A 230,686-nucleotide genomic window follows, 5' to 3' on the forward strand; every position below is an offset into this window, starting at 1 on the left:
TCACGAGGATAATGTTCTGATTAAATTGGAAAAATCTTCTTTGATATCGTGGCTTTCTTCACGCAGTTGCTCAATCTTACGGCAAGCGTGCAGGACGGTGGTATGGTCGCGGCCGCCAAACGCATCGCCGATTTCCGGCAGACTGTGGTTGGTCAGCTCTTTTGCCAGCGCCATCGCCATCTGGCGGGGGCGCGCCACCGAACGGGAGCGGCGTTTAGACAGCAGGTCCGCTACCTTAATTTTGTAATACTCCGCCACCGTCTTTTGAATATTGTCGATGGTGACCAGTTTTTCCTGTAAAGCCAACAGATCGCGCAGCGCTTCGCGTACGAAATCGATGGTGATCGCCCGGCCGGTAAAGTTGGCGTTGGCGATAACGCGGTTCAGCGCCCCTTCCAGCTCACGTACGTTAGAGCGCAGGCGCTTGGCAATGAAGAACGCCACTTCGCCCGGCAGGCGGATGTCGTTTTCATCGGCTTTTTTCATCAGGATCGCCACGCGGGTTTCCAGCTCAGGCGGCTCGATCGCAACCGTCAGCCCCCAGCCGAAGCGTGATTTCAGACGATCTTCAACCCCGTTGATCTCCTTCGGATAGCGATCCGACGTCAGGATGATCTGCTGATTGCCTTCCAGCAGGGCGTTAAAGGTGTGGAAAAACTCTTCCTGCGAGCGCTCTTTATTAGCAAAAAACTGAATGTCATCGATCAGCAGTGCGTCAACGGAGCGGTAATAGCGCTTAAATTCTTCAATGGCGTTGTTTTGCAGGGCTTTTACCATGTCCTGTACAAAACGCTCGGAGTGCATGTAAACCACTTTCGCATTGGGTTTACGCGCCACAATTCCGTTACCCACCGCATGTAAAAGGTGCGTTTTACCCAGGCCGGTGCCGCCATAAAGAAACAGCGGGTTGTACGCGCCGCCGGGATTATCCGCAACCTGACGCGCCGCCGCGCGAGCCAGCTGGTTGGATTTACCTTCGACGAAGTTATCAAACGTATGTTTGACGTTGACGTTAGAGCGGTAGGTCGGTTCTGCCGGCGCCGGAACGTTATCCCAGCCCGGACGCACGATAGTGGGCGCAACGCGCGCCGTCTGGATCTGCTGCGCAGGTGCTGCGGCCGCAACGCTTACCGTACCTCTCTGCATCTGAACGGCAGGCTTAGCGCCCACCTCAAACCGCAGCTGTGGGGCATCCGCACCGCAAAAATCATTGAGGAGTCCATTGATATTATTGAGGTATTTATCCCTTACCCAATCGAGCACAAAACGGTTTGGCGCATACAGTGCCAGCGTGTTATCGCTCAATTCCGCCTGCAAAGGGCGTATCCACATGCTGAATTCTGTGGCTGGTAACTCATCCTGCAATCGGGCAAGACACTGCTGCCAAAGCGAAAGTGACACGGCGGACTCCACTCGAACAAAAATCGATATATAAAGAGAAACTGAAACAATCGTGATTGTTGGCACACGTCGACAAGACCCTGCATAGCCGAAAAGCCCCTGCACAAAAGGGGTGACGTGCGAACCGCTATCTGCGGTTATTACCCGATGCGGATCTCTGGATCCCGATCGGGACCGGGGATCATAGCCTAAACTGAGAAAGAGATCTTGTGTTTCTCAACAGATTCTTCCCGATTTATCCACAGGAAGGATCGAAGCTGGGTAAGTGTAATCGATCCTGGCTGGAGTGGGGCACGATTTCAGCCGCATATTGGAAAAATTAATGAACTATCCTGGTTTTGGGCTTAATCGATCTAACAAAGATCCTTTGCGATCCTTGCGCTTTATCCACCAGGTCGTATAATCCACCACCCGGCGCGTAAAGCCCGTTTTCCGCAGCGTGCCATCGCCTGTTTTTTGTGCGGCAAGGTGCGAGAAATAAGGAAAGAGAATTGACTCCGGAGTGTACAATTATTACAATCCGGCCTCTTTAATCACCCACGCTGAGGCGTAGGCCGTTCGAAATTCGTTCGGATTTACGCGAAAGTCAGTGAAATTATTCAAGTTTAGGTAGAAATCGCCATGAAACGCACTTTTCAACCGTCTGTACTGAAGCGCAACCGTTCTCACGGCTTCCGTGCTCGTATGGCTACTAAAAATGGTCGTCAGGTTCTGGCACGTCGTCGTGCTAAAAGCCGCGCTCGTCTGACCGTTTCCAAGTAATAAAGCTAACCCTGAGTGGTTAAGCTCGCATTTCCCAGGGAGTTACGCTTGTTAACTCCCAGTCATTTCACTTTCGTCTTCCAGCAGCCATTACGGGCTGGCACGCCGCAAATCACCATCCTCGGCCGCCAAAATTCGCTGGGGCATCCCCGCATCGGTCTTACCGTCGCCAAGAAAAACGTCAAGCGCGCGCATGAACGCAATCGGATTAAACGTCTGACGCGTGAAAGCTTCCGTTTACGTCAACATGAACTCCCGCCAATGGATTTCGTGGTGGTGGCGAAGAAAGGGGTTGCCGACCTCGATAACCGTGCTCTCTCGGAAGCGTTGGAAAAATTATGGCGCCGCCACTGTCGCCTGGCTCGCGGGTCCTGATAGGCCTGATTCGGGTCTATCAGCGCCTGATTAGTCCGCTACTCGGGCCGCACTGTCGTTTCACGCCGACCTGTTCTCAATACGGAATTGAGGCATTGCGCAGGTTTGGATTGATAAAAGGCAGTTGGTTGACGGTGAAACGCGTATTAAAATGCCACCCTTTACACCCTGGTGGTGACGATCCCGTCCCGCCTGGACCATTTGATACCAGAGAACACTAACGATGGATTCGCAACGCAATCTTCTTATCATCGCTTTGTTGTTCGTGTCTTTCATGATCTGGCAAGCCTGGGAGCAGGATAACAATCCTCAACCCCAGCAGCAGACCACGCAGACAACGACCACAGCAACGGGTAGCGCCGCCGACCAGGGCGTACCGGCCAGTGGCCAGGGGAAACTGATTACGGTAAAAACCGATGTGCTTGACCTGACCATCAACACCCGCGGTGGTGATGTTGAGCAAGCGCTGCTTCTGGATTATCCGAAAGAGCTGAAGTCAACTGAGCCGTTCCAGCTTCTGGAAACCACGCCGCAGTTTACCTATCAGGCGCAGAGCGGCCTGACCGGTCGTGATGGCCCGGACAACCCGGCTAACGGACCGCGTCCGTTGTATAACGTCGATAAAGATGCGTTTGTGATGGCTGATGGCCAGAACGAAATCGTCATTCCTCTGACGTACACCGATAAAGCAGGCAACGTATTCACTAAAACTTTCACCCTGAAGCGCGGTGAATATGCGGTGAACGTCGGCTATAGCGTGCAGAACGCCAGCGAAAAACCGCTGGAACTGTCGACCTTTGGCCAGCTGAAGCAAACCGCCAACCTGCCGACGCATCGCGACACGCAGACCGGCGGTCTGACGACGATGCACACCTTCCGTGGCGCGGCGTACTCAACGTCTGAAACGAAGTACGAAAAATACAAATTCGATACTATCGTCGATAACGAAAACCTGAACGTCAGCACCAAAAACGGCTGGGTTGCCATGCTGCAGCAGTACTTTACTACCGCATGGGTTCCGCAGAACACCGGTACTAACAACTTCTACACCGCGAATCTCGGCAACGGTATTGTGGCAATCGGCTACAAATCTCAGCCGGTTCTGGTGCAGCCGGGTCAAACCGATAAGCTGGAAAGCACCCTGTGGGTCGGCCCGGCTATTCAGGACAAAATGGCCGCCGTTGCGCCGCATCTTGACCTGACTGTCGACTACGGCTGGCTGTGGTTTATCTCTCAGCCGCTGTTCAAACTGCTGAAATGGATCCATAGCTTCCTGGGCAACTGGGGCTTCTCCATCATCGTCATCACCTTTATCGTTCGTGGCATCATGTACCCGCTGACTAAAGCGCAGTACACCTCCATGGCGAAGATGCGTATGCTGCAGCCGAAGATTCAGGCAATGCGCGAGCGTCTGGGCGACGACAAGCAGCGTCAAAGCCAGGAAATGATGGCCCTGTATAAAGCTGAGAAGGTTAACCCGCTGGGTGGCTGCTTCCCGCTGATTATCCAGATGCCAATCTTCCTTGCGCTGTACTACATGCTGAGCGCCTCGGTTGAACTGCGTCATGCGCCGTTTATCCTGTGGATCCACGACCTGTCGGCGCAAGACCCGTACTACATCCTGCCGATCATCATGGGCGCGACGATGTTCTTCATCCAGAAGATGTCTCCGACCACCGTGACCGACCCGATGCAGCAGAAGATCATGACCTTTATGCCGGTCATCTTCACGGTGTTCTTCCTGTGGTTCCCGTCCGGTCTGGTGGTTTACTATATCGTCAGCAACCTGGTCACCATTATTCAGCAGCAGCTGATTTACCGTGGTCTGGAGAAGCGTGGCCTGCATAGCCGCGAGAAGAAAAAATCCTGATTCTCTTCATTCTTCAAGCCGCAGATGCGTTGGCTTCGTTAGTTCGCCCCGGTCACTTACTTCAGTAAGCTCCAGGGGCCTCTCTAACTTGCCGCCTTCCTGCAACTTGAACTATTTCGAGAATCTACGGTAAAGTTAATGCCAGAGAAGGCGGTCAATAGACCGCCTTTTTTACATCCACATAGAGAGTCACCATGAGCCATAACGACACTATCGTCGCCCAGGCAACCCCACCGGGACGCGGTGGTGTGGGCATTCTGCGCATCTCTGGCCTGAAGGCGCGCGACGTTGCGCAGGCGGTGCTGGGCAAGCTGCCGAAGCCGCGCTATGCCGACTACCTGCCGTTTAAAGACAGCGACGGCAGCGCGCTGGATCAGGGGATTGCGCTGTGGTTCCCCGGCCCGAACTCCTTTACCGGCGAAGACGTGCTGGAGCTTCAGGGCCACGGCGGCCCCGTTATCCTCGACCTGCTTCTGAAACGCATTCTGACGCTGCCGGGCGTGCGCATCGCCAGGCCCGGCGAGTTCTCCGAGCGCGCGTTTTTAAACGACAAGCTCGACCTGGCACAGGCAGAAGCCATTGCCGACCTGATCGACGCCAGCTCCGAGCAGGCGGCGCGTTCTGCGCTGAATTCGCTGCAGGGCGCATTCTCCACTCGCGTAAACCATCTTGTGGAAGCGCTGACGCACCTGCGCATCTACGTGGAAGCGGCCATTGATTTCCCGGACGAAGAGATCGACTTCCTCTCCGATGGCAAAATCGAAGCCCAGCTAAACGACGTTATCGCCGATCTTGACGCCGTGCGCGCCGAAGCGCGCCAGGGTAGCCTGCTGCGCGAAGGGATGAAGGTCGTCATTGCCGGGCGGCCGAACGCCGGGAAATCAAGCCTGCTGAACGCGCTGGCGGGCCGGGAGGCGGCTATCGTCACCGATATTGCCGGTACCACCCGCGACGTGCTGCGGGAGCATATCCATATCGATGGTATGCCGCTGCACATCATTGATACCGCCGGCCTGCGCGATGCGAACGATGAGGTCGAACGTATCGGCATCGAACGCGCCTGGCAGGAGATTGAACAAGCCGATCGCGTGCTGTTTATGGTCGATGGTACCACCACCGATGCGACCGATCCGGCAGATATCTGGCCAGATTTTATCGCCCGTCTGCCGAAAAACCTGCCGATTACCGTGGTGCGCAACAAGGCGGATATCACCGGAGAAACGCTGGGGCTGAGCGAAGTGAATGACCACTCACTTGTTCGCCTTTCGGCGCGTACCGGCGAGGGCGTAGACGTGCTGCGTAATCATCTCAAGCAGAGCATGGGCTTTGAAACCAATATGGAAGGCGGCTTTCTGGCGCGCCGCCGCCATTTGCAGGCGCTGTCCGACGCCGCAGAGCATCTTCAGCAGGGTAAAGCGCAGCTGCTGGGCGCCTGGGCTGGCGAGCTGCTGGCGGAAGAGCTGCGCCTGGCCCAGCAGAGCCTGAGCGAAATCACCGGCGAGTTTACCTCCGACGACCTGCTGGGACGCATTTTCTCAAGTTTCTGTATCGGTAAATAAGCTCAGTATGTGAGCATTGACTAACCCGCATTAACTGATTGTTAATGTGGGTTTTTATTGTTTGTACTGGCGCGTAGTCGTGCGGGACCATCCGCGATTTTGTATTCTGAATTAAAAACGCTGTGTCATTGTTCACTTTTTACGCTAAAAATCACATCAAATGTTTAGCGGCAAGCAAAAGAACTCACGAACTGCACCTGCATAAATCATATCGAGATTTCATTACTGACCGCCTGCGGTCTGATGAAAGCACAGCGCGATAACCTGACAGGGCAGAAAAATATCTACCCTGTCATTTTCATTCATATGAGAGGGTATAAGTCGCCGTCGCATTCACTGTTCCGGGAACCACATCGCCTGTTCTGTAGAATCTGGCGCCAAGGGTAATCACTTCGCTGGTCTGTGAATTTTCGATAATTGTCCAGGAACTCCCGAGTGGGACAGGCCTGTTGTTATTGTTGGGCTCCAGTAATTGCGTACCGACCCCCTCCGCGGTACCGGTATTTACCATGACCGTGTTATTGTCACTTACGCTGGTGCCGTCAATCTGTATTATTACTTTCGTACCGCTGATACAACTTAGCGGGATATTGAGTCCAACCTGATTAGCCGTTGAACCCACAGAAGGTAAATCCGCCCGGTCAACCGTACCCAAAGAAAGCGTAAAATCTGTAGCGCCATCTACTGTGCAGGATTGAGCCGTCAAATTTCCCGTAATATGAATATTGCCCCCGTCAGCCTCAGCTAATGACGCTATCGCTAGCAGTAACAAAGGGAGAAAAAATAAACGCAGAAACATATTCATTCTCCTTAATCATAATCAAGCGTGTAGGTGGCGCTGGCGTCAACGGAGCCCGGGGTTAAGTCGCCCGTGCGAATATAACGCGCGGCGAGCGGTATTTTTGCCGTCGTCCCTGAGCTGGTAATCGGCGACCAGCGGTAATTCAGATTGACCGGGTGATTACCGCCGCCATGCAGATCCATCACCTGCACGGAAAGTCCTTTAGCGGTGCCATTATTCTTTAATATACTGGTATCACTGGTGCCAGGTTCCTGTGTGCCGCTAAGGGTAAAATAGACATTCGTTCCGGCAGTACAGCTCAGCGATATATCTTTTTCACTGCTCTCTCCCCAAGTGCTCCCGACCGAAGGCAGTTCGCTTTTTTGCACATCATCAAGCGTAAAACTCAGATCCGAGCCGCCGGAGAGGGTACAGCCGCTGGCCGACAACGTGCCAGTGAAATTAATATCGATATTTGCCGACCCCTGGTTGCCGTTCGCCTGACCGTAACCAACCTTTCCGGAGAGCGTACCGCCGCTTACCGAGTCGGCGATTTTAATTAAATTAAGCTTTGGGGTAATCGACATATAAATCATCGCCCCCCAACCGATACTGTCATCGGTTAACAGCTTTATTGACGAGCCGCTGGTTATCCAGCCGTTGCCCGAGGCCCCTTTCGTATCCGACATGCTGGCGCCAAGCTGAACGCCAACGCCGGACAAATTGGTTTTAAAAGTCAGTCGGCCGTTATAGGTTCCCGCCGAAGCCAACGACGAATAGAGATAACCATAAAAGTATTTCTCTACCGTAAATGAGGATTCACATGACGCAAACTGAACCGAATCAAACGTTTTATCGCCGCCGGTAATCGATTGTCCAACGGCCAGATCCGGCGACACCGATATCGTTTTCAGATCAACGCTCGTTGAGGCAACACTCGAGTAACACTCTGAAGCCCAGACATTCAGCGATAGCGTGCAAGCGCATCCAGCCATTACCGCCTGGCGAAAAAACCGTGTGTTTGCCTCGCGCTGCCCTGTCAACGGCGGCCTGCATGTTGTTCTGTTTTTCATTTCACCACCTTTTCTCTACTGACATTGCGCATCAAGATTAATTACGCCAGTTTTTTCACCCTCTTGTGGCAGCTGATAATGGGCATGGCACTGCGCATTTTTTCCTTTGCCCCACTGTGCCAGGATGTCGCCCTGCTGCGGCATCCCGGTCAGATACACTGAACCGCCGTCGCTAACGATGCTGTTGACGCTGTCGTCCTCTGCCAGCGTGACGGTGGCGCCGAAAGGAACGTCCGTATTCGCGTGATGCAGATGCATCAACACCCTCGCGCCGATATGCGTTTTAAACCCCGCCAGTACAATCGCCCCTTCCGTCGGCACCACCTGCGCCGTGGAGCTATCGACTTCCGCATTGTCGGCCAGGGTGCTGGTATCAAGCCTTACCGTCGTGCGGCGATACGGCGTGAGATAAGGTACGATGGCATAACCGCGCCAGTCGGTGCTGACCCCGGTGCCGTTTTCCACGGTCACATCGCTGACCCCCGGCGAGCGCACCAGCGCCAGCGACTGGATATCCTCACTCAGCGACTGCGAAAAGGTGACGCCGTAAGGGTGCACCACCACTCCGCCCTGCACGCCATAGTTCACCTGCCTGCTGTCCGGATCGTAGTTGTAACCCATGTTCGCTTCGCCCGCGCGACCGGTATAATCGACGGATAGCGTGCCGTTATTGCCGGAATTTTCATGGTTACTGTAGCCTTCCATCACGCTATAGCTAAGGTTCGAATCCTTCAAAGCCGTACCGTACAAGCTGACCTGCTGGGTGGTGTCTCCGTGGCGGTTAGTGTTGAGGCTGTATCCGGCATAGGCTTTCGGCAGCCATTTACTCAGCGGGATGCTGATATTCAACGCGCCCTGATGGTCGTCCTCTGTTCCCGGCATGCTGCTGAAGGTGTCGTTCAGGCCCAACGTCATGCCATCCCAGCTGGTGTCGTAGCCGAGGGACAGGTTTCGCTCATATCCACCTTCGTTCCAGTAATCCTGCTGGTAGCCGCTCGCATAAAGCGATCCCCAGCCCTCTGGTAGCGACTGACTGAGTGACAGCTGCCAGCGGGAACGTTTGTTATGGCTTAAGTCAAATTCATCCTGGTCGTTCAGATCGTCATCGTGAGAATCATTGACGATTAGATCCGCCGCATCCTGAAAGCTGTAGTAGCCCTTAGTGGAATAACGGTATGCCGCCAGCGTGATCGTTGAGCCGGTGCTGAGCATACTTTTTGAGTACTGGGCGCGTATGGACTGCCCCTCTTTGTGCTCGTCATTGCTCAAATCGGCCGAGGAATAGGCCCCGTCAAAGGAGATGGAGCCCAGTTCACCGAGGGTGAATCCCATCCCCAACAGCCCGTTCTGGTAGCTATCCGCCAGCTGCGTACCGCCGTATATCGTCATATCGTACGGTAGGCCGTAGATCAGCGTCATCTGGGCGAACTTCGGCTCCTGACCATCGCTGTTGCTGCGGTATTTACCGCCGGTGAAGTCATACTTAAGATGCCCTTCGCGCTGCATGATTGCCACGCTGGAGAACGGCTGGACGAAGCTGCGTTCGCTGCCGTCTGACTCTTTAATCGTTACCAGCAGGTCGCCGTTTGTGGAGTTTGGGTAGAGATCGTCGATCTTAAACGGCCCCGGCGGTACCTGCTTCTGGTAAATCACGCTATTATTCTGGCGAATGGTGACCGTCGCGTTGCTGGTTGCAATGCCATGTACCGTTGGCGCAAAGTTGCGCAGACTGTCAGGCAGCATGTCATCGTCTGAAGAAAGCTGGACGCCGCGGAACGTAAAACCGTCGTAAACATCGGAAGGAGTGGTCGCATCGCCCAGCGTTAACAGCCCCTGTACGGCCTGCACGTCGCGTTGTAAAAAGGTGTTGATGGAGCTCCAGTCGCTTTCGCTGCTCCCGCCGCTGCTAACGTCTTCGCCGCTTGTGGTGTCGTGATATTCCGGCGATTTGCTGTAGGTCCAGGTGCTGTAGTTTCGCAGCCGCCACGCGCCCAGGTTAATGCCGCTGTGCAGGTTCAGAAAATAGCTATCTTCCCTTCCAGAATCGTTCTCGTCGCGCCAGGTGTTTGAACCGTTAAAGTCATAGCCCAGCAGCAGCGCCGGCACTCCTTCATCCCACAGCGTCGGGCTGACGGAATCCTGCGCCGCGCTGTTGACGTCAGCCTGCGGTATGGTGAGATCCAGACGCATCTGGCTGTAATCGAGTCTGATCTGGCTATCCGGGACGGTTGCAGCCAGATCGTTGATACTGTTCTTGTTCCGCAGCGCATCGATATCACCAATCTTAATACCCCACTGCGCCAACAGCGCGGGGGTCACCACAGGCGTAAGCTGCCCATGTTTATCCTGCACAAAGTCCAGCGTTTGCGTGTCAACCTGCTCATGGTTCACATAAACGTCTACGTGGTAGCGACCCGGTAGCTGTGAACCGGGTTGGGAAAACTGGCTGAGATCAACGTTAAGTTTGGGTCCACTGGTCTCCAGCGCCGCCATATCGAACTCATCCTGAGCCAGCGCGCCCTGCGTTCCATACAGCGCTAAAATAATAATGCAGGCAAGCGGTTGTAATAAAAAAGCGCTGCTTTTGCCCGCTACGTCTATGGATGGTTGAGACATGATTACCCTTTCCCGTCCAGAACCAACGATCCTGCGCCATAATCATTGATATATTGCCAGGTGATTTTCCCGCCTGTCCCTGCCGGAATGGTGTAATCAGTCGAACCGTGCGGCGCGACCATGGTAAACGCCGTATCGACCACTTTGTCACCGACGTTCAGCTTAAAGAAGCTCAGATACCAGGGGGTTGGATTGGTGACGGTCAGCTTGTTGCCCGTCCTGTGAAAACCGATCGCCTCCATTGCCTCACTGGTGGGATCGGCAACGCCTTTGGGACGATAAAAAAGTTTGATTCGGTTTTTCAGCGAAAAGCGCAGCACGTTCTTGCCCTTATCCGCCGGATTGTTTGCCGGTATCGCCTTCACATCCAGCCAGTAAACGCTTTCCCGATCTGCCGGAAAATTCCCCCCTGTTCTGACAACGCGAATCGTATTTTCTGAACCAGCATCCAGTCGAAACAGCGGTGGCGTAACGGTAAAGGGCAGCGAACCGGTGGTACCAGGACGATCTCCTTTCGGGCCTTTGTCATCGACAAAACTTTGAATAAGGTAGGGAATCTGACCGTTAGCGCTGTTCATCACCTGAATGGACGCTTCCTTATCGCCGCCGTGATAAACCAGTCTCGTACCGCCGATAACGACCCCTGCGTGCGCAGATGTTACGGCGCACATCGCAGCCGCCAGCAGACCGTAAATAACTGACTTTCTCATGAACCGTTGCATCCTCTTTCCTAATCGTTTGAAAACAAGGGCCTCCGTGCCCTGGCGTTCTCCCTGATACGGAGGGTTACTGGTAGCTGATGGTGTAGTCAGCGTGAGAAACCAGCGTACCGGCAGTTGCGGTATCAGCCACAGCAACCATACGAGCGGTGAATGGAATATGTGCTTCGGTAGTGGTAGCGTCCGCCGTCAGGAAAGAGCTAACGTCGACAGCAGAAGACGGGCTGACTTTGGCTGCAGATGCGTCGTACAGCTGAACGCCAACATTAGTAGCCGCGCCGCTGTCGCTGGACTCATTTTTGAACGCCGTGTTCATAGAGCCATCGGCATTGCCAGTAAAAGTCACGCTTGCTGCGGTAACCGTATTCGGGCAAGCGGTGAGATCCAGCGTAAAGTTCGTTGCCGGACCGGTGTCGCCAGCTTTCGCCAGATCAACCGTGTTCACGGTACCCAGGTTCAGGGTTGGGTTTGTCTGATCGTTGATATCCACGGTGCAACTGTCGGCAGTAACGGTACCGACGAAGTTGATCGTTCCATCAACCGCATGAGCCACACCCATCCCTACGCTGAACAATGCTGCCACAGCAGTCATTACAAATTGCTTTTTCATTATTTAATCCTTAATAAAAATATAATCATTACTCATTCATTCTTTTAAAATAGAACCATACAACGGTTCATTCAGGGAAGAATGACCCCTAAATACATTATTTAAGATGACAAACAGCGGAGTAAAATATTGAAAAAGAAAGCCCATGGCGCATTTCAATCAGCACCCTAATGCTTACACGCCAACTTCCTTATGTAATATTAATCTGCAAAAGATTATGAAATAGAACCCCCAACCATCTCAACAGAATATTTCATCCATTATTGGACTTCGCTCAACACCCCGAAAAAAACATCAAAACCACCAAAACATTTATTAAAAAACAACAAGATACATAAAAGCACTCAACTATCATTTTACCCCCCCCTGGTTATCCCAGTTCTAATATGTTCAGGTACTTGCTCGCTTTCTCTTAACGCACTACAAAATAACGCTTCACAACATTGCCTTTTTATACAGCCGAGCGTCGAGATTCCAGCATCGATCATGGCTGCTCTTTAAATAAAAAGTTGAATGCAGGCGGCTCTCAACCATCGCCTATTTATGGGGTCAGGATAAATGCAAAAAAAATATTATACGAGCCTCCAAAGCAGGGGTTCATAACACTCGGGGAGTCACTACTCGTATGCCATATGACGGTAGGTACTTGTGCCTTGAACAGCGCTTGCTCTGTTCCCGTAGGGGCGAGGTCTTAGGCCGAGTAACAAAGCCAACGCACATGCAACTTGAAGTATGATGGGCATAAACAGATAGTTGCGGAAAAAACACACCCTATCAGCAGGGCATCAGAAATGAGATTAAATAAAGCGTACTCACTCGCCTTAACATCCTGTTAAAGCGGGTTAATTATTTTCCTTTAGCGTCTTCACGGCGTATCGCTTTGTCTATTACCCTTATCGGTACTCCCACTTACCGGATACGACAATGATGGCTGATTACACGTTTATTGATACCGTCCCTTCGGCGGAAGATTTTTGTCGCCTGCGCGTCATATCAGGTATGTCGCCGCGCCCGCTGGAAGGCGCCCGCGCGGGTCTGCCGCGTAGCTGCTACGGCGTGCATGTCCTCTATGCGGACGTGCCCGTTGGTATGGGACGCATCGTCGGCGACGGCGCGCTGAACTTTGAAATCGTCGACGTCGCCGTGGACCCGGCCCATCAGGGAAAAGGTCTCGGTCGCCAGATCATGCAGAAAATCGTCTCCTGGCTGGATGAAAACGCGGTTAAAGGGGCATACGTCTCGCTGGTGGCGGATGTTCCCGAACTGTACGCCAAATTTGGGTTTTCCTGCGTCAGGCCAGAAAGTGAAGGTATGGCAAAGATCTGGAAATAATGCGGGACGCGATCGCTTGATTGGAAATATCAAAAAGCGATATAAAAACAAATAATTAAATTATCGCTGCACATCTTTCAACCGTTTTTCCTCCCAGGAAATCGTTGTTGTCCAAATGGCAACTCGTACTCCCGCACGAACCCCACTATTCTGTACCGCATTCTTATGCGAGGGGTTCTATGGCACGCTTTCTTATCTGCAGTTTTGCGCTGGTTCTGCTTTATCCATCCGGCATCGATATGTATCTGGTCGGTCTACCGCGCATTGCGCAGGATCTGGGGGCCAGTGAAGCGCAGCTGCATATCGCCTTTTCGGTTTATCTGGCGGGAATGGCCGCGGCGATGCTGTTTGCGGGTCGTATCGCCGATAAATCAGGGCGCAAGCCGGTGGCGATTTTCGGTGCCGTTGTCTTCATACTGGCCTCCCTTCTCTGCTCGCAGGCGCAGGTCAGCGCCCACTTCCTGGCTGGGCGTTTTATTCAGGGGATTGGCGCGGGCAGCTGCTACGTCGTCGCCTTTGCGGTGCTGCGCGATACCCTCGACGATCGCCGCCGGGCGAAGGTGCTTTCCCTCCTTAACGGTATCACCTGCATTATTCCGGTACTGGCGCCGGTACTCGGCCACCTGATTATGCTGAAATACCCGTGGCAGAGCCTGTTCTATACCATGACAGGCATGGGCGTTCTGGTGGGACTGCTCTCGGTCTTTATCTTGCGGGAAACGCGTCCCACAGCCGCGCCACATGCGGCGATGCAGCAAAATAATGTCCCCGAGTCGCTGCTTAACCGCTTTTTTCTCAGCCGAATTATCATAACCACCCTGAGCGTGACGGCTATCCTGACTTACGTTAACGTCTCCCCGGTGATCATGATGGAAGTGATGGGCTTCGATCGCGGCACCTATTCCATGGCGATGGCGCTAATGGCGCTTGTTAGCATGGTGGTGTCGTTCTCAACGCCGTTCGCTTTGACGCTATTTAAGCCCCGCACCCTGATGCTGACCTCGCAGGTGCTGTTCTTTATCGCCGGCGTGCTGCTGAGCCTCTCCACCAGCCAGACGATGACGATGCTGGGTCTGGGACTGATTTGCGCCGGGTTCTCCGCCGGCTTTGGCGTAGCAATGAGTCAGGCCCTTGGGCCATTCACCCTGCGCGCCGGCGTGGCGAGTTCTGTTTTGGGAATTGCTCAGGTCTGCGGCTCTTCACTGTGGATTTGGCTGGCGGCTATCATCGGACTCAGCGCGATGAATATGCTGATCGGGATACTTATTGCCTGTAGCATAGTGAGCATTGTTCTGATTATGGTCACCTCTCCGGCGCGGGCCGCGCAACGCTATGAAGAAACCCCTGTCGAGTCTCGATCTTAACCTGCTGCTGTGCCTGCAGCTCTTAACCCAGGAGCTCAGCGTCACCCGCACGGCGAAACGGATGAACGTTTCGCCGTCGGCAGTGAGTAAATCGCTGGCCAAACTGCGCGCCTGGTTTGACGATCCGCTGTTTGTCAAAACGCCTCTGGGGCTGTCACCCACGCCGCTGATGAGCAGTATGGAGCAGGATCTGGCGGACTGGATGCAGATGGGTAATCAGATCCTCGATAAGCCTCATCACACCATGCCGAGCGGGTTAAAGTTTGAGCTGGCGGCAGAGTCGCCGCTGCTGATGATCCTGCTGAATACGCTTTCACAGCGGATCTACCAGCGCTATCCGCAGGCGCTGATCCGCCTGCGTAACTGGGATTATGATTCGCTGGATGCGATTATTCGCGGTGAAGTCGACATCGGTTTTTGCGGCCGGGAAACCCATCCTCGCTCCCGTGAACAGCTCAGCCTGCTGCCCTGGTATATCGATTTTGAAATCCTGTTTACCGATCTCCCGCAGGTATGGCTGCGCGCCGATCATCCCGCGCTGAACGAGGAGTGGAATCTGGACACTTTCCTGCGTTATCCGCATATCAATATCTGTTGGGAACAAAGCGATACCTGGGCGCTGGATGATGTTCTGCACGATCTGGGGCATAAACGCACCGTGGCGTTGACCGTCCCGGGTTTTGAGCAGTCGCTGTTTATGGCGGCCCAGCCTCATCATACGATGTTGGCCACCGCCCCGCGCTATTGCCAGCGTTACAATCAACAGCACCATCTGCCGCTGGTTTCACTCCCGTTGCCGCTGGAGCCGTCCCAGCTGGAGAAAATACGCGTCCCCTTCACCCTCCTGTGGCATAAGCGCAACAGCTACAATCCGAAGATCGTCTGGCTGCGAGAAACGCTCAGGCAGCTCTATACTGAACCGCTCTAGCGTTGGATTAGCCCGTCTTGCGCAATAAATTGTAAAATTTATGCAATTTATTGCGCAAGGGGTGATTTCCGCATTAAAACCTGGCAATTCTGAGCGATAATATAATTCGCAATTTCTATCATTGACCATTAATCACGGAGCGACGAATGGCAACGCATTTTGCAAGAGGGATACTCAACACCCGGGAACCGCTATCAACACGCCTGTCAGCGGCCTGTCATCAATCCGCCTGCCGCCTGCCTGAGTACCGACAAAGCCGCTATCGCGCATCACGGTCACTCCTCGCAGAACTCCTCTTTATGCTGTACGGCATCAGCGAACTTCCTGAAATTATTGACGAAGAGAATGGAAAACCCGCTTTCCGCGACGAAAATCTCCCGCGTTTTTCCATCTCCTATGCCGGGAATATTGTCGGCGTCGCGTTATCCACCGAAGGTGATTGCGGCCTGGATATGGAATTACCGCACGCCTCCCGCAGTTTACATGCCTCGCCCGACGCCGACCGCTACGTCTTTAACAGTAATGAGCGGGTATGGATTAGCAACCAGCACGATCCTGATGAAGCGCGCGCTCAGCTTGACGCACTCCGCAAAAGCGTCATGAAACTGACCGGTGAAAACGCCGTTAACCTCCAGCTTCTTCCGGGCTCCGGACGATTACGGACAAGCGGGACGCAGTCAATCGAAGCAGTATGCGATGCCGAAACGGTGCTGGTCTGGTCCATCGCCGCCAGTCCGGATATCGGCCAGCTGAAAGTCTGGGAATATAATGGTAAAGAGGGCTGGCGTAGCCTGCCCGACGCGCAGGCTCGCGCCAGAGAGCCGTCCGCCCGGCTGATGCGTTTCACCCATTTACCGGTAGAAAAAGCCTTCTCCCTCAACTGACCGGATAACCCGGCCATCATGATGCAAAGGAGCAATCATGTCTGATACGTTGAAAGTTGTTACGTTACTCGGAAGTCTGCGCAAAGGCTCTTTTAATGCCATGGTCGCGCGTACCCTCCCCGGCATCGCGCCCGCAGGAATGGCGGTTTCCGCGTTACCGTCCATTGGCGATATTCCTCTCTATGATGCCGACGTCCAGCAGGAAGAGGGATTCCCACAAAGCGTTCAGGATATCGCTCAGCAAATTCGCGAGGCTGATGGCGTGGTTATCGTTACGCCGGAATACAACTACTCGGTGCCCGGCGGCCTGAAAAACGCCATCGACTGGCTATCTCGCCTGCCGGAACAGCCGCTGGCCGGTAAGCCGGTACTGATTCAAACCAGTTCGATGGGGGCTATTGGCGGTGCGCGCTGTCAGTATCACCTGCGTCAGATTCTGGTATTCCTCGACGCTATGGTGATGAATAAGCCCGAATTTATGGGCGGCGTGATTCAGAACAAAGTGGATCCGCAGGAGGGGAAAGTCGTCGATCAGAGCACGCTCGATCATCTGAGCGGACAGCTTAGCGCTTTTGCCGAATATATTCAGCGGGTTAAAGCCTGATAGACGCCGTCACACTCGCCAGAACGGCTGAGTGTGACGGCGCGGGTATTAATGCGCGTCGATAAACACAATCTTCAGCACAAACAGCAGCGAAACCACAATCACGCATGGGCTGAGGTCGCGCAGTCGACCGGTACCGATCTTCATTACGCAGTAAGAGATAAAGCCTAAGGCAATACCTTCCGTAATGGAGAAGCTAAACGGCATCATCACGGCGGTAATAAACGCCGGCACTGATTCGGTTAAATCATCCCACTTCACGCGCGCCAGGCTGGAGGTCATCAGGACGCCAACGTAAATCAGCGCGCCGGCTGCGGCATAGGCCGGGACCATACCCGCCAGCGGCGACAGGAAGATCACCAGCAGGAACAAGAGACCAACGACCACGGCGGTTAAGCCGGTACGTCCGCCTACGGAAACGCCCGAGGAAGATTCAATATAGGCGGTTACGGAAGAGGTGCCGATAAAGGAGCCCGCAACGGACGAGACGCTATCGACAAACAGCGCCTGCTTCATCCGCGGGAACTTACCCTGCGCATCGGCCAGACCAGCTTTATCGGTCACGCCGATCAGGGTACCGGAGGAGTCGAACAGGTTCACCAGCATAAACGAGAAGATCACGCCCGCCAGGCCGAGATTCAGCGAGCCTGCCAGGTCAACATGCCCAATGACCGTCGTGACGCTCGGCGGCATGGATACGATTCCGGTGTAGTCAAGTAGGCAGCCTGACGGCTGCGACTTGTTATGGCCTTCGGCGACTGTTATAACTTCAGCTCCCACTTCTTCTGTGAAATGATTATGCTTCCCCGCTTCGCCGATATCTTTCAGCAAGGCAACCGCTGGCTTAGCTGGTTTCACAAACAGCCTGAAGGTTCTGTTCGTCCCGCTGTCATTGAGGCCGTCACTAAAATCATGGCCTGCGGCACCACGCTCATGGGATACACCTGCTGGCGCTGTCCTGACCCCGGATGTGGCCACTCAAAAAAGTCTGCTTCCGCTGTAAAAGCCGCTCCTGCCCCCACTGCGGCGTAAAAGCAGGCGAAGTCTGGATACAGTATCTTCTCGCCCTGGTGCCCGACGGTGAATGGCAGCATATCACCTTCACTGTCCCCTGTGACTTCTGGCCCCTGATATACCATAACCGCTGGCTGCTCGCCGAAATGAGCCGCCTCGCGGCCGATGTTATCCTGGAAACCGGCCGACGCGGCGACTTTCTGCCGGGCTGCTTCAGCGTCATCCATACCTGGGGGCGCGACCAGCAGTGGCATCCGCATATTCACCTTTCCACAACGGCCGGCGGGATTACTGACACCAGTACCTGGAAGAAAGTGCAGTTTTACGCCCGTAACGTGATGCCGATGTGGCGCTGGCGTATCACTGACCTGCTGCGCCGGGAATTCTGGCGGCTGGAGATACCGGCAACCCTGGCTGCAGAAAGTCGCTGCAGGCAGGACTGGAATCGCTTTCTGGACCGGCACTACAGAAGAAAATGGAATGTGCGGGTGTCGAAGGTGATGGACAACGCCACGCACGTGGCGATGTACTTCGGGGCTTACCTTAAGAAGCCCCCGGTGTCGATGAGCCGGCTGGAGCACTACGCCGGGCGGGATGATATTATCATGCGCTACCGCAGTCACCGGACAAAGCAGGAGGAGACGCTGACGCTGAGCGGGGATGAGTTTATGGAACGCTTTTCCTGGCATGTGCCGGAGAAACGGTTCCGGATGGTGCGGTATTACGGTTTTCTGAGTCCGTCAAAGCGGGCCGTGCTGGAAGTCGTGTATCTGTTAACAGAGACGCAGCGTAAAACGGCGCGGAAGGTGACATGGCGGGGGCTGTACCAGCGGCTGCTGAAAGTGGACCCACTGGCGTGCATTTTGTGCGGGAAGATAATGTGTTTCGGCGGGCTGAAACGGGGGCAGCGGCTTGCGGAACTGATGGCCCGGCATGAGCAGCTGGCGCAGATGAAAATGTGCGGTTAGGCGCGGATGCAGGGAAGATCCGTCCACAGCGCAGGGAAAGTTTAAAAGACGGTCAGTTAATCGATATCACCGATAAATGAGCGATTACTGATTGAAGCAAACAATCACCAGACCTCCGTCAGCGCTGGCCGGGAGTCAAAAATGGTGGTTGTTTGTTGTTCAGTTTCAGGTTTTAATTCCTATCAATGAACGTCGCCCAGCAGCCAGCCCAGCAGCGTGGTAACCACGATAGAAACCAGCACCGCGGCGTGGATGTTGCGGGAAGCCAGAATCGCAATAATAAAGAAGCCAAGAATGCCCAGCAGTACGCTGTGGGACGTCAGGTTGCCGATGCTCACCAGGGTTTCCGGGTTGGCGACGATCACGCCGGCGTTCTTCAGGCCCATCATACCGATGAACAGGCCAATACCGCTGGTGATACCGATACGCAGGCTAACCGGGATATTGGCGATCATCCAGTAGCGTACGCGGAAAATCGTCAACAGCAGCAGGCCAACCGCCCCCCAGAAAATCGCGCCCATCCCGACCTGCCACGGCAGGCCCATTGCCTGTACCACGACAAAAGCAAAGAAGGCGTTCAGTCCCATCGCCGGCGCCAGGGCCACCGGAAGGTTAGCGAACAGGCCCATCATGATGCTGCCGAACGCGGCGATCAGACAGGTTGTGACGAACACGGCGCTGGTATCCATACCCGCCACGCCGAGGATCTGTGGGTTAACAAAAACGATGTACACCATTGTCAGAAAAGTGGTGAAACCTGCAATCGCTTCGGTGCGTGCCGTCGTGCCGTGTTCACGTAGTTTGAACACGCGCTCCAGCAGACCCGGGCCAGATGACTGGCTGGTTTGTTGTTGACTCATTATCGGTTTCCGAACAAAGGAGGGAAAATTCGTCGCTATCCTATACCAAAATGCGACAATAAGGGCGGTTGTGAGATACTTTTTTTCATCGATTTTGCTTATACGGCAACGATTGCGTCTCACTAATCAGCAAGACGAAAACGTTAACTTATTAAAATGGAAACGACATGACCCAACCAGAAGCAGTATTTTTCGACTGTGACGGCACGCTGGTCGACAGCGAGGTGATCTGCTCCCGCGCCTACGTTCACATGTTCAGGGAATTCGGCATTACGCTGGATTTAGACGAGATTTTTAAGCGCTTCAAAGGCGTCAAGCTGTACGAGATTATCGACACCATTAACGCGGAGTACGGCGTTAATCTGGACAAGGCGACCCTTGAGCCGGTGTACCGCGATGAAGTCGCGCGCCTGTTTGATACTGAACTGGAAGTCATTTCTGGCGCACAGGCGCTGCTGGACGCGGTCAACGTGCCGATGTGCGTGGTCTCCAACGGCCCGGTGAGCAAAATGCAGCACTCTCTCGGTAAAACCGCAATGCTGCACCATTTCCCGGAGCGTCTGTACAGCGGCTACGATATCCAGCGCTGGAAGCCCGATCCGGCCCTGATGCTGCATGCCGCAAAAGCGATGAACGTTAACGTCGAGAACTGCATTCTGGTTGATGATTCCAGCGCAGGCGCGCAGTCAGGGGTTGCCGCCGGAATGGAAGTGTTCTATTTCTGCGCCGATCCGCATAATAAGCCGATCGAACATCCGAAGGTGACGACGTTTACCCGCCTCGAAGAGCTACCTGAGTTATGGCAGGCGCGCGGCTGGAATATAACGCGATAAACCTGGAGCGTAGCGCTATCAGGGCGCGTCCCGCCTGCGCTACGCTGAAAGTGGATTACGGTTGACTCAACTCCGCAGCCGCCGCTTTATCAGCCACAATCACCAGGGAAGGATGTAATTTCAGCACCGAAGCCGGAACCCGCTCGCTGACTTCGCCTTCAATCACCTGCCTTAGCGCCTGCGCTTTTGCCGCGCCGCTGACGATCAGCAGCAGGTTTTTCGCCGCCATGACGCTTTTTGGCCCCATCGTGACGTAGCTATCCGGCACCGCAGAGAAGTCGCCGTCCATCTCGCCGTGAGCGACAAGATCCACCATATCGCCGACGATAGAGACTTCCACCGTCGCATCGTGGAAGCGCGTGGTATTCGGCAAATTACCGCAAAAATGGCCGTCAGCGCCGAGGCCCATCACTATCAGATCGAGGCCCCCTTCGTCCTGTAACCGCTGGTCGTGATGCCTGAAGTTTTCATGGCTGAGCGGGTGGATATTCTCTTCAGAGATTTGCGCGGGGGTGAAAAACAGGCTGCGCAGATTGGAAATGGTCACGCCTTCACGATCCTGTCCGCGGAACGGAATCTCGTCAAAGTTGTAATAATGGACCTGAGAATAGAACGATTTACCTTTAACCGCGGCCGTCAGATGTTCATACATTTTCTTCGGCGTACTGCCTGCCGTTACCGCCAGGTTCACCCTGCGCGGCGCGGTGATGTAGCCCAGAACGTGATGGCTGGCGACCAGGCTCATCTCGGCATAATCTTCCGTCACGATTAATTTCATATTGTCTCCCTCAAGGTATTGAAGATAAGGAGCCAGCGAACTGGCTCCTTCATGCTATTTGAACAACTTCTGTACAAATTCGGCGTAGGCGGGACGCCAGACGTCCATTTCATGGTTCAGGCCCGGATACTCATGGTAATCAAAGTTGATTTTCTGCTTCTCCAGCTCCGCTTTCAGCCCGGCGATATCCTTGCCGGTAACCACGTCTTTCTCGCCCACGACGACGGTAAAGTTACGCAGCTGCTTGTTGATCGCCTGTGGGTTGTGTAGCTGCGCCTCGACGCCGGCATCCGGTACCGTGGTTGTCGTTACGCCGCTGAACGTCGCCAGCCAGCCGAAGCTCTCCAGATGGTTCATTCCGGAGACCAGCGCCTGATAACCGCCCTGCGACAGCCCGGCAAGCGCCCGGCCGTCCGCGTCTTTACGCACGTTAAAGCGCGCATCAATCAGCGGAATAATATCGTTCATCAGCTCTTTATCAGCCGCTTTCGCATTCAGCGGATAGAAGGTTTTACGCCGCTCCTGCGGCGGGAAGTTTTCCGCAACCGCGTCAGGAATATCGGTTTCGGTATCCGGCACCACCACCAGCATGGGCTTGATTTTGCCTTCCGCCAGCAGGTTATCCATGATTTGCGGAATACGGCCCTGGTCGATGGCCGACAGTCCGCTGTCGCCAAAACCGTGATAGAAATAGAGCACCGGCAGCGGTTCGCCGGTACCGGTATAGCCTGGCGGCGTCCACACGTAGACGCGACGCTCAGCGTTCAGCGCCTTTGAATGATAGGTCAGGGTTCGTAGCTCGCCGTGGGCGACCGCGCGATCGTCAAGAATGCTGCCGGGTACCAGGATCAGGCTGGTATTCACCTGACGCTGTGGCTTCTGATAGCGGCTACCGGTATCGACGGAACGGAATCCGTCGACATCAAAATAGTATTCGTAGAGATTGGGTGCCAGCGCATCGCTTTTCCATGTCCAGATCCCCTGCTCATCTTTGCTCATATCATGGGAGACAAAGGTATCCGGCGTTGCCCCCGTCACCACGGACACCCGTTTTGCATCCGGGGCAAACAGGCGGAAGGTGATACTCTTATCGGCGTTAACCTGCGTAATATACTGGCTGACCGGGATCGCCGCGCTCGGCGTGACCGGAAACGGCGCGGCATGAGCGGTAAACGCCGCGCCCGCCAGCGCCAGAGCTAAGTAAATAGCATGTCGTTTCATCTTTATTCCTCTTTAGAATTTTGTCCTGACCGTTGCCAGCCTTACCACCAGATTTCAGCCTGAGCGCCAACGGCAAACTGATCGTTCTTACCATCTTCAAAAATGCTGCTGGTATTGCTGTTAGCCGCCTTATCCAGGTCGATATCCTTCGCTTTAATATAAGTCGCATAGAAACGAATTTCCGGGCGGGAGGTCAGCATACTGGTATTCACTTTAAAGGTATGGAACAGGGTAGTTTTGTAGCCGGATTCGTTATATTTCTTGCCGGTACTATCTTTGTTCTGCTGCTTGAAATAGCCCAATTCGACGCCGGTCTGATTATATTTATCCCAGATCCAGGCCGGGCGCACGACGGCGCGAAGAGACTCAAAATCGGAGTGCGCGCCGGTCTCGTAGCTGTAGACATCATTACCAAAGGAGTAAACGATGGCGTTCGCCATAATAATGTCATCACTCAAATAGGTTTCCCCCTGCGAGGTCAAGCGAACGGCGGTGCCGTTGGTATGATCGCCATAGTATCTGCCGTTGAATGTGGTATACGGACTGGATCCCGCATAGCGCGAGAAGCTGCTGGCGATGGAGTTATTTGCCAGCAGGAAGGAAAATTCGTTAAATCCGCCGTTATCAAATTTCTGCGTTAACGACGTCCCCGCCATCCAGGTATCTTTCCATTCATAATATCCATTATTACCTTCATTATATTTCTCGGATGAGCTCTGATTTGCCGCGACATACCGGCCGCTGACCATCAATGACGCCTTATCCCAAAGCGGGATCTCTTTATAACGAATATCAATAGTATTGGTGTTAATTTGCTGGCTTTTGGTCAACGTACGGTTGTAGTCATCAACGTCCTCGCGCACCAGCGCAATATCAAACTTACCCGCGCCCACCTTCCAGTTTTCAAGGCCAACGCCGGCTGCGGCATCGGTTCTTTGCGTTTTCCAGTCCAGCATCTGGATTTCAATTTTCGGCGCACCGTGCTTACCCACCCAGAAATCCGCTTCCGGCGCGAATGGCAGGAAACCTTTGGTGTTGACGTACATATCAGAGAACTGCATATAGTTCTCGCCGCCAGCGTTATCGCCAAACCAGCCGGAGGAATACTGCTGCCCGACGTTGCCGTCAAGCATCACGATCGCATCAACCCGCTTATTGCCTTCCTGATAGACCCGCTGCTTAAGTTGTAAATCAAACCAGCCCGAATATTCATTACCAAAGCGACCCAGCGAGCCAATCGCCCAGGACTTAGGTGAACCATGGGATGCGGTCCCCCAGCCGGAACGGTAATAGCCGTTATAGCTGAAGCCAATTTCATCCTTCACAAACTTGCTGAAATCCTTCATTGTCATCGAACTATAAATGGACTCGCCGTTAGCCGCGGGCTGTTCGTTTTTCACCAGAACCGCCGCCGGTTTTGCAGCGCCGCCGGCCGGTGCGGGTGCGCTGACAACCTGCGCGGACGCACTCTGCTCAGGTGCGCCAGGCTGCGTACTGGCAATCCAGAGTCGATTTCTGGCCTTCTCTTCATCTTGATATTTTTTTAGTTCGCTCTGCGTATCCTTAAGCGCCTTCTCCAGAAGCTCAAGACGCTGTTCAACGGTTAGCGATTCCGCCATAGCATGGGTTGTATAAGCGAGCGGCGCCATAATAAGTATGGCCGAGGTAATCAGATTTCTTTTAAACATAAGTTCCCTTTATATAAAAACAGGTGCAACTGAATATCGCGATAAAATGTCAACTAACGCGAAGGCGTATTTTTATTTTTCTATCGAATAAAGCTTGTTACCGAAAAGGTGCTTCCCCTTAAGGAAAAAAGAACGTTATTAAAACCAGCACTATTATTTATTCGGTTAATACCATCCTGGTTTACCCACAAACAGCCTTGCATCAAATCAAAAAAAACCTGAAGCAATCCCCCTGCAGAAAACAGAGGAGGCTTGCTTCAGGTTTTGCCCGCGCTGCGGTAACAATCCCTTTAATCAGCTGATGGCGGATTATCTGGCAAAAAAAAACCTGACATCACCAGGTTAACGGTGATGTCAGGTTTTGCCTGCTTGCGCAGTAACAATCCAGAGTTTTATTCGAGCCTTGCCGCAACAAGTCACTCGATTAATGTACCGCATTGTTACGCTATTAAAATCAAACCACAATTGATGAAATTATTATTTGTGACGACAATCGCACCAATTTTGTTAATTAAAAACAGGAGTAAGATTAATCATAACTAATTCTGATAAATCCTTTATCAGAATTAGTCTCTGTGATTTATTACTCTTTAGGATCTTTCCCGGCCAGCAGTTTATCCAGCTCGTCGCCGCCGACGTGACGGAAATCCTGACCTTTGACGAAGTAGAAAATATATTCGCAGATGTTCTGACAACGGTCGCCGATACGTTCAATCGAGCGGGCGCAGAACAGGGCGGTCAGGACGCTTGGAATGGTGCGCGAATCTTCCATCATATAGGTCATCAGCTGGCGCACGATGCCTTCATATTCCTGGTCGACTTTCTTATCTTCGCGATAAATACGCACCGCTTCATCAAGGTCCATACGCGCAAAGGCGTCCAGCACATCATGCAGCATCTGCACGGTGTGGCGCCCCAGCGATTCCAGGCTCACCAGCAGCGGCTGATGCTGCTGGGAGAATTTTTCCAGCGCGGTGCGGCAGATTTTATCCGCGACGTCGCCGATGCGTTCCAGCTCGGCGATGGTTTTAATAATCGCCATCACCAGACGCAGGTCGCTGGCGGTCGGCTGACGCTTGGCGATGATGCGCACGCAGGCCTCATCGATCGCCACTTCCATCATATTGACCTGCTTGTCGCCGTCAATAACGCGCTTTGCCAGTTCGCTGTCCTGGTTATGCATCGCGGTGATCGCATCAGAAAGCTGCTGCTCCACCAGCCCACCCATGGTCATGACCTGGGTGCGAATGTACTCCAGTTCAGCATTGAACTGGCCGGAAATATGTTTGTTAAGATTTAGGTTATCCATAGTATCTCCTGATTGCCCAATAGGTTAGAGCCTGGTAGCAGAAGGGCAATCAACCGTAGCGGCCAGTAATATAATCTTCAGTTTGCTTCTTAGCGGGCTTGGTAAACAGATCGTCCGTGTTGCTGAATTCAATCAGCTCGCCAAGATACATAAATGCCGTATGGTCGGAGCAACGCGCGGCCTGCTGCATGTTGTGGGTCACGATAACGACGGTGTAATCCTGTTTCAGTTCAGTGATCAGCTCTTCAATACGCCCGGTAGAGATCGGGTCCAGCGCCGAGCAGGGCTCATCCAGCAGCAGAACTTCCGGACGAATAGCGATACCGCGCGCGATGCACAGACGCTGCTGCTGGCCACCGGAGAGAGAATATCCGCTCTGATGCAGTTTATCTTTGGTTTCATTCCACAATGCGGCTTTGGTCAATGCCCACTGCACGCGCTCATCCATATCCGTGCGGGAAAGCTTCTCAAACAGGCGCACGCCAAAGGCGATGTTGTCATAAATCGACATCGGGAACGGCGTCGGCTTCTGGAACACCATCCCCACTTTGGCGCGCAGCAGGGCGATATCCTGGGTGTTGGTCAGAATATTATCGCCATCGAGCAGAATTTCGCCTTCCGCACGCTGCTCCGGGTACAGCTCAAACATTTTGTTGAACGTACGCAGCAGCGTGGATTTACCGCAGCCTGACGGCCCGATAAACGCCGTAACCTGGTTTTTGGTAATATCCAGGTTGATGTTTTTCAGGGCATGGAATTTTCCGTAGTAGAAATTCAGGTTACGAACTGAAAGTTTACCCGGGGTCGCATTCACCATACTCATCTCGTTCTTTTCCTCATTCGGCGCCGCGTTTCGCCGCGCCGCAAAAATTAACCGTGTTTATTCTTCGCGAAAACAACGCGCGCCAGAATGTTCAGCAGCAATACGCACAGGGTGATAATCAAGACCCCGGCCCATGCCAGTTGCTGCCACTCCGCAAAGGGACTCATGGCAAATTTGAAAATCGTCACCGGCAGGTTCGCAATCGGCTGCATCATGTCGGTGCTCCAGAACTGGTTGGAGAGCGCGGTAAACAGCAGCGGTGCCGTTTCCCCGGCGATACGGGCGATGGCCAGCAGAATACCTGTCATAATGCCCGATACCGATGCTTTCAGGGTGATCGCAGAGATCATGCGCCACTTCGGCGTACCCAACGCATATGCCGCCTCACGCAGGCTGTCCGGTACCAGCTTCAGCATGTTTTCAGTGGTACGAATAACGATAGGCACCTGCAGCAGCGCCAGCGCAATCACGCCCGCCCAGCCGGAAAAGTGCTGCATCTGCGCAACGACGATGGTGTAAACAAACAGACCGACGACAATCGACGGCGCGGAAAGCAGGATATCGTTAATAAAACGAATCACTTCGGCCAGCAAGGATTTACGGCCATATTCCGCCAGATAAATCCCCGCCAGAATCCCCAGCGGGGTACCGATAACCGTCGACCAGAGGATCAGCAATCCGCTGCCCGCCAGGGCGTTTGCCAGACCACCGCCCGCCGTATTTGGCGGCGGCGTCATTTCAGTAAACAGCGCCAGGCTCATGCCGTCGATGCCGCGGGTGACGGTGGACATCAGGATCCAGATCAGCCAGAACAGACCAAACGCCATGGTCGCCATCGATAGCGTCAGGGCGAGACGGTTTTTCATGCGGCGTTTTGCCTGCATTTTGCGACGGGATTCCGCCAGCTCCGCGGTGGTTTGTAATTCAATCGTCGCCATTAGCGAGCCCCCTCATTCTTAGCCAGGCGCATGATCATAAACTTCGATGCGGCCAGAACAATAAAGGTGATAACGAACAGAATCAGGCCCAGCTCCATCAGTGCGGCAACGTGCAGTCCGGTTTCCGCTTCGGCAAACTCATTCGCCAGCGCGGAGGTGATGCTGTTGCCCGGCATATATAACGAAGCGCTATCAAGCTGGTAGGTGTTGCCGATAATAAAGGTCACCGCCATGGTTTCCCCCAGCGCGCGCCCCAGACCGAGCATTACCCCGCCGATCACGCCGTTTTTGGTGAAAGGCAGAACGATACGCCAGATAACTTCCCACGTTGTGCAGCCGATACCGTAGGCGGACTCTTTCATCATCACCGGCGTCTGTTCAAAGACGTCACGCATAACGGCCGCGATGTAAGGAATGATCATGATGGCCAGAATCACGCCCGCCGCCAGAATACCGATACCAAATGCCGGGCCCGCAAAGAGCGCGCCAACGAACGGAATGGTCGACAGAACGTTGCCAACCGGCTCCTGAAAATAGGTCGCAAACAGCGGGGCGAAAATAAACAGGCCCCACATGCCGTAAACGATACTGGGGATCGCAGCCAGCAGCTCAATAGCGATACCCAGCGGGCGCTTCAGCCAGGCGGGTGACAGTTCCGTCAGGAACAGCGCGATACCGAAGCTCACCGGTACGGCGATCAGCAGCGCGATAAATGAGGTGACCAGCGTCCCGTAAATGGGTACCAGGGCGCCGAAAATCTGGTTCGGCGCATCCCACTCTTTGGTCCACAGAAAGGCAAAGCCAAATTTCTCAATGCTTGGCCAGGACGAGATGATAAGGGAGACGATGATGCCGCCAAGCATCAATAGCACAATCAGCGCCGCCAGTTTTACCAGCACGCTGAAAATTATGTCACCCTTTTTCCCCGGAGGGTTAAATGCCGGCTTGGTTGCAGCCATAAGTTACTCTTCAGTTTCGGGCCAGAAAAAATCGTAGTTTACTGATCTTTCTGGCAAAGGTAATGCCATACCCTAAATAATTCGAGCTGCAGGCAGGCAGCTGGCTTGTGGATCCCCGGGAACATAGATGGGCTATGTGACCGGGGTGAACAAGCGCTGCCAACGCACCTGTAGCTCGAAGGCTGACGGGTATTAGTACAGCGCTTTACCGCTGCTGTCTTTTACGTTGGTCTTCCATGCCGCGCGAACTTGCTCAACCACGCTTTCCGGCAGGGTAGCATAGTCCAGCGCGTTGGCTTCTTTACCGCCGTTTTTATACGCCCAGTCGAAGAACTTCAGCACTTCGGCGGTCTGCTCTGGCTTGTTGGAAGCCTTGTGGACCAGAATGAAGGTGGTTGAAGTGATCGGCCATGCGTTGTCGCCTTTCTGATTCGTCAGATCCTGTGCAAAGGATTTGCTCCAGTCGATTTCTTTCGCCGCGTTAGCGAAGTTATCTTCAGTCGGGCTCACCGGCTTGCCATCGGCGGACAGCAGTTTGGTGTAAGCGAGGTTGTTCTGTTTTGCGTAGGCATATTCTACGTAGCCGATAGAGCCCGGCAGACGCTGAACGAACGCGGCGATGCCGTCGTTGCCTTTACCGCCCAGACCGGTCGGCCAGTTAACGGTTGAGCCCGCGCCGATTTTAGATTTCCACTCTTCGTTCACCTTCGCCAGATAGCTGGTGAAAACGAAGGAAGTACCGGAACCATCGGCACGACGAACCACCGCGATGTTCTGAGAAGGCAGCTTCATGCCCGGGTTGAGCTTAGCAATCGCCGCGTCATCCCATTTTTTGATTTTGCCCAGGTAGATATCACCCAGCGTTTTACCGTCAAGCACCAGCTCACCGGATTTCACGCCAGGCAGGTTAATTGCCAGCACTACGCCGCCGATAACGGTCGGAAACTGGAACAGACCTTCCTGAGCCAGCTTGTCATCAGCAAGAGGGGCATCAGAAGCACCGAAGTCTACGGTGTTGGCCGTAATTTGTTTTACGCCGCCAGAGGAGCCGATACCCTGGTAATTGACTTTATTACCCGTTTCCTTGTTATAGGTATCTGCCCATTTGGCATACACCGGCGCGGGGAAAGTTGCACCTGCGCCAGTCAGGCTTGCTGCTGCAAAAACAGAGAAAGCGCTCATCGATAAGGTCGCGGCGACAACTGTTGCGACGGTGGTACGCATAACGTTCATAATGTCTCCTGCTGGATTCGTAAACCATTGTTTCGAAGCTATGGTGAGCAAAATAGGACAAACAGGTGACAGTAAAATGTACGAATTATTACAGTTTTATGACAAGCAAAAAGACGGGAATTTACATTAAATAAAAACAATACAAATCATATTGTTACTATGGTTAATGATAGAAAGATTAGCGGAAAATTTTATTTTTATGACAGCGCAAAAGCGTCTCAAAAATGACAGGCTGTCATAAAGCGGGTGGGATCTCGCTGTTCGCCGCAAATAAAAAGGGCCGCCGGACGGCAGCCCTTTCAGCGCTGTAAAATCGTTATTCCACGGTAACTGATTTCGCCAGGTTACGCGGCTGGTCAACGTCAGTCCCTTTGATCAGCGCGACGTGATACGCCAGCAGCTGCAGCGGTACGGTATAGAAGATTGGCGCGATCGCCTCTTCAACATGCGGCATCTCGATGATGTGCATATTGTCGCTGCCGGTGAAACCCGCATCGCCGTCAGCAAAAACGTACAGCTGGCCGCCGCGAGCGCGAACCTCTTCAATGTTGGATTTCAATTTTTCCAGCAGTTCGTTGTTCGGCGCGACCACCACCACCGGCATTTCAGCGTCAATCAGCGCCAGCGGACCATGCTTCAGCTCGCCGGCAGCATAGGCTTCCGCATGAATATAGGAGATCTCTTTCAGCTTCAGCGCCCCTTCCAGGGCAATGGGATACTGATCGCCGCGGCCAAGGAACAGCGCGTGGTGTTTGTCAGAGAAGTTCTCAGCCAGCGCCTCAATACGCTTGTCCTGCGAAAGCACCTGCTCAATGCGGCTCGGCAGCGCCTGCAGGCCATGCACGATATCATGTTCAATCGACGCATCCTGGCCTTTGAGTCGCGCCAGTTTCGCCACCAGCATCAGCAGAACGGTCAGCTGCGTCGTGAAGGCTTTAGTCGAGGCGACGCCGATTTCCGTCCCGGCGTTGGTCATCATCGCCAGATCGGACTCACGCACCAGGGATGATCCAGGCACGTTACAAATCGCCAGCGACCCCAGATAGCCCAACTCTTTCGACAGGCGCAGGCCGGCGAGGGTGTCCGCCGTCTCGCCGGATTGAGAGAGGGTGATCATCAGGCTGTTGCGACGCACGGCCGATTTGCGATAGCGGAACTCGGAGGCGATTTCAACATCGCACGGCACCCCTGCCAGCGACTCAAACCAGTAGCGGGACACCATACCTGAGTTGTAGGAGGTGCCGCAGGCGATGATCTGAATATGCTCGACCTTAGACAGCAGCTCGTTAGCCTGCGGGCCCAGCTCGCTTAAATCAACCTCGCCGTGGCTAATGCGCCCGGAGAGGGTATTTTTGATGGCGTTCGGCTGCTCGTAGATCTCTTTCTGCATATAGTGACGATAGATACCTTTATCGCCCGCGTCGTACTGCAGACTGGATTCAATATCCGGGCGCTGCACTTCGGCGCCGGATTTGTCAAAGAGAGTCACGGAACGGCGGGTGACTTCCGCAATATCGCCCTCTTCGAGGAAGATAAAGCGGCGGGTAACCGGCAGCAGCGCCAGCTGATCGGAGGCAATGAAGTTTTCCCCCATCCCCAGGCCAATCACCAGCGGGCTTCCTGAACGAGCGGCCAGCAGCGTACCCGGATCGCGGGAATCCATGATCACGGTGCCATAAGCGCCGCGCAGCTGCGGGATAGTCCGCAGAACCGCATCACGCAGAGTACCGCCCTGTTCCAGCTCCCAGTGAACCAGGTGCGCAATAACCTCCGTGTCAGTCTCGGAGGCGAAAACGTAGCCCCTCGACTGCAACAGCTCGCGCAGCGGCTCATGGTTTTCGATAATCCCGTTATGCACCACCACAATATGGTCAGAAACATGCGGATGCGCGTTACCTTCAGACGGTTCGCCGTGCGTCGCCCAGCGGGTATGGGCAATCCCGGTACCGCCGTGCAACGGATGTTCTTCCAGCGCCTGGGCCAGCATCTGTACTTTCCCGAGGCGGCGAACGCGGTTCAAATGACCTTCGTTATCGACGACGGCCAGACCGGCGGAGTCATAACCGCGGTATTCCAGACGACGTAAACCTTCGAGAAGGATTTCAGCAATATCACGCTGCGCGACTGCGCCAACAATTCCACACATAGTTTTTAATTCCGATTTTGGCTGTATGCCATACGTTGTCGGTCAACCTGTTTACCCGTATTTTCGGGCGCCCCGAGCCTTGTAGAGAGTGGGGTTATTTTTATGGGTACTGCCGTGGGGGGAGGAATATTTTATCCCCTCACCCCGCTCTTTCCCCGAAAAGGGCGAAAGAGAAATAGCGTTACTTTTTCTTCACCGGGCGCTGCCAGCCCTGTTTATGAACCTGCGGCACGCGGCTTAACACTAATTCATTATCGGCAACGTTACGCGTTACCGTTGTTCCTGCGGCAATGGTGACCCCCTTGCCGACGGTCACCGGAGCGACCAGCTGGCTGTCTGAGCCAACAAACACGTCATCGCCGATCACCGTTTTATGCTTATTTGCGCCATCATAGTTACAGGTGATGGTGCCCGCGCCGATATTCACGTTATCGCCTATCTCGGCGTCTCCGAGATAGGAAAGATGCCCGGCCTTCGTGCCTTTACCCAGACGCGCCTTTTTAATTTCAACAAAGTTGCCGACGTGCGCGCCTTCGAGAAGCTCAGCGCCTGGGCGCAGCCGCGCGAACGGCCCAATGGTACAGGCGGCTGCCAGATGAGCATCCTCTACTACGGTATAGGGGCTGATCTCGCAATCATCACCAATGATGCTGTTCTTGATGACGCAGCCGGTGCCAATCTTTACCCGATCCCCCAGCACCACGTCACCTTCGAAGATAACGTTAGTATCAATTTCGACATCGCGCCCGTGTTTCAGCACGCCGCGCAGATCAAAACGCGCCGGATCGCGCAGCATAACGCCCGCGAGCAGCAGTTCTTCAGCCTTTTCAGACTGCCAGACGCGCTCAAGCCGGGAGAGCTGCAGGCGGTTATTCACGCCTTCCACTTCGCTTAGACGCTGAGGATGAACAGCGGCAATTTCACGACCTTCTTCATAGGCCATGGCGATAATATCGGTGATGTAGTATTCACCCTGAACGTTGTTATTGGTGAGCTTAGCCAGCCAGCGTTTAAGGTCCGCGCCATTGGCGACCAGAATCCCGGTATTAATTTCCTGAATCCGGCGCTGCTCGTCGCTGGCGTCTTTATGCTCGACAATGCCCGTCACCGCGCCGTTATCGCGCGTAATGCGGCCGTAGCCGGTCGGATCGTCAAGCTTCACCGTCAACAGACCGATGCCGCCCTGCGGTTTCGCTTCCCGCAGACGCTTCAATGTTTCGACGGAAATGAGCGGCACGTCGCCGTACAGCATCAGGATATCTTCATCATCGCTGAAGAACGGCGCCGCCTGCTGCATGGCGTGGCCGGTGCCTAGCTGTTCGGCCTGCAGGACCCAGTTGAGGTTATCTTCGTGCAGCGTCTGGCGAAGCAGATCGCCGCCATGCCCGTACACCAGATGTACGGCGGAAGCGCCTAATTCTTTAGCTGCATCAATAACATGCTGCACCATTGGCTTCCCGGCCAGCGAATGCAACACCTTAGGAAGATCGGAATACATGCGGGTACCTTTGCCAGCGGCAAGAATAACCACGCTCATCGGACTGTTTGACATACGCATCCTGACTGCTGTTGGAACGAAAAGTAAAAGCCTTTCACGTTGAAATATCTACATATTTTTCATCATGAAACGAGACGAAGATAAAATGCACAAGCGTAACGCTATACACCATTTTAGGTGGGTATTTTTAGTCAGCGCAAACCCGTTTAGCGCAAAAAAAGCATTTTAATGAGTGGCAATGCCGGCTATCCCTCTGCTTTTGCTGTTTTTTTGGCGGGTAAATAAAGAAAACCCATAAAATAAAACACAGTTTTAATATTCATTAATTGTGACGTGATAAATAGAAACACCATTTCATTTTCCTGATAATGCCGGTTAATAATTACCCAGGAGAAAAGAATGAATAACAAAATACCTTTGGCATTAACCCTTTGCAGTACGATGATCGCGCTACCGCTGCAGGCCAACGATGGTCATCAGTGGCGGGCAATCGCCTTTGGGCAATCTACCGACAGCAATTTTTCCTCGAATGTTCTGCCGGAAAAAATTGGCGTCAACGATGTCACCATCGCCGGAAAAAAACTGACGCCGCAGGACGTCGCCGACCTCAGCCAGCCCATTACCATCGAGAGCCGGGGAGGTAAAATAGCCAATTCTCACGACGGACTGACCTTCTTTTACACCCGGCTACCGACCAGCCAGAATTTTATCCTGCAGGCTACGGTGACCGTCAATCAGTTTGGCCCGGAAAATGGCGCGCGTCCTGCGGCACAGGAAGGTGCGGGACTGCTGGTCCGCGATGTAATAGGAGTTCCGCGTCAACAGCCGCTGAAGGTCGGCTACGAAGAGTTTCCGGCGGCATCCAATATGGTGATGAACGCCATTATGACGCAGGATAAAAAAGATGGCTCACATATCAAATTGCAGGCTATCAGCCGGGAAGGGATAACCCAACCGTGGGGCAATGCGGGCGCATCAATAAAGCGTCAGAGCTATAAAGAGAAAATCGATATCCAGCAAACGCCGACGTTCCAGCTCAGACTGGAACGCACCAACGACGGGTTTATTACCTCATGGGCAGCAACGGGCAGTAATGAATGGGTAAGCCAGCAGGTTCCTCACGCCGATCTGGTTGCCCGGCAGGATAAAGAACATTACTACGTCGGCTTCTTCGCCTCACGTAATGCAAAAATCACCGTCAGCAACGCCTCGCTCACCACCTCAGCGGCACATACGGTTCCCTCCGCGCCGTATGTCGCTAAAGGCTGGCCGCCGGTTATGCAAATTGCTTCGGGAACAGTAAGCCAGAGCAAAGCTTACATCCTACAGGCGCGCACCAACAGCGATGGGCGCATCACCGTTCGTCAGGATGAAGTGGTGATCGGGCAGGATAAAACCGTGAAGGCCGGGGAAATGTTTACCCAGCCTGCCGTACTGAAAGATAAAAGCACGTTCGAAATCCGCTTCACTCCGGCTACCGGCGCGGAAACGCTGACCCAGACGCTGACGGTTGAACAGAGTCCCCAAGTGACAGGCAATACGCTCTACGCCGCGCCAGAGGGACAATCTCAGGCAAAAGGGACGGCGGACTCGCCGCTGGATTTCGTCTCCGCTATCAAACTCGTCCCGCCCGGCGGGCAAATTGTATTAGCCGCCGGAGATTACCCGCAAACGGCCATTCCTGTCAGCGCCAGCGGCCTGAAGGACAAAATCAAAACGCTAAAAGCCGACGGAAAAGCGGTTATTCACGGGCTGCTGCTGGATGCCAGCTACTGGCATATCGATGGGATTGAGATCACGGACAAGAGCCTGCGCGTACAGGGCAGCCATAACCTGATCGAGAACGTCACCGCGTATCGTAACGATGATACCGGCATTCAAATTTCCTCTCCGGCGGATGTTGGACGCCCGCTGTGGGCCAGCTTTAACCGGGTAGTGAATTCTGAATCCTTTAGTAACGAGGATCCGGGCAAAATTAACGCCGACGGCTTCGCGGTGAAAATGCGCGTAGGAGAGGGTAACCGGCTGGAGGGCTGTTACTCGCACGATAATATCGACGACGGTTTCGACCTGTTTAATAAAATTGAGGACGGTGCAAACGGCGTTGTGGTGATCGAGAACTCTATTGCCCGCAATAATACCAGTAACGGGTTTAAGCTCGGTGGGGAAGGGCAGCCGGTCGCCCACGAGGTACGTAACAGCATCGCCATCGATAACCATCTGGACGGTTTTACCGACAACTTTAACCCCGGCAAGCTGGTGGTGGTTAACAACGTCGCGGTAGATAACCAGCGCTTTAACTACCTGTTCCGCCCGAGTCCGTACGGTGCGCCGGAAACGCAGGGCACCTTCAGCGAGAACCTTTCCCTGCGCAGCCAGCCTGGGAAATATGACGATGCCGTTGTCGGGAATATTGACGATAGCAACTATTTTATCCACGGCGGCAGAAGCATCAACGCCCAGGGAAAACGCATTAACAGCGCCGATTATCAGACGCTGGCGCTGCCGGACCCGCTGACGCGTGAGGCCGACGGCAGCTTCAACACCGGTAACTTCCTCAGCCGCGACTAACCCGCTATGCGTGAAAAACATAAAGGTCGCCCTGGGGCGACCTTTTCACTTTCTGTCTGCTTCACACCGCATGTGTTGTCGTTTTAGTTAGCGGTACAGCGCAAAAACAGTCTGGAAAGTTGACTTCTTAGTGGTTGAACGTACCGAAGGTTACGTTCATAGCACTGAAGAAAGCGACGATTTTATTAAGCAGTTTCATGATCTCTTCCTGGATAGCGATTACGTTTTTGATGAATTTTTTTGTGACTCACATCACAAAAACAAGTCTACGCTTCATCTTTTAAACGATCAACAAAAATGAGATATGCATCACAAAATTTTTAAACCCGCTTTTTAGTTTTGTTTTTTCTGAAACGAAGCCATAAAAAAAAGCCAGCCTGGAAACCAGACTGGCTTTTAGCGTTCAAGCCGGTGTTACATCGCTTTTTTGGTCAACTCGATAACGCGCAGTTTAGCGATCGCTTTGGCCAGTTCCGCAGACGCCTGAGCGTAGTCCACGTCACCATGAGAGCTCTTAATGTGCTCTTCAGCCTTACGTTTCGCTTCCAGGGCTCGCGCTTCGTCGAGATCCTGGCCACGAATTGCCGTATCAGCCAGAACGGTCGTGCTACCCGGCTGCACTTCAAGAATGCCGCCTGACAGGTAGATAAATTCTTCGTGACCGTGCTGCTTAACGATGCGAATCATACCAGGCTTAATGGCGGTGAGCAGCGGCGCGTGCCCCGGGTAAATACCCAGTTCACCTTCGCTACCCGTTACCTGGATTTTCTCGACCAGACCAGAGAACATTTGTTTCTCTGCGCTGACGACGTCCAGGTGGTAAGTCATTGCCATATCACCCTCCGATTAAGGCGTTAAAGTTTTTTGGCTTTTTCCACGGCTTCGTCGATAGAACCGACCATGTAGAACGCCTGCTCCGGCAGGTGATCGTATTCGCCTTCCATGATGCCTTTAAAGCCACGGATGGTGTCTTTCAGGGAGACGTATTTGCCCGGAGAACCGGTAAATACTTCTGCCACGAAGAACGGCTGGGACAGGAAGCGCTGAATCTTACGCGCGCGAGCTACCACCAGTTTATCTTCTTCAGACAGTTCATCCATACCCAGGATGGCGATGATGTCTTTCAGTTCCTGATAACGCTGCAGGATGGACTGAACGCCACGAGCGGTGTCGTAGTGCTCCTGACCAACAACCAGCGGATCCAGCTGACGGCTGGTGGAGTCCAGCGGGTCAACTGCCGGATAGATACCCAGAGAAGCGATCTGACGGCTCAGTACCACGGTTGCGTCAAGGTGCGCAAAGGTGGTTGCTGGAGACGGGTCAGTCAAGTCATCCGCGGGTACGTATACCGCCTGTACGGAAGTGATAGAGCCGGTTTTGGTGGAGGTGATACGTTCCTGCAGAACGCCCATCTCTTCCGCCAGAGTCGGCTGGTAACCTACCGCTGAAGGCATACGGCCCAGCAGTGCGGATACTTCAGTACCGGCCAGGGTGTAACGATAGATGTTATCGACGAACAGCAGAACGTCACGACCTTCGTCACGGAACTTCTCAGCCATGGTCAGGCCGGTCAGCGCAACGCGCAGACGGTTTCCCGGCGGCTCGTTCATCTGGCCATACACCAGGGATACTTTATCGATAACGTTGGAGTCGGTCATTTCGTGGTAGAAGTCGTTACCCTCACGAGTACGTTCACCTACGCCCGCAAACACGGAGTAACCGGAGTGCTCGATCGCGATGTTACGGATCAGCTCCATCATGTTTACGGTTTTACCTACACCCGCACCACCGAACAGACCAACTTTACCGCCCTTCGCAAACGGACACATCAGGTCGATAACTTTGATGCCGGTTTCCAGCAGTTCCTGAGAGTTTGACAACTCTTCGTAGGAAGGTGCTGCGCGGTGGATAGCCCAACGCTCTTCTTCACCGATGTCGCCTTTCATGTCTACCGGTTGGCCCAGTACGTTCATGATACGACCCAGCGTTGCTTTACCTACCGGGACTTCGATCGGATGCTCGAGGTCTTTTACTTCCAGACCGCGACGCAGACCGTCGGAAGAACCCATGGCGATGGTACGAACAATACCGCCGCCGAGCTGCTGCTGAACTTCCAGCACCAGATTCTCACTACCATTTTGTACCTCAAGAGCCTCGTACACGCGCGGTACGGCATCCTGAGGGAATTCGACGTCGACCACGGCGCCGATTACCTGGACAATTTTTCCAGTAGCCATCTTGAATCCTCTACGAATTAACCTGGTTATACCGCGGATGCTCCACCGACGATCTCGGTGAGTTCCTGAGTAATGCTGGCCTGACGAGCTTTGTTGTATACCAACTGCAGCTCTTTAATCAGGCTGCCGCCATTGTCGGTCGCGGCTTTCATCGCCACCATACGTGCGGCCTGCTCGCTGGCCAGGTTTTCTACCACGCCCTGATAAACCTGAGATTCCACATAACGGCGCAGCAGGGTATCCAGCAGCGCTTTCGGATCGGGTTCATACAGGTAATCCCAGGATTTACGCTTCAACTCACCATCTTCTGAAGCCGGTAACGGCAGCAGCTGAGTGATGGTTGGAACCTGAGACATGGTGTTAATAAATTTGTTGCTGACAATATACAGCTTGTCCAGACGGCCTTCATCGTAGGCCTGCAACATCACTTTTACCGGACCAATCAGTTCGGACAGGGATGGGTTATCCCCCATACCCGTCACCTGGGCGACAACATTACCGCTAACGGAATTAAAGAACGACACGCCCTTGGAGCCGATCATTGCGAGTTCGCACTGAACGCCTTTATCGGACCATGCTTTCATTTCCGCCAGCAGCTTTTTGAACAGGTTAATGTTCAAGCCACCGCACAGACCACGGTCGGTAGACACCACCAGGTAGCCCACGCGTTTAACGTCGCGTTCTTCCAGGTAAGGGTGCTTATATTCCAGATTACCGTTCGCAAGGTGACCGATCACTTTGCGCATCGTATCTGCATAAGGACGGCTGGCCGCCATACGCTCCTGCGATTTACGCATTTTGGAAGCGGCGACCATTTCCATCGCTTTAGTGATCTTTTGCGTGTTCTGGACGCTTGCGATCTTACTACGTATCTCTTTTGCGCCGGCCATGAGCTTCTCCTCAATGCCTTGCGGCCTGCCCTAGAGCAAGCCGCCAGACTTTACCAGGATTGGGTTGCTTTGAAGGAATCGAGGATGCCTTTCAGCTTGCCTTCGATTTCGTCGTTATAGCCACCGGACTGGTTGATCTCTTGCATCAACGGAGCGTGATCACGGTCGACGTAAGCCAGCAGAGCGGCTTCAAAGCTACCGATTTTCGACAGCTCGACATCCGCCAGATAACCACGTTCTGCCGCGAACAGAACCAGAGACTGCTGCGCAACGGACATCGGCGCATACTGTTTCTGTTTCAGCAGTTCGGTCACTTTCTGACCGTGGTCCAGCTGCTTACGGGTTGCATCATCAAGGTCAGAGGCAAACTGGGAGAACGCCGCCAGTTCGCGATACTGTGCCAGAGCGGTACGAATACCACCGGACAGTTTCTTCATGATCTTGGTCTGAGCTGCACCACCAACACGGGATACGGAGATACCCGGGTTAACCGCAGGACGAATACCGGAGTTAAACAGGTTGGTTTCCAGGAAGATCTGACCATCGGTAATGGAAATTACGTTGGTCGGAACGAACGCAGAAACGTCACCCGCCTGGGTTTCGATAATCGGCAGCGCAGTCAGAGAACCGGTTTTACCCTTCACTTCACCTTTGGTGAAAGCTTCAACGTATTCGACGTTAACACGTGCAGCACGCTCCAGCAGACGAGAGTGGAGGTAGAATACGTCGCCCGGGAATGCTTCACGTCCAGGCGGACGGCGGAGCAGCAGGGAGATCTGACGATAAGCAACGGCCTGTTTAGACAGGTCATCATAAATGATCAGCGCATCTTCACCGCGGTCGCGGAAGTATTCACCCATTGCACAACCGGCATACGGCGCCAGGTATTGCAGTGCGGCAGATTCAGATGCGGTTGCAACCACAACGATGGTGTTAGCCAGCGCGCCGTGTTCTTCCAGTTTACGTACCACGTTAGAAATCGTGGACGCTTTCTGGCCGATAGCTACGTAGACGCACTTGATGCCGGAATCACGTTGGTTGATGATGGCGTCGATAGCCAGCGCGGTTTTACCGGTCTGACGGTCGCCGATGATCAGTTCACGCTGTCCACGACCGATTGGGATCATGGCATCAACGGATTTATAACCGGTCTGCACCGGCTGATCGACGGACTGACGTTCGATTACGCCCGGCGCGATAGCTTCAACGGCGGAGAAGCCGTCGTGCTCCAGCGGACCTTTACCATCAATCGGTGCACCCAGGGTGTTAACCACACGTCCCAGCAGGCCGCGGCCAACCGGAACTTCAAGGATACGGCCAGTACATTTAACCTTCATACCTTCGGCGAGGTCAGCGTACGGACCCATCACAACTGCACCTACGGAGTCGCGCTCCAGGTTCAGTGCGATAGCGTAACGGTTACCCGGCAGAGCGATCATCTCACCCTGCATACAATCGGCCAGGCCGTGAATGCGGATAACACCGTCACTTACAGAAACGATAGTACCTTCGTTATGAGCCTCGCTCACAACATTGAACTGAGCAATGCGCTGCTTGATCAGTTCGCTGATTTCGGTGGAATTCAGTTGCATGCTCCAGTCCCCTTAAGACTGCAAGACGTCTGCAAGGCGTTCAAGACGGCCGCGTACGCTACCATCAATGACCATATCACCCGAACGGATGATTACGCCTGCCATTACAGACTTATCGATTTTGCAATTCAGCTTAACTTTGCGTGACAGACGTTTTTCCATCGCGGCGGTAATTTTCGCAAGCTGTTCGTCACTCATTTGAGCGGCAGAAATAACTTCTACCTCTGCGGTTGCCTCACTGGCAGCGCGCAGGTGAATGAACTGCTCGAGAACATCAGGGAGCGCTTTCAGACGACCATTTTCAGCCATCACCCGGATCAGGTTTTGACCATTTTCGTCCAGTTGCTCACCACAAACCGCGATAAACACATCAGAGAGCGTTTCCGGCGCCAGTGCGCCAGAGAGTAGCTCTGCCATTTCTTCGTTTTTAGTCACTTCAGCAACAAACGCCAGCATATCCTGCCAGCGTTCAACGCTGTTGTGTTCGACGGCAAAGTCAAAAGCTGCTTTGGCGTAGGGGCGAGCTACCGTTACAAATTCAGACATCAGCCCCTCCCTCCTTACAGTTCAGCGACAAGTTTATCCACGATGTCGCTGTTAGCAGCTTCATCCACGGAACGTTCGATGATCTTCTCGGCGCCAGCAACAGCCAGGATAGCAACCTGCTTACGCAGCTCCTCACGGGCACGTTTACGTTCGGCATCGATTTCAGCCTGCGCCTGTGCGACGATTTTGGTGCGTTCCTGTTCTGCTTCCGCTTTTGCTTCATCCAGGATCTGAGAGCGACGCTTGTTCGCCTGCTCGATGATTACCTGGGCTTCCGCTTTCGCTTTTTTCAGCTGGTCGGTCGCGTTGGCCTGTGCAAGGTCCAAATCTTTCTTAGCGCGTTCTGCAGAAGCTAAACCGTCAGAAATTTCTTTCTGGCGCTTTTCGATGGCAGCCATTAAAGGCGGCCATACATACTTCATGCAGAACCATACGAAGATAACAAACGCGATGGCCTGGCCGAGGATTGTTGCGTTCATGTTCACAGCACAATACCTCTTAAAAAATAACTCTGTGGCTTAGGTTTCTTTCGAACAACTTACTACGCGACGGCGAACATCACGTACAGACCCAGACCTACAGCGATCATCGGGATAGCATCCACCAGACCCATAACGATAAAGAACTGAGTACGCAGCAGAGGAATCAGATCCGGTTGACGCGCTGCGCCTTCCAGGAATTTACCCCCGAGGATGCCGATACCGATCGCAGCACCGATTGCCGCCAGACCCATCATCACAGCGGCAGCCATGTACAGCAGATCCATATTCAGGTTTTCCATGACAGTCTCCAGTTTGTTTCAGTTAAAACGTAGTATGTTGGTAAAAATCAATGCTCTTCAGATGCCATCGACAGATAGACGATCGTCAGAACCATGAAGATGAAGGCTTGCAGCGTAATAATCAGGATGTGGAAAATGGCCCATGGCACATTCAGAATCCACTGTGACCACCACGGCAACAGGCCAGCAATCAGAATGAAAATCAGCTCACCGGCATACATGTTGCCGAACAGTCGCAGACCCAGTGATACAGGTTTTGACAGCAGGCTTACCCCTTCAAGGATTAAGTTGACAGGAATGAACGCCCAGTGATTGAACGGCTGCAGGGTCAGTTCTTTAACGAACCCGCCCACGCCTTTCATTTTGATGCTGTAGAAAAGAATCAGGATAAATACGCCAAGCGCCATCGACAGGGTGATGTTAACGTCAGCTGACGGCACCACGCGCAGAGCAGGCAGACCGAGAACGTGTTCGCCGATCCAAGGGATAAAGTCGATAGGCAGCAGATCCATCAGGTTCATCAGGAATACCCAGACGAACACGGTGAGGGCCAGCGGAGCAATGACCTTGCTCTTGCCGTGATACATATCTTTGACGCTGCCATGGACGAAGCCGATGATCATCTCAATGAAGGTCTGGAATTTACCAGGTACGCCGGTTGTCGCCTTTTTAGCCACGCTGCGGAACATAAACAGGAATAACAGACCGAGCACCACTGAGAAAAACATGGAGTCAATGTTGAGCGTCCAGAAGGTGGCCGGGGGGTTGTGCGGATCCACCAGCGAGAATGTACGCAGGTCCAGCTGAAGGTTGTTCAGATGGTGGCCTATGTAATCCTGCGGCGTCATATTTTCTGAAGCCATGATGCCTTTTACCCTTTGTTGTTAATTACAGCTGGCGCCAGAACTTGTACCACCAGCACCAAAACCCACGTCACTATCAGCGGCAAAAATACCACTTTCAAAACCGCCAGCGCCACCGCCAGAAAGGCGAAGGTCAGCAACACCTTGAAGGCTTCACCAATGGCGAAGGACCAGGCCACTCGGCCTTTAGCTGGTGTATGCGCCTGATGACGCCAGGCAAAAATCATAAATATCATGTTTGGCAAAAGAACCGCCAAACCTCCACTCACCGCGGAGATGCCCCAGAAAGGGTCTTTGAGGCTGAACAGCAGTCCACTTGCTATTACTGCCAGTAACTGAATAAACAGAAGCTTACGAGCAACGTTTCGACTCAAGAGCGACACTGACATCACGTTTTTACTCCTGCTCCCTTCGAGGTATGTCGCGTGTCGTATAAAACGTCCTTTAAGACGAAGAGTCAAGCATCAAAAAGCGGACAAATTATACGGTGACGCCTCGTGATTTCAAACAATAAGTAGCAAAATAGTGAATAAATGTTTAATTATTTTCCGACAGACAACTTTTCATGCATTTCACCGATCTGTGAGCCGTCATGCAAAACTGCAAATACCGCGAAAAATCGGCAATTAAAGCGTGCATCAGATCACATAATAAACATTTTTCGCGAAATCGAATTAATTCTGTACATAAAACTCAATTTTTTATCCGTTTGATATTCAACATAAAAACTAGGTATTCTTTCTAAAACAATCCCATATACAATAAAAACCTTTTATTGACATTCATAATAAAAATTTAACATCAGTATGAAGTGCAAGCAGCGAGATTTTTAGCGTACTGATATTTTCAATGTTGACTATTCTGTTGGTAAAGCAACAGGGCAAAGTTAACGGAAAGAAAATCCCTGGTAACCCCAGGGTTAAAGACAGTCCGATAATACCCTGCCGTGACTTTTATTTTTGTAACATCCACGGACCGTGTTTTTTTCACATTTTTTGATAAAAATTAAATCATTTTTGGCTGAATCACCACAAGGTGACGCTCCCCTTCCAGCTGAGGCACATGCAGTTCGACAACTTCCTTAATGACGACCCCTTCCGGCAGATTTGCCATTTCATCTTCCTGCGCTAAGCCCTTGAGCGCATAAAAGTGACCGTTCTCTGCAGGTAAATGATGGCACCAGCTCACCATGTCATTCAGCGACGCAAATGCGCGGCTAATCACGCCGTCAAACGGCGGCTCTGCCGGGAACTCTTCCACCCGGCTTTGTACCGGGGTGACGTTATCCAGTTTGAGCTCATGCTGGACTTGCCGAAGGAAACGTACTCGCTTGCCCAGACTGTCCAGCAGGGTGAAGTGGGATTCAGGACGCACGATAGCCAGCGGGATCCCCGGCAGCCCAGGCCCCGTACCGACATCGATAAAACGCGTTCCTTTAAGGTATGGCGCAACAACAATGCTGTCGAGGATGTGGCGTACCAGCATCTCGTCAGGATCGCGAACCGAGGTCAGGTTATAGGCCTTATTCCACTTATCCAGCATGCCAACGTAGGCGACAAGCTGGTTTTTCTGGTGATCGGTAAGTGAAATACCTGCTTCATCAAGCAGACGAGAAAGTTTGTTGAGCACGATCGTTACCTGTTTAAAAACAATGAGCCCGGAGGCGATACGCTTACCGGGCTGAGAAATTGACCTGACGGATATCTGATGCGCTATTCGCCCATGTATCGTTCAGTGGAATATCAGGCGCTACGGCGCAGCATTCCCTGCTTTTTTAACCACACCAGCAAAATCGAGATTGCCGCAGGCGTAATGCCGGAAATACGCGATGCCTGCCCTATCGAAGACGGCTTATGGTCGTTCAACTTGGCAATGACCTCGTTCGACAGCCCATTCACCTGGCGATAATCAAGCGTAGCAGGCAGCAACGTGTTCTCGTTGCGCTGTTGTTTCTCGATTTCATCCTGCTGGCGCGCGATGTAGCCTTCGTATTTTACCTGAATTTCGACCTGTTCAGCCGCTTGCTTGTCTTCAAGACCCGGCGAGAACGGCGTCATCTGCACCAGCTGTTCGTAGGTCATTTCCGGACGACGGAGCAAATCTTCACCGTTAGCTTCACGGGACAAAGGCGCCGTCAGTCGAGCATTCACTTCCGCAGCGCTTTCCGCCAGCGGATTAACCCAGCTGGTTTTCAGACGCTGACGTTCACGTTCAATGCTCTCAAGCTTCTCGTTGAAACGCGCCCAGCGTTCGTCATCCACCAGACCCAGTTCACGACCTTGTTCGGTCAGGCGCAGATCGGCGTTGTCTTCACGCAGCATCAGGCGGTATTCCGCACGAGAGGTAAACATGCGGTACGGTTCTTTGGTACCGAGAGTACACAGATCGTCTACCAGGACGCCAAGGTAAGCCTGAGAGCGGCCAGGCGCCCACCCCTCTTTCTCGGCGGAGAAACGAGCGGCGTTCAGGCCTGCCAGCAGGCCCTGAGCGGCGGCTTCTTCATAACCGGTGGTGCCGTTAATCTGGCCGGCAAAGAACAGGCCATGAATAAATTTACTTTCCAGCGTCGGTTTCAGGTCGCGCGGGTCAAAGAAATCGTACTCAATAGCGTAGCCAGGACGAACGATTTTTGCATTTTCCATCCCCTGCATTGAGCGGACGATTTGCATCTGGACATCGAACGGCAGGCTGGTGGAGATGCCATTTGGATAAATTTCGTTGGACGTCAGGCCTTCCGGCTCGAGGAAAATTTGATGCTGGTTACGATCGGCAAAGCGCATGACCTTGTCTTCGATCGAAGGACAGTAGCGGGGACCGATCCCTTCAATCACGCCGGCATACATCGGGCTGCGATCGAGGTTATTACGGATCACGTCATGCGTTTTCTCGTTGGTATGCGTGACGTAGCACGGCACCTGACGCGGATGCTGCGAAGCATCTCCCATAAACGAGAAGACCGGCATCGGATTATCGCCGTGCTGCTGTGCCAGAACGCTGAAATCAATCGTCCTCGCATCGATACGCGGCGGGGTACCGGTTTTCAGGCGGCTGACGCGCAGCGGCAGTTCACGCAAGCGGCGGGACAGCGGGATCGACGGAGGATCGCCTGCACGACCGCCGCTGTAGTTATCCAGACCGATATGGATCTTACCGTCGAGAAAGGTTCCGACGGTCAGTACCACCGCTTTGGCGCGGAATTTAAGCCCCATCTGGGTGACGGCGCCAACAACACGATCGTTTTCGACAATCAGATCTTCCACCGCCTGCTGGAAGATCATTAAATTAGGCTGGTTTTCCAGCGCGGTACGTACGGCCTGCCGGTACAGCACACGGTCTGCCTGAGCGCGAGTTGCCCGTACGGCCGGGCCTTTGCTGGCGTTTAGTATCCTAAACTGAATGCCGGCGTGGTCAATTGCCTTCGCCATCAGGCCGCCAAGCGCATCCACTTCTTTTACCAGGTGTCCTTTCCCAATGCCGCCAATCGCCGGGTTGCAGCTCATCTGCCCCAGAGTGTCGATATTGTGTGTCAAAAGCAGAGTCTGTTGACCCATTCGCGCTGCGGCCATCGCGGCCTCAGTGCCTGCATGACCCCCGCCAATGATGATGACGTCAAAAGGATCCTGATAAAACATGGTGGTATGCCTCGCATAAAGCGGTTTGAAAATAGAGTGAAGCCCGGGCCGTGGATTCTACTCAACTTTAGCCTTTCGAGAAAGCGCCGGGATCCTGAGTATTAAAAAGAAGAACTTTTATTTAGAGATCTGTTTTATTGTGATCTCTTATTAGGATCGGCTTGTCTTGTGGATAAGTCAGATCCGCGATTTAAGATCAAACGCTTAAGAAGGATCGCTTTCTGTGAATGATCGGTGATCCTGGTCCGTATAAGCTGGGATCAAAATGAAGGGTTATACACAGCACAAAAATCAGTCAAGGGTTATACTTTGGATAACTACCGGTTGATCCAAGCTTTTAAGCATAGTTATCCACAGAAGAAAGTATGATCTTTACAATTCTCAGAGCAAGTTTTTCCAGGATCCCAGCCAAATCTCGGCCGGATCTTCCGGAATTTCATGTTCGAGAACGTTAATTTTTAGCGTTTCACCGATCTGTTTTGCCCCGCAGGCGTTGAGCGCCGTCTCGAGCTTATCAATTGCTCCGCAGAAGGTATCGTATTCACGGCTACCGATGCCGACTGCGCCAAAACGGACCGCAGAGAGGTCGACCTGCTTCTCCTGAAGCGCTTCATAGAAAGGCAGAAGATTATCGGGAATGTCCCCGGCGCCATGCGTCGAAGAGATAACCAGCCAGATCCCTTCCGCCTGCAGATCGTCGATCAGCGGGCCGTGCTGAATAGTCGTGCTGTGTCCAGCCTCTTCCAGCTTTTCCGCCAGATGTTCTGATACATATTCTGCGCTACCCAGCGTACTGCCGCTGATAAGAGTTATCTCTGCCATGATCGCCCGCTCCACTATTCAGAGTGGCGTATTGTACGCTGTGAGCGAGCTGGGATCTACCTGTGGAAAAATGTGGGATTAAAAAGCCCGATCACGGGCGGATGGTACGCATAATCGGGTTTTGCAGGACGATCAGCGTTTCAGTGGACTGAATTTCATCAATTGTTTGGATCTTGTTGATAAGTACATGCTGGAGCGCATCAATCGATCGGCACATCACCTTTATAAAGATGCTGTAGTGTCCGGTGGTGTAATAGGCTTCAGTAACCTCATCCAGGCTGTTTAGCCTGGCCAGCGCGGAGGGGTAGTCTTTCGCGCTCTTCAGAATGATGCCGATAAAACATCCTACATCGTAACCCAGCTGCTTGGGGCTGACGTCGATGCGTGCGCCGGTAATAATTCCGGCCTGCTTCATTTTCTCTACCCGCACGTGAATGGTCCCCGGGCTGACGCCAAACTGTTTTGCCAGTTCAGCATAGGCGGTGCGCGCGTTGGCCATTAAGGCCTCAAGAATGCCGCGGTCCAGATTGTCGATCTGATAATTTTCCATAGGTTTTTCTTATGAAGTTTGACGAATATTTCTATTTTAGCCTCAAATTTTAATGAATCAAAATCGATGCAGGCTTTTTGTTGTTGGATTATTGAATTTCAGCGCTGTTTTGTTGCTTAATCAATGGCAACAGGACGCAGGAGTTATAAAAAATGAAAACCGCATACATCGCAAAACAACGCCAGATTAGTTTCGTTAAGTCACACTTTTCCCGCCAGCTTGAAGAGAAGCTCGGCCTGATCGAAGTCCAGGCGCCGATCTTAAGCCGCGTGGGCGATGGGACCCAGGATAACCTCTCTGGTTGCGAAAAAGCGGTTCAGGTTAAAGTGAAAACACTGCCAGACGCCCAGTTCGAAGTGGTTCATTCACTGGCGAAGTGGAAGCGTCAAACCCTGGGACAACACGACTTCAGCGCGGGCGAAGGGCTGTACACGCACATGAAGGCCCTTCGTCCCGATGAAGACCGATTAACTCCCATCCATTCCGTTTACGTTGACCAGTGGGACTGGGAGCGCGTAATGGGCGACGGAGAGCGCCACAGCGGCACGCTGAAAGCAACCGTTGAAGCGATCTATGCCGGGATCAAAGCGACCGAAGACGCCGTCAGTAAAGAATTTGGCCTTACGCCTTTCTTGCCGGAGACGATCCAGTTTGTTCACAGCGAGGAGCTTTTAAGCCGCTATCCGGATCTTGATGCCAAGGGCCGCGAGCGGGCGATCGCGAAAGAGCTGGGCGCGGTATTCCTGATCGGTATCGGCGGCAAGCTTTCCGATGGCCAGCGTCACGACGTTCGCGCGCCGGATTACGATGACTGGAGCACGCCTGCCGCTGAAGGCTATGCCGGTCTGAACGGTGATATTCTGGTGTGGAACCCGGTGCTTGAAGATGCATTCGAGCTCTCTTCAATGGGGATCCGCGTCGATGCCGAAGCGCTGAAGCGTCAGCTCGCGATGACCGGCGACGAAGATCGCCTGCAGCTGGAATGGCACCAGGCGCTGCTGCGCGGAGAGATGCCGCAGACGATTGGCGGCGGCATTGGCCAGTCTCGCCTGACGATGCTGCTGCTGCAGCTTGAGCATATCGGCCAGGTGCAGTGCGGCGTGTGGCCAACCCAGGTTCGTCAGAGCGTTGCTGCGCTTCTTTAATCAGTGATTAACGCCGCCAGCGTCTCAGCAGGCGGCTACGCAACCCGGTATCAAAGCGCCAGATATGATCGAATACGCGCATAATGCCGGGCTTGCCGTGTACCGACATCGCCACCGCATGAAAACGATGTTGATGTTTATGCTGTAGCTCTCCCACCTTATTGATCACCTCATCCGGCAAGCGCTGGGCGATAAAATCAGAAATCACCACCGCATCAGCATCGACCCACTGCGGATTCTGCATACGCTCAATCACCGCCCGGAAGCAGCTGGCCAGATCGGTGCCGCCGCGAAAGCGCTGGCTCAAGAAACGAATCGCCTGTTCCAGCCCCTGCGGGCCGGTGAGTTCGTAGTGCACCACTTCGCTGGAAAACAGCATAATGAAGCAGCGGCGGTTATCCGCCAGAGCGACCCGCATCAGCGCCAGACAAAACGCCTTGGCGCACTGTTCATTGAAACCGCCCATTGAGCCGGAAGTATCGACGCAGACGATAAACGGCCCGCGCGGCTGTTCATCAACGTCCTGGCGCGTTACCGGCCGTTCGGTGATCTTTTCCTTCCACGCATCGCCATGTAGTCGATAGGTCAGCAGCTGCTTTTCAACCAGCTTGCGGTAGAACTCAAACTCCAGCTCGGTGATGCCGAGGGTAGCCAGCTCAGGCGGCAGCAGACGTAGAATATCGTCGCTCTGCTGAAGACCGTCGACCTGCTCCGGTACGGTAGCCGGTTCGCGCACCAGGCTGCGGAAGGTCTCCATCGGCGCATCTTTTTTCGGCACCGCTTTCGCTTCACGCGAGCGCCCCAGCTGTTCGGCGAGCTGCATGAGTTCAGGTTGTTGGCTTAAAAAGTCCCCGTAGCGAACGATCAGCTGGTAATCGCCTCGCTTCAGTTCTCCGGCGCTCATGTCCCACAGGTGTCCCGCCGCATTATCATTCTCCACCAGCACGGGCTCGAGCTGGCCGCTGAGGGTCATGCGCTCCTGAACTTCGCTCAGAAGCTGATCGCGCTCTTCATCCAGCAGCTGCTGATTAAGAGAGGTTGCCTGCACCACCAGGCTCAGACGCCAGCGCTGAAGGAATAACGTGTGCAGCGCCGGCGTAAAGGTGCTGTTGTTGTCCACCAGCTGCTGCGCCTGGCTGGCAAAAGGGGAGTGCAGCTTATGCAGCTGGCTCAGAATTTGCGGCAGCTGGACGATAAACTGCGAGGTGGAAAGCCGCTGTGATTGCTGATAGCACTGAACTTCCGCATCCAGCTCGGGCGGGACGTTGGTCTCTTTTAGTCGCGATCTGACCGCTTCCCGCCAGCGAGGAATGTCGGCGGCGATAATATTTTTGAGCCGCGGAAATTTTTCAAAGAATACCGCGAGTTGAGGCGCTGCCAGCAGGGCCAGCAGCATCTCATCGATCATGCCCTCTTCGCCGACTGCCAGCATGACATTCAGCATGTCCAGCGTCATGACTGGCGGGCCTGTTTAATCTGCGTTCCCACGTCCTGCAGGCTGGCTTCAATGCGCCCCAGCCACTCGCCGGGAATAAACAGACATTTTTGCTGTTCGCTGAAGCGGTTATGTTGCTGATGCCATTCGTCGTCCAGCGCCTCCAGCTGTTGCCTGATTTCTGTCGGCATATTTTCCCGTGATTCGCTACCGGGCAGGGAGAGTCGCGACCCCTGCAGGCTCACATCGCGCACGACCAGATGCTGGCTGGTATCGACATCCATATTCAGCTGCTGGGCAAAACCAATGCCGTTGAGCTTGCCGCGGATCTCACCCCCTTTCTCCAGCCAGTGAACAAGCTCTTCACGAACAAACGTAATATGAATCACTTCCAGGTCGTGCAGTTTTAGCGGCTGCTGGAGAAGCAGCGTTAGCGTGGGGTCCTGCACTTCAGCAGGCAGTTCATAATGAGGTTTACGGCTGAACATCCCGCCGAGACGGGTGACTTTTAGCGCGGTCTTATCGCTTTGCTGCTGTTGAAGCTGAATGCGCCGTTGAATAATCGACCCGAGGCGGGTGAGCATCGCCTGCTGCTGCCAGGCGTGGCTGGTCATTAAGGTCTCAATCTGCACGGACATCAGATTCATCGTCTCAATATTGTGCCACAGGCAATCCTTCAGCAGGATCAGGTCTATTGGCGCAATGGTGTCGCGGCCGCTGAAAAAGGCGCTGGCCTGCAGCAGACGAATGGCTTTTTTCCAGCGACGATCTGAGACGTAAGGCGCGTTTGGCAACGTATCCAGCTGCTGGCGCAGCTGGAAAATCAGTTCAAATACGCTGTCCGGTAGCTTCACGCTGCCGATATCCTGCTGCCATTGCAGAAATTCCTCGTCGCTGACCTGCAAACTCGCCGGGACAGGATTACTGTTCTCGTCCTGCTGGCTTATCAGCATTGAGCGGAAGTTCGTTTTATCCTGTACCTTATCCAGCCATAGGCGGATAAGCATACGATCGTATAAGGCTTCCAGACTGTTGTCTGCCTCCGGGAGCTCGTTCGACGCCGCCACCAGCAGGCGCATGGGGATCTTCTCTTCGGTCGCCCCGTTGCGGAAATGGCGTTCGTTTATCGCCGTCAGCAGCGTATTGAGAATCGCCGGGCCCGCTTTCCAGATCTCATCGAGAAAAACAATTTCAGCTTCCGGAAGATAGCCGGCGGTCAAACGTTCGTAGCGCCCTTCATCTTTCAGCGCCTGAATGGAGAGTGGGCCAAAGACCTCTTCCGGCGTGGAGAAACGGGTCATCAGGTATTCAAATGCGCGAGCCTGCTGGAAGGCGAACTTGAGGCGACGGGCAATCAGGCTTTTGGCGATCCCCGGCGGGCCCAGCAGAAAAACGCTCTCGCCGCTGAGGGCGGCAAGCAGGCAAAGGCGTATTGCGTGGCTGCGTTCGAAGAGTCCTTTTTCCAGCGCGGCGCTGAGCCGGGAAATTCTTTCTGCCAGTAAATGTGATTGAGCCATAATAGAGTTGCGTGCTTTTTAGAATGTCGTTGTTAGGTCGAGTATAGATGTTTGATTAGGGGTGGTAATAGCCTGAAGAATCGATTTATTTTCTTTGAGTCAGGTTAAGATGATGTCAGTTAGGGGTACGATTCAGCAAATAATCGTGCATACTGTGCGCTTTTTGTGGGCCAAGGGACTAGGCACACATTTGTTTTATAAACGAAAAGACTAGTCTATGAGCACTGATAATAAGCAATCGCTGCCGGCAATAACGCTGGCGGCAATCGGCGTGGTATACGGCGATATCGGCACCAGTCCACTGTATACACTTCGTGAATGTCTGTCAGGTCAGTTTGGCTTTGGCGTTGAGCGTGATGCTGTTTTTGGCTTCCTGTCGCTCATTTTTTGGCTATTAATTCTTACTGTTTCACTCAAATACATCACCTTCGTGATGCGGGCAGATAACGCCGGTGAAGGCGGGATCCTGACGTTAATGTCGCTGGCGGGGCGAAACACTTCCGCGCGCGCCACGTCCATCCTGGTGATCCTTGGGCTTATCGGCGGCAGCTTCTTTTATGGCGAGGTGGTCATTACCCCTGCCATCTCGGTGATGTCGGCGATAGAAGGTCTGGAAATTATCGCTCCGGACCTGGATACCTGGGTTGTGCCCATATCCATCATTGTCCTGACGCTGCTATTTGCCATTCAAAAGCACGGTACCAGCATGGTGGGTAAGCTGTTCGCGCCGATTATGCTGATCTGGTTCCTGCTGCTGGCGGTACTGGGCGCGCGCAGTATTTTCGCTAACCCTGAAGTGCTGCAGGCGTTGAACCCTTACTGGGCGGTTCATTTCTTCCTCGAATATAAAACCGTCTCGTTTGTGGCGCTGGGGGCGGTGGTGCTGTCGATTACCGGCGTGGAAGCGCTGTATGCCGACATGGGGCATTTCGGCAAATTGCCGATTCGCCTGGCCTGGTTTTCGGTCGTGCTGCCTTCGCTGGTACTGAACTACTTTGGTCAGGGGGCGCTGCTGCTTAAACATCCGGAAGCGATTAAAAACCCGTTCTTTCTGCTGGCGCCGGAGTGGGCGCTGATCCCAATGCTGATCATTGCCGCCCTGGCGACGGTTATCGCTTCCCAGGCGGTTATCTCCGGCGTCTTCTCTCTGACTCGCCAGGCCGTGCGTCTGGGGTACCTGTCGCCGATGCGTATTATTCACACCTCGGAAATGGAGTCCGGGCAGATTTACATCCCGTTTATCAACTGGCTGCTCTATATCTCGGTGGTCATCGTTATTGTTAACTTTGAGCACTCCTCGAATCTGGCGGCGGCATACGGTATTGCGGTGACGGGAACGATGGTGCTGACCACCATTTTGTTCACGACGGTGGCGCGGCAAAACTGGCACTGGAATAAGTTTATTGTGGCGCTGCTGTTGGTTGCCTTTATGTGCATTGATATCCCGCTCTTCTCCGCGAACCTCGATAAAATCGTCTCCGGCGGCTGGCTGCCTCTGACCCTCGGTCTGGTGATGTTTACCATCATGACCACCTGGAAGAGCGAGCGTTTCCGCCTTCTGCGTCGGATGCATGAGCACGGTAATTCTCTGGAGGCGATGATCTCTTCTCTTGAAAAATCGCCGCCGGTTCGCGTGCCGGGTACCGCTGTTTATATGTCCCGGGCGCTGAACGTGATTCCTTTCGCGCTGTTGCACAACCTGAAGCATAACAAGGTGCTGCACGAGCGGGTGATTTTGCTCACGCTGCGTACCGAAGACGCGCCGTACGTACATAACGTTCGTCGCGTACAGATTGAACAGATATCGCCGTCGTTCTGGCGCGTCGTTGCCAGCTACGGCTGGCGCGAAACGCCGAACGTCGAAGAGGTTTTCCACCGCTGCGGGCTGGAAGGCCTGAGCTGCCGGATGATGGAGACCTCCTTCTTTATGTCGCATGAGTCGTTGATCATCGGCAAGCGGCCGTGGTATCTGCGCCTGCGCGGCAAGCTGTATCTGCTGCTGCAGCGCAACGCCCTGCGGGCGCCGGATCAGTTCGAAATCCCGCCTAACCGGGTTATTGAACTCGGCACCCAGGTTGAGATTTGATTCACTAGGGCCCTTCTTAATGAAGGGCTTTTTTGTTTTATCTGCTCGCTTCAGACTTTCTCGCTGCTGCGTTGCGAAACGTTTCGATGACGATCACAATTCTCACATCTGGTGATGGTTTTCTGTTCTCTTATTGCTAATACTTATACCAGCGAAACGTTTCGCTAATGGAGCAAAAGAGAAAATGAAAAAAGGTACCGTCCTCAATGCTGATATCTCGTCGGTCATCTCCCGTCTGGGGCATACCGATACGCTGGTTGTTTGCGACGCTGGTTTACCGGTTCCCCGCAGCAGCGCGCGTATTGATATGGCGTTAACCCACGGGGTGCCCTCCTTTATGCAGGTTCTGGAGGTGGTGACGAGCGAAATGCAGGTTGAAGCGGCTATCCTGGCGGAAGAGATTAAAACCCTTAATCCGCAGCTCCATGCGACGTTGCTCACTCACCTTGAGCAGCTGCAGCAGCACCAGGGAAACACCATTGAAATTCGTTACACCAGTCATGAGCAGTTTAAAAAAGAAACCGCAGACAGTCAGGCGGTGATTCGCAGCGGGGAGTGTTCCCCGTATGCGAACGTTATTCTCTGTGCCGGCGTGACGTTCTGAGGTCGCCGATATGGAAGCCTTATTGCAACTAAAAGGGATCGATAAAGCGTTCCCTGGCGTCAAGGCGCTCTCCGGCGCCTCGCTAAATGTCTATCCAGGTCGCGTGATGGCGCTGGTCGGGGAGAACGGTGCCGGCAAGTCCACCATGATGAAGGTGCTGACCGGTATCTACTCCCGCGATGCCGGTTCGCTGCTGTGGTTGGGGAAAGAGACCACCTTCAACGGACCTAAATCTTCTCAGGAAGCCGGAATCGGCATCATTCACCAGGAACTCAACCTGATCCCCCAGCTGACGATCGCCGAGAATATTTTCCTCGGTCGTGAGTTTGTGAATCGCTTTGGCAAAATTGACTGGAAAACGATGTATGCCGAAGCTGACAAGCTATTGGCAAAGCTGAACTTACGCTTCAACAGCCAAAAGCTGGTGGGCGATTTGTCGATCGGCGATCAGCAGATGGTCGAGATCGCTAAAGTGCTGAGCTTTGAGTCGAAGGTCATCATTATGGATGAGCCCACCGACGCGCTAACCGACACCGAGACCGAATCCCTGTTCCGCGTGATCCGCGAACTGAAATCGCAGGGGCGCGGTATTGTCTATATCTCTCACCGTATGAAAGAGATCTTCGAGATTTGCGATGACGTCACGGTCTTCCGCGATGGGCAGTTTATCGCCGAGCGCGAAGTGGCCAGCCTGGATGAAGATCTGCTGATTGAGATGATGGTCGGCCGCAAGCTGGAGGATCAGTATCCGCATCTGGACAAAGCTCCGGGCGCGGTTCGCCTTAAGGTCGACAACCTGTGTGGATCAGGGGTGGAGAACATCTCCTTTATTCTGCGCCAGGGCGAAATCCTCGGCGTCGCCGGGCTGATGGGCGCCGGACGAACCGAACTGATGAAGGTGCTGTACGGTGCGCTGCCGCGCAGCAGCGGATCGGTTACCCTGGATGGGCATGAGGTCATTACGCGTTCTCCGCAGGATGGCCTGGCCAACGGCATTGTTTATATCTCCGAAGACCGCAAGCGCGATGGTTTAGTGCTCGGCATGTCGGTTAAAGAGAATATGTCGCTCACCGCGCTGCGTTACTTCAGCCGCGGCGGCGGTAGCCTGAAGCATAAAGATGAACAGCAGGCGGTAGGTGATTTTATCCGCCTGTTTAATGTGAAAACGCCGTCGATGGAGCAGGCTATTGGGCTGCTATCGGGCGGTAACCAGCAGAAGGTGGCGATTGCCCGCGGCTTGATGACCCGTCCGAAGGTGCTGATCCTTGATGAACCGACCCGCGGCGTCGACGTCGGGGCGAAGAAAGAGATCTACCAGCTGATTAACCAGTTTAAAGCCGAAGGCCTGAGCATCATTCTGGTCTCTTCGGAGATGCCGGAAGTGCTGGGCATGAGCGATCGCATCATGGTGATGCATGAAGGGCATCTCGGCGGTGAATTCACACGCGAGCAGGCCACCCAGGAAGTATTGATGGCTGCCGCTGTGGGCAAGCTTAACCGTGTGAATCAGGAGTAAAAAAGATGAATAACCCGGCTGTTTCTGGTCGTCGCTACTTCACAAAAGCGTGGCTGATGGAGCAAAAATCGCTGATTGCCCTGCTGGTGCTGATTGCGATTGTCTCGACCATGAGCCCCAACTTTTTTACCGTGAATAACCTGTTCAATATTCTGCAGCAGACTTCAGTTAACGCCATTATGGCGGTTGGGATGACGCTGGTTATCCTGACTTCGGGCATCGACCTGTCCGTCGGCTCCCTGCTGGCGCTGACCGGCGCGGTGGCGGCTTCCATTGTGGGGATTGAGGTCAACGCGCTGGTGGCGGTGGCCGCTGCGCTGGCGTTAGGTGCGGCAATTGGCGCCGTGACCGGCGTAATCGTGGCGAAAGGGCGCGTACAGGCATTTATCGCCACGCTGGTCATGATGTTGCTGCTGCGCGGCGTGACGATGGTGTATACCAACGGCAGCCCGGTAAACACCGGCTTTACCGACAACGCCGATCTGTTTGGCTGGTTCGGGATTGGCCGTCCGCTTGGGATCCCAACGCCGGTGTGGATTATGGCGATCGTCTTCCTGGCCGCCTGGTACATGCTGCACCATACCCGCCTGGGTCGTTATATCTACGCGCTCGGCGGCAACGAAGCGGCAACGCGTCTTTCCGGCATCAGCGTGAATAAAGTTAAAATCATCGTCTATTCTTTGTGCGGCATGCTGGCCTCGCTGGCCGGCATTATTGAGGTCGCGCGTCTCTCTTCCGCGCAGCCGACGGCGGGCACCGGATATGAACTGGATGCGATTGCGGCGGTGGTGCTCGGCGGTACCAGCCTTGCGGGCGGTAAAGGCCGTATTGTCGGGACGCTGATTGGCGCGTTGATCCTTGGCTTTCTGAACAACGGACTGAATTTATTAGGCGTTTCATCCTATTACCAGATGATCGTGAAAGCGGTGGTTATTTTGCTGGCGGTACTGGTAGATAACAAGAAGCAGTAACTGATAACTCTACAGGACATCTTAACTATGAATATGAAAAAACTGGCGACCCTGGTCTCTGCTGTAGCGTTAAGTGCGACCGTAAGCGCAAACGCGATGGCAAAAGACACTATCGCTCTGGTTATCTCAACCCTTAACAACCCGTTCTTTGTCTCGCTGAAGGATGGCGCGCAAAAAGAAGCGGACAAACTGGGCTATAACCTGGTGGTTCTGGACTCTCAGAATAACCCGGCCAAAGAGCTGGCTAACGTGCAGGATTTAACCGTTCGTGGTACCAAACTGCTGCTGATCAACCCAACGGATTCCGATGCGGTGGGTAACGCCGTGAAGCTGGCTAACCAGGCTAAAATTCCGGTTATCACCCTCGACCGTCAGGCGTCAAAAGGCGACGTGGTGAGCCATATCGCGTCTGATAACGTGCTGGGCGGTAAGATGGCCGGTGACTATATCGCGAAGAAAGTCGGTGAAAGCGCGAAGATCATTGAACTACAGGGCATTGCCGGGACGTCCGCGGCGCGCGAGCGTGGCGAAGGTTTCCAGCAGGCCGTTGCTGCGCATAAGTTTAACGTTCTGGCCAGCCAGCCGGCAGATTTTGACCGTACCAAGGGCCTGAACGTCATGCAGAACCTGCTGACGGCGCATCCTGATGTACAGGCCGTATTCGCCCAAAACGATGAAATGGCGCTGGGCGCGCTGCGTGCCCTGCAAACGGCAGGCAAATCTGATGTGATGGTTGTTGGATTTGACGGCACTCCGGATGGCGAAAAAGCGGTAAATAGTGGCAAACTGGCAGCGACCATCGCCCAGTTACCGGAGCAGATCGGCGTGAAAGGCGTTGAGACAGCCGATAAAGTGCTGAAGGGCGAAAAAGTGGAAACCAGCTATCCGGTTGAGTTGAAACTGGTCATTAAGCAATAATGTGCGATTCGGAGCGGCGACGGTCCGAGGGACAACATAATAAAGAAAAGCAGGGCATGCGCCACCGGATTCCGGTGGCGCGCTTTCCGGGAATATTGATTATGAAAACCGCAGGCAAACTTGTCGTCCTTGGCAGTATCAACGCCGATCACATCCTGAATCTTGACGCTTTCCCAATGCCGGGTGAAACCGTTACCGGTCATCACTATCAGGTCGCTTTTGGCGGTAAGGGCGCAAACCAGGCGGTTGCTGCCGGACGCAGCGGAGCCAATATCGCCTTTATCGCCTGTACCGGCGATGACGATATTGGCGAACGCGTTCGTCGTCAGCTGGAAAGCGATAATATCGACGTCGCGCCGGTCAGGGCCGTTGCCGGAGAATCAACCGGCGTGGCGCTGATTTTTGTTAACGCTGAAGGTGAGAATACTATCGGTATTCATGCTGGCGCTAACGCCGCGCTCAGCGTGGCTAAGGTTGATGCGGAAAAAGGGCGTATTGCCGGCGCGCAGGCGCTGCTGATGCAGCTGGAATCGCCGCTGGAAAGCGTACTGGCCGCGGCGAAAATCGCTCACCAGAATCAAACCTCAGTTATCCTCAATCCGGCGCCGGCACGTGAACTGCCCGATGATCTGCTCACGCTGGTGGATATCATTACCCCTAACGAGACCGAAGCGGAAAAGCTCACCGGCGTTCGCGTAGAAAGCGACGATGATGCGGCAAAAGCCGCCAAAGTGCTCCATGATAAAGGTATTGGTACGGTGATCATTACGCTTGGCAGCCGTGGCGTATGGGCCAGCAGCGAAGGTGAAGGTCGTCGGGTTCCCGGTTTTAAAGTGCAGGCGGTTGATACCATCGCCGCTGGCGATACCTTTAATGGTGCGCTGGTCACCGCGCTGCTTGAAGGTAGCGAACTGGCGCAGGCGATTCGTTTTGCCCATGCCGCCGCCGCTATTGCCGTCACCCGCAAAGGGGCTCAGCCCTCCGTGCCCTGGCGAAAAGAAATAGACGAATTTTTACGTCAACAGGGGTAACGATTGGCTACCATGAAGGATGTAGCCCGCATTGCGGGCGTTTCCACTTCGACGGTTTCTCATGTCATCAACAAAGATCGTTTCGTTAGCGAAGCTATTACCGCTAAAGTCGACGCCGCGATTAAGAGCCTGAACTACGCGCCGTCCGCGCTGGCGCGCAGTCTCAAATTAAATCAAACCCGCACCATAGGCATGCTCATTACCGCCAGTACCAATCCGTTTTACTCGGAGCTGGTGCGCGGCGTGGAGCGCAGCTGCTTTGAACGGGGTTATAGCCTTGTGCTGTGTAATACCGAAGGCGATGAACAGCGGATGAACCGTAATCTGGAGACGCTGATGCAAAAGCGCGTCGATGGTTTACTGCTGCTGTGCACTGAAACGCATCAACCTTCGCCGGAGATTATGCAGCGCTACCCTTCTGTACCGACGGTGATGATGGACTGGGCGCCGTTCGACGGCGATAGCGATCTGATTCAGGATAACTCTCTGCTGGGCGGCGATATGGCGACGCAGTATCTGATCGACCAGGGCTATACGCGGATTGCCTGTATTGCGGGTCCGCTGGATAAAACTCCTGCCCGACTGCGCCTGGAGGGATATCAGGAAGCGATGGCCCGAGCCGGACTCACGGTACCTGAAGGATATGTGATTAGCAGCGATTTTGAGTTTGGCGGCGGTTTCAGCGCCATGCAGAAGCTGCTGATGCTGCCAGCGCTGCCGCAGGCGGTGTTTATCGGTAACGATGCGATGGCGGTAGGCGCCTATCAGGCCCTTTATCAGAGCGGTCTGCGTATCCCACAGGATATGGCGCTGGTAGGTTATGACGACATTGAACTGGCGCGCTATATGACGCCGCCGTTAACCACAATTCATCAACCGAAAGATGAACTGGGCGAGCTGGCCATCGATGTGCTGATTCACCGTATGGCCGACCCGGGACAAAAACAGCAGCGCGTACAGTTAACCCCCGAGCTGGTAGTTCGCGGCTCAGCCTAACGTTTGTGCCGCTCCTTAATCAGGTTGCGGCCATCTTTTGCTCTTAATAAGGTAAATACCAGCGCCGATACCACGGTGATAACCCCCATGGTAATAAAGGTGTAGTGAAACTGCTCGATGGTATTTGCGCTATCGAATCCTTCATAAAACCGCAGCACCGCCGCGCTAACGGCGACCCCGAGACTGATCGATAGCTGCTGCGTCACGGCCAACATGCTGTTGCCGCTGCTGGCGTTTTCATCGGTTAAATCGGCGAGCGTGATGGTGTTCATGGAGGTGAACTGGGTGGACATTGCCATTCCCAGAATGAAGAGCGGCAGCAGCAGCATCCAGATCGACATATCCGGCGATTGCAGCGAAAACTGAGCGATCATCAGGCCAATAAATATCGTGACCCCAACCAGCGTTTTACGGTAACCAAACCAGCGAAGAATCTGGGTGACGGTTGATTTCGCAATAATCGAACCAATAGCCGTAGGCGCTATCATGCAGCCGGCGACGATCGCCGGATAACCGAAGCCAACCTGTAACATCAGCGGCATCAGGAACGGAACGCAACCGGTACCCAGGCGCGTGGCCAGGTTTCCCGCAATCCCGACAGAGAAAGTATGCGTCTTGAATAAAGAAAGCGAAATGAGCGGCGTGGGATGGCGGCGAGCGTGACGAATATAGGCCCACAGTAAAACGATGCTCAGGGCGATAACCGCCAGAGCCATCCATGTGGCGACAATTTTCTCGCCAAACAGCTCGATTCCGCTGGAAAACAGAACCAGGCTCAGGCCAAACAGGATAAAACCGAGCGTGTCGAAGCGGCGCCGTGGCGTGGTGAAATCCGGCATATACTTGCGGGCATACACGATCCCGATAATACCGATGGGAATATTAATCAGGAAAATCCAGTGCCAGCTGGCCCAGGTCACCAGTACGCCGCCGAGCACGGGACCGAGGATAGGGCCGACCAGTCCAGGCATCGTGACGAAGTTGAGCACCGGCAGCAGTTCGCTGCGCGGATAGGCGCGCAGTAGCGCCAGCCTGGCTACCGGCATCATCATGGCCCCGCCGATGCCCTGAATGACGCGGAAGATAACCAGTTCCATCAGGGAGTTGGAAAGCGCGCAGGCCAGGGAACCGAGGGTAAACAGGCTGACGGCGATGATAAACACTTTTCGCGTGCCGAAGCGGTCGGCCAGCCAACCGCTGACCGGGATAAGCATGGCCACCGTCAGCGTATAGCTGATAATGGCCGACTGCATCGCTAGCGGTGAACGGTTGAGACTATGGGCGATAGCGGGAAGGGCTGTATTCAGAATGGTGGCGTCGAGCGCCTGCATAAAAAAAGCCATCGCTGCGATCCATGGCAGCCCGGCCATACTGCGGGCTTTCTTTTTGGTCATTCGATACCCTTGCTATTTATCGGAATGGTTGGGAGCGCTCAACAACGCCTGGCAGGCGCTCAGCGCCCGCAAGCCGTCGCTATCCAGAATGGCATCAACGATTGCCTGGTGCAGATCCAGTTTCACCACTTCATTCTGCGTAATCGACGTGAAGTAGGTGTGATAGACCGAATGAAATAAAGAAGCGAAAGAGATCAGGAAAGGGTTGCCGCTCATTTCATATATATGTTCATGCCAGGCCATATCGACTTCAATCCAGCGTTCGCGCTGAAAGTTCCTCTTCAGCTCAACCATCTCCTCCATCAAAGCGTTGAGCTGGGCTTTTTGCTCCGGCGTCCCTGAGGTTGACGCCAGGAAACAGGCTTGAGGTTCCAGACTGCCGCGCATCACGAGGAAATGGCTGACAACATCGGAGAAGTTATCTTCTGTTAACCACCAGGCCAGGAGTTCTTTATCGAGAAAGTTCCAGCTGCTGCGTGGCATCACCCGCGTTCCGATGCGCGGCCGTGGTAAAAGCATGCCTTTTGCCGCTAGCGTCTTCACCGCTTCACGCACGGCGGTGCGGCTCACGCCAAACTGCTCGCCCAGTTCCATCTCGCCTGGAAGGATACTTTCTGGCTGATATTCACCGGTCAAAATTTTTTGAGCCAGCTTCTCCGCTAATACCCAGGAGATATTCTTTTGTGCCGCCAACTGCTGTGCGCTTAAAGACATACGTGCCGTTCCTTTCTCTGTTTTACCTTACCAGTATGCCATCTGGCGGCTTACTTCGTTGGTTAAAACGGCAAAACGCCGGTTTTTTGCTACATTACGCGCCGTAATGATGAAAAAAGAGGCGGTTAAAAAGTTTTTTGCATTTAGCCCTTGTCACTTCGGAATAACTCCCTATAATGCGCCTCCACTGACACGGAACAACGGCTTACAGCCCGCCGGGTCAGCGGGATTCAGCGATGAATACCGGCAGAGAAAAGCGAAATTAAACGCTTGACTCTGAATGAGGAAAGCGTAATATACGCCACCTCGCAACGGTGAGCGAAAGCCGCGTTGCACTGCTCTTTAACAATTTATCAGACAATCTGTGTGGGCACTCAAAGTGACATGGATTCTTAACGTCGCAAGACGAAAAATGAATACCAAGTCTCTGAGTGAACATACGTAATTCATTACGAAGTTTAATTCACGAGCATCAAACTTAAATTGAAGAGTTTGATCATGGCTCAGATTGAACGCTGGCGGCAGGCCTAACACATGCAAGTCGAACGGTAGCACAGAGAGCTTGCTCTCGGGTGACGAGTGGCGGACGGGTGAGTAATGTCTGGGAAACTGCCTGATGGAGGGGGATAACTACTGGAAACGGTAGCTAATACCGCATAACGTCGCAAGACCAAAGAGGGGGACCTTCGGGCCTCTTGCCATCAGATGTGCCCAGATGGGATTAGCTAGTAGGTGGGGTAACGGCTCACCTAGGCGACGATCCCTAGCTGGTCTGAGAGGATGACCAGCCACACTGGAACTGAGACACGGTCCAGACTCCTACGGGAGGCAGCAGTGGGGAATATTGCACAATGGGCGCAAGCCTGATGCAGCCATGCCGCGTGTATGAAGAAGGCCTTCGGGTTGTAAAGTACTTTCAGCGGGGAGGAAGGTGTTGAGGTTAATAACCTCAGCAATTGACGTTACCCGCAGAAGAAGCACCGGCTAACTCCGTGCCAGCAGCCGCGGTAATACGGAGGGTGCAAGCGTTAATCGGAATTACTGGGCGTAAAGCGCACGCAGGCGGTCTGTCAAGTCGGATGTGAAATCCCCGGGCTCAACCTGGGAACTGCATTCGAAACTGGCAGGCTGGAGTCTTGTAGAGGGGGGTAGAATTCCAGGTGTAGCGGTGAAATGCGTAGAGATCTGGTGGAATACCGGTGGCGAAGGCGGCCCCCTGGACAAAGACTGACGCTCAGGTGCGAAAGCGTGGGGAGCAAACAGGATTAGATACCCTGGTAGTCCACGCTGTAAACGATGTCGACTTGGAGGTTGTTCCCTTGAGGAGTGGCTTCCGGAGCTAACGCGTTAAGTCGACCGCCTGGGGAGTACGGCCGCAAGGTTAAAACTCAAATGAATTGACGGGGGCCCGCACAAGCGGTGGAGCATGTGGTTTAATTCGATGCAACGCGAAGAACCTTACCTACTCTTGACATCCACGGAACTTAGCAGAGATGCTTTGGTGCCTTCGGGAACCGTGAGACAGGTGCTGCATGGCTGTCGTCAGCTCGTGTTGTGAAATGTTGGGTTAAGTCCCGCAACGAGCGCAACCCTTATCCTTTGTTGCCAGCGATTCGGTCGGGAACTCAAAGGAGACTGCCAGTGATAAACTGGAGGAAGGTGGGGATGACGTCAAGTCATCATGGCCCTTACGAGTAGGGCTACACACGTGCTACAATGGCATATACAAAGAGAAGCGACCTCGCGAGAGCAAGCGGACCTCATAAAGTATGTCGTAGTCCGGATTGGAGTCTGCAACTCGACTCCATGAAGTCGGAATCGCTAGTAATCGTGGATCAGAATGCCACGGTGAATACGTTCCCGGGCCTTGTACACACCGCCCGTCACACCATGGGAGTGGGTTGCAAAAGAAGTAGGTAGCTTAACCTTCGGGAGGGCGCTTACCACTTTGTGATTCATGACTGGGGTGAAGTCGTAACAAGGTAACCGTAGGGGAACCTGCGGTTGGATCACCTCCTTACCTTAAAGAACCTGCCTTTGTAGTGTCCACACAGATTGTCTGATAAATGATGAATTTCAAAATGTACTGTGAAGTGCATTGTGAAATGTTGCTCTTTAAAAATCTGGATCAAGCTGAAAATTGAAACGACACACAGTTAATGTGTGTTCGAGTCTCTCAAATTTTCGCGACACGACGATGTTTTACGAAACATCTTCGGGTTGTGAGGTTAAGCGACTAAGCGTACACGGTGGATGCCCTGGCAGTCAGAGGCGATGAAGGACGTGCTAATCTGCGAAAAGCGTCGGTAAGGTGATATGAACCGTTATAGCCGGCGATGTCCGAATGGGGAAACCCAGTGCAATTCGTTGCACTATCGTTAACTGAATACATAGGTTAACGAGGCGAACCGGGGGAACTGAAACATCTAAGTACCCCGAGGAAAAGAAATCAACCGAGATTCCCCCAGTAGCGGCGAGCGAACGGGGAGCAGCCCGGAGTCTGAATCAGCTTGTGTGTTAGTGGAAGCGTCTGGAAAGTCGCAGGGTACAGGGTGATACTCCCGTACACTAAAACGCACAGGTTGTGAACTCGAAGAGTAGGGCGGGACACGTGGTATCCTGTCTGAATATGGGGGGACCATCCTCCAAGGCTAAATACTCCTGACTGACCGATAGTGAACCAGTACCGTGAGGGAAAGGCGAAAAGAACCCCGGCGAGGGGAGTGAAAAAGAACCTGAAACCGTGTACGTACAAGCAGTAGGAGCCCACTAGTTGGGTGACTGCGTACCTTTTGTATAATGGGTCAGCGACTTATATTCTGTAGCAAGGTTAACCGTATAGGGGAGCCGCAGGGAAACCGAGTCTTAACTGGGCGTTAAGTTGCAGGGTATAGACCCGAAACCCGGTGATCTAGCCATGGGCAGGTTGAAGGTTGGGTAACACTAACTGGAGGACCGAACCGACTAATGTTGAAAAATTAGCGGATGACTTGTGGCTGGGGGTGAAAGGCCAATCAAACCGGGAGATAGCTGGTTCTCCCCGAAAGCTATTTAGGTAGCGCCTCGTGAACTCATCTTCGGGGGTAGAGCACTGTTTCGGCTAGGGGGTCATCCCGACTTACCAACCCGATGCAAACTACGAATACCGAAGAATGTTATCACGGGAGACACACGGCGGGTGCTAACGTCCGTCGTGAAGAGGGAAACAACCCAGACCGCCAGCTAAGGTCCCAAAGTCATGGTTAAGTGGGAAACGATGTGGGAAGGCCCAGACAGCCAGGATGTTGGCTTAGAAGCAGCCATCATTTAAAGAAAGCGTAATAGCTCACTGGTCGAGTCGGCCTGCGCGGAAGATGTAACGGGGCTAAACCATGCACCGAAGCTGCGGCAGCGACACTATGTGTTGTTGGGTAGGGGAGCGTTCTGTAAGCCGTTGAAGGTGGCCTGTGAGGGTTGCTGGAGGTATCAGAAGTGCGAATGCTGACATAAGTAACGATAATGCGGGTGAAAAACCCGCACGCCGGAAGACCAAGGGTTCCTGTCCAACGTTAATCGGGGCAGGGTGAGTCGACCCCTAAGGCGAGGCCGAAAGGCGTAGTCGATGGGAAACAGGTTAATATTCCTGTACTCGGTGTTACTGCGAAGGGGGGACGGAGAAGGCTATGTTGGCCGGGCGACGGTTGTCCCGGTTTAAGCATGTAGGCGGATGTTCCAGGTAAATCCGGAACGTTATCAACGCTGAGGTGTGATGACGAGGCACTACGGTGCTGAAGTGACAAATGCCCTGCTTCCAGGAAAAGCCTCTAAGCATCAGGTAACATCAAATCGTACCCCAAACCGACACAGGTGGTCAGGTAGAGAATACCAAGGCGCTTGAGAGAACTCGGGTGAAGGAACTAGGCAAAATGGTGCCGTAACTTCGGGAGAAGGCACGCTGATGGTAGGTGAAGTGACTTGCTCATGGAGCTGAAATCAGTCGAAGATACCAGCTGGCTGCAACTGTTTATTAAAAACACAGCACTGTGCAAACACGAAAGTGGACGTATACGGTGTGACGCCTGCCCGGTGCCGGAAGGTTAATTGATGGGGTTATCCTCGCGGAGAAGCTCTTGATCGAAGCCCCGGTAAACGGCGGCCGTAACTATAACGGTCCTAAGGTAGCGAAATTCCTTGTCGGGTAAGTTCCGACCTGCACGAATGGCGTAATGATGGCCAGGCTGTCTCCACCCGAGACTCAGTGAAATTGAACTCGCTGTGAAGATGCAGTGTACCCGCGGCAAGACGGAAAGACCCCGTGAACCTTTACTATAGCTTGACACTGAACACTGGTCCTTGATGTGTAGGATAGGTGGGAGGCTTTGAAGTGTGGACGCCAGTCTGCATGGAGCCATCCTTGAAATACCACCCTTTAATGGCTGGTGTTCTAACGTGGGCCCGTAATCCGGGTTGCGGACAGTGTCTGGTGGGTAGTTTGACTGGGGCGGTCTCCTCCTAAAGAGTAACGGAGGAGCACGAAGGTCAGCTAATCCTGGTCGGACATCAGGAGGTTAGTGCAATGGCATAAGCTGGCTTGACTGCGAGCGTGACGGCGCGAGCAGGTGCGAAAGCAGGTCATAGTGATCCGGTGGTTCTGAATGGAAGGGCCATCGCTCAACGGATAAAAGGTACTCCGGGGATAACAGGCTGATACCGCCCAAGAGTTCATATCGACGGCGGTGTTTGGCACCTCGATGTCGGCTCATCACATCCTGGGGCTGAAGTAGGTCCCAAGGGTATGGCTGTTCGCCATTTAAAGTGGTACGCGAGCTGGGTTTAGAACGTCGTGAGACAGTTCGGTCCCTATCTGCCGTGGGCGCTGGAGAATTGAGGGGGGCTGCTCCTAGTACGAGAGGACCGGAGTGGACGCATCACTGGTGTTCGGGTTGTCATGCCAATGGCATTGCCCGGTAGCTAAATGCGGAAGAGATAAGTGCTGAAAGCATCTAAGCACGAAACTTGCCCCGAGATGAGTTCTCCCTGACTCCTTGAGAGTCCTGAAGGAACGTTGAAGACGACGACGTTGATAGGCCGGGTGTGTAAGCGCAGCGATGCGTTGAGCTAACCGGTACTAATGAACCGTGAGGCTTAACCTTACAACGCCGAAGATGTTTTGGCGATTTGAGAGATTTTCAGCTTAGATTCAGAGTTAAGTACGCGATAAAGAATTGCGTACTGAGCACAAAGAATTTGCCTGGCGGCACTAGCGCGGTGGTCCCACCTGACCCCATGCCGAACTCAGAAGTGAAACGCCGTAGCGCCGATGGTAGTGTGGGGTCTCCCCATGTGAGAGTAGGGAACTGCCAGGCATCAAACAAGTGAAGAGCCCATCCTGACGGATGGGCTTTTTGCGTTTTTGTCGTCTGAAACTATCAGCAGATGCCTTCAGAAGGCGCGATCATGGCTATATCTCTGCAATAACTATCGGTCCTCGTTAAACCCCTTTAACCACTGCATAATAAAAGCGGCTATTTGCGGGACATCATTTAAATCTAACAGTGGAAGCGATGTCTCGACCGGCGTATCGCTGGCTATGGCAATCACGTCATCGTCATAAACTAATTCTTCAATACTATGCCCGCTGTTTTGCCGAAAAAGCAGGATTTTGGGCACAGCTTCATGCTTAAAACCCTCAACCAGGACTAAATCTAACGTTGATGCATCCATTCGGCTAACCAGCCATTCCAGATCCTGCGGAGGCTCTTCGGGTGTTTCCGTCATTAATGCCCAACGCTGGGAGCTGGCGACAATCGTCTGAGCCGCTCCGGCTTTACGCAGTTCATAGCTGTCTTTACCGGGTTTATCCACGTCCATATCGTGATGAGTATGTTTAATTAGCCCTGGCCGTAAGCCTTCCGCGCGCAGTGCCGGAATCAGCGACTTCAGTAGGGTGGTTTTACCTGTACCGCTCCAGGCTGCGATGGCTAAAAGCGGAATCATGATGGCACCTGCATACGTTGCAAATCGTCGAGAGTATTGACGTTAATAAATGCTGATTTTACATCGCTAAAATCGACGCTATGACCGCCAATTTTGCGCAGAAATACCATTACCCGTCTTTCTCCTGCGGCCAGATACGTTTCCAGTTCGCCGATCGCCTCGCGATTCACCAGAGCAATGGCCGGATGGTCACGTTCACCATCGTGTACCCAAACGGCTGGAGAGGATTTTCTCTGCTGTATTAAGCGCGTCGCCAGAAATGATGGGATAAATGGCGTATCACAGGGACAAAACAGAAACCACTCGCCCTCAACCTGATGCATTACGGAAAGCATGCCGGCCAACGGCCCGGGAAAGTCGTTCAGAGAGTCGGTAATAATCGGGTAGCCGCTGCTTCGCCAGCAATCAAGATTGCGGTTAGCGCTAATTACCAGCTTTGTAACCTGCGGCTGCAGCGCATCGGCGACATGACGCCAGAGGGCTTTACCTTTCAGCAGCTGTAATCCTTTATCTATTCCTCCCATGCGCGAGCCTCTTCCTCCCGCCAGCACGACGCCGGTTATGACCTTGCCCTGCATATTAATATCGCCTCTTTCATTGTGGGATTGTCCCTGCTAACGTATTCCTATCAAGAGTAAGGAGCATTGCTATGAAATGTAAACGTCTGAATGAAGTCATTGAACTCCTCCAGCCAGCCTGGCAGAAAGAACCCGAGCTGAATTTAATGCAATTTTTGCAAAAACTGGCAAAAGAGGCCGGATACACCGGTGAGTTGAGCGATCTCTCTGACGATATTCTGATTTATCATCTGAAGATGCGCGACTCGGCAAAAGAAGCCGTTATTCCCGGGATTCAGAAAGATTATGAAGAAGATTTTAAAACCGCGCTGCTACGCGCTCGCGGCGTGATTAAAGAGTAAAAGGTTGTAAGCGCTGCCGCGGAATCGGCAATGAGATGATATCCTGTATCATTCGTACGATTATCGGATGTCAGGATGCACGATAAGGCTTTCACTTTTCAGACGCTTCACCCGGATACCATCATTGATGGCTTATTTGATCTGGGAATGCGGGTGGACTCCGGTCTCACTCCGCTTAATAGCTATGAGAACCGGGTTTACCAGTTTCAGGACGAAGATCTTCGCCGCTATGTGGTGAAGTTCTATCGTCCTGAGCGCTGGTCCGCCCAGCAGATCCTCGAAGAACATCAGTTTTCCCTCCAGCTCGTGCAGGACGAAGTCCCTGTAGCGGCGCCGTTGTCGTTTAACAACAGTACCCTTCATCAGCATCAGGGATTCTTTTTCGCCGTATTCCCAAGCCTGGGTGGACGTCAGTTTGAGGCGGATAACCTCGATCAGATGGAATGGGTTGGGCGCTACCTTGGCCGTCTGCATCAAACTGGACGCAAACAGCGTTTTGTCGCGCGTCCGGAGATAGGGACGAATGAGTATCTTCTTGAGCCACGCCAGGTCTTTGAGCTTTCCCCGCTGATACCTGCAGGTCTGAAAGAGGCTTTTCTCAGCGCTACCGATAAGCTGATTGATGCGGTAATGGCGCAATGGCACGGACGCGCCAATATTTTACGGTTACACGGTGATTGCCATGCGGGAAACATCCTCTGGCGCGATGGGCCACTGTTTGTTGATTTAGATGATTCACGTAATGGACCTGCTATCCAGGATCTGTGGATGTTGTTGAACGGCGATAAAGCCGAACAACGGATGCAGCTTGAGATGATCATTGAAGCGTATGAAGAGTTCAGCGCTTTCAATACCGATGAAATTGCCCTCATCGAACCTTTACGTGCAATGCGGTTAGTTTATTATCTGGCGTGGTTATTAAGGCGCTGGGAAGATCCCGCTTTTCCTAAAAACTTCCCGTGGTTAACCGGGGAAGATTACTGGCGCGGGCAGACAACAACTTTTCTTGAGCAGGTAAAGGTTCTGCAGGAACCGCCTCTTCAGTTAACGCCAATGTATTAATGTGATATATCCAGGAGAGAATTAATCATGAAAAAAATTTGGCTGGCGCTGGCTGGTATGATTCTGGCTTTCAGTGCATCCGCTGCCCAGATCACCGACGGTAAGCAGTATATTACCCTCGATAAGCCCGTTGCCGGTGAGCCGCAGGTGCTCGAGTTTTTCTCGTTCTACTGCCCGCATTGCTATCAGTTTGAGGAAGTTCTTCATGTATCAGATAACGTGAAGAAAAAGCTGCCTGAAGGCGTCAAAATGACGAAATACCACGTTGAGTTCCTGGGTCCGTTAGGCAAGGATCTGACTCAGGCGTGGGCCGTTGCGATGGCGCTGGGTGTGGAAGATAAAATTACCGTGCCGATGTTTGAAGCGGTACAGAAAAACCAGACCGTCCAGACCGTGGCCGATATCCGTAAGGTCTTCGTTGACGCCGGCGTTAAAGGTGAAGATTACGATGCAGCCTGGAACAGCTTCGTGGTGAAATCCCTGGTGGCTCAGCAAGAGAAAGCCGCCGCTGATTTCCAGCTGCAGGGCGTGCCGGCTATGTACGTTAACGGTAAATACCAGCTTAACCCGCAGGGTATGGATACCAGCAACATGGACGCATTTGTTGCCCAGTATGCCGATACCGTTAAGCAGCTCGTTGAGAAGAAATAAAAAATAAACGCCGGTTACTGACCGGCGTTTTTCTTTTCTGCGCCCACAATTATTTCTCTGCCTGCTGCATTATTTCCGTTAACTGCCGATCTTTCTCTTCCCAAAGCCTGTTTAGCCAGCGCTGAAAGCGTCGCTTAAAGTTTTTGTCATTTACATAATCGCCGTGCAGCTCTTCCGTCACAGGTTCAAGACTGACTCTCACCACAATCCGCGTCAATCGGCCGCTCAGCATGTCATAAAACGGCTTTTGGTTGTTTTCCGGATAGCATAACGTGACGTTCAAAAGCTTATCAAACTGCGAGCCGAGCACGCTTAATGCCATGGCAATACCCGCAGCCTTTGGCGATAACAGATTCTGGTAAGGCGAACGGGCCTGCTGTTGCTTTTCTTCCGTGAAACGAGAGCCTTCGACAAAGTTAACAATCGTTGTTGGATGCGCGCGGAATTTCTCGCAGGAGCGGCGAGTGGTTTCAACATCTTTGCCCCGGCGTTCTGGATGGCGGAGTAAGTAGCCTCGGGAATAGCGGCGCATAAAAGGCATATCCAGCGCCCAGCAGGCCAGCCCAATAAACGGCACCCAGGCGAGCTGTTGCTTGAGGAAATATTTATTCATCGGGATATGTTTGCGAAACAGCACGCAAAGCACCACGATATCTGCCCAGCTATGGTGGTTGCTGATGAGCAGATACCAGTTTTTCTTATTCAGGCCATCCAGGCCCTGTATATCCCATTTAAGCCAGGGATTAAGAGGCAGCAGCAGAGCCAGCCCTTCACACCAGCAGTACATCATGAAATTGCAAAAAACGGATATCGAGCGCCAGACCGCAGGAATAGGCACAAGAAGTTTAATCAGCCCGGCGACGATGATTGGCACCGAGCAGATTATGGTGACTATGATAGTCAGGGCGATACTCAGCGGGAGCGTTATCGCGGCGAGTAATCTCGACATAGTTAATTTATTCAGAAAGTTAGATTGACAAAGAACGCGTTTAAACGGCGCAAGAGGCTGATTTTACCAGAAAATAGCGTAAATAACGGGTCTTACCAGAACAGAAAAATTTTCGGATCTTATATCCACATGGAACATTGAGTCGCCATGGTGTTATTAAAGCAAATTATGCGTGTATAACTTAATGATAAATATGAAATAATTTGTTTATGGATGATTTAATTAACGATTGTTTGGCTGTCGTTATAAAAATATTCACAAAGTTATCCACAGGATAGCCCATAACGCGATCGAAAGGATCGCAGAATCTTTTCGACGAAATGCGGGAAAAATTCAGGATTTAATGCCCGTCTGTGGCATCCTTTACCGATAATCTGATAAACAGGCACGGAAATTATGGTTCAGATCCCAGAAAACCCTCTCATCCTCGTTGACGGCTCCTCTTACCTTTATCGGGCATATCACGCGTTCCCCCCGCTGACGAATAGCGCTGGTGAACCGACAGGCGCAATGTATGGCGTGCTGAATATGCTGCGAAGCCTGATCCTGCAGTATCAACCGACCCACGCTGTCGTCGTGTTTGATGCCAAGGGGAAGACTTTCCGTGATGAACTGTTTGAGCACTATAAATCTCATCGCCCGCCGATGCCGGACGATCTGCGTGCGCAGATCGAGCCGCTGCATGCCATGGTAAAAGCGATGGGCCTGCCGCTAATGGCTGTTCCTGGCGTAGAAGCCGATGATGTCATCGGTACCCTGGCGCGTGAAGCTGAAAAGGTCGGGCGTCCGGTACTGATTAGCACCGGCGATAAAGATATGGCCCAGCTGGTTACGCCGGGTATTACGCTGATTAACACCATGACCAACACTATCCTTGGCCCCGATGAAGTGGTGACGAAATACGGCGTACCACCGGAGCTGATCATCGATTTTCTGGCCCTGATGGGAGATTCATCGGACAATATTCCAGGCGTACCTGGCGTGGGAGAAAAGACAGCGCAGGCGTTACTGCAGGGGCTGGGTGGTCTTGATACGTTATACGCTGAGCCTGAAAAAATCGCCGGGCTGACCTTCCGCGGCGCAAAAACGATGGCCGCAAAGCTGGAACAGAATAAAGAGGTGGCGTACCTCTCTTATCAGCTGGCGACGATCAAAACGGACGTTGAGCTGGAGCTGGGCTGTGAAGATTTGCTGGTTGCGCAACCCGTCGCTGATGAACTGCTCACGCTGTTTAAAAAATATGAATTCAAACGCTGGATCACCGATGTAGAGTCCGGCAAGTGGATGCAGGCAAAAGGCGCTAAGCCTGCGGCAAAGGCGGTTGTAGCGGTGGCTGACGTGGCCGATGCGGAGGAGGAAACCGCGACGGCGCTCTCTTCTGAAAATTATGTCACGATCCTTGATGAAGAAACGTTGTTGACCTGGGTTGAGAGCCTGAAGAAAGCGCCGCTTTTTGCCTTTGATACCGAAACTGACAGCCTCGATAACGTATCCGCCAATATGGTTGGCTTATCCTTCGCCATTGAGCCTGGCGTTGCGGCCTATGTACCGGTTGCCCATGATTATCTGGATGCACCGGATCAGATCCCGCGCGACCGTGTCCTTGAGCTGCTGAAACCGCTACTGGAAGATGACAAAGTTCTGAAGGTTGGGCAAAACCTCAAATATGACCGCGGTATCCTGGCTAACTACGGCATTGAACTGCGCGGTATTGCCTTTGATACCATGCTGGAATCCTACATTCTTGACAGCGTGGCGGGCCGCCATGATATGGATAGCCTCTCCGATCGCTGGCTGAAGCACAAAACCATTACCTTTGAAGAGATTGCGGGTAAAGGTAAAAACCAGCTCACATTCAATCAGATCGCGCTGGAAGAAGCGGGCCGCTACGCGGCGGAAGATGCCGATGTCACGCTGCAGCTGCACCTCAAAATGTGGCCTGAACTTCAGCAAAATGAAGGCCCGCTGAACGTCTTTAAAAATATTGAAATGCCGCTGGTGCCGGTGCTATCCCGCGTGGAGCGTAACGGGGTGAAGATTGATCCGGCCGTGCTGCATGCGCATTCTCAGGAGATAGCCAAACGCCTGATTGAACTGGAGAAGAAGGCGTATGATATCGCGGGTGAGGAGTTTAACCTCTCTTCGCCGAAGCAGCTGCAAACCATCCTGTTTGAAAAACAAGGTATTAAGCCGCTGAAGAAAACCCCGGGCGGCGCGCCGTCTACCTCGGAAGAGGTGCTGGAAGAGCTGGCGCTGGACTATCCGCTGCCGAAAGTCATCCTCGAGTATCGTGGTCTGGCAAAACTCAAATCCACCTATACCGATAAGCTGCCGCTGATGATCAGCCCGAAAACGGGCCGGGTTCACACCTCTTATCACCAGGCGGTTACGGCAACGGGACGTTTGTCGTCTACAGACCCGAACCTGCAGAACATTCCGGTGCGCAACGAAGAAGGGCGGCGCATCCGTCAGGCGTTTATTGCTCCGGAAGATTATCTCATTGTCTCTGCCGACTACTCGCAAATTGAACTGCGCATCATGGCGCATCTTTCCCGCGACAAGGGCCTGCTGACCGCGTTTGCGGAAGGGAAGGATATCCACCGCGCGACGGCGGCAGAGGTCTTTGGTTTGCCGCTGGAGAGTGTCAGCAGCGAACAGCGCCGCAGCGCGAAGGCGATCAACTTCGGCCTGATTTACGGCATGAGCGCATTCGGCCTTGCGCGCCAGCTCAATATTCCACGCAAAGAAGCGCAAAAGTATATGGATCTCTACTTTGAGCGCTATCCGGGCGTGCTGGAGTATATGGAGCGCACCCGCACCCAGGCCAAAGAGCAGGGGTATGTTGAAACGCTTGATGGCCGTCGTCTCTACCTGCCGGACATCAAATCCAGCAACGGCGCGCGCCGCGCCGGTGCCGAGCGTGCGGCGATCAATGCGCCGATGCAGGGAACCGCTGCCGACATTATTAAGCGCGCGATGATCGCCGTAGATAGCTGGTTATTAAGCGAAAAACCGCGCGTGCGGATGATTATGCAGGTACACGATGAACTGGTCTTTGAAGTGCATAAAGACGACCTTGAGGCGGTTGCGAAAAAGATCCACGAACTGATGGAAAGCAGCACGACGCTGGCGGTTCCGCTGCTGGTGGAAGTGGGTAGTGGAGAAAACTGGGATCAAGCGCACTAAGTATTCGGTAAGGAAGGTCATTTCTTGTAAGTGAGTAACATAACCTATCGCATTTTGTGATGATCATTTGAATTTGCTATGTAAAGAGTGAAAAAAAACTACAAAAAATGCTTTATCCGTAACCGAAAGAAGAGTAGAGTTAAAGACGTAGGGTACAGAGGTAAGATGTTCTATCTTTCAGACCTTTTACTTCACGTAATCGGATTTGGCTGAATATTTTAGCCGCCCCGGTCATTTATGACCGGGGCGTTTTTTATTGCGCGAAAGAAAATTTTTTGTGTATCGATGCTGATGAGGCGGGCTACCCGGATAGAGCCTCACGCGCCGCTATCCGGAGAAGTTAGCGAGATTATTCGCCTTCTTCAGAGGCTTCCTGAGGAGGGATATCGTTATACCAGCTATCCAGCTTCTGCCGTAGTTTATCCACGCCCTGCTTCTTCAGGGAAGAAAACGCTTCGACCTGCACATCTCCGTTAAAGGCGGTGACCGCTTCACGAACCATGGCGATCTGCGCTTTTCGCGCGCCGCTGGCCAGCTTATCGGCTTTGGTTAGCAGCACCAGTACCGGGATATCGCTTTCCACCGCCCATTGGATCATCTGCTGATCGAGATCTTTAAGCGGATGACGAATATCCATCAACACAACCAGCCCTTTCAGACAGAGGCGTTTCTCCAGATATTCACCCAGCGCGCGCTGCCACTTGATTTTCATCTCTTCCGGAACTTGGGCATATCCATAGCCCGGCAGGTCGACCAGGCGTTTGCCTTCAGCGACTTCAAACAGGTTAATAAGCTGCGTACGGCCTGGCGTCTTCGAAGTACGCGCGAGGCTTTTCTGGTTAGTCAGCGTGTTCAGCGCGCTGGATTTCCCGGCGTTAGAGCGGCCAGCAAAGGCCACTTCAATACCGGTATCGGCAGGAAGATGGCGGATATCTGGCGCGCTAGTGACAAAATGCGTCAGTTGATAATTCCAGTTGGTCAAGACGGTCGTCTCCGTTAAATCAGGCTTTGACGGGGATTATACCTGAACAACAGAAAAAGGCTGTTTTTACCGCACCTCATCGCTGTAAGTTAAAACCACAGTCTTTGTGAGACATTGGCTATTGGTTATATGAGAAATTCATGAGAAAAGTCTGATTAAAAATAATACAAAATTATATAAATCATTGCGTTAAAATGAAAGAAAATTCTGAAACTCGTTTTTTTTCTGTACAGTCGGTTGTAGGTTTCCCGCAAACCAGTAAAGTAGCGGTCAAGGGCGAGGATGCTAACAGGATTATGACTCAGGATGAGGAGTCAGGAAGCGCCAGGAGGCGAAGACTACGGATTGTCAGGATGACAAACGTCTGGAGACGTTTTAAAAGGAAATGGATGTAACAGGGATTGTTGGTAGCTAAAGGAAAGACAGGGTGTGTCGTTAGCTAACATGGAAAGTAGAAGCCCATTAAGGGTTATCAGTGCGGAAAAAGGCGACAGAGTAATCTGTCGCCTTTTTTCTTTGCTTGCTTTCTGCTAGATTCCGCCTCAATTCTATACTGAAGAAAACGGCCTGAAGATTACACAACATGAAAAAACCGACATCCGTACCTCGCGGCAAAAAAAATCGCAAAACGCGTGAAGAATTGAACCAGGAAGCCCGCGAGCGCAAGCATCAGAAGAAGCATCGCGGCCAAGCGGCAGGAAGTCGTGCGACCGGCGGCGACACCGCTTCAGCAGGTAAAAAACAAGGTCAGCAGCAAGATCCCCGAATTGGCAGTAAAAAACCAATCCCGCTGGGCGTAACTGAAAATGCTCCGGCGATTAAGCAGCATAAACCAAAGAGCGAGAAACCTATGCTTTCACCGCAGGCTGAGCTGGATTTGCTGGAGAACGATGAGCGCCTGGACGCGCTGCTGGAACGTCTGGAAGAGGGCGGTACCCTGAATGCTGAAGAGCAGGCCTGGGTTGACGCTAAGCTGGATCGTATTGATGAGCTGATGCAGCAGTTGGGCCTCTCATACGATGATGACGAAGATGAAGAAGAGGAAGAGCGCAAAGAAGATATGATGCGCCTGCTGAAGGGTGGAAACTAACGTTTGCACCCCATCGGATTCCCGGTCCTGCTTATAACCCTTCTGGTTATATGTTATCTGCTGTGGTTATTCGTTAAACTACGACGGTTGTCGCGGCGTCAGAAATGGCTGCGCAACCGGCTCATTACCCGAGGTGCGGTTGGGCCGGGGCGGCGTACCCGCCGACGGTACCATCGGAAGGAGTGAGCATGTCTGTGCAGTTAATCGACTGGGATCTGGCCCTGATCCAGAAATATAACTATTCCGGGCCGCGTTATACTTCGTATCCCACCGCGCTGGAGTTTTCTCCAGAATTTGGTGCCGCTGAATTTGATGCGGCGGTAGCCCGCTATCCGCAGCGTCCCCTCTCGCTGTACGTGCATATCCCGTTTTGCCATAAACTCTGCTATTTCTGCGGCTGCAACAAAATCGTCACTCGTCAGCAGCATAAGGCCGACCAGTATCTGGATGTGCTTGAGCAGGAGATTATTCATCGCGCGCCGCTTTTTGCTGGCCGCAAAGTTAATCAGCTGCACTGGGGCGGCGGTACGCCAACCTATTTAAACAAGACGCAAATTAGTCGTCTGATGGGGCTGCTGCGTACCCATTTCAATTTTAACGCGGATGCAGAGATCTCCATTGAGGTTGATCCGCGCGAAATCGAACTCGATGTCCTGGATCATTTACGCCTCGAAGGCTTTAATCGCCTGAGTATGGGCGTGCAGGACTTCAACAAAGAAGTGCAGCGCCTGGTGAACCGCGAGCAGGATGAAGCGTTTATCTTCGCGCTACTCAACCACGCGCGCGATATCGGCTTTACCTCTACCAATATCGACCTGATTTACGGTCTGCCGAAGCAAACGCCGCAGAGCTTCGCGTATACGCTACAGAAAGTGGCGGAGCTCAACCCCGATCGTCTGAGCGTATTCAACTATGCGCATCTGCCAACGCTCTTTGCTGCACAGCGCAAAATCAAAGACGCCGATCTACCTTCTGCAGAACAGAAGCTGGACATTCTTCAGGAGACGATTGTTTCGCTGACGGCCGCGGGATATCAGTTTATCGGCATGGACCACTTTGCCCGTCCGGATGATGAGCTGGCGATAGCCCAGCGTGAAGGTATCCTGCATCGTAACTTCCAGGGGTATACCACCCAGGGAGACACCGATCTGCTGGGGATGGGCGTCTCGGCGATCAGCATGATTGGCGATTGCTATGCGCAGAACCAGAAAGAGCTGAAGCAGTATTATCAGCAGGTTGATGAAACCGGAACGGCGCTGTGGCGCGGTATTGCGTTGACGCGCGATGACTGCATTCGTCGCGACGTGATTAAGGCGCTAATTTGTCACTTCCGTCTCGACTTCGCTGCGGTAGAAGCGCAGTGGGATCTTACCTTCGATAGCTACTTTGCCGACGATATGAAATTGCTGGCACCGCTGGCCAAAGATGGGCTGGTGGAGGTGGATGAGAAGGGCATTCAGGTGACGCCGAAAGGCCGGCTGCTGATACGCAATATCTGCATGTGTTTTGATACGTATCTGCGCCAGAAAGCGCGGATGCAGCAGTTTTCCCGCGTGATATAAAGCATACCCCCACTCCAGGAAGGAGCGGGGGTATTATCAGCTAAACAGCCCAACCATCGCCGCGCACAGAACGGCAGCTACCGCCGTCTGCGGCGTATGACCCGCTGCAACACCGCTCGATATAATATTAATAAATGATTCAAGCATGATTTCTCCCCCCGTCTTTCCGGGCAAGATCATACTCAACGCATGGCAACAGTAAAGTACAAAATAGCAGCAGTTTGCGCTGGATGACTATTTTTTACTCGCCGCCGCGCTGCTACTCCATTCCCAACTCTTTTAGCTTACGCGTCAGGGTATTACGACCCCAGCCCAGCAGGCGAGCCGCCTCTTGTTTATGCCCCTGCGTGTGGCGTAACGCGGTGGTCAGCAGCGTGCGCTCCATCTCCGGCTGCGCTTCCGAGAGCAGGTTTTGATGACCGGAACGCAAAGCGCGATCGGCCCATTGCCCCAGCAGCGTGGCCCAGCTATCCGGCAGCATTTGCGTCGGGTTATCCGGTATCGCCGTTTCAAACAGCTCGCTGGGAAGATCCTGCGTCAGAACCTCCTGACCTGCGGCCATTACCGTCAGCCAGCGACAGGTGTTTTCCAACTGACGTACGTTGCCCGGCCATGCCAGTCGGGTTAACGCCATCTCCGTCTCCGGATGCAGCTGTTTGGCCTCCACGCCCAGCTCACGGGCGGCAATTTGCAGGAAATGTCTCGCCAGTCGCGGGATATCTTCCCGACGCTCGCGCAGCGGCGGCAGATGGACGCGAATCACGTTCAGGCGGTGAAATAAATCCTCGCGGAATTTTCCTTCCTGGACGCGCAGTTCAAGGTTCTGGTGGGTGGCGGCAATAATGCGTACATCCACCTTCACCGGCGCATAGCCCCCCACGCGATAAAACTGGCCATCGGCCAGTACGCGCAGCAGACGTGTCTGTACGTCCAGCGGCATATCGCCGATCTCGTCGAGGAACAGCGTGCCGCCGTCTGCCTGCTCGAATCGCCCCTGGCGCACGGTATTGGCGCCGGTAAAGGCCCCTTTCTCGTGGCCAAACAGTTCTGACTCAATCAGATCTTTCGGAATGGCCGCCATATTTAGCGCGATAAACGGCGCCTTGGCGCGCGGGCTGTGGCGGTGGAGAGCGTGGGCAACCAGCTCTTTACCGGTACCGGACTCGCCGTTGATCAGTACGCTGATTGATGAACGCGACAGGCGGCCGATAATGCGGAAGACGTCCTGCATGGCCGGCGCTTCGCCGATGATATCGGCCGTTGGGCTATTAATCGGCGCATTACGCGGCTGCTGCTGTTCCTGGTAATGGCTAATGGCACGATCAACCAGCGCCACCGCTTCATCGATATCAAACGGTTTCGGCAGATAATCAAAGGCGCCCTGCTGATAGGCGCTGACCGCCGCGTCAAGATCCGAATGCGCCGTCATTATGATGACCGGGAGCATCGGATGGCGCTGTTTAATTTGCTTTAGCAGCGCCAGTCCATCCATTCCCGGCATGCGGATATCAGACAGCAGCACATCCGGGGTTTTGGTCGTGAGGGCATCAAGCACCTCGTTGCCGCTTTCAAACGTTGTACAACTTAAGCCTGCCCCGGTGAGCGCGCGTTCAAGCACCCAACGGATGGAGCTATCGTCGTCAACGATCCATGCTATCCCTCGTTGCATAAACACCTCTACTTCCGAATAGGCAGGTACACCGAGAATTCGGTATGCCCTGGCCAACTGGTAAATTCAATTTTGCCGGAGTGCTGATCGATAAGGCTGCGGGCGATAGACAGCCCGAGTCCGGTACCGCCTTCGCGCCCGCTCACCATCGGATAAAACAGCGTATCCTGTAAGTGAGACGGTATTCCCGGGCCGTTATCTTCAACGTCGATACGCGCAGCGAGGCGGTAGCGCACGCCGTGCAGGGTTAACTGAAAGGCCGTACGGGTGCGCAGAGTGATTTCGCCGCCCTCCGGTCCCAGAGCCTGCAGCGCATTACGGACGATATTCAGCAGCACCTGTTCAATTTGGTCCGGGTCGTGCGGCAGTTCTGGCAGGCTGGGGTCATAGTCGCGAACCAGCTTGACGTTATCCGGCAGCTCCATCGACACAAGCTTTACCACCCGCTCAGCGACCTTGTGGATGCTTTCTGTTACGTGCATTCCGGGATGCTGTGGTCCCAGCAGACGGTCAACCAGATTTCTTAACCGATCGGCCTGTTCAATAATGACTTTGGTATATTCCATTAGCGCAGGATCGGGCAGCGCTTTGCTCAGCAGCTGTGCCGCGCCGCGCAGACCGCCCAGCGGATTTTTAATCTCGTGGGCCAGGCCACGCACTAAGTCGCGAGCGGCAATCTGCTGTGCGTGCTGTAGCTGCTCCTGGCTCAGACGGCGCTGATTATCCATCGGCGCCATTTCCAGCAGGATATAGCCTTCAGGCAGGCGTTGCGCCGTCAGGGAAAGGATGTGCGAGCGGCCATCAATGACCAGCGTCACTTCGTTATCGGTAAACCCTTGACCCGCAGCGAGGCTCTCCTGCATGAGGCCGATATTCAGCGAGAAATAGCTCAACAGCTCCGGCAGCGGCGTGCCGAATAATTTACGCGAACTTTGCGCCAGCAGCTGCTGCGCCGCCGGGTTCGCGTAATGCACCGCCAGGTCGTCATCGACCAGTAAGATACTGTTGATTAAAGAGTTAAGGATCTGCCCAGCATCGGGCAGTGTGCCTGTTGCCATTCGACAGTCTCCTGAAAATGAGTGCACTATTTTAGTGCAGTATAGCTTTTTATGTATAAAAAGCTCATGAGATCAGCGTGTTGGTGGAGAAAAAAGCCCATCCTGAGATGGGCTGAAAGTTTCCACGGCAACAAAACATCCTTGGTATCCCACGCCACAACACGGAATACCGCGGATTTACAGCAAAATTAGACGCTGTAGTACAGCTCGAACTCAACCGGGTGCGGAGTCATACGTACGCGGTCGTTTTCTTCAATACGCAGGGCGATGTAAGCATCGATAGCGTCGTTGGTGAATACGCCACCGGCGGTCAGGAATTCACGGTCTGCGTCCAGCGCGTTCAGTGCTTCTTCCAGAGAACCTGCAACCTGTGGGATCTCTTTCGCTTCTTCCGGCGGCAGATCGTACAGGTTTTTATCCATGGCTTCGCCCGGATGGATTTTGTTCTTGATACCGTCAAGGCCAGCCATCAGCAGCGCAGCGAAGCACAGGTACGGGTTAGCCGCCGGGTCCGGGAAGCGAACTTCGATACGGCGCGCTTTCGGAGAGGTGACAACCGGAATACGGATAGACGCGGAACGGTTACGGGCAGAGTAAGCCAGCATAACCGGCGCTTCGTAACCCGGGACCAGACGCTTGTAGGAGTTGGTGGTCGGGTTAGCCAGGGCGTTAATCGCTTTCGCGTGTTTGATAACGCCGCCGATGTAGTACAGCGCTTGTTCAGACAGGCCTGCGTATTTGTCGCCAGAGAACAGGTTTACGCCGTTCTTGGAGAGGGACATGTGGCAGTGCATACCGGAGCCGTTATCGCCAAACATCGGTTTTGGCATGAAGGTCGCGGTTTTGCCGAAACGGTGTGCGACGTTGTGCACAACGTATTTGTAAATCTGAATTTCGTCCGCTTTTTTGGTCATGGTGTTAAAGCGGGTAGCGATTTCGTTCTGACCCGCAGTCGCCACTTCGTGGTGGTGAGCTTCAACAACCAGGCCCATCTCTTCCATGATCATACACATGGTGGAGCGGATATCCTGAGAGGAGTCTACCGGCGGAACCGGGAAGTAACCGCCTTTCACGCCCGGACGGTGGCCTTTGTTGCCGCCTTCGTATTTGGTGGAGGAGTTCCATGCGCCTTCGATATCATCGATAGCAACGTGGGAACCGGAGATGGACGCACCAAAACGGATGTCGTCGAACAGGAAGAATTCTGGTTCTGGCCCGAACAGTACGGTGTCAGCCAGGCCGGTAGAGCGCAGATACTCTTCAGCGCGCTTAGCAATGGAGCGCGGGTCACGGTCATAGCCCTGCAGCGTGCCGGGTTCCAGGATGTCGCAGCGGATGATCAGCGTCGGTTCTTCATAGAACGGATCGATCAGCGCGGTGGTTGCATCCGGCATCAGGACCATGTCGGATTCATTAATACCTTTCCAGCCGCCAATCGAGGAGCCATCAAACATTTTGCCTTCTTCGAAGAATTCGGCATTTACCTGATGAGAAGGAATAGTAACGTGCTGTTCTTTACCTTTGGTATCGGTGAAGCGCAGATCGACAAACTTCACTTCATGCTCGTTCAGCATCGTCAAAACGTGTTCAGCGGACATACTTAAACTCTCCCGGATTGGTCATTGTCGTCGTGGAAACGAAAACTTTTTAACTACGAAAAGTGGCGTTGTTGCCTTAAAAAATATAAAGCGAAATCTGTGCCAACTTTTAAATTGCCCCCAAAAGGCGTTATCATGCACATCATCGTGCAAAAGGGCTGCACCAAAATGAATGCATTGCACCAATATAGTGCATTTGTGTGAACATTGGGCACTTATTTGGTGCAATTGACCTTTAATAACCCTTTTAACGCTCCGTGAAAGCGATCACAAAGAATCTCTGCAATACTTGTTTGCGGAGGATGTTTGTGATCCTGTTTTGTACTGCGATTAATCCGTGTACAATAACGCGCTATTTCTAATGCCTGAGGCAAAGTTGTGATCGAAAATTTGCGTAATATCGCCATCATCGCGCACGTTGACCATGGTAAAACTACCCTGGTTGATAAGCTGCTACAGCAATCCGGTACGTTCGACGCGCGTGCCGAAACTCAAGAGCGAGTGATGGACTCCAACGATTTGGAGAAAGAGCGCGGGATTACCATCCTGGCTAAAAACACCGCTATCAAATGGAATGACTACCGTATCAACATCGTTGATACCCCAGGGCACGCCGACTTCGGTGGTGAAGTTGAACGTGTCATGTCCATGGTTGATTCCGTTCTGTTGGTCGTTGATGCAATGGATGGTCCGATGCCGCAAACGCGCTTCGTGACCAAAAAAGCCTTTGCTCATGGCCTGAAGCCAATTGTTGTTATCAACAAAGTTGACCGTCCGGGCGCGCGTCCTGACTGGGTTGTCGATCAGGTATTCGACCTGTTCGTTAACCTCGACGCTACCGACGAGCAGCTGGACTTCCCTATCGTTTACGCTTCTGCGCTGAACGGTATCGCGGGTCTGGATCACGAAGATATGGCTGAAGACATGACGCCGCTGTATCAAACCATCGTCGATCGCGTACCGGCGCCGAACGTTGACCTTGATGGCCCGCTGCAGATGCAAATCTCCCAGCTGGACTACAACAACTACGTTGGCGTCATCGGCATCGGCCGCATCAAGCGCGGTAAAGTGAAGCCGAACCAGCAGGTCACTATCATTGATAGCGAAGGCAAAACCCGTAACGGTAAAGTCGGTAAAGTTCTGACCCATCTGGGCCTTGAGCGTATCGAGAGCGACGTCGCAGAAGCTGGCGATATTATCGCGATCACCGGTCTGGGCGAACTGAACATCTCTGACACCATCTGCGATACGCAGAATGTTGAAGCGCTGCCGGCGCTGTCCGTTGATGAGCCGACCGTCTCTATGTTCTTCTGCGTTAACACCTCGCCGTTCTGTGGTAAAGAAGGTAAGTACGTTACCTCTCGTCAGATCCTTGACCGCCTGAACAAAGAGCTGGTACATAACGTCGCGCTGCGCGTTGAAGAAACGCCGGATGCAGACGCATTCCGCGTTTCTGGCCGTGGTGAACTGCACCTGTCCGTTCTTATCGAGAACATGCGTCGTGAAGGTTTCGAAATGGCGGTTTCCCGTCCGAAAGTTATCTTCCGCGAAATCGATGGCCGTAAGCAAGAGCCGTTCGAAAACGTCACGCTGGACGTTGAAGAGCAGCACCAGGGTTCTGTGATGCAGGCGCTGGGTGAGCGTAAAGGCGATCTGAAAAACATGAATCCAGATGGCAAAGGCCGCGTACGTCTCGACTACGTGATCCCAAGCCGTGGTCTGATCGGCTTCCGTTCAGAATTCATGACCATGACCTCCGGTACCGGTCTGCTGTACTCCACCTTCAGCCACTACGACGACGTTCGTGCGGGTGATGTGGGTCAGCGTCAGAACGGTGTTCTGATCTCCAACGGCCAGGGTAAAGCGGTTGCGTTCGCACTGTTCAGCCTGCAGGATCGCGGTAAGCTGTTCCTGGGCCACGGCGCAGAAGTTTACGAAGGCCAGATTATCGGTATTCACAGTCGTTCTAACGACCTGACGGTAAACTGCCTGACCGGTAAGAAACTGACCAACATGCGTGCGTCCGGTACTGACGAAGCAACGGTTCTGGTTCCGCCGGTTAAGATGACCCTGGAGCAGGCTCTGGAGTTCATCGATGACGACGAACTGGTAGAAGTCACCCCGACTTCTGTCCGTATCCGTAAACGTCACCTGACCGAGAACGACCGTAAACGCGCGATGCGCGGTGCGAAAGAAGATTAATTAACGCTTCTTTCTGCTATCTGAACCCTGCCTCAATGGCAGGGTTTCTTTTTTGTACAAAGCCCTGCCGCCCGTAGTCAAACTCCCCCTTTCCCGCTACAGTTAATTTTCCACGGTGCAAAAGGAGAGGACCATGCTCTATATCTTTGATTTAGGTAATGTGATTGTCGATATTGACTTCAACCGGGTGCTCGGGACGTGGAGTGATTTAACGCGCATTCCCCTTGCGACGCTGCAGCAGCATTTCACCATGGGCGAAGCGTTCCACCAGCATGAGCGCGGTGAAATCAGCGACGAAGATTTTGCGGCGGCGATGTGCCATGAAATGAACATGTCGCTAAGCTACGAGCAGTTCTCCCACGGCTGGCAGGCGGTTTTCGTTGCCCTGCGCCCGGAGGTTATCGCGATTATGCAAAAATTACGCGAGCAGGGGCATCGCGTTGTGGTTCTGTCCAACACGAACCGTTTGCATACGACTTTCTGGCCGGATGAGTACCCTGAAATACGCGCCGTTGCTGATCATATCTATCTTTCTCAAGAGATGGGGATGCGTAAACCGGAAGCGCGGATCTATCAGAGCGTCCTCGACGCTGAAGGTTTCGCCGCTGACGATACGGTCTTCTTCGATGATAACGCGGACAATATCGCCGGGGCTAACCAGCTTGGCATAACCAGTATTCTGGTGACCGGGAAGGAAACCATCCCCAACTACTTTGCTAAACAGCTATGCTAAAAACCGTTCATCAAAAAACAACGCGCCATCTGCGGCCGCTGGTCGCCTGGCTAAAGCTGTTATGGCGGCGTATTGATGAAGATAATATGACGACCCTGGCAGGCAATCTTGCCTACGTGTCGTTACTCTCCCTTGTGCCGCTGATTGCCGTCGTGTTCGCGCTGTTCGCGGCATTTCCGATGTTTTCTGATGTCAGTATTCAGATTCGCCACTTTATTTTCGCCAATTTCATTCCGGCAACCGGAGATGTCATTCAGGCCTATATTGAGCAGTTTGTCGCCAACTCCAGCCGGATGACCGCCGTGGGCGCTTTCGGCCTGATTGTGACATCGCTGCTGCTGATGTATTCGATTGATAGCGCGTTGAACACCATCTGGCGCAGTACCCGAACCCGGCCCAAAACCTACTCCTTTGCGGTTTATTGGATGATCCTTACCCTGGGGCCGCTGCTGGCGGGGGCCAGCCTGGCGATCAGCTCCTATCTCCTGTCGTTACGCTGGGCCAGCGACCTGAATAGCGTGATTGACGATGTGCTGCGTATTTTTCCGCTCATTTTATCCTGGGTGGCATTCTGGCTGCTTTACAGCATTGTGCCGACGGCCGAGGTGCGTAACCGCGATGCGATAATCGGTTCCCTGGTTGCGGCGCTGCTCTTTGAGGCGGGTAAGAAAGCTTTTGCTTTATATATCACCGCGTTCCCGTCATATCAGCTGATTTATGGCGTGCTTGCCGTGGTGCCTATTTTGTTTGTCTGGGTGTACTGGACGTGGTGTATCGTCTTGCTTGGCGCTGAAATTACTGTCACTCTCGGTGAATACCGCAAACTGAAAAAAGAAGAAACAGAACAATCATGATTGCATTAATTCAACGCGTATCCCGAGCTAGCGTTACCGTGGAGGGTGAAGTGACGGGCGAAATCGGCCCCGGGCTTCTGGTACTGTTAGGCGTCGAGAGAGACGATGATGAGCAAAAGGCGAACCGCCTGTGCGAGCGCGTGCTGGGATACCGTATTTTTAGCGATGCTGAAGGCAAAATGAATCTGAACGTGCAGCAGGCTGGCGGCAGCGTGCTGGTGGTTTCGCAGTTTACGCTGGCAGCCGATACCGAACGCGGGATGCGTCCTGGTTTTTCGAAAGGGGCTGCACCGGATAAAGCGGAAGCGCTGTACGAGTATTTCGTTGAGCGCTGCCGCCAGCAGCAAATGAATACGCAGACCGGGAGATTTGCTGCCGATATGCAGGTTTCTCTGGTGAATGATGGTCCCGTGACCTTTTGGTTGCAGGTATGAGCCAGCTTCCGGGCAGGCTGCGGGTAACAAAAGAGAGTACAGCTATGTATCACCTTCGTGTACCGCAAACAGAAGAAGAGTTAGAGAGCTACTACCAGTTCCGCTGGGAGATGCTGCGTAAGCCGCTGCATCAGCCGAAAGGGTCCGAGCGCGATGCGTGGGATGCGATGGCGCACCATCAAATGGTGGTCGATGAAGAGGGCAATCTGGTTGCCGTCGGGCGGCTGTATGTGAATGCGGAAAACGAAGCTTCTATCCGTTTTATGGCCGTCCATCCGTCAGTACAGGATAAAGGGCTGGGAACCCTGATGGCGATGACGCTGGAGTCCGTCGCCCGTCAGGAAGGCGTTAAGCGCGTGACCTGTAGCGCCCGCGAAGATGCAGTGGAGTTCTTCGCTAAGCTCGGTTTTGTGAACCAGGGCGAAATCACGACGCCGACGACCACGCCGATCCGTCATTTTCTGATGATTAAGCCGATAGCCTCGCTGGACGATATTTTACATCGCGGCGACTGGTGCGCTCAGCTGCAGCAGGCCTGGTATCAGCACATCCCTCTCAGCGAGAAAATGGGCGTGCGCATTCAGCAGTATACCGGGCAAAAGTTTATCACCACCATGCCGGAAGCCGGTAACCAGAACCCGCACCATACGCTGTTCGCCGGCAGCCTGTTTTCTCAGGCAACGTTAACCGGCTGGGGGCTTATCTGGCTGATGCTGCGCGAGCGGCATCTTGGCGGCACAATTATTCTTGCCGATGCGCATATCCGCTACAGTCAGCCTATTAGCGGACGCCCCAGCGCCGTTGCCGATCTTGGCTCGTTAAGCGGCGATCTTGACCGGCTGGCGCGAGGCCGCAAAGCGCGCGTTCAGCTGCAGGTTGAGCTATTTGGCGACGAGCGGCTGGGCGCGGTTTTTGAGGGTATCTATATTGTTCTTCCCGCGAAACCGTTCGGCCCCTATGAAGAGGGCGGTAACGAAGAGGAGTAGTCTCCCTTTACGCTTAACTATCGGCCTGGTGTTTTAACCCGCCAGGCGATATCTCTCATCGCGCTGCCGGCCGCCGGGCTGATGCCGCCCAGCTGAAAGAAGCCGTGAATCACCCCGAGATAACGCTGACAGGTGCAGTCAACGCCCTGCTCAAGCAGGCGCTGATAAAGCGCTTCGCCTTCATCACGCAGAGGGTCGTATTCCGCAGTCAGAATATGCACCGGCGGTAAGCCGTGAAAGTCTTTACGCCACAGCGGGCTGGCTTCCGGATGGTGGAGCGCCGTCGCGGAAAGGTACATTTCATAGCCGCTGAGCAGGGTATCTTCGGTGATGATGTAATCTTTACCGTTATCGATATAGCTCTTCATGCTGGCGGTGGCGTCCAGCATCGGGTAAATCAAAACCAGCTGCGCGGGTTGCCAGGCCTGTGCTGTTTTGAGCCGCAGGGCGGTCACTAATACCAGGTGTCCCCCGGCGCTGTCGCCAGCCAGCGTAATACGGGAAGCGTCGATGCCTAACTGCTCCGCGCGGCGGTGAATAATCAGCGCGCCTCTCTCCGCATCGTCATGGGCGGCAGGGAAAGTATGCTCCGGCGCCAGCCGGTATTGCACGGCGATAACGCGGCAGCCGCTGTGGTATGCCAGCTGGCGGAGCTGATGGTCATGCGTGGCGAAACCGCCGCTGATAAAGCAGCCACCGTGGTAATAGATAATGGCAGGCAGTGCTCCGGAAGCGTTAAGGGGAGAGACAACGCGAAATGCCATGCCGTCGAGCTCGATATCTTCTACCTGAACGCGCTTTTCCTGTTCCCCAGCCAGTACCGTACTGGCGAGATAGCCGCGTCTCCGGTCATCAATATTCTGTTCGCGCGATGAGGGGCGGCCCGCATCGATAAATTCCCGCACCAGCTCTGCGATACCCTTTTCAAGCGCCATTTTTCATTCCCTTAAGCTGTTTGGATATACAGTGTTATAGCCTGATTGTGAGCAAAAGAAAACCGGGGATTTTCGTCGGGAAGTGATTCTGGAAAGCGGCTCGCAAAACCAAAGATTTTGCCGGCATACCGGGAGTGTTTACGCCATTATCAATGGTGAGCCGGGCAGCAGGCGCCGCCCGACATGATGCCTGCCGTTATTCCCCTTCGCCAGGGAACAGGAACGGGTTGATGGAGCTGCGGGCGAAGCCCTCTTGTTCCATCCGTGCGTCCAGTACCAGCGAGGCGAGGTCGTCGGCTACGGCCTCCACTTTTGGGTCTTTTTCCTGATAGAGAATCTTCAGGTAGGTACCGCAGTCGCCGCAGGTTTCGGCTTTAATCGCCGACTGCTCGTTATCCAGTGACCAGTAGTGCAGATCGCGCGTCTGTTCGCAGTTGCTGCACTTCACGCGCACCACGTGCCATTCGGTTTCGCACAGGTTGCAGTGCAGATAGCGCAGGCCCTGTGTGGTACCAATTTGCACCATGCTGGAGACCGGCATCGAGCCGCAAACCGGGCAGAACTGACGCTGTTCACCATATTCAGCGCGGGCCTTTCCGGGGATCAGGCTGGCCATCTGCGCCCAATAGAGCGAAAGCGCGGCCCAGATAAACGGCGCTTTATCGCTGCTGACAGAGGCAAAATCGGACGCAAACAGCGCGCTTGCCATCAGTTCCAGCTCCTGCTCGGAGGCTTTTTCCAGATTCTCGATGACCGCCAGCGCCGGGCCGCTCATCTCCGGCTTCAGTTCGGCAATCAGCGAATGCAGCAGCTTGTGCCAGTGCTTATCGCGCGGCAAAACGTGGATATCCAGCGGCGGTTTACCCTGGTCGTTCGCTTCTTTGATGCGCGCGGTGAGATCCATCTGCAGCGGATGGTCGTACAGCACCACTTCCTGCGCGTGGGCGATAAGCGCGGCAAAGCGCAGGTAATCACCCAGCGGGTTATTTTCAGCCAGTTCGCGCAGGCGTTCGGCGCGACGGTTATATAAATTTTTGAGCCGGGGAAACAACAACGGCGGGATCATATCCGTCGCGCGTTTCTCGCTCTTTTCCAGCTCATCTTGCGGGATGATACGAATGCTCATTCAGTCACTTCCTGGTTTCAGCAGATTCGGCGATGGTCGCGTCCGCTCTGCGATTTGGCGGGCATCATGCGCCCGCTCTGGTGATGTCATTAATGATAACCGCAATCGGCATACGGGATATAGCCACGACATCGCAATGTGTGCGCTACGATACCTGATATCGATACCCCCGACTATGCACCGTTAGGATTAGCTGCCCTGCGCCATGGCCTAAGCGAAACGGGAAACGTGCCGCTCCCGCCTGCAGCGCACTCTGGCTAACGTTGTCAAAACAGCGCGTTATCCGCAAAAAAATGGCGTCGATATACGACGCCATTTCAGAGACGAACAACGCGCTCGGGCCTACGACTGGCGCTTATCCTGCTTTTCGCGGACTTCACGATACCAGCGCGGGTGATGTTTCTTCGCCCAGGTCTTCGTGACCCAGCCTTCCACCATCGCGGTAATGGTACCCTTCACCCACAGCGCCGCGTAAATATGCACCATGATCACCACAATCAGCGCCACCGCAGAGAAGGAGTGCAGCATCAGCGCGAAGCGGATAACCGGGATGGAGAAGGCCGGCGCAAAGTACGGACGCCAGATGATCACGCCGCTCACCAGCAGCAGCACCAGGAAGATAATCGCCGCCCAGAACACGCATTTCTGGCCGAAGTTATAGCGCCCGGTGTCGCCCACTTCCTCGTTGACGACAATCTTGCGAATATTTTTCGCCCAGAAAATATCGTCCCGGTTGATCAGGTTGTGGTGCCAGTAGCGGAAGAACATGATGATGAACGAAGCAAACATAATCACGCCCACGAACGGGTGCAGAATACGCGCCAGCTGCGGGGTACCCATGATTTGCATCAGCCAGTTGAAGGACGGGAAGAAAAAGCCCAGCCCGCTCACCGCCGCCAGCACGAAGCAGAAGGCGGTGACCCAGTGGTTGATTCGCTCCGGCGCGGTGTAGCGCACGATGGTGTCACGTCTTTTCATTTGCGCACCTCGTCTTTCTCTTCATCCAGATTGTCCTCTTCCTCTTCCGCGCGGTTCGGACCGACGCCGACGTAGTGGAAGATGCTGGCGGCGAAGGTGGCCGCAAAGCCGACCGCCGCGAGAGGCTTCCAGATCCCTTTCCAGAACTTAACCGTGGCGCTGATTTCCGGGTTCTCCGGCAGGCCGTGGTACAGATTCGGCTTGTCGGCGTGGTGCAGCACGTACATCACGTGCGTGCCGCCAACGCCTGCCGGATCGTACAGGCCCGCGTTGTCGTAACCGCGGGTTTTCAGCTCGGCGACGCGCTCGCCCGCCAGCGTTTTCATATCCTCTTTGGAGCCAAAGTGGATAGCACCGGTCGGGCAGGTTTTCACGCATGCCGGCTCCTGGCCAACGTTAACGCGGTCCACGCACAGCGTACATTTGTAGACGCGGTTATCTTCCGGGTTCAGGCGCGGCACGTTGAACGGGCAGCCGGCGATGCAGTAGCCGCAGCCGATGCACTGCTCGGACTGGAAGTCGACGATGCCGTTGGCGTACTGAATGATTGCCCCTTCCGCCGGGCAGGCCTTCAGGCAGCCCGGGTCGGCGCAGTGCATACAGCCGTCCTTACGGATGAGCCACTCCAGTTTGTCGTTCTGCTCCACTTCCGAGAAGCGCATCACGGTCCAGGATTTGGCGGTCAGGTCGGCGGGGTTATCGTACACCCCGACGTTGTGACCGACTTCATCCCGGATGTCGTTCCACTCGGAACAGGCCACCTGGCAGGCTTTACAGCCGATACAGGTGGTGACGTCGATAAGCTTCGCCACCTCTTCCTGATGGTCCCGCGCGCGGGGCGCGGGGGTGAAGCCGTTAGTCGCGGAACGACGGATAATGTCTTGCGATTGATAAGCCATAATTCGTCTCCGTTACGCCTTTTCCACGTTCACGAGGAAAGCCTTGAACTCCGGCGTCTGCGTGTTCGCATCACCAACAAACGGCGTCAGGATATTGGCGATAAACCCTTTCTTCGCCACGCCTTCGTAGCCCCAGTGAATCGGAATACCGATAGTATCGATATCCTTACCGTCCGCTTTCAGCGTGCGAATACGCTTGGTCACCACCGCCTTGGCTTTGATATAGCCGCGGTTAGAGGAGACCTTCACGGTATCGCCATGGGCGATGCCGAGCTTGTTCGCCAGCTTCTCGCCGATCTCCACGAACTGTTCCGGCTGCGCGATAGCGTTAAGCAGCGCGTGCTTGGTCCAGTAGTGGAAGTGCTCGGTCAGGCGGTAAGTAGTACCGACGTAAGGGAATTTTTCCGCTTTGCCCATCTGCTCAAGGTCGCCTTTAAAGACGCGAGCGGCCGGGTTAGAGACCACGTTCGGGTGCAGCGGGTTGGTGCCCAGCGGCGTTTCAAACGGCTCGTAGTGTTCCGGGAACGGCCCTTCCGCCATCTTATCGATAGCGAACAGACGCCCCATCCCTTCCGGCTGCATGATAAACGGCCCGACATCGCTGTCCGGCGCCGCGGCGCTGTAGTCTGGAATATCCACGCCGCCCCACTTCGCGCCGTCCCATTTCAGGAGCTGGCGCTTCGGATCCCACGGTTTACCCTGCGGGTCCGCGGAGGCGCGGTTATACAGAATGCGGCGGTTAAGCGGCCACGCCCATGCCCAGCCCAGCGTATTGCCGAGGCCCGATGGATCGGCGTTATCGCGACGCGCCATCTGGTTGCCGTCAGGCGTCCAGCTACCGGCGAAGATCCAGCAGCCGCTGGAAGTCGTGCCGTCGTCACGCAGCTGCGCAAATGAGCTGAGCTGCTGGCCTTTCTTGACGATCACCGCCCCGGTTGCCGGGTCGGTAATGTCTGCCAGCGCCTTGCCGTTGCTCTCCATCGCTACTTCTTCCGACGCTGGTTCATGCGGCGTGGCGTAGTTCCACGTCATGTTCAGCACCGGTTCCGGCGCCGGTCCGCCCTGTTCGGCGTACATCTTGCGCAGGCGTAAGAAGATACCGGCGAGGATCTCACCGTCGGTGGTCGCAATCCCCGGGGCGTCCGCGCCTTTCCAGTGCCACTGCAGCCAGCGGCCGGAGTTAACGATAGAACCGTTCTCTTCGGCGAAGCAGGTGGACGGCAGGCGGAACACTTCGGTCTGGATTTTCGCCGGATCGACGTCGTTCGACTCCCCGTGGTTTTGCCAGAAGGTGGAGGTTTCGGTGTTGAGCGGGTCGATGGTCACCAGGAACTTAAGCTTCGACAGCGACGCGACAACCTTGTTTTTGTTCGGGAACGACGCTACCGGGTTGAAGCCCTGGCAGATATAGCCGTTCACTTTGCCCTGGTTCATCATCTCGAAATATTGCAGGACGTCGTAGCCCTTATCCCACTTCGGTAGCCAGTCAAAGCCCCAGCTGTTTTCCGCCGTGGCTTTATCGCCAAAGAAGGCCTTCATCATGGAGACGAAGAATTTCGGGTAATTACCCCAGTAGTTCACCTGGTCCTTCAACAGCGGTTTCGGCGTGTTGGCGGCGAGGTAGGTTTGCAGGTCAGTCTGTTTCTCGCTCGGCAGCGTCATATAGCCAGGCAGGCTCTGCGAAAGCAGTCCCAGGTCGGTAAGACCCTGAATATTGGAGTGGCCGCGCAGGGCGTTTACGCCGCCGCCCGCCATGCCCATATTGCCGAGCAGCAGCTGGATCATCGCCATGGTACGGATGTTCTGCGCGCCGATGGAGTGCTGCGTCCAGCCCAGCGCGTACAGGAACGAGGCGGTTTTATCGTGCGCGCTGGTTTCCGCGATGTACTCGCAGACTTTGAGGAAGTCGGCTTTTGGCGTTCCGCAGATGTTTTCGACAACTTCTGGCGTATAGCGGGAAACGTGCTGCTTCAGCAGGTTCCAGACGCAGCGCGGATGCTGCAGCGTGGTATCGCGTTTGGCAAAGCCGTTTTCATCCAGCTCATAGTTCCAGGACGTTTTATCGTACTTGCGGGCTTCGGCGTCGTAGCCGCTGAACAGACCGTCTTCAAAGCTGTAATCCTCACGCACGATCAGGCTGGCGTTGGTGTAAGCCTCGGTATATTCACGGTTAATTTTTTCGTTGTTCAACAGGTACAGGATGACGCCTGACAGGAAGGTAATGTCAGTACCGGAACGAATTGGGGTATAGAAATCAGCTACCGCCGCGGTACGCGTAAAGCGCGGATCGATCACAATCAGCTTCGCGCCGTTGCGAATCTTGGCTTCCATCGCCCAGCGGAATCCAACCGGGTGAGCTTCAGCGGCGTTGCCGCCCATCACCACGACGAGATTGGCGTTCTTGATGTCGACCCAGTGGTTGGTCATCGCACCGCGACCAAATGTTGGAGCAAGACTTGCTACCGTTGGTCCGTGTCAGACGCGCGCCTGGTTGTCGACCGCGAGCATACCGAGCGCGCGGGTAAATTTCTGGGTTAAATAACCGGTTTCGTTACTGGAGGCGGAGGCGCACAGCATACCGGTGGTCAGCCAGCGGTTGACGGTGGTGCCTTCGCTATTCTGCGCGACAAAGTTGGCGTCGCGGTCCTCTTTCATCAGCTTAGCGATGCGATCGAACGCTTCATCCCAGCTGATTTTCTGCCATTTATCAGAGCCTGGCGCACGGTATTCCGGAAATTTCAGGCGACTTTCGGAATGGATAAAGTCCACCAGACCGGCCCCTTTAGGGCAGAGCGCGCCACGGTTGACCGGATGGTCCGGGTCACCTTCGATATGGAAGATAGACGCTTTGGCATTTTTTGCGCCGTCGCCGAGGCTGTACATTAACAGCCCGCAGCCAACGGAACAGTAAGTGCAGGTGTTACGGGTTTCGCGGGTGCGCAGCAGCTTGTACTGCCGTGTTTCCGCGAGTGCTAAACCGGGCGCAAAGCCCAGCGCCGCTGCCGTGGTTCCTGCCATACCGCCAGCGCAGATCTTAAAGAACTGCCTTCTGCTGACCTGCATGGTTCGCTCCTTGTTTCGACATTGTCACGTATAGTTATTTGCTTTGCGGTAAGGGCCGCAAAGGTTCAGAATTGGGGGTAATTTCCCTCGTTCCCGAAGGGATATAAACAGAATACCACATTGTGTGTATGCCTGTTCCAATACGGTTAAGACAAAGTGAACAAGAAGCCTCTTGAACAAATCGAAAATGTGACAGATATCACAGGTTATCGCCAGGTGTCGCTCTGGAAGCGCCAAAATTTGCAACATCCTCAGCCAGACGAGTTAGCTGAAGAGGTACCCGTTGCGCTGGTTTATAACGGCATCTCGCACGTGGTGATGATGGCGACGCCGAAAGACCTGGCGCAGTTCGCCGTCGGCTTTTCCTTATCCGAAGGGATTATCGAAAACCGGGGCGAGATTTATGGTATGGACGTCGTTCAGGCCTGTAACGGCCTGGAAGTGCAAATCGAACTCTCCAGCCGCCGCTTTATGGGGCTGAAAGAGCGCCGTCGCGCGCTGGCCGGACGCACCGGATGCGGAGTATGCGGCGTTGAGCAGCTCAACGATATCGGGAAGCCCGTGCAGCCGCTGCCCTTTACCCAGACGTTCGATCTGGCGAATCTCGATCGCGCGCTGGCTCACCTGCATGATTTTCAGCCGATAGGCCGCCTTACCGGCTGTACTCACGCCGCGGCCTGGGTAAGTCCTTCCGGCGAGCTCGCGGGCGGCCATGAAGACGTGGGTCGCCACGTGGCGCTGGACAAGCTCCTGGGACACCGCGCGGAATCAGAAGGCGCCTGGCAGAACGGCGCGGCGCTGGTCTCCAGCCGCGCCAGCTATGAAATGGTGCAGAAGGCGGCCATGTGCGGGGTGGAAATCCTCTTTGCGGTCTCTGCCGCGACCACGCTGGCGGTTGACGTCGCCGAGCGCTGCAACCTGACGCTGGTGGGATTCTGCAAGCCGGGCAGGGCTACCGTTTACACGCATCCGCAGCGGTTAATTGCGGGTTAAATTTAAGTCAGTTTTTTTGAATGATGACAACAAATCCTTCCGCTTTTTGTTTGGCGATGTGAGGGCTACTATTTATCACATCAAGGCACGGCGCCTTATTCAAACAACTAACGTAAAGGGTTTATATCATGAAAAGCATCAAAAATTTTGTCGCAGTTATCGCTCTGGCCGCTTCTTTTGGTTCTTTCGCTGCGGAAACCGTGACCGCGACCGCCGCAACGATGGACGGTGCGGAAGCGAAAATCGCCGCTCAGGCCCAGGCCGCTGGCGCTTCGTCTTACAAAATTACCGAAGCGTTTACCGGTAACCGCGTGCACATGACTGCGGAACTGAATAAATAAGCGTAAAGCTACTGTCGAAAGAGCGCCCTGGGGGCGCTTTTTTTGTGTCTGAGATTTATTCCCAGGGGGCTTAACGCAGGTGCCTTTGCCGTGAGGGGCGGCGATATCAGAATCAAAACAGGCTGAATGCAGCTTTACGTGTTGGTCCCTGCAAGAAGGCAGACAACAGATGAGAAAGCCGTGAACCTTCCTGACGCAAAAAAATGCGCTATTTATCACATTTCTGTCTTTTCATCATCGCTGGGTTTATGGGAGAAAACAGGCAGCCCACCCGCGCAATTATCGCTTCAAGCAACTTAATGATCTTAAAGCAAATAAAAAGATAATTGTTAAGGCGATCTCATTTTATAAAAGAGATATGCATCACAAAAAATGAGTAAATAAACCCACTGTCAATATTAGGCTCGGAGGAATTTATCAGCATATTGTGATCTCTATTGCAAATAACGGTCTTGAACTCAGGGAAAAATGTGGGCAAGCAAAGCAACGGAGACAGGCAATGAAAATTGGCATGGTTATTAGCGGCGGCGATGTTTCTGGAATTAATAATTTTATATTCCAGATAGCCAGACTGGCGAGTGCCGATATCACCCTTTTTAATGGCGGAATACCCGGACTGCTGGATAAAAATCATCACGAAGTCGCCTGGCGCGATCTGGTTGATTTCTCCATTGCCTCTATTCCGATCATCACCTCCGGGCGAACCAGCCGCAGGCTGCTGCGCAGTGAATATGAAACCATAGCCAAAAAAATTAAATCACTGCGCATTGATGTGCTGATTATGGCCGGCGGCGACGGCAGCCTGCAGTTTCTCAATACGCTGAGCGAATTTGATATTAACTGCTTTGGCGTCGGGATGACTATCGATAATGATGTGTACGGCAGCGATTATACCATTGGTTTTTCCACCGCCTGCGAGCAGATTATTAAGGAAGTTTCCCGGTTAAGAAATACCGGAAGAGCATTACCGGGCCGCGTCTTTATGGTCGAAATATTAGGAGGCTATTGTGGAGAGTTAACGCTGCAATCCGCGATTAAATCGAATGCTGATATCGCCCTGATTCCGGAATCGCAGATGCCGTTAGAAACGCTGGCCGAGCGGGTGAAGCATAAGCTGACACAGCAGAACAGCGTGGTGATCCTGTGCTCTGAAGGCTACACCAGGGAGTATTCCCCCGGCTTTCAGGGGGCCATTGATACCATGATTAAGCAGCTTGAACCGCAAATTGGCGTGCGTATTCGTAAAACCATCGTAGGCTACGGTTTGCGCAATGGCGATCCGACCTGCGAAGAAATTTACCAGGGCACGATTATGGCCAGTGAAGTGGTTCGCTGTATTCAGTCAGGGATGAAAAATAAAGCCATCATAATTAATTCAAGCAACAAACCTATTCCGATTGATTTAGTTAGTATGAAAAAACGTCTGGTCGACACTGAAGGACATCATTATAAACTTGCCAAACAACTCAATATTATTTGAGGAGACCCTACATGCTGAAAATTCTATGCGTATGTGGCTGCGGCCTCGGTTCAAGCTTTGCCATTGAAATGACGGCGAAGGCAGTTTTAAAGAAGCTGGAGATTCCCGCACAGATTGAACATACCACTATTTCCGAAGCCGGGGCGTTTAAATCAGATATGATTCTGACGCAAAAAACCTTCGCCGATATATTAACGGCGGATGCCAGTGCGGAAGAAATTAAACGCGTGGTGGTACTGCATAAGCTCACCGATAAAGATGAAATTGAAGCTAAGATCGTCGCATTCTTAAAAGAGCGTAACCTGAAGGTAGCGGACTATGAATAGCTTTGTAGAGTTTATCGTTAAAGATTTACTCGGCCAGGCTTCAATATTAATTGCATTTATTGCGATGCTGGGCCTGATTCTGCAAAAAAAATCAGCGGGCAAAACGGCGGAGGGGACGTTTAAAACGCTGCTCGGTTTCTTAATTATGATGGCCGGCATCAACATTATTGTCGCCACGCTAACGTTCCTTAACGATATCTTCACGCAGGGATTCGGCATGAAAGGCTACATTACCGATGTCGCCGCCATCGCCGGATTAGCCAACCGTGAATTAGGTTCCGAAGTCGCGCTGACCCTGATGGTGATTTTTGCCGTCAACATCATTATCGCCCGCCTGACGCCGCTGAAATATATCTTTCTGACCGGCCAGGCGCTGCTGTGGATGGCAACCATCGGCGCGGTGATTGGCTATAAAGCCGGGCTGACCGGACTGCCGCTGATTTTAACCGGCGGTATTTTCGGCGGCGTGATGGCGGTACTGATGCCCGCCCTGGCGCAGCCGGTCGTCAGGCGCATCACCGGTTCCGATGACGTGGCGCTGGGGCATTTCTGCACTATCGGCTATCTGGTGCAGGCGGCGGTGGCTAAAGTGGTGGGTAAAGGTTCCCGCTCAACGGAAGATCTTGAATTACCGGATAACTTTAAGTTCCTCCAGGACACCTATCTCGCGATGGCGGTGGTGATGGTGCCGATGTATCTCATTCCCGCGATTGCGGCGGGCCCGGAATATATCGCTCAGTTCTCCAACGGCATTAACTACCTGATGTACGCCTTTATGCAGTCCATTCAGTTTGTGGCGGGGGTATTCGTTCTTTACAGCGGCGTGCGCCTGTTGCTCAACGAGCTGGTGCCGGCATTTCGCGGGATTGCGATGCGCATTGTCCCGGACGCTAAGCCTGCGCTCGATTGCCCGGTGCTGTTCCCGTATGCGCCCAATGCGGTGATCGTCGGCTTCCTGGCGACGACCGTCGGCTCCATCATCGGCATGCTGGTGTTCCCGATGTTTGGCCTGGCGATGATCCTGCCCGGTCTGTTAACCAACTTTTTTGCCGGCGGTACGGCGGGCGTCTTCGGTAACGCGCTGGGCGGCCGCCGCGGGGCGATGATTGGCGGCGTCATTCACGGCCTGTTTATCACCTTCCTGCCCGCCATTTTGGTACCGATGCTGGAAAGCTACGGTTTTACCGGCGTCACCTTCAGCGATTCGGACGTTATTAGTTCCGGTCTGGTATTAGGCCACGCCTTCCAGAACAACTGGCTCTTTGTCGCCTTGTTCATTGTTTTTGTTGCCGCACTGGCATGGTTCGTAAACGGTAAATCAGCGAAGCCGAAAGGGGAAAATGTTCATGAGTCTGTATAACTTCAACGCTATTCTGAAAATTGCGCAGGAAAGAGATTTTAAAGCCATTGGCTCATTTAATTTGCACTGTATTGAAATGCTGCCCGCCTTTTTTAAAGCGGCGCAACAAAGCGATAGCCCATTAATGATTCAAATCTCTACCGGGACGGCGGAATATCTCGGCTATCGTTTACTGGTGGATGCGGTTCGTTCATTAGCGGAAAGTGAAAACGTGCCGACCTGCCTGCACCTGGATCACTGCTCTGATATCAGCGCCATTGAAACGGCCATGGATGCCGGATTTTCATCGGTGATGTACGACGGCTCCCATCTGGATCTGGAAGAGAATATTGGCAATACCCGCATCGTGGTGGAAATGGCGCGCCCGCGGAATATCACGGTAGAAGGCGAGCTGGGGGCGATCGGCGGATCGGAAGATGGCAAAGCCGTGGCCGCGGAGGATATCTGCTTCACCATGGTGGAGGACGCCAAACGCTTTGTGGAGGAGACGCAGGTGGATATGCTGGCGGTCTCCGTGGGCACGGTGCACGGCCTGTATACCGGTAAGGCGCAAATTCAGCACCAGCGGCTGAAAGAGATTAGCGCCGCGACCGGCGTGCCGTTAGTGCTGCACGGCGGCACCGGCGTCAGCGATGAAGATATGCGCCTGGCAGTCACTGAAGGTATCAACAAGGTGAACGTCGGTACTGAAATGAATGTGCAATGGGTCGATCAATGTAAAAGCACGTTTGAAAAAGGCAAAGTGAACGACAGCGTGCGCAAATTTTTAATTCCGGCGAATAACGCGGTCACCCATGTATTAATGGAAAAAATCGCTCTGTTTAAATAAACGCATATTTTTAAACCGTATTCCGTTGCCCTGCTGTCCGTCGGGGAGGAGCTCGCTATGTTTGAATCTTTGAAAACGCTGTGGAAAAAAGAGAATCAACCCCCGCAGGATTATGACGAACAGTCTCGCCAGCTGGCGGGGGAAATTGCCAGGCTGGAAGGCGAGTTACGGGGCAATCCGGCTAATGGCGAAGTGCAGAAAGCATTAATGCTGATATATAACCGGGCGCTGTCGGTCTATGCCAAAAGTCATACGCATCGCGAGGAAATCGATGCGCTTTTTATGCGCATTGATGAGTTACGTAACATTATTCGCCATAATATATAGGAAGTGATAATGACGATAAAAGAACTGCTGATTGAGGCCGATGCGATTCAGGTCGGCGTCACGGAGTCCGACTGGCAGAAGGTGATCCAGCTGGCGGCCAGCCCGCTGGTTGCAAAAGGCTATATCTCGGCAGATTACGGCCAGGCGGTGATCGATAATACCCTGCATCATGGCGCCTATTACGTGTTTGATGAAGGTGTCGCCATCCCTCACGCCAGGCCGGAATGTGGCGTCAAACGCAACTGCTTCAGCCTTGTGGTGTTGAATAAGCCGATTCAATTTGCCGATAGCGAGAAGGCGGATATCGTCATTATGTTCGGCGCGCAGGACAGCAATGCTCATATTGAAGAGGGGATTCGGGCGATTGTCGCTCTGCTTGATAATAACGAGACCATGGCGAAGCTGCGGGCCGCCAGCAGCAGAGAGGAGGTCGTCGCGTTGTTATGAACAGACATCTCACACCCGGCTGCAAAACGGTGATTTTAATTAACGGTATTCCCGCATCGGGTAAAAGCACCGTCACCCGGCAGCTATCGGCAGCGTTTAATCTGCCGCAGCTGACCATCGACGGTATTAAAGAGCCGTTTATGGCGTGCTTTACCGGGATCGACCGGACCTTCAACCGGCAGCTGGGCTGCGCCGCGTATGAAGTCATCTGGTCGATCGTCGGCCAGTCGCCGGCAGGCTGTATCTGGCTTATTGACGCCTGGTTTGGCTTTCAACCGCGCGACACGCTACAGCAGCTGCTGCAACACGCGGGCGTTGAGAAAGTGCTGGAGGTCTGGAACCACATCTCGCCTGAGCTTGCGGTGTCGCGCTATGCCAGCCGGTTGCAGGATCGTAAGCCGGGGCACCCGGGCGAGGAGTATCTTCCGGAACTGGCGCAGCTGGCGCAGCAGGCGGAACCGATGCGGCTGGGGCCGGTGTTCACCGTGGATCAGCACAAGCCGCTGGATATGGCGTCCGCTACCCGTTGGATCGAAGCACAAATAGCGTAAGCCCTTAAGGGCAGCTGCCCGGCGGCGCTTTGCTGGCACGGCCTATAAAAATTGCATAACAACATGATGTTTCGCGTTTCGTAGGTCGGATCAGGCGACGCCCGCCATCCGCAGCAGCGCCGTCGCCACGGCGGCGGCGATAATTACCACGATCAGCGGCATCTTACGCCAGGCAAGGAACACCGCCAGGCCCACGCCCAGCACCCGCGCCATCCCGGCAAAATGTTCGCCTTCGTAAAAGGTGGTCGCCAGCGCCACGGAAAAGAGCAGCACCGTCGCCGCATCGGAAAGCAGCGCCTGGGCGCGCTCGGAAAACGCCAGCCGGCTGCCGAGCTTCGCCCCGCCTAAACGCATTAAGTAGGTGCCCAGCGAAAGAATCGCAATACCGGCGATAAATAGCGTCATATTGCCCATTATTTTTTCCTCGTCAGCAGGCCAAACAGCGACAGCAAAACCGGCAGGCCAACCGGTGCGAAAGGAACGGCGGCCAGCGACAGGGCCGCTCCGCTGCAGGCGCGGATCAGCGTGGTGCGGTTTTTAAAGGCCGGCACCACCAGCGCCAGCAGAATCGCCGGGAATACCGCATCGAGGCCAATGGTTTCCGGGGCCGGGAGCAGTTTGCCGACCCCCGCGCCCAGGAGCGCCCCCAACGGCCAGATCAGCGCCACGCCCAGACCGCACAGCCAGTAGGCGGCCCGCCGCTGCTCGGGGGTTTTCTGCGACAGACCAAACACCACGCTTTCATCGTTCATAATATGGCAGCCGAGGAAGCTGGCGGCGCGCTGGCCGACCAGGTCGCGAACCGTCACGCCGAAGGGAATATGCCGCGCGTTGACCAGCAAACCGGCCGCCGCTGCCGCCAGCGGGTTGCCGCCGCTGGCGACAATGCCGATAAACATAAACTCTGAGGCCCCCGCCAGGACGCAAACCGAAAGCACAAAGGGGACCCAAATCGGGAAGCCGTAGGCGACGGCCAGCGAGCCGTAGGACATCCCGACGATGCCTACCGCGAGGCAGACTAAAACAATTGCTCTGAGGGTGTCGCCTTTAAGCGTGGCGAAGTGTTGTTTCATACTCTTTAGCCATATCGAACGAATTTCCATTATAATGAACGCAACAGAATCGCATTTCAAGACGAACGAAACGTTCGTTATAAAAAACACGGAGGGCTGTATGACTCAGCCAATTAGCCTGATTGCCAAAAGCCTGGTGCGGGAACGCGCGCGCACCGGTCTTTCCCTTGCCGAAGTTGCGCGACGGGCGGGAATCGCCAAATCAACGTTATCGCAGCTGGAGTCCGGCAACGGTAACCCGAACCTGGAAACCCTCTGGGCGCTGTGCGTGGCCCTCGATATCCCCTTTGCCCGGCTGCTGGAGCCGCAGGTGAATACCACCCAGGTGATCCGCCGCGGCGAGGGAACGAAAGTGATCGCCGAGCAGGCAAACTATCAGGCGATTTTACTGGCCGCCTGCCCGCCGGGCGCGCGGCGCGATATTTATCTCCTGCTGACCCAGCCGGGCGCGGACCGCATTTCCCACCCTCATCCGCCGGGTTCGGTGGAGCATATTATTGTCACCCAGGGGCGCGCGCGGGTCGGCCTGACGGAAGCGCCGGAAGAGCTGGGGGAGGGAGATTACATCTGCTATCCCGCCGATCGGGAGCACGTTTTCCAGGCGCTGGAGCCGGATACCCAGGCGCTGCTGGTCGCCGAGCAGAACTAGTCAGGCCCGACACTGGGCCTTCGGTGTGCCAAAAACAGGCGTCAGATAAAAGGGATTGTCAGGAGCGAGCGTTATGATTGATATCGCCATCGGCCGTTTTCTGCAGGGCAATAGCGATAGGGCAGGAGAGGTCGAGCTGCCGGGGATGATAGCCGCGCTGCAGCAGCCAGAACCACTCTCCTCCGGCCGCTGGCTCCAGCCCCATATCGGTAAAACCTGCTCGCCGCATCCTGGGTCGTAGCGACATCAGCGCGCCATCCACGCGCGCCCGGATATAAATCAGTTTACGGGCCGGCAGTCGGGAAATCTCGTCGACCATCTGTTGCGTTGATATATTCATCGTGACGTCCACCCGATCATCACAAAGGGCAATTTCAACGGGGGCTGCACAAGTTTCCCTGGCGGGCGGGATCTGCGCCGCGCCAAATTTTTCCTTTAGCAAGTTTATCCAACCATCATCACGGCTATCATCCGCGGTGAGCGGGACGGGGCGTGGCTGCAAGGGTAATACGCCGAGGATAATGCTTTCACGCAGGCCGGATTGAAAGGGGGAGGGGACGTAATCTCTGAGCAACCCCGTTGAGTAAAAGCCCAGCCTCTGCGCCAGGCGCTGCGAGTGTGGATGGCTGGATACCATTTTGATGGTTAGCGTGCCCAGGCCAAGCCTGCTTGCGGCAAGACGCAAATATTCCCCCAGTTGGGTGGCTACGCCCCGGTTTCTGAAGGCGGGGTGCACCGCGAACATGGCCAGTTCGGCCGTCTGCTTATCCGCGTGGTGCCGCCATAAGGCGGCATGCCCGATGATGATGCCATTCTGTTCGGCTATCGCGCTGTGCCATTCGTCCCGGGCGTTGCGCCAGCCAATCAGGCTGGGCATATAGATATCAGGATAGACATAGCGATCGCCATAAACCGTACGAAATAAGGCGCTGATGCCTTCGCCGTCTTGTCGCTGGAACGCTCTGATTTCAATCATTTCACCGCCTCCTGCGCGAGGTAGGCGCGTTTGTCGATCACCCGCTGCAGCTTACCTGTTCGGGTATTGCGGATAAGTTCCGCCTGGCTGCACCAGTGAACCTGAACGCACAGCTGGCCGGCAGCCTGTAGTTCTGCGAGAGCGTGATCCCTGGCGAGTAATTGACCGCAGAGCCTGTCGGCCTGCTGCCGGGTACCGGAATAGGCGATACGTAAGCTCAAACGATCCCGGTTATCGGCGTGCTCCAGCATCAGCTGCCACTGCTGATGCCCCATCTCTTCCGTAATAAGGGACGCTATTTCATCAGGAAACAGCGAGGCGTAACCTACCCGCAAGCGGTGCCCGAGGCTACTGCGTCCCTGCAAAATAAACTTGCGATGTTTGCTTCCCGGAGGTTCACGCCAGGCGGCCAAATCGCCTACCGGATAGCGAATCAGCGGCATCAGCGTGCGCGTAAGGCTGGTGACCACCAGCATTCCGGAACGATTGATTTCGTCGATCGGCTCGCCCGTCGCTTCATCAATAATTTCCACGATAGTTTCGGGTTCAAAGACCCGATGCTCGTCCGCCAGGCAATCCGGCGTGCTGAGTCCGATAAGCCCGGCATCCACGCAGGCGCAGCCGATAGAAGCAATACGGGCGTTGGGAAAGGCGGATTCCAGCAGCTGTAGCTGTTCAGTAAAAAGACTCTCGCTGCCGTAAAGGATGGTCTCGATACCGGGCAGACGGCGGTTTTTTCCAGCGAGCTCTGCCGCATATTGCAGCAGCATCGCCGGGACGCCTACCAGTACGTTGATATCGTGCTGGACGATCTGTTCGGTGAGGGTGTGCGGTTCAAGCGATCCGGTGAAAGGGTACTCGCATACCGGTATCGACATGTGCGAAAGCGCGCCGTGGATAAATAAGAAGCTCGCGTACAAATCACCGGCGAAAAATAAATTTGCCACGCGCGCGCCGGGCTTGAGCTGGCTGGAGAGGCTGCGGCCAAAACTGGTGACGAACGCACGCCACTCCTGGCGGGAAAAAACCGACAGCTTGCCGCCGCCGGTGGTACCGCCGGTCTTAAAGACAATACCGTCCTCCACCGGCCCGGTGAGGACGGGCCAGTTTTTCAGGCCCTGGCTCCCCTCCCAGTAGCGTTCGGGATTGATAAGCGGCAGGTCCTTCAGCTGCCAGCCGCGGGCGGCGAGATAGCGATAGTGTTCGGCATAGAAAGGCGAGCGGCAGCGCACCCTCTCGACAAGCTGTTCGAGACCCGGTGGGCTTACGGCCACTTCTTCCGTTTGGGTGGATTGCGGATCAAAGTGACCCATCATCTTTGCTGTTGTCATATTCAAATATCCTTATTGTGAGCCGATCGGCGGAGAGTGCGCTCAACGGCGTTTATCAATGACCAGCGGCGTCTTGCCGCTTTGCGGATGCCGTTCAAATTCGCTGAACGGGCGGCTGGTCACGGCTAACTCCAGCAAATGGGCGTCCAATGCCATTTTGAGCTCAGGGTCGGTGCAGACCCGCTGTTTGACGGTATTAATATTGCCGTCGGTGAAGATGTTGATGCATTCGAGCCCGCTGCGCGGGTTATGTTGAAGAATCAATTGAACAGGGGCATCGGCGAGCGTTGCCAACCGCTGGGGTTGAATAAACATCGTGCCGATACGCACCAGGCTGCCGTGGCGGCCTAAAAGCTCAAAGCGGGGGCTGGGGGCGCCGCAGGGGCATTCGCCCGGCAGCCAACGGCCCATATCGCCGATGTCATAACGAATCACCTTCTGACCTTCGCGGGCCGTCGAGGTAAAGAGCAGGCGGCCGGCATCGCCGGGCGCGACGGGCCGATCGTCGAGCGGGTCGACAATCTCCAGCCATTGAATATCCGTCATCAGGTGAAACACGCCATCCGGGCAATGCGTACAGGCATGTCCCAGCGGCCCGGCATCAACCGAACCATACAGCGCCGATCGAATGGTTTTCACCCCGAAACCGTGAATATAGTCACGCTGGGCGACGCCCATATGTTCGCCGCCCAGCAGCAGTTTCTGAATACCGCCGTAGTCGCGCAGAATGGCCTCTTCTCGCGTAAAGAGCTGATACAGCGTGCTTGGCATACCAATGAGCGTGGTAACGCCCTGATTCACAATGGTTCGGGCGATCTCGTGATAGTCATCATCATGGGGGCCGCCCATGGGAAGATGGGTCACTTCAAGCATTTCCAGTAGGGTGAAAAAGCTGAGTAAACCACCGTAGAGATTGCCCGCGTACATCAGATTGAGCACTTTGTCGTGGGCGGGATCTAGCCCGGCGGCGAACATGCCTGCGGCGGCGGCCTGCATCTGGCGGCGATAGTCGCGATAGGTAAACCCGGCTAGTTTAGGCACGCCGCTGCTGCCGCCGCTGCGAAAGAAAAGCTGGGCGCTGGGCCGCATTGCGTGCTGTAAGAATGCCGTTTTATCCATAATCGGCTGCTGCGCCGTCAGCATCGGCGGCGGCGGGTTCGGATCGAGCGTGGCCTGCTGCGGCAGGACATCGGCATCCAGCGTCACGGTGACGCGGCGAGCCAGCTGACTTAAGGCGTAAACGCCGTCATGCGGTTCGCCGTGATAGCCGTCATGCATTTTACCGACGGGGGTAATTCGATTGACGCCGGCTGCCAGCAGCAGTTGGCTGAGGGGGATTCTGTCCCGATCGGCGACAACCAGCCCGCAGGTTTGCAGGTGGGTTCGCCAGGGGCGCAGCGTTTGCATCACTTTATTTTGCGGTAGCGGCCGCAGCAGGACGGTTCGGAACAGCGGTGAAGGCGTTATGGCCGAGGTGTGTTGCTGAATGATGCGCCAGCCATCTCCTGCCAGCAGAGCGTTGTCAGCCCCGGCAAATACGGTGTCCAGCTGCGCGAAGGCGACGGCGCGGGTGATATCCGCCGCCGCCTTTTCATCGGGCATTAACGGTTGCCACCGTACGTGACGGCGCCGCATGGCCTCCGCCAGTCTTTCGCCAATATCCTGCAATACCGCCGAATCATCGCTATCAACAAAAACGATTTGCGGGCTGGAACAGGCCTGCTGGTCAAAACAGCAAACGTCATCCGCCAGCGCGAGAAGGCTTTCTTCATTAACGGCATCCGGTTGTAGCCAGGCAAAGCTGATTTTATGTCCCCATGGGATCCAGCGACACCCGCCAGGGAGCTGTTGACGAATCGCCTCGAGGGCGGTATCGCCACCCCAGGCCGATATACCATCGGCGTGGGTAAGCAGTAGGGAAAGGCGCGTGGTTTCGACGGGAACCACGGCGACGAAGTTAGCCAGCTGGTCCGTTAAATCGCAGTGGATAAACGCCCGTAGCAGATCGATTGTCATTCCTTGTTCGCTGGCGCTCGGGCGCAGCCAGTTAATATTCCCGACCAGCAGGCTCTCTATTATTGCGAAGAAGGGAAGCAGTTGCGCATTGGCTGGGGTGACATGCACCACGACGCCCAAAGGACGCCAGCCTTCAAACTGCGGTTCACGGTAGTTAATGCGGCGCACGGAAAAGGGGGTATCGCCCAGCTCATGCTCGAGTTTTTGGCGCAGCGCGTCCGGTTGGCAAAACTTTCTGACCTCTTCCCGATAAGCCGGGCCCAGTTGAGGAAGGAAAGCGTGGTCTTTTAGCTGTTCGATAAAACGCCCGGCGCAGGCAAGCACGGTTTCCGGACGCGGCGGTTGGCTCAGCGCGCTATCCAGCCCGCTCGTCAACATGGTGATGGCCTCTTCTGGCGTGAGCGAGGGATAGTTTTTTCCCTGAATGAGATACATATTAATTTCCCTTAATCAGTTCTGACGCCGCCAGTGCGCAGCTACGTGCTTTGCTATGGCTGGCCCGGCCCAGCAGCTCAAACCAATCGGTTGTCACACCGCATCCGCACTCTTCGGCGCGGTGCAATTGTGCAAGATCGCTCATGACCACGCTGTGCGCAGGGCAGGAGGTGATATAAGGCGACACAAACTGTATAAAACCGCGCTGCCCATAATCTTTCACCGCCAGAGAGGCGGTATCGCGGATCCAGGCGCGGGAATAAACGGGAATATGGAAATGGTGATGCGCGCATTCAATGTAGGGCACGCAGTGTTCCACGGAACCATAGCCGTCGCGGCATCGGCTATCGGGGATCCCGAGCTGTTGGGTCAGCCGCGCATAGAACGCGGATTTAGGGATTTCACGGTCGGCATTCGTTTTCCAGCCGCCGCCGAAAAAGGCCAGCGATTGATGATGAAGCTGGAGCGGCGGTAGCTGCATTTCTCGCATCCGTTCAAGTATGAACCACATAAATGCCGGGAAACCCAGGATTCGTACCGGTAACCCCTCTTCAGCAAACTCCTGTAAAGCGCGAATCACGCCGAAAGGGTCGAACTCATGCCCGCTCCCGGTGTGACGCAGCGCGTAAACGGCGCGTTTGACCGGCGCGTATTTACACAAGAACTGGTCGGTAAAAGAGGTGCCAAGCGTGATGATATCGGCGGGTTCGTAGCTGAGGAGCAGGTAGTTGCAGGGCGCATCGGGCGTTTCCCAGCCATAATGGCGGAAAATGCGATCGACCATTCCCTGGGCGGCTCCGATACTGCGCGCATCATAGCGCATTCGACTTTTCTGCCCGCTGGTACCGGAAGAGGTGAGTTCAAGCGCATCCTCACCGGAGCGGCCGATCGGCAGATTCTGTTTGAAATAGTCGGCAAAGATCGGCGGCAGCTGCGACCACGAATCTATATTGGCCGCATCTGCCGGAATATTGTGGCGGGCCAGCCACTGGCGGTAGCCCGGCGTATTCATAACATGAAATGCAACGATTTCACGCATGGCTTCATCAAAGAGCCGTTGTGAATCGCTATCTTCATGATAAGGGCTGTCGAGTGCGCAGAGGGCATCGACGCAGGATAAAGTGTCCATTTTATTCATCCTTAATAAAAAGTCGTCCGTGAGTGATTAATGGCCTGAAGCTGTTATTTTCGTTTTACTCCTCTTCTGCCTGGTGAATATATTAACGATAATGAATAATGCTGCCAGCATTGGAATAGTGGCCGCGATAATATATGCGCTGAGGCTGTCGCCGGCGCCCAATCCGGCCATTAATGCCCCCCCGAGGCTAAAAATAGCGACGGAAATCATGCCTATCATTGCCGATACTGAACCTTTTCCATGCTCGCTGGAAAATAGCGTGAGGCGATACAGCGTGGCGTTGCAAATGCCCAGGCCAAAAGCATAAATAGCCATGCCGATAATCAGCGCAATAATATTTTGCCATATTAGCGTCATGACCAGCGCCAGCATTATGCCGATAAATATGGGAGAGAGTGAAAAGTATAATAACTGCTCCGGCTTAAATTTTTCAGCGGTAACGTTAAGGACGATATTCCCCGCAATCAACGCCGCAAAAACAGGTAATTGCCATAGCGCGTACTCCAGCATACTCATTTGCAGATGATGCACCAGCAGCAGCGGGGAGAGCGCGATCCACGCCATCAGCGGCAGCCCGACGAGGCCAAGCGCAACGCTGCCGGATATACAGCGTGGGTTCGTAAGCAAATCGCCATAAGCGCGCGCGAGGGTTTTTACCTCGAGCGGCTGACATTCAATTTTACTGCCATCCTCGCGTACGACGCCGATCGTCTCCGGCATCCAGCGTAGCAAACCGAACCAGGTGAGCGCCGCCATCAACGCGATAGCAATAAAAAGCGTGCGCCATGACAGGTAAGCAAGCACAACGCTACCGACCAAAGGGCCAAACAGCGGCGACAGCAGCGCGATATTGGCAAACAGGGCAATTAAGCGGATCGCATCCGATTCGTTGAATGCTTCCTGCAGGGCCGGATAGCTCACCACCACCACAAACCCCAAACCTATTCCCTGAATAAACCGCAGGAGAGTAAAAACCTGGATATTGTCTACCCATGGCGTGGCCAGGCAGGAAACAGAAAAAAGCACACAGCCGATGAGTAATAAAGGCCTGCGGCCAAATCTATCCGACGCCGGTCCAATAAGCCACTGAAAGCTGACGCCGCCAAGTAAATAGGCATTAAGTGACCACGGTACGTAATGCGGTTGAGCATTTAAATCTTTAATAACCGTTAGCATTCCCGGCATTACTACATCGCTGGCGACATAAGTTAACAGCTCGAATGTTGAAAGAAATAAACAAAAAAATAAAGCGTGCCGTGAAGAAACAGGCAGTAGTGAGTTATACATAAAACCCTGTTATTAACATATTCCATTATTTTGCTTTTATATCACTCCCTCTTTTTAAAAACTTTTATCAAGTGATTCTTAGTTGATAAATATCAATGAACAGACCGTGTTCATGTTTGTTTAAACTGCGAATTATAATTCCGATACATACTTCATATTTTAATTAAAAATAAATCGAATGATTTATGGGGATTAAATGTGCGTTTTCCAGACGCTGCGTTATTTTTCCAGGGTTGAGCGCTCAAGTCATTCATCTATCAACCATATGATTTGTATAGGGTAAACCTGTCGGATTCAAATATATTCAGCTTGGTGAATCACAGCGTATCTTCGTCTCTTTCTTATGAGGAAGGGGGCGTTTAATTTACCGCCACATTGAATAAACGGTCTTGCTGCCTCTCATTTCGTTGTGACGTATCATCAGGCGCCGAGGGCCGCGGTGTTCAGGTATTGCCGCGCGGCGTCGCTCTTGCTGGACGCCATGCCCGTATTGCGGGACACTAGCCGCATTCTCCCGCGAAGACAGGGATACTTATGTCGCTGAAAGCCATTGCTAAAGAACTTGGGATCTCGGTAACGACCGTCAGCCGCGCGCTAAACGGCTATGATGACGTGTCGCAGGAGACGCGCGCCCGCGTGGAGGCCGAAGCCCAGCGCCGTGGATATCGGCCAAATACCTTCGCCCGCCGCCTGAAAATGGGCAAAATTGACGCCGTTGGCCTCGTTTTTCCCGTGCGCCCCGCGCCGTTGAATAACAACGTCTTTCTTGAAATGGTGGGAGAAATCAGTCACGAGCTGGCGCGCTATGAGATTGATTTACTGCTGATTGCCGACGATGAGCAGGCCGATAAGCACGGCTATATGCGTATGGTGCAGAGTCGTCGCGTCGATGCGCTGATCGTGGCCCATACCCTGGACGACGACCCGCGCCTGATTCAGCTGCTCTCTTCCGGCTTTCCTTTTCTCGCCCTGGGGCGCAGCCGCCTGCCGCAGCCCTACGCCTGGTTTGATTTCGATAACCAGGCGGGAACGTACCGCGCCACCCGTCATCTGATTCGCCAGGGGCATCAGCGCATCGCGCTGCTGAGCGAAAATAACAATCAGGCGTTTATTACCCAGCGCCGCAACGGTTACCTGCAGGCGCTGCGCGAAGCGGGCCTGGCGGAAACCTGGCTGCGCAGCGTGCCGCCCACCCGCCGCGGCGGGTTTCAGGCAACGATGGAGCTGCTGCGCTTGCCTGAACCGCCAACGGCGATTGTCACCGATTGCAACACCCACGGCGACGGCGCGGCGATGGCCCTGGCTCAGCTCGGACGCCTCACCGGCGCCGATCGCGTCTCGCTGGTGGTTTACGACGGCTTGCCGCAGGACAGCATCATCGAAACCCCGGTGGGCGCGGTGGTTCAGTCCACCCGGCAGGGCGTGGGCCGCCAGATAGCCACCATGGTCCGCCGCTTAATCGCCGGCGAGGATCTCGCCTCTCTCCAGGTGCTCTGGCAGCCTGAATTTATTCCCGGCGAAACCGCCTGATTCTCCTCCCGTCAGATTAATTTCCTGAACTCGATCACGGATCCGAAACGTTTTGGTTGGCACCCGAAACGTTTCGGATCAACAGTAAGGCATTCCTTGTTGTGGAGATGTCTCATGTCTGATTCGATTTTACGCCTGCAAAGCGCAGCGGCCGATGTGGTGATCAAAACCCGTCCATTCGCCGAAATTATCTACTGGGGGCCACATTTAAGCCACTTTTCGCCGCAGGATGCGGCCAGCATCGCCCGCCCGGTGGCCAATGGCCGCCTCGACGTCGATTCCCCGGTAACCTTAATGGCCGAACTGGGCCACGGTCTGTTTGGCGCGCCGGGCATTGAAGGCCACCGCCAGGGGCTGGACGCCTCACCGATGTTTACCACGACCGAGGTGGTGCAGGATGGGCAGAATTTAACCCTTCTCAGCGAAGACGCGCAGGCGGGCCTGCGGCTGTGCAGTGAAATTCAGCTTGATAGCAGCGGCGTGCTCAGCGTTCGTCATGGTTTAACCAACCTGCGCCCGCAGCCGTGGCAGGTGGACCGCCTGGCGGTCACGCTACCGGTCGCCGAGCGCGCCCGCGAAGTCATGGCCTTTCATGGCCGCTGGATCCGCGAATTCCAGCCCCATCGTCTGACCCTTGAACACGACAGCTTTGTGCTGGAAAACCGTCGTGGACGCACTTCTCACGAACATTTTCCGGCGCTGATTACCGGCAGTCGCGCTTTTAGCGAGATGCAGGGCGAAGTGTGGGGCGTGCACCTGGGCTGGAGCGGTAACCACCGCCTGCGGGCGGAAGTGAAAACCGACGGTCGCCGCTACCTGCAGGCGGAAGCGCTCTATTTACCTGGTGAGATGGCCCTGGCGGAAGGGGAAACGCTGTGGACGCCGAACCTCTACGCCAGCTATTCGGCGCAGGGGCTGAACGGCATGAGCCAGCAGTTCCACCGCTATTTGCGCGAACAGATTATTCGCTTCCCGGACAACAAACCGCGCCCGGTGCATCTCAACACCTGGGAAGGGATCTATTTCGACCACGACCCGCAGTACATCATGCGCATGGCGGATGAAGCGGCGGAGCTGGGCGTGGAGCGCTTTATCATTGATGACGGCTGGTTTAAAGGGCGCAACGACGATTGGGCGGCGCTCGGCGACTGGTATCTTGATGAGGAAAAATACCCTGACGGTCTGACCCCGGTTATCGACCATGTGAAGTCGCTGGGGATGGAGTTCGGCATCTGGGTTGAGCCAGAGATGATTAACCCGAACTCCGATTTATACCGCGCCCATCCCGACTGGCTGCTGGCGCTGCCGGGCTATACGCCGATCCCCGGGCGTCATCAGTTTGTCCTGAACCTGAATATCCCTGAAGCCTTTGATTATCTGCTGGAACGGATGAGCTGGCTGCTGGGCGAACACGCGGTGGACTATGTGAAGTGGGATATGAATCGCGAGCTGGTGCAGCCTGCCCATAACGGCAAAGCCGCCGCCGATGCGCAAACTCGCCAGTTCTATCGCCTGCTGGATACGCTGGTGGCCCGCTTCCCGCATATTGAATTTGAATCCTGCTCCTCCGGCGGCGGGCGTATCGATTATGAAGTGCTGAAGCGCAGCCATCGTTTCTGGGCTTCCGACAATAACGATGCCCTTGAGCGCAACACCATCCAGCGCGGCATGAGCTACTTCTTCCCGCCGGAAGTGATGGGCGCGCACATCGGCAACCGCCGCTGCCACGCCACCTTCCGCCAGCACAGCATTGCGTTTCGCGGCCTGACGGCGCTGTTCGGTCATATGGGGCTTGAGCTGGACCCGGTGACCGCCGATGAGCAGGAGCGCGTGGGCTATCGCAAATACGCGGCGCTGCATAAGCAGTGGCGCGATGTCATTCATCACGGCGTGCAGTGGCGTATCGATATGCCGGACGCCACAACCCTCGCGCACGGCGTGGTGAGCGAGGATCGGCATCGGGCGATTTTCCTCGTCAGCCAGCTGGCGATGCCGGACTACACCCTGATGGTGCCGCTGCGCGTGGCGGGGCTGGACGCGGGCGCCCGTTACGAGGTGACGCTGCTCGACCATCCCGATATTCAGATTACGGGAGAGGGCGGCCATACCATGCGTAAGCTGCCGGAATGGATGACGACGCCGCAGACCGTCAGCGGTGAGTGGTTGCAACAGGCGGGGCTGGCGCTGCCAGTCCTCGATCCGGAAAGCGCCATTTTGATTGGCCTGCAACGCGTGTGATGACGATGGGCCGCGCGTCGGCCCTTTTTGAGGAATACACCATGAACCCGACCGTCTGTACCCATAAAAACAACCCCAATTTCTGGATTTTCGGGCTGTTCTTCTTTCTCTACTTTTTCATCATGGCCACCTGCTTTCCGTTTTTGCCGATCTGGCTATCGGACGTCATCGGCCTGAATAAAACCGAGACCGGCATTGTTTTCTCCAGCCTGTCGCTGTTTGCCATCTGTTTTCAGCCGATACTGGGCTTGATCTCCGATAAGCTGGGGCTGAAAAAGCATCTGATGTGGATTGTGACGGTGCTGCTAGTGCTGATCGCGCCCTTTTTCCTCTACGTTTTTGCGCCGCTGCTGAAAACCAATATCTGGCTCGGGGCGCTGAGCGGCGGGGCCTACATCGGCTTTGTGTTCTCCGCCGGCGCCGGGGCGATGGAAGCCTATATCGAACGCGTGAGCCGCAATAGCGGGTTTGAGTACGGCAAAGCGCGGACTTTTGGCTGCCTCGGCTGGGCGCTGTGCGCCACCACGGCGGGGATGCTGTTCAGCGTTAACCCCGAGTGGGTGTTCTGGATGGGCTCGGCTGCCGCGCTGGTACTGGTCGTGCTGGTGGCCATCGCGAAACCGCAGGCCAGCCAGACCGCACAGGTGATGGACTCGCTGGGCGCTAACCGCTCATCGGTGGATTTAAAAACCGCCGTACGCATGTTCCGTCAGCGCAAAATGTGGATGTTTATTCTCTACGTCATCGGCGTCGCCTGCGTCTATGACGTTTTCGATCAGCAGTTCGCCACCTTCTTTAAATCCTTCTTTGCCACCCCGGAATCGGGCACCCGCGCCTTTGGTTTTGCGACCACCGCCGGGGAAATATGCAACGCGATTATTATGTTCAGCTCGCCGTGGATTATTAACCGCATCGGCGCGAAGAATACCCTGCTGATTGCCGGCATGGTGATGGCGGCAAGGATGATCGGATCATCGTTCGCCACGACGGCCGCTGAAGTGGTGGCGCTGAAAATGCTTCATGCGCTGGAAGTCCCGTTCCTGCTGGTAGGCGCGTTTAAATATATTACCGGCGTGTTTGACGTCCGCCTGTCGGCGACGATTTACCTGGTTGGCTTCCAGTTTTCCAAACAGGTGGCGGCGATCTTTCTCTCCGCTTTTGCCGGGAATATGTATGACCGTATCGGTTTCCAGGATACCTATATGATCCTTGGCGGCATCGCCCTGAGCGTCACGTTAATCTCCGCCTTTACCTTATCGGGTAAGGCAACGTCGGAAAAGATGAGCGATAGCGCGATGACGGTGTAGAAAACAGTCCGATAATTCACAAGGATGTGATTGATAAATGAGGAAATATTGACCATGGATATGAAGGAAAGAATGAACAGCGGCGAGCTTTATCTTGATTCAGGATATGGGTTACCGCAGCAGCGGCTGATGGGCAAGGCGCGAGCTTACGAATACAACCACTCGCACCCCTTTAATCAGGAATTAAGAAACGACATTATTCAGCGGATGTTCGCCGCCGTGGGCAAGCAGTGCTGGATAGAGCCTCCGATTCATGTGGCCTACGGCACCCACACCACCATTGGCGATAATTTTTACGCGAACTTCAACCTGACGCTGGTCGATGATGCCGACATTATCATCGGCAATAACGTGATGTTTGCGCCCAACGTGACCATTTCCACTGCCGGCCATCCGATTCATCCGGATCTGCGGCACACCCAGCAGCAGTTCTCTCAGCCGGTGGTGATTGAAGACGGCGTCTGGCTGGGCACCGGGGTGATTATCAACCCAGGCGTCACCATCGGAAAAAACTCGGTCATTGGCGCCGGCAGCGTGGTGAACCGTTCCATACCGGCGAACGTGGTCGCCGCTGGGGTCCCCTGCCGGGTATTAAGAGCGATCGCCGATAGCGATAAAGACAAATTTCAGCTGTTTACAGCGTAAATTATCGCGGCGCCGGGCGGGCGCTTCATGCCTCCTCCCGGGTAGACGTCGCGCAATCTGCCTGCGGGGACGCATTTCCGCCGGGACATCATGATGCTTTTGCCTGACTATTCATTGCCAGGGTACTGCGCGCGTTACGCAGAATGCTTATTTCCCGTGAAAGTTAGCCCCTTCCACTATAATCAGACAAACGTTTGCCATCGTTATTTTTCGATTTTTTATTCATTTTCTGCGTCTTTTTTGGCGGAGGAGAGCACGCGTTAATATGGTTATTTACTGGCTTATTAATTATCATTTTAGCCATTATTTTTTATGATAATGTGATTTTTTATAGCATTTTTATGTGTTTTTTATGTGAATAAATTTATAGCTTATGGATGGCGAAAGTAATGGATTTCTCCCCGGTGAGCGTATTTTTTTCATGCAAAAAAAAGGGAAATGCTTTTGTCGATATATCACCAGGGGGAGCGGCAACTTAAAAATAGAATAATGAGTTTAACCTATTGAACTTAAAGGGTGTTTTAATTTTTTTTATTTCCTTTAAATTTGGTGCTAGTATTTTAATTGAGTAATGTCGCAGGCCAAAAATGAGATAAAAATGTTTATTATTGATGAAGATTTTGACCGTGGTGCCTTACGCTCCTTTGCGTTTGGCCGTAATACCCGGCCTTTGTTGGCGATCCAGCGTATTATGCAGGCGCTGCTGCCGGTTAGCACGCCGTTTGAGCTGCAGCCTGACGAGCGATTTGAATTTTGCGATACTGAAAATAACGCGAATATATTACTCCTGCTTGAGGGGACCGGCGTGGTTTGCCATAGTGAAAATAATATGGCGATAACCACGCTATTTTCCCCCTCGGTACTGGGGCTGATTGATGGATATAGTACCTTTTACGACGTAGAGGCCAGGCCGAAGCACTTTTTCTCTGCGGAAACATCTTGCTCTGGTCAATTGGTTCCGCTTGCTAAGTTTGTGGAGATTATGGACGAGCAAAATCTCTGGCATGATATCGCCCGGATTCTGGCCCATCGGTTATTGGTTATGGCCATCCGCGAGAAGGAGTTTATTGGCGTGGAATCATTCATCATGATCCGGACGTTGATCCTGGAACTCGGCTCCTATCCTGAGGAATATCGCGAGCAGATTAACGTGCTCAATTTTATCCAGCGGCGCACCAATCTTTCCCGCAGCGGAATACTGTACGTCCTGTCTGAACTGCGCAAGGGGGAGTACATCAGCGTCCATCGAGGCGTGCTGAAGGGAATTAATAAACGAATTCCTATCGATTTTTAAATAACTTCATAACAGTATACTAACAACAACGCCTGTTTTTTAGACGCACCAGCTCTTTGCATTATTAACATCATGATTTTTATACGTAATTATCATTATTGACTTGCATCATTTTCGAATGTCCAGTTTTGGACGAAAAAATTGATTTAGATTAATAAAATTCTCTGTAAGAATTATTCCCAGGACAACACGGAGTGTCTTCTTATATTTAAACCGTCTTTTTTATCGCCGCGGGGAACGTTCCCTGGTAATTGCTTCGGCCATAAAAAAGTAAACGGTAATTAATGAGGGAATACAAAATCAATTTAATGTGTATGGATTAAAAATGAAAAAAGCATTTATGGTAAAAAGCGTCGTTCTGGCAATGGTTATGGCTGGCGGTATTTCTTCTGCGATGGCTGCTTTACCGACCAGCGGGTCTTCTTCCACCGTTCAGGGCGGCACCGTTGAGTTTAAAGGCTCTGTTGTCGATGCAGCCTGTGCGGTAACCGCAGACACCAGCAACCAGATTGTGAACATGGGTCAGGTTCGTCTGGCTGCCCTCACCGGTAAAGACTCCGTTGCTAACCAGAAAACCCCGTTCAGCATCAAGCTGGCTGACTGCGATACCACCGTCGCTTCTCAGGCGTCTGTGACCTTCGACGGCAACGCGGCCGCGGGCGAAGCTGGTGTGCTGGACAACACCTCTGGCGCGGGTAGCGCGGCAGGCGTCGGCATCCAGATTTATGACAAAGACGGCTCTGCGCTGGATCTGGGTACCGCGTCTCAGGCAGTTACGCTGATCGACGGCGACAACACCCTGAACTTCTCCGCTGACTACTACCAGACTGCGGATACCGCGACTGCCGGTAGCGTGGATACCACCGCTACGTTCAACGTGACTTACCAGTAAGGTTACGCCAGTCATTTTCATTTAGGGATCCTGTGCCAGGGACGGCGGCTGTGTCATTGAAAGGAGTAGATATGAATTTCACTACACAACGGCTGAAGGCGTTTTCCCTCGCGGGGGCGTTTTTGTTTCCCGCTCTGGCACAGGCGGGCAACCACCACGTGGTAACGGTAAAGGGCGGCGACGTTGAATTTCAGGGCGCCGTTGTCAATGCCGCCTGCGCGGTGGATGCCGGTAGCGAGGATTTAACCGTTGAGATGGGGCAGGTGCGCTCCAATGAATTTCATGGGCTGGGAAGCTGGACAGATCCGCAGGCGTTTACCATTACGCTGAAGGATTGCGATACCACGGTAAGCCAGCAAGTCAGCGTGGCCTTTCGCGGCCTGACGGATGGCAAAGATCCGGGGGTACTGGCGGTGACCGACGGTGCGCAGAGCGCGCAGGGCGTCGGGTTAGGCATTTTTGATAATCAGGGAAATCAAATTATCCCGAACACGCAGCCGATGAATTTTACCGCTATTCAGGACAATACGACCGTACTCAATTTTGTCGCCAAATATCGCGCGACCTCGAGAACCGTCGTGGCAGGGGATGCAAACGCACAAACCTGGTTCACGTTAACCTATTTGTAATTTCCTGATGCCGTCTGCGGCAAATCTTTATTGTGAAAGGCACTTTATGTCCGTTATTTCTTTTTCCCGCCTGTCTCTGGTTGCGCTGGCGTTAGCCGGTGCCGGTCTGGCCGCGCCGCGGCGCAGGCGCAAACCGAAACCCAGGCGCACGCCGCGGCGAACGGCGGGGTATCATTAGGTTCCACCCGCGTCATCTATCCGCAGGGCAATAATCAGGTCTCACTGGCGGTGAATAATACCGACCCGAAGGCCACCTTTTTAATTCAGTCATGGGTGGAAAACGCCAGCGAAAGCAAAAGCAGCGATTTTGTCATCACCCCGCCGCTGTTTGTGATGAAGCCGCAGAAAGAAAATACGCTGCGCATTATGTACGTCGGGCCGAATAATCTGCCGGCGGATCGCGAAAGCCTCTATTGGGTGAACGTTAAAGCGATTCCCTCGGCGGCAAAAGACACCAAAGGGAAAAATACCCTGCAGATCGCGGTGCTGAGCCGGATTAAACTCTTTGTTCGCCCGAAAAACCTGCCGATGGCCTCGATTGATGCGCCGGCGAAGCTGCGCTTCCACGAAAGCGGTAATACCCTGACGGTGAAAAACCCCACGCCCTATTATATGACGCTGGTACAGATTCACGCCGGTACCGCAACGTTACCGACGACAATGGTGGCGCCGATGTCGCAGGCGGATTTAAAACTGCCGGCGAACGCGCAGGGAAATATCACCTTCCAGACCATTAATGATTACGGGGCAAACTCGCCCGAACAGAAAGCCATAATAGAATAATAAACAGGTCGGCAAAATAATGACGTTAAAAATAAAATATATCACCCTCGCGGTGATGCAGGTTCTATTTGCCCGCCGTCGGGTATACCGTATTATTTTGCCGGCAACCTTATCGGCATTACCGTTATCCGCGCTGGCGGATAACTATTTTAACCCCGCATTCTTATCGGACGACCCTAACGCGGTGGCCGATCTTTCGCATTTTGAAAAGGGCGATAGCCAGGCTCCGGGTAAATATCACGTTGATATTTATCTGAATAAGCAGCTGGTCTCCACCGAAGACGTGAACTTTAAAGCGGCAAAAGGCGGCCAGGATGATACCGGGCTGGCGCCGTGCTTTACCACCGCGCGCCTGGAACAGATGGGGGTCAATACCAAAGCCTTCCCGGACCTGGCGAAGCTGGCGCCGGAGCAGTGCGTGTCCTTTGCCGCCATACCGGAATCCTCCACCGAGTTCGACTTTGAGCATCAGCAGCTGAACATCAGCGTGCCGCAGGCGGCGCTAAAGCAGAGCGCGCGCGGGTATATCCCCCCGGAAGAGTGGGACCAGGGGATCAACGCGCTGCTGCTGAACTATAACTTCACCGGCGGCAACAGCGGCGGTGATAGCAAAGAGGACAGCTACTATCTCAACCTGCAAAGCGGCCTGAACCTCGGCGCCTGGCGCCTGCGCGACTACTCCACCTGGAACTACACCAGCGGCGAGGGTGAAACGGAGAATAAGTGGGAGCATATCAGCACCTACGTCGAGCGTACGATTGCGCCGCTGAAGGCGGAGCTTACGCTCGGGGAAAGCTACACCCCGTCGGACGTTTTCGACAGCCTCGGCTTTCGCGGCGTCCAGATTGCCTCCGACGACAACATGCTGCCGGACAGCCTGAAGGGCTTTGCGCCGACGGTCCGCGGTATCGCGAAGAGCAACGCCAGGGTCACCATCAAGCAGAACGGCTACGTTATCTACCAGACCTACGTCTCGCCGGGCGCCTTTGCCATCAACGATCTCTACCCGACCTCGTCGAGCGGCGACCTGCAGGTGACGGTAAAAGAGAGCGACGGTAGCGAAAATACCTTTACCGTGCCGTACTCCGCGGTGCCGCTGCTGCAGCGCGAAGGGCGGCTTAAATACGCCCTGACCGCCGGTAAATACCGCAGCACCAACGATGATCAGGATGAGGTCAATTTTGCCCAGGGAACGGCAATCTACGGCTTGCCGCATGGCTTCACGCTGTACGGCGGTTCGCAGGTCAGCAACGACTACCACGCCTTCGCGCTGGGTGCCGGGCTGAACATGGGGGATTTCGGCGCGATCTCCGCCGATATCACCCAGGCCAACAGCACCCTCGCCGACGGTAGCCAGCACGACGGCCAGTCGGTGCGCTTCCTCTACGCCAAGGCGCTGAACAATCTCGGCACCAACTTCCAGCTGCTGGGCTACCGCTACTCGACGGAGGGGTTCTACACCCTCGACGAGACGACGTATAAAAGCATGAGCGGCTATACCGGCGACAATGAGTGGAAAGATGAGGATCACGACGGTAAGCAGGATAAGCCGGTGTGGACCGATTACTACGATCTCTACTACACCAAAAAAGGCAAAGCGCAGCTTAATATTTCGCAGCAGGTCGGCAAAATCGGCTCGATTTTTGTCACCGGCTCCGAACAGACCTACTGGCACACCGATGAGAAAGATCGCATGTTGCAGGTGGGTTATAACGGCAGCTGGAACGGCATCTCCTATAGCCTGACGTGGAACTATGACAAGTCGCCGGGGGAAGATGAGGCGGACCAGATCTACGCCTTTAATATTTCGCTGCCGATTGGCCAGTGGCTCTCCAGCAACCATAGCGCGGATATCTACCGTTCGGCCAACACCACCAATATGAGCTTTGGCACCACCACCGATCAGCACGGTAAGACCACCGGGACCACCGGCATCAACGGTACGCTGCTGGCGGATAACAACCTGAGCTATAACGTGCAGGAGAGCGACGGCAACCACGGCACCAGCAACAGCGGCAACGCCAACATGAGCTATCAGGGTACCTACGGTAACCTGCAGGCCGGCTACAACTACAGCGACGGCTATCACCAGGTGAACTACGGGGTCAGCGGCGGCGTGGTGGTTCACCGCAACGGCGTTACCCTTAGCCAGCCGCTCGGCGACACCAACATTCTGGTGAAAGCGCCGGGGGCGGCTGGGGTCGAGCTGGAAAACGCCACCGGGGTGAAAACCGACTGGCGCGGCTACGCGGTGATCCCGTACGCCACCACCTATCGCCAGAACCGCGTAGCGCTGAATACCAACTCCATGGGACAGAACGTCGATATTGAAGACGCGGTCACCAACGTGGTGCCGACCCAGGGGGCGCTGGTGCGCGCCGAATTTAACGCCCACGTCGGGGTGCGCGCGCTGATGACCCTGATGCATAACGGCAAGCCGGTGCCGTTCGGCGCCACGGTCAGCCAGAAGGCGGGCAACAGCACCATCGTCGGCGACGACGGTCAGGCCTACCTCGCCGGGCTGCCGCTGAACGGCATGCTGGAAGTGCAGTGGGGCGAGAGCGCCGGACAGCACTGCGTGGTGAAATATCAACTTCCGGAGAGCGCGAAGCAGCAGCCGGTGAATAAATTAAGTGAAAGGTGTCAGTAATGAAACGTATTATCACACTCTCAATCGCGCTAATGGCCTTGATAAAAATAATTAGCCTTCCAGCATATGCTACGACTTATCCTTCGGGCTCATGCTACGTTCCTGATGGATATGCAGCAGAAAATTATGATTTTAATATCAGTGAAGTCGTACCCGATCCTACGCAAAATACAGCTGGAGAAGTTTTACCCGCCATAGTTTCTACCAGTAGTGGGACATTCTCGCTTGAGTGTTCTTGCCAGGAAGGTACAACCTTTTATACACATCAGTGGACAACAACGGATCTTGTTTCAACAGGAAACTCCGGGGGTTTAACCTTTTATAAGGTTAATGACTATATTTCTGTTGCGTCTGAAATAAAAGATATGTCTGATGGGACATATTATCCTTTGCCGTGGGATAACCATTATAAACCTGCAGGTGGGGCAATGCCGTGTAACGAGGTTAGATCAGATTTCAACACCGGTGATAATATTAGAGTTACGTTCAGAATAGATCGGAAATTTGTTGGGGTGATGAGTTTTCCCCATGTAAAAATATTTGATTTATGGTACACCGTCGGCAGTGATTTTATAAAAGGTGCACCCGTAGCCTCAGCCTATATTGATGGTCAAATATCGGTGCCCCAAACCTGCTCCGTTAACGCCGGGCAAATCGTGACCGTCGATTTTGGCTCCTTTATGTCGGGCGAATTTAAAAATAAGGGCCAGATGCCCGCCGGCTACACGCCAAAAACGATTTCGGTACCGATTAAATGTAACGGCATAGAGGCTAATGCTAATTTGACGGTCCGCTTCCAGGCGGATGCTTCGGCGGATGAACCGGCGGCGATTAAAACCAGCAACAGCGATGTCGGGGTGCAGATCACCGATAGCAGCGGCAAGGTGATTGAGCCGAACAGCGGTCTGATCCCGTTCCAGCTGGACGACAACCTGCAGGCGACGGTGACTTTCCACGCCGCGCCGATTAGCACCACCGGAAACGCCCCGGCAGAGGGGACCTTTTCGGCGACGGCCTATATTCGCGTTGACTTCGCCTGAGGAAAAAAGATGAAAGCGGCAAAAACACTCTTTCCCCTGTTGCTGGCGCTCGCGGGCGTTCATAGCGCTATCGCCGATGATATTAATACTGGCCAGGTTGAGCTGGATATGACCGGTACAATCGTCGCGGAAAGCTGCGATATCGACACCGCCAGCCAGAACCAGACTATCCATATCGGCGATTTCAGCGCCGGGATATTTAAAAACGTCGGCGATACCTCGGAGTGGAAGCAGTTTGATATCAAATTAAATAACTGCACCTCGGCGATCAGCCAGTCGACGGTGGCCTTTAGCGGCACGTCGGACGGCAGCGACCCATCGCTGTTAGCCCTCTCCGATACCTCCGGCGGCGGCGGAATGGCCAGCGGCGTGGCGATTGAGCTGCTGGACAGCAGTATGAACGCGATTGCGATTAACAGTACCGATAACGGGTACCCGATTACCCAGGGCAATAACGATCTGACGTTTCGCCTGCGCTATAAAGCTACCGCGGTGCCGGTTACGCCCGGCAACGCCTCTTCGGTACTCTATTTTGATGTGAGCTATCAATAATGAAAAAGACGATCCTGCTGTTATCGCTATCCGGCTTGTCCTGCTCAGCGCTGGCCCACGACGGCACCGTAAACATTACTGGCACGATCCAGGGAAACACCTGCACCGTGACCACCGATACCGCGAACCAGCAGGTGACCCTGGGCGACATTGCGGCGAAACAGTTTACCGCGGCCGGCAGCGCCTCCCAGCCGATAGCGTTCACCATCGGGCTGGAAAACTGCGGCAGCGCGGCGTCGGCGGTCTCATTAACCTTTACCGGCGAGGCGGATACGACCAACAGCGCCCTGCTGGCGTTAACCAGCCAGGCGGGCAGCGCCGCGGGCGTCGGGGTGGCGATCTTAGACAGCCAGCGTACGCTGGTGCCGCTGAACAGCGCCAGCAGGCAGTATACGCTCGACCCGCAGCAAACCAGCCAGAACCTCACCTTTTATGGTGAGATGGTGGCGACGAGCAACCCGGTTACCGCCGGCAGCGTTGACGCCACGACCACCTTTAGCCTGACCTATCAGTAGCCTGTCCATGTTGAGAAAAATCGCTGTACTGCTGGCGCTCAGCGCCTTATCCCTTCAGGCGCAGGCGGGCGTGGTCATCGGGGGAACCCGCTTTATTTATAATGAGGGTAAGCCATCGATATCGTTCCGGGTGATCAATCAATCGCCCTCGCGCTACTTGATTCTGAGCAAAATCGTCGCCGATGGCGACCCGCACGCGGCGGTGCCTTTTGTGGCGACGCCCCCGGTCTTTGCGCTAAACGGCCACAAAGAAAATGAAATTCGCGTGATGTACACCAGCGGCCAGCTGCCGGCGGACCGCGAAAGTCTGTTTTGGGTCACGGTGGCCAATATCCCTCAGGCCGACAGTCAGCAGCAGAATACCCTGCAGATTGCGGTGCGCAGCCGCATGAAGCTGTTTTATCGCCCGAAAGGCATCCAGGGGGATTCACAGCAGGCTTATCGCCAGCTGCGCTGGCAGCGCCAGGGGAAAACGGTAACGGTGCAGAACCCGACGCCGTTTTACGTCACGCTGCTGAATATGCAGGCCAACGGCCAGAGTATCGCCGGGGCCGGGATGGTCGCGCCGCTTTCCAGCCGCTCGGTGGCGTGGTGTCCGGCGCAGGGCGGCTGCGCGCTGCAGTGGCAGACCCTTAACGACTATGGTCGGGCCATGCCGGCCATGCGTATTTCGCCCGATGCGCAGGCCAGGAAGGGGCAATAAGATGCACGCAGAACTCAGGGGAGAGCCGGAAACGGCGGCCTCCCGCTGGCTCCTTATGATGCTGGCGCTGATCCTGCTTGGCGTCATGCATATTGTCCTGCCCAGCACCGGCGGCAGCGGCGCCGATTTACCGGAACCGCTGCTGGTCTGGGGCGTGCTGCTGGTCACGATGGTCGGCTGCGCCTGGTTTTTGCGGCATCAGAGACTGCGCAGCAGCCCGTTCCTGCGCGGCATGGCGCTGGCGGCGTTACTGCTGACGCTGCCCCTGCTCTGGAGCCCCTCCGCCGACTGGCGGCTGGATGCCTTCCCGCGCCTGGCGGGCCTGTGGGCGGGCGTGGCGTTTTATTATCTGCTGCTGAACTGTCGGCTCACGCCGCGTCAGCAGCAGACCGTACTGTGGCTGATCGTCACCGCCACTCTGATTCAGGCGGTTTATGCGCTGGTGGGGATCGGCCATCCGGCTTGGCTGCCGCTGCCGGCGCAGGCGGCGCAGCGCCAGGCCGGACAGTTCGCGATCGGCGTTTTTCTGCAACGCAACGTCACCGGTTCCTTTATTGCCACCGGCGCCGCGGTGCTGCTGTGGCTGACGGTCGACGTCCGCTTTGTCTGCCGCAGCGTCGCGAGGGAGAGATATCGTCAGTGGGGAAGCGCGCTCGGGCTCGGGCTGCTCTACGCCACGCTGACCCTGCTGAAATCCCGCACCGGATGGCTGGGCGGCGTGGTCTGCTGGCTGATGATGGTGACCATTTTTTGCTTCTCGCCGTTACGCCGCTCCGCCGCGCGCGGGGCCCGCTGGCGTGTCGTACTGGCGCCGGTGGCCGGCGTGCTGCTGGGGCTTGCCCTGCTATCGGTCTCGTTACTCAACGCCCTGCATGAACATGACGGCTCGAATCTTGAGCGGGTTTTTATTCTGCAGCAGACCTGGAACATGATACTGCAGCATCCGATCGTCGGCTGGGGCTACGGGGGATACGCCTGGTCCTTTGCCCATTTCGTGGCCGATAGCGTCCCGCCGTTGTCCCGTCGGGTCCCGGGGTTAACCTATCCGCATAATGACCTGCTGTTCTGGTGGGTCGAGGGCGGAGCGGTCGCCCTGCTCGGGCTGCTGGTGCTGGGCGTTAGCGGATTCTGGCTACTGCTGCGCCGCCCCGGCGTACGGCAGCTGGCGCTGCTGGCTTGCCTGATGCCCATTTTGCTGCACACGCAGCTGGAGTATCCGCTGTATCAATCGCCGGTACACTGGTTGTTCGTTCTTATCCTGGTTAACCTGGCCGATCGCTGTCCGTCCGGCGAACAGGCGCCACTGCCCGCATTCACCGCGCCCTCCACGCGGCCGGTACCCTGCGCGCTGATGATCCTGGCCTGCTACGGCGCGCTGCTCACCGGCTGCGCCTTCTGGCAGGGGCACTACCTGACCGCTTTTCAGCAGTCGCCGCAGCGTTTTGCCAGCCGCGTACTGCGGCTGCATGACATCGGCATCGGCAGCGAAAGGCTGCGTAAAGATCGGGCGCTCAGCTATATCATCCGCTATCAGTCGAGCGCTAACGTCGAGGACCTGGAGGCTTTCAACCAGATCGGCAGGCGCTGGATTGCGGTGTGGAACGACGCCGATATGTACAACAATCTTATTAACGTCGAGCGGTATCTTGGGCAACAGAAAAACGCCCGGGCTTTGCGCGAGGAGGCCCGGCGGCTCTATCCTGAGGACCGGCGTTTTTCATCGTAGTGCCGATGCCGGTTATGACCGCGGGCTCAGCGTCGCAGAGGCAGCTGAGCCTTTTTACGTATATTGCGGGTCGGGGCTAAAAAAGCATTGATCGAATATAATTAGCAGTGTAATTATCTCCTGTGGTTTGAAATTGATTTCAAAAATGCCCAACACAGGAGTGTTACCCCATGGACGCACGTAAATGCACTGCCGCAGCGGCTTTACTTCTCGCCTGCACTTCTTCTTTCTGCTACGCCGGCCATACCGGAAAAGTCCGCTTCATTGGCACCGTTGTGGAGTCGGGATGCTGGAACAAGCCCGGTCAAAATGAATTATTCTGTTATCGCGATAAGACCGTTTCTCATTATTCCGCGGCGCACGTCAGCAGCGTTTCGCTGGATGTCAGTAATGCCGTGGTGCAAAAAACATTTCTTGATAAACAAAAGCAGCTTGAACAGTTAACGATTAATTACTATTAAGTTTAATGACATTTAAATATCTTCAGCTCATCGGGTTGAAGATATTTATCTCGTCAGAAAATTAATATGTTAGCAAGAAATTACATAATTTTATTATTCTTACAATCTACGACCACTTTATCGCTGCGAATTTATTGAATCACCACATATTCCTCTATACTATTCCTTATATGTTTTACGCAGAAAAGAAATAATATATGGCTAAGGTGGTTTTATTTCCGCAGATCGCTTCGTCGCTGGAGTGGTTAGAAGGGCATGGTGACACGATTCTTCAGTATGGCTGGAACGTGATTGCCGCTTGTATTCTCTTTTTTATCGGCCGGGTTGTCTCAACTTTATTATCTAAAGGTATCGAGAAAATACTTTTGCGGCGCAGGGTAGATATTACCGTTATCCATTTCTTTGCCGCCCTGGTGCGCTATATCACGCTGGCGTTTGCGGCCATCGCCGCGCTAGGCCGTTTAGGCATAGAAACGTCCTCAATTATTGCGGTCATCGGCGCGGCGGGGCTGGCGGTGGGGCTTGCGCTGCAGGGATCGCTATCAAATTTTGCCGCTGGCGTACTGTTAGTGACGCTACGTCCTTTCCGGGCCGGAAACCTGGTGCAGATCGGCGCCATTACCGGAGTGGTGGAAACCGTACATATATTTTCTACCACCTTGCTCACCGCGGATAATAAAGATGTGGTGATCCCGAACGGTAAAATTATCGCCGACAGCATCGTAAACTATTCGCGCCATCCCTTCCGGCGTATCGATTTGATGATTAGCGTTGGCTACGATAGCCGGATTGCGGAAGTGAAACGCGTTATTCTGGCGGTCATCGATGCTGACAAACGCATCGATCGGCAGCGCGACACCACCGTTCGTCTGGCCGAACTTGATTGATAGGAATTAAAACCTGAAACTGAACAACAAACAACCACCATTTTTGACTCCCGGCCAGCGCTGACGGAGGTCTGGTGATTGTTTGCTTCAATCAGTAATCGCTCATTTATCGGTGATATCGATTAACTGACCGTCTTTTAAACTTTCCCTGCGCTGTGGACGGATCTTCCCTGCATCCGCGCCTAACCGCACATTTTCATCTGCGCCAGCTGCTCATGCCGGGCCATCAGTTCCGCAAGCCGCTGCCCCCGTTTCAGCCCGCCGAAACACATTATCTTCCCGCACAAAATGCACGCCAGTGGGTCCACTTTCAGCAGCCGCTGGTACAGCCCCCGCCATGTCACCTTCCGCGCCGTTTTACGCTGCGTCTCTGTTAACAGATACACGACTTCCAGCACGGCCCGCTTTGACGGACTCAGAAAACCGTAATACCGCACCATCCGGAACCGTTTCTCCGGCACATGCCAGGAAAAGCGTTCCATAAACTCATCCCCGCTCAGCGTCAGCGTCTCCTCCTGCTTTGTCCGGTGACTGCGGTAGCGCATGATAATATCATCCCGCCCGGCGTAGTGCTCCAGCCGGCTCATCGACACCGGGGGCTTCTTAAGGTAAGCCCCGAAGTACATCGCCACGTGCGTGGCGTTGTCCATCACCTTCGACACCCGCACATTCCATTTTCTTCTGTAGTGCCGGTCCAGAAAGCGATTCCAGTCCTGCCTGCAGCGACTTTCTGCAGCCAGGGTTGCCGGTATCTCCAGCCGCCAGAATTCCCGGCGCAGCAGGTCAGTGATACGCCAGCGCCACATCGGCATCACGTTACGGGCGTAAAACTGCACTTTCTTCCAGGTACTGGTGTCAGTAATCCCGCCGGCCGTTGTGGAAAGGTGAATATGCGGATGCCACTGCTGGTCGCGCCCCCAGGTATGGATGACGCTGAAGCAGCCCGGCAGAAAGTCGCCGCGTCGGCCGGTTTCCAGGATAACATCGGCCGCGAGGCGGCTCATTTCGGCGAGCAGCCAGCGGTTATGGTATATCAGGGGCCAGAAGTCACAGGGGACAGTGAAGGTGATATGCTGCCATTCACCGTCGGGCACCAGGGCGAGAAGATACTGTATCCAGACTTCGCCTGCTTTTACGCCGCAGTGGGGGCAGGAGCGGCTTTTACAGCGGAAGCAGACTTTTTTGAGTGGCCACATCCGGGGTCAGGACAGCGCCAGCAGGTGTATCCCATGAGCGTGGTGCCGCAGGCCATGATTTTAGTGACGGCCTCAATGACAGCGGGACGAACAGAACCTTCAGGCTGTTTGTGAAACCAGCTAAGCCAGCGGTTGCCTTGCTGAAAGATATCGGCGAAGCGGGGAAGCATAATCATTTCACAGAAGAAGTGGGAGCTGAAGTTATAACAGTCGCCGAAGGCCATAACAAGTCGCAGCCGTCAGGCTGCCTACTTGGCGCCTCGTCACTTAATTTTACCGTGCGCGTGTGGGTGAAAAACGCCCATTACTGGGATACCTATTACGATCTGCTGGAGAATATTAAAGAGGCGCTGGACGAACATCATATTGCCATTCCTTATCCGCAGATGGATATTCGCGTCGCCGGCACGGTACCGACATTATCCTGATGGCTGAGATGATATGAATCCGAAAGCGATGGGTTGTATGGCTGTCTGTTTCCTGCTGACGGGCTGCGGCAGCGTTATGGGAAGAACCTCTCTGGCGGAGGGCGAAACGTGGTATCCAGGGGTTAAAACGGATATCGCGGTGATCCGCGGTGACAGCGAATATGATTATAATTATCTTCAGGGAACATTATGGACCCTGGATACGCCGCTGTCGTTTATTGGTGATACGCTGATGCTGCCGGTTGATTATTTCCACGGCCCTTGGCTAATTCACTCCAAAAAATAAATATATATTATAAGATGGTGTTTATTCATTATGAGTTCTATTTTACATGTGGCGGTAATGTCACCAAATCGTTATTTCTGTTTGGGACTGAATAGCCTGCATGAACAAAAGGCGATGCCCGCTATTCAACTGCACTTTTGTCACGATCTGAAGTCTTTAAAAGCATTAATGGAGAGCGTTACGCTCTCCGGCGTGCTAATGGAGACGTTTGGTGAGGGAGAAAACATCTACGATGCGTTTGTTTTTGGCGATTATCTAAAAAAGCAGGCCAGGGACATCGCCGTGTTTGTTTTTCGCTCATTCTGGAGCAGCCTTTCCGATTTGCCGCACTATGCGCGCTATCATGTTTCCTCAACTGAAGATGAAATATGGCAATATTTTACACTGATACTGAAGGGCTACCATTGTAATAATTATATCTCCCGCTGGGAGGCCCTGCTGACCCATAAAGAGTATCAAGTTATCAGGATGCTGTGCTGCGGAAAGCAGTATCATCACATAGGGAAATCACTGGGTATTACGATTAAAACCGTGAGCACGCATAAAATCAAAGCGCTGAAAAAACTCGGCGCGCCCAGCATGTCATCTTTAATTCTACAATTTAAACGCTAATGGTCGCGCGCCGCAGGCTGCCGTGGCCAGGCGTTCATAGGCCATCCCCGGATCCCCGCATGCTGCGTATTTATCGCGCCAGCCAACGCCATCTCGCAGCAATAGCATAATCTCTTATTCTCCCTTCCTGTATTCTGCTTTCCTGTTGATGGTGTCCGTAATATATTCTCGCCAGGTTTTAATAAAAACCCCTAATAGGGTGATGAATTTGCGAAGGCTAAACGTGATTCCATGTAACAAAGCAACATGTGAACTGGCTTACATTTTCAACCGCGCTCGCCATTTATAGTGAGCGCCAGTGTTAGGGGGCGTATTCAATCATCATGGCATCCATTAAAGACGTAGCGAAAAGAGCTGGGGTCTCGACGGCGACCGTGTCGCGAGTGCTCAACAATCATCCCAGCGTCGTGCCGGAAACGCGGCAGGCGGTGCGTGATGCGATGGATTATCTCTGCTATGTCCCCAGCAAGAGTTCGTTTCAGCTTAGCGGGAAATGTTCAGGGCTGATTGGTGTGGTTTTGCCTAATCTGGTGAATCCTCACTTCTGCGAACTGTTGGCGACGGTGGAAGAAGAGGCCCGGTATATCGGCAAATCGGTGATCGTTAAAACGCATCAGAATCAGCCGCAGCAGGATAAACATATTATTCAGACCTTAGTGGGGATGGGAATTGACAGCTTGCTATGGGTGCCGACAGAGGCTGAAGCTGAACTTTCAGAATGGTTAAGCATTACCCGGATCCCGGTCGCCGTTGTCACCCAGGTGTCCCGGTTCTTCAATTCCGTATCGATTAACCAGGATCGGGGGGCGGAAAGTATTGCGGAACATTTTATTCATACGGGCCATCTTTCATTTGGCTTTGTTGCCCAGGAAGGGGTGGATAGCCGCAAGGTCTCGTCGTACAGCAAAAAAATAGCGAGTCACGGTTTAAAGCTTGCTAGAGATAATTCGTTCTGGATAGCCAAAGGCGAGGGTGAAAAGATATCAGGCCATATTAGTATTCTTGATGACATTATCGAGAAACTCAGCGAGCCGACGCGAACCTGTACATGTCTGTTAGTGTATAACGATATTGCGGCAAACTATATTATCGATGGGCTAAAAGAAAAGGGCATCTCCGTTCCTGAAGATATTGCAATTGCCAGCTTTGATAATACCCTGCTGGCGCAAACTAAAAAAATCACCAGCGTTGCACAGCCGGTAAATGAAATTGCTCACCTCGCGTTTCAGATGGTGAAACATCAACAGCAGCCGGACAGTATTGAAATGCACGAAATTGTCTCGCGGTTAATTATTCGTGAGAGCAGCGTAAAAATTAATATTACTTCCCTGTAAGGGATTTATGTTTAGAAATGGCGCGACATTTGGCGCCATGGGCTCCTTTTAACAAAAAATAGGTATATTTATGTCTGCTACCGCAATGGAAAAGCCAAGCGCTTATGAAAAGCTGGGGCTGAGGGAGAAGATCGGCTACGGCATGGGTGACGCTGGTTCAGGAATGATATGGAGCGTACTGGCCCTCTATCTTACGTGGTTTTATACCGATGTATATGGCCTGAACGCCGGGGTGGTGGGCACATTATTCCTGGTTATCCGCATCTTTGACGCTTTTAGCGATCCGCTGATGGGGGCCATCTGCGACCGCACCGTGACGCGCTGGGGAAAATTCCGTCCATGGATATTATGGATGGCTTTTCCGTTTGGTCTGGGCGCGGTACTGATGTTCACGACCCCAGAACTGAGCATGAACGGCAAGATTGTCTATGCCTGGGTTACCTATCTGGTCATGTCGCTGATTTATACCGCGATTAATATTCCCTATTGCTCGGTCGGCGGCGTCATTACGCTCAATCAGAAAGAGCGCATGGGCTGCCTGTCGTGGCGCTTTTTCCTTAATGGCCTGGCAACATTAATTATCTCCTCCTCTATTCTGCCGTTAACGGACTGGCTGGGTAACGGCGACCGCGCCTCAGGTTTCCAGCTAACCATGATCATTATGGGCGGTGCGGCAACGCTGATGTTCCTGTTCTGCTTTTCCAGCATTAAAGAGCGGGTGGTGTCGGTTAAGCAAAACGAGTCGTTGAAGAAAGACCTGCGGGATATTATCAAAAACGATCAGTGGCTCTTGATGATCACTATTACCTTCCTGAACGTTTTCCCGGCATTTATCCGCGGCGGCGTCACTATCTATTATGCTACTTACGTCATGAAAGAGTCGGTCGGATTTATTACCTTCTTTATGGCGCTGGGCGTGGCCTGTAATATGCTGGGCAGCGTGCTTGCCAAACCGCTGACCGATCGCTTTGATAAGCTGGCGCTGTTCCGCATTATTAATATTATTCTCGGCATTCTCTCATTTGCGCTGTGGTTTGTTGATCCGCAATCCCTGACCCCGCTGATGACGCTATTCATCATTATTAACGTTCTGCATTTAATTCAGTCTGGCCCCATTCTGTGGGCAATGATGTCCGATGTCGATGACTACGGCGACTGGAAATTTGGTAAACGCCTGACCGGCATCTCCTTCGCGGGAAACCTGTTTATGCTCAAAATGGGGCTGGCGGTCGCCGGCGCTATCGTCGCCTGGATTCTGGCGTTTACCGGCTATGTCGCGAATGAGCCGCAGCAAAATTCGCAGACCATTCAAGGCATTATCATGATGTTTTCACTGCTGCCGATGGTGAGTTATTTCATCAGCGCGTATCTGGTGCGCTACTTCAAGCTGAATAACGCGTTCCTTGAGAAAATCAAAACGGATCTTGCAAAACGTGAGCTGGAAAAAGGTCGCGGTCAACCACAGGAGGTTCAGGATGTCCCTGTCATTTAATATTAAACAAGGTCAGCGCATTGATTTGTGGCTGAAAGCGTCCGAACCGGCGGCGCAACCCCTGTTTTCTATTCGCGTGAACGGTCAGGTTGTATTTAAGATTCAGGAGGCGCCGCGCTACTTCCAGTATTTTACCTGGACCTCGTTTCAGGACGGCGTTGCCACCCTGGAGTGGCTGCCGGAATATAGCGAGATATCGCTTTGTTACACCTGGCATCCGGATTCACTGCGCGCGCGCGGCGTTACCTTTATCGCGACAGCCGGGCAGGATTTGCGCCTGATGAGCGGTCAGGATATTGCTGACGAGTATCTGCGGGAGCCGCTGCGTCCGGCATTGCATTTCTCGCCCCGTACCGGCTGGATGAACGACCCTAACGGGCTGCACTACAAGAACGGCGAGTGGCATCTGTTTTACCAGTATCATCCGCACTCCAACCAATGGGGCCCCATGCACTGGAATCATGCGGTGAGCCGCGATCTGTATCACTGGCGGCATTATCCGGTTTTCCTCCAGCCAGAGCAGAATCTTTTGGCGCTGGGCGCGACGGGCGGCGCGTTTTCCGGCAGCGCGTATATTGATAAACAAGGAAAAACCCGCTTCTGGTATACCGAACGGCTCCCGGCTTACGATCTGTATCGCGGCTACCGGGAAGTGCAGAAAATGGCCGTTGCGCACGACGACTACGATAAGCCGGAATGGGTGAAAACCGTCTTAACCGACCTGCCTGCGGGCGTGGACTGCGATTTCCGCGATCCAAAAGTGTGGTACGAAGAGGCCGATGCCACTTTTTATATGATCCTCGGCGCGTCGGTAAACGGCGATCCGGCGATGCTGCTCTTTCACTCTGCGGATAGTGAACGCTGGACGTTCCATCATGTGCTGTATGTCGCTCCCGGCTATTTTCGCGAAAACGGCGGTCGCTGCGTCGAATGCCCGGATTTCTTCTGCATGGATGGCGTATGGGTATTAATTATCGGCGTCGTTGGCTATACGGAGCCGACAACCGGGCGGCATAATTTGCTTTTTGCCCAGACCGGTACTTTCCGGAACGGCTATTTCACGCCGTCCGAGGAGCCGCTACAGACTTTAGATTTCGGTACGGATTTCTACGCCCTGCAAACCTGGGGCGAGGACGACCGAAGAATCGGCTTTGCCTGGTTATATAACTGGGCGACGCAGAAACCGGTGGATTCCGCTTACTCGGGGGAAATGTCGCTCCCGCGTCGCTTTCATCTCAATGAGCAGCAGCGGCTATGCATGATGCCGGAGCTGCCGCCGGAATCATTGGTCGTCAGCCGCCATGCGCTGGATGACGGTGATATCTGGGTTAATGAGAAAGGCTGTAAAGCCGGCATTGTAACCTTTATGCCTGCCGGTGGTTTCCGTTTGACGTTAACGGGCGATAGCGGCCAGCAAATCATCCTCGAACAGGAGGGTAAAAATCTGACGCTATATGAAAAAGGCCGGGACGATGGGCGTTACCGCGCGCCGGTGGCCGGCGTCAGCGACGTCACCCTGTGTTTTGATGCCGGGATTGTTGAGGTCTTCGCAAATCAGGGCAGCGTATGCGGTACGCGACGCTATTACTCATGCAGTCAGCTCACCCGGATCCAGCTCTCCGGCGCGCCGGCACAGCTTACGCAATATCGCTCGACGTATTCGCAGGAATAAGCAAAGTCAAATTTAAGCGTTGATGTTCGATTTCTTATTATCATTAGAGGCGGTTTTTCATGGTACGTAAAAATTATTATGATGTTACGCAGTGGCACGTCGGCAACCCGTATGAGGATATTGGCGAAGTCATTAACAGTATTCTCGCCGATATTAAATCGCGACAAACTGAAACCGATATTAACGACGGGGGTAAACCGGGCGCCGCGATTTATATTCCGCCCGGCGATTATCATCTGAAGACGCAGGTCTTAATTGATATCAGTTATTTAAAAATTATGGGTTCCGGGCATGGTTTTGTCTCCTCGAGCATTCGCTTTAATACGCCGGCGGACGAGTGGGCGAATTTGCACGATATATGGCCGGGCGGGAGCCGTATCCTGGTCGATCTCTGCCCGCAGCCCGGCGATGAAGAACACGCTGGTGCTGCATTTTACGTGAAACGCAGCGGGGCGCCGCGTATCAGTTCGGTGGCGTTCGAAAACTTCTGTATTGATGGTTTGCACTTTGTTGATGATGGGCTGGGAAACAACGACCCGGAAAATACCTATACGAACGGCAAAACTGGGATTTATATCGCCAGCGCACAGGACGCTTTCCGCATTACCGGGATGGGATTTATCTATCTGGAGCATGGCCTCACCACGTACAATAGCGATGCAATGGCGATCCATAATAACTTTATCGCCGAATGCGGTAACTGTATCGAGCTGCGTGGCGCCGGGCAGGCTTCAAAAATAACCGATAACCTGATTGGCGCGGGCTATAAAGGCTATTCTATTTACGCGCAAAACTTCGGGGGGTTATTGATTTCTACCAACAATATTTTCCCCCGTGGCGCAAGCAGCGTGCACTTATCGGGCGTGGTCCGCTCTAGCATCACCAGCAATCGATTCCATTCATTTTATCCGGGAATGCTCGTTCTCGAGAACAACTGTGCGGAGAATCTGATCTCGGCAAACCATTTCTTGCGCGATCGTGAACCCTGGCCGCCGATGCAGGCCTATGACAACGGCCTGGATGATGCCTATGGCTTGCTGCATATAAACGGCAGTAATAATTCGGTTATTGCTAATCATATTTCCGAAACGATTGATGTCCAGTATCTCAAGCCGCAGGGAATAAAACCGGTCATCATCCGCCTTGTTTCCGGCAAAGGGAATTATATTGCGAATAACCATATCGTGGCGACCACGGAGACGTCAGCGGCGCAGGCGCAGCCCTCCGAAGAGGATGCCTGCTTTGCGGCGCAGGTCAGCGCTTTGCTGACGACGGCCAGGTTAAAAGAACTCGATGCGGTCGCCGTGCAGGTAGAAAAAGAATCCGCGCAAAACACGATACTTGATAGCGGCAGTGACGCACAGGTGGTCATAGACCGAGCGCGTAATGCCTTCAGGGCGACACCGGTTGCTGGAAATTAATATTCACTCTGTTTGTTAATCCGTATAGCGAATGACGTTATTTAAGGAGGCAGATTACACGTTATTTCATTCATTCTTCTGCTAAATAAAAATCAAAATATAAAAGGTGAATATTTTTATTCACCTTATCCCACCTTTTACCTCTGGGAAAATAAAAATGAATAACACAACATTATCAATAGCGCTAGGCTTGTGTTTAATAACGGGATCGGCGGTCGGGAAAAATAATCAACTGACGCTGGAACAACGAATGGAACAGCTTGAAGCGCGGCTTGCCGCCGCGGAAAGCCGGGCGACGGTAGCGGAAGGCCAGGTGCGGGATTTACAGGCGAAGCAGAATGCCGCGATTCAGGCGGCGCAAACCCGTGTGCCGGTAAACAGCGCGGCGGCAACCGCGGAGAGTAAAAAGAATCTTAGCGTCCCGGAGCTGAAATTATCCGGCTATGGCGATCTGAAAATCTACGGCGACGTGGAGTTCAACATGGACGCGGAAAGCAAACACGGCCTGCTGGCGATGACCAACGCCGATGTCGGCAGCGATCCCACCTACGATAAGTGGGATTTAAACGGCCGTATCCTGCTCGGCTTCGACGGTATCCGCAAAACGGATAACGGCTATTTTGCCGGTTTCTCTGTCCAGCCGCTGGCGGATATGACCGGCTCGATGAACCTCGACGACGCGGTATTCTTCTTTGGTCAGGAGAACGACTGGAAGGTGAAAGTGGGGCGCTTTGAAGCGTACGATATGTTCCCGCTGAATCAGGACACCTTCGTCGAGCACTCCGGTAATACCGCCAACGACCTCTACAGCGACGGCCATGGCTATATCTATATGATGAAAGAGGGTCGCGGCCGCTCTGACGCAGGCGGCAACTTCCTGCTGAGCAAGCAGCTTGATAACTGGTATTTTGAGCTCAACACCCTGCTGGAAGACGGTACGTCGCTGTACGACAACGGTGGCTACCATGGTCGCGATATGGAGCAGAAAAAGAACGTCGCCTATTTGCGCCCGGTGGTGTCATGGGCGAAAGACGAATTTTCCGTTGCCGCGGCCATGGAAGCGAACGTGGTGCAGAACGCCTACGGCTATAAAGATGCCCAGGGCAACTTTATCGATCAGTCGGGGCGCACCGGCTATGGCCTGACTATGACCTGGAACGGCCTGAAGCGCGACCCGGAGGACGGGGTGGTGGTGAATCTGAACACCGCTTATATGGACGCCAGCAACGAACAGGATTTGACCGCCGGGGTGAACGCGCTGTGGCGGCGCTTCGAGCTGGGATATATCTACGCGCATAACAAAATCAGCGATTATGCCGGGGTGATTTGCGATAACGACTGCTGGATTAAGGATGAAGGCACCTACAATATTCATACCTTCCACGCGTCGTATCAAATTCCGAACGTGATGAATATGCAGAACTTTAATATCTATCTCGGCGCCTATTACTCCATTCTGGATAGCGACGAGAAGCTGAGCCAGGGGGATGATGACGATCGCTACGGCGCGCGGGTGCGCTTTAAGTACTTCTTCTAAGCGCTTGAAACGGCTGCCCCGCTCAGCACAACGGGGCAGCCATAGTTTTACTCCAGATAAAACACCTCTTTAAGCTCCGCGCTTACCGGACTGTTGTCCGGATTGGCAGGCATCACATCGCGCATATGCTGCCACCAGCGCTGGCATACCTCGGTCCCGGCGACGGCGTCCCAGCGCGCTTCGGATTCAATCTCCACCGTGGCGAACAGCAGATGGCGCTCTTTATCGAGATAAATCGCGTAGTGGTGCGCGCCGTGGGCTTTCAGCACCGCTTCCAGCTCCGGCCAGATGGGGTTATGACGGCGCTGATACTCTTCATGCGCGTCCGGGTTTACCTGCATCACGAAAGCTTTGCGGATCATAATGCCTCCAGATAGAGTTCGCGGACTTCATCGCGGCTGGCGGTGCGCGGATTGCACGGCGCGCACGGGTCGGCCAGCGCTTTATCCAGCCAGCCTTCAATATCGGCTTTGCTGACGCCAAGCTGGCTGAAGCCTTGCGGAATGCCGACGCGTTTGCTCAGCGCGCGGATGGCGTTGATGGCCTCCATGCTGGCCGCTTCATCGCTCATACCGCGGGTATCGACGCCCATCGCCTGCGCCACGCGCGCGAAGCGGGCAACCGCGTTCGGCCGGTTAAAGTTTTCGATGATCGGCAGCAGGATGGCGTTGCACACGCCGTGCGGCAGGTTGTGGGTAGCGCCCGGCTGATGGGCCAGCGCGTGCACCAGGCCGAGGCCGGCGCTGTTAAACGCCATGCCCGCCAGATACTGGCCAAACGCCATCTGCTCGCGGGCTTCAAGGTGGTGTCCATCGTCGACGGCTTGCGGCAGCCACAGGTTGATCAGGCGAATCGCTTCCAGAGCGTTGGCATCGGTCAGCGGGTGCGCGCCCACGGAAACAAAGGCTTCAATGGCGTGGGTCAGCGCGTCCATGCCGGTGGCGGCGGTAATGGACGGCGGGATATCCAGCATCACGCTGGCGTCATCGACGGCGATATCGGGAATGATATTGGGGTCGATAATCACCTCTTTTACCTGGCGCTCGGCGTCGATAATAACCGCGTTGCTGGTCATCTCCGCCGCGGTACCGGCGGTCGTGTTGATGGCCACCAGCGGCACGCCGGCGTTTTTCACTTTGCCGACGCCGGAGTAGGCGGTCGATGGCCCCGGGTTGGCGGTGAGGATTTTTATCGCTTTGGCGGTATCAATCGGGCTGCCGCCGCCGAAGGCGATAAGGTAATCACACCCGGCCTCGCGATACGCCGCGTAGCCTTTTTGCACCAGCGCTTCCGTTGGGTTAGGGAACACCTCGTCAAACAGATGGTAAGACATCTGCTGTTCATCCAGGGCGGTAAACAGGCTGTCGAGCAGCCCCAGCTTCACCAGCTGACCGTCGGTGACGATCAGCGCTTTGCCCCAGCGTTTACCCGCCACCAGCTTGACCATATCGCCGATTGCGCCCGCGCCGTGGAGGCTGATTTTGGGCAGTGCCAACATAAAACTCATGATAATTCTCCTTAATGTTGATTTTGGGTAATCCGTTTCCCTTCACCCGCCCCCGGGTCGCGGCTGGCGCCTTACCCGGGCTACACGTACCGGTCAGATTAGGGTGAAGGGGAAATTAAATTCGTCTTCGCTGCATCATCCGCCGGGTAATAATCGGCAGCGAGATCACCACGATCAGCATCGCGCCGATGATGATCGACATCACGATCCCCGGCACGTTGAGCAGGCTCAGGCCAAACGTCACCAGCCCCATCAGGAAGGCGGCGATAATCACCCCCACCATGCTGCCGGAGCCGCCGAGAATATTGACGCCGCCGAGCACCGCCATCGTGACGACCGCCAGCTCCCAGCCCATCGCCAGCGTCGGGCGGGTGCTGCCGAGCCTCGAGGTCAGCAGGACCGCCGCCAGCCCGGCCATCAGCCCGACCAGCGCGAACAGCACCAGATTGTGGCGCTTGACGTTGATTCCGGAGAACCAGGCTCCGGTCGGGTTATTGCCGATGGCGTAGGTCCGGCGGCCAAAGTTGGTTTTATGCAGCAGGAAGGTAAAGGCGGCGGCGAGGAGGATAAACAGCGCGAACTCAAAAGAGAGCGCCCCCCACACGTAGCCCTGGCCGAACCAGGCGAAGCTGTCCGGGTAGTGATTGAGCGCCTTGTCGCCCAGCAGAATGTAGGTTATTCCGCGATACAGGCTCATGGTGCCGATGGTGATCACAATCGACGACAGGTTAAAGCGCGTCACCAGGATACCGTTGAACAGGCCGCACAGCAGCCCCACGCCCAGCCCGACGGCCACCAGCAGCGGCGTATCCATACCCGCCGCCGCGCAGAAGCCCATCGCCGTTGAGCTCAGCGCCATCGTCGAGGCTACCGAAAGGTCGATCTCTCTGGCGATAATCAGCATCGCCATCGGCAGCACGATGATCGCTTTTTCGGTAAAGTTAAACGTGGCGTCCGACAGGTTCCAGATATTAAGGAAGTAGGGTGACGCCAGGGCGTTAACCACGAATACCGCCAGGGTTACCGCCAGCAGAAACCCTTCCCAGCACAGCAAGCGGCGCAGCGGCGACGGCGCGGCCGGGGCGCTTTTCATCTCTTCAGACATCATTATTTTGCTCATGATTTCACCGCCTGTTTCTGCCGCGCCAGCGCCGCGTTGCGCAGGATTAATCGTCCGCTACCTTTATTACCGCGTTCGTTAAGCAGCACCGCAATGACGATCACCGCGCCGGAAATGGCCATTTGCCAGAACGGCGAAATGCCAATCACCGGCAGCGCGTTATTGATAACGCCGAGGAACAGCGCGCCGCACAGGCAGCCGAGCACGCGACCGGTTCCGCCCATGGTGCTGATGCCGCCGATGACGCAGGCGGCGACCACCTGCAGTTCAAAACCGTTGGCGACATCGACATAGGCGACGGCGAAGCGCGAGATCCACAGATAGCCGCAGAACCCGGCCAGCGCGCCGGAGAGGCAGAAGCTGACAAACTGCATTTTCCCGGCGTTAATCCCGGTGTAGTACGCCGCCGTCGCGTTGCCGCCCGCGGTGTACAAGGCCCGGCCGGTGCGGCTGTAGCGGAGGAAATAGCCCACCAGCAGCAGCGCGGCGATGGCGCACCAACTCAGCAGCGGCAGCCCCAGCAGCGAGGCGCGCGGCAGGCCGAGAAAATCGGCGCTCATCTGGTGCGAGTTAACCCAGCCGCCGTCGGAAAGCAGGAAGATAATCCCGCGATAAATACTCATGGTGCCCAGCGTGACCACGATGGCCGGAATGCCGAGCCGCCAGACCAGCAGGCCGTTAATCATCCCCATCAGCAGGCCAAGCAGGGTCGCCAGCGCCAGCAGCGCCGCCACCGGGATACCCGGATAGTGGGCGTTGAGCAGCGCGACGATCATCCCGGTCAGCGCCAGATTGGCGGCCATCGACAGATCGATGCCTTCGGTGAGCAGTACCATCATCTGGCCGAGGGCGAGGACGATCAGAATGGCGGTGTCGTTAAACATCTCCACCAGATTGCCCGGCGAGACGAACGACGGCGCCCGGCTGCCGATAGCGCCGATCAGCAAAACGATCACCGCCGCCAGCAGCGCTTCGCGGTGTTTAAGCAGTTGTTTACCCATTACGCTGCCTCCCGACCGGCGCCGCTGGCGGCGCTGACGATGGTTTCCGCCGTCGCTTCACCGGCGCGATACTCGGCCACCATCAGCCCTTCGTGCATCACGATAATCCGGTCGGCCATGCCCATCACTTCCGGCAGCTCCGAAGAGACCATAATGACCGCCAGCCCCTGGCTGACCAGCTCGGACATAAACTGGTGCACCGCCGCTTTGGAGCCGATATCGATGCCTTTGGTCGGTTCGTCGAGGATAATCACCTCGGGATGGGTCGCCAGCCATTTGCCGATCACCACTTTTTGCTGATTGCCGCCGGAAAGGGTCTCCACCGGCTGCCGCCAGCTAAAGGCCTTAACCTGCAGGCGCGAGGCGTACTCGTCCGCCAGCCGCCATTCGCGGGCGTCGTTAAGCACGCCGCCGGGGTTCAGTTTGCTGAGCTGCGGCAGGCTGATGTTCTGGGCGATCGGCAGGGCGATAATTGCTCCCTGCTTCTGCCGCTCTTCCGGCACGCAGACGATACCGGCGCCGATCGCGTCGGCCGGCTGGCGAAAGCGCATCGGTTTTCCCTTCAGCACGATATCGCCGGAAGAGGGATGCGAGACTCCGGAGAGCGCCTGCATCAGCTCGGTGCGCCCGGCGCCCACCAGCCCGTAAAAGCCAAGGATCTCCCCTTTGCGCAGGCTGAAGCTGATATGGGCGAACTCGGTGGGGTGGCAGAGGTCTTTCACCTCCAGCACCGTTTCCCCTGGGATACAATCGACTTTCGGGTAGGTTTGGGTAATCGCGCGGCCCACCATCATCGCCACCATCCGCTCTTCGGTGATGTCGTTAATCGCACCGGAGCTGACGTACACGCCGTCGCGCAGAATGGTGTAGTAGTCCGCCAGCTCGAAAATCTCATCGAACTTATGCGAAATAAACAGGATCGCTTTGCCGTCCTGCTTCAGGCGCTCAACGATCTGATAGAACTCCAGAATTTCATGCTGCGAGAGCGCGGCGGTCGGCTCATCGAGGATCACCACCTGAGCTTCAAAGGAGAGCGCCCGGGCGATGGCGACCATATGGCGCTGGGCGATACTGAGGGTTTTCAGCGTCGCGCGCGGGTCAATCTGTACCTCGAGGCGGGTGAGAATTTCGCTGGCTTTGCGGTGCATGGCGGGCCAGTCGAGCTTCTTCAGCAGGCCGCGATGCAGATACTGGCCGACGAAGATATTTTCGGTGACCGAGAGTTCGTCGAACAGCACGGTTTCCTGATGAATCGCGGTGATCCCGACCTTATGCGCCGACTCCGGGTTCGGCAGTTGGATAGGGATCGCTTTATAGAGAATCTCGCCCTCTTCGGGCTGATAAATGCCGGTCATCACTTTGACCAGCGTCGATTTCCCCGCGCCGTTTTCGCCGATTAAAGCGGTCACTTTGCCGGGCCAGAGATCGAGCTGTACGTTTTCAAGGGCGCGCACACCGGGAAAAATCTTGGTGATGCCCTTCAGCGACAGCAGTGGGGTGGATGCTGACATGATAGTTCTCCGTAAAATCACCCCTCACCCTAACCCTCTCCCCAAAGGGGCGAGGGAACCGTTCAGTGCTCGCTGGCAGCAGTGCGCAGAGGGCCTGACTTTCTCCCTCTCTTTTGGAAGAGGGCCGGAGTGAGGAAACAGGGTTAGAAAATTTTCGAGAACTTATCGATGTTGCTCGCATCGTAGACGAACGGTTCGGCCATCGCGCCGCTACCGTCGGCGTCCAGCTTCACTTTGCCCAGTTTGCCCATATTGGCTTCGGTTTTGGTCGCCGTGCCTTTGACTAAATCGTCGGCCAGATACGTGGCGGCGTAGCCGAGGTCAATCGGGTTCCAGATGGCGAAGCTTTTACTGGCGCCGGACTTAATCGCCCCGGCCATTTCCGACGGCAGCCCCAGCCCGGTGACGTAGACCTTGCCGATTTTGCCCTGATCTTTCACCGCCTGCGCGGCGGCCACGATCCCTACCGACGAAGGCGAAACAATCACTTTCAGGTCAGGGTATGACTTCAGCAGGCCCACCGCTTCGCGGTAGCTTTTATCCGACAGATCGTCCCCGTAGGCGACGGTCACCAGATTGACGGACGGGTACTGCGGCAGCACCTTTTTCATCTCCTCAATCCAGATGTTCTGGTTGGTGGAGGTTGGGGTGGCGCTTAAAATCGCCACATCGCCTTTTTCCACGTTCAGCGCCTTCAGCGCATCGGCGGCGAGCTTAACGTTGGTTTCGCCAATCAGCGCGTTATTGGACGGGTTAAGATGGATCTGGCGGCCCGCCGGCGCGACGCCGGAGTCCCAGGAGACCACCTTAATGCCGCGCTGCATCGCTTTTTTCAGTACCGGCACCACGGCGTCGGGATCGTTAGCGGAAATGGCGATCGCATCCACCCCTTGGGCGATCAAACCATTCAGCACTTCGATCTGCGCTTCGGCGGTGGTGGTGGTCGGGCCGGTATAGATCACTTTGACATCGCCTAACTCTTTAGCCGCTTCCTGCGCGCCGACGTTCGCTGCTTCGAAGAATCCATTTCCCAATGATTTCGCCACGAGGGCGATTTTGACTTCGGCTAAAGCGGAACCGGACAACGCCAGGATGGCAACGGTGAGGATCAAGCTTGTGTTTGTTTTCATTGCTTTTACTCCACATGAGTTAGTTTGTAGGGTTTGCAGGTGATTTTTTCGCCCCGTCTCGGTGAGCGGGGCGCGATGTTGTTATGGATAAAGGTCTAACGCGGACTGCAGGGGTTGAACGTTGAAGCGTTTGCCAAGGGCGACCAGCTCTTCGCGGGTGATGGTTTGTTTCATCCCGCCCATTGAGTAAACTTTCACCAGCACCTCGGCGGATTTCTCAGCGGTATCGATCAGGCCGAAGGTTTCGTCCAGATTGGGGCCGCTGCCGAAAACGCCGTGGAATGGCCACAGCACCAGCGAATGTTTCTGCATCGCCTCGGCGGTGGCCTGGCCGATTTCGTCGGTGCCCGGCACCATCCACGGCAGGATGCCGACGCCGTCCGGGAAGACCACCAGGCATTCGGTACTCCCTTCCCACAGCTTGCGGGTAAACAGATCGCTGCTATTCTCCAGCACGTAGGTCAGGGCGATCAGATTGGTGGCGTGGCAGTGCATGATCACCCGGTCTTTACCGTTGGTCAGCCGGATGCGCTCGCTGTGCGACAGGAAGTGCGCCGGCAGCTCGGATGTTGGCACCGCATCGTTGGTCAGGCCCCAAAGAATATGGTATCCCGCGCCGTCGCTGTCGACTTTCACCACCCCGAGGTTCGCCGCCGGGTCGAGCTGGACGTTACGGAAGAATTTACCGGAACCGGTGACGATAAACGGCTGGTTAGCCAGCGTCGGCATCGGCTGGCTCAGGGCGATATAGCGCGGTTTAGCGTGGAAATCCGCCGCGTAGGGTTCGATATCCGCTTCGTCCAGGCGCAGCGTCAGGTTGCCGCCGTTGCGCTCGTCCCAGCCTTTCAGCCAGGCGTCGGAAGTGGCTTTAATCATGCCCTGGACGAACCAGGCGTCGATAATGGTCTGCATAGTCTTGTCTTTCCTGTTGATTCGGCGCGGGGGTGGCCCCTCACCCTAAATATGTGCGAGCCCCGGATTGCGCCGTAAACGGCTTATCCGGGCTACCAGTTCGTAGCCCGGCCGCGACCCGGGGAACGTCCGGGCATTACCCGCGCTGGCTCAGAACCGCATTTTCATAAGCGCGTACGTTATCCAGCCACTGGCTGCCTGCCGGCGTATCGTGACGCTGACAGTACATCTCCCAGATGGCCTGCCACGGCAGGCACTTCTGCTCTTCCAGCAGCGCCAGACGGGCGGTGTAGTCGCCGTCGACTTCCAGCTGACGCAGCTGGGCGGTCGGTTCCAGCAGGGCGCGTAGCAGGGCTTTCTTCATATTGCGGGTACCAATTACCCACGCCGCGATGCGGTTAATCGAAGCGTCGAAGAAATCGAGACCGATATGCACGCGGTCGAACAGATCGTGACGGATGATTTCGCTGGCGATGGCCTGGGTTTCGTCATCCAGCAGCACCACGTGGTCGCTGTCCCAGCGTACCGGACGGCTGACGTGCAGCAGCAGGCGCGGGATATAGAGCATGGCGGCGGAGATTTTGTCGGAGATGACCTCCGTCGGGTGGAAGTGGCCGGCATCCAGGCACAGGGCGGTCTGGCGGCTGGTGGCGTAGCCCATATAGAACTCATTGGAGCCGACGGTGTAGCTTTCCGCGCCGATACCGAACAGTTTGCTCTCGACGGCATCAATGTGGTGCGCCGGGTCCAGCTTCTCGCTGATCACTTCATCGAGCGCGTTCAGCAGGCGCTGGCGCGGCGCGAAGCGGTCAACGGTAATATCCTTCATGCCGTCCGGGATCCAGATATTCATTACCGACGGCGTGCCCAGCTGCTCGCCGAAGTAAGCGGAAATACGGCGGCTGGCCTTGCAGTGATCGATCCAGAACTGGCGGATTTCATCGTTGGCGTGCGACAGCGTAAAGCCGTCGGCGCTTAGCGGATGCGAGAAGCAGGAGGGGTTAAAATCGAGCCCCAGCTTGTTGGCTTTCGCCCACTCAACCCAGTTTTTAAAGTGCTCCGGCTTAATTTCATTACGCGGCACCGGCGCGTCGGATTCGAGATAGAGCGCGTGCAGGTTCAGGCGTTTTGGCCCGGGGATCAGGCTCAGCGCCTGCTCAAGGTCGGCGCGCAGCTCGCTGGCGTTACGCGCTTTACCCGGGTAGTTGCCGGTAGCCTGAATACCGCCGGTCAGGCTTCCTTCCGGGTTTTCGAAACCGACGACGTCATCGCCCTGCCAGCAGTGCATGGAAACGGGCAGGCGATCCAGCTGGCGCAAGGCCTCCTCGACGTCCACGCCGACGCTGGCGTAGCGCTGTTTGGCAATTTCCCAGGCTTGTTCAAGTTGAGTGGTCATGCGCAAAGCTCCTTGGTCTGTTGTGGCTGAAACTGCGCGACGAAGCGGGCAATTTCACTTTCAGGATTGGGGGTAAAGGTGGTGAGGGCGTAGTTTTGCCGCACCACCTGACGGAATTCATCGACGTTGTGCAGCTCGTCCAGGGTCATCAGCTGAATGCCGATATTGCCCAGGGTGGAGGCCTCAACCGGGCCGGCGGTCACGGTGATGCCGCAGGCGTCGGCGCACAGCTGGTTGAGCAGTTCGTTCTGGCAGCCGCCGCCGACAATATGCAGCTGGCTGAACGGCTGACCGCGCAGCGCCGCCAGCTCGTTGAGCACCCGGGCGTAGAGCAGCGCCAGGCTGTCAAAAATACAGCGCGCCAGCTCGGCGTCGGTATCGGGAACCGGCTGCCCGGCTTCGCGGCAGGCGGCCTGGATTTCCGCGCTCATGTTGTCCGGGTTGATAAAGCGGTCATCGTTGCAGTCAATGACGAAGCGGCAGGCCGGAAGCGCAGCGGTACGCGCGATCAGCGCCGGCAGGTCGCCGACGTTTTGCTCCTTGAGCACCCGCTGCAGCAGCCACAGGCCCATAATATTTTTCAGCACCCGATAGCGGCCTTCGGCACCGCCTTCGTTGGTGATATTGGCCCTTAGCGCCGCATCGCTGGTGCAGGGGGTTTTGCTTTCAAAGCCCATCAGCGACCAGGTGCCGGAAGAGAGATACGCGGCGTTTTTGCTGGCCAGCGGCGAGGCGATAACCGCGCTGGCGGTATCGTGGCTGGCGACGGCGACCACCGGGATGTTATTGCCCTGCGGGCAAATCCAGTGGCCAATAACGTTGCCGGGATGGGTCGGCGTTCCGAACCAGTCGCGCGGCGCGCCGCTCCAGTTCAGCAGATCTTCATCCCAGCTATCGCTGTTGATGTTGACCAGCTGCGTGGTGGTGGCGTTGGTGTATTCCCAGTTCATGTTGCCGGTCAGGCGGAAGCTAAAGTAGTCCGGGATCAGCAGCGCGTGCGCGGCCTGGCTGACCAGCTCCGGCTGCTGTTCAACCAGCGCGCGCAGCTGATAAAGGGTATTAAACGGCAGAAACTGAATACCGCTGCGGCGGTAGATCTCCGCCCGGCCCAGCTGCTCTTCGGCATGGCGCATCAGGCCCTGGGTGCGGGAGTCGCGATAGGAAACCGGCAGGCCGACGCGCTGACCCGCTTTATCCAGCAGGACATAATCCACGCCCCAGGTATCGATGCCGATGCTGTCGATCAGGATGCCCTGTTCGCAGACCTTCTCCAGACCGCGGCGAATTTCCCCTTCCAGGCTATCGAGATCCCAGCAGTCGAAGCCATCCACCTTTTGCAGGCTATTGGTAAAACGGTGAATTTCACGCAGCGCCAGCGTTTGCTGACCGGGCTGATAACCGGCGAGCATCACCCGCCCGCTGGAGGCGCCTAAATCGACGGCGACACAATGACGATAACTCATGGGAAGATCCTTGTGAAAATCATTGCATGCAGTCTAAAAAAGTCGCGTCGGGCTCACCTTCTTGTTACTGACAGGGAAAATTGGCCGCTGGCAAGAAAGCAAAGGTGACCGTGAGGGAGGTCACAGTTTCGTTTTCTCCGCGCTGGGGTGAGGGATGTGATGTTGTCCGCAGTTCCCGATCTTTCCCGTCATTTCTTGAAAAAGCGGCAGGCTTTACGAATTTTGCGGTCAAAAATTGAAGGCCGGATCGCCGACCCTTAATTACTATTTGCTCCACTGATTGATAACTTTTCTCATCTCGAGGAGCGGCTATGACTATGTTGCACAGTGTGGATTTCTTTAAGTCCGGCGTTTCAGCTGTCGCCATTGAGCCGCGGCTCCCGCAATCCGCTTTTCCTGAGCATCACCATGATTTTCATGAGATTGTTATTGTGGAGCACGGCACCGGGATTCACGTTTTCAACGGCCAGCCCTACACCATCAGCGGCGGCTCGGTCTGCTTTATCCGCGATCACGATCGCCATCTCTACGAGCATACGGATAATTTATGCCTGACTAACGTGCTCTATCGCGCGCCGGACGCGTTTCGCTTTTTGTCCGGCCTGAACGCGCTGTTGCCGCAGGAGCAGGAGGGGAACTACCTCTCGCACTGGCGGGTGAATCAGAATGCGTTGCAGCAGGTGCGCCAGATTGTGGAGCAGATGGAGAACGTTGGCGCGGATGCGGATATGCACGCCATCGCCAGCCGCGAGATTTTATTTATGCAGCTGCTGGTGCACCTGCGTAAAAGCAGCCTCGCCGAAGGGGCCGCCAACAACGACGCGCGGCTCAACCATTTGATGGCCTGGCTGGAAGACCATTTTGCCGAAGATATCTGCTGGGAAGAGGTGGCGGCGCGCTTTTCGCTCTCCTTGCGAACCCTGCACCGTCAGTTAAAACAGCAAACCGGGCTGACGCCGCAGCGCTATCTGAATCGGGTGCGGTTGATGAAAGCGCGCCATCTGCTGCGCCATAGCGATGATAGCGTGACCGATATCGCCTATCGCTGCGGATTCGGCGACAGTAACCACTTTTCGACGCTTTTCCGCCGCGAGTTTGACTGGTCTCCGCGCGATATTCGCCAGGGGCGCGACGCCATTCTTCAGTAACGGGAGAGCAGTCAACGTTTTGACAGACATAAACGCGAATAATGAAACGTTATTCACGTCCGGAGTTGATGTCGTGGCAGGTCAGCTGATTCTTCGCAAAGATGAATTTTTTGCCTCTCCCGCTCAGGCGGTGGCGGTGGCGGATCGCTATCCGCAAAACGTCTTCGCCGAGCACACCCATGAGTTCTGCGAACTGGTGCTGGTGTGGCGGGGTAACGGCCTGCATGTCCTGAACGATCGTCCGTGGCGCATTACCCGCGGCGATCTGTTCTATATCCGCGCGGAAGATAAACACTCCTACGCCTCGGTGAACGATCTCGTCCTGCAAAACGTCATTTATTGCCCGGACCGGCTGCGGCTTAACTTTGACTGGGCCGCGCACATTCCCGGCCTGTTCGGCACCCCGTGGGTTCCGCACTGGCGGATTGGCAGCAGCGGCATGGCCCAGGTCAGGCAGGTGATTACCCAGCTGGAGCATGAAAGCAGCCGCAGCGATGCGCAGGCCAATAATATGGCCGAACTGCTGTTTGCGCAGCTGGCGCTTATTCTTCAGCGCTATCGCTACGCCACCGATAATCTGGCGGCAACCCAAAGCGAAGCGCTGCTCGATAAGCTGCTCACCGAGCTGGCGGGCAGCCTCAATCGTCCTTTCTTTCTTGACCGTTTTTGCGAGCGCGAAGGGTGCAGCGAACGCGCGCTGCGCCAGCAGTTTCGTCAGCAGACGGGGATGACCATCAACCACTACCTGCGCCAGCTGCGCATCTGTCACGCGCAGTATCTGCTGCAGCATACCGAACGGCTGATTGGCGAAGTGGCGATGCAGTGCGGGTTTGAAGATAGCAACTACTTTTCGGTGGTGTTTAACCGCGAGATAGGCATGACGCCGGGGCAGTGGCGGCAGCGCAGTCGCACCGCCGCCTGACGACGCTAGTTCGCCATTCCCAGACCAACGATATTGGCGGCGATAATAATCACCACGCAGCCGAGGCTGAGGACGCCCACCGGACGACGACCGGCGTTGTTCCACTCTTTCAGTATCAGACCCACGAGGCCGCCGCACAGCACGTAGAAGCTCATATGCAGCATCCAGCTCATGTAGTCGTACTGCGCCGGAATGCTGGCGTGGCCCCAGGCGTAGAAAAAGAACTGCAGATACCACATCAGGCCGCCTAACGCCGAAAGCAGGATATTGCTGATGATGAGCGGTTTTGCCAGCGAGAAGTCGGCTTTTATCGACAGGTTTTTTACTTTTGCCAGACGGATGAAGCAGAAGCCGAGGTTGACCAGCGCGCCGCCGCCCATGATCACCACATAGCTTGGCAGCGCGGTGTAGAGCGGATCAACGCCGAGCGCGGCGGCGGCTTCATGCATCGGCTTGGCGGCGTTCATGGCGAACGACATACCGGCCGAGAAGATGCCGCACATCACCGCCAGCAGCAGCCCCTTTTTCAGGTTGAAGTCTTCGGCTTTGATGCCCATTTTGCGCTCTTTCAGCTGGCCTGCGCGGGTGACGATACCCACGCCAATCACCGCGACCAGCACGCCGAGCAGCGTCATCTGGCCGCCTTTAGTGTTAATGAGAACATCAAACTGACCGTTAAGAATCGGCGTCATTAACGTGCCGACAATCAGCGTGATACCAATGGCGATGCCGATCCCCATCGACATCCCCAGGTAACGCATCGTCAGGCCGTAGTTGATATTACCGATACCCCACATGGCGCCGAACAGGAAAACGGGCAGCAGAGTGGAGGCGTTAAAAGAACCGTAATAGGCCCAGAAATCGGGCAGCAGCATGGCGCTGATGGCCCAGGGGAGGATCAGCCAGGAGACAATACCGCCGATAGACCACATGGTTTCCCAGGACCAATGTTTAACTTTCTTGAACGGGGCATAGAAACAGGCTGCACTGGCCGCACCTATCAAATGCCAAAAAATACCCATCGTAATCGCGTGATTCATTGATTTTATCCTCATCTATTTTTTATCGGATAAATCTTCTTCCGACCCGATGAGTGTAAAAATCGGTCAGTTTTTCCGCCTTTAAGCTGTTGCCACCCGAAGCCTGAACCTGGCAACCAAAAACTTAATTAGTTGTTCTGTATCACAAAACGACATCTATTACCCATTGTTATAACCTTATTAAAAATACGGCATTGATAAGCGTTTTCAATATCATTTAATTAACTATAATGAACCAACTGCTTACGCGGCATTAACACTTTCCGCCGCTCGACAATAATGGAGATGATTATGAGTTATACACTGCCTGCCCTGCCGTACGCTTATGACGCCCTGGAACCGCATTTTGACAAGCAGACGATGGAAATCCATCACACTAAACACCACCAGACCTACGTAAATAACGCTAACGCAGCGCTGGAAAGCCTGCCTGAGTTCGCGAGCCTGTCCGCAGAAGAGCTGATTACCAAACTGGATCAGCTGCCGGCAGACAAAAAAACCGTGCTGCGTAACAACGCAGGCGGCCACGCTAACCACAGCCTTTTCTGGAAAGGCCTGAAAACCGGTACCACCCTGCAGGGCGACCTGAAAGCGGCTATCGAGCGTGATTTCGGTTCCGTTGACAACTTCAAAGCGGAATTTGAAAAAGCGGCGGCGACCCGTTTCGGCTCCGGCTGGGCGTGGCTGGTGCTGAAAGGCGACAAGCTGGCGGTGGTTTCTACCGCTAACCAGGACTCCCCGCTGATGGGCGAAGCGATCTCTGGTGCTTCCGGCTTCCCGATTATCGGCCTGGACGTGTGGGAACACGCTTACTACCTGAAATTCCAGAACCGCCGCCCGGACTACATCAAAGCGTTCTGGGACGTGGTGAACTGGGACGAAGCCGCAGCGCGTTTTGCCGCCAAAAAATAAGGTTGCATTGTGCTGAGCGAGAAGCGAGTCTGATGACTCGCTTTTTTTATATCCGCAGCAAAGGAGCAGCGATGCACTATCCGGTGAATGTCTTTGTGGGCAAGGTAAGGGATTATGACGGCAGCCGTCCAAGCGCCATCGGTAAAATTCAGGTCGATGGTGAACTGACCCTCGGCGATTTGGGGCTGGAGGGCGATGAGCAGGCGGAGAAGAAAATTCACGGCGGGCCGGACCGCGCGCTGTGCCACTATCCCCGTGAACACTACGCCCACTGGGCCCGTGAGCTTCCGCAGCAGGCGGATCTTTTCTGCGCCCCGGCGTTTGGCGAAAATCTCTCGACCGAAGGGCTGACCGAAAAAAACGTCTACATTGGCGATATCTTCCGCTGGGGAGAAGCGCTGATTCAGGTCACGCAGCCGCGATCGCCGTGCTTCAAGCTCAACTATCACTTTGCCGTCAGCGATATGGCGCAGCTTATGCAAAACAGCGGCAAAACCGGCTGGCTGTATCGGGTGGTGGCGGGCGGGCAGGTGTCCAGCGATGCGCCGCTGGCGCTGGTTTCCCGGCTCAGCGACGTGAGCGTTCACGAAGCGGGCGCCATCGCCTGGCAGATGCCGTTTGATGATGAGCAGTACCACCGTCTGCTCTCCGCGGCGGGGCTGTCGGTGAGCTGGAGCCGTACCATGCAGAAACGGCGCCTGAGCGGGAAGATCGAAAATAATTCGCGGAGATTGTGGGGAAAATAGCGCTTCCGTGCGCGTTCCCGGATGGCGGCGCGTTGCGCCTTATCCGGGCTACCCGTTTCGAACCCGGCCCGGCGAAGCCAGGCCGGGGGGATCAGGTGCGCTTGTACAGCGGCAGCCAGAGGGTTAAGCGCAGGCCGCCCAGCGGGCTGTCGTCGGCCTTCACCCAACCGCGATGCTGTTGAATCGCCGCCTCGACAATCGCCAGCCCCAGGCCGGTACCGCCAGACTCGCGGTCGCGCGCCTCATCGGTACGGTAGAACGGACGGAAAATCTGCTCGCGATCCTCCGGACTCACGCCCGGGCCGTCATCATCGACGTTCACCGTGATGCCGTCTTTATCCACTGAGAAGCTTACCGAAATTTTAGTATGCGAGTAGCGCAGCGCGTTACGCACGATATTCTCCAGCGCGCTTTCCAGGGCATTGGGGTTACCGTACAGCGGCCACGGCCCCGGCGGATACTCGACGGTGAACGATTTCCCCATCTGTTCGGCTTCAAAGGCGGCGTTATCCAGCACCTCGCCCCACAGCTGGTTGGCTTTCACCGTTTCGCTGACCAGCGCGGTTTTCGCCTGATTGCGCGACATCACCAGCAGGTCGTTGATCATGCTATCCAGCCGGTGCGCTTCCATCTCAATCCGCTCCAGCTCTTTGCTTTCCCCGCTGCGGCGGCGCAGCAATGCGGTGCCTAACTGCAGGCGGGTCAGCGGCGTGCGCAGTTCGTGCGAGATATCGGACAGCAGACGATGCTGGCTGGACATCATGCGCTCCAGCGCGGTCACCATCTGGTTAAAACTGGTCCCGGCGGCTAAAAACTCCTGCGGACCGGCTTCCAGCTCCGGATGCTGACGCAGGTTGCCCTGGGCGACTTCATCGGCGGCATTTTTGAGCTTACGCGCGGGTTTCGCCAGGCTCCACGCCAGCCATAGCAGCAGCGGGGCGCTGACTAACATCGTGACGATCAGCAGCAGTAGCGGCCGGTCGAACAGCAGATTGATGAAGTCTGATTGTGACGTATTGGCAGGACGAATCAGATAGAGCTGGTAGTTATCTTCTCCATCCCTGACGGAAAAAGGCCCGACCATTTCCAGACGACCATAGCGCTTTTTCTGCGGATGGTCGGCGTTATCCGCCTGGCCGATAAAGTTGCGGATAATCTGCATTTCGTTGCGTTCGGCACCGATAACGCGACCTTCGCTGGTGACCAGCAGCAAACGCTGGCCCGGCGGAGCCCACTTATCGATGGCGCGAAACAGACGACGCCACCACATCAGGTCGTTTGGCGGATCGTTCGCCAGTTCGGCCTCGACGTGCTGTTCAATCATGATGCCCTGACGTTGCTCGCTCTCCAGCAGCTCGGTCATCTGGCGCGAGTCCAGCTTAGGCAGCATCAGAACCAGCATCAACACCAGCGCCAGCGTGAGCCAGAAAATAGCGAAGATGCGTGCGGTTAAACTTCCAATCATGAAGCCGATACCATCAGATAGCCGCGTCCGCGCAGGGTTTTAAACCACGGATGGCCGTCTTTGCGCTCCGGCAGCTTGCGCCGCAGGTTGGAGATGTGCATATCGATTGCGCGATCGAATGGCGTCAGGCGTTTACCCAGCACTTCCTGGCTAAGATGCTCACGCGATACCACCTGGCCAAGATGCTGCGCCAGAAGATAGAGCAGGGTGAACTCGGTGCCGGTCAGCTCGAGGGTCAGACCATCGAAGCTGGCTTCCTGGCGACCAGGGTTAAGGCTTAGCGCATCCACTTCCAGCGTCGGTGAACCGGCTTCGGTTGTCTGCTGCTGCTCGCTCCAGTGCGACCGGCGCAGAATCGCGCGTATACGCGCCACCAGCTCACGATCGTTGAACGGCTTAGGCAAATAATCGTCCGCGCCCAGCTCGAGGCCGAGAACGCGATCCAGCTCGCTCCCGCGGGCCGTTAGCATGATAACCGGGGTCTGGTGTGTCTGACGCAACTCTTTGAGCGTGTCGATACCGTTTTTCTTCGGCATCATCACATCAAGCAAAAGTAAATCGATGCTGTCGTCCAGAAGGGCCAGCGCCTGTTCCCCATCATGGGCGACGAGCACATTAAAACCTTCCATATCGAGCAGCTCTTTTAACAGGGAGGTGAGCTCCCGGTCATCATCTACTAACAGGATTTTATTCATTGTTTAAATACCTCCGAGGCAGAAATTACGTCATCAAGGCTCGCTAATCCATGACTTTACGTTGTTTTACACCCCCTGACGCATGTTTGCAGCCTGCATCGTAAACTCTCTCTCGTTGAATCGCGACACAAACGTTTTGGGAGTATGTGATGCGCAATGTTTTCGCTGCCGTCATGGCCTCAACGCTGGCGCTAAGTGCATATAGCCAAGCCGCTGAAGTCGTCACCAGCGTTAACTGGCTTCCCGGAGACGAAGGGGTCCAGCGCAGCAGCCAGAGCCATATGTTTGACGGCATAAGTTTAACTGAACACCAACGGCAACAGTTACGAGATCTTATGCAGCGGGCACGCCACGACAGGCCACCCGTTAATGTTAGCGAAATGGAGACAATGCATCGCCTTGTCACCGCAGAAAATTTTGATGAAAACGCTGTACGCGCTCAGGCAGATAAGATGGCGCAGGAACAGGTTGCCCGCCAGGTTGAAATGGCAAAAGTTCGCAACCAGATGTATCACCTGCTAACGCCAGAGCAGCAAGCGGTTTTAAACGCTAAGCACCAGCAACGAATGGATCAGTTGCGTGAGGTTGCACGGATGCAAAAAGGCTCAGCGATGATGCTTTCGAGTAGTAGCAATACCCTGCAACCCCAGTAACAACCCTGTTTTCCTTGCCATAGACACCATCCCTGTCTTCCCCCACATGATGTGGGGGTTTTTTTTGCCCGTTATTCAGTACCCTCCTGCCTCCCCGTCCCGGTAAAAGATCGGGTTATACTAAGCGCATCGCGAAGTAAGGAGCGTTTATGAATCAATCTTATGGGCAGCTGGTGAGCCGCGCGGCGATTGCGGCGACGGTGATGGCCTCTGCGTTACTTTTGATCAAGATTTTTGCATGGTGGTATACCGGGTCTGTGAGTATTCTGGCGGCGCTGGTTGATTCACTGGTGGATATCGCCGCCTCGTTGACCAACCTGCTGGTGGTGCGTTATTCGCTGCAGCCTGCCGATGAAGAACATACCTTTGGCCATGGTAAAGCGGAATCGCTGGCCGCGCTGGCGCAAAGTATGTTTGTCTCCGGCTCGGCGCTGTTTCTGTTCTTGACCGGTATTGATCATCTCGTTCGTCCTGAGCCGATGAATGCGGCGGGCGTAGGGATGGTGGTGACGCTGATTGCGCTGGTCAGCACGCTGCTGCTGGTCACGTTCCAGCGCTGGGTAGTAAGAAAAACACAAAGTCAGGCGGTACGGGCGGATATGCTTCATTATCAGTCTGATGTTATGATGAACGGCGCAATTCTGGTGGCGCTGGCCCTCTCCTGGTACGGCTGGCACCGTGCTGATGCGCTGTTTGCATTAGGTATAGGCGTCTATATTTTATATAGCGCGCTGCGCATGGCTTATGACGCCGTTCAGTCGTTGTTAGACCGCGCGCTTCCTGATGAGGAACGCCAGGAAATTATCAATATCGTGACCGCGTGGCCAGGCGTCAGCGGGGCGCACGATCTACGAACGCGGCAGTCAGGGCCGACTCGCTTTATTCAGATTCATTTGGAAATGGAAGATAACCTCCCGCTGGTTCAGGCACACGTGATTGCCGACCAGGTGGAGCAGGCGCTGTTGCTCCGTTTTCCCGGGTCCGATGTCATTATCCACCAGGACCCCTGCTCTGTGGTGCCGTTAGGGCGGCAGGGTGTTTTATGATCTTTAGGTTATAGTCTGTAAACTCGATGTAAAAGTGTGGGGCGGATCGGCATTTTTTGTATAAATTACCGCCATTTGGTCTGACCTGAATCAATTCAGCCAGAAGCGTTTGATATACTATTGCAATTATCGTTGTGCACTCCTCGTGAGGGGCGCTTCAGGCAACAGGATTATTTTTTGCTTCCTAAGTTCAGAGGTAGTCATGATTAAGAAAATCGGTGTGTTGACAAGTGGCGGTGATGCCCCGGGCATGAACGCAGCAATTCGTGGCGTTGTGCGTGCGGCATTAACGGAAGGTCTGGAAGTTTTTGGAATCTATGACGGTTACCTCGGCCTGTATGAAGATCGTATGGTTCAGCTCGACCGCTACAGCGTTTCCGACATGATCAACCGCGGCGGCACCTTCCTGGGGTCGGCGCGTTTTCCAGAATTCCGCGAAGAACATATTCGCGCCGTCGCGATTGAAAATATGAGAAAGCGCGGCCTGGATGCGCTGGTGGTTATCGGTGGTGACGGTTCCTACATGGGTGCCGTGCGTCTGACTGAGATGGGCTTCCCCTGCATCGGTCTGCCGGGCACCATCGACAACGATATTAAAGGCACCGACTATACCATCGGCTTCTTTACCGCATTGAGCACCGTGGTAGAGGCCATTGACCGCCTGCGTGACACCTCTTCCTCCCACCAGCGTATTTCCGTTGTTGAAGTGATGGGCCGCTACTGCGGCGATCTGACCCTGGCGGCAGCTATCTCCGGCGGCTGTGAGTTCATCATGGTGCCTGAGGTTGAATACACGCGCGACGACCTTGTTTCAGAAATTAAGGCGGGTATCGCGAAAGGCAAAAAACACGCGATTGTGGCGATCACCGAGCATATGTGCGACGTCGACGAGCTGGCTCACTACATCGAGAAAGAGACCGGCCGTGAAACTCGTGCCACCGTACTGGGCCACATTCAGCGCGGCGGCTCTCCGGTTCCTTATGACCGTATTCTGGCATCCCGCATGGGCGCGTACGCGATTGACCTGCTGCTGCAGGGCTTCGGCGGCCGCTGCGTTGGTATTCAGAACGAGAAGCTGGTTCACCACGACATTATCGACGCTATCGAAAACATGAAGCGTCCGTTCAAAAGCGACTGGCTGGATTGCGCTAAGAAGCTGTACTAAGCCTCCGGCGGAAATAAAAAGGCCTTCTCAGAGAGAAGGCCTTTTTTATGGGCGGGACGCTACTCGATATCCAGGGCATCCTCGGAGAGGATAATCCCGGTATTATCGGCGTAGAGATGGTCGCCGGAAAAGAAGGTGACGCCGCCGAAGTTGACGCGCACGTCGCTTTCGCCGATACCTTCACCTGCGGCCCCGACGGGGATAGCCGCCAGCGCCTGGATGCCGATATCCAGCTCTTCCAGATCGTCAACCTGACGCACAGCGCCATAGACGACCAGCCCTTCCCACTCGTTTTGTACGGCCAGACGCGCCAGGTCAGCGTCAATCAATGCGCGTCGAACGGAACCACCGCCGTCAACCAACAGGACATGGCCACGGCCGTTCTGTTCGAGCATATCGTAGAGCAACCCGTTATCCTCGAAACATTTTACCGTGATGATTTGTCCACCAAACGACGAGCGCCCCCCAAAGTTGGAGAACAGAGGTTCCACGACGTTGACATCCTCCTGGTAGATGTCACAAAGCTCGGAAGTATCGTATTTCATAGGCTTAACGTTCAGTTGCTGCGAGAATTTTCAGTATATCGCGTGAATCGTACTGTTGGCAAAATCATCAATTGTTAATTGATATTTGTCAGTTAACCCACAAGCCGGCTGCAAATAATTCCGATAACAAACAGCAGGTTGGTCAGCAGCGCCCCTTTAACCGTTCTTTCGAGCATTGGACGCATGGCGACAGGGTCGCGTTCGCGCATCACATAACGCGCCTGTTGGACCAGCAGCGGCGTTGCCAGCAGGAACAGCCAACCCCACGGATTATGCAGCGAGAGAAGGTTAAACAGCGCCAGGCACAGCGGCGCGCCAAACAGCAGGCAGGCGTGGTAGCGGCGAGCGTTAACCGGCCCCAGGCGCACGGCGAGGGTGTTTTTACCGTTTTCACGATCGCTGTCGATATCACGCAGGTTGTTAATATTCAGCACCGCCGTTGCCAGCAGACCGCAGGCGGTGGCGGGTAAGAAAATAACCGCTTCAACGCTGTGCGCCTGGAGGTACCAGCTCCCGACCACGCTAAGCCAGCCGAAGAACACCAGCACGGAGATATCGCCAAGGCCGATGTAGCCGTAAGGACGAGTGCCGACGGTGTAGGTAATGGCGGCCACGATCGATAGCCCGCCAAGCACCATAAAACCGATAAAATCGGCCATGGTCTGCCAGGCCAGGAACAGCAGCGCCAGGCCAGAGAGACAAATCAGCGCCACGGTGAGAATCAACGCGCGTTTCATCTGCGCCTGGGTGATTGCCCCTTTCTGCATCCCGCGCAGGGGGCCGATACGGTCAGGTTTATCGCTGCCTTTTACCGCGTCGCCATAATCGTTGGCCAGATTGGAGAGGATTTGTAATAAACCGGCGGTGATGATGGCCAGCAGGGCAACCCAGGGATCGAAGCTGCCCTGATGCCAGGCAAGCGCGGAGCCGACAATAATGGCGGCAAAGGCCAGAGGTAACGTTTTGGGGCGCAGGCTTTCCAGCCAGGCCTGGGTGCGAGTGATAGCGTGTTCGGTCATAAGTCCCGGCCAATAAAAAATGGGGCTCTACCCTTCATACTTCAAGCTGCAGATGCGTTGGCGACGCGCATTCACCCCAGGCACTGCCGGGATAAATGAGGGCCATCAGCCAGCGGCTGCCTTTCCACAACTCGAATTATTTAGGGTATCTATAGCCCCATCTATAGTGATGAAAATATATTGAACCGGATTATAAGATAAAACGGCTCAGATCTTCATCTGCCACCAGAACATCCAGATGCTTACCGACATATTCCGCATCGATGGTGACGGTTTGGCCATTCATTTCGCTGGCATCGTAGGAGATGTCTTCGATCAGACGCTCCAGTACGGTATGCAGACGACGCGCACCGATGTTCTCGGTGGTCTCGTTGACCTGCCACGCGGCCTGAGCGATACGCTTGATGCCATCTTCCGTGAACTCGATATTGACGCCTTCGGTGGCCATCAGCGCTTTATACTGCACGGTGATGGACGCGTTCGGCTCGGTCAGGATGCGCTCGAAGTCGTGGGTGGTCAGCGCTTTCAGCTCAACGCGAATCGGCAGACGACCCTGCAGCTCCGGGATTAAGTCAGACGGGCTGGCCACCTGGAACGCGCCGGAAGCGATAAACAGAATATGATCGGTTTTCACCATGCCGTGCTTGGTGGAGACGGTGCAGCCTTCAACCAGCGGCAGCAGATCGCGCTGTACGCCTTCGCGGGATACGTCCGGGCCGGAGGAGTTGCCGCCGCGCTTACAGATTTTATCGATTTCGTCGATAAACACGATACCGTGCTGCTCAACGGCGTCGATGGCATCCTGCTTCAGCTCTTCCGGGTTGACCAGCTTCGCCGCTTCTTCTTCAATCAGCAGCTTCATCGCGTCTTTAATTTTCAGCTTACGCGGTTTTTGCTTCTGGCCGCCCAGGTTCTGGAACATGGACTGCAGCTGGCTGGTCATCTCTTCCATGCCCGGAGGGGACATGATTTCAACGCCCATCGGCGCAGCAGCGAGATCGATCTCAATCTCTTTATCATCGAGCTGCCCTTCGCGCAGTTTTTTACGGAAAGACTGACGCGCGGCGGACGGTTCCTGAGGCTGTTCAGCCTGGCCCCAGTTGTTTTTCGCCGGCGGGATCAGCACGTCAAGGATGCGCTCTTCCGCCAGTTCTTCCGCACGATAGCGGTTTTTGTCGATGGACTGCATGCGCACCATTTTGATCGCCGCATCGGTCAGATCGCGGATGATGGAGTCCACTTCTTTACCAACATAGCCCACTTCGGTGAATTTCGTCGCTTCAACTTTGATGAACGGCGCGTTGGCAAGCTTTGCCAGACGACGGGCGATTTCCGTTTTACCGACGCCGGTCGGGCCGATCATCAGAATGTTTTTGGGCGTGACTTCGTGACGCAGCTCTTCGTTGAGCTGCATACGACGCCAGCGGTTACGCAGAGCGATGGCGACGGAGCGCTTGGCTGCGTCCTGGCCGATAATGTGTTTGTCCAGTTCGCTGACAATTTCGCGTGGGGTCATTTCAGACATGGGAGATCCTTACGCTTTAGACGGTAATTCTTCGATGGTATGGAAGTGGTTGGTATAAATGCAGATATCACCTGCAATATTCAACGCTTTCTCTGCGATATCGCGTGCGCCCATATCGGTATTTTCCAGCAGGGCGCGAGCCGCGGCCTGGGCGTAAGGACCGCCGGAGCCGATAGCAATCAAATCGTTTTCTGGCTGCACCACGTCACCGTTACCGGTGATGATAAGCGATGCGTTTTCGTCAGCCACGGCCAGCAGCGCTTCCAGCTTGCGCAGCATGCGGTCGGTACGCCAGTCTTTCGCCAGCTCAACGGCGGCCTTCACCAGGTGGCCCTGATGCATTTCCAGCTTACGTTCAAACAGTTCGAACAGCGTGAAGGCGTCAGCGGTGCCGCCCGCAAAGCCGGCGATCACTTTGTCGTTGTACAGGCGGCGCACTTTTTTGACGTTGCCTTTCATTACGGTGTTGCCCAGCGTGGCCTGGCCATCACCGGCAATAACGACATGGCCGTTACGGCGAACACTTACAATTGTAGTCACGAGCAGACCCCTTGGTTGCAAAAGCGGAATAGGGGCCCCGCGGTTACGCGGGGCAGAATGCAATTATAGATGGGGGGGATTTTGAGGGTTTCAACCCCTGGCGGCGAGACGAATGCAGTTTGCGTGTCCGGCCATTTTCAGCCGTTCAATCATATTGCTGGCGTTTTCTTTGCCTTTCAGCGGCCCAATCACCACGCGGTTCCAGCCGTTATTGGTGGTGATGTGCGAGGCGAAACCTTCAAACGCCAGCTGCGCGCGCACGGTTTCCGCCTGCTCAGCGCCTTTGAAGGAGCCGCACTGGATCATCCAGCTGCGATCGTCTTTTTTCTCCGCGGCGGCGGTTTTTGGCGCCTCTTCAACGCGGGTTACCGGCGCGGCGGCCTGGGTTTTAGGCTGCGCGGTACTGGTATGCGCCGGCGTTTGCAGCAGATCCTGATACGGCTGCTGGTTCGACGCCGTTTGCTTCGGCGGCTGCTGCACCGGTTTCGGCTGCTCGACGGCCCGCGGCTGGGTTCGCGGTTGCTGTACCTGCGTCTGTGTCTGCTGCTGCACCTGAGCGAGCTGCTGCTGCTGAACTAAACGCTGACGCTGCAGGGTCTGCTGGCGCTGCGCCGGGGTTTGTTCATTCCACGGCACTTCGGTCAGCTGCGTAGGCTGCTGACGCATATCGGCCTGCATTTGCGCCAACAGCTGGCGCTGCTCGTCCGTCAGCTGCTCCGGCTTCATGACTTCGCCGCCTGCCGTGGGTTCCGTAGGCGCACGTACGCCGGGCTGACGGCTCTCCAGCTCTTTAATATAGCGCCAGCGCTCTTCCGGCTTCGGCGGGAGGCCGTTGCCAGCGGCCTGGCGGTTTTGCAGCGCTTCAGCCTCTTCTTTCTTGTGGTGCGTGATGAAGTACAGTCCACCGATAAAGGCCACCAGCACTGCCGCAGCGATCGCCACCATAGTCGGTGAAACCGCCGAAAGGCCGCCTTGCTTGTTCCTTGAGCTTCGGGTATTGCTCTTTTTGCGCCGCGAAGAAGCCGGTTGGCTGCGGCGTACATAATCTCGTTGTGCCACTATCGTTTCGCTGTCTTATTCGTTTTTCAGCCCGCCATGTTACTTAAGCGGCGGGCCTTTGACCAGAAGGGCAGGCCCGAAAGCCTGAAGGTTATGTTCGGATTTTTCGCGTACTACCGCGAACGATAAGCTCGCAGTCGAGTAATCGTGAACCGCTGCTGACGCTGTGACCGTGCAGTTGATCCAATAAAAGCAGCATCGCTTCGCGGCCAATATCAAAACGTGGTTGCGCGACGGTCGTCAATGGCGGATCGCAAAATTCAGACAAAGAGATGTTATCGAAACCAATAATAGACAGATCTTCAGGAACTTTCAGGCCGCGACGTTTCGCCAGCGATAATGCCCCCAGCGCCATAATATCGCTATGGCAGAAAACAGCCGTCGGCGGTACCGGCAGCGCCAGCAGCTGTTCGAGGGCGTTGGCGCCGGCTTCATAGGTAAAATTGCCGCGGGCGATATAGTGCGGATCGACGGTTATCCCGCTACGACGCAGCGCCTGGACATAGCCCTGCAGGCGATAATGGCACAGCGGCATCTCTTCCGGGCCGGCGATACAGCCGATGCGGCGATGCCCCAGCTCGTGCAGATAGTTAACGGCGTTAAAGGCGGCGGTGAGGTTATCGATATGCACCGTCGGCAGCTCAAGCTCGGGAGCGAATTCATTGGCCATGACCATCGGCGGCAGATTGCGCTGCTCCTCTACGCCCGCATCGAAGGGCAAACGGGAGCCAAGCAGCAGCATACCGTCGATCTGCTTGGTAATGATCAGGTCGATAAAGGTCTTTTCCTGACGGTTCTGGTGGGCGCAATCGCCAATCAGCACCAGGTACTCCTGTTCCGCCGCGGTGACTTCAATACCGCGAATGATCTCGCTGAAAAAGGGGTCGCAGATATCCGGCACAATCACCAGAATGGTGCGTGACTCGTTGCGCTTCATATTGCGCCCGAGCGATTGCGGTAAATAGCCGACTTCCAGCGCGGCCTGCTCGACCCGGTTACGGGTGCTCTGCGAAACCTTATCGGGATTCATTAACGCTCGGGATACGGTTGCCGTGGAAACGTTTGCCTTTTGGGCAACGTCTTTCATAGTGGCGGCAACGACCTGTTTTTTGGGCTTCACCTGATTTCTCCTCGCTGACTGGCGCAGACACATCCCTGGCGTTCTGACATCAGCAACATTTTTAACAGATAGTACATCCAGAGAGTTACAGAATTTTCATGAAAAACGTGACGATGGTTGAATTTTTCGATCCGCCTCGCAAGAGAAGCCTTAACCTTCAATAGGATCGACGTCCAGAACCCATTTCACTTTTCGCGCTTCCGGCAGGGTGTTAATCAACGCCAGCGTTCCGCTGACGATATGCTGTAGCTGAACGCGCGACGGATGCTGGAGGAGAATTTGCCAGCGCCAGCGGCCGCCACGCTTTGGCGCCAGCGCCGGAACCGGCCCGAGCACCCACAGTTTCTTATCGGCCAGCGGGCTGGCCTGCAGCAGGTTGCGCAGCTGTTGTAAAAAAAGCGGCGCCTGCTGGTTGTTATGATCCTCGGCGCGAATCAGCACGTGGCTGGTCCACGGCGGCAGCTGCATGCTTTGCCGTTCCGCCAGCGCCTGCTCGGCAAACGCGTCGTATCCTTTATAAAGCAGCGTTTGCAGCAGCGGGTGTTCCGGGTGGTGGGTCTGCAGGATCACCTCGCCCTGTTTGCCCGCCCGACCTGCGCGGCCTGAAACCTGCGTATAGAGCTGAGCGAAGCGCTCCGCCGAGCGGAAATCGGCGGAAAACAGCGCGCCGTCAACGTCCAGCAGGGAAACCAGGGTGACATCCGGGAAGTGGTGCCCCTTCGCCAGCATTTGGGTGCCGATAAGAATGCGCGCGCCGCCGCGATTGACGTCGGCAAGATATTGCTCAAGCGCGCCTTTGCGGCTGGTGGTATCCCGGTCGATACGGGAAATCGGGATATCGGGAAACAGCGGTCCCAGCGCCTGCTCAAGCTGTTCGGTCCCCAAACCTACCGGTACCAGATGCGTTGAGCCGCAGGAGGGGCACTGGCGCGGAATCGGGCGCTGGCTGTCGCAGTGGTGGCAGCGCAGATGATGCTGAGCCTGGTGCAGCGTGTAGTAGCTGTCGCAGCGCGGACACTCCGCTATCCAGCCGCAGTCGTGGCACAGCAGCGCCGGCGCGAAGCCGCGGCGGTTCAAAAACAGAATCACCTGGTTATCGGCCTGCAGATGCTGGCGCATGCGGCCAATGAGCGCCGGAGACAGTCCGGCCTGCAGCTGCTGGCCCTTTAAATCCAGAACGTGCTGCTGAGCCGGGCGCGCATTGCCCGCTCGTTTGGTGAGCTTCAGCTGGCGATACTTGCCCTGGCGGACGTTATGAAGCGTCTCCAGCGCCGGGGTCGCCGAGCCGAGGATAATTGGAATTTGTTCGCTGTGGGCGCGCCAGACCGCCAGATCGCGGGCGTGATAGCGCCAGCCTTCCTGCTGTTTATAAGAGCTGTCGTGCTCTTCATCGATGACGATGACCCCGAGGTCTTTAAAAGGGGTAAATAGCGACGAGCGGGTACCGATAACAATCGCCGCTTCGCCGTTTTTGGCTTTTAGCCACGCGGAGAGGCGTTCGCTGTCGTTCAGTCCGGAGTGCAGCACTTCCACCGGGGCGCTAAAGCGGTGGCGGAAACGGGCGATTGTCTGCGGCGTCAGGCCGATCTCCGGCACCATCACCAGCGCCTGGCGCCCCTGCGCCAGTACGTTTTCAAGGACGCTCAGATACACTTCCGTTTTGCCCGAACCGGTGATCCCGGCCAGCAGCCAGGCGGAAAAGCTGTCCGAGGCGCTGTGAATCGCGCCCACGGCGGTGGCCTGTTCGGTATTGAGCCGCAGGCGCTCGCCGGGTACCGAGAAGCCCGTGCGCCAGTCGGCGATCGCGGGCGCTTCGCTGGCGAGTTCGGCCAGACCTTTACCCCGCAGCGCCTGCAGGGCGGCGTCGTTAAATTCGAGTTCGGCAACCTGATGGCGCCAGATCTTGCCCTGACGCAGCGCAGCCAGCGCCTGCTGCTGTTTCGGTGAGCGCTTAAGGCTGTTGATATCAACCGCTTGCCCCTGTTCGGTGGCAAACCAGTACCACATTGGCGCCGCGCTGGCGGGCTTCCCCTGGCGCAGCACGATCGGTAGCGCGTGAAACAGCACATCGCCGATGGGATGATGGTAGTAGTCCGCCGCCCACAGCAGCAGCCGCCAGACCGAAGCGGAGAAGACCGGCTCGGCATCAAGAACTTCGGCCACTGGCTTGAGTTCGTCGAGCGGCAGTTCGCTGCGCTCACTGACCGCCGTTACGATACCTATCCGCTCCTGTTTGCCGAACGGGACGCGCACGCGACAGCCTGCTTTGACCGGCATGCCGTCAGGCAGCAAATAGTCAAAAGTGCGGGGCAGCGGAACGGGCAGGGCAACGTGAGCGACGGGCATTTAATCTTCCTGACTTGAAATCTGGCGGGTTAGTATACACATTGTGATAAGGGCTCGCGGATCAGTTTGCATATGCTGGTCAAATTCTGTATGATTCGCCGCCTTTGATGCGCTTTGTGCGGCATCAAAATCTATTACCCGGCAATTTCGCTTTGCGCAATCGCACCGGGAAATTATTAACATCGCGTGGTGTCTGGCGTTAGGGCTGGAAGAGCGACGCGGCCTTAACTGAGGTTCTCCCATGAAAAAAGATATTCATCCGAAATACGAAGAAGTTACTGCTTCCTGCTCTTGCGGTAACGTCATGAAAATCCGTTCTACCGTAGGTCACGACCTGAACCTCGACGTGTGCGGTAAATGCCACCCGTTCTACACTGGCAAACAGCGTGATGTTGCTACCGGTGGCCGTGTTGACCGCTTCAACAAGCGCTTCAGCGTACCGGGTACCAGCAAGTAATTTGCTGAAGAAGCCGCCTCAGGGCGGCTTTTTTGTTTCTCTTGCGCTAAACGCGAGAAAAAAGGGCAGAAGATTTCTTCTGCCCTTTTTTATGGTTTTAGTATTCCCACGTGTCCGGGTCGATGCCCAGTTCGCGCATAATCTCTTTCGCCGCTTCCGGGATTTCATCGCTGCGCTCTTTACGCAGGTCTTCATCGTTAGGCAACGGTTGACCGGTAAAGGCATGCAGGAACGCTTCGCACAGCAGTTCGCTGTTAGTCGCGTGCCGCAGGTTATTCACCTGACGACGCGTGCGTTCATCGGTGAGGATTTTTAACACCTTCAGAGGAATGGAAACCGTAATTTTTTTTACTTGCTCACTCTTCTTACCGTGCTCAGCGTATGGGCTGATATATTCGCCGCTCCATTCAGCCATGAGTTACCTTTAATCCTCTATTCATTAGTTAAGGGCCTGAACGCGAGTCCTGGCCATAATTGCGCGTAGTTTACCGTAGAGGGGCGCGTCTGACACCAAACAAGCCGCTACGGATGTGCGCTAATGCATATAATTTTAACGGCTATTTCCAGTTTGCTCAATCTATACGCAAAGAAGTTTAGATGTCCAGATGTATTGACGTCTATTATAACAATGATTACTCTGGAGCCTGACTTTTCACCGACTCAGCCCAGGAACTCCCCAACATGACGCGTAAACAGGCCACCATCGCAGTGCGTAGCGGTTTAAATGACGACGAGCAGTACGGTTGCGTTGTCCCGCCCATTCATCTCTCCAGCACCTATAATTTCACCGGATTTAACGAACCTCGCGCCCACGACTACTCTCGTCGCGGTAACCCGACCCGTGATGTGGTGCAGCGTGCGCTGGCGGAGCTGGAGGGCGGCGCGGGGGCGGTTCTGACCAATACCGGCATGTCGGCCATTTTGCTGGTCACCACCGTATTTCTGAAACCGGGCGATCTGCTGGTGGCGCCGCACGACTGCTACGGCGGCAGCTACCGCCTGTTTGACAGCCTGGCGAAGCGCGGCTGCTATCGCGTGCTGTTTGTCGATCAAAACGACGAGCAGGCGCTGAGCGCCGCGCTGGCGGAAAAACCGAAGCTGGTTCTGGTCGAAAGCCCAAGTAATCCATTGCTGAGAGTTGTGGATATTGCGAAAATCTGCGGTCTGGCGCGTGAGGCCGGAGCGGTCAGCGTGGTTGATAACACCTTCCTGAGCCCGGCTTTGCAGAATCCGCTGGCGCTGGGCGCCGATCTGGTGTTGCATTCGTGCACTAAATATTTGAACGGCCACTCTGACGTCGTGGCCGGGGTGGTGATCGCTAAAGATCCGGCGACCGTCACCGAACTGGCATGGTGGGCGAATAATATCGGCGTCACCGGCGGAGCGTTTGATAGCTATCTGCTGCTGCGCGGCTTACGTACGCTCTCTCCGCGTATGGAAGTGGCGCAGCGTAACGCGCTGGCGATTGTCGACTATCTGAAATCCCAGCCGCTGGTGAAAAAACTGTACCATCCGTCCCTGCCGGAAAACCAGGGGCATGAGATTGCGGCGCGTCAGCAAAAAGGTTTTGGGGCGATGTTAAGCTTCGAACTGGATGGCGATGAGCAGACGCTGCGTCGTTTCCTGAGCGGGTTATCGCTGTTTACGCTGGCGGAATCGCTGGGCGGCGTGGAAAGTCTGATTTCCCACGCAGCGACGATGACCCATGCGGGCATGGCGCCTGAAGCGCGTGCGGCGGCCGGGATCTCAGAAACGCTTCTGCGTATTTCGACCGGTATTGAAGATGGTGAAGATTTAATTGCCGACCTGGAAAATGGCTTCCGGGCAGCAAACGAGGAATAAACATGAGTGTGATTGCGCAGGCAGGGGCGAAGGGTCGTCAGCTGCACAAATTTGGTGGGAGTAGTTTAGCGGATGCGAAATGTTACCTGCGCGTCGCGGGTATTATGACGGAGTATTCGCAGGCGGGCGACATGATGGTCGTCTCTGCCGCCGGCAGTACCACCAACCAGTTGATCAGCTGGCTGAAGCTCAGCCAGACCGATCGCCTTTCTGCGCATCAGGTGCAACAATCGCTCCGTCGTTATCAGATGGAGCTCATCTCCGGACTGCTGTCACCAGACGCTGCCGACACGCTGATTGCCATCTTTATTCAGGATCTTGAGCGCCTTGCCGGGCTGCTTGACGGCGGCGTCACCGACGCGGTATACGCCGAAGTCGTCGGTCACGGCGAAGTCTGGTCGGCCCGCCTGATGGCGGCGGTGCTGAACCATCTTGGCGTAGAAGCCGCCTGGCTGGATGCGCGTAGCTTCCTGCGCGCCGAGCGCTCCGCGCAGCCGCAGGTGGATGAAGGCTTATCCTATCCGCTTTTGCAGCAGCTGATAGCGCAGCACCCGAACAAGCGTCTGGTGGTGACCGGCTTTATTTCGCGTAACAACGCCGGGGAAACCGTCCTGCTGGGACGTAACGGTTCCGACTATTCCGCCACCCAAATCGGCGCCCTGGCCGGGGCGTCTCGCGTCACTATCTGGAGCGACGTGGCCGGGGTCTACAGCGCGGATCCGCGTAAAGTGAAAGACGCCTGCCTGCTGCCGCTGCTGCGCCTGGATGAGGCCAGCGAACTGGCCCGCCTGGCGGCGCCGGTGCTGCATGCCCGTACGCTGCAGCCGGTCTCCGGCAGCGATATCGATTTACAATTACGCTGTAGCTACACCCCGGATCAGGGCTCAACGCGCATCGAACGCGTGCTGGCTTCCGGTACCGGGGCGCGTATCGTGACCAGCCATGATGATGTCTGCCTGATTGAGTTCCAGGTACCCGGCGGCCAGGATTTCAAACTGGCGCATAAGGAGCTGGACGCTATTTTAAAACGCGCCCAGCTGCGTCCGCTGGCGGTTGGCGTACACGCCGACCGTAAGCTGCTGCAGTTCTGCTACACCTCTGAAGTGGCCGACAGCGCGCTGAAGCTGCTGGACGAAGCGGGGCTGCCGGGCGAGCTGCGCCTGCGTCAGAAACTGGCGCTGGTGGCGATGGTTGGCGCTGGCGTGACCCGCAATCCGCTGCACTGCCACCGTTTCTGGCAGCAGCTGAAGGGCCAGCCGGTAGAGTTTACCTGGCAATCAGAAGAGGGCATCAGCCTGGTCGCGGTGCTGCGCGCCGGGCCGACGGAAAGCCTTATTCAGGGGCTGCATCAGTCGTTGTTCCGCGCGGAAAAACGCATTGGCCTGGTGCTGTTTGGCAAAGGTAATATCGGGTCCCGCTGGCTGGAGCTGTTCGCTCGCGAGCAGACCACGCTTTCCGCCCGCACCGGGTTTGAATTCATCCTTGCCGGGGTCGTGGATAGTCGCCGTAGCCTGCTTAATTACGAAGGCCTTGACGCCAGTCGCGCGCTGGCTTTCTTTAATGATGAGGCCGTTGAGCAGGATGAAGAGTCGCTGTTCCTGTGGATGCGCGCGCATCCGTACGATGATTTAGTGGTGCTGGACGTAACCGCCAGCGCGCAGCTGGCCGACCAGTACCTCGATTTCGCCAGCCATGGTTTCCACGTTATCAGCGCGAATAAGCTGGCTGGCGCCAGCAGCAGCAGTAAGTATCGCCAGATCCACGACGCGTTCGAGAAGACCGGGCGCCACTGGCTTTACAACGCCACCGTCGGCGCCGGTTTACCGGTCAACCATACGGTGCGCGATTTGATTGATAGCGGCGATACCATTCTGGCGCTGAGCGGTATTTTCTCCGGCACCCTTTCATGGCTGTTCCTGCAGTTTGACGGCACCGTGCCGTTTACAGACCTCGTCGATCAGGCCTGGCAGCAGGGGCTGACGGAACCGGACCCGCGCGTCGATCTCTCCGGGAAAGACGTCATGCGCAAGCTGGTGATCCTGGCTCGTGAGGCGGGTTACAACATCGAGCCGGATCAGGTGCGCGTTGAGTCGCTGGTGCCCGCCCACTGCGAAGAGGGGTCGGTCGATCACTTCTTCGAGAACGGCGAAGCGCTGAACGAGCAGATGCTGCAGCGTCTGGAAGCGGCGCGCGAAATGGGTCTGGTGCTGCGCTACGTCGCGCGCTTTGACGCTAACGGTAAAGCCCGCGTCGGCGTTGAAGCGGTGCGCGAAGAGCATCCGCTGGCGGCGCTGCTGCCGTGTGATAACGTCTTTGCTATCGAGAGCCGCTGGTATCGCGATAACCCGCTGGTGATCCGCGGTCCGGGCGCTGGTCGTGATGTGACCGCCGGGGCGATTCAGTCGGATATCAACCGTCTGGCGCAGCTGCTGTAGCCATAAATTAAAGACCAGGCAACGCCTGGTCTTTTCACCTTAGTGCGCCGCGAAAACTTCTTTGGCGGCAAACAGGCCATTCAGGGCCGCCGGGAATCCGGCATAGACCGCCATCTGCATGATCACTTCCGTAATCTCTTCCTGCGTCAGCCCGACATTTAACCCGGCGGCAATATGCACTTTTAGCTGCGGCGCGGCGTTACCGAGCGCCGTGAGCGCGGCGATAGTGGCAATTTCACGGCTGCGTAAATCGAGTCCTGGCCTGGCGTAAATATCGCCGAAGGGGAACTCAATCAGATAGCGGGCAAAATCGGGGGCGATATCCTTCAGGCTGTTGACGACGGCGTCGCCGCCTTTGCCGTCCACGCGCTGTAGCATTTCTCGTCCGATGGTATAACGTTCGCTGGTCATGGCTTTTCCTCAGTGTGATGATGCGTAATGAGGAAGGTTAGGGAAGTTTTCCTGCCTTGAGTAATACCCTTTTCGTGATACCTTTTCAGTATGACAAATTCACGTTTACACACTCTGGATATTCGCCTGCTGCGCTACTTTGCGGTGGTGGCGGAGGAAAATAACATCAGCCGGGCCGCGCAGCGGCTATTTATTTCGCAGCCGCCGCTGAGCCGTCATATTCGCCATCTGGAAACGCAGCTGGGGGTAACGCTATTCTTGCGGCATACCAAAGGTCTGATCCTTACCGACGAGGGAAGACGGGTGCTGGATATCATTCGGCCTCTGCTGGCGCTTCAGGATCGCACCCTGACGGCGTTGAGCCAGCTCTCTGCGCCCGCGCAGCAGCCTCTGCGTCTGGGGTTGACCACCGCCTTTGAGCAAGGCATTTTCGCCGCCGCGGAATCCGCTCTGGGTGAGTACACCGGCGCATTGCACATCACTCGTCAGTCATCACCGGCGTTGGCCCAACTGGTGCGAAAGGGCAAGCTGGATGCGGCGCTGGTGGCGCTGCCGCTGAATACCGAGGGGCTTCACCTGCATCCTTTGTCTTACCAGGAGCCGCTTATCGCGGCGCTACCCGCATCCTGGCCGGAGGCCGCCAGGGCGGAGCTGACGTTAAGCGCACTCAATCATCGGCCGCTGTTCTGGTTTAAACGCGAGCGTAATCCCGATTTTTTTGACTATACGCGACGTATTTTTGACCGGGCAGGCTATGTGCCCACCTACGTGGAGGAGCCTGCCGAGCATGATGTTCTGCTGGCGCGGATTGCGCGCGGAGAAGGCCTGATCCTCCTGCCGGCCTCTTTTTCCGCGATTCAGCGGCAGGGGGTCGTCTTTTGTCCTTTGCAGGATGCCAGCCAGCAGCTTCCGCTTAGGCTGGGAATGGTGACGCTGCCCGCAAATGAGAGGGTCCGGGAAAGGGTAACAGCAGTCGTTGAAAAATCATTGCCTTAGCGAAAAAGAGATGAATTGATTTCATCCTGGCTGAATATTCCTCACTGTTTACGCTGATTTTTCTATTGACGCGGATGCCCTTTTCCGTCATTTTTACATCTGGACGTCTAAACGTATAGAAGTTCGCGACACAACAAACAATAAAATGCGATTGATGAGGTAAGGTATGAGCTTTTTTCACGCCAATCAGCGGGAAGCCCTGAATCAGAGCCTGGCGGAAGTGCAGGGCCAGATTAACGTCTCCTTTGAATTCTTTCCGCCGCGCACCAGTGAAATGGAGCAAACCCTCTGGAAATCCATCGATCGCCTGAGCAGCCTGAAGCCGAAGTTTGTCTCCGTGACCTACGGCGCTAACTCCGGTGAACGTGACCGCACCCATAGCATTATCAAAGGTATTAAAGAGCGTACCGGTCTGGAAGCCGCCCCGCATCTTACCTGTATCGATGCCAGCCGCGATGAGCTGCGTACCATTGCTAAAGATTACTGGGATAGCGGGATTCGCCATATCGTTGCGCTGCGTGGCGACCTGCCGCCTGGCAGCGGTAAGCCGGATATGTACGCGGCCGACCTGGTGACTCTGCTGAAAGAGGTCGGGGACTTTGATATTTCCGTTGCGGCTTATCCGGAAGTCCATCCGGAAGCCAAAAGCGCGCAGGCCGATCTGCTTAACCTGAAACGTAAGGTCGAGGCCGGAGCAAATCGCGCGATTACCCAGTTTTTCTTTGATGTTGAAAGCTACCTGCGTTTTCGCGACCGCTGCGTCTCGGCGGGTATCGATGTCGAAATTATTCCGGGCATTCTGCCGGTCTCTAACTTCAGGCAGGCGAAAAAATTTGCCGATATGACCAACGTGCGTATCCCGACGTGGATGGCGAAAATGTTCGAAGGTCTGGACAATGACGCCGAAACCCGCCAGCTGGTGGGGGCGAACATCGCCATGGATATGGTGAAGATTCTCAGCCGCGAAGGGGTGAAGGATTTCCATTTCTATACCCTGAACCGCGCGGAAATGAGCTACGCGATTTGCCACACTTTAGGCGTGCGCCCGGCGTAAGCAGGCTTCAGATTTCCCCGTCCTTCTCTTCTCTCTGCGGCGTCAAAACATCTTCGGCGCCGCTTGTTCTGGTTATTTCCTTAAAACATCTTTACGGGCGGTAAAACGGGGCGCCTGCGCCATCAGAGGTGACTATCCGCCAGCAGCAGCGGTACGTTTTGCGTTTGCATCAGAGAGAGGATATCGGGGGAGAGGCCGGTCTGGCTGATAACGAGGTCAAGGTCTGCCAGGCGGGCATGGCCTGCAAGGAACGTTTGACCAAATTTACTGCTGTCCGCCAGCAGGATTTTTTGCCGCCCGGCGCGCATCAGCGCTTGTTTGACGTGGGCATCGGTCATTTTAGGAACCGTCAGCTCTCCAAGATCGTTGACGCCCTGAGTGCTGAGGAAGACTTTGTCGGCGTGGATATGACGAAAGAAGTCGGCGGTACTGAAAGAGACCATTCCCTGGCTGGCGTCTTCATATTCACCGGGCGCGACGATCAACTTGATATTTTTTCTTCCTTTCAGGAGATTAACCACCGGAATGGAGTTGGTTATCACCATGATTTTCTTATCGAAAATAAAATGAGCGAGCGCCAGCGGCGTGGTGCCGCAGTCGATAATAATCGTGTCGCCATCTTCAACCTGCTCGGCGGCTTTCTGGCCAATCAGGTGCTTATCATCGGCCATTTGTATCGATTGCAGCTGAAAGCCGGGCTCGACGCTGGCACCGCGGGTTAAGTAGGCTCCACCGTAGGTTGTTTTTACAATACCTTGTTTTTCAAAGAAAGAGAGATCGCGACGGATGGTCATTTTGGTGACGCCGAACTTTTCGGCGAGGTCATTGACGACGACTTTTTTGTCCTGTTGCAAAATGGCGTAAATGCTCATTCTTCGATTTGATGACTGCATATCTACGATTCACCCAAAGGAAAATCGCACTATAAAATACATCGTTTTGGCGGGCAATGGCGGGCTAAAAGAACATACCCGCCTGCTGGCGGGTATGTCGCGAGGGGTTATTCCCACTCTTGCAGGAAGCGTTGACCGTACTGGTCGGCCACCAGAAGCGCGGCATAGACCTGATCCGGCGTCGCGCCGCCGGGCATATTGTGGATGGTTTCACCTTCCGCGCAGGCGGCTTCCGCCACGGTACGCATTTTGCCCGGGATATCGACTTTAATATCCAGCTGCGCCAGGGTGATAGGCAGCCCGACGCTATGGCACAGCGCCGCTACGGTTTCGATCTCTTCCACCGGCGCGTTTTCCAGTACCAGCTGCGTAAGCGTACCGAAAGCCACTTTTTCACCATGGTAGTAGTGGTGAGCGTCCGGAATAGCGGTCAGACCGTTATGGATAGCGTGCGCAGCCGCCAGGCCGCCGCTTTCAAAGCCGACGCCGCTCAGGTAGGTGTTGGCTTCAATCACCCGTTCCAGCGCCGGCGTTACCACGTGCTGCTCCGCCGCCAGCATCGCTTTTTCGCCCTCTTCAACCAGCGTGTTGTAGCACAGTTCAGCCAGCGCCAGCGCCGCCTGGGTGCATTTTCCGCCCGCCATGGTGGTCGCGCCGCTGCGTGAGCAGGCACGCGCTTCAAACCAGGTCGCCAGCGCATCACCGATACCGGCTGCCAGCAGGCGCGCCGGGGCGCCTGCAACGATTTGCGTATCGACAATGACCATGTTCGGGTTGCGCGGCAGCATCAGGTAGCTATCAAACTCGCCGTCATCGGTATAGATGACCGAGAGCGCGCTGCACGGCGCGTCGGTGGAGGCAATCGTCGGAGCAATAACCACCGGCAGATTCATAAAATGTGCTAATGCTTTTGCGGTATCCAGCGTCTTGCCGCCGCCGATACCCAGCACGGCGGTGCAGCGGGCGGAACCGGCAATATCACGCAAGCGGTTGATTTCGTTATGTGAGCATTCGCCGCCAAACGGTGCGATTTCTCCAGCCAGGCCCGCATCCGCCAGGCTTTTACGCAGTTTTTCTTCGGCAAAACCGAGTACGAATTTATCGCCCACGATGAGCCAGCGTTCTGCCAGTGGCTTGAGGTATCCACCAAGGCGGGTAATGACGTCCGCGCCCTGAATGTACTTACCGGGTGATTGAATAATGCGATCCATTTCTATTCCTCCTGGATGACCGTGATGCCACCCCCCTGGGCAGCTCGCCGATCGGGTTACAGGTTTAGCGTTCCAAAAGCGTTATTCCAGTCCTGCTCAAACTTCTCAATAGCTGACTCTACCGCAGGGGTACCGAGCATTTGTTGCGCTACATCTAACGGAAGGGTGATCGCTTCGCAGCCTGCTAACAGGCAATCCAGCGCCTGGCGCGGCGTCTTAAAGCTGGCGGCCAGCACTTTGCTTTCCGGCGCATGCAGCTCCAGCAGGGACTGCAGCTCCTGGACCATGCGGATGCCGTCACCGCCCTGGGCGTCGACGCGGTTGACGTACGGCGCCACATATTTTGCCCCGGCCAGCGCGGCCAGCAGGCCCTGAGATGCGCTGTATACCGCCGTACCCAGCGTGGGGATACCTTCTTTTTTCAACAGTTTGATAGCGGCAAGGCCTTCGGCGGTGACCGGGATTTTTACCACGATACCGGGGACGGCGTTGCTCAGGCGTTTGGCTTCTTCCACCATGCCCTTCGCGTCGCGGCTCATGGTCTGGGCGAACAGAATACCTTCCGGACCGACGGCTTTTTGCAGGCGCGGAAGAACATCCCAAACCGGCGTTTTACCGGCTGCGATAATGCTCGGGTTGGTGGTCACGCCGGCCAGCGGGTAGATGCGCGCCAGGCGTTCAACTTCTGCTACGTTTGCGGTGTCCAGATAGAGTTCCATGATGCTTTCCTCAATGCTTAATTCGGTAGTGTCGTTGAGGAAAGAATACGGCTTTCACGCGGAGGGTCGCCAGATGACAAATTTGCCAAAAACTGGATAAATGTACGCATTGCGGTTAATGATGATTTAGATCACATTTATCCCGCCACCCGGATTAAAATGGGAAAATAAGAGCGCACAAAAGTCAGGTTTAACACACAAAAATCTAGTTTTTTAGCGAAGCCGTTTTTTCCGTCAGCTGGCTGTGATACTGACGGCGATACTCCGACGGCGAGCGCTCGGTGTTTTTGCGAAACAGGCGGCAGAAGTAGTTGCTGTCGGCGAAACCACAGGCGTGGGCGATATCTTTCACTTTCATATCGTGGCCTTTTAGCAGCATTCTGGCCTGCTCCAGACGGATGTGATTCAGGTATTCGTTAAAGCCCATTGGCCCGCATTTCTGGAACAGATGGGAAAGATAGTTTGGTGAGAGATAAAACGCCTGCGCCACCGACTCGCGGGTTAACGGGTCGGCAAAATGGGCATCAATATGTTTACGAATCGCTTCAAAAAGCGCCTGGCTGCGCGATGACGTTTGTACCTGGCTGCCCAGCAGATCGGCACAGTGGCTGAGCAGGCTGGTGACAATACAGCGGGCCGTATGCTGTTCCTGCGGCTGCATCTGCATTTCATTCAGCGCCTGCAGCAGAAACGATCCAACCCGGGGGCCGCGGCGAGGAACCTGCTGTTTATCCAGCACGTTAAGCGCGCTGCCGTCCCAGTGGCGTAGAACGAATTCCAGCTGCTGCTTACCAAATAAGACAGTTAACAGCGTGGAGGGCATCAGCCACTGCGGGTCATTCCATCCGCCTGCGGGGACGTACAGCACATCGTGCGGCGTCAGCTGCGCCTGGTCGGCCTTAATCGCCGGATCGCGAAGCTGCCCCGCAAGCATGATTTCGAGGCGCGGAAAATCGACGCTTAGCGCTTTCTCAGAAGCCGGTCTGGATTCTGTGGAAAAGTGGACTTTGCCGATTACCGCCGGGCCTTTAATAAAAGAATCAATGGCCTGATTAATGTCGCTATCCATTCTCTCTCCGCGTCGCGCGATCCCGTTTCATCATACCTAACAAACTGGCAGAGGGAAAAGCCGCGCGATTTTTCTGCGAAGAGAGTTGTAAGATTTGATTGATATGTTATATCGTAACATATTATTGCAAACCTAAACTCAGGAGAGAGTGATGACCCGAAAGATTTCCGCGCTTATGCTTGGTGTAAGCCTGGTCCTGGCGAGCAGTCAGGCGGTCGCCCACGGCCACCATAGCCATGGCCCGGCGCTGACCGAAGCGGAGCAGAAGGCGAGTGAAGGCATTTTTGCCGACCAGGACGTAAAGGACAGGGCGCTGAGCGACTGGGAGGGTATCTGGCAGTCGGTTAATCCCTATCTGCTGAACGGCGATTTAGATGCCGTGCTGGAGCAGAAGGCCAAAAAAGCCGGTAAAAGCGTGGCGGAATATCGGGAGTATTATAAGAAGGGCTACGCTACCGATGTGGACCAGATTGGTATCGAAGATAACGTCATGGAGTTTCACGTCGGGAAAACCGTCAACGCCTGCCGGTACGCCTATTCCGGCTACAAAATTCTGACCTACGCATCCGGTAAAAAAGGCGTGCGCTACCTGTTCGAATGCCAGCAGGCGGATTCAAAAGCGCCGAAGTTTGTTCAGTTTAGCGATCACACCATCGCGCCGCGCAAGTCCCAACATTTCCATATCTTTATGGGCAATGAGTCCCAGGAAGCGCTGCTGAAAGAGATGGATAACTGGCCAACCTACTATCCTTATGCCCTGCATAAAGAGCAGATTGTCGACGAAATGCTGCACCACTAAAAAAAGCTCCGGTAAACGCGATGCTTACCGGAGCTATGGTTTTTAACCCGGCTCGCGCTACGCTTAGCCGGGCTACAGGTTTCTCAGGGCGAACTAGCCGGTGTTACGCATGCCTGCCGCAACGCCTGCGATGGTGACCATCAGCGCTTGTTCAACGCGCGGGTCCGGTTTTTCACCTTTCTCTTCCGCCAGACGTGAACGATGGAGCAGCTCGGCCTGGAGCACGTTCAGCGGGTCGGTATAGATATTACGTAGCTGGATGGACTCCGCGATCCACGGCAGGTCGGCCATCAGGTGGGAGTCGTTGGCGATTGCCAGTACCACGTTGATATCGGCGGACAGCAGTTCACGCAGCTCTTCGCCCAGCTTCCACAGTTCCGGTTTCACCAGACGCTGATCGTAATATTCCGCCAGCCACAGGTCGGCTTTTGAGTAGACCATCTCCAGCATGCCGAGGCGGGTAGAGAAGAACGGCCAGTCGCGGCACATGCTTTCCAGCTCGCTCTGCTTGCCGCCTTCAACGACTTTTTGCAGCGCGGCGCCGGCGCCCAGCCAGGCTGGCAGCATCAGGCGGTTTTGCGTCCACGCAAAGATCCACGGAATGGCGCGCAGCGACTCGACGCCGCCGGTCGGGCGACGTTTGGCCGGACGCGAGCCCAGCGGCAGTTTGCCCAGCTCCTGCTCCGGCGTCGCGGAACGGAAGTAAGGAACAAAATCTTTATTTTCACGCACGTAGCCGCGATACATCTCGCAGGAGACGTCGGACAGCTCGGCCATGATGTCGCGCCATTGCGCTTTTGGCTCCGGCGGCGGCAGCAGGTTGGCTTCCAGAATCGCGCTGGTGTAGAGCGACAGGCTGCTGATGGTGACTTCCGGCAGGCCGTATTTAAAGCGGATCATCTCGCCCTGTTCGGTAACGCGCAGGCCGCCTTTCAGGCTTCCCGGAGGCTGAGAGAGCAGGGCCGCGTGCGCCGGCGCGCCGCCGCGGCCGATAGAACCGCCGCGACCGTGGAACAGCGTCAGTTCAATGCCGGCTTTTTCACAGGTCTTAATTAACGCGTCCTGCGCCTGATACTGCGCCCAGGAGGCGGCCATCACGCCCGCATCTTTCGCCGAGTCGGAATAGCCGATCATGACCATCTGCTTGCCCTGAATAAAGCCGCGATACCAGTCGATATTCAGCAGCTGGGTCATAACGTCGTCGGCGTTATTCAGGTCGTCCAGCGTTTCGAACAGCGGGGCGACCGGCAGCGCGAAGCCGATGCCGGCCTCTTTCAACAGCAGATGCACGGCCAGGACGTCTGACGGCGTTTTGGCCATCGAAATCACGTAGGCCGCAATAGAGCCGCGCGGCGCTTCGGAGATGACTTTGCACGTCTCGAGCACTTCGCGCGTCTCTTCGCTTGGCTCCCACTGGCGCGGCAGCAGAGGACGCTTGGAGTTCAGTTCGCGGATCAGGAAGGCCTGTTTATCGGCTTCTGACCAGCTTTCATAGTCGCCGATGCCGAGATAGCGGGTCATTTCGCCCAGCGCTTCGGTGTGGCGGGTGCTTTCCTGACGGATATCGATACGCACCAGCGGTACGCCAAAGGCTTTTACGCGGCGCAGGGTATCGAGCAGCTCGCCGTTGGCGATAATGCCCATACCGCAGGCTTGTAGCGACTGGTAACAGGCGTAAAGCGGTTCCCACAGCTGCTCGTTTTGCGTGATAAGGCCCGCCGGTTTCGGCAGTTTCTGTCCTTTCAGGCGCGCTTCCAGCCAGGCCTGGGTCTCCATCAGCTGCGTGCGCAGTTTTTTCATCAGGTAACGATAGGGTTCCTGAGCGCCTTCCGCGCCTGCCAGCTCACGCAGCTCGTCGGTGCACTCAACCATCGACAGCTCGGAAATCAGCAGCTGGACATCTTTCAGGAACAGATCGGTTGCCTTCCAGCGGCTGAGCAGCAGGACGTGGCGGGTAATGTCGGCGGTCACGTTCGGGTTGCCGTCGCGGTCGCCGCCCATCCAGGACGTAAAGCGAACCGGAACAAAATCGACCGGCAGCCGATAGTTCAGGTTATCTTCCAGCTGTTCATTCAGCTCGCGCAGGTAGTTCGGTACGCCTTCCCACAGGCTATTTTCGACAACCGCGAAGCCCCATTTGGCTTCATCCACCGGGGTAGGGCGATGCTTGCGGATTTCATCGGTGTGCCACGACTGGGCAATCAGCTGGCGCAGACGGCGCATGACCTGATGACGTTCATAGTCCGCAATGTCGTTGTTATCGAGCTGCTTCAGGCAGCTGTTGATCTCGCCCATCTTGTGGATCAGCGTACGCCGCGTGATTTCGGTCGGGTGCGCGGTCAGCACCAGCTCCAGCGACAGGGATTCAACGGCTTGTTTAATAATCGTTTCGTTGAGATTGGGTTGCTCTTTGAGCTTTCTCAGGGTGCGGGCAATCACTTCCGGATTACTGGCCGCTTCGCCTTTTGGCGAAATGCTGTGGTATTGCTCAGCGGTATTCGCTAGGTTCAGAAACTGGCTAAAGGCGCGCGCCACCGGCAGCAGCTCGTCGTTGGACAAGTTTTGCAGCGTGGTGAGCAGCTCCTGGCGGTTGGCTTCATTGCCAGCGCGAGAAGATTTGGACAACTTACGGATAGTTTCGACACGATCAAGAATGTTTTCTCCCAGCGCATCCTTGATGGTGTCGCCCAGCACCTTACCGAGCATACTGACATTACTACGCAAAGCGGAATATTGTTCGTTCATGTTACCCCAGACACCCCATCTCATTTTATTTTGTTATATCCGGCGCTCGATAATTTGAGCAGTGGATAAGCAACCGTCTTTTATAAAGCCACGTAAAAACCCCCACGTCAATTGTTGCGAAATCGCTTCAGCAAACGAATAAATGGCGGCAATTTGCGAAATTTAACTCGGAGGTCGCTTGATAAGCGTTGCTTATGAAAATGTGATAATTGTCACCCTCTCGCGCCGATAAAATCGCACGAGAGAATGGGTATTTATTTAATGCCAGCAAAAATGGTGAACCACCTGAGTGATGAGCTCGCGGGTCGGCTTAATAAAGCGCGTTTCCAGGTACTCATCCGGCTGGTGGGCCTGGTTGATAGAGCCCGGGCCTAACACCAGCGTTGGGCAGAGGGTCTGAATAAACGGCGCTTCGGTACAGTAGTTGACCACGTCGGTTTGCGCGCCGAGGAGTTTTTCGACGACCTCAACCAGCTTATGGTCCGGCGGACATTCGTAACCGGGGATCGGCGGATGCAGTTCAGAAACGGTCAGGCGACCAGGCCAACGCTCGCTCACCGGCGCCAGCGCTTCGTTAAGGAGCCCGTTGAGATCGTTGAGCGTCATTCCGGGCAGCGGACGAATATCCATATGCAGTTCGCAGCAGGCGCAAATGCGGTTGGAGGCATCGCCGCCGTGAATTGCCCCGAGGTTAAGTGTGGGATACGGGACGGTAAACGCGGCGTAGTGATAACGCTCTTTTAAGTCGTCGCGCAGCTGCATGATGCGGCCAATGGCGTCGTGCATCAGTTCAATCGCGTTGACGCCGCGTGCCGGGTCGCTGGAGTGGCCCGACTGCCCCTGAATGCGAACCGCGTTGGACATGTGGCCTTTGTGCGCGCGTATCGGCTGCAGCGACGTGGGCTCGCCGATAATGGCGCAGTCCGGTCGCAGCTGGGTCGTTTCGGCGAAGTAGCGGGCACCGGCCATGCTGGTCTCTTCATCGGCCGTCGCCAGAATATAGAGCGGCTTTTTCAGCTGAGTGAGGTCAACGTCGCGCAGGGCGTCGAGAATAAAAGCGAAGAAGCCTTTCATATCCGCGGTGCCGAGACCGTACAGCTTATTGTCGTGCTCGGTCAGGGTAAAAGGGTCGCGGGTCCAGCGGCCATCATCAAACGGGACGGTATCGGTGTGCCCGGCAAGCAGCAGGCCGCCAGCGCCGTGGCCGCTGCTGGCCAGCAGGTTGAATTTATTACGCGTATCCGGGACTGGCTGAACTTCAACATTAAAGCCGATATCGCGGAACCAGCCTGCCAGTAAATTGATTAAAGACTCATTGCTTTGATCCAGCGCCTCTTCGGTTGCGCTGATGGAAGGTGTGGCGATCAGCGCGCGGTAAATCTCGATAAAGGGCGGTAATTTGTTTTTCATTGTTGACACACCTCGGGTCGTGATAGTATCAATATTAATGCATTATTTGTGAATAAAAATACATTATCGTTGAGCGTAAGAAAACCCATCGAATGTAAGGATGATGCTCTTACGGCTCAACAGGGTGGGGAAGGCAACGGTCTTCCAGGGCAAATATACGTAAGCAAGAAGGTGAAGAGCCCCAATGTTGAACACGCTGATTGTGGGCGCCAGCGGTTATGCCGGCGCAGAGCTAGTGGCCTATGTAAATCGCCATCCTCATATGACCATAACCGCATTGACGGTCTCCGCGCAAAGCAATGATGCGGGAAAATTAGTTTCCGATTTGCATCCGCAGCTGAAAGGCATTGTCGATCTGCCGCTGCAGCCGATGTCCGATATCAGCGAGTTTAGCGCCGGAGTCGATGTCGTTTTTCTGGCTACCGCGCACGAGGTAAGCCATGACCTGGCGCCGCAGTTTCTCGCCGCTGGCTGCGTCGTGTTCGATCTTTCCGGGGCGTTCCGCGTTAATGACGGCGCCTTCTATGAAAAATATTACGGTTTCACTCATCAGCACCCTGAACTGCTGGAGCAGGCGGTTTACGGCCTGGCCGAGTGGAGCGTCGAAAAGCTAAAAGAAGCCAATCTGATCGCCGTACCGGGCTGCTACCCGACGGCGGCTCAGCTATCGTTAAAACCGCTGATCGACGCGGGGCTGCTGGATCTTAACCAGTGGCCGGTGATCAACGCGACCAGCGGGGTCAGCGGCGCCGGGCGTAAAGCCTCTATCGGCAATAGCTTCTGCGAAGTCAGCCTGCAACCCTACGGCGTTTTCAACCACCGTCATCACCCGGAAATTTCAACCCACCTGGGCGCGGACGTTATTTTTACTCCGCATCTGGGCAATTTTAAGCGTGGGATTCTGGAAACCATTACCTGCCGTCTGAAGCCTGGCGTGAGCAAAGAGCAGGTGGCGGCGGTATTCCAGCAGGCCTATGCGGATAAGCCGCTGGTACGTTTATACGATAAAGGTGTCCCTGCATTGAAAAATGTCGTGGGTCTGCCATTCTGTGATATCGGTTTTGCGGTCCAGGATGAACATATCATCGTGGTGGCGGCGGAAGATAACCTGCTGAAAGGTGCGGCCGCGCAGGCCGTGCAGTGCGCAAATATTCGTTTCGGCTTCGCTGAGACGCAGTCTCTTATTTAAGGTGTGATGATGAATCCTTTAATTATCAAACTTGGCGGCGTCCTGCTGGACAGCGAAGAAGCGCTTGAGCGCCTGTTTACGGCACTGGTGAACTACCGCGAATCCCATCAGCGCCCGCTGATTATTGTGCACGGCGGCGGCTGCGTGGTGGATGAACTCATGAAGCAGCTCAACCTGCCGGTGAAAAAGAAAAACGGTCTGCGGGTCACGCCGGCGGATCAGATCGACATTATTACCGGCGCGCTGGCGGGAACCGCCAACAAAACGCTGCTGGCGTGGGCGAAGAAGCACGGCCTGGCTGCCGTTGGGCTATTCCTCGGCGATGGCGATAGCGTCAAAGTGACGCAGCTTGATGAAGAGCTGGGTCATGTCGGATTCGCTCAGCCGGGTTCTCCGGCGCTGATTAACACGCTGCTGGCGGGCGGTTATATGCCGGTCGTTAGCTCCATCGGCGTCACCGATGAAGGCGAGTTGATGAACGTTAACGCCGACCAGGCGGCGACCGCGCTGGCGGCAACGCTCGGCGCAGACCTGATTCTGCTGTCTGACGTAAGCGGCATTCTTGATGGCAAAGGGCAGCGCATCGCGGAAATGACCGCCGAGAAGGCTGAACAGCTGATCGAGCAGGGCATTATCACCGACGGCATGATCGTCAAAGTGAATGCGGCCCTGGACGCGGCGCGGACATTAGGCCGCCCGGTCGATATCGCCTCCTGGCGCCACGCGGAGCAGCTCCCTGCGCTGTTTAACGGCACGCCGATCGGCACGCGTATACTGGCATAATCAATTTATCATTTTGTCGGCCCGGTAAGCGTAGCGTCGCCGGGTAATAAAATTCAAAGATATTAAGGAAGCATGTTATGGCACTTTGGGGTGGGCGTTTTACTCAGGCAGCGGATCAGCGGTTCAAACAGTTCAACGACTCTTTGCGCTTTGACTATCGCCTGGCGGAGCAGGATATCGTTGGCTCTGTTGCCTGGTCCAAAGCGCTGGTGACGGTGGGCGTACTGTCCGCCGATGAGCAGCTACAGCTGGAAGAGGCGCTGAACGTTCTGCTGGAAGACGTGCGGGCTAACCCGCAGCAGATCCTTGAAAGCGATGCGGAAGATATTCATAGCTGGGTGGAAGGTAAGCTAATCGACAAGGTCGGCCAACTGGGCAAAAAGCTGCACACCGGACGTAGCCGTAATGACCAGGTGGCGACCGACCTGAAGCTGTGGTGCAAAGATACCGTGATGGAACTGCTGTCGGCGAATCGTCAGCTACAAAGCGCGCTGGTTGAGACGGCGGAGAATAATCAGGACGCCGTTATGCCGGGCTATACCCACCTGCAGCGCGCGCAGCCGGTGACGTTTGCCCACTGGTGTCTGGCCTATGTCGAAATGCTGGCGCGTGATGAAAGCCGCCTGCAGGATGCGCTTAAACGTCTGGACGTCAGCCCGCTGGGCTGCGGAGCGCTGGCGGGTACCGCCTATGAAATCGATCGTGAACAGCTTGCCGGCTGGCTGGGCTTCGCATCGGCGACCCGCAATAGTCTGGACAGCGTGTCCGATCGCGATCACGTACTGGAACTGCTGTCCGATGCCTCAATCGGTATGGTCCACCTGTCGCGTTTTGCTGAAGATCTGATCTTCTTCAATACCGGCGAAGCGGGCTTTGTTGAGCTTTCTGACCGCGTGACTTCTGGCTCATCCCTGATGCCGCAGAAGAAAAACCCGGATGCGCTGGAGCTGATCCGCGGTAAATGCGGCCGCGTGCAGGGTGCGCTGACCGGCATGATGATGACCCTCAAAGGTCTACCGCTGGCCTACAACAAAGATATGCAGGAAGATAAAGAAGGCCTGTTTGACGCGCTTGATACCTGGCTCGACTGCCTGCATATGGCGGCACTGGTGCTCGACGGTATTCAGGTAAAACGCCCGCGTTGTGAAGAAGCCGCGCAGCAGGGTTACGCCAACGCCACCGAACTGGCGGATTACCTGGTTGCCAAAGGCGTACCGTTCCGTGAAGCGCACCATATTGTCGGTGAAGCGGTAGTGGAAGCCATTGCCCAGGGCAAGCCGCTGGAGGATCTGCCTCTGGCCGATTTGCAGAAATTTAGCCCCGTGATTGCGGATGACGTCTATCCGATTCTGGCGCTGCAGTCGTGTCTGGATAAGCGTGCGGCTAAAGGTGGCGTTTCTCCTCAGCAGGTGGCTCAGGCGATTGCCGACGCTAAACAGCGTCTGGTGTGATCCGCCTGCGGGGCTGCTTTTAAGGCGGTAAATATACGAAGCTCGGGTAACTCCGGGCTTTTTTATGCAAAAAAAAGCGGACACAAGGTCCGCAAAAGTTCACGTTGGCTTTAGTTATCCGGGTAGAGAGGTGATGAGGAAGCTCAATGATTTTCTGAACTTTTCCTCATTTATGGGTTTATTATTGAACAGAAACCTTGATAGGGATAATCGTTCGTTGCTATTCTATCTATCGCCATGGACTATCGTGGCGATGGAGGATGAATAATGAATATTCGCGATCTTGAATATCTGGTAGCGCTAGCCGAACACCGCCACTTCCGCCGTGCGGCGGATTCTTGCCACGTCAGCCAACCGACGCTCAGCGGGCAAATCCGTAAGCTGGAGGATGAACTCGGCGTGATGTTGCTGGAGCGCACCAGCCGTAAGGTTCTGTTCACCCAGGCAGGGCTGCTGCTGGTGGATCAGGCGCGTACCGTGCTACGAGAAGTCAAAGTGCTTAAGGAAATGGCGAGCCAGCAGGGAGAGACCATGTCCGGGCCGCTGCATATTGGACTGATCCCGACGATTGGCCCTTATCTGTTGCCGTTGATTATCCCGATGCTGCACCAGACCTTTCCCAAGCTGGAAATGTATCTGCATGAAGCACAAACCCATCAGCTTTTAGCGCAGCTTGATAGCGGTAAGCTCGACTGCGCGATTCTGGCGCTGGTCAAAGAGAGCGAAGCGTTTATTGAGGTGCCGCTGTTTGATGAGCCCATGATGCTGGCTATCTACGAAGATCACCCGTGGGCGAACCGCGAGTGCGTGCCGATGTCGGACCTGGCCGGTGAAAAGCTGCTGATGCTGGAAGATGGGCACTGCCTGCGCGATCAGGCGATGGGCTTTTGTTTTGAAGCGGGCGCCGATGAAGATACCCATTTCCGGGCGACGAGCCTCGAAACGCTGCGTAACATGGTGGCTGCCGGTAGCGGCATCACGCTGTTGCCAGCCCTGGCCGTGCCGCAGGAGAGAAAGCGCGATGGCGTGGTCTATGTGCCCTGCATCAAGCCGGAGCCGAGACGTACCGTGGGGCTGGTTTATCGCCCGGGTTCGCCGCTGCGTAGCCGCTATGAACATCTGGCGGAGGCCATCCGCGGTAAGATGGATGGCCATTTCGACGCCGCGTTAAAACAGGCGGTTTAAGCCATTTAACGCCGCTACCCGATAGGCTTCCGCCATCGTCGGATAGTTAAAGGTGGTGTTAACGAAGTACTCAATGGTGTTACCACCGCCTTTCTGCTCCATTATCGCCTGGCCGATGTGAATAATTTCGGCCGCGCGCTCGCCAAAGCAGTGAATCCCGAGGATCTCTTTCGTTTCGCGATGAAAGAGGATCTTCAGCGTACCGACGCTCATGCCGACGATCTGCGCCCGGGCCAGATGTTTGAACTGTGCGCGACCCACCTCGTAAGGCACCTTCATTGCCGTCAGCTGCTGCTCGGTTTTACCGACGGAGCTGATTTCCGGAATAGTGTAAATCCCGGTAGGGATATCCTCAATCAGGTGCGCCGATGCCTCGCCTTTTACCAGCGCCTGGGCAGCGATGCGGCCCTGGTCGTAGGCGGCGGAGGCCAGGCTTGGATAGCCAATCACATCGCCGACGGCATAAATATGCGGCAGGGCGGTTTGATACATGCTGTTGACCTTCAGCTGGCCGCGGCTGTCGGTTTGCAGACCGATATTTTCCAGCGCCAGTGAGTCGGTGTTCCCGGTGCGGCCGTTAGCGTACAGCAGGCAGTCCGCTTTGAGCTTTTTGCCGGATTTCAGATGCATGATGACGCCGTCATCAACGCCCTCAATCTTTTCGTACTCTTCATTGTGGCGAATGACCACGCCGCTGTTCCAGAAGTGATAGGAGAGCGAGTCGGACATCTCCTGATCGAGAAACGCCAGTAGACGATCGCGGGTGTTGATCAGATCCACTTTGACTTCCATTCCCCGGAAGATCGACGCATATTCGCAGCCGATCACCCCGGCACCGTAGATGATCACATGGCGCGGTTCGTGATGCAGGCTGAGAATCGAGTCGCTGTCATAAATGCGCGGATGATGGAAGTCGACGTCTGTCGGATGGTACGGGCGTGAACCACAGGCAATCACGAACTTTTCCGCCGTCACCGTTTCCACGGTACCGTCGTGACACTCCAGCGCGATAGTGTGTTCATCAACAAAATGGGCATTGCCCTGCAGGATTTCGCAGTGGTTACGCTCATAGAAACCCTGACGCATATGGGTTTGCTGGTTAATGACGCTGTCGGCATGATTCAGGATGTCGGCGAAGGAAGAACGAAGAAGACGGGAATGGTCGCTGTAGAGGGGATTTTGGTTAAACTCGATAATACGGCTGACGGCATGGCGGAGGGCTTTTGACGGGATGGTACCCCAGTGGGTACAACCGCCGCCGACGTTATGGTAGCGCTCAATGACGGCAACGCGTGCTCCCTGTTTCACCAGCCCCATGGCGGCGCCTTCTCCGCCAGGACCGGAACCAATCACAATTGCATCATAATCCCAAGAGTGTGACATGGCATTACTCACCTGTTTTATACATAAAATAAACACGATGATAACATTCGCCGCGCTTTAACCCAATTATCGTTGTGCTTTTTTGCGGCATAAAAGCAGAAACAGCTCGTAAACAATCATTCACAATCCAGTGTAAACCGATTAGTTCTAATCTCTGGTATAGTGCCGGAAGGGCTTATGGAAGGATTCAGACAACGTGATGGGCGTAAGAGCGCAACAAAAAGAAAAAACCCGGCGTTCGCTGGTGGAAGCGGCATTCAGTCAGCTGAGTGCTGAGCGCAGTTTTGCCAGCTTGAGCCTGCGCGAAGTGGCGCGGGAAGCGGGGATCGCCCCGACGTCCTTCTATCGTCATTTTCGCGATGTCGATGAGCTGGGTCTGACCATGGTGGATGAAAGCGGGCTCATGCTGCGTCAGCTGATGCGCCAGGCGCGCCAGCGTATCGCTAAAGGCGGCAGCGTCATTCGCACCTCTGTTTCCACCTTTATGGAATTCATTGGCAACAACCCGAACGCCTTCCGCCTGCTGCTGCGGGAACGCTCCGGTACCTCCGCGGCGTTTCGTGCCGCCGTGGCGCGTGAAATTCAGCATTTTATCGCGGAACTTGCCGACTATTTAGAAATCGAAAACCATATGCCGCGCGCCTTTACCGAAGCGCAGGCTGAAGCTATGGTCACCATCGTATTTAGCGCTGGCGCCGAGGCTCTCGATGTGGGCCCGGAGCAGCGTCGACAGCTGGAAGAACGCCTGGTGCTGCAGCTCAGAATGATCTCGAAAGGCGCGTATTACTGGTATCGCCGTGAACAAGAAAAAATATCAAATCATTCCGAATAACGTGAAGGACGAGCAATGAAACACTCAGTACAAGATAGAGGTACGCTGCTGCTGGCGCTGATCGCAGGTTTATCCATTAATGGTACCTTCGCCGCGCTGTTCAGCTCCATTGTCCCTTTTTCCATCTTCCCCATTTTGTCGTTGGTGCTGACGGTTTACTGCCTGCATCAGCGCTATCAGAATCGTAGTATGCCCGTGGGTTTGCCGGGGCTCGCCGCTGCCTGTTTTATTCTCGGGGTGCTGGTTTACAGTACCGTCGTGCGCGCGGAATATCCGGACATCGGCTCTAATTTCTTCCCGGCGGTTCTGTCGGTGATTATGGTGTTCTGGATTGGCTACAGGTTACGCAACCGCAAGAACGCGGTCGCTGAATAATCTCTCACCCGGCAGCAGCGCTGTTGCCGGGTTTTCTCGCGTAGCTTTACTTCTTCGTTAGCAGCACGCCGCATTCCATATGATGGGTATAGGGGAACTGGTCGAATAGCGCCAGGCGCGCGATCTCGTGGGTCTCACTGAGCGTTTCCAGGTTCTGGCATAGGGTCTCCGGATTGCAGGAGATATAGAGAATACGCGGATACGCCTGCACCATTTTCTCCGTTTCGCTATCCAGCCCGCTGCGCGGCGGATCGACGAAAATCGTCTCGCACTGATAGCTCTTCAGGTCGATTCCCTGCAGGCGGTTAAACTCCCGCACGCCGTTCATCGCCTGGGTAAACTCTTCCGCCGACATGCGGATAATCTGCACGTTATCAATGTGGTTCGCTGCAATATTGTATTGCGCCGCCGCGACGGACGGTTTGGCGATTTCCGTTGCCAGCACGCGTTCGAAATTACGCGCCAGCGCCAGCGAAAAGTTGCCGTTGCCGCAGTACAGCTCAAGCAGGTCGCCGGTTGCGCCTTTAGTGGCGTCGATAGCCCACTCCAGCATCTGAATGTTCATCGCCGCATTTGGCTGGGTGAAGCTATTCTCAACCTGACGATAGATCATTTCACGCCCGCCAACCGGCAAGCGTTCATCGATATAATCTTGATCCAGCTCGATTTTAGTTTTCGTGGCGCGGCCAATCAGGTGCACATTCAGATTTTGCGCCCGCAGCGCATCGCGCAAGCGCGCCGCCTGCTGACGCCATTCATCGTCGAGCTTTTTATGATACAGCAGCGATATCACGGCCTGGTTACTCAGGGTGGTGAGATAATCCACCTGAAACAGTTTGTGGCGCAGTACCGGGTTATCGCGTACGCCCTCAATCACCGCGGCCATCAGCTGATTAATCAGCTCGCTGGCGGCCGGGAAAGTCTCGACGCGGATCCGGGATTTGGTCTGCTGGTCGAACATAATGTGGTACAGATCGTCGCCATCGTGCCACAGGCGAAACTCTGCGCGCATGCGGTAGTGGCTGACCGGCGAACGAAACACTTCCGGAACCGGGGCGCTAAAAGGCGCCATCATTTTCTGCAAACGGACGACTTTTTCTGCCAGCTGCGCTTCATATTGTTCGGTAGGAAGGTGTTCGGGGGTCATGATGCATCCTGAATAAAATAAGTACGCGGGGATTGTAGGGAAAGCGCCGGGGATGTCCAGCCCTGATGATATAAGGAAATATAACGGTAGAAGTCTGGACATCTATATGTTTCTGATTATAGCATCGTGCTACCGGTCCTATGAGTTAATAGGGAATCCAGTGTAAATCTGGAGCTGACGCGCAGCGGTAAGGAAAAGTGGGATGAGCGCATTATGCAGACACTGCGGCTATTTAGCGGGAAGTCCTCGTCCATTAAACACTCCAAGCCCGAAGACCTGCCGGAATACGTCGCATTTGGTTTCTATCATCGCGTGCTACTGATAGAGCCGGCGGCATCCTTTGTTTATTACGGATGCTTTAAAAATGATTAAAAAAGCTTCGCTGATGACGGCGCTCTCCGTCACGGCATTTTCCGGCTGGGCGCAGGATAGCAATTCAGATACGTTAGTGGTCACAGCAAACCGTTTTCAACAGCCGGTCAATACGGTTCTTGCGCCGACCGATGTGGTTACCCGGGAAGATATCGATCGCTGGCAGGCGAAAGATTTAAACGATGTGATGCGCCGATTGCCTGGCGTGGACGTCGCGCAAAATGGTGGCATGGGTCAATCCTCCTCTCTGTTTATCCGTGGTACTGAAGCCAAACAAGTTCTGGTGCTGGTTGACGGCGTTCCCATGGCCCGACCGGGTATTACAAATAACCCCGATCTGAACCAGATCCCTTTGTCGCTGGTGCAGCGCGTCGAATATATCCGCGGCCCGCGTTCAGCGATTTATGGTTCCGGGGCAATGGGCGGCGTGATTAACGTCATTACGCATTCCGATAAAGAACAATCCAAAATTACCGCTGGGGTAGGATCGAAAGGCTACCAACAATATGACGGTACCCTGCGCCATCGCTTTGGCGATACGGTGGCGACGATTGCGGGTTCTTATGAGGGTAATAAAGGCTTTAACGTTCAGCCCGATTCAACCTGGGATCACGACGGCGACCGCGACGGTTTTCGTAATAAAACGTTTTGGGGCAGCCTCGAGCATAAATTTAACGAGAATGTTGACGGTTTCTTCCGCGGACACAGCTACACCAACAACTCTGATTACGATCTGGGAAGCCCGCCGTATAGCCCGGCCTACAGCGCCGATGAAAGCCAGCTCTATAACCAGAGCTGGGATGCGGGGCTGAACTTTAATTCCGGAATTTATTCCTCCCAGCTCATCGCCAGCTATCAGAAGATAAAGGACTACAACTACAGCAGTATTTATGGCCGTTATAATGATGGGACGACGCTCGACAGGATGACGCAGCGTAACCTGCAGTGGGGCAATAACGTTATTGTCGGTCATGGCTCTGTCAGCGCAGGGGTGGACTGGCAGCAGCAGCGGTTAACTTCATCAGACACGGCGATGTCGGATACCTACAAACGTGACAATACGGGACTGTACCTGACGGGCCAGCAGCAAGTTGGCGACGTGACCCTCGAAGCGTCCGGACGTGAAGACCACGATGAGCAGTTTGGCTGGCACGGTACCTGGCAGACTACCGCAGGCTGGGAGTTTGTCGAAAATTATCGCCTGACTCTCGGCTACGGTACCGGCTTCCTCGCGCCTTCTTTAGGGCAACAGTTTGGCTCCACTCGATTTGGTATCAACGCGAATCCTAATCTGAAACCTGAAGAATCGAAACAGTGGGAAGCTGGGCTGGAAGGGCTCACCGGTCCCGTGGACTGGCGCTTGTCCGCGTACCATTACAAAATTACTAACCTGATTACCTATTATTCCGATCCTGTTACCTATGACGGGGAGTACGACAATATCAATGCCGCGACGATTAAAGGCGTGGAATGGACGGGGAGTATCGATACCGGTATTTTCAGCCATCGCGTAACGTTGCAGTATGTCGATCCGCGTAACGATGATAACGGTGAAGTGCTGGCCCGACGTTCTAAACGACAGGCAAAGTATCAGCTGGACTGGTCCATGTTTGATGTCGATATGGATGTGTCCTGGCAGTATTATGGGAAGCGTTACGATAACAACACCTCCCAGTACAACAATACGCAAAGAATTTTGCCGAGCTACAGCACGGTAGACGTTTCTGCATCGTATCCGATCACCGATCGCCTGACAGTTCGTGGTAAAATAGCTAACCTGTTCGATAAAGATTACGAGACAGCTTATGGCTACCAAACTGCAGGACGAGAATACTACTTGTCTGGCAGCTACACCTTCTGATCCACGTCCCACCGTGCTGGTGTTTGATTCCGGCGTCGGTGGGCTGTCGGTTTACAATGAGATTCGGCAGCTTCTGCCGAATCTGCATTATATCTACGCTTTCGACAACGTTGCTTTCCCCTACGGCGAGAAGAGTGAAGAGTTTATTGTTGAACGCGTCCTGGAGATTGTGACTGCGGTTCAGCAGCGTTACCCTCTGGCGCTGGCCGTTATTGCCTGTAACACCGCAAGTACCGTTTCCCTCCCCGCCTTACGCGATAAATTCGCCTTTCCGGTTGTCGGCGTCGTTCCGGCGATAAAACCGGCGGCCCGCTTAACGGCGAATGGCGTTGTTGGCCTGCTGGCGACGCGCGGAACGGTAAAACGCCCTTATACGCGCGAACTGATCTCCCGTTTTGCGAATGAATGCAAAATCGAAATGCTGGGGTCGGCAGAGCTGGTAGAACTGGCAGAGGCCAAACTGCACGGTGAGCCGGTCCCGCTGGATGAACTGCGGCGTATCCTGCGTCCCTGGCTACGAATGCAGGAACCACCTGATACGGTTGTGCTGGGGTGTACGCATTTCCCTCTAATACAAGACGAGCTGCAGCAGGTTCTGCCGGAAGGGACGAGAATGATCGACTCCGGAGCGGCGATTGCGCGTCGCACCGCCTGGCTATTAGAGCACGAAGCACCTGACGCAAAATCGAGTGATGCCAATATTGCGTACTGTATGGCGCTGACGCCTGAAACTGAGCAGCTTTTGAGCGTTTTGCGGCGCTATGGCTTCGAGTCGCTGGAAAAACTGGCGCTTTCATAGCGTTTTGCACAAAAAAGAGACGGTTGAAAGATTTTTTGAAAACAGGGCTTGTCAACGTCTCAGAACTCCCTATAATGCGCCTCCACTGACACGGAACAACGGCTTACAGCCCGCCGGGTCAGCGGGATTCAGCGATGAATACCGGCAGAGAAAAGCGAAAATAATCGCTTGACTCTGAATGAGGAAAACGTATTATACGGGACCTCGCGACAGAGCGCTGAAGCGCGTCGCAACTGCTCTTTAACAATTTATCAGACAATCTGTGTGGGCACTCAAAGTGACATGGATTCTTAACGTCCTCGGACGAAAAATGAATACCAAGTCTCTGAGTGAACATACGTAATTCATTACGAAGTTTAATTCACGAGCATCAAACTTAAATTGAAGAGTTTGATCATGGCTCAGATTGAACGCTGGCGGCAGGCCTAACACATGCAAGTCGAACGGTAGCACAGAGAGCTTGCTCTCGGGTGACGAGTGGCGGACGGGTGAGTAATGTCTGGGAAACTGCCTGATGGAGGGGGATAACTACTGGAAACGGTAGCTAATACCGCATAACGTCGCAAGACCAAAGAGGGGGACCTTCGGGCCTCTTGCCATCAGATGTGCCCAGATGGGATTAGCTAGTAGGTGGGGTAACGGCTCACCTAGGCGACGATCCCTAGCTGGTCTGAGAGGATGACCAGCCACACTGGAACTGAGACACGGTCCAGACTCCTACGGGAGGCAGCAGTGGGGAATATTGCACAATGGGCGCAAGCCTGATGCAGCCATGCCGCGTGTATGAAGAAGGCCTTCGGGTTGTAAAGTACTTTCAGCGGGGAGGAAGGCGATAAGGTTAATAACCTTGTCGATTGACGTTACCCGCAAAAGAAGCACCGGCTAACTCCGTGCCAGCAGCCGCGGTAATACGGAGGGTGCAAGCGTTAATCGGAATTACTGGGCGTAAAGCGCACGCAGGCGGTCTGTCAAGTCGGATGTGAAATCCCCGGGCTCAACCTGGGAACTGCATTCGAAACTGGCAGGCTGGAGTCTTGTAGAGGGGGGTAGAATTCCAGGTGTAGCGGTGAAATGCGTAGAGATCTGGAGGAATACCGGTGGCGAAGGCGGCCCCCTGGACAAAGACTGACGCTCAGGTGCGAAAGCGTGGGGAGCAAACAGGATTAGATACCCTGGTAGTCCACGCTGTAAACGATGTCGACTTGGAGGTTGTTCCCTTGAGGAGTGGCTTCCGGAGCTAACGCGTTAAGTCGACCGCCTGGGGAGTACGGCCGCAAGGTTAAAACTCAAATGAATTGACGGGGGCCCGCACAAGCGGTGGAGCATGTGGTTTAATTCGATGCAACGCGAAGAACCTTACCTACTCTTGACATCCACGGAACTTAGCAGAGATGCTTTGGTGCCTTCGGGAACCGTGAGACAGGTGCTGCATGGCTGTCGTCAGCTCGTGTTGTGAAATGTTGGGTTAAGTCCCGCAACGAGCGCAACCCTTATCCTTTGTTGCCAGCGATTCGGTCGGGAACTCAAAGGAGACTGCCAGTGATAAACTGGAGGAAGGTGGGGATGACGTCAAGTCATCATGGCCCTTACGAGTAGGGCTACACACGTGCTACAATGGCATATACAAAGAGAAGCGACCTCGCGAGAGCAAGCGGACCTCATAAAGTATGTCGTAGTCCGGATTGGAGTCTGCAACTCGACTCCATGAAGTCGGAATCGCTAGTAATCGTGGATCAGAATGCCACGGTGAATACGTTCCCGGGCCTTGTACACACCGCCCGTCACACCATGGGAGTGGGTTGCAAAAGAAGTAGGTAGCTTAACCTTCGGGAGGGCGCTTACCACTTTGTGATTCATGACTGGGGTGAAGTCGTAACAAGGTAACCGTAGGGGAACCTGCGGTTGGATCACCTCCTTACCTTAAAGAACCTGCCTTTGTAGTGTCCACACAGATTGTCTGATGAAAATGTAGCAGTAAAAAATCTCTGCAGGCTTGTAGCTCAGGTGGTTAGAGCGCACCCCTGATAAGGGTGAGGTCGGTGGTTCAAGTCCACTCAGGCCTACCAAATTTCTGCTGATGCTGCGTTGCGGCGACACTCACATACTTTAAGTATGCTTCGTGTCACCACGCCTTGCCTCAACAGAAATTAAGGTTGATGAGATTTAACTACGATGGGGCTATAGCTCAGCTGGGAGAGCGCCTGCTTTGCACGCAGGAGGTCTGCGGTTCGATCCCGCATAGCTCCACCATCTTTACTGCACAACACAAGAAAACTTCAGAGTGTACCTGAAAAGGTTCACTGCGAAGTTTTGCTCTTTAAAAATCTGGATCAAGCTGAAAATTGAAACGACACACAGTTAATGTGTGTTCGAGTCTCTCAAATTTTCGCGACACGACGATGTTTTACGAAACATCTTCGGGTTGTGAGGTTAAGCGACTAAGCGTACACGGTGGATGCCCTGGCAGTCAGAGGCGATGAAGGACGTGCTAATCTGCGAAAAGCGTCGGTAAGGTGATATGAACCAATATAGCCGGCGATGTCCGAATGGGGAAACCCAGTGCAATTCGTTGCACTATCGTTAACTGAATACATAGGTTAACGAGGCGAACCGGGGGAACTGAAACATCTAAGTACCCCGAGGAAAAGAAATCAACCGAGATTCCCCCAGTAGCGGCGAGCGAACGGGGAGCAGCCCGGAGTCTGAATCAGCTTGTGTGCTAGTGGAAGCGTCTGGAAAGTCGCAGGGTACAGGGTGATACTCCCGTACACTAAAGCACACAGGTTGTGAACTCGAAGAGTAGGGCGGGACACGTGGTATCCTGTCTGAATATGGGGGGACCATCCTCCAAGGCTAAATACTCCTGACTGACCGATAGTGAACCAGTACCGTGAGGGAAAGGCGAAAAGAACCCCGGCGAGGGGAGTGAAAAAGAACCTGAAACCGTGTACGTACAAGCAGTAGGAGCCCACTTGTTGGGTGACTGCGTACCTTTTGTATAATGGGTCAGCGACTTATATTCTGTAGCAAGGTTAACCGTATAGGGGAGCCGCAGGGAAACCGAGTCTTAACTGGGCGTTAAGTTGCAGGGTATAGACCCGAAACCCGGTGATCTAGCCATGGGCAGGTTGAAGGTTGGGTAACACTAACTGGAGGACCGAACCGACTAATGTTGAAAAATTAGCGGATGACTTGTGGCTGGGGGTGAAAGGCCAATCAAACCGGGAGATAGCTGGTTCTCCCCGAAAGCTATTTAGGTAGCGCCTCGTGAACTCATCTTCGGGGGTAGAGCACTGTTTCGGCTAGGGGGTCATCCCGACTTACCAACCCGATGCAAACTACGAATACCGAAGAATGTTATCACGGGAGACACACGGCGGGTGCTAACGTCCGTCGTGAAGAGGGAAACAACCCAGACCGCCAGCTAAGGTCCCAAAGTCATGGTTAAGTGGGAAACGATGTGGGAAGGCCCAGACAGCCAGGATGTTGGCTTAGAAGCAGCCATCATTTAAAGAAAGCGTAATAGCTCACTGGTCGAGTCGGCCTGCGCGGAAGATGTAACGGGGCTAAACCATGCACCGAAGCTGCGGCAGCGACACTATGTGTTGTTGGGTAGGGGAGCGTTCTGTAAGCCGTTGAAGGTGGCCTGTGAGGGTTGCTGGAGGTATCAGAAGTGCGAATGCTGACATAAGTAACGATAATGCGGGTGAAAAACCCGCACGCCGGAAGACCAAGGGTTCCTGTCCAACGTTAATCGGGGCAGGGTGAGTCGACCCCTAAGGCGAGGCCGAAAGGCGTAGTCGATGGGAAACAGGTTAATATTCCTGTACTCGGTGTTACTGCGAAGGGGGGACGGAGAAGGCTATGTTGGCCGGGCGACGGTTGTCCCGGTTTAAGCATGTAGGCGGATGTTCCAGGTAAATCCGGAACGTCACTAACGCTGAGGTGTGATGACGAGGCACTACGGTGCTGAAGTGACAAATGCCCTGCTTCCAGGAAAAGCCTCTAAGCATCAGGTAACATCAAATCGTACCCCAAACCGACACAGGTGGTCAGGTAGAGAATACCAAGGCGCTTGAGAGAACTCGGGTGAAGGAACTAGGCAAAATGGTGCCGTAACTTCGGGAGAAGGCACGCTGATGGTAAGTGAAGCGACTTGCTCGTGGAGCTGAAATCAGTCGAAGATACCAGCTGGCTGCAACTGTTTATTAAAAACACAGCACTGTGCAAACACGAAAGTGGACGTATACGGTGTGACGCCTGCCCGGTGCCGGAAGGTTAATTGATGGGGTTATCCTCGCGGAGAAGCTCTTGATCGAAGCCCCGGTAAACGGCGGCCGTAACTATAACGGTCCTAAGGTAGCGAAATTCCTTGTCGGGTAAGTTCCGACCTGCACGAATGGCGTAATGATGGCCAGGCTGTCTCCACCCGAGACTCAGTGAAATTGAACTCGCTGTGAAGATGCAGTGTACCCGCGGCAAGACGGAAAGACCCCGTGAACCTTTACTATAGCTTGACACTGAACACTGGTCCTTGATGTGTAGGATAGGTGGGAGGCTTTGAAGTGTGGACGCCAGTCTGCATGGAGCCATCCTTGAAATACCACCCTTTAATGGCTGGTGTTCTAACGTGGGCCCGTAATCCGGGTTGCGGACAGTGTCTGGTGGGTAGTTTGACTGGGGCGGTCTCCTCCTAAAGAGTAACGGAGGAGCACGAAGGTCAGCTAATCCTGGTCGGACATCAGGAGGTTAGTGCAATGGCATAAGCTGGCTTGACTGCGAGCGTGACGGCGCGAGCAGGTGCGAAAGCAGGTCATAGTGATCCGGTGGTTCTGAATGGAAGGGCCATCGCTCAACGGATAAAAGGTACTCCGGGGATAACAGGCTGATACCGCCCAAGAGTTCATATCGACGGCGGTGTTTGGCACCTCGATGTCGGCTCATCACATCCTGGGGCTGAAGTAGGTCCCAAGGGTATGGCTGTTCGCCATTTAAAGTGGTACGCGAGCTGGGTTTAGAACGTCGTGAGACAGTTCGGTCCCTATCTGCCGTGGGCGCTGGAGAATTGAGGGGGGCTGCTCCTAGTACGAGAGGACCGGAGTGGACGCATCACTGGTGTTCGGGTTGTCATGCCAATGGCATTGCCCGGTAGCTAAATGCGGAAGAGATAAGTGCTGAAAGCATCTAAGCACGAAACTTGCCCCGAGATGAGTTCTCCCTGACTCCTTGAGAGTCCTGAAGGAACGTTGAAGACGACGACGTTGATAGGCCGGGTGTTTAAGCGCAGCGATGCGTTGAGCTAACCGGTACTAATGAACCGTGAGGCTTAACCTTACAACGCCGAAGATGTTTTGGCGGACTGAGAAGACAACAATTTCAGCTTAGATTCAGAGTTGAGTACGCGATAAAGAATTGCGTACTGAGCACAAAGAATTTGCCTGGCGGCACTAGCGCGGTGGTCCCACCTGACCCCATGCCGAACTCAGAAGTGAAACGCCGTAGCGCCGATGGTAGTGTGGGGTCTCCCCATGTGAGAGTAGGGAACTGCCAGGCATCAAATTAAGTAGTAAGCCGGTGCATAAATCCGGTGGTTACAGAAGTATTCGGTGGAGCGGTAGTTCAGTCGGTTAGAATACCTGCCTGTCACGCAGGGGGTCGCGGGTTCGAGTCCCGTCCGTTCCGCCACTTATTAAAAAATTAAGCCTGCTGATTAAGCAGGCTTAATGATAAGAAACTTTAGGGGCGTAGCTCAGTTGGTAGAGCACCGGTCTCCAAAACCGGGTGTCGCGAGTTCGAGTCTCTCCGCCCCTGCCATATATAATCCTTTGCTCAGGCAAAGGATTTTTTTTGCTTTAAATTTCCCGCCGATCGTCCTCCATCCCTGGAGGAGTGCGTTTATCCCAATATATTGTGCTTCAGGATCTCCCGAATCTGCGCTTGTTTATCGCTGTTCTGTAGCCAAATCGCATAGAGAGGCCTTGAAAGCGTCGCACTGTCGGTCACCGTATGCAGATTATTTTTCCCCTGTGCCCAGAGCACGGGCAGCCATGTACAGCCCTTAAGCGCGCTGAGCTGTTGGTAAGCTAACTCGGCAGAACTGGTGGTCAGCAGAGGAATATCATCATTTCCGATCAATCCCGCTTCGTTTTGTTGGAAATCGGGCCCCCATTCCAGGCGTAAATAATTCAATTCATTTGTGTATTTAGCCGGAGAGGCACAATAAAGCGCCAGGGTAAAATTACCCAGCAACTGGCTGCTTAGTTCATCCATCTTCGGCGATTCTGTCGTGATCAGGAGATCAAGCTGACGTTCGTGCAGCTGTTTGACCAGCGATTGCCGCTGCGCAATCCGCGCCTCAAACTGTAGGTTATAGGGCTCTGTATAGAGCTTTCCCAGCCATCCATTAAGCAGGCATTCCCACAGAGAAGCGCTGGCACCGATCGAAAATTCATTATGGCGGGAAGCATTCGCGACCTCCTTGCGCGCAGCTTGCCAGGTATTCATCAGGGTTTCGGCGTAGGGTAGCAGTTTCTCTCCGGCTGAGGTCAGACGGATATTATTACGATGACGGGTAAAAAGATTTACCCCCAGCTGGTTCTCCAGCTGACGAATACGAAAGCTAACTGCTGACTGCGTCAGATAAAGCGCCTCTGCGGCTCGGCCAAAGTGGCGAGTTCTGCTCACCTCAAGGAAAGTCTTGAGCAATTCCGTATCCACACTCTTCTCCGCAAAATTATTTGTCGTGATGATTTAAATGTTTTGTTTGACGCTCTGTCAAGCGTAACTAATACTCCGCGCCATAATTAGCTCGGCCAAAGAATCAGGAGCGTGTAGGATGGCGGAAAGCTTTACGACAACTAATCGTTTTTTCGACAATAAAAATTATCCGCGCGGGTTTTCCCGTCATGGAGATTTCACCATCAAAGAGGCGCAACTGCTGGAACGTCATGGTTATGCCTTTAATGAACTCGAACTAGGTAAACGCGAGCCTGTCACCGACGATGAAAAACAGTTTGTTTCGGTATGCCGTGGTGAACGTGAGCCCGCAACGGAAGCAGAACGCGTCTGGATTAAGTACATGGCGCGCATTAAGCGTCCGAAGCGTTTCCATACCCTGTCCGGCGGCAAGCCGCAGGTGGAAGGTACGGAAGATTACACAGAAAGCGATGATTAAGAAAAAGGGCGTAAGCCCTTTTTTTACGCCATCATTTTTTGTAGATGGCTCAACATTCTGTCTATTGCCCGATAGCCGAGAGCCTCCTGCAAATGATGACGTTCGATGCGTTCGACTGCCTCAATATCGGCAATAGTTCGGGAAACTTTAATCAGGCGCTGCCAGGCGCGGATTGAAAGACCGAGCTGTATTAGCGTCTGCTCCAGCCAGACAGCGTCATCTTTATGAAGCCGGCAGCAGATTTTCATCTCATCATTTCCCAGATGCGCGTTAAGTTTTTTCTGCCGCGATAGCTGCCTTTCGCGTGCGGCCAGAACACGTTGGCGTACGCAGGCGCTACTTTCCTCTTCGTTTGTTCCCTGGCTGAGCACCCCCGGCGGCGGAAGCGGGATCTCCAGGGAGAGATCGAATCGGTCAAGAAACGGGCCGGATAAACGACCCAGGTAGCGTAGCGTCTGTTCCGGTGAAGCGCGATTATGCTGGCCCTGATAGTGCCCTGTCGGGCTGGGATTCATCGCTGCAATAAGCTGGAAACGGGCTGGATAATCGATTTTGGCGCGCGTGCGTGAGATATGGATAACCCCTGACTCAATGGGTTCGCGTAACGCATCCAGCACCCTGCGTTCGAATTCAGGCAGCTCATCCAGGAACAGGACTCCGTTATGGGCAAGGGAGATCTCTCCCGGTGCCGGAATTGAGCCTCCGCCCACCATGGCCGCCAGGGAGGCGCTATGATGCGGGGCACGAAAGGGCCTGCGGCGCCAATTTTTCATGGCATGCCTGGAATCGACCAGGCTAAGTATTGCCGCGCTTTCCAGCGCTTCCTGATTACTCAGCGGCGGCAGTAGTCCCGGTAATCGACTGGCGAGCATCGTTTTTCCTGTGCCGGGCGGGCCTATCATCAGCAGGTTGTGACCACCTGCAGCGATGATTTCCAGCGCTCGTTTCCCCTGCCGCTGGCCAATAACATCACGCAGATCAACCGATGTTTCATCCGAATATTCCCCTTCTGGAAGGGGGTTAGCCAGGGTATGTCGACCTTCGAGAAAAGCGCAGACTTCCTGGAGATCGGTGGCGATAAGGCAGTCACTGCCGCCGATTAACCCCACCTCTGGAGAATTCTCATTAGAGATAACAATCTTCCGCCCCGCTTTTATGGCCTCCATGGCGCTGGATATGGCCCCAGGAACGCCACGCAGAGCGCCTGTAAGCGCCAGCTCGCCGACAAACTCATATTGATTTAGCCTGGGGGCCTTTAGCTGCTCTGAGGCCACCAGAAGCGCGAGAGCGATAGGTAAATCATATCTTCCCCCTTCTTTTGGTAGATCGGCCGGGGCCAGATTGATGGTGATTTTTTTCGCCGGATAAGCGTAACCGCTGTTGATAATCGCACTACGTACCCGGTCACGCGCTTCTCTAACCGTTGTTTCAGGCAGTCCTACCATTGTCAGGCCTGGGAGCCCGTTGCTGATATGAACTTCAACCGTGATAAGCGGGGCACCGATCCCGAGAGCGGCGCGGGTGTAAACAATGGCGAGTGACATAACACCTCCTGAGAACCGGGATTATGTCGGGGATTTGCTGTTGAGTAATTCGGCAATATTAAATTCTGCATGCTTGCTCCCAGCCAATTTTCCGGCAATTTCCGCTTTGCACTGGTGATGGATGCCGGCTCGTAAAATGCTGTCATCAGGCAACAAGATGAGAAAGAGCTGTGGAGTACGCCACAAATTGAAATATTTTCATTTCATATTTTTCCCATTAAAAACAATTGTTTTTTCTTAAATGGTTAGCAAGGTAAGAAATGAGGTCATAAAAAAATCTTGTGTTTAACGCGAAGTCTGTGGTACCTCTTTAGGTATTCCTTCGAACATGAAGCCAGAAAGAACATAAAATGACAGCCCTTCTACGAGTGATTAGCCTGGTCGTGATTAGCGTGGTGGTGATTATTATCCCACCGTGCGGGGCTGCACTTGGACGAGGAAAGGCTTAAAAAACAAGCCTTAACGAACTAAGACCCCCGCACCGAAAGGTCCGGGGGTTTTTTTATAACTTAAAAACAGAAAAGAGGAGCAGACGATGGCTGGTAGCATAAAATTCTGTTTCTCTCGATCTACGACGGGGAAGTAACTATGAATGGGGCGCGGTGGGTGGTACATGCTTTGCGAGCACAGGGAGTCGATACCGTTTTTGGCTATCCGGGTGGAGCAATTATGCCGGTTTACGATGCATTGTATGACGGCGGCGTGGAACACCTACTGTGCCGGCATGAACAGGGCGCGGCTATGGCGGCTATCGGCTATGCCAGGGCTACCGGCAAAACCGGGGTGTGTATCGCCACTTCGGGGCCTGGCGCAACCAACCTGATCACCGGCCTCGCCGACGCGCTGCTTGATTCCGTTCCCGTTGTTGCTATCACCGGCCAGGTTGCGGCCCCGTTCATTGGCACCGACGCATTCCAGGAAGTTGATGTCCTCGGCTTATCGCTGGCATGCACCAAGCACAGTTTCCTGGTGCAGTCGCTGGAAGAACTGCCGCGCATCATTGCCGAAGCTTTCCACGTAGCAAACTCCGGGCGTCCCGGTCCCGTGCTGGTCGATATCCCAAAGGATATCCAGCTGGCTCAGGGCGATCTCGATCCGCATTTTTCCATGGTAGCCGACGACGTTGATTTTCCATATGCGGATATCGAATACGCTTTGCAGATGCTGACCCAGTCGCAGAAGCCGATGTTATACGTTGGCGGCGGCGTGGGGATGGCGCAGGCGGTACCGGCGCTGCGCGAATTTCTTGCCGTTACGCAAATGCCCGTGACGTCTACCCTGAAAGGGCTGGGTGCGGTAGCGGCGGATTATCCCTACTATCTGGGCATGCTGGGGATGCACGGTACTAAAGCGGCCAACCTTGCAGTACAGGAATGTGACCTGCTGATCGCGGTAGGCGCCCGTTTTGACGATCGCGTCACCGGCAAGCTGAATACGTTTGCCCCGCACGCCAAAGTTATCCATATGGATATCGATCCGGCTGAACTGAACAAGCTCCGTCAGGCACATATCGGCCTGACCGGCGATTTGAATGTGATGCTGCCCGCGCTCCAGCAGCCGCTGTCTATCGACGCCTGGCGCCAGCGTAATGCGCAGCTGCGCGCCGAGCATGCCTGGCGCTACGATCATCCGGGAGACGCTATCTATGCCCCGCTGCTGCTGAAGCAGCTTTCCGATCGCAAACCCGCAGACTGCGTCGTGACAACCGATGTGGGCCAGCATCAGATGTGGTCAGCGCAGCATATGACCTATACGCGCCCGGAGAATTTCATCACTTCCAGCGGATTAGGCACTATGGGTTTCGGCTTGCCCGCAGCGGTAGGCGCGCAGGTGGCCCGTCCAGACGATACGGTTATCTGTATCTCCGGTGACGGCTCCTTCATGATGAACGTGCAGGAGCTGGGCACCGTAAAACGCAAGCAGCTGCCGCTGAAGATAGTCTTACTGGACAACCAGCGTTTAGGAATGGTTCGACAATGGCAACAGCTGTTTTTTCAGGAACGTTATAGCGAAACCACCCTTACCGATAACCCCGATTTCCTTACTCTGGCCAGCGCCTTCGGCATCCCTGGTCAACACATCACCCGTAAAGACCAGGTTGAAGCGGCACTCGACACCATGCTTTCGAGCCAGGGGCCTTACCTGCTTCATGTCTCAATCGACGAACTTGAGAACGTCTGGCCGTTGGTGCCGCCCGGTGCCAGTAATGCAGAAATGCTGGAGAAATTATCATGATGCAACATCAGGTCGCCTTGCAGGCTCGCTCTAATCCAGAAACGTTAGAACGCGTGCTGCGCGTCGTGCGCCATCGCGGGTTCCAGATTTGCGCGATGAATATGGCAACCGCCGCCGATGCCCGGAATATTAATATTGAACTGACCGTTGCCAGCCAGCGGCCCGTCGAATTACTGTTTAGTCAATTAAGCAAACTGGTGGACGTCGCCTGCGTCGAGATCCAGCAACCTACATCACAACAAATTCGCGCCTGAGCGCAAAGGAAGAACAATGACGACGAAAAAAGCTGATTACATTTGGTTCAATGGTGAGATGGTTCCGTGGGGCGAGGCGAAGGTTCACGTGATGTCCCATGCGCTGCACTACGGGACTTCCGTATTTGAAGGCATCCGTTGCTACGACTCTCACAAGGGACCGGTGGTGTTCCGTCACCGTGAACATATGCAGCGTTTGCATGACTCAGCAAAAATCTATCGTTTCCCGGTTTCTCAGAGCGTTGATGAGCTGATGGAAGCCTGCCGTGAAGTCATTCGTAAAAACAGTCTGACCAGCGCCTATATCCGCCCGTTAGTCTTCGTCGGCGACGTGGGTATGGGCGTCAACCCGCCTCCGGGCTATAGCACTGACGTGATCATCGCGGCGTTCCCGTGGGGCGCCTACCTGGGTGCCGAAGCGCTGGATCAGGGGATCGATGCGATGGTTTCTTCCTGGAATCGCGCGGCGCCAAACACTATTCCGACCGCGGCCAAAGCCGGCGGTAACTATCTCTCTTCGCTGCTGGTCGGCAGCGAAGCGCGTCGCCATGGCTATCAGGAAGGTATCGCGCTGGACGTGAACGGCTACATCTCTGAAGGCGCCGGTGAAAACCTGTTTGAAGTGAAGGATGGCGTGCTGTTTACCCCGCCGTTCACCTCTTCCGCGCTGCCTGGCATCACCCGCGACGCTATCATCAAGCTGGCGAAAGATCTCGGCCTCGAAGTCCGCGAGCAGGTATTGTCCCGCGAGTCCCTGTACCTGGCCGACGAAGTGTTTATGTCCGGTACTGCCGCAGAGATCACGCCGGTACGCAGCGTTGATGGTATTCAGGTGGGTGAAGGCCGCTGCGGCCCGATCACCAAGCGCATTCAGCAAGCATTCTTTGGCCTCTTCACCGGTGAAACCGAGGATAAATGGGGCTGGTTGGATCAGGTTAATCAATAAGCATAAAAAAATGGGGCGACACGCAACGCCCCATTTCACCGAAACTGGGAGTAACTAAAGCATGCCTAAGTACCGTTCCGCCACAACCACTCACGGCCGTAATATGGCGGGTGCCCGCGCGCTGTGGCGCGCCACTGGAATGACCGACGATGATTTCGGTAAGCCGATTATCGCCGTGGTGAACTCTTTCACCCAGTTCGTGCCGGGCCACGTTCACCTGCGCGATCTCGGCAAACTGGTTGCTGAGCAAATCGAGGCCGCTGGCGGCGTCGCCAAAGAATTCAACACCATTGCGGTGGATGATGGGATCGCGATGGGCCACGGGGGTATGCTTTATTCACTGCCATCCCGCGAACTGATCGCCGACTCGGTTGAGTATATGGTTAACGCCCACTGTGCTGATGCGATGGTCTGTATCTCCAACTGCGACAAAATCACCCCGGGGATGTTAATGGCGTCTCTGCGCCTGAATATTCCGGTCATTTTTGTTTCCGGTGGCCCGATGGAAGCCGGGAAAACCAAACTGTCCGATCAAATCATTAAACTCGACCTCGTTGACGCGATGATTCAGGGCGCTGACCCGAAAGTCTCCGACGATCAGAGTAATCAGGTTGAGCGTTCCGCCTGCCCGACGTGCGGCTCTTGTTCGGGAATGTTCACCGCGAACTCCATGAACTGCCTGACCGAAGCGCTGGGCCTGTCGCAGCCGGGCAACGGCTCGCTGCTGGCGACTCACGCCGATCGTAAACAGCTGTTCCTCAATGCGGGCTCACGTATCGTTGAGCTGACTAAACGCTATTACGAGCAGGATGATGCCTCTGCGCTGCCGCGTAATATCGCCAATAAGGCGGCGTTTGAAAACGCCATGACGCTGGATATCGCCATGGGCGGTTCCACCAATACCGTACTGCATCTGCTGGCGGCGGCGCAGGAAGCGGAAATCGACTTCACCATGAGCGATATCGATAAACTTTCCCGCAAAGTGCCGCAGCTGTGTAAGGTCGCGCCAAGTACGCAGAAATATCATATGGAAGACGTGCATCGCGCGGGCGGCGTATTGGGTATTTTAGGTGAACTGGATCGTGCCGGGCTGCTGAACCGCGATGTGAAAAACGTGCTTGGTTTGTCCCTGCCGCAGACGCTGGAGCAGTACGATATCACCGTCACGCAGGATGAAGCGGTTAAGAAGATGTTCCGCGCTGGCCCTGCGGGTATCCGCACAACGCAGGCTTTCTCTCAGAACTGCCGTTGGGACACCCTGGATGACGATCGCGCAGAAGGCTGTATCCGCTCGCTGGAACATGCTTACAGCAAGGACGGCGGTCTGGCGGTTCTGTACGGCAACTTTGCCGAGAACGGCTGTATCGTGAAAACCGCCGGCGTTGACGACAGTATCCTCAAGTTTACCGGCCCGGCGAAGGTATACGAAAGCCAGGACGCGGCTGTGGATGCGATCCTCGGCGGCAAGGTGGTCGCCGGTGACGTAGTCGTCATCCGCTATGAAGGGCCGAAAGGCGGGCCGGGGATGCAGGAGATGCTCTACCCGACGACCTTCCTGAAATCAATGGGCCTGGGTAAAGCCTGTGCGCTGATTACCGACGGACGCTTCTCCGGCGGTACCTCGGGTCTCTCTATTGGTCACGTTTCTCCGGAAGCGGCCAGCGGTGGCAATATCGCGATCATTGAAGATGGCGACATGATTGCTATCGATATCCCGAACCGCGGCATTCAGCTGCAGCTAAGCGATGCCGAGATTGCGGCGCGCCGCGAAGCTCAGGAAGCGCGCGGTGATAAAGCATGGACGCCGAAAGATCGCGAGCGTCAGGTTTCCTTTGCCCTTCGCGCCTATGCCAGCCTGGCAACCAGCGCCGACAAAGGCGCGGTGCGCGATAAATCGAAACTTGGGGGTTAATGATGGCCGAGTCTCAACCCCTCTCCGCCGCCCCCGAGGGGGCGGAATACCTCAGAGCGGTACTGCGCGCGCCGGTATACGAAGCCGCGCAGATCACGCCGCTGCAAAAAATGGAAAAGCTCTCGTCGCGCCTCGATAACGTTGTGCTGGTGAAGCGTGAAGATCGTCAGCCGGTGCACAGCTTTAAGCTGCGCGGAGCCTACGCGATGATGGCGGGCCTGACGGAAGAGCAAAAATCGCATGGCGTGATTACCGCTTCGGCGGGTAATCATGCGCAGGGCGTGGCTTTCTCGGCATCTCGCCTGGGCGTGAAGGCGCTCATCGTTATGCCAACCGCCACCGCGGATATCAAAGTTGATGCGGTGCGCGGCTTCGGCGGCGAAGTGCTGCTGCACGGCGCGAATTTCGATGAAGCCAAGGCCAAAGCCATCGAACTGGCGCAGCAGCAGGGGTTCACCTGGGTTCCGCCCTTCGACCATCCGATGGTGATTGCCGGGCAGGGGACGCTGGCGCTGGAGCTGCTGCAGCAGGATGCCCATATCGATCGCGTATTTGTCCCGGTCGGCGGCGGCGGTCTCGCGGCCGGCGTGGCGGTGCTGATCAAACAGCTGATGCCGCAGATCAAAGTCATTGCGGTTGAGGCCGAGGATTCTGCCTGTCTGAAAGCCGCGCTGGATGCGGGTCATCCGGTCGATTTACCCCGCGTTGGGCTTTTTGCCGAAGGCGTGGCGGTGAAACGCATCGGCGATGAGACTTTCCGTCTGTGCCAGGAGTATCTCGACGACATCGTTACCGTCGATAGCGATGCCATCTGCGCGGCGATGAAAGACCTGTTTGAAGATGTGCGTGCGGTAGCAGAACCTTCCGGGGCGCTGGCGCTGGCGGGGATGAAAAAATATATCGCTCAGCATAATATTCGCGGCGAACGCCTGGCGCACGTGCTTTCCGGCGCGAACGTCAACTTCCACGGCCTGCGCTACGTTTCCGAACGCTGCGAACTGGGGGAACAGCGCGAAGCGCTGCTGGCGGTCACCATTCCGGAAGAGAAGGGCAGCTTCCTCAAGTTCTGCCAGCTGCTGGGCGGCCGTTCGGTGACCGAGTTCAACTACCGCTTCGCGGATGCGAAAAATGCCTGCATTTTTGTCGGCGTGCGCCTGAGCCGGGGGCTGGAAGAGCGGAAAGAGATCCTCAACCTGCTGCACGACGGTGGCTACAGCGTAGTGGATCTCTCTGACGATGAAATGGCCAAGCTTCACGTGCGCTATATGGTGGGCGGGCGTCCGTCGCAGCCGCTGCAGGAGCGTTTATTCAGCTTCGAGTTTCCGGAATCACCCGGCGCGCTGCTGAAGTTCCTGCATACGCTGGGCACCCACTGGAACATCTCTCTGTTCCACTATCGCAGTCACGGTACCGATTACGGCCGCGTGCTGGCGGCATTCGAACTGGGCGATCACGAGCCTGACTTCGAAACCCGCTTGCATGAGCTGGGCTACGATTGCCACGATGAGAGCAATAATCCAGCGTTCAGGTTCTTCCTCGCCGGTTAAGAAGCGCTGTGCTTGTCAGGCCTGCGGTCGGGCTGTAGGCCTGAGCAGGCCCGGCATTAGTGGCCAGGCAGCAAATTCCAGAACGCATTAATCAGCGGCTCATGCAGCCGCTTTTTTGGCGCGCAGACGCCCAGCTCAAACGGGGTTTTCTCGTCGCTACGCTCCAGAATCATCACGCGATTGCGCACTGGCTCAGGGCTGTTTTCCAGCACCACCTCCGGCAGCAGCGCGACGCCGCAGCCGAGCGCCACCATGGAGACCATGGCTTCATGCCCGCCCACCGTGGCGTAAATTGACGGATTACTGATTTTATGGCGGCGAAACCATAGCTCAATGCGGCGACGCACGGGGCCCTGGTCGGCCATAATAAAGGGTACCGTTGCCCAGTCAGGCTTCTCCACTGAGACCTGGTTACGAACCGGACAAGGCAGCGCCGGGGCGATCAGCACCACCGCCAGATTCTCCAGCATGGAAAAAGCCACCGCGCCGGGCAGCGTTTCCGGTTTCCCGGCAATCGCCAGATCGGCTTCACCCGTCACCACTTTTTCCATCGCATCAGCGGCATCGCCGGTGGTGAGCTTTATTTCCACCGAGGGATGCTCGGCGCGGAACCGATCGAGAATCGGCGGCAGATGGCTATAAGCGGCCGTCACCGAACAGAAGATATGCAGTTCGCCCGACAGCGACGGACCTTGCTGATCGATAGTGTGGCGCAGCTGCTGATACTGCAATAGCGTCTGCTGGGCAAACGTTCGTAGCTCTTCTCCCGCTTCGGTAAGCGTTACCGTGCGGTTATCACGGACAAACAGCGGCTGCCCGAGGTCTTCCTCCAGGCGCTGAATTTGTCGGGAAAGCGTGGAGGGGCTGACGTGCATCGCCCGCGCGCTGCGGCCAAAATGGCGGCTTTCAGCCAGATGCAGGAAGGTTTTCAGATCGCGTAAATCCACCGGCGGCACTCCACGATTTTACATTGCAGAAATTGCAACGTGACGTTGTGAATATATCAATTTCCGCAATAAATTTCCTGTTGTAATGTGGGTACATTCTCGCTGAAAGGCGAACCGAACAAAAGAAGACACACAACATCACGAGGTATCACCATGGCTAACTACTTTAATACACTGAACCTGCGCCAGCAGCTGGCGCAGCTGGGCAAATGTCGCTTTATGGGTCGCGACGAATTCGCCGATGGCGCAAGCTACCTTCAGGGTAAAAAAGTGGTCATCGTCGGCTGTGGCGCTCAGGGCCTGAACCAGGGTCTGAACATGCGCGACTCCGGTCTGGATATCTCCTACGCGCTGCGTAAAGAAGCGATTGCCGAAAAGCGCGCATCATGGCGCAAAGCAACCGAAAACGGCTTCAAGGTGGGTACCTACGAAGAGCTGATCCCGCAGGCCGATCTGGTGGTTAACCTGACGCCGGACAAACAGCACTCTGACGTTGTACGTTCCGTTCAGCCGCTGATGAAAGACGGCGCGGCGCTGGGCTACTCTCACGGCTTCAACATCGTGGAAGTTGGCGAGCAGATCCGTAAAGATATCACCGTCGTGATGGTGGCGCCGAAGTGCCCGGGTACCGAAGTACGTGAAGAGTACAAACGCGGTTTCGGCGTTCCGACCCTGATCGCGGTTCACCCGGAAAACGATCCGAAAGGCGAAGGTATGGCCATTGCTAAAGCCTGGGCTGCGGCGACCGGCGGTCACCGTGCGGGCGTGCTGGAATCGTCCTTCGTTGCCGAAGTGAAATCCGACCTGATGGGCGAGCAGACCATCCTCTGCGGTATGCTGCAGGCCGGTTCTCTGCTGTGCTTCGATAAGCTGGTGGAAGAGGGTACCGACCCGGCATACGCCGAAAAACTGATTCAGTTCGGCTGGGAAACCATCACCGAAGCGCTGAAGCAGGGCGGTATCACCCTGATGATGGATCGTCTGTCTAACCCGGCTAAGCTGCGTGCTTACGCGCTGTCCGAACAGCTGAAAGAGATTATGGCGCCGCTGTTCCAGAAGCATATGGATGACATCATCTCCGGTGAATTCTCCTCCGGCATGATGGCTGACTGGGCCAACGACGATAAAAAACTGCTGACCTGGCGTGAAGAGACCGGCAAAACCGCGTTCGAAACCGCACCGCAGTTTGAAGGTAAAATTGGCGAGCAGGAGTACTTCGATAAAGGCGTTCTGATGATCGCAATGGTGAAAGCGGGCGTTGAGCTGGCGTTTGAAACCATGGTGGATTCCGGCATCATCGAAGAGTCCGCTTACTACGAATCACTGCACGAGCTGCCGCTGATCGCCAACACCATCGCTCGTAAGCGTCTGTACGAAATGAACGTGGTTATCTCCGATACCGCTGAATACGGTAACTACCTGTTCTCTTACGCCTGCGTACCGCTGCTGAAAGAGTTCATGACCACCCTGCAGACCGGCGACCTGGGCAAAGCGATTGCCGAAGGCGCGGTAGACAACGCTCAGCTGCGCGACGTGAACGAAGCCATTCGCAGCCACGCTATCGAGCAGGTTGGTAAGAAACTGCGCGGCTATATGACCGACATGAAACGCATTGCGGTAGCGGGCTAATTCCCCGTCGTCTTTCAACTTGCAGATGCGTTGGCTGCGTTCGTACACCCCAGTCACATAGTTATCTATGCTCCTGGGGCTGTACTCACTTGCCGCCTTCCTGCAAGCTGAAATCCTTAGGGGAAAGCTGTGAGATAAAAAACCGGTGCAATTCAAAGACACCGGTTTTTTTAATTGCGGTACAGCACCTTGATGATGTGATAACCAAACTGGGTGTGCAGCGGGCCGGTCGGCTCCAGCACCGGGCAGGAGAAGACGACTTTATCAAACGCCGGCACCATCTGGCCCTGGCGGAATTCACCTAAATCGCCACCGCGTTTGCCTGACGGGCAGATCGAGTGCTTCTTCGCCAGTTTACCGAAATCGGCGCCGTTTTTAATTTGCTCCAGAAGATCCAGTGCCAGCTGCTCTTCTTTAACCAGGATATGCAGTGCTGCTGCCGTTTTTGCCATGATCGTACCTTGATGGAATAGGAGATGAATCAGGGCGCAATAGTAGCATGGGCTAGCGGCGATACAGCACCTTAATGATGTGGTAGCCGAATTTGGTTTTGACCGGTCCGTAAGGCTTGAGCAGCGGGCAGCTGAAGACCGCCTTATCGAACGGCCCGACCATAACGCCTTGATTAAACTCCCCGAGATCGCCGCCGTTGCGTCCGGATGGGCACTTTGAATAGCGCTTTGCCAGATGATCGAAGCTCACGCCACGTTCCAGTTTGGCGAGGATCTCTTGCGCCAGCTTCTCTTCTTTTACCAGGATATGCAGGGCTGCTGCGCTCTTTGCCATTATTTTGCTCTCATGTCTCAAAGATATCCCGTTACTTTACCATCCGCTTTGGTCGCGGACCTATACTCTTCGCCATCGCGGGACAGGTGTCTCGCCTGATAGACGGAAGCGGGAGATGGGCAACACTTTTCTTCGGCGTTTTCCCTCTGGCCGGGGACAGCCGTCCTGTCCTTATCGTCGTGGAGCGAGATAACATGGATACAATGAAAAAACCTGAATTTTCAGTCGGCTGGCTTTCCGGGCTGAGCGAGATTGTGCGCGATCCGCTGCTCTATGAATTACTGAAATATTGTCCTCTGGAGATCATGCGGCGCTGGCGCTTCGAAGACATTCCGCGCGGTGATTTTATCTGCCGACAGGGGGAAGTGTGCCAGCGTTTTTCGCTGATTATCGCCGGTGAGGTAGACGTTTTCTATGAGGCTGAAGACGGGCGCCGCTACCGCCAGGCCCGCTACCGTAAAGGCGACATGGTGGGCGAACTCGAGATCTTTGAGTCGCGTCATTACATCTGCTCGGTGGTGGCGGTGGACCATGTGCAGCTCCTGAGCCTGTCGCAGGAACATTTCTGCCGCTGGCTGGCGCTGGATAACCACTTTAACCAGCGGATGCTGCGCTTCTTTAGCCAGCAATATTATCAGCTATCGAAAAAGGCCAGCAGCGACAATCTCTACTCGCTGCATCAGCGGGTGTGTCAGGCGCTATGGCTGCGTTATCAACAGGATGGCGCGAATGAAATCTTGCTGGATAAGCAGAATCTTAGTCAGGAGTTCGCGGCGACGACCCGCAGCATTAACCGTATTTTGCATGACCTGAAAGCGCTACAGATTATTGATACCGATGGTGAACGCATTGTGTTGTTAGCTCCTGAAAAACTGAAGCAGGAGGCTGATATCGGATAACCGCAAGAGTAAGGAGGCGGGAGAATGTCGCTGCAACCCCATATCCAGTTAAGCAAAGAGATGACCGGCGCGCGGTACGCGCTGCTGCCGGGCGACCCGCAGAGGGTCGACCGCATCGTCAATTTTCTTGATAATCCACAGCTGCTCGGTCAGAACCGGGAGTTTCGCGCCGCGCGCGGCTGGTATCAGGGCATCGAGATTTTGGTGCTCTCCACCGGCATCGGCGGACCCTCCACGGCGATCGCCATTGAAGAGCTGCGCCAGATTGGCGTAACAACCCTGATTCGTATCGGCAGCTGCGGCGCATTGCAGGATAATCTTGCGCTCGGCGATGTGATTATCGCTCACGCTGCGGTGATGGATGATGGTACCAGCCGAACCTATGCGCCGGCGGGCTATCCGGCCTGCGCCGACCCGCTGCTGACCTGGGAACTGGTGGCGCAGGCGCGGCAAATGAACATCCCCGCCGCGTGCGGGCTGGTGCGCAGCCACGACAGTTTCTATACCGATCGTGAGGCGGAACTGGATGCGCAGTGGTCGGCGCGAGGCGTTCTGGGTGCGGATATGGAGAGCGCCGCTCTGATGACTATCGGCGCGCTGCGCGGCCTACGTACGGCATCATTACTCAACGTGGTTGTTGCCCACAACGGTTGCCTGGATAGCAGCATCAATGATTATGTCCAGCAGGAGGCGCTGTGCCAGCAGGGCGAAGAACGGCAAATTACCCTGGCGCTGCGCGCCATTTATTCCGCTAGCCAGCAAGGAGGTTTGTGATGGACTTTTTTAGCATTAACAATGTGATGGTCAACATTCCTCTCGGCGAAGGCGGCTATGCGCTATCGTGGATTGAGGCTATCGGTACCGTATTCGGCCTGCTGTGCATCTGGTGCGCCAGCCGGGAAAAAATCATCAACTATCTGTTTGGCCTGATTAACGTCACGCTGTTTGCGGCGATCTTTTTCCAGATCCAGCTCTATGCCAGCCTGCTGCTGCAGGTCTTTTTCTTCGCTGCCAATATTTACGGCTGGTACGCGTGGAGCCGGCAAAACGAGGCGCAGGAGGCCGCGCTCAAGGTACGCTGGCTTTCCCGTCAGCAAACGCTGGCGCTGGGCGGCGTCTGCGCGGTGGCGATTGTGCTGATGACGCTGTTTATCGATCCGGTGTTCGCGACGCTCACTCGTATCATGATTGCTCTGCTGCAAACGTTCGGTATGCAGGTCGCGATGCCCGACCTCCAGCCCGACGCCTTCCCGTTCTGGGATTCCACCATGCTGGTGTTGTCGATTGCCGCCATGGTGCTGATGACGCGTAAATTCGTCGAAAACTGGCTGCTGTGGGTGGTTATCGACGTGATTAGCGTGGTTATCTACGCGGTACAGGGCGTTTACGCCATGTCGCTTGAGTATGTCCTGCTGACGGCGATCGCGGTAATGGGTTCATACAGCTGGATCAAGAGCGCACAGCGTAACGGCTATACGCCGCTTGCCGCGGCCGCATCCTGATTGACCGATTTCCAGGCTGCCTGAATGGGCAGCCTGTTGCTCTCTGTGCCCCTCTTTCTGCTACAATCCCCACCCCGTTCGAAGATTGAGCAAAAGACTCCCATGCGTTTAAATCCTGGCCAACAACAAGCCGTCGAATTCGTTACCGGACCGTGCCTGGTGCTGGCGGGTGCCGGTTCCGGTAAGACCCGCGTGATTACCAATAAAATCGCCCACCTGATCCGCGGCTGCGGCTATCAGGCGCGTCATATCGCGGCGGTCACCTTTACCAACAAGGCGGCGCGCGAAATGAAAGAGCGCGTCGGGCAAACGCTGGGACGCAAAGAGGCGCGCGGCCTGATGATTTCCACCTTCCACACGCTGGGGCTGGATATCATCAAACGCGAATACGCCGCGTTAGGGATGAAATCAAACTTCTCGCTGTTCGACGATACCGACCAGGTGGCGCTGTTAAAAGAGCTCACCGAAGGGCTGATCGAAGACGATAAAGTGGTGCTTCAGCAGCTGATCTCGACGATCTCCAACTGGAAAAACGATCTGCAAACCCCTGCTCAGGCCGCCGCTGGGGCGAAAGGGGAGCGGGATCGGATCTTTGCTCACTGCTACGGGCTGTACGACGCGCACATGAAAGCCTGCAACGTACTCGACTTTGACGATCTGATCCTGCTGCCAACGCTGCTGCTGCAGCGCAACGAAGAGGTGCGGGAGCGCTGGCAGAATAAGATTCGCTATCTGCTGGTGGATGAATACCAGGACACCAACACCAGCCAGTACGAGCTGGTGAAACTGCTGGTGGGACAGCGGGCGCGCTTTACCGTGGTCGGTGATGACGATCAGTCGATCTACTCCTGGCGCGGCGCGCGGCCGCAGAACCTGGTCCTGCTAAGCCAGGATTTCCCGGCGCTGCAGGTGATCAAGCTGGAGCAAAACTACCGTTCTTCCGGGCGCATCCTGAAGGCGGCTAACATCCTGATTGCCAATAACCCACACGTTTTCGAGAAGCGTCTGTTTTCCGAACTGGGCTATGGCGTAGAGCTGAAGGTGCTCTCTGCCAATAACGAAGACCATGAGGCGGAGCGCGTTGCCGGTGAACTGATCGCGCATCACTTTATTAATAAAACTGCCTATAAGGACTACGCGATTCTGTATCGCGGCAACCATCAGTCGCGGGTTTTTGAAAAGATGCTGATGCAGAACCGCATCCCGTACAAAATTTCCGGCGGCACGTCGTTCTTTTCCCGCCCGGAAATTAAAGACCTGCTGGCCTATCTGCGCGTGCTGACTAATCCCGATGATGACAGCGCTTTCATGCGCATCGTCAATACGCCAAAGCGTGAAATCGGTTCGGCGACGCTGAAAAAGCTGGGTGAATGGGCGATGGGGCGCAATAAAAGCATGTTTACCGCCAGCTTCGATATGGGCCTGACCCAGACCCTGAACGGACGCGGCTATGAGTCTTTGACCCGCTTTACCCACTGGCTGCGGGAGATCCAGCAGCTTTCAGAGCGTGAACCGATTGCCGCCGTCCGCGATCTGATCCGCGGCGTGGATTATGAATCCTGGCTCTATGAGACCTCGCCCAGCCCGAAAGCCGCCGAAATGCGGATGAAAAACGTCAATACGCTGTTCACGTGGATGACCGAAATGCTCGAAGGCAGCGAGATCGATGAACCGATGACGCTCACTCAGGTCGTTACCCGCTTTACCCTGCGCGATATGATGGAGCGCGGCGAGTCGGATGAGGAGACGGATCAGGTGCAGCTGATGACGCTTCACGCGTCAAAGGGGCTGGAGTTCCCCTACGTCTACCTGGTTGGTATGGAAGAGGGGCTGCTGCCGCACCAGAGCAGCATTGATGAAGACAACGTCGATGAAGAGCGCCGTCTTGCCTACGTGGGTATCACCCGTGCGCAGAAAGAGCTGACTTTTACCCTGTGCAAAGAGCGCCGTCAGTACGGCGAGCTGGTGCGGCCGGAGCCGAGCCGTTTCCTGCTGGAACTGCCGCAGGACGACCTGATTTGGGAGCAGGAGCGCAAAGTGATTTCGCCGGAAGAGCGCATGCATAAAGGCCAGGCGAACGTCGCCAACATCAGGGCGATGCTGGCGAAAGCGCGTAAATAGCGGCTAGCGGCTGTTTTGCTGTTGAATCTGGAACTGACGTAGCGCTTTGCGACCGGGCGCGCCGTCTGAACCGGGTTGACTGACGACAATGGCCGCCACTTCATTGCCCAGCCGCGTTGCCTGCTGCAAATCCATTCCACAGGCCAGCCCGGCGATCGTACCGGCACAGTGGCTGTCTCCTGCGGCAATCGTGTCGTGGACCTTCACGCGGCAGGCCGGAATATGCTGCGGTGCTGCGTCAGGTTCAACCACCCATGCGCCATCCTTATCAAACCGACAGATCGCCCGAATATGCCAGTCGCTGGCGAGCCGTGAGGCGGCATCAAGGGTCGCGCTATCCAAATCGTATAAACGCGCGCACAGCACGCTGAGTTCATCGCGATTCAGGGTGAGCAGGGGGCGTTTGCGCAGCAGCGCCTGGATAAAGTGAATATCCAGGTCGCACAGACGCGGGCCAAAATCGACGAACAGCGTTTTATCTTCCGTCTGGGCAAGGATCCACTGGCGCAGCGCTTCGCTGGCCAGTTCGTATCCCGAGACGTAAATAATCGCCTCCTTCGGCAGCGGTATTTGCGCTAATAGTTCATCAGTCCAGTGCTGTTCGCAGCCCTCAATGGTGATAAACGTCCGCTCTTTGCTGGCTTCGACAAGAGCCAGACACCAGCCGTTATCGTGGGTGGGATGGCGCAAGAGGACGGGCAAGTTTTCCAGCGCCATTTTTTGCGCAACGGCCTGCCCCCAATCGCCATTGCCTACCGGTATGGCGTTAATGGGAAACAGTTCGAGGCGCGAGAGCGCGCGGGCGACGTTGAACGCACAGCCGCCAATCTGCCGTCCGCCGTCGCGGGCGGAGACATCGCTACCGCTTTGCGGCAGCGCATCGAGATGGAGAATAATGTCGCCAAAAGCGGCGCCGATAACCACGATCGGCCGCTGAGGCGATAGCAGGTCAGCGCTGATTGTCACGGCAGGCCCCCTTTCTCGTTCCGAAGGCGAGATACAGCGCCAGGCTCAGAATAAAAGAGACGAATAACCCGAGGCTGGAGTCCGCGAAAATACCGACCGCGAAAGGTCCGTCGATAAAACCGGTTTTAGAGACCATCAATCCTGCCAGCGCACCGACAATCCAGCAGCCCAGCGCGGTACGGTTTGCGCCGCTCTCCCTGAATAAATCAGCTTCAGGATATCCGGCACGGCGGCGCAGCCGATAAAAATCGACCATAAAGATGGCGGCCCAGGCGGCCAGAAATACGCCGCAGAAAATCAAAAACGCGATAAACGGCCCGAGAAAATCTTTCGAGACAAACAGCACGTAGAGGGCAATCCCCAGCACCAGCACGGCGTCGAGGGCCACGGCGGAACGCTGCTGTAGCTTAATCCCCATGCTTAACAGGTTAAGGCTGGCGGAATAGAGGCTCAACACGGCGATGGTCACGACCCCGGCGGTAGCCGCGGCCAGATAGGGGATTGCCATCCACGAAGGCAGCAGTTTACCGATCGCTGAAATGGGGTTCTCGCTGGAGGCCAGATCGGGGATCTGCGCGGTAAGCAGTATTCCGGTGAGCATCAGCAACAGCAGCGGGAGGGCGGCGCCGCTGACCACGGCGAGAAAAATAGGCTTTTCCCCGGAGTCAGGGCGCTGATCGCGACTATAGTCGGCGCCGGCGATAGCCCAGCTGATGCCGGTGCCTGCGGCAATAATAGACACGGCAGGCAGAAAGCCGGTCAGCCAGCTGCCTGAAGGCAGCGCGAGGATGGCCTGCCAGTCCGCGGTGAAGAGTAAATAGATCACCACCAGCAGCGTCATGGCGCCAAAGATCCGGGTGATCCATTTTTGCATCATCAGCACGGCGTTTTGCCCGAGCACGCTGACCAGTACGGTCAGCCCGCCAAACAAGAAAAGCGACAGCGCGGTGGTGGTCAGACTCTCTTCAAAACCCATGGCGGCAAACAGCGCGACGAGGGTGAGCGTGCCGGTAATGATATTGACTGCTTCCCAGCCCATCAGATTCACCCAACAGAAGCTGGTGGGGGCGATATTACCGCGTTTGCCAAAAATGACGCGGGAGAGGGTTAGCGTCGTCGTACGACCAATTTTCCCGGCGATGCTGGTGATGCCGACCAGCGCAAAGGAGGCGACGCCCGCCACGGCGGCAAGAATCGCCTGCCAGAATGAGAGGCCGAACGACACAATCACCGCGCCGTAAACGACGCCAAGAATGCCAATATTCGCGGCGCACCAGACGAAAAACAGCTGGACCGGTTTCTGGGTCTGGTGGACCGGGGGGACCAGACCGATCCCTAATTCTGCCATTCCGGGATCTGCCGCCTGGATATTTCCATCGTATGAAGCTTTGCTGTCCATAGTGATACCCTCTGTGAATTATGCGAAGCGGTAGCCTGCAAGCCGCTGTGCGTAAGGCGCGAAGTCGATGCTGTTGGCCTGCTTAATCCGTTGTATATGTTCTTCAGGAAAAGCCTCTATGCCATGAAGCGCGCCGCAGATGGCGGTGGCCATCGCGCCAATGGTGTCGGTGTCGCCGCCTAAATTGGCTGCCAGCATAGCGCATTTCATAGGCTGCGTTTTTGCCAGCTCAACCAGAGCAATCGCTGCGGGGACGGACTCGATAATATCCATACCGGCGCCGATGTCCTCATAAATCCGTTCAATACCCGTCAGATGGTCAGTCTCCCCGGCGATCGTTTCCAGCGCCAGGTGGATACGGTTTCCCAGCAGTGGACTAAAAGTGGACTCATAATGGCGCTGCGTCTCATTGGCGAGCGACGCCAGCTCCGTTTTGATTAACGGCCATTCGGCCCCTTCAATGGCGCGGCCGATCGCCCATGCAATGACCACCGCGCCGGCGATAGCGATGTCTGATTTATGCGTCGGCAGGCAGGATAGCCGCACTTGCTCAATGAAAAACGTTCTATCCCCGGTGGGCAGTAGACAGCCCATCGGCGCCACGCGCATTGCCGCGCCGTTGGTTACGCCGTTGGCCGCGATCTCCTCCAGCGGCTGCCCCTGTTCAAGCGCGATCAGGGAAGCCTTCGAGGTCGGGCCAAGAATATTTTTTTCAAAGGCCTGACAGCTTCTGGCCCACAGCAGAATATGCCTGGCGATGACCAGTGGATCGGTCACGCCGTTGGTTTCATTCAGGGCATCCATGAGTGCGATGCATTGATGGGTATCATCGGTGAACTCAGCGGCGCGAAATTCGCAGGCCGCAATATTCTCTTTCGGTCCGGGGAGGAAGCGCTCAATCCAGCCAAAATGGTTGATAATTCGGCGCTTAGGCCACAGTTCGGAAGGCATACCCATCGCATCACCAATGGCTTGCCCATAAAGGCAGCCGAGGATGCGGTTTTCGGTGGTATAGGTAGGGTGAATAGCAGACATCATCGGCTCCCTGGAAGAAATGAATAAAAGTTATACTAAAAGTAGATCCAGATTAAGTCCAGTTAAAGTCCTTTGTGGCCATGCTGTGATCGAAGACGCATTCTGAAAGAAAAGTGAGAAGCTAAAAAAGGGTGGGGAGACGTTATGAGGGGGCTATTGATTCCAGTATGGATCCACTATGATAAATCCACTGCCACTGAATTCCGGAAGACTACGACATTATGCCGCAATCGCTGCTTGAGTATATAAAAGGGCGTCTGAATGCAGAGGCTCCCGCGCCGCTTTATATTCAACTTAAACAAGCTATTGAAGCGGCAATGACCGAGCGGTTGCTGACGCACGGCAGCATCCTGCCTTCCGAACGCAAAATGTCGCAGACGCTTGAGCTATCGCGCGTGACGGTCGTGAAGGCGCTTGATGCGCTGCTGGAGGCCGGGCTGGTTATTAAACGCCACGGAAAAGGGACCGAGGTGAATCTGCCGGTAAGCTATAACCTTGCCAGCGGCGGATTTTCTGCCCAGCTACAAAATTCAGGCGCGGTGTCCAACCGATGGCTGGTGAGGGAAAAGCTGGCGGCGGATGATTTTCTGGCCCGTGAGCTGGAGATCGCGGTCGGCGATCGGGTGGCGAAAATCAAACGCGTCCGTCTGGTCGATGCCCTCCCGGTGTCTCTCGAAACCATGTTTATCCCCGAGCGTTTCTTACCCCGCCCGGATCTACTTGAAGGTTCGCTGTACGCGCACTGGGCGGAAAATGATATTTATCCCGATCTTCAGGATTACTCACTGACGGTGCATATTCCTTCGGCGGAAGAGCTGAATTTGCTCGACCTGCCGCAAGGCGTGCCATTGATGAAAATTACGCTGAAAAGCCGCAATGCTCAGGGAGAGGTGCTTGAGTACGGAACCGCATTCTGCCTGAGCAATTACTTTAATTTTGATTTCAGAGTGAAGCTGCAATAAGCGCTTTGGCATGGCCGGTGTATAAAACCCGCCATCGCTTTATGCGAGAGCGGATCGTAGCCGACTACTGCTCGTTAAGCCGCAGCGGCCAGTGAACGTAGCTCTGCCACTGGCACTCCTGTTCGACCATTTCCCGGCCCAGCGGATGATTCTCCAGCCAGCCCTGCGGCAGCGTTAACGTCAAATTTTCATCTTCGGCAGCCAGCGTAAGCATCGGCAGCAGATCGTCGCGTCGGCGGCTGGCAAACAGAATCGCCAGACGCAGCAGACGGCACATATGCTCCGCGACTCTCGGAGGCACCGCGTTTTGTTGATGAATGGATGAAAGGTCGACGGCGTTGGTTTGGTTTAACAGCAGCGTCGCCAGCAGCTTCTTTTGTGCGGGGGTAAAGCCGGGCAGGTCAAGATTGCGCACCAGCCAGGCGGCGTGCAGGGGGGCCTGCTTGTACTCCACGCTCAGACCAATTTCATGCAGCTGGCAGGCACTTTGCAGCAAATCGAAGCATAGCGGCTCAATTTCCCAGCTGTTTTCCACCTGATGAACGAAATGGGCGGCCAGTTGGGCAACGCGCTGTGCCTGTTCAGTATCAACCAGAAACCGGCGCTGAATATTGCGTAAGGTACGACTGCGAATATCCTGATCGATCGACAGGTGCAGCATGCCGTAGACCAGACCTTCACGCAGCGCGCCGCCGGCGAGCGTCATACACTGAATATTCAGCTCGCTGAAGATGGCCATAAGAATCGCCAGCCCGCTGGGAAAGACGAGCGCCCGTTCAAGCGTCAGGCCTTCGATCTCCAGTTCTTCCAGACGACCGCACTGAATGGCGCGCTGTTTGAGCTGCTGTAGCTTGGCTAAGGTGATGCGTTCATCCATCCCCTGCGCCATCATGATTTCCTGTAACGCCTGAACCGTACCGGACGCCCCGACGCACACTTTCCAGCCGTGATAGCGCAGCACATCGGCGACGGGACGCAAAACTTCACGCGCGGCGGTTTCGGCCTGGTCAAAGTTCTCTTTGGTCAGGCTGCGATCGGCAAAGTAGCGTTCCAGCCAGGTCACGCAGCCCATGGACAGGCTGAAAAGCGAGGTGGTTTGCGCACCGGTACCGGTAACCAGTTCGGTGCTGGCGCCGCCAATATCCACGACCAGACGCTGATCTGCGCCGCCTGTTGTATGCGCAACGCCCTGATAAATCAGGCGCGCTTCCTCTTCACCGCTGATAACCTGAACCGCGCAGCCGAGGATTTCCCGCGCTTTCTCCAGAAACTCACCGGCGTTAACCGCCAGGCGCAGCGTCGCTGTGGCGACCACGCGGATTTGCGTCGGGGGGATATCCTGCAAACGCTCGGCAAACAGGCGTAAACATTGCCAGCCGCGCTCCATGGCTTCCGCCGAGAGCGTATTGTCGCCGCTGAGTCCAGCGGCCAGACGGACTTTGCGTTTGATACGACTCAGGGTCTGGATGCTTCCGGCAACCTCGCGTACAACCAACATATGAAAGCTATTGGAGCCAAGATCGATAGCGGCATAGAGCGAGGTGGAGCTCATACACTTCATCCTTCAAGTTGCCTCTGTGTTGGCTGCGTTCTCTTACCCGAATCACTTACCAGCGTCAGCTCGCCGCGATTCGCTTTCCTGCGGCCTTGATGCAACTTGAATGATTTTGTGTATGGCATAGTGCTTTAACCTGAACGACGACGATTACGTGGCGGACCGTTACGACGCGGGCCGTTGCCCGGGCGCGGGCGCGTAAGACGTAGCGGTCTGGGCAGTTCAGTCATCAGCGCGTCCGAATTGTATTTGCTGACCGGAATTGAATGACCGATATAGGTTTCAATTGCCGGCAGATTCAGCGCGTACTCTTCACAGGCCAGGCTGATGGAGTGACCGCTGGCGCCAGCGCGGCCGGTACGGCCAATACGGTGAACGTAGTCTTCGCAATCGTCCGGCAGGTCGTAGTTAAAGACGTGCGTAACGGCCGGAATATGCAGACCGCGGGCGGCAACGTCGGTTGCGACCAGAATGTCGATATCGCCGCGGGTAAATTCATCGAGAATGCGCAGGCGTTTTTTCTGCGCAACGTCGCCAGTTAACAGACCAACGCGATGGCCGTCCGCCGCCAGGTGACCCCAGATATCTTCACAACGATGTTTGGTGTTGGCGAAAATAATCGCGCGATCCGGCCACTCTTCTTCCAGCAGCGTCTGCAGCAGGCGCATTTTTTCTTCGTTGGAAGGATAGAACAGCTCTTCTTTAATACGGTGGCCCGTTTTCTGCTCAGGCTCAACTTCGACGTACTCGGCGTTGTTCATTTGTTCGAACGCCAGTTCACGGACGCGATAAGAAAGGGTGGCAGAGAACAGCATGTTCAGGCGCTGATTCGCTGGCGGCATACGGCGGAACAGCCAACGGATATCTTTAATAAAGCCGAGATCGTACATGCGATCGGCTTCGTCAAGCACGACAACCTGAATGGCGCCGAGGTTAATATGGTTCTGTTTGGCGTAGTCGATAAGGCGACCGGTGGTACCGATCAGAATATCCACGCCGCTTTCCAGCACTTTCAGCTGCTTATCGTAGCCGTCGCCGCCGTAAGCCAGGCCGAGTTTCAGACCGGTAGCCTGCGCCAGCGGTTCGGCGTCAGCGTGGATCTGAACCGCCAGTTCACGCGTCGGCGCCATGATCAGCGCGCGCGGCTGGTTGACCTGGCGGTCAGCGATCGCCGGGTGAGTGAGAAGATAATGAAACGTTGACGTCAGAAACGCCATCGTTTTACCGGTACCGGTTTGCGCCTGCCCGGCGACATCGCGACCTTCCAGCGTAAGCGGGAGGGCGAGTGCCTGAATGGGTGTACAATTATGAAACCCTTTCTTTTCAAGGGCTTCAATCACTGCCGGGTGCAGGGCGAAGTCGGAAAACTTCTGTTCTGTTAAATGTGTTTTGCTCATAGTGTGGTAGAATATCAGCTAACTATTGCATTAAGAAAGCGTATCCGGTGAAATAACGTCAACCTTTCGTTGGCTATGTATGAAATTATTCAAGGTGCGTCTGCGGCAACTGAACGAATCTTCGAAAGCTTAGACTACTAAGCGAGGCGAGGGTGACAAATCTGCGATAAGCCGGTTTGAACGCTGGTTGCTTTATCTTTTGCGGGGCAAAGTTCATGATGGGCATTGTGATGCAGAGAGATAAAAGAGGCATTCTGAAGAACAGCGTGCATAACGTAGCATCGACACGTCGTTGATGGCCGCGACACCAACACACCAGGCTTATTCCTGTGGAGTTAAATATGAGCGATAAAATTATTCACCTGACTGACGACAGTTTTGACACGGACGTACTCAAGGCTGACGGGCTAACCCTCGTCGATTTCTGGGCAGAGTGGTGTGGTCCGTGCAAAATGATCGCCCCGATTCTGGATGAGATCGCTGAAGAGTATCAGGGCAAACTGACCATTGCGAAACTGAACATCGATCAGAACCCGGGTACTGCGCCGAAATACGGCATTCGCGGCATCCCGACCCTGCTGCTGTTCAAAAATGGCGAAGTGGCAGCGACCAAAGTTGGCGCGCTGTCCAAAGGACAGCTGAAAGAGTTCCTCGACGCCAACCTGGCGTAAGCGGCTTGTTCTCCCGGCGTCCAGCGTCCAATTTTTTGCGGATCTCTGGACGCCCGGCGAGAGTCGTGCTAAGTTAATCTCAGACTTCGTTTTAAACATACCTTTGTTTGAATCTTGTTTTACCCAAAGCGTCCCGCAAAAATGCGCGTGAAGCTTATAATCCGGGCTTATCACTCATTCCGTTTAGTCGTTTCAGTTCTGCGTTCTTTCCTGTGACCAGGCAACGTACAGACACGAGATGAAGGCCGTTAACAGGCATGGATGTTCCTGCCATACCATTCACAACATTAAGTTCGAGAATTACCCCGAGTTTAAGAACCCACACCATTATGAATCTTACCGAATTAAAGAATACGCCGGTTTCTGAGCTGATTACTCTCGGCGAAAATATGGGGCTGGAAAACCTGGCCCGTATGCGTAAGCAGGATATTATTTTTGCCATCCTCAAGCAGCATTCGAAGAGTGGCGAGGATATCTTTGGCGATGGCGTACTGGAGATACTGCAGGATGGATTTGGTTTCCTCCGTTCAGCAGACAGCTCCTACCTCGCCGGTCCCGACGACATCTACGTATCCCCCAGCCAAATCCGCCGCTTCAACCTCCGCACTGGTGACACCATTTCCGGTAAGATTCGTCCTCCTAAAGAGGGTGAGCGTTACTTTGCGTTGTTGAAAGTTAACGAAGTTAACTACGATAAGCCGGAAAACGCGCGTAACAAGATTCTGTTCGAGAACTTAACCCCTCTGCACGCAAATTCACGTCTGCGTATGGAGCGTGGTAACGGCTCAACGGAAGACTTAACCGCTCGCGTCCTGGATCTGGCATCGCCGATCGGCCGCGGCCAGCGTGGTCTGATTGTTGCGCCGCCGAAGGCCGGTAAAACCATGCTGCTGCAGAACATCGCGCAGAGCATTGCGTACAACCATCCTGATTGCGTTCTGATGGTACTGCTGATCGACGAACGTCCGGAAGAAGTGACCGAGATGCAGCGTCTGGTTAAAGGTGAAGTTGTCGCTTCTACCTTTGACGAGCCGGCATCTCGCCACGTTCAGGTTGCCGAGATGGTTATCGAGAAAGCGAAGCGTCTGGTTGAGCATAAGAAAGACGTTATCATCCTGCTCGACTCCATTACCCGTCTGGCGCGTGCCTACAACACCGTCGTCCCGGCTTCCGGTAAAGTGTTGACCGGTGGTGTGGACGCCAACGCCCTGCATCGTCCGAAGCGTTTCTTCGGTGCCGCGCGTAACGTGGAAGAGGGCGGCAGCCTGACGATTATCGCTACGGCGCTGATCGATACTGGTTCTAAAATGGACGAAGTTATCTACGAAGAGTTTAAAGGCACCGGTAACATGGAGCTTCACCTCTCTCGTAAGATCGCAGAAAAACGCGTCTTCCCGGCTATTGACTACAACCGTTCCGGTACCCGTAAAGAAGAGCTGCTCACCACTCAGGAAGAGCTGCAGAAGATGTGGATCCTGCGTAAAATCATTCACCCGATGGGTGAGATCGACGCGATGGAATTCCTCATCAATAAACTGGCGATGACTAAAACTAACGATGACTTCTTCGACATGATGAAGCGCTCGTAAGCTAAAAACGCCAGAGAACGCCACGCTATTGCGTGGCGTTTTGTTTTCCGGGTTTGTATGATCCAGGAAGGGAAAACAAAATGGGTCTTAACGTATGATATGCGCAGGATGATGGCAGGCAGAGACGGCTTTAACAGTCTAAAATTTCTACAATAAATTTGTAATGTTCTGCTTTGCCCCTTCTGGAGTTGAGGCATCATCGTTATACTTCCCGGATTAACTATGCTGAGAGCACATGCGTTGTGAATTTACTCACTGCTATTACTGAATTAATCAGTATTTTCTTATTCACCACCCTGTTTATATTTATCGCTCGCAAGGCGGCAAAAAGAGTTGGGCTGGTGGATAAACCTAACTATCGCAAACGGCATCAGGGTTTGATTCCGTTAGTCGGTGGTATTTCAGTTTTCGCAGGTATTTGTTTTACGTTTGCTATCGCCGATTATTACATTCCCCACGCTCGGTTATACCTGGGATGTGCCGGGGTGCTCGTGCTGGTCGGTGCGCTGGACGACCGCTTTGATATCAGCGTAAAAATTCGCGCGGTAATTCAAGCCGCTATCGCCGTCATTATGATGATGGTGGGTAATCTTCATCTTAGTAGCCTCGGTTTTATATTCGGCTCATGGGAGCTGGTGCTCGGCCCTTTTGGCTTCTTCCTCACGCTGTTCGCCGTCTGGGCGGCGATCAACGCCTTCAATATGGTTGATGGTATCGATGGGCTGCTTGGCGGTCTGTCGTCAGTCTCTTTCGCGGCAACGGGCATTATCCTGTGGTTTGATGGCCAGTACAGCCTGGCGATGTGGTGTTTTGCGATGATTGCCGCCATTTTGCCCTATATTTTACTTAACCTCGGTGCGCTTGGTCGTCGCTATAAGGTCTTTATGGGTGATGCCGGCAGCACCATGATTGGCTTCACTATCATCTGGATCCTGCTGGAGACCACGCAGGGAAAAACGCATCCTATCAGCCCGGTCACGGCGCTGTGGATTATCGCTATTCCGTTGATGGATATGGTGGCGATTATGTACCGTCGCCTGCGCAAAGGGATGAGCCCATTCTCCCCGGACCGTCAGCATATTCATCATTTAATCATGCGCGCCGGGTTTACTTCCCGTCAGGCGTTTGTGCTGATCACCCTGGCCGCCGCGCTGCTGGCCCTGGTTGGCGTGGTGGCGGAATACACCCGCATTGTTCCTGAATGGGTGATGTTAATACTCTTTTTGTTAGCCTTCTTTCTTTATGGCTACTGCATTAAACGCGCCTGGAAAGTGGCGCGCATGGTTAAGCGCATTAGACGCAGAATACGGCGACACAGCGGCAATAATCCAAATTAACCAAGTCAATCTGGGGACGTGATGACTCAACCATTACCGGGAGCACAAACAGTGAACGTTGAGAACGAGCTGGATATTCGCGGGCTGTTTCGCGCCTTATGGGCCGGAAAAAGCTGGATAGCAGGTATCGCAGTGCTCTTTGCACTGATTGTTCTGGTTTATACCTTTTTTGCTCGTCAGGAGTGGAGCGCGACGGCGATTACCGACCGACCGACGGTGAACATGCTGGGGGGATACTATTCACAACAGCAGTTCTTACGCAATCTCGATATCAAGGCCAATCTCGTCTCTGTCGATCAGCCTTCGGTCATGGACGAAGCATATAAAGAGTTCATCATGCAGCAGGCGTCGTGGGATACCCGCCGCGACTTCTGGTTGCAAACGGACTACTACAAGCAGCGCCAGTCGGGTAACGCTCGCGCCGATGCCGCGCTGTTGGATGACCTGATTAACGATATCCAGTTCATGCCCGGCGATGCGCTAAAAAGCATCAACGATAGCGTGAAGCTGACGGCAGAAACCGCGCCTGATGCCAACAATCTGCTGCGCCAGTATGTGGCTTTCGCCAGCCAGCGTGCGGCAGGGCATCTGAATGATGAGCTCAAAGGCGCCTGGGCCGCGCGTACCGTACAGATGAAAGCGCAGGTGAAGCGCCAGGAAGAGGTGGCGCGAGAGATTTTCAATCGCCGCATGCACAGCGTGGAACAGGCGCTGAAAGTCGCGCAGCAGCACAACATCTCCCGCAGCGAAACCGATATTCCACCAGACCAGCTGCCGGATTCCGAGCTGTTTTTACTGGGGCGTCCAATGCTGCAGGCCCGGCTGGAAAATCTGCAGGCGGTGGGGCCGCAGTACGATCTTGATTATGACCAAAGCCGCGCCATGTTAACGACGTTGAACGTGGGGCCGACCCTGGACCCGCGTTTTCAGACTTACAGGTATTTGCGAACGCCTGAAGAACCGGTAAAACGCGATAGCCCGCGCCGCGTGTTTCTGATGGTGATGTGGGGGATTGTGGGCGCGCTCATCGGCGCAGGCGTTGCGTTATCGCGTCGCCGTGTCCAGTGAATGCGGCCTGTGGTGAAGGACATTCAGCCTTTATCACCTAATCGAAGAGAATCGATGTGAAAGTACTAACGGTATTTGGCACGAGACCAGAAGCTATCAAGATGGCGCCTCTGGTTCATGCGCTGGCAAAGGATCCTCATTTTGAGGCGAAAGTTTGCGTGACCGCGCAGCATCGGGAGATGCTCGATCAGGTGTTGAAACTTTTTTCTATTGTTCCGGAATACGACCTTAACATTATGCAGCCGGGTCAGGGATTGACGGAGATTACCTGTCGCATCCTTGAAGGTTTAAAGCCGGTGCTGGAGTCGTTTAAACCAGACGTGGTGCTGGTGCATGGCGATACCACCACGACGATGGCGGCAAGTCTGGCCGCTTTCTATCAGCGGATCCCGGTAGGACACGTGGAAGCCGGGCTGCGCACGGGCGATCTGAGCTCGCCGTGGCCGGAGGAGGGGAACCGTACGTTGACCGGGCATCTGGCGACGTACCACTTTGCGCCGACGGAAACCTCAAGGCAGAACCTGCTGCGGGAAAACATCGCCGACAATCGGATCACGGTAACCGGTAATACGGTTATTGACGCGCTATTCTGGGTGCGCGACCGGGTGTTGAGCGATGAAGCCCTGCACAACGAGCTGACTCAGCGTTATCCCTTCCTCGCCAACGGCAAGAAGATGATTCTGGTCACCGGACACCGTCGGGAAAGCTTTGGCCGCGGTTTCGAGCAAATCTGCCATGCGCTGGCGGAGATCGCCGCGAACAATCCGGACGTACAGATCGTCTATCCGGTGCATTTGAATCCGAACGTCAGCGAACCGGTGAAGCGCATTCTCGGCCACGTTGAGAACGTCATACTTATTGAGCCGCAGGATTATTTGCCGTTTGTCTGGCTGATGAACCGCGCGTGGTTGATCCTGACCGATTCCGGCGGTATCCAGGAAGAGGCGCCCTCGCTCGGGAAACCGGTGCTGGTGATGCGTGAAATGACCGAGCGCCCGGAGGCGGTCAGCGCGGGCACCGTGTGCCTGGTGGGTACCGATAGCCAGCGCATCGTCAATGAGGTCACGCGCCTGCTGCAAGATGAGTCCGCGTATCAGGCCATGAGCCGGGCGCATAACCCGTATGGCGATGGACATGCGTGTCATCGTATTTTGTCTGCACTTAAAAATAATCAGGTAACGCTATGAATTTTTCTACCATTTCAGTGATTGGCCTTGGATATATTGGCCTGCCAACCGCTGCCGCGTTCGCCTCCCGGCAAAAGCGGGTGGTCGGCGTTGATATCAATCAACACGCCGTGGAGACCATTAACCGTGGTGAAATTCATATCGTGGAGCCGGATCTGGCGAGCGTCGTCAAAACAGCGGTCGAGCAGGGCTACCTGAGCGCCACTACCGCGCCGGTAGAAGCCGACGCTTACCTGATTGCGGTGCCGACGCCGTTTAAAGACCTGCATGAACCGGATATGGTTTTCGTCGAGTCGGCGGCGAAATCTATCGCACCGACGCTGAAGAAAGGGTCGTTGGTTATCCTTGAGTCCACCTCGCCG

General features: G+C 54.9%; 195 protein-coding genes, 4 tRNA genes, 6 rRNA genes, 6 pseudogenes and 1 riboswitch (1 of these 212 cut by a window edge). Of the genes and pseudogenes, 116 read left to right on the forward strand and 95 right to left on the reverse strand.

Annotation, left to right across the window (positions count from 1 at the left end):
• Positions 1-1,401: a chromosomal replication initiator protein DnaA gene (dnaA, locus tag MKleb_RS00005; protein WP_004871826.1), complete on the reverse strand. Its 1,401-nt coding sequence runs from the start codon at positions 1,399-1,401 to the stop codon at positions 1-3.
• A 621-nt stretch (positions 1,402-2,022) separates the two neighbouring features.
• Between dnaA and rpmH the strand changes: the two genes are divergently transcribed.
• From rpmH to mnmE, 5 genes are all read left to right on the forward strand, one after another.
• Positions 2,023-2,163, forward strand: coding sequence for a 50S ribosomal protein L34 (gene rpmH, locus MKleb_RS00010; protein WP_004871828.1), 141 nt, complete (start codon positions 2,023-2,025; stop codon positions 2,161-2,163).
• 15 nt (positions 2,164-2,178) lie between these two features.
• On the forward strand, positions 2,179-2,538 hold the full coding sequence (rnpA, locus tag MKleb_RS00015) for a ribonuclease P protein component (protein ID WP_004871829.1): 360 nt from the start codon (positions 2,179-2,181) through the stop codon (positions 2,536-2,538).
• Complete coding sequence (yidD, locus tag MKleb_RS00020; protein WP_004871831.1) at positions 2,502-2,759, forward strand: membrane protein insertion efficiency factor YidD; 258 nt, start codon at positions 2,502-2,504, stop codon at positions 2,757-2,759. The genes rnpA and yidD overlap by 37 nt, the downstream gene beginning before the upstream one ends.
• A gap of 2 nt (positions 2,760-2,761) precedes the next feature.
• Entirely contained in the window at positions 2,762-4,408 is a 1,647-nt protein-coding gene (yidC, locus tag MKleb_RS00025) for a membrane protein insertase YidC (protein WP_004855708.1), read from the forward strand.
• A 194-nt stretch (positions 4,409-4,602) separates the two neighbouring features.
• Positions 4,603-5,967, forward strand: a complete 1,365-nt coding sequence (gene mnmE / locus MKleb_RS00030; RefSeq protein ID WP_025107558.1) for a tRNA uridine-5-carboxymethylaminomethyl(34) synthesis GTPase MnmE — start codon at positions 4,603-4,605, stop codon at positions 5,965-5,967.
• Positions 5,968-6,265: 298 nt separating this feature from the next.
• On the opposite strand, the gene MKleb_RS00035 is transcribed toward mnmE, so the two are convergent.
• From MKleb_RS00035 to MKleb_RS00055, 5 genes are all read right to left on the reverse strand, one after another.
• The gene (locus MKleb_RS00035; RefSeq protein WP_025107557.1) at positions 6,266-6,766 is read right to left on the reverse strand and encodes a fimbrial protein; all 501 of its coding nucleotides are present in this window, start codon (positions 6,764-6,766) and stop codon (positions 6,266-6,268) included.
• 11 nt (positions 6,767-6,777) lie between these two features.
• Positions 6,778-7,647: a fimbrial protein gene (locus MKleb_RS00040; protein WP_025107556.1), complete on the reverse strand. Its 870-nt coding sequence runs from the start codon at positions 7,645-7,647 to the stop codon at positions 6,778-6,780.
• Between the two features lie 189 nt (positions 7,648-7,836).
• Positions 7,837-10,437, reverse strand: coding sequence for a fimbria/pilus outer membrane usher protein (locus MKleb_RS00045; protein WP_217076387.1), 2,601 nt, complete (start codon positions 10,435-10,437; stop codon positions 7,837-7,839).
• Positions 10,438-10,439: 2 nt separating this feature from the next.
• Positions 10,440-11,147, reverse strand: coding sequence for a fimbrial biogenesis chaperone (locus MKleb_RS00050; RefSeq protein ID WP_025107554.1), 708 nt, complete (start codon positions 11,145-11,147; stop codon positions 10,440-10,442).
• Positions 11,148-11,223: 76 nt separating this feature from the next.
• A complete protein-coding gene (locus tag MKleb_RS00055; protein WP_025107553.1) occupies positions 11,224-11,766 on the reverse strand; it encodes a fimbrial protein in 543 nt (180 codons plus the stop codon).
• 924 nt (positions 11,767-12,690) lie between these two features.
• Between MKleb_RS00055 and MKleb_RS00060 the strand changes: the two genes are divergently transcribed.
• The 5 genes from MKleb_RS00060 to MKleb_RS00080 all read left to right on the forward strand — a co-directional run bounded on the left by MKleb_RS00060 (position 12,691) and on the right by MKleb_RS00080 (position 16,878).
• Positions 12,691-13,098, forward strand: coding sequence for a GNAT family N-acetyltransferase (locus tag MKleb_RS00060; RefSeq protein WP_048262966.1), 408 nt, complete (start codon positions 12,691-12,693; stop codon positions 13,096-13,098).
• A 179-nt stretch (positions 13,099-13,277) separates the two neighbouring features.
• Entirely contained in the window at positions 13,278-14,462 is a 1,185-nt protein-coding gene (locus tag MKleb_RS00065; RefSeq protein WP_025107551.1) for an MFS transporter, read from the forward strand.
• Positions 14,431-15,390, forward strand: coding sequence for an HTH-type transcriptional regulator YidZ (gene yidZ / locus MKleb_RS00070; protein ID WP_025107550.1), 960 nt, complete (start codon positions 14,431-14,433; stop codon positions 15,388-15,390). The genes MKleb_RS00065 and yidZ overlap by 32 nt, the downstream gene beginning before the upstream one ends.
• Positions 15,391-15,536: 146 nt before the next feature.
• The gene (locus tag MKleb_RS00075; RefSeq protein WP_025107549.1) at positions 15,537-16,274 is read left to right on the forward strand and encodes a 4'-phosphopantetheinyl transferase family protein; all 738 of its coding nucleotides are present in this window, start codon (positions 15,537-15,539) and stop codon (positions 16,272-16,274) included.
• Between the two features lie 37 nt (positions 16,275-16,311).
• A complete protein-coding gene (locus MKleb_RS00080; protein ID WP_004855733.1) occupies positions 16,312-16,878 on the forward strand; it encodes an NADPH-dependent FMN reductase in 567 nt (188 codons plus the stop codon).
• Between the two features lie 48 nt (positions 16,879-16,926).
• Here the strand turns inward: MKleb_RS00080 and MKleb_RS00085 are convergent.
• Positions 16,927-17,589: pseudogene (locus tag MKleb_RS00085) on the reverse strand (solute carrier family 23 protein); the annotation flags it as partial.
• An 87-nt stretch (positions 17,590-17,676) separates the two neighbouring features.
• On the opposite strand from MKleb_RS00085, the pseudogene MKleb_RS00090 reads away from it, so the two are divergent.
• Positions 17,677-18,860 (forward strand): annotated as a pseudogene (locus MKleb_RS00090) (IS91 family transposase).
• Between the two features lie 185 nt (positions 18,861-19,045).
• Here MKleb_RS00090 and MKleb_RS00095 read toward each other — a convergent pair.
• A pseudogene (locus tag MKleb_RS00095) lies at positions 19,046-19,720 on the reverse strand (solute carrier family 23 protein); the annotation flags it as partial.
• A gap of 167 nt (positions 19,721-19,887) precedes the next feature.
• On the opposite strand from MKleb_RS00095, the gene yieH reads away from it, so the two are divergent.
• The gene (gene yieH, locus MKleb_RS00100) at positions 19,888-20,553 is read left to right on the forward strand and encodes a 6-phosphogluconate phosphatase (protein WP_025107548.1); all 666 of its coding nucleotides are present in this window, start codon (positions 19,888-19,890) and stop codon (positions 20,551-20,553) included.
• 55 nt (positions 20,554-20,608) lie between these two features.
• On the opposite strand, the gene MKleb_RS00105 is transcribed toward yieH, so the two are convergent.
• From MKleb_RS00105 to glmU, 10 genes are all read right to left on the reverse strand, one after another.
• Complete coding sequence (locus MKleb_RS00105) at positions 20,609-21,331, reverse strand: glucosamine-6-phosphate deaminase (RefSeq protein ID WP_025107547.1); 723 nt, start codon at positions 21,329-21,331, stop codon at positions 20,609-20,611.
• A gap of 54 nt (positions 21,332-21,385) precedes the next feature.
• The gene (locus MKleb_RS00110; protein WP_033837095.1) at positions 21,386-22,552 is read right to left on the reverse strand and encodes an alpha/beta hydrolase-fold protein; all 1,167 of its coding nucleotides are present in this window, start codon (positions 22,550-22,552) and stop codon (positions 21,386-21,388) included.
• A gap of 41 nt (positions 22,553-22,593) precedes the next feature.
• On the reverse strand, positions 22,594-24,240 hold the full coding sequence (locus tag MKleb_RS00115) for a carbohydrate porin (protein WP_025107545.1): 1,647 nt from the start codon (positions 24,238-24,240) through the stop codon (positions 22,594-22,596).
• Between the two features lie 583 nt (positions 24,241-24,823).
• A complete protein-coding gene (gene phoU, locus MKleb_RS00120) occupies positions 24,824-25,549 on the reverse strand; it encodes a phosphate signaling complex protein PhoU (protein ID WP_004107251.1) in 726 nt (241 codons plus the stop codon).
• Between the two features lie 49 nt (positions 25,550-25,598).
• Positions 25,599-26,372 (reverse strand): phosphate ABC transporter ATP-binding protein PstB, encoded by a 774-nt coding sequence (pstB, locus tag MKleb_RS00125; RefSeq protein ID WP_004855746.1) that lies wholly within the window; start codon positions 26,370-26,372, stop codon positions 25,599-25,601.
• Between the two features lie 47 nt (positions 26,373-26,419).
• Positions 26,420-27,310 (reverse strand): phosphate ABC transporter permease PstA, encoded by an 891-nt coding sequence (gene pstA / locus MKleb_RS00130; RefSeq protein WP_004855748.1) that lies wholly within the window; start codon positions 27,308-27,310, stop codon positions 26,420-26,422.
• Positions 27,310-28,269, reverse strand: a complete 960-nt coding sequence (gene pstC / locus MKleb_RS00135) for a phosphate ABC transporter permease PstC (RefSeq protein ID WP_004107261.1) — start codon at positions 28,267-28,269, stop codon at positions 27,310-27,312. Before pstC ends, pstA begins: the two co-directional genes overlap by 1 nt.
• 192 nt (positions 28,270-28,461) lie before the next feature.
• On the reverse strand, positions 28,462-29,502 hold the full coding sequence (gene pstS, locus MKleb_RS00140) for a phosphate ABC transporter substrate-binding protein PstS (protein WP_004127017.1): 1,041 nt from the start codon (positions 29,500-29,502) through the stop codon (positions 28,462-28,464).
• A 316-nt stretch (positions 29,503-29,818) separates the two neighbouring features.
• Complete coding sequence (glmS, locus tag MKleb_RS00145) at positions 29,819-31,648, reverse strand: glutamine--fructose-6-phosphate transaminase (isomerizing) (RefSeq protein WP_047722786.1); 1,830 nt, start codon at positions 31,646-31,648, stop codon at positions 29,819-29,821.
• Between the two features lie 181 nt (positions 31,649-31,829).
• Entirely contained in the window at positions 31,830-33,200 is a 1,371-nt protein-coding gene (gene glmU, locus MKleb_RS00150; RefSeq protein WP_025107543.1) for a bifunctional UDP-N-acetylglucosamine diphosphorylase/glucosamine-1-phosphate N-acetyltransferase GlmU, read from the reverse strand.
• Between the two features lie 345 nt (positions 33,201-33,545).
• Between glmU and MKleb_RS00155 the strand changes: the two genes are divergently transcribed.
• Positions 33,546-35,717 carry a right-handed parallel beta-helix repeat-containing protein gene (locus tag MKleb_RS00155; protein ID WP_025107542.1) on the forward strand — a complete coding sequence of 724 codons (2,172 nt, stop codon included), beginning with the start codon at positions 33,546-33,548 and terminating at the stop codon, positions 35,715-35,717.
• Positions 35,718-36,131: 414 nt separating this feature from the next.
• Here MKleb_RS00155 and MKleb_RS00160 read toward each other — a convergent pair whose 3' ends face one another.
• The 13 genes from MKleb_RS00160 to asnC form a co-directional block, all read right to left on the reverse strand.
• Positions 36,132-36,551, reverse strand: coding sequence for a F0F1 ATP synthase subunit epsilon (locus MKleb_RS00160; protein WP_004107274.1), 420 nt, complete (start codon positions 36,549-36,551; stop codon positions 36,132-36,134).
• Positions 36,552-36,571: 20 nt separating this feature from the next.
• A complete protein-coding gene (gene atpD / locus MKleb_RS00165) occupies positions 36,572-37,954 on the reverse strand; it encodes a F0F1 ATP synthase subunit beta (RefSeq protein ID WP_004107276.1) in 1,383 nt (460 codons plus the stop codon).
• 26 nt (positions 37,955-37,980) lie between these two features.
• Positions 37,981-38,844 (reverse strand): F0F1 ATP synthase subunit gamma, encoded by an 864-nt coding sequence (gene atpG / locus MKleb_RS00170; protein WP_004107278.1) that lies wholly within the window; start codon positions 38,842-38,844, stop codon positions 37,981-37,983.
• Positions 38,845-38,894: 50 nt separating this feature from the next.
• Positions 38,895-40,436 (reverse strand): F0F1 ATP synthase subunit alpha, encoded by a 1,542-nt coding sequence (atpA, locus tag MKleb_RS00175; protein WP_004127029.1) that lies wholly within the window; start codon positions 40,434-40,436, stop codon positions 38,895-38,897.
• A gap of 12 nt (positions 40,437-40,448) precedes the next feature.
• Positions 40,449-40,982, reverse strand: coding sequence for a F0F1 ATP synthase subunit delta (gene atpH / locus MKleb_RS00180; RefSeq protein WP_004855764.1), 534 nt, complete (start codon positions 40,980-40,982; stop codon positions 40,449-40,451).
• A 14-nt stretch (positions 40,983-40,996) separates the two neighbouring features.
• On the reverse strand, positions 40,997-41,467 hold the full coding sequence (gene atpF, locus MKleb_RS00185; RefSeq protein WP_004107293.1) for a F0F1 ATP synthase subunit B: 471 nt from the start codon (positions 41,465-41,467) through the stop codon (positions 40,997-40,999).
• A gap of 56 nt (positions 41,468-41,523) precedes the next feature.
• Positions 41,524-41,763, reverse strand: coding sequence for a F0F1 ATP synthase subunit C (gene atpE / locus MKleb_RS00190; RefSeq protein WP_000429386.1), 240 nt, complete (start codon positions 41,761-41,763; stop codon positions 41,524-41,526).
• A gap of 47 nt (positions 41,764-41,810) precedes the next feature.
• On the reverse strand, positions 41,811-42,626 hold the full coding sequence (gene atpB, locus MKleb_RS00195) for a F0F1 ATP synthase subunit A (protein ID WP_004127037.1): 816 nt from the start codon (positions 42,624-42,626) through the stop codon (positions 41,811-41,813).
• An 8-nt stretch (positions 42,627-42,634) separates the two neighbouring features.
• A complete protein-coding gene (gene atpI, locus MKleb_RS00200; protein WP_004127040.1) occupies positions 42,635-43,015 on the reverse strand; it encodes a F0F1 ATP synthase subunit I in 381 nt (126 codons plus the stop codon).
• Between the two features lie 616 nt (positions 43,016-43,631).
• Positions 43,632-44,255 carry a 16S rRNA (guanine(527)-N(7))-methyltransferase RsmG gene (gene rsmG / locus MKleb_RS00205; RefSeq protein ID WP_004855770.1) on the reverse strand — a complete coding sequence of 208 codons (624 nt, stop codon included), beginning with the start codon at positions 44,253-44,255 and terminating at the stop codon, positions 43,632-43,634.
• A 113-nt stretch (positions 44,256-44,368) separates the two neighbouring features.
• Positions 44,369-46,258 (reverse strand): tRNA uridine-5-carboxymethylaminomethyl(34) synthesis enzyme MnmG, encoded by a 1,890-nt coding sequence (gene mnmG / locus MKleb_RS00210; protein ID WP_004855773.1) that lies wholly within the window; start codon positions 46,256-46,258, stop codon positions 44,369-44,371.
• Positions 46,259-46,639: 381 nt separating this feature from the next.
• Entirely contained in the window at positions 46,640-47,080 is a 441-nt protein-coding gene (gene mioC, locus MKleb_RS00215) for an FMN-binding protein MioC (RefSeq protein WP_009653317.1), read from the reverse strand.
• Between the two features lie 91 nt (positions 47,081-47,171).
• Positions 47,172-47,630, reverse strand: a complete 459-nt coding sequence (gene asnC, locus MKleb_RS00220; RefSeq protein WP_004107306.1) for a transcriptional regulator AsnC — start codon at positions 47,628-47,630, stop codon at positions 47,172-47,174.
• Between the two features lie 152 nt (positions 47,631-47,782).
• Here asnC and asnA point away from each other — a divergent pair, with 152 nt between their 5' ends.
• A complete protein-coding gene (gene asnA, locus MKleb_RS00225) occupies positions 47,783-48,775 on the forward strand; it encodes an aspartate--ammonia ligase (protein ID WP_025107541.1) in 993 nt (330 codons plus the stop codon).
• A gap of 7 nt (positions 48,776-48,782) precedes the next feature.
• On the opposite strand, the gene viaA is transcribed toward asnA, so the two are convergent.
• Positions 48,783-50,231 (reverse strand): ATPase RavA stimulator ViaA, encoded by a 1,449-nt coding sequence (gene viaA / locus MKleb_RS00230; RefSeq protein ID WP_014839869.1) that lies wholly within the window; start codon positions 50,229-50,231, stop codon positions 48,783-48,785.
• The gene (ravA, locus tag MKleb_RS00235; RefSeq protein WP_217076389.1) at positions 50,228-51,727 is read right to left on the reverse strand and encodes an ATPase RavA; all 1,500 of its coding nucleotides are present in this window, start codon (positions 51,725-51,727) and stop codon (positions 50,228-50,230) included. The genes viaA and ravA overlap by 4 nt, the downstream gene beginning before the upstream one ends.
• A gap of 217 nt (positions 51,728-51,944) precedes the next feature.
• On the opposite strand from ravA, the gene kup reads away from it, so the two are divergent.
• The 7 genes from kup (at position 51,945) to rbsR (ending at position 59,849) form a co-directional block, all read left to right on the forward strand.
• The gene (gene kup, locus MKleb_RS00240) at positions 51,945-53,813 is read left to right on the forward strand and encodes a low affinity potassium transporter Kup (RefSeq protein WP_014227355.1); all 1,869 of its coding nucleotides are present in this window, start codon (positions 51,945-51,947) and stop codon (positions 53,811-53,813) included.
• Positions 53,814-53,997: 184 nt separating this feature from the next.
• Complete coding sequence (rbsD, locus tag MKleb_RS00245; RefSeq protein ID WP_004855789.1) at positions 53,998-54,417, forward strand: D-ribose pyranase; 420 nt, start codon at positions 53,998-54,000, stop codon at positions 54,415-54,417.
• 10 nt (positions 54,418-54,427) lie between these two features.
• Positions 54,428-55,933 carry a ribose ABC transporter ATP-binding protein RbsA gene (gene rbsA / locus MKleb_RS00250; RefSeq protein WP_009653315.1) on the forward strand — a complete coding sequence of 502 codons (1,506 nt, stop codon included), beginning with the start codon at positions 54,428-54,430 and terminating at the stop codon, positions 55,931-55,933.
• Between the two features lie 5 nt (positions 55,934-55,938).
• Positions 55,939-56,904, forward strand: a complete 966-nt coding sequence (rbsC, locus tag MKleb_RS00255) for a ribose ABC transporter permease (RefSeq protein ID WP_004855792.1) — start codon at positions 55,939-55,941, stop codon at positions 56,902-56,904.
• A 27-nt stretch (positions 56,905-56,931) separates the two neighbouring features.
• A complete protein-coding gene (gene rbsB, locus MKleb_RS00260) occupies positions 56,932-57,822 on the forward strand; it encodes a ribose ABC transporter substrate-binding protein RbsB (RefSeq protein ID WP_004855794.1) in 891 nt (296 codons plus the stop codon).
• Between the two features lie 98 nt (positions 57,823-57,920).
• Positions 57,921-58,853, forward strand: a complete 933-nt coding sequence (gene rbsK, locus MKleb_RS00265) for a ribokinase (protein WP_025107539.1) — start codon at positions 57,921-57,923, stop codon at positions 58,851-58,853.
• 3 nt (positions 58,854-58,856) lie between these two features.
• Complete coding sequence (gene rbsR, locus MKleb_RS00270; protein WP_014227359.1) at positions 58,857-59,849, forward strand: ribose operon transcriptional repressor RbsR; 993 nt, start codon at positions 58,857-58,859, stop codon at positions 59,847-59,849.
• Here rbsR and mdtD read toward each other — a convergent pair.
• Together mdtD and MKleb_RS00280 are read right to left on the reverse strand one after the other, a co-directional pair.
• On the reverse strand, positions 59,846-61,243 hold the full coding sequence (mdtD, locus tag MKleb_RS00275) for a multidrug transporter subunit MdtD (RefSeq protein WP_004855800.1): 1,398 nt from the start codon (positions 61,241-61,243) through the stop codon (positions 59,846-59,848). The genes rbsR and mdtD overlap by 4 nt on opposite strands.
• Before the next feature lie 12 nt (positions 61,244-61,255).
• The gene (locus MKleb_RS00280) at positions 61,256-61,957 is read right to left on the reverse strand and encodes a FadR/GntR family transcriptional regulator (protein ID WP_004855803.1); all 702 of its coding nucleotides are present in this window, start codon (positions 61,955-61,957) and stop codon (positions 61,256-61,258) included.
• A 480-nt stretch (positions 61,958-62,437) separates the two neighbouring features.
• Between MKleb_RS00280 and MKleb_RS00285 the strand changes: the two genes are divergently transcribed.
• From MKleb_RS00285 to rrf (MKleb_RS00295), 3 genes are all read left to right on the forward strand, one after another.
• Positions 62,438-63,977 (forward strand): 16S ribosomal RNA (locus MKleb_RS00285).
• Positions 63,978-64,183: 206 nt separating this feature from the next.
• Positions 64,184-67,089 (forward strand): 23S ribosomal RNA (locus MKleb_RS00290).
• 97 nt (positions 67,090-67,186) lie between these two features.
• Positions 67,187-67,302 (forward strand): 5S ribosomal RNA (rrf, locus tag MKleb_RS00295).
• Together the 16S, 23S and 5S rRNA genes form the textbook arrangement of a ribosomal RNA operon.
• 112 nt (positions 67,303-67,414) lie before the next feature.
• Here rrf (MKleb_RS00295) and mobB read toward each other — a convergent pair.
• Positions 67,415-67,933, reverse strand: coding sequence for a molybdopterin-guanine dinucleotide biosynthesis protein MobB (gene mobB / locus MKleb_RS00300; RefSeq protein WP_025106518.1), 519 nt, complete (start codon positions 67,931-67,933; stop codon positions 67,415-67,417).
• Positions 67,930-68,511: a molybdenum cofactor guanylyltransferase MobA gene (gene mobA / locus MKleb_RS00305; RefSeq protein WP_025106519.1), complete on the reverse strand. Its 582-nt coding sequence runs from the start codon at positions 68,509-68,511 to the stop codon at positions 67,930-67,932. The genes mobB and mobA overlap by 4 nt, the downstream gene beginning before the upstream one ends.
• 71 nt (positions 68,512-68,582) lie before the next feature.
• Between mobA and MKleb_RS00310 the strand changes: the two genes are divergently transcribed.
• From MKleb_RS00310 to dsbA, 3 genes are all read left to right on the forward strand, one after another.
• Entirely contained in the window at positions 68,583-68,852 is a 270-nt protein-coding gene (locus MKleb_RS00310; RefSeq protein WP_025106520.1) for a YihD family protein, read from the forward strand.
• 75 nt (positions 68,853-68,927) lie between these two features.
• Positions 68,928-69,914: a serine/threonine protein kinase gene (locus MKleb_RS00315; RefSeq protein WP_025106521.1), complete on the forward strand. Its 987-nt coding sequence runs from the start codon at positions 68,928-68,930 to the stop codon at positions 69,912-69,914.
• 27 nt (positions 69,915-69,941) lie between these two features.
• Positions 69,942-70,565 (forward strand): thiol:disulfide interchange protein DsbA, encoded by a 624-nt coding sequence (gene dsbA, locus MKleb_RS00320; protein WP_004855816.1) that lies wholly within the window; start codon positions 69,942-69,944, stop codon positions 70,563-70,565.
• Between the two features lie 49 nt (positions 70,566-70,614).
• Here dsbA and MKleb_RS00325 read toward each other — a convergent pair whose 3' ends face one another.
• Entirely contained in the window at positions 70,615-71,514 is a 900-nt protein-coding gene (locus MKleb_RS00325; RefSeq protein WP_025106522.1) for an acyltransferase, read from the reverse strand.
• A 396-nt stretch (positions 71,515-71,910) separates the two neighbouring features.
• Between MKleb_RS00325 and polA the strand changes: the two genes are divergently transcribed.
• Positions 71,911-74,700, forward strand: a complete 2,790-nt coding sequence (gene polA, locus MKleb_RS00330) for a DNA polymerase I (RefSeq protein ID WP_025106523.1) — start codon at positions 71,911-71,913, stop codon at positions 74,698-74,700.
• Between the two features lie 349 nt (positions 74,701-75,049).
• Here polA and yihA read toward each other — a convergent pair whose 3' ends face one another.
• Entirely contained in the window at positions 75,050-75,682 is a 633-nt protein-coding gene (gene yihA, locus MKleb_RS00335; RefSeq protein ID WP_025106524.1) for a ribosome biogenesis GTP-binding protein YihA/YsxC, read from the reverse strand.
• 583 nt (positions 75,683-76,265) lie between these two features.
• On the opposite strand from yihA, the gene yihI reads away from it, so the two are divergent.
• Both yihI and hemN read left to right on the forward strand, forming a co-directional pair.
• Positions 76,266-76,772, forward strand: coding sequence for a Der GTPase-activating protein YihI (yihI, locus tag MKleb_RS00340; RefSeq protein ID WP_217076391.1), 507 nt, complete (start codon positions 76,266-76,268; stop codon positions 76,770-76,772).
• Positions 76,773-76,960: 188 nt separating this feature from the next.
• Positions 76,961-78,334 (forward strand): oxygen-independent coproporphyrinogen III oxidase, encoded by a 1,374-nt coding sequence (gene hemN, locus MKleb_RS00345; RefSeq protein ID WP_025106525.1) that lies wholly within the window; start codon positions 76,961-76,963, stop codon positions 78,332-78,334.
• A 36-nt stretch (positions 78,335-78,370) separates the two neighbouring features.
• On the opposite strand, the gene MKleb_RS00350 is transcribed toward hemN, so the two are convergent.
• From MKleb_RS00350 to glnA, 4 genes are all read right to left on the reverse strand, one after another.
• The gene (locus MKleb_RS00350; protein ID WP_004855828.1) at positions 78,371-78,481 is read right to left on the reverse strand and encodes a YshB family small membrane protein; all 111 of its coding nucleotides are present in this window, start codon (positions 78,479-78,481) and stop codon (positions 78,371-78,373) included.
• A 112-nt stretch (positions 78,482-78,593) separates the two neighbouring features.
• Positions 78,594-80,003 carry a nitrogen regulation protein NR(I) gene (gene glnG / locus MKleb_RS00355; protein WP_004107350.1) on the reverse strand — a complete coding sequence of 470 codons (1,410 nt, stop codon included), beginning with the start codon at positions 80,001-80,003 and terminating at the stop codon, positions 78,594-78,596.
• An 8-nt stretch (positions 80,004-80,011) separates the two neighbouring features.
• Positions 80,012-81,061 carry a nitrogen regulation protein NR(II) gene (gene glnL / locus MKleb_RS00360; protein ID WP_004127098.1) on the reverse strand — a complete coding sequence of 350 codons (1,050 nt, stop codon included), beginning with the start codon at positions 81,059-81,061 and terminating at the stop codon, positions 80,012-80,014.
• 188 nt (positions 81,062-81,249) lie between these two features.
• A complete protein-coding gene (gene glnA, locus MKleb_RS00365; protein WP_004127100.1) occupies positions 81,250-82,659 on the reverse strand; it encodes a glutamate--ammonia ligase in 1,410 nt (469 codons plus the stop codon).
• 378 nt (positions 82,660-83,037) lie between these two features.
• On the opposite strand from glnA, the gene typA reads away from it, so the two are divergent.
• From typA to fabY, 5 genes are all read left to right on the forward strand, one after another.
• The gene (typA, locus tag MKleb_RS00370) at positions 83,038-84,861 is read left to right on the forward strand and encodes a ribosome-dependent GTPase TypA (protein ID WP_004127103.1); all 1,824 of its coding nucleotides are present in this window, start codon (positions 83,038-83,040) and stop codon (positions 84,859-84,861) included.
• Between the two features lie 133 nt (positions 84,862-84,994).
• Positions 84,995-85,594: a glucose-1-phosphatase gene (yihX, locus tag MKleb_RS00375; RefSeq protein ID WP_004127106.1), complete on the forward strand. Its 600-nt coding sequence runs from the start codon at positions 84,995-84,997 to the stop codon at positions 85,592-85,594.
• A complete protein-coding gene (locus MKleb_RS00380; RefSeq protein WP_217076393.1) occupies positions 85,588-86,448 on the forward strand; it encodes a virulence factor BrkB family protein in 861 nt (286 codons plus the stop codon). The genes yihX and MKleb_RS00380 overlap by 7 nt, the downstream gene beginning before the upstream one ends.
• A complete protein-coding gene (gene dtd / locus MKleb_RS00385; RefSeq protein ID WP_014227372.1) occupies positions 86,445-86,882 on the forward strand; it encodes a D-aminoacyl-tRNA deacylase in 438 nt (145 codons plus the stop codon). Before MKleb_RS00380 ends, dtd begins: the two co-directional genes overlap by 4 nt.
• 44 nt (positions 86,883-86,926) lie before the next feature.
• Positions 86,927-87,868 carry a fatty acid biosynthesis protein FabY gene (fabY, locus tag MKleb_RS00390; RefSeq protein ID WP_009652900.1) on the forward strand — a complete coding sequence of 314 codons (942 nt, stop codon included), beginning with the start codon at positions 86,927-86,929 and terminating at the stop codon, positions 87,866-87,868.
• Positions 87,869-87,885: 17 nt separating this feature from the next.
• On the opposite strand, the gene MKleb_RS00395 is transcribed toward fabY, so the two are convergent.
• The 5 genes from MKleb_RS00395 to fdnG all read right to left on the reverse strand — a co-directional run bounded on the left by MKleb_RS00395 (position 87,886) and on the right by fdnG (position 94,869).
• Positions 87,886-88,803, reverse strand: a complete 918-nt coding sequence (locus tag MKleb_RS00395) for an alpha/beta hydrolase (protein WP_046877900.1) — start codon at positions 88,801-88,803, stop codon at positions 87,886-87,888.
• A gap of 196 nt (positions 88,804-88,999) precedes the next feature.
• The gene (fdhE, locus tag MKleb_RS00400) at positions 89,000-89,929 is read right to left on the reverse strand and encodes a formate dehydrogenase accessory protein FdhE (RefSeq protein WP_004132861.1); all 930 of its coding nucleotides are present in this window, start codon (positions 89,927-89,929) and stop codon (positions 89,000-89,002) included.
• A 342-nt stretch (positions 89,930-90,271) separates the two neighbouring features.
• Positions 90,272-90,907 (reverse strand): formate dehydrogenase cytochrome b556 subunit, encoded by a 636-nt coding sequence (fdoI, locus tag MKleb_RS00405; RefSeq protein ID WP_004107380.1) that lies wholly within the window; start codon positions 90,905-90,907, stop codon positions 90,272-90,274.
• The gene (fdxH, locus tag MKleb_RS00410) at positions 90,904-91,806 is read right to left on the reverse strand and encodes a formate dehydrogenase subunit beta (protein WP_014227375.1); all 903 of its coding nucleotides are present in this window, start codon (positions 91,804-91,806) and stop codon (positions 90,904-90,906) included. The genes fdoI and fdxH overlap by 4 nt, the downstream gene beginning before the upstream one ends.
• Before the next feature lie 12 nt (positions 91,807-91,818).
• Complete coding sequence (gene fdnG, locus MKleb_RS00415) at positions 91,819-94,869, reverse strand: formate dehydrogenase-N subunit alpha (protein WP_108703559.1); 3,051 nt, start codon at positions 94,867-94,869, stop codon at positions 91,819-91,821.
• A gap of 156 nt (positions 94,870-95,025) precedes the next feature.
• On the opposite strand from fdnG, the gene fdhD reads away from it, so the two are divergent.
• The 9 genes from fdhD to MKleb_RS00460 all read left to right on the forward strand — a co-directional run bounded on the left by fdhD (position 95,026) and on the right by MKleb_RS00460 (position 101,523).
• On the forward strand, positions 95,026-95,862 hold the full coding sequence (gene fdhD / locus MKleb_RS00420; protein WP_025106528.1) for a formate dehydrogenase accessory sulfurtransferase FdhD: 837 nt from the start codon (positions 95,026-95,028) through the stop codon (positions 95,860-95,862).
• 128 nt (positions 95,863-95,990) lie between these two features.
• A complete protein-coding gene (locus MKleb_RS00425) occupies positions 95,991-96,203 on the forward strand; it encodes a YdgH/BhsA/McbA-like domain containing protein (RefSeq protein ID WP_009653655.1) in 213 nt (70 codons plus the stop codon).
• A gap of 499 nt (positions 96,204-96,702) precedes the next feature.
• Positions 96,703-97,683: a 6-phosphofructokinase gene (locus tag MKleb_RS00430; RefSeq protein WP_004855882.1), complete on the forward strand. Its 981-nt coding sequence runs from the start codon at positions 96,703-96,705 to the stop codon at positions 97,681-97,683.
• An 11-nt stretch (positions 97,684-97,694) separates the two neighbouring features.
• Complete coding sequence (locus MKleb_RS00435) at positions 97,695-98,009, forward strand: PTS sugar transporter subunit IIB (protein WP_004855885.1); 315 nt, start codon at positions 97,695-97,697, stop codon at positions 98,007-98,009.
• Positions 98,002-99,369 (forward strand): PTS sugar transporter subunit IIC, encoded by a 1,368-nt coding sequence (locus tag MKleb_RS00440; RefSeq protein ID WP_004855887.1) that lies wholly within the window; start codon positions 98,002-98,004, stop codon positions 99,367-99,369. The genes MKleb_RS00435 and MKleb_RS00440 overlap by 8 nt, the downstream gene beginning before the upstream one ends.
• Positions 99,356-100,198, forward strand: coding sequence for a class II fructose-bisphosphate aldolase (locus tag MKleb_RS00445; protein WP_025106529.1), 843 nt, complete (start codon positions 99,356-99,358; stop codon positions 100,196-100,198). Before MKleb_RS00440 ends, MKleb_RS00445 begins: the two co-directional genes overlap by 14 nt.
• 57 nt (positions 100,199-100,255) lie before the next feature.
• Entirely contained in the window at positions 100,256-100,525 is a 270-nt protein-coding gene (locus MKleb_RS00450) for a hypothetical protein (RefSeq protein WP_014227380.1), read from the forward strand.
• A gap of 9 nt (positions 100,526-100,534) precedes the next feature.
• Positions 100,535-100,972: a PTS sugar transporter subunit IIA gene (locus MKleb_RS00455; protein ID WP_014227381.1), complete on the forward strand. Its 438-nt coding sequence runs from the start codon at positions 100,535-100,537 to the stop codon at positions 100,970-100,972.
• Complete coding sequence (locus MKleb_RS00460; protein WP_025106530.1) at positions 100,969-101,523, forward strand: P-loop nucleotide/nucleoside kinase family protein; 555 nt, start codon at positions 100,969-100,971, stop codon at positions 101,521-101,523. Before MKleb_RS00455 ends, MKleb_RS00460 begins: the two co-directional genes overlap by 4 nt.
• Before the next feature lie 90 nt (positions 101,524-101,613).
• Here MKleb_RS00460 and MKleb_RS00465 read toward each other — a convergent pair whose 3' ends face one another.
• Together MKleb_RS00465 and MKleb_RS00470 are read right to left on the reverse strand one after the other, a co-directional pair.
• Positions 101,614-101,937 (reverse strand): AzlD domain-containing protein, encoded by a 324-nt coding sequence (locus MKleb_RS00465; RefSeq protein WP_009653628.1) that lies wholly within the window; start codon positions 101,935-101,937, stop codon positions 101,614-101,616.
• Entirely contained in the window at positions 101,937-102,596 is a 660-nt protein-coding gene (locus MKleb_RS00470) for an AzlC family ABC transporter permease (RefSeq protein ID WP_009653646.1), read from the reverse strand. Before MKleb_RS00470 ends, MKleb_RS00465 begins: the two co-directional genes overlap by 1 nt.
• Before the next feature lie 100 nt (positions 102,597-102,696).
• Here MKleb_RS00470 and MKleb_RS00475 point away from each other — a divergent pair, with 100 nt between their 5' ends.
• Complete coding sequence (locus MKleb_RS00475) at positions 102,697-103,245, forward strand: helix-turn-helix domain-containing protein (RefSeq protein ID WP_217076395.1); 549 nt, start codon at positions 102,697-102,699, stop codon at positions 103,243-103,245.
• A 58-nt stretch (positions 103,246-103,303) separates the two neighbouring features.
• On the opposite strand, the gene MKleb_RS00480 is transcribed toward MKleb_RS00475, so the two are convergent.
• From MKleb_RS00480 to MKleb_RS00500, 5 genes are read right to left on the reverse strand one after another with little or no spacing between them, the layout of a single operon-like run.
• Positions 103,304-104,221 (reverse strand): GNAT family N-acetyltransferase, encoded by a 918-nt coding sequence (locus tag MKleb_RS00480; RefSeq protein WP_025106531.1) that lies wholly within the window; start codon positions 104,219-104,221, stop codon positions 103,304-103,306.
• A complete protein-coding gene (locus MKleb_RS00485; protein ID WP_217076397.1) occupies positions 104,218-105,552 on the reverse strand; it encodes a phenylacetate--CoA ligase family protein in 1,335 nt (444 codons plus the stop codon). The genes MKleb_RS00480 and MKleb_RS00485 overlap by 4 nt, the downstream gene beginning before the upstream one ends.
• A 42-nt stretch (positions 105,553-105,594) precedes the next feature.
• On the reverse strand, positions 105,595-108,003 hold the full coding sequence (locus MKleb_RS00490; RefSeq protein WP_025106533.1) for an acyl-CoA reductase: 2,409 nt from the start codon (positions 108,001-108,003) through the stop codon (positions 105,595-105,597).
• A gap of 1 nt (position 108,004) precedes the next feature.
• Entirely contained in the window at positions 108,005-109,132 is a 1,128-nt protein-coding gene (locus tag MKleb_RS00495) for a LuxE/PaaK family acyltransferase (protein WP_217076399.1), read from the reverse strand.
• Between the two features lie 36 nt (positions 109,133-109,168).
• Positions 109,169-110,428, reverse strand: a complete 1,260-nt coding sequence (locus tag MKleb_RS00500; RefSeq protein WP_025106534.1) for an MFS transporter — start codon at positions 110,426-110,428, stop codon at positions 109,169-109,171.
• 534 nt (positions 110,429-110,962) lie between these two features.
• On the opposite strand from MKleb_RS00500, the gene MKleb_RS00505 reads away from it, so the two are divergent.
• The 16 genes and pseudogenes from MKleb_RS00505 to MKleb_RS00580 all read left to right on the forward strand — a co-directional run.
• Positions 110,963-111,958, forward strand: coding sequence for a substrate-binding domain-containing protein (locus tag MKleb_RS00505; RefSeq protein WP_025106535.1), 996 nt, complete (start codon positions 110,963-110,965; stop codon positions 111,956-111,958).
• A 114-nt stretch (positions 111,959-112,072) separates the two neighbouring features.
• Entirely contained in the window at positions 112,073-114,196 is a 2,124-nt protein-coding gene (locus MKleb_RS00510) for an alpha-galactosidase (RefSeq protein WP_025106536.1), read from the forward strand.
• 41 nt (positions 114,197-114,237) lie between these two features.
• Positions 114,238-115,503: an MFS transporter gene (locus tag MKleb_RS00515; protein ID WP_025106537.1), complete on the forward strand. Its 1,266-nt coding sequence runs from the start codon at positions 114,238-114,240 to the stop codon at positions 115,501-115,503.
• A 54-nt stretch (positions 115,504-115,557) separates the two neighbouring features.
• Positions 115,558-116,148 (forward strand): DapH/DapD/GlmU-related protein, encoded by a 591-nt coding sequence (locus tag MKleb_RS00520; protein ID WP_025106538.1) that lies wholly within the window; start codon positions 115,558-115,560, stop codon positions 116,146-116,148.
• 598 nt (positions 116,149-116,746) lie between these two features.
• The gene (locus MKleb_RS00525; protein ID WP_029946898.1) at positions 116,747-117,442 is read left to right on the forward strand and encodes a winged helix-turn-helix transcriptional regulator; all 696 of its coding nucleotides are present in this window, start codon (positions 116,747-116,749) and stop codon (positions 117,440-117,442) included.
• Between the two features lie 325 nt (positions 117,443-117,767).
• Positions 117,768-118,334 carry a fimbrial protein gene (locus MKleb_RS00530; RefSeq protein WP_025106540.1) on the forward strand — a complete coding sequence of 189 codons (567 nt, stop codon included), beginning with the start codon at positions 117,768-117,770 and terminating at the stop codon, positions 118,332-118,334.
• 71 nt (positions 118,335-118,405) lie between these two features.
• Positions 118,406-118,963 carry a fimbrial protein gene (locus MKleb_RS00535; protein WP_014227395.1) on the forward strand — a complete coding sequence of 186 codons (558 nt, stop codon included), beginning with the start codon at positions 118,406-118,408 and terminating at the stop codon, positions 118,961-118,963.
• Between the two features lie 222 nt (positions 118,964-119,185).
• Complete coding sequence (locus tag MKleb_RS00540; RefSeq protein ID WP_324109975.1) at positions 119,186-119,746, forward strand: fimbria/pilus periplasmic chaperone; 561 nt, start codon at positions 119,186-119,188, stop codon at positions 119,744-119,746.
• 19 nt (positions 119,747-119,765) lie between these two features.
• Positions 119,766-122,396: a fimbrial biogenesis usher protein gene (locus MKleb_RS00545; RefSeq protein WP_025106543.1), complete on the forward strand. Its 2,631-nt coding sequence runs from the start codon at positions 119,766-119,768 to the stop codon at positions 122,394-122,396.
• The gene (locus tag MKleb_RS00550) at positions 122,396-123,436 is read left to right on the forward strand and encodes a fimbrial protein (protein WP_170912108.1); all 1,041 of its coding nucleotides are present in this window, start codon (positions 122,396-122,398) and stop codon (positions 123,434-123,436) included. The genes MKleb_RS00545 and MKleb_RS00550 overlap by 1 nt, the downstream gene beginning before the upstream one ends.
• A 9-nt stretch (positions 123,437-123,445) precedes the next feature.
• The gene (locus MKleb_RS00555; protein ID WP_033836671.1) at positions 123,446-123,988 is read left to right on the forward strand and encodes a fimbrial protein; all 543 of its coding nucleotides are present in this window, start codon (positions 123,446-123,448) and stop codon (positions 123,986-123,988) included.
• Positions 123,988-124,503: a fimbrial protein gene (locus MKleb_RS00560; RefSeq protein ID WP_025106546.1), complete on the forward strand. Its 516-nt coding sequence runs from the start codon at positions 123,988-123,990 to the stop codon at positions 124,501-124,503. Before MKleb_RS00555 ends, MKleb_RS00560 begins: the two co-directional genes overlap by 1 nt.
• A gap of 7 nt (positions 124,504-124,510) precedes the next feature.
• A complete protein-coding gene (locus MKleb_RS00565) occupies positions 124,511-125,206 on the forward strand; it encodes a fimbrial biogenesis chaperone (RefSeq protein WP_025106547.1) in 696 nt (231 codons plus the stop codon).
• Position 125,207: 1 nt separating this feature from the next.
• Positions 125,208-126,932, forward strand: a complete 1,725-nt coding sequence (locus MKleb_RS00570; RefSeq protein WP_025106548.1) for a PglL family O-oligosaccharyltransferase — start codon at positions 125,208-125,210, stop codon at positions 126,930-126,932.
• A 170-nt stretch (positions 126,933-127,102) separates the two neighbouring features.
• Positions 127,103-127,393: a hypothetical protein gene (locus MKleb_RS00575; RefSeq protein ID WP_025106549.1), complete on the forward strand. Its 291-nt coding sequence runs from the start codon at positions 127,103-127,105 to the stop codon at positions 127,391-127,393.
• A gap of 197 nt (positions 127,394-127,590) precedes the next feature.
• Positions 127,591-128,274 (forward strand): annotated as a pseudogene (locus tag MKleb_RS00580) (mechanosensitive ion channel domain-containing protein); the annotation flags it as partial.
• Between the two features lie 188 nt (positions 128,275-128,462).
• On the opposite strand, the pseudogene MKleb_RS00585 reads toward MKleb_RS00580, so the two are convergent.
• Positions 128,463-129,646 (reverse strand): annotated as a pseudogene (locus MKleb_RS00585) (IS91 family transposase).
• Between the two features lie 81 nt (positions 129,647-129,727).
• On the opposite strand from MKleb_RS00585, the pseudogene MKleb_RS00590 reads away from it, so the two are divergent.
• The 8 genes and pseudogenes from MKleb_RS00590 to MKleb_RS00625 form a co-directional block, all read left to right on the forward strand.
• A pseudogene (locus tag MKleb_RS00590) lies at positions 129,728-129,904 on the forward strand (mechanosensitive ion channel protein MscS); the annotation flags it as partial.
• Between the two features lie 37 nt (positions 129,905-129,941).
• Positions 129,942-130,190 (forward strand): YceK/YidQ family lipoprotein, encoded by a 249-nt coding sequence (locus MKleb_RS00595; protein ID WP_392388737.1) that lies wholly within the window; start codon positions 129,942-129,944, stop codon positions 130,188-130,190.
• A 30-nt stretch (positions 130,191-130,220) separates the two neighbouring features.
• Positions 130,221-130,802, forward strand: a complete 582-nt coding sequence (locus MKleb_RS00600) for a helix-turn-helix domain-containing protein (protein ID WP_025106552.1) — start codon at positions 130,221-130,223, stop codon at positions 130,800-130,802.
• Positions 130,803-131,125: 323 nt separating this feature from the next.
• Positions 131,126-132,136: a LacI family DNA-binding transcriptional regulator gene (locus MKleb_RS00605; protein ID WP_025106553.1), complete on the forward strand. Its 1,011-nt coding sequence runs from the start codon at positions 131,126-131,128 to the stop codon at positions 132,134-132,136.
• Positions 132,137-132,206: 70 nt separating this feature from the next.
• Positions 132,207-133,628: a glycoside-pentoside-hexuronide (GPH):cation symporter gene (locus MKleb_RS00610; RefSeq protein WP_025106554.1), complete on the forward strand. Its 1,422-nt coding sequence runs from the start codon at positions 132,207-132,209 to the stop codon at positions 133,626-133,628.
• Positions 133,612-135,300 carry a glycoside hydrolase family 32 protein gene (locus MKleb_RS00615; RefSeq protein WP_025106555.1) on the forward strand — a complete coding sequence of 563 codons (1,689 nt, stop codon included), beginning with the start codon at positions 133,612-133,614 and terminating at the stop codon, positions 135,298-135,300. Before MKleb_RS00610 ends, MKleb_RS00615 begins: the two co-directional genes overlap by 17 nt.
• A 59-nt stretch (positions 135,301-135,359) precedes the next feature.
• Positions 135,360-136,721 (forward strand): NosD domain-containing protein, encoded by a 1,362-nt coding sequence (locus MKleb_RS00620; RefSeq protein WP_025106556.1) that lies wholly within the window; start codon positions 135,360-135,362, stop codon positions 136,719-136,721.
• A gap of 157 nt (positions 136,722-136,878) precedes the next feature.
• Positions 136,879-138,258 carry a carbohydrate porin gene (locus tag MKleb_RS00625; protein WP_217076401.1) on the forward strand — a complete coding sequence of 460 codons (1,380 nt, stop codon included), beginning with the start codon at positions 136,879-136,881 and terminating at the stop codon, positions 138,256-138,258.
• 47 nt (positions 138,259-138,305) lie between these two features.
• Here MKleb_RS00625 and rhaM read toward each other — a convergent pair whose 3' ends face one another.
• From rhaM to rhaB, 9 genes are all read right to left on the reverse strand, one after another.
• Entirely contained in the window at positions 138,306-138,620 is a 315-nt protein-coding gene (gene rhaM / locus MKleb_RS00630; protein ID WP_014227413.1) for an L-rhamnose mutarotase, read from the reverse strand.
• The gene (gene fucO, locus MKleb_RS00635) at positions 138,617-139,765 is read right to left on the reverse strand and encodes a lactaldehyde reductase (RefSeq protein ID WP_025106558.1); all 1,149 of its coding nucleotides are present in this window, start codon (positions 139,763-139,765) and stop codon (positions 138,617-138,619) included. Before fucO ends, rhaM begins: the two co-directional genes overlap by 4 nt.
• Before the next feature lie 115 nt (positions 139,766-139,880).
• Complete coding sequence (locus MKleb_RS00640; RefSeq protein ID WP_004855968.1) at positions 139,881-140,885, reverse strand: ABC transporter permease; 1,005 nt, start codon at positions 140,883-140,885, stop codon at positions 139,881-139,883.
• Entirely contained in the window at positions 140,882-141,886 is a 1,005-nt protein-coding gene (locus MKleb_RS00645) for an ABC transporter permease (RefSeq protein WP_217076402.1), read from the reverse strand. The genes MKleb_RS00640 and MKleb_RS00645 overlap by 4 nt, the downstream gene beginning before the upstream one ends.
• Entirely contained in the window at positions 141,886-143,397 is a 1,512-nt protein-coding gene (locus tag MKleb_RS00650) for a sugar ABC transporter ATP-binding protein (protein ID WP_025106560.1), read from the reverse strand. The genes MKleb_RS00645 and MKleb_RS00650 overlap by 1 nt, the downstream gene beginning before the upstream one ends.
• A gap of 143 nt (positions 143,398-143,540) precedes the next feature.
• A complete protein-coding gene (rhaS, locus tag MKleb_RS00655; RefSeq protein ID WP_004127197.1) occupies positions 143,541-144,527 on the reverse strand; it encodes a rhamnose ABC transporter substrate-binding protein in 987 nt (328 codons plus the stop codon).
• 81 nt (positions 144,528-144,608) lie between these two features.
• The gene (gene rhaD / locus MKleb_RS00660) at positions 144,609-145,439 is read right to left on the reverse strand and encodes a rhamnulose-1-phosphate aldolase (protein WP_014227419.1); all 831 of its coding nucleotides are present in this window, start codon (positions 145,437-145,439) and stop codon (positions 144,609-144,611) included.
• Positions 145,440-145,575: 136 nt separating this feature from the next.
• Positions 145,576-146,835 (reverse strand): L-rhamnose isomerase, encoded by a 1,260-nt coding sequence (rhaA, locus tag MKleb_RS00665; RefSeq protein WP_025106561.1) that lies wholly within the window; start codon positions 146,833-146,835, stop codon positions 145,576-145,578.
• Positions 146,832-148,298, reverse strand: a complete 1,467-nt coding sequence (gene rhaB, locus MKleb_RS00670) for a rhamnulokinase (protein WP_025106562.1) — start codon at positions 148,296-148,298, stop codon at positions 146,832-146,834. Before rhaB ends, rhaA begins: the two co-directional genes overlap by 4 nt.
• A gap of 311 nt (positions 148,299-148,609) precedes the next feature.
• Here rhaB and rhaS (MKleb_RS00675) point away from each other — a divergent pair, with 311 nt between their 5' ends.
• Together rhaS (MKleb_RS00675) and rhaR are read left to right on the forward strand one after the other, a co-directional pair.
• The gene (gene rhaS, locus MKleb_RS00675) at positions 148,610-149,446 is read left to right on the forward strand and encodes an HTH-type transcriptional activator RhaS (protein ID WP_014227422.1); all 837 of its coding nucleotides are present in this window, start codon (positions 148,610-148,612) and stop codon (positions 149,444-149,446) included.
• Between the two features lie 73 nt (positions 149,447-149,519).
• A complete protein-coding gene (gene rhaR, locus MKleb_RS00680; RefSeq protein ID WP_004127212.1) occupies positions 149,520-150,368 on the forward strand; it encodes an HTH-type transcriptional activator RhaR in 849 nt (282 codons plus the stop codon).
• Between the two features lie 5 nt (positions 150,369-150,373).
• Here the strand turns inward: rhaR and rhaT are convergent, their stop codons facing one another.
• Positions 150,374-151,408: an L-rhamnose/proton symporter RhaT gene (gene rhaT, locus MKleb_RS00685; protein WP_004107493.1), complete on the reverse strand. Its 1,035-nt coding sequence runs from the start codon at positions 151,406-151,408 to the stop codon at positions 150,374-150,376.
• Between the two features lie 291 nt (positions 151,409-151,699).
• Here rhaT and sodA point away from each other — a divergent pair, with 291 nt between their 5' ends.
• Positions 151,700-152,320 (forward strand): superoxide dismutase [Mn], encoded by a 621-nt coding sequence (sodA, locus tag MKleb_RS00690; protein ID WP_004127220.1) that lies wholly within the window; start codon positions 151,700-151,702, stop codon positions 152,318-152,320.
• A gap of 71 nt (positions 152,321-152,391) precedes the next feature.
• The gene (gene yiiM, locus MKleb_RS00695) at positions 152,392-153,066 is read left to right on the forward strand and encodes a 6-hydroxyaminopurine reductase (RefSeq protein WP_014227423.1); all 675 of its coding nucleotides are present in this window, start codon (positions 152,392-152,394) and stop codon (positions 153,064-153,066) included.
• A gap of 91 nt (positions 153,067-153,157) precedes the next feature.
• Here the strand turns inward: yiiM and cpxA are convergent, their stop codons facing one another.
• Positions 153,158-154,531 carry an envelope stress sensor histidine kinase CpxA gene (gene cpxA, locus MKleb_RS00700; RefSeq protein WP_004107505.1) on the reverse strand — a complete coding sequence of 458 codons (1,374 nt, stop codon included), beginning with the start codon at positions 154,529-154,531 and terminating at the stop codon, positions 153,158-153,160.
• Entirely contained in the window at positions 154,528-155,226 is a 699-nt protein-coding gene (gene cpxR, locus MKleb_RS00705; RefSeq protein WP_004127228.1) for an envelope stress response regulator transcription factor CpxR, read from the reverse strand. The genes cpxA and cpxR overlap by 4 nt, the downstream gene beginning before the upstream one ends.
• A 149-nt stretch (positions 155,227-155,375) precedes the next feature.
• Between cpxR and cpxP the strand changes: the two genes are divergently transcribed.
• From cpxP to pfkA, 3 genes are all read left to right on the forward strand, one after another.
• Complete coding sequence (gene cpxP, locus MKleb_RS00710) at positions 155,376-155,879, forward strand: cell-envelope stress modulator CpxP (protein WP_217076403.1); 504 nt, start codon at positions 155,376-155,378, stop codon at positions 155,877-155,879.
• Positions 155,880-156,028: 149 nt separating this feature from the next.
• Positions 156,029-156,925, forward strand: coding sequence for a CDF family cation-efflux transporter FieF (gene fieF, locus MKleb_RS00715; RefSeq protein WP_014227425.1), 897 nt, complete (start codon positions 156,029-156,031; stop codon positions 156,923-156,925).
• A 202-nt stretch (positions 156,926-157,127) separates the two neighbouring features.
• Complete coding sequence (pfkA, locus tag MKleb_RS00720; RefSeq protein WP_004127238.1) at positions 157,128-158,090, forward strand: 6-phosphofructokinase; 963 nt, start codon at positions 157,128-157,130, stop codon at positions 158,088-158,090.
• A gap of 59 nt (positions 158,091-158,149) precedes the next feature.
• On the opposite strand, the gene rraA is transcribed toward pfkA, so the two are convergent.
• The 7 genes from rraA to priA all read right to left on the reverse strand — a co-directional run bounded on the left by rraA (position 158,150) and on the right by priA (position 166,244).
• Positions 158,150-158,635: a ribonuclease E activity regulator RraA gene (gene rraA, locus MKleb_RS00725; RefSeq protein ID WP_004127241.1), complete on the reverse strand. Its 486-nt coding sequence runs from the start codon at positions 158,633-158,635 to the stop codon at positions 158,150-158,152.
• A gap of 92 nt (positions 158,636-158,727) precedes the next feature.
• Positions 158,728-159,654: a 1,4-dihydroxy-2-naphthoate polyprenyltransferase gene (menA, locus tag MKleb_RS00730; protein WP_025106563.1), complete on the reverse strand. Its 927-nt coding sequence runs from the start codon at positions 159,652-159,654 to the stop codon at positions 158,728-158,730.
• 190 nt (positions 159,655-159,844) lie between these two features.
• On the reverse strand, positions 159,845-161,179 hold the full coding sequence (gene hslU / locus MKleb_RS00735; protein ID WP_004127247.1) for an HslU--HslV peptidase ATPase subunit: 1,335 nt from the start codon (positions 161,177-161,179) through the stop codon (positions 159,845-159,847).
• Positions 161,180-161,188: 9 nt separating this feature from the next.
• Positions 161,189-161,719 (reverse strand): ATP-dependent protease subunit HslV, encoded by a 531-nt coding sequence (gene hslV, locus MKleb_RS00740; RefSeq protein ID WP_004107530.1) that lies wholly within the window; start codon positions 161,717-161,719, stop codon positions 161,189-161,191.
• Positions 161,720-161,809: 90 nt separating this feature from the next.
• Positions 161,810-162,778: a cell division protein FtsN gene (gene ftsN / locus MKleb_RS00745; protein WP_071846047.1), complete on the reverse strand. Its 969-nt coding sequence runs from the start codon at positions 162,776-162,778 to the stop codon at positions 161,810-161,812.
• Between the two features lie 91 nt (positions 162,779-162,869).
• Positions 162,870-163,898, reverse strand: a complete 1,029-nt coding sequence (cytR, locus tag MKleb_RS00750) for a DNA-binding transcriptional regulator CytR (RefSeq protein ID WP_004856005.1) — start codon at positions 163,896-163,898, stop codon at positions 162,870-162,872.
• 150 nt (positions 163,899-164,048) lie between these two features.
• Positions 164,049-166,244: a primosomal protein N' gene (gene priA / locus MKleb_RS00755; RefSeq protein WP_025106564.1), complete on the reverse strand. Its 2,196-nt coding sequence runs from the start codon at positions 166,242-166,244 to the stop codon at positions 164,049-164,051.
• 241 nt (positions 166,245-166,485) lie between these two features.
• Between priA and rpmE the strand changes: the two genes are divergently transcribed.
• A complete protein-coding gene (rpmE, locus tag MKleb_RS00760; protein WP_004107543.1) occupies positions 166,486-166,701 on the forward strand; it encodes a 50S ribosomal protein L31 in 216 nt (71 codons plus the stop codon).
• 97 nt (positions 166,702-166,798) lie between these two features.
• On the opposite strand, the gene metJ is transcribed toward rpmE, so the two are convergent.
• Positions 166,799-167,116: a met regulon transcriptional regulator MetJ gene (gene metJ, locus MKleb_RS00765; RefSeq protein ID WP_004107547.1), complete on the reverse strand. Its 318-nt coding sequence runs from the start codon at positions 167,114-167,116 to the stop codon at positions 166,799-166,801.
• Positions 167,117-167,382: 266 nt separating this feature from the next.
• Here metJ and metB point away from each other — a divergent pair, with 266 nt between their 5' ends.
• The gene (metB, locus tag MKleb_RS00770) at positions 167,383-168,543 is read left to right on the forward strand and encodes a cystathionine gamma-synthase (protein WP_014227429.1); all 1,161 of its coding nucleotides are present in this window, start codon (positions 167,383-167,385) and stop codon (positions 168,541-168,543) included.
• Between the two features lie 2 nt (positions 168,544-168,545).
• The gene (locus MKleb_RS00775; RefSeq protein WP_014227430.1) at positions 168,546-170,978 is read left to right on the forward strand and encodes a bifunctional aspartate kinase/homoserine dehydrogenase II; all 2,433 of its coding nucleotides are present in this window, start codon (positions 168,546-168,548) and stop codon (positions 170,976-170,978) included.
• Positions 170,979-171,017: 39 nt separating this feature from the next.
• Here the strand turns inward: MKleb_RS00775 and MKleb_RS00780 are convergent, their stop codons facing one another.
• Positions 171,018-171,389, reverse strand: coding sequence for a carboxymuconolactone decarboxylase family protein (locus tag MKleb_RS00780; protein WP_004856015.1), 372 nt, complete (start codon positions 171,387-171,389; stop codon positions 171,018-171,020).
• A 90-nt stretch (positions 171,390-171,479) separates the two neighbouring features.
• Between MKleb_RS00780 and MKleb_RS00785 the strand changes: the two genes are divergently transcribed.
• The gene (locus MKleb_RS00785; RefSeq protein ID WP_025106565.1) at positions 171,480-172,385 is read left to right on the forward strand and encodes a LysR family transcriptional regulator; all 906 of its coding nucleotides are present in this window, start codon (positions 171,480-171,482) and stop codon (positions 172,383-172,385) included.
• Positions 172,386-172,551: 166 nt separating this feature from the next.
• Positions 172,552-173,439, forward strand: coding sequence for a methylenetetrahydrofolate reductase (metF, locus tag MKleb_RS00790; protein ID WP_004856019.1), 888 nt, complete (start codon positions 172,552-172,554; stop codon positions 173,437-173,439).
• Positions 173,440-173,561: 122 nt separating this feature from the next.
• Here metF and MKleb_RS00795 read toward each other — a convergent pair whose 3' ends face one another.
• From MKleb_RS00795 to MKleb_RS00810, 4 genes are all read right to left on the reverse strand, one after another.
• Positions 173,562-174,311, reverse strand: coding sequence for a DeoR/GlpR family DNA-binding transcription regulator (locus tag MKleb_RS00795; RefSeq protein ID WP_025106566.1), 750 nt, complete (start codon positions 174,309-174,311; stop codon positions 173,562-173,564).
• A 128-nt stretch (positions 174,312-174,439) separates the two neighbouring features.
• Positions 174,440-175,543: a bifunctional L-1,2-propanediol dehydrogenase/glycerol dehydrogenase gene (gene gldA, locus MKleb_RS00800; protein ID WP_014227433.1), complete on the reverse strand. Its 1,104-nt coding sequence runs from the start codon at positions 175,541-175,543 to the stop codon at positions 174,440-174,442.
• Positions 175,544-175,599: 56 nt separating this feature from the next.
• Entirely contained in the window at positions 175,600-176,262 is a 663-nt protein-coding gene (gene fsa / locus MKleb_RS00805; protein ID WP_025106567.1) for a fructose-6-phosphate aldolase, read from the reverse strand.
• Between the two features lie 205 nt (positions 176,263-176,467).
• Entirely contained in the window at positions 176,468-177,331 is an 864-nt protein-coding gene (locus tag MKleb_RS00810) for an AraC family transcriptional regulator (RefSeq protein ID WP_025106568.1), read from the reverse strand.
• Positions 177,332-177,482: 151 nt separating this feature from the next.
• Here MKleb_RS00810 and zinT point away from each other — a divergent pair, with 151 nt between their 5' ends.
• Positions 177,483-178,130 (forward strand): metal-binding protein ZinT, encoded by a 648-nt coding sequence (gene zinT, locus MKleb_RS00815; RefSeq protein WP_025106569.1) that lies wholly within the window; start codon positions 177,483-177,485, stop codon positions 178,128-178,130.
• A 93-nt stretch (positions 178,131-178,223) separates the two neighbouring features.
• Here the strand turns inward: zinT and ppc are convergent, their stop codons facing one another.
• Positions 178,224-180,875, reverse strand: coding sequence for a phosphoenolpyruvate carboxylase (ppc, locus tag MKleb_RS00820; RefSeq protein ID WP_004856030.1), 2,652 nt, complete (start codon positions 180,873-180,875; stop codon positions 178,224-178,226).
• A gap of 258 nt (positions 180,876-181,133) precedes the next feature.
• Positions 181,134-182,285: an acetylornithine deacetylase gene (argE, locus tag MKleb_RS00825; protein ID WP_025106570.1), complete on the reverse strand. Its 1,152-nt coding sequence runs from the start codon at positions 182,283-182,285 to the stop codon at positions 181,134-181,136.
• Positions 182,286-182,469: 184 nt separating this feature from the next.
• On the opposite strand from argE, the gene argC reads away from it, so the two are divergent.
• From argC to oxyR, 4 genes are all read left to right on the forward strand, one after another.
• Positions 182,470-183,474: an N-acetyl-gamma-glutamyl-phosphate reductase gene (argC, locus tag MKleb_RS00830; protein WP_004870566.1), complete on the forward strand. Its 1,005-nt coding sequence runs from the start codon at positions 182,470-182,472 to the stop codon at positions 183,472-183,474.
• A gap of 6 nt (positions 183,475-183,480) precedes the next feature.
• A complete protein-coding gene (gene argB, locus MKleb_RS00835; protein ID WP_086074234.1) occupies positions 183,481-184,257 on the forward strand; it encodes an acetylglutamate kinase in 777 nt (258 codons plus the stop codon).
• Between the two features lie 77 nt (positions 184,258-184,334).
• Positions 184,335-185,708: an argininosuccinate lyase gene (gene argH, locus MKleb_RS00840; protein WP_014227439.1), complete on the forward strand. Its 1,374-nt coding sequence runs from the start codon at positions 184,335-184,337 to the stop codon at positions 185,706-185,708.
• A gap of 267 nt (positions 185,709-185,975) precedes the next feature.
• Positions 185,976-186,893 (forward strand): DNA-binding transcriptional regulator OxyR, encoded by a 918-nt coding sequence (oxyR, locus tag MKleb_RS00845; RefSeq protein WP_014227441.1) that lies wholly within the window; start codon positions 185,976-185,978, stop codon positions 186,891-186,893.
• Here the strand turns inward: oxyR and sthA are convergent.
• Positions 186,876-188,276 carry a Si-specific NAD(P)(+) transhydrogenase gene (gene sthA / locus MKleb_RS00850; RefSeq protein ID WP_025106573.1) on the reverse strand — a complete coding sequence of 467 codons (1,401 nt, stop codon included), beginning with the start codon at positions 188,274-188,276 and terminating at the stop codon, positions 186,876-186,878. The genes oxyR and sthA overlap by 18 nt on opposite strands.
• 196 nt (positions 188,277-188,472) lie before the next feature.
• Between sthA and fabR the strand changes: the two genes are divergently transcribed.
• Together fabR and MKleb_RS00860 are read left to right on the forward strand one after the other, a co-directional pair.
• Positions 188,473-189,108, forward strand: coding sequence for an HTH-type transcriptional repressor FabR (fabR, locus tag MKleb_RS00855; protein ID WP_004107582.1), 636 nt, complete (start codon positions 188,473-188,475; stop codon positions 189,106-189,108).
• A 15-nt stretch (positions 189,109-189,123) separates the two neighbouring features.
• Positions 189,124-189,483, forward strand: coding sequence for a YijD family membrane protein (locus tag MKleb_RS00860; protein ID WP_004856046.1), 360 nt, complete (start codon positions 189,124-189,126; stop codon positions 189,481-189,483).
• 46 nt (positions 189,484-189,529) lie between these two features.
• Here MKleb_RS00860 and trmA read toward each other — a convergent pair whose 3' ends face one another.
• Positions 189,530-190,630, reverse strand: a complete 1,101-nt coding sequence (gene trmA, locus MKleb_RS00865; RefSeq protein ID WP_014227442.1) for a tRNA (uridine(54)-C5)-methyltransferase TrmA — start codon at positions 190,628-190,630, stop codon at positions 189,530-189,532.
• A 116-nt stretch (positions 190,631-190,746) separates the two neighbouring features.
• Positions 190,747-190,929: riboswitch (cobalamin riboswitch) on the forward strand.
• Between the two features lie 65 nt (positions 190,930-190,994).
• On the opposite strand from trmA, the gene btuB reads away from it, so the two are divergent.
• From btuB to MKleb_RS00910, 9 genes are all read left to right on the forward strand, one after another.
• Positions 190,995-192,863 (forward strand): TonB-dependent vitamin B12 receptor BtuB, encoded by a 1,869-nt coding sequence (gene btuB / locus MKleb_RS00870; protein WP_029946902.1) that lies wholly within the window; start codon positions 190,995-190,997, stop codon positions 192,861-192,863.
• Positions 192,808-193,662 (forward strand): glutamate racemase, encoded by an 855-nt coding sequence (gene murI, locus MKleb_RS00875; RefSeq protein WP_025106575.1) that lies wholly within the window; start codon positions 192,808-192,810, stop codon positions 193,660-193,662. The genes btuB and murI overlap by 56 nt, the downstream gene beginning before the upstream one ends.
• A gap of 378 nt (positions 193,663-194,040) precedes the next feature.
• Positions 194,041-195,580: ribosomal RNA gene (locus MKleb_RS00880) — 16S ribosomal RNA — on the forward strand.
• 71 nt (positions 195,581-195,651) lie between these two features.
• Positions 195,652-195,728, forward strand: a tRNA-Ile gene (locus MKleb_RS00885).
• Positions 195,729-195,836: 108 nt separating this feature from the next.
• A tRNA-Ala gene (locus tag MKleb_RS00890) sits at positions 195,837-195,912 on the forward strand.
• A 178-nt stretch (positions 195,913-196,090) separates the two neighbouring features.
• Positions 196,091-198,996: ribosomal RNA gene (locus tag MKleb_RS00895) — 23S ribosomal RNA — on the forward strand.
• A 103-nt stretch (positions 198,997-199,099) separates the two neighbouring features.
• A 5S ribosomal RNA gene (gene rrf, locus MKleb_RS00900) occupies positions 199,100-199,215 on the forward strand.
• Between the two features lie 55 nt (positions 199,216-199,270).
• Positions 199,271-199,347 (forward strand) — tRNA-Asp (locus MKleb_RS00905).
• A 53-nt stretch (positions 199,348-199,400) separates the two neighbouring features.
• Positions 199,401-199,476 (forward strand) — tRNA-Trp (locus tag MKleb_RS00910).
• A gap of 81 nt (positions 199,477-199,557) precedes the next feature.
• Here the strand turns inward: MKleb_RS00910 and hdfR are convergent.
• Complete coding sequence (gene hdfR, locus MKleb_RS00915; protein WP_004097454.1) at positions 199,558-200,379, reverse strand: HTH-type transcriptional regulator HdfR; 822 nt, start codon at positions 200,377-200,379, stop codon at positions 199,558-199,560.
• Positions 200,380-200,497: 118 nt separating this feature from the next.
• Between hdfR and MKleb_RS00920 the strand changes: the two genes are divergently transcribed.
• Complete coding sequence (locus tag MKleb_RS00920) at positions 200,498-200,836, forward strand: MaoP family protein (protein ID WP_004097464.1); 339 nt, start codon at positions 200,498-200,500, stop codon at positions 200,834-200,836.
• 23 nt (positions 200,837-200,859) lie between these two features.
• On the opposite strand, the gene MKleb_RS00925 is transcribed toward MKleb_RS00920, so the two are convergent.
• The gene (locus tag MKleb_RS00925) at positions 200,860-202,380 is read right to left on the reverse strand and encodes a YifB family Mg chelatase-like AAA ATPase (RefSeq protein ID WP_025108421.1); all 1,521 of its coding nucleotides are present in this window, start codon (positions 202,378-202,380) and stop codon (positions 200,860-200,862) included.
• A gap of 350 nt (positions 202,381-202,730) precedes the next feature.
• Here MKleb_RS00925 and ilvL point away from each other — a divergent pair, with 350 nt between their 5' ends.
• The 6 genes from ilvL (at position 202,731) to ilvA (ending at position 209,274) form a co-directional block, all read left to right on the forward strand.
• The gene (ilvL, locus tag MKleb_RS00930; RefSeq protein ID WP_001311244.1) at positions 202,731-202,829 is read left to right on the forward strand and encodes an ilv operon leader peptide; all 99 of its coding nucleotides are present in this window, start codon (positions 202,731-202,733) and stop codon (positions 202,827-202,829) included.
• A gap of 139 nt (positions 202,830-202,968) precedes the next feature.
• Positions 202,969-204,615 carry an acetolactate synthase 2 catalytic subunit gene (ilvG, locus tag MKleb_RS00935; protein ID WP_025108420.1) on the forward strand — a complete coding sequence of 549 codons (1,647 nt, stop codon included), beginning with the start codon at positions 202,969-202,971 and terminating at the stop codon, positions 204,613-204,615.
• Positions 204,612-204,869: an acetolactate synthase 2 small subunit gene (gene ilvM / locus MKleb_RS00940; RefSeq protein WP_004097471.1), complete on the forward strand. Its 258-nt coding sequence runs from the start codon at positions 204,612-204,614 to the stop codon at positions 204,867-204,869. Before ilvG ends, ilvM begins: the two co-directional genes overlap by 4 nt.
• A 16-nt stretch (positions 204,870-204,885) precedes the next feature.
• Positions 204,886-205,815 (forward strand): branched-chain amino acid transaminase, encoded by a 930-nt coding sequence (locus MKleb_RS00945; protein ID WP_025108419.1) that lies wholly within the window; start codon positions 204,886-204,888, stop codon positions 205,813-205,815.
• 61 nt (positions 205,816-205,876) lie between these two features.
• Entirely contained in the window at positions 205,877-207,727 is a 1,851-nt protein-coding gene (ilvD, locus tag MKleb_RS00950) for a dihydroxy-acid dehydratase (RefSeq protein WP_004097475.1), read from the forward strand.
• 2 nt (positions 207,728-207,729) lie between these two features.
• Complete coding sequence (ilvA, locus tag MKleb_RS00955) at positions 207,730-209,274, forward strand: threonine ammonia-lyase, biosynthetic (RefSeq protein WP_014227448.1); 1,545 nt, start codon at positions 207,730-207,732, stop codon at positions 209,272-209,274.
• A 56-nt stretch (positions 209,275-209,330) separates the two neighbouring features.
• On the opposite strand, the gene ilvY is transcribed toward ilvA, so the two are convergent.
• Positions 209,331-210,221 (reverse strand): HTH-type transcriptional activator IlvY, encoded by an 891-nt coding sequence (ilvY, locus tag MKleb_RS00960; RefSeq protein WP_004097479.1) that lies wholly within the window; start codon positions 210,219-210,221, stop codon positions 209,331-209,333.
• 153 nt (positions 210,222-210,374) lie between these two features.
• Between ilvY and ilvC the strand changes: the two genes are divergently transcribed.
• Positions 210,375-211,850 (forward strand): ketol-acid reductoisomerase, encoded by a 1,476-nt coding sequence (gene ilvC, locus MKleb_RS00965; RefSeq protein WP_003018001.1) that lies wholly within the window; start codon positions 210,375-210,377, stop codon positions 211,848-211,850.
• Positions 211,851-212,020: 170 nt separating this feature from the next.
• Here ilvC and ppiC (MKleb_RS00970) read toward each other — a convergent pair whose 3' ends face one another.
• Complete coding sequence (gene ppiC, locus MKleb_RS00970) at positions 212,021-212,302, reverse strand: peptidylprolyl isomerase PpiC (protein WP_004097481.1); 282 nt, start codon at positions 212,300-212,302, stop codon at positions 212,021-212,023.
• A 52-nt stretch (positions 212,303-212,354) separates the two neighbouring features.
• The gene (gene ppiC / locus MKleb_RS00975) at positions 212,355-212,636 is read right to left on the reverse strand and encodes a peptidylprolyl isomerase PpiC (protein WP_004127352.1); all 282 of its coding nucleotides are present in this window, start codon (positions 212,634-212,636) and stop codon (positions 212,355-212,357) included.
• 194 nt (positions 212,637-212,830) lie between these two features.
• Here ppiC (MKleb_RS00975) and MKleb_RS00980 point away from each other — a divergent pair, with 194 nt between their 5' ends.
• The 4 genes from MKleb_RS00980 (at position 212,831) to rep (ending at position 217,158) form a co-directional block, all read left to right on the forward strand.
• Positions 212,831-213,535 carry a Crp/Fnr family transcriptional regulator gene (locus MKleb_RS00980; protein ID WP_004097483.1) on the forward strand — a complete coding sequence of 235 codons (705 nt, stop codon included), beginning with the start codon at positions 212,831-212,833 and terminating at the stop codon, positions 213,533-213,535.
• 24 nt (positions 213,536-213,559) lie between these two features.
• Positions 213,560-214,309, forward strand: a complete 750-nt coding sequence (locus tag MKleb_RS00985; RefSeq protein ID WP_004097486.1) for a nucleoside phosphorylase — start codon at positions 213,560-213,562, stop codon at positions 214,307-214,309.
• Positions 214,309-215,037 (forward strand): nicotinamide riboside transporter PnuC, encoded by a 729-nt coding sequence (gene pnuC / locus MKleb_RS00990; protein ID WP_004097491.1) that lies wholly within the window; start codon positions 214,309-214,311, stop codon positions 215,035-215,037. The genes MKleb_RS00985 and pnuC overlap by 1 nt, the downstream gene beginning before the upstream one ends.
• A 102-nt stretch (positions 215,038-215,139) precedes the next feature.
• Positions 215,140-217,158, forward strand: coding sequence for a DNA helicase Rep (rep, locus tag MKleb_RS00995; protein ID WP_014227450.1), 2,019 nt, complete (start codon positions 215,140-215,142; stop codon positions 217,156-217,158).
• 3 nt (positions 217,159-217,161) lie between these two features.
• Here the strand turns inward: rep and MKleb_RS01000 are convergent, their stop codons facing one another.
• The 3 genes from MKleb_RS01000 to MKleb_RS01010 are packed head-to-tail and all read right to left on the reverse strand — an operon-like array spanning position 217,162 to position 220,558.
• On the reverse strand, positions 217,162-218,124 hold the full coding sequence (locus tag MKleb_RS01000; RefSeq protein ID WP_025108416.1) for a PfkB family carbohydrate kinase: 963 nt from the start codon (positions 218,122-218,124) through the stop codon (positions 217,162-217,164).
• Positions 218,108-219,523: a purine-cytosine permease family protein gene (locus tag MKleb_RS01005; protein ID WP_014837065.1), complete on the reverse strand. Its 1,416-nt coding sequence runs from the start codon at positions 219,521-219,523 to the stop codon at positions 218,108-218,110. The genes MKleb_RS01000 and MKleb_RS01005 overlap by 17 nt, the downstream gene beginning before the upstream one ends.
• An 18-nt stretch (positions 219,524-219,541) precedes the next feature.
• Positions 219,542-220,558, reverse strand: a complete 1,017-nt coding sequence (locus MKleb_RS01010) for an ADP-ribosylglycohydrolase family protein (RefSeq protein WP_025108415.1) — start codon at positions 220,556-220,558, stop codon at positions 219,542-219,544.
• 221 nt (positions 220,559-220,779) lie between these two features.
• Between MKleb_RS01010 and MKleb_RS01015 the strand changes: the two genes are divergently transcribed.
• Complete coding sequence (locus tag MKleb_RS01015; protein ID WP_025108414.1) at positions 220,780-221,520, forward strand: GntR family transcriptional regulator; 741 nt, start codon at positions 220,780-220,782, stop codon at positions 221,518-221,520.
• Between the two features lie 64 nt (positions 221,521-221,584).
• On the opposite strand, the gene gppA is transcribed toward MKleb_RS01015, so the two are convergent.
• Both gppA and rhlB read right to left on the reverse strand, forming a co-directional pair.
• On the reverse strand, positions 221,585-223,081 hold the full coding sequence (gene gppA / locus MKleb_RS01020; protein ID WP_160743202.1) for a guanosine-5'-triphosphate,3'-diphosphate diphosphatase: 1,497 nt from the start codon (positions 223,079-223,081) through the stop codon (positions 221,585-221,587).
• A 125-nt stretch (positions 223,082-223,206) separates the two neighbouring features.
• Positions 223,207-224,472, reverse strand: a complete 1,266-nt coding sequence (gene rhlB, locus MKleb_RS01025) for an ATP-dependent RNA helicase RhlB (RefSeq protein WP_004127388.1) — start codon at positions 224,470-224,472, stop codon at positions 223,207-223,209.
• Between the two features lie 341 nt (positions 224,473-224,813).
• Between rhlB and trxA the strand changes: the two genes are divergently transcribed.
• The 6 genes from trxA to wecC form a co-directional block, all read left to right on the forward strand.
• Positions 224,814-225,143 (forward strand): thioredoxin TrxA, encoded by a 330-nt coding sequence (gene trxA / locus MKleb_RS01030; protein ID WP_004097507.1) that lies wholly within the window; start codon positions 224,814-224,816, stop codon positions 225,141-225,143.
• Positions 225,144-225,472: 329 nt separating this feature from the next.
• Positions 225,473-226,732: a transcription termination factor Rho gene (gene rho / locus MKleb_RS01035; protein WP_002883293.1), complete on the forward strand. Its 1,260-nt coding sequence runs from the start codon at positions 225,473-225,475 to the stop codon at positions 226,730-226,732.
• Positions 226,733-226,974: 242 nt separating this feature from the next.
• Complete coding sequence (wecA, locus tag MKleb_RS01040) at positions 226,975-228,069, forward strand: UDP-N-acetylglucosamine--undecaprenyl-phosphate N-acetylglucosaminephosphotransferase (RefSeq protein ID WP_004097511.1); 1,095 nt, start codon at positions 226,975-226,977, stop codon at positions 228,067-228,069.
• A 21-nt stretch (positions 228,070-228,090) separates the two neighbouring features.
• Positions 228,091-229,137, forward strand: coding sequence for an ECA polysaccharide chain length modulation protein (gene wzzE / locus MKleb_RS01045; protein WP_014227454.1), 1,047 nt, complete (start codon positions 228,091-228,093; stop codon positions 229,135-229,137).
• 56 nt (positions 229,138-229,193) lie between these two features.
• Positions 229,194-230,324, forward strand: a complete 1,131-nt coding sequence (wecB, locus tag MKleb_RS01050; RefSeq protein WP_004097518.1) for a non-hydrolyzing UDP-N-acetylglucosamine 2-epimerase — start codon at positions 229,194-229,196, stop codon at positions 230,322-230,324.
• Positions 230,321-230,686, forward strand: the start of a protein-coding gene (gene wecC, locus MKleb_RS01055; RefSeq protein WP_014837068.1) for a UDP-N-acetyl-D-mannosamine dehydrogenase. 897 nt of this gene lie beyond the right edge of the window; 366 of the gene's 1,263 nt are visible here — the first part of the coding sequence; its start codon is at positions 230,321-230,323; its stop codon lies beyond the right edge, outside the window. Before wecB ends, wecC begins: the two co-directional genes overlap by 4 nt.

This window comes from Klebsiella sp. PL-2018, from assembly GCF_019048985.1.
Lineage (GTDB): Bacteria > Pseudomonadota > Gammaproteobacteria > Enterobacterales > Enterobacteriaceae > Klebsiella > Klebsiella michiganensis.

Coding starts and splice junctions, on each gene's coding strand:
- rpmH (WP_004871828.1), top strand. CDS start 2,023: ATGAAACGCACTTTTCAACCGTCTGTACTGAAGCGCAACCGTTCTCAC.
- yidD (WP_004871831.1), top strand. CDS start 2,502: ATGGCGCCGCCACTGTCGCCTGGCTCGCGGGTCCTGATAGGCCTGATT.
- yidC (WP_004855708.1), top strand. CDS start 2,762: ATGGATTCGCAACGCAATCTTCTTATCATCGCTTTGTTGTTCGTGTCT.
- mnmE (WP_025107558.1), top strand. CDS start 4,603: ATGAGCCATAACGACACTATCGTCGCCCAGGCAACCCCACCGGGACGC.
- MKleb_RS00035 (WP_025107557.1), bottom strand. CDS start 6,766: ATGTTTCTGCGTTTATTTTTTCTCCCTTTGTTACTGCTAGCGATAGCG.
- MKleb_RS00045 (WP_217076387.1), bottom strand. CDS start 10,437: ATGTCTCAACCATCCATAGACGTAGCGGGCAAAAGCAGCGCTTTTTTA.
- MKleb_RS00050 (WP_025107554.1), bottom strand. CDS start 11,147: ATGAGAAAGTCAGTTATTTACGGTCTGCTGGCGGCTGCGATGTGCGCC.
- MKleb_RS00055 (WP_025107553.1), bottom strand. CDS start 11,766: ATGAAAAAGCAATTTGTAATGACTGCTGTGGCAGCATTGTTCAGCGTA.
- MKleb_RS00060 (WP_048262966.1), top strand. CDS start 12,691: ATGATGGCTGATTACACGTTTATTGATACCGTCCCTTCGGCGGAAGAT.
- MKleb_RS00065 (WP_025107551.1), top strand. CDS start 13,278: ATGGCACGCTTTCTTATCTGCAGTTTTGCGCTGGTTCTGCTTTATCCA.
- yidZ (WP_025107550.1), top strand. CDS start 14,431: ATGAAGAAACCCCTGTCGAGTCTCGATCTTAACCTGCTGCTGTGCCTG.
- MKleb_RS00075 (WP_025107549.1), top strand. CDS start 15,537: ATGGCAACGCATTTTGCAAGAGGGATACTCAACACCCGGGAACCGCTA.
- MKleb_RS00080 (WP_004855733.1), top strand. CDS start 16,312: ATGTCTGATACGTTGAAAGTTGTTACGTTACTCGGAAGTCTGCGCAAA.
- yieH (WP_025107548.1), top strand. CDS start 19,888: ATGACCCAACCAGAAGCAGTATTTTTCGACTGTGACGGCACGCTGGTC.
- MKleb_RS00105 (WP_025107547.1), bottom strand. CDS start 21,331: ATGAAATTAATCGTGACGGAAGATTATGCCGAGATGAGCCTGGTCGCC.
- MKleb_RS00110 (WP_033837095.1), bottom strand. CDS start 22,552: ATGAAACGACATGCTATTTACTTAGCTCTGGCGCTGGCGGGCGCGGCG.
- MKleb_RS00115 (WP_025107545.1), bottom strand. CDS start 24,240: ATGTTTAAAAGAAATCTGATTACCTCGGCCATACTTATTATGGCGCCG.
- phoU (WP_004107251.1), bottom strand. CDS start 25,549: ATGGATAACCTAAATCTTAACAAACATATTTCCGGCCAGTTCAATGCT.
- pstB (WP_004855746.1), bottom strand. CDS start 26,372: ATGAGTATGGTGAATGCGACCCCGGGTAAACTTTCAGTTCGTAACCTG.
- pstA (WP_004855748.1), bottom strand. CDS start 27,310: ATGGCGACGATTGAATTACAAACCACCGCGGAGCTGGCGGAATCCCGT.
- pstC (WP_004107261.1), bottom strand. CDS start 28,269: ATGGCTGCAACCAAGCCGGCATTTAACCCTCCGGGGAAAAAGGGTGAC.
- pstS (WP_004127017.1), bottom strand. CDS start 29,502: ATGAACGTTATGCGTACCACCGTCGCAACAGTTGTCGCCGCGACCTTA.
- glmS (WP_047722786.1), bottom strand. CDS start 31,648: ATGTGTGGAATTGTTGGCGCAGTCGCGCAGCGTGATATTGCTGAAATC.
- glmU (WP_025107543.1), bottom strand. CDS start 33,200: ATGTCAAACAGTCCGATGAGCGTGGTTATTCTTGCCGCTGGCAAAGGT.
- MKleb_RS00155 (WP_025107542.1), top strand. CDS start 33,546: ATGAATAACAAAATACCTTTGGCATTAACCCTTTGCAGTACGATGATC.
- MKleb_RS00160 (WP_004107274.1), bottom strand. CDS start 36,551: ATGGCAATGACTTACCACCTGGACGTCGTCAGCGCAGAGAAACAAATG.
- atpD (WP_004107276.1), bottom strand. CDS start 37,954: ATGGCTACTGGAAAAATTGTCCAGGTAATCGGCGCCGTGGTCGACGTC.
- atpG (WP_004107278.1), bottom strand. CDS start 38,844: ATGGCCGGCGCAAAAGAGATACGTAGTAAGATCGCAAGCGTCCAGAAC.
- atpA (WP_004127029.1), bottom strand. CDS start 40,436: ATGCAACTGAATTCCACCGAAATCAGCGAACTGATCAAGCAGCGCATT.
- atpH (WP_004855764.1), bottom strand. CDS start 40,982: ATGTCTGAATTTGTAACGGTAGCTCGCCCCTACGCCAAAGCAGCTTTT.
- atpE (WP_000429386.1), bottom strand. CDS start 41,763: ATGGAAAACCTGAATATGGATCTGCTGTACATGGCTGCCGCTGTGATG.
- atpB (WP_004127037.1), bottom strand. CDS start 42,626: ATGGCTTCAGAAAATATGACGCCGCAGGATTACATAGGCCACCATCTG.
- atpI (WP_004127040.1), bottom strand. CDS start 43,015: ATGTCAGTGTCGCTCTTGAGTCGAAACGTTGCTCGTAAGCTTCTGTTT.
- mnmG (WP_004855773.1), bottom strand. CDS start 46,258: ATGTTTTATCAGGATCCTTTTGACGTCATCATCATTGGCGGGGGTCAT.
- mioC (WP_009653317.1), bottom strand. CDS start 47,080: ATGGCAGAGATAACTCTTATCAGCGGCAGTACGCTGGGTAGCGCAGAA.
- asnC (WP_004107306.1), bottom strand. CDS start 47,630: ATGGAAAATTATCAGATCGACAATCTGGACCGCGGCATTCTTGAGGCC.
- asnA (WP_025107541.1), top strand. CDS start 47,783: ATGAAAACCGCATACATCGCAAAACAACGCCAGATTAGTTTCGTTAAG.
- viaA (WP_014839869.1), bottom strand. CDS start 50,231: ATGACGCTGGACATGCTGAATGTCATGCTGGCAGTCGGCGAAGAGGGC.
- ravA (WP_217076389.1), bottom strand. CDS start 51,727: ATGGCTCAATCACATTTACTGGCAGAAAGAATTTCCCGGCTCAGCGCC.
- kup (WP_014227355.1), top strand. CDS start 51,945: ATGAGCACTGATAATAAGCAATCGCTGCCGGCAATAACGCTGGCGGCA.
- rbsD (WP_004855789.1), top strand. CDS start 53,998: ATGAAAAAAGGTACCGTCCTCAATGCTGATATCTCGTCGGTCATCTCC.
- rbsA (WP_009653315.1), top strand. CDS start 54,428: ATGGAAGCCTTATTGCAACTAAAAGGGATCGATAAAGCGTTCCCTGGC.
- rbsC (WP_004855792.1), top strand. CDS start 55,939: ATGAATAACCCGGCTGTTTCTGGTCGTCGCTACTTCACAAAAGCGTGG.
- rbsB (WP_004855794.1), top strand. CDS start 56,932: ATGAATATGAAAAAACTGGCGACCCTGGTCTCTGCTGTAGCGTTAAGT.
- mdtD (WP_004855800.1), bottom strand. CDS start 61,243: ATGACCAAAAAGAAAGCCCGCAGTATGGCCGGGCTGCCATGGATCGCA.
- MKleb_RS00280 (WP_004855803.1), bottom strand. CDS start 61,957: ATGTCTTTAAGCGCACAGCAGTTGGCGGCACAAAAGAATATCTCCTGG.
- mobB (WP_025106518.1), bottom strand. CDS start 67,933: ATGATTCCGCTTTTAGCCATCGCAGCCTGGAGCGGTACAGGTAAAACC.
- mobA (WP_025106519.1), bottom strand. CDS start 68,511: ATGCAGGGCAAGGTCATAACCGGCGTCGTGCTGGCGGGAGGAAGAGGC.
- MKleb_RS00310 (WP_025106520.1), top strand. CDS start 68,583: ATGAAATGTAAACGTCTGAATGAAGTCATTGAACTCCTCCAGCCAGCC.
- MKleb_RS00315 (WP_025106521.1), top strand. CDS start 68,928: ATGCACGATAAGGCTTTCACTTTTCAGACGCTTCACCCGGATACCATC.
- dsbA (WP_004855816.1), top strand. CDS start 69,942: ATGAAAAAAATTTGGCTGGCGCTGGCTGGTATGATTCTGGCTTTCAGT.
- MKleb_RS00325 (WP_025106522.1), bottom strand. CDS start 71,514: ATGTCGAGATTACTCGCCGCGATAACGCTCCCGCTGAGTATCGCCCTG.
- polA (WP_025106523.1), top strand. CDS start 71,911: ATGGTTCAGATCCCAGAAAACCCTCTCATCCTCGTTGACGGCTCCTCT.
- yihI (WP_217076391.1), top strand. CDS start 76,266: ATGAAAAAACCGACATCCGTACCTCGCGGCAAAAAAAATCGCAAAACG.
- hemN (WP_025106525.1), top strand. CDS start 76,961: ATGTCTGTGCAGTTAATCGACTGGGATCTGGCCCTGATCCAGAAATAT.
- MKleb_RS00350 (WP_004855828.1), bottom strand. CDS start 78,481: ATGCTTGAATCATTTATTAATATTATATCGAGCGGTGTTGCAGCGGGT.
- glnG (WP_004107350.1), bottom strand. CDS start 80,003: ATGCAACGAGGGATAGCATGGATCGTTGACGACGATAGCTCCATCCGT.
- glnL (WP_004127098.1), bottom strand. CDS start 81,061: ATGGCAACAGGCACACTGCCCGATGCTGGGCAGATCCTTAACTCTTTA.
- glnA (WP_004127100.1), bottom strand. CDS start 82,659: ATGTCCGCTGAACACGTTTTGACGATGCTGAACGAGCATGAAGTGAAG.
- yihX (WP_004127106.1), top strand. CDS start 84,995: ATGCTCTATATCTTTGATTTAGGTAATGTGATTGTCGATATTGACTTC.
- MKleb_RS00380 (WP_217076393.1), top strand. CDS start 85,588: ATGCTAAAAACCGTTCATCAAAAAACAACGCGCCATCTGCGGCCGCTG.
- dtd (WP_014227372.1), top strand. CDS start 86,445: ATGATTGCATTAATTCAACGCGTATCCCGAGCTAGCGTTACCGTGGAG.
- fabY (WP_009652900.1), top strand. CDS start 86,927: ATGTATCACCTTCGTGTACCGCAAACAGAAGAAGAGTTAGAGAGCTAC.
- MKleb_RS00395 (WP_046877900.1), bottom strand. CDS start 88,803: ATGGCGCTTGAAAAGGGTATCGCAGAGCTGGTGCGGGAATTTATCGAT.
- fdhE (WP_004132861.1), bottom strand. CDS start 89,929: ATGAGCATTCGTATCATCCCGCAAGATGAGCTGGAAAAGAGCGAGAAA.
- fdoI (WP_004107380.1), bottom strand. CDS start 90,907: ATGAAAAGACGTGACACCATCGTGCGCTACACCGCGCCGGAGCGAATC.
- fdxH (WP_014227375.1), bottom strand. CDS start 91,806: ATGGCTTATCAATCGCAAGACATTATCCGTCGTTCCGCGACTAACGGC.
- MKleb_RS00425 (WP_009653655.1), top strand. CDS start 95,991: ATGAAAAGCATCAAAAATTTTGTCGCAGTTATCGCTCTGGCCGCTTCT.
- MKleb_RS00430 (WP_004855882.1), top strand. CDS start 96,703: ATGAAAATTGGCATGGTTATTAGCGGCGGCGATGTTTCTGGAATTAAT.
- MKleb_RS00435 (WP_004855885.1), top strand. CDS start 97,695: ATGCTGAAAATTCTATGCGTATGTGGCTGCGGCCTCGGTTCAAGCTTT.
- MKleb_RS00440 (WP_004855887.1), top strand. CDS start 98,002: ATGAATAGCTTTGTAGAGTTTATCGTTAAAGATTTACTCGGCCAGGCT.
- MKleb_RS00445 (WP_025106529.1), top strand. CDS start 99,356: ATGAGTCTGTATAACTTCAACGCTATTCTGAAAATTGCGCAGGAAAGA.
- MKleb_RS00450 (WP_014227380.1), top strand. CDS start 100,256: ATGTTTGAATCTTTGAAAACGCTGTGGAAAAAAGAGAATCAACCCCCG.
- MKleb_RS00455 (WP_014227381.1), top strand. CDS start 100,535: ATGACGATAAAAGAACTGCTGATTGAGGCCGATGCGATTCAGGTCGGC.
- MKleb_RS00460 (WP_025106530.1), top strand. CDS start 100,969: ATGAACAGACATCTCACACCCGGCTGCAAAACGGTGATTTTAATTAAC.
- MKleb_RS00465 (WP_009653628.1), bottom strand. CDS start 101,937: ATGGGCAATATGACGCTATTTATCGCCGGTATTGCGATTCTTTCGCTG.
- MKleb_RS00470 (WP_009653646.1), bottom strand. CDS start 102,596: ATGAAACAACACTTCGCCACGCTTAAAGGCGACACCCTCAGAGCAATT.
- MKleb_RS00475 (WP_217076395.1), top strand. CDS start 102,697: ATGACTCAGCCAATTAGCCTGATTGCCAAAAGCCTGGTGCGGGAACGC.
- MKleb_RS00480 (WP_025106531.1), bottom strand. CDS start 104,221: ATGATTGAAATCAGAGCGTTCCAGCGACAAGACGGCGAAGGCATCAGC.
- MKleb_RS00485 (WP_217076397.1), bottom strand. CDS start 105,552: ATGACAACAGCAAAGATGATGGGTCACTTTGATCCGCAATCCACCCAA.
- MKleb_RS00490 (WP_025106533.1), bottom strand. CDS start 108,003: ATGTATCTCATTCAGGGAAAAAACTATCCCTCGCTCACGCCAGAAGAG.
- MKleb_RS00495 (WP_217076399.1), bottom strand. CDS start 109,132: ATGGACACTTTATCCTGCGTCGATGCCCTCTGCGCACTCGACAGCCCT.
- MKleb_RS00500 (WP_025106534.1), bottom strand. CDS start 110,428: ATGTATAACTCACTACTGCCTGTTTCTTCACGGCACGCTTTATTTTTT.
- MKleb_RS00505 (WP_025106535.1), top strand. CDS start 110,963: ATGTCGCTGAAAGCCATTGCTAAAGAACTTGGGATCTCGGTAACGACC.
- MKleb_RS00510 (WP_025106536.1), top strand. CDS start 112,073: ATGTCTGATTCGATTTTACGCCTGCAAAGCGCAGCGGCCGATGTGGTG.
- MKleb_RS00515 (WP_025106537.1), top strand. CDS start 114,238: ATGAACCCGACCGTCTGTACCCATAAAAACAACCCCAATTTCTGGATT.
- MKleb_RS00520 (WP_025106538.1), top strand. CDS start 115,558: ATGGATATGAAGGAAAGAATGAACAGCGGCGAGCTTTATCTTGATTCA.
- MKleb_RS00525 (WP_029946898.1), top strand. CDS start 116,747: ATGTTTATTATTGATGAAGATTTTGACCGTGGTGCCTTACGCTCCTTT.
- MKleb_RS00530 (WP_025106540.1), top strand. CDS start 117,768: ATGAAAAAAGCATTTATGGTAAAAAGCGTCGTTCTGGCAATGGTTATG.
- MKleb_RS00535 (WP_014227395.1), top strand. CDS start 118,406: ATGAATTTCACTACACAACGGCTGAAGGCGTTTTCCCTCGCGGGGGCG.
- MKleb_RS00545 (WP_025106543.1), top strand. CDS start 119,766: ATGACGTTAAAAATAAAATATATCACCCTCGCGGTGATGCAGGTTCTA.
- MKleb_RS00550 (WP_170912108.1), top strand. CDS start 122,396: ATGAAACGTATTATCACACTCTCAATCGCGCTAATGGCCTTGATAAAA.
- MKleb_RS00555 (WP_033836671.1), top strand. CDS start 123,446: ATGAAAGCGGCAAAAACACTCTTTCCCCTGTTGCTGGCGCTCGCGGGC.
- MKleb_RS00560 (WP_025106546.1), top strand. CDS start 123,988: ATGAAAAAGACGATCCTGCTGTTATCGCTATCCGGCTTGTCCTGCTCA.
- MKleb_RS00565 (WP_025106547.1), top strand. CDS start 124,511: ATGTTGAGAAAAATCGCTGTACTGCTGGCGCTCAGCGCCTTATCCCTT.
- MKleb_RS00570 (WP_025106548.1), top strand. CDS start 125,208: ATGCACGCAGAACTCAGGGGAGAGCCGGAAACGGCGGCCTCCCGCTGG.
- MKleb_RS00575 (WP_025106549.1), top strand. CDS start 127,103: ATGGACGCACGTAAATGCACTGCCGCAGCGGCTTTACTTCTCGCCTGC.
- MKleb_RS00595 (WP_392388737.1), top strand. CDS start 129,942: ATGGCTGTCTGTTTCCTGCTGACGGGCTGCGGCAGCGTTATGGGAAGA.
- MKleb_RS00600 (WP_025106552.1), top strand. CDS start 130,221: ATGAGTTCTATTTTACATGTGGCGGTAATGTCACCAAATCGTTATTTC.
- MKleb_RS00605 (WP_025106553.1), top strand. CDS start 131,126: ATGGCATCCATTAAAGACGTAGCGAAAAGAGCTGGGGTCTCGACGGCG.
- MKleb_RS00610 (WP_025106554.1), top strand. CDS start 132,207: ATGTCTGCTACCGCAATGGAAAAGCCAAGCGCTTATGAAAAGCTGGGG.
- MKleb_RS00615 (WP_025106555.1), top strand. CDS start 133,612: ATGTCCCTGTCATTTAATATTAAACAAGGTCAGCGCATTGATTTGTGG.
- MKleb_RS00620 (WP_025106556.1), top strand. CDS start 135,360: ATGGTACGTAAAAATTATTATGATGTTACGCAGTGGCACGTCGGCAAC.
- MKleb_RS00625 (WP_217076401.1), top strand. CDS start 136,879: ATGAATAACACAACATTATCAATAGCGCTAGGCTTGTGTTTAATAACG.
- rhaM (WP_014227413.1), bottom strand. CDS start 138,620: ATGATCCGCAAAGCTTTCGTGATGCAGGTAAACCCGGACGCGCATGAA.
- fucO (WP_025106558.1), bottom strand. CDS start 139,765: ATGAGTTTTATGTTGGCACTGCCCAAAATCAGCCTCCACGGCGCGGGC.
- MKleb_RS00640 (WP_004855968.1), bottom strand. CDS start 140,885: ATGAGCAAAATAATGATGTCTGAAGAGATGAAAAGCGCCCCGGCCGCG.
- MKleb_RS00645 (WP_217076402.1), bottom strand. CDS start 141,886: ATGGGTAAACAACTGCTTAAACACCGCGAAGCGCTGCTGGCGGCGGTG.
- MKleb_RS00650 (WP_025106560.1), bottom strand. CDS start 143,397: ATGTCAGCATCCACCCCACTGCTGTCGCTGAAGGGCATCACCAAGATT.
- rhaS (WP_004127197.1), bottom strand. CDS start 144,527: ATGAAAACAAACACAAGCTTGATCCTCACCGTTGCCATCCTGGCGTTG.
- rhaD (WP_014227419.1), bottom strand. CDS start 145,439: ATGCAGACCATTATCGACGCCTGGTTCGTCCAGGGCATGATTAAAGCC.
- rhaA (WP_025106561.1), bottom strand. CDS start 146,835: ATGACCACTCAACTTGAACAAGCCTGGGAAATTGCCAAACAGCGCTAC.
- rhaB (WP_025106562.1), bottom strand. CDS start 148,298: ATGAGTTATCGTCATTGTGTCGCCGTCGATTTAGGCGCCTCCAGCGGG.
- rhaS (WP_014227422.1), top strand. CDS start 148,610: ATGACTATGTTGCACAGTGTGGATTTCTTTAAGTCCGGCGTTTCAGCT.
- rhaT (WP_004107493.1), bottom strand. CDS start 151,408: ATGAATCACGCGATTACGATGGGTATTTTTTGGCATTTGATAGGTGCG.
- sodA (WP_004127220.1), top strand. CDS start 151,700: ATGAGTTATACACTGCCTGCCCTGCCGTACGCTTATGACGCCCTGGAA.
- yiiM (WP_014227423.1), top strand. CDS start 152,392: ATGCACTATCCGGTGAATGTCTTTGTGGGCAAGGTAAGGGATTATGAC.
- cpxA (WP_004107505.1), bottom strand. CDS start 154,531: ATGATTGGAAGTTTAACCGCACGCATCTTCGCTATTTTCTGGCTCACG.
- cpxR (WP_004127228.1), bottom strand. CDS start 155,226: ATGAATAAAATCCTGTTAGTAGATGATGACCGGGAGCTCACCTCCCTG.
- cpxP (WP_217076403.1), top strand. CDS start 155,376: ATGCGCAATGTTTTCGCTGCCGTCATGGCCTCAACGCTGGCGCTAAGT.
- fieF (WP_014227425.1), top strand. CDS start 156,029: ATGAATCAATCTTATGGGCAGCTGGTGAGCCGCGCGGCGATTGCGGCG.
- pfkA (WP_004127238.1), top strand. CDS start 157,128: ATGATTAAGAAAATCGGTGTGTTGACAAGTGGCGGTGATGCCCCGGGC.
- rraA (WP_004127241.1), bottom strand. CDS start 158,635: ATGAAATACGATACTTCCGAGCTTTGTGACATCTACCAGGAGGATGTC.
- menA (WP_025106563.1), bottom strand. CDS start 159,654: ATGACCGAACACGCTATCACTCGCACCCAGGCCTGGCTGGAAAGCCTG.
- hslU (WP_004127247.1), bottom strand. CDS start 161,179: ATGTCTGAAATGACCCCACGCGAAATTGTCAGCGAACTGGACAAACAC.
- priA (WP_025106564.1), bottom strand. CDS start 166,244: ATGCCCGTCGCTCACGTTGCCCTGCCCGTTCCGCTGCCCCGCACTTTT.
- rpmE (WP_004107543.1), top strand. CDS start 166,486: ATGAAAAAAGATATTCATCCGAAATACGAAGAAGTTACTGCTTCCTGC.
- metJ (WP_004107547.1), bottom strand. CDS start 167,116: ATGGCTGAATGGAGCGGCGAATATATCAGCCCATACGCTGAGCACGGT.
- metB (WP_014227429.1), top strand. CDS start 167,383: ATGACGCGTAAACAGGCCACCATCGCAGTGCGTAGCGGTTTAAATGAC.
- MKleb_RS00775 (WP_014227430.1), top strand. CDS start 168,546: ATGAGTGTGATTGCGCAGGCAGGGGCGAAGGGTCGTCAGCTGCACAAA.
- MKleb_RS00780 (WP_004856015.1), bottom strand. CDS start 171,389: ATGACCAGCGAACGTTATACCATCGGACGAGAAATGCTACAGCGCGTG.
- MKleb_RS00785 (WP_025106565.1), top strand. CDS start 171,480: ATGACAAATTCACGTTTACACACTCTGGATATTCGCCTGCTGCGCTAC.
- metF (WP_004856019.1), top strand. CDS start 172,552: ATGAGCTTTTTTCACGCCAATCAGCGGGAAGCCCTGAATCAGAGCCTG.
- MKleb_RS00795 (WP_025106566.1), bottom strand. CDS start 174,311: ATGAGCATTTACGCCATTTTGCAACAGGACAAAAAAGTCGTCGTCAAT.
- gldA (WP_014227433.1), bottom strand. CDS start 175,543: ATGGATCGCATTATTCAATCACCCGGTAAGTACATTCAGGGCGCGGAC.
- fsa (WP_025106567.1), bottom strand. CDS start 176,262: ATGGAACTCTATCTGGACACCGCAAACGTAGCAGAAGTTGAACGCCTG.
- MKleb_RS00810 (WP_025106568.1), bottom strand. CDS start 177,331: ATGGATAGCGACATTAATCAGGCCATTGATTCTTTTATTAAAGGCCCG.
- zinT (WP_025106569.1), top strand. CDS start 177,483: ATGACCCGAAAGATTTCCGCGCTTATGCTTGGTGTAAGCCTGGTCCTG.
- ppc (WP_004856030.1), bottom strand. CDS start 180,875: ATGAACGAACAATATTCCGCTTTGCGTAGTAATGTCAGTATGCTCGGT.
- argE (WP_025106570.1), bottom strand. CDS start 182,285: ATGAAAAACAAATTACCGCCCTTTATCGAGATTTACCGCGCGCTGATC.
- argC (WP_004870566.1), top strand. CDS start 182,470: ATGTTGAACACGCTGATTGTGGGCGCCAGCGGTTATGCCGGCGCAGAG.
- argB (WP_086074234.1), top strand. CDS start 183,481: ATGATGAATCCTTTAATTATCAAACTTGGCGGCGTCCTGCTGGACAGC.
- argH (WP_014227439.1), top strand. CDS start 184,335: ATGGCACTTTGGGGTGGGCGTTTTACTCAGGCAGCGGATCAGCGGTTC.
- oxyR (WP_014227441.1), top strand. CDS start 185,976: ATGAATATTCGCGATCTTGAATATCTGGTAGCGCTAGCCGAACACCGC.
- sthA (WP_025106573.1), bottom strand. CDS start 188,276: ATGTCACACTCTTGGGATTATGATGCAATTGTGATTGGTTCCGGTCCT.
- MKleb_RS00860 (WP_004856046.1), top strand. CDS start 189,124: ATGAAACACTCAGTACAAGATAGAGGTACGCTGCTGCTGGCGCTGATC.
- trmA (WP_014227442.1), bottom strand. CDS start 190,630: ATGACCCCCGAACACCTTCCTACCGAACAATATGAAGCGCAGCTGGCA.
- btuB (WP_029946902.1), top strand. CDS start 190,995: ATGATTAAAAAAGCTTCGCTGATGACGGCGCTCTCCGTCACGGCATTT.
- murI (WP_025106575.1), top strand. CDS start 192,808: ATGGCTACCAAACTGCAGGACGAGAATACTACTTGTCTGGCAGCTACA.
- MKleb_RS00920 (WP_004097464.1), top strand. CDS start 200,498: ATGGCGGAAAGCTTTACGACAACTAATCGTTTTTTCGACAATAAAAAT.
- MKleb_RS00925 (WP_025108421.1), bottom strand. CDS start 202,380: ATGTCACTCGCCATTGTTTACACCCGCGCCGCTCTCGGGATCGGTGCC.
- ilvL (WP_001311244.1), top strand. CDS start 202,731: ATGACAGCCCTTCTACGAGTGATTAGCCTGGTCGTGATTAGCGTGGTG.
- ilvG (WP_025108420.1), top strand. CDS start 202,969: ATGAATGGGGCGCGGTGGGTGGTACATGCTTTGCGAGCACAGGGAGTC.
- ilvM (WP_004097471.1), top strand. CDS start 204,612: ATGATGCAACATCAGGTCGCCTTGCAGGCTCGCTCTAATCCAGAAACG.
- MKleb_RS00945 (WP_025108419.1), top strand. CDS start 204,886: ATGACGACGAAAAAAGCTGATTACATTTGGTTCAATGGTGAGATGGTT.
- ilvD (WP_004097475.1), top strand. CDS start 205,877: ATGCCTAAGTACCGTTCCGCCACAACCACTCACGGCCGTAATATGGCG.
- ilvA (WP_014227448.1), top strand. CDS start 207,730: ATGGCCGAGTCTCAACCCCTCTCCGCCGCCCCCGAGGGGGCGGAATAC.
- ilvC (WP_003018001.1), top strand. CDS start 210,375: ATGGCTAACTACTTTAATACACTGAACCTGCGCCAGCAGCTGGCGCAG.
- ppiC (WP_004097481.1), bottom strand. CDS start 212,302: ATGGCAAAAACGGCAGCAGCACTGCATATCCTGGTTAAAGAAGAGCAG.
- ppiC (WP_004127352.1), bottom strand. CDS start 212,636: ATGGCAAAGAGCGCAGCAGCCCTGCATATCCTGGTAAAAGAAGAGAAG.
- MKleb_RS00980 (WP_004097483.1), top strand. CDS start 212,831: ATGGATACAATGAAAAAACCTGAATTTTCAGTCGGCTGGCTTTCCGGG.
- MKleb_RS00985 (WP_004097486.1), top strand. CDS start 213,560: ATGTCGCTGCAACCCCATATCCAGTTAAGCAAAGAGATGACCGGCGCG.
- pnuC (WP_004097491.1), top strand. CDS start 214,309: ATGGACTTTTTTAGCATTAACAATGTGATGGTCAACATTCCTCTCGGC.
- rep (WP_014227450.1), top strand. CDS start 215,140: ATGCGTTTAAATCCTGGCCAACAACAAGCCGTCGAATTCGTTACCGGA.
- MKleb_RS01005 (WP_014837065.1), bottom strand. CDS start 219,523: ATGGACAGCAAAGCTTCATACGATGGAAATATCCAGGCGGCAGATCCC.
- MKleb_RS01010 (WP_025108415.1), bottom strand. CDS start 220,558: ATGTCTGCTATTCACCCTACCTATACCACCGAAAACCGCATCCTCGGC.
- MKleb_RS01015 (WP_025108414.1), top strand. CDS start 220,780: ATGCCGCAATCGCTGCTTGAGTATATAAAAGGGCGTCTGAATGCAGAG.
- gppA (WP_160743202.1), bottom strand. CDS start 223,081: ATGAAGTGTATGAGCTCCACCTCGCTCTATGCCGCTATCGATCTTGGC.
- rhlB (WP_004127388.1), bottom strand. CDS start 224,472: ATGAGCAAAACACATTTAACAGAACAGAAGTTTTCCGACTTCGCCCTG.
- trxA (WP_004097507.1), top strand. CDS start 224,814: ATGAGCGATAAAATTATTCACCTGACTGACGACAGTTTTGACACGGAC.
- rho (WP_002883293.1), top strand. CDS start 225,473: ATGAATCTTACCGAATTAAAGAATACGCCGGTTTCTGAGCTGATTACT.
- wzzE (WP_014227454.1), top strand. CDS start 228,091: ATGACTCAACCATTACCGGGAGCACAAACAGTGAACGTTGAGAACGAG.